Source organism: Sulfitobacter sp. UBA1132 (assembly GCF_002311545.1).
Classification (GTDB): domain Bacteria; phylum Pseudomonadota; class Alphaproteobacteria; order Rhodobacterales; family Rhodobacteraceae; genus Sulfitobacter; species Sulfitobacter pontiacus.
The window spans coordinates 117,067-343,805 of record NZ_DCAN01000004.1 but is presented as its reverse complement, the minus strand read 5'-3'; the positions used below and the strand labels follow the sequence as shown (position 1 = coordinate 343,805).

220 protein-coding genes (2 of these 220 only partly in view) are annotated in these 226,739 nt (G+C 60.5%); 116 read left to right on the top strand and 104 right to left on the bottom strand.

What is annotated here, in order from left to right; genetic code table 11:
- From B4F27_RS02590 to B4F27_RS02560, 7 genes are all read right to left on the bottom strand, one after another.
- Nucleotides 1-1,692 carry the 5' portion of an NEW3 domain-containing protein gene (locus tag B4F27_RS02590; RefSeq protein ID WP_064217022.1) on the bottom strand. The gene continues 954 nt to the left of window position 1, outside the view, so only the first 1,692 of its 2,646 coding nucleotides appear in the window; the start codon lies at nucleotides 1,690-1,692; the stop codon falls past the left edge of the window.
- 47 nt (nucleotides 1,693-1,739) lie between these two features.
- Complete coding sequence (locus B4F27_RS02585) at nucleotides 1,740-2,252, bottom strand: hypothetical protein (RefSeq protein ID WP_005850277.1); 513 nt, start codon at nucleotides 2,250-2,252, stop codon at nucleotides 1,740-1,742.
- Nucleotides 2,253-2,620: 368 nt separating this feature from the next.
- Entirely contained in the window at nucleotides 2,621-3,139 is a 519-nt protein-coding gene (locus B4F27_RS02580; RefSeq protein WP_005850279.1) for a DUF6505 family protein, read from the bottom strand.
- Nucleotides 3,136-3,837: a biotin/lipoate--protein ligase family protein gene (locus B4F27_RS02575; RefSeq protein ID WP_286758772.1), complete on the bottom strand. Its 702-nt coding sequence runs from the start codon at nucleotides 3,835-3,837 to the stop codon at nucleotides 3,136-3,138. Before B4F27_RS02575 ends, B4F27_RS02580 begins: the two co-directional genes overlap by 4 nt.
- Nucleotides 3,834-4,901, bottom strand: a complete 1,068-nt coding sequence (gene apbC, locus B4F27_RS02570) for an iron-sulfur cluster carrier protein ApbC (RefSeq protein ID WP_074636371.1) — start codon at nucleotides 4,899-4,901, stop codon at nucleotides 3,834-3,836. The genes B4F27_RS02575 and apbC overlap by 4 nt, the downstream gene beginning before the upstream one ends.
- A complete protein-coding gene (locus B4F27_RS02565; protein WP_009825478.1) occupies nucleotides 4,898-5,098 on the bottom strand; it encodes a DUF6494 family protein in 201 nt (66 codons plus the stop codon). The genes apbC and B4F27_RS02565 overlap by 4 nt, the downstream gene beginning before the upstream one ends.
- 37 nt (nucleotides 5,099-5,135) lie before the next feature.
- Nucleotides 5,136-7,088, bottom strand: coding sequence for a 4Fe-4S binding protein (locus tag B4F27_RS02560; RefSeq protein ID WP_286758771.1), 1,953 nt, complete (start codon nucleotides 7,086-7,088; stop codon nucleotides 5,136-5,138).
- Between the two features lie 365 nt (nucleotides 7,089-7,453).
- Here B4F27_RS02560 and B4F27_RS02555 point away from each other — a divergent pair, with 365 nt between their 5' ends.
- The 12 genes from B4F27_RS02555 to B4F27_RS02500 all read left to right on the top strand — a co-directional run bounded on the left by B4F27_RS02555 (nucleotide 7,454) and on the right by B4F27_RS02500 (nucleotide 17,631).
- Nucleotides 7,454-7,990, top strand: a complete 537-nt coding sequence (locus B4F27_RS02555) for a DUF3305 domain-containing protein (RefSeq protein WP_286758813.1) — start codon at nucleotides 7,454-7,456, stop codon at nucleotides 7,988-7,990.
- Complete coding sequence (locus tag B4F27_RS02550; protein WP_286758770.1) at nucleotides 7,987-8,604, top strand: DUF3306 domain-containing protein; 618 nt, start codon at nucleotides 7,987-7,989, stop codon at nucleotides 8,602-8,604. The genes B4F27_RS02555 and B4F27_RS02550 overlap by 4 nt, the downstream gene beginning before the upstream one ends.
- On the top strand, nucleotides 8,601-9,209 hold the full coding sequence (locus B4F27_RS02545; protein WP_009825482.1) for a TorD/DmsD family molecular chaperone: 609 nt from the start codon (nucleotides 8,601-8,603) through the stop codon (nucleotides 9,207-9,209). The genes B4F27_RS02550 and B4F27_RS02545 overlap by 4 nt, the downstream gene beginning before the upstream one ends.
- A gap of 56 nt (nucleotides 9,210-9,265) precedes the next feature.
- The gene (locus B4F27_RS02540; RefSeq protein ID WP_005850294.1) at nucleotides 9,266-9,454 is read left to right on the top strand and encodes a twin-arginine translocation signal domain-containing protein; all 189 of its coding nucleotides are present in this window, start codon (nucleotides 9,266-9,268) and stop codon (nucleotides 9,452-9,454) included.
- A gap of 101 nt (nucleotides 9,455-9,555) precedes the next feature.
- Nucleotides 9,556-12,534, top strand: coding sequence for a formate dehydrogenase subunit alpha (locus tag B4F27_RS02535; RefSeq protein ID WP_286758769.1), 2,979 nt, complete (start codon nucleotides 9,556-9,558; stop codon nucleotides 12,532-12,534).
- Nucleotides 12,535-12,547: 13 nt separating this feature from the next.
- Complete coding sequence (gene fdh3B, locus B4F27_RS02530) at nucleotides 12,548-13,141, top strand: formate dehydrogenase FDH3 subunit beta (RefSeq protein WP_005850298.1); 594 nt, start codon at nucleotides 12,548-12,550, stop codon at nucleotides 13,139-13,141.
- An 86-nt stretch (nucleotides 13,142-13,227) separates the two neighbouring features.
- The gene (locus B4F27_RS02525; RefSeq protein WP_286758768.1) at nucleotides 13,228-14,430 is read left to right on the top strand and encodes a formate dehydrogenase subunit gamma; all 1,203 of its coding nucleotides are present in this window, start codon (nucleotides 13,228-13,230) and stop codon (nucleotides 14,428-14,430) included.
- Nucleotides 14,431-14,487: 57 nt separating this feature from the next.
- A complete protein-coding gene (locus B4F27_RS02520) occupies nucleotides 14,488-14,619 on the top strand; it encodes a hypothetical protein (RefSeq protein ID WP_005850301.1) in 132 nt (43 codons plus the stop codon).
- A 40-nt stretch (nucleotides 14,620-14,659) separates the two neighbouring features.
- Nucleotides 14,660-15,364, top strand: coding sequence for an ABC transporter permease (locus B4F27_RS02515; protein WP_037942756.1), 705 nt, complete (start codon nucleotides 14,660-14,662; stop codon nucleotides 15,362-15,364).
- Nucleotides 15,358-16,074 carry an energy-coupling factor ABC transporter ATP-binding protein gene (locus B4F27_RS02510; protein WP_286758767.1) on the top strand — a complete coding sequence of 239 codons (717 nt, stop codon included), beginning with the start codon at nucleotides 15,358-15,360 and terminating at the stop codon, nucleotides 16,072-16,074. Before B4F27_RS02515 ends, B4F27_RS02510 begins: the two co-directional genes overlap by 7 nt.
- Complete coding sequence (locus B4F27_RS02505; protein ID WP_286758766.1) at nucleotides 16,071-16,871, top strand: substrate-binding domain-containing protein; 801 nt, start codon at nucleotides 16,071-16,073, stop codon at nucleotides 16,869-16,871. Before B4F27_RS02510 ends, B4F27_RS02505 begins: the two co-directional genes overlap by 4 nt.
- A gap of 43 nt (nucleotides 16,872-16,914) precedes the next feature.
- Nucleotides 16,915-17,631, top strand: coding sequence for a glycosyltransferase family 25 protein (locus B4F27_RS02500; protein ID WP_286758765.1), 717 nt, complete (start codon nucleotides 16,915-16,917; stop codon nucleotides 17,629-17,631).
- A 10-nt stretch (nucleotides 17,632-17,641) separates the two neighbouring features.
- Here B4F27_RS02500 and B4F27_RS02495 read toward each other — a convergent pair whose 3' ends face one another.
- The gene (locus B4F27_RS02495; protein WP_037965330.1) at nucleotides 17,642-18,295 is read right to left on the bottom strand and encodes a peroxiredoxin; all 654 of its coding nucleotides are present in this window, start codon (nucleotides 18,293-18,295) and stop codon (nucleotides 17,642-17,644) included.
- A 165-nt stretch (nucleotides 18,296-18,460) separates the two neighbouring features.
- Between B4F27_RS02495 and B4F27_RS02490 the strand changes: the two genes are divergently transcribed.
- Nucleotides 18,461-19,900, top strand: a complete 1,440-nt coding sequence (locus tag B4F27_RS02490; RefSeq protein WP_286758764.1) for an aldehyde dehydrogenase family protein — start codon at nucleotides 18,461-18,463, stop codon at nucleotides 19,898-19,900.
- Nucleotides 19,901-19,974: 74 nt separating this feature from the next.
- On the opposite strand, the gene B4F27_RS02485 is transcribed toward B4F27_RS02490, so the two are convergent.
- Nucleotides 19,975-20,622 carry an RluA family pseudouridine synthase gene (locus B4F27_RS02485; RefSeq protein ID WP_005850315.1) on the bottom strand — a complete coding sequence of 216 codons (648 nt, stop codon included), beginning with the start codon at nucleotides 20,620-20,622 and terminating at the stop codon, nucleotides 19,975-19,977.
- Between the two features lie 59 nt (nucleotides 20,623-20,681).
- Between B4F27_RS02485 and B4F27_RS02480 the strand changes: the two genes are divergently transcribed.
- Nucleotides 20,682-21,092: a nuclear transport factor 2 family protein gene (locus tag B4F27_RS02480; protein ID WP_037942746.1), complete on the top strand. Its 411-nt coding sequence runs from the start codon at nucleotides 20,682-20,684 to the stop codon at nucleotides 21,090-21,092.
- Between the two features lie 56 nt (nucleotides 21,093-21,148).
- Here B4F27_RS02480 and rarD read toward each other — a convergent pair whose 3' ends face one another.
- The 4 genes from rarD to B4F27_RS02460 all read right to left on the bottom strand — a co-directional run bounded on the left by rarD (nucleotide 21,149) and on the right by B4F27_RS02460 (nucleotide 24,544).
- On the bottom strand, nucleotides 21,149-22,075 hold the full coding sequence (rarD, locus tag B4F27_RS02475; RefSeq protein WP_074636388.1) for an EamA family transporter RarD: 927 nt from the start codon (nucleotides 22,073-22,075) through the stop codon (nucleotides 21,149-21,151).
- Nucleotides 22,076-22,180: 105 nt separating this feature from the next.
- On the bottom strand, nucleotides 22,181-22,804 hold the full coding sequence (locus B4F27_RS02470; protein ID WP_286758763.1) for a LysE family translocator: 624 nt from the start codon (nucleotides 22,802-22,804) through the stop codon (nucleotides 22,181-22,183).
- A gap of 35 nt (nucleotides 22,805-22,839) precedes the next feature.
- Nucleotides 22,840-23,295 carry a GAF domain-containing protein gene (locus B4F27_RS02465; RefSeq protein WP_286758762.1) on the bottom strand — a complete coding sequence of 152 codons (456 nt, stop codon included), beginning with the start codon at nucleotides 23,293-23,295 and terminating at the stop codon, nucleotides 22,840-22,842.
- A gap of 76 nt (nucleotides 23,296-23,371) precedes the next feature.
- Nucleotides 23,372-24,544 carry a thiolase family protein gene (locus tag B4F27_RS02460; protein WP_286758761.1) on the bottom strand — a complete coding sequence of 391 codons (1,173 nt, stop codon included), beginning with the start codon at nucleotides 24,542-24,544 and terminating at the stop codon, nucleotides 23,372-23,374.
- Between the two features lie 87 nt (nucleotides 24,545-24,631).
- On the opposite strand from B4F27_RS02460, the gene B4F27_RS02455 reads away from it, so the two are divergent.
- The 3 genes from B4F27_RS02455 (at nucleotide 24,632) to B4F27_RS02445 (ending at nucleotide 27,370) form a co-directional block, all read left to right on the top strand.
- Complete coding sequence (locus tag B4F27_RS02455) at nucleotides 24,632-24,973, top strand: STAS domain-containing protein (RefSeq protein ID WP_037965335.1); 342 nt, start codon at nucleotides 24,632-24,634, stop codon at nucleotides 24,971-24,973.
- Complete coding sequence (locus tag B4F27_RS02450; protein WP_037942732.1) at nucleotides 24,970-25,449, top strand: ATP-binding protein; 480 nt, start codon at nucleotides 24,970-24,972, stop codon at nucleotides 25,447-25,449. Before B4F27_RS02455 ends, B4F27_RS02450 begins: the two co-directional genes overlap by 4 nt.
- Before the next feature lie 343 nt (nucleotides 25,450-25,792).
- Nucleotides 25,793-27,370, top strand: coding sequence for a gamma-glutamyltransferase family protein (locus B4F27_RS02445; RefSeq protein ID WP_286758760.1), 1,578 nt, complete (start codon nucleotides 25,793-25,795; stop codon nucleotides 27,368-27,370).
- Between the two features lie 36 nt (nucleotides 27,371-27,406).
- Here the strand turns inward: B4F27_RS02445 and hspQ are convergent, their stop codons facing one another.
- A complete protein-coding gene (gene hspQ / locus B4F27_RS02440) occupies nucleotides 27,407-27,733 on the bottom strand; it encodes a heat shock protein HspQ (RefSeq protein WP_005850331.1) in 327 nt (108 codons plus the stop codon).
- Between the two features lie 84 nt (nucleotides 27,734-27,817).
- On the opposite strand from hspQ, the gene B4F27_RS02435 reads away from it, so the two are divergent.
- Both B4F27_RS02435 and B4F27_RS02430 read left to right on the top strand, forming a co-directional pair.
- Nucleotides 27,818-28,699, top strand: a complete 882-nt coding sequence (locus tag B4F27_RS02435) for an AEC family transporter (RefSeq protein ID WP_286758759.1) — start codon at nucleotides 27,818-27,820, stop codon at nucleotides 28,697-28,699.
- Nucleotides 28,700-28,770: 71 nt separating this feature from the next.
- Complete coding sequence (locus tag B4F27_RS02430) at nucleotides 28,771-29,361, top strand: lytic transglycosylase (protein WP_174226590.1); 591 nt, start codon at nucleotides 28,771-28,773, stop codon at nucleotides 29,359-29,361.
- Between the two features lie 58 nt (nucleotides 29,362-29,419).
- Here B4F27_RS02430 and B4F27_RS02425 read toward each other — a convergent pair whose 3' ends face one another.
- The 4 genes from B4F27_RS02425 to B4F27_RS02410 all read right to left on the bottom strand — a co-directional run bounded on the left by B4F27_RS02425 (nucleotide 29,420) and on the right by B4F27_RS02410 (nucleotide 35,753).
- On the bottom strand, nucleotides 29,420-30,025 hold the full coding sequence (locus B4F27_RS02425) for a LolA family protein (protein ID WP_009825501.1): 606 nt from the start codon (nucleotides 30,023-30,025) through the stop codon (nucleotides 29,420-29,422).
- A 169-nt stretch (nucleotides 30,026-30,194) separates the two neighbouring features.
- Complete coding sequence (locus B4F27_RS02420; protein ID WP_286758758.1) at nucleotides 30,195-33,116, bottom strand: DNA translocase FtsK; 2,922 nt, start codon at nucleotides 33,114-33,116, stop codon at nucleotides 30,195-30,197.
- A gap of 17 nt (nucleotides 33,117-33,133) precedes the next feature.
- A complete protein-coding gene (locus B4F27_RS02415; RefSeq protein WP_286758812.1) occupies nucleotides 33,134-34,315 on the bottom strand; it encodes an aminotransferase class I/II-fold pyridoxal phosphate-dependent enzyme in 1,182 nt (393 codons plus the stop codon).
- A gap of 109 nt (nucleotides 34,316-34,424) precedes the next feature.
- A complete protein-coding gene (locus tag B4F27_RS02410; RefSeq protein ID WP_286758757.1) occupies nucleotides 34,425-35,753 on the bottom strand; it encodes an amidase in 1,329 nt (442 codons plus the stop codon).
- 89 nt (nucleotides 35,754-35,842) lie between these two features.
- On the opposite strand from B4F27_RS02410, the gene B4F27_RS02405 reads away from it, so the two are divergent.
- Entirely contained in the window at nucleotides 35,843-37,069 is a 1,227-nt protein-coding gene (locus tag B4F27_RS02405) for an FAD-dependent monooxygenase (protein ID WP_286758756.1), read from the top strand.
- A 22-nt stretch (nucleotides 37,070-37,091) separates the two neighbouring features.
- Here the strand turns inward: B4F27_RS02405 and B4F27_RS02400 are convergent, their stop codons facing one another.
- From B4F27_RS02400 to B4F27_RS02380, 5 genes are all read right to left on the bottom strand, one after another.
- The gene (locus B4F27_RS02400; protein ID WP_180829218.1) at nucleotides 37,092-37,244 is read right to left on the bottom strand and encodes a Trm112 family protein; all 153 of its coding nucleotides are present in this window, start codon (nucleotides 37,242-37,244) and stop codon (nucleotides 37,092-37,094) included.
- A gap of 29 nt (nucleotides 37,245-37,273) precedes the next feature.
- Nucleotides 37,274-37,918 carry an LON peptidase substrate-binding domain-containing protein gene (locus B4F27_RS02395; protein ID WP_005850355.1) on the bottom strand — a complete coding sequence of 215 codons (645 nt, stop codon included), beginning with the start codon at nucleotides 37,916-37,918 and terminating at the stop codon, nucleotides 37,274-37,276.
- Between the two features lie 27 nt (nucleotides 37,919-37,945).
- A complete protein-coding gene (trxA, locus tag B4F27_RS02390; RefSeq protein ID WP_009825508.1) occupies nucleotides 37,946-38,866 on the bottom strand; it encodes a thioredoxin in 921 nt (306 codons plus the stop codon).
- A 52-nt stretch (nucleotides 38,867-38,918) separates the two neighbouring features.
- Nucleotides 38,919-39,707: an exodeoxyribonuclease III gene (locus B4F27_RS02385; RefSeq protein WP_009825509.1), complete on the bottom strand. Its 789-nt coding sequence runs from the start codon at nucleotides 39,705-39,707 to the stop codon at nucleotides 38,919-38,921.
- A gap of 243 nt (nucleotides 39,708-39,950) precedes the next feature.
- Nucleotides 39,951-40,637, bottom strand: a complete 687-nt coding sequence (locus B4F27_RS02380; RefSeq protein WP_005850360.1) for a response regulator transcription factor — start codon at nucleotides 40,635-40,637, stop codon at nucleotides 39,951-39,953.
- Between the two features lie 165 nt (nucleotides 40,638-40,802).
- Here B4F27_RS02380 and ribA point away from each other — a divergent pair, with 165 nt between their 5' ends.
- A complete protein-coding gene (gene ribA / locus B4F27_RS02375) occupies nucleotides 40,803-41,891 on the top strand; it encodes a GTP cyclohydrolase II (protein WP_064216083.1) in 1,089 nt (362 codons plus the stop codon).
- Entirely contained in the window at nucleotides 41,888-42,379 is a 492-nt protein-coding gene (locus B4F27_RS02370; protein WP_286758755.1) for a L,D-transpeptidase family protein, read from the top strand. The genes ribA and B4F27_RS02370 overlap by 4 nt, the downstream gene beginning before the upstream one ends.
- Here the strand turns inward: B4F27_RS02370 and B4F27_RS02365 are convergent.
- Together B4F27_RS02365 and B4F27_RS02360 are read right to left on the bottom strand one after the other, a co-directional pair.
- Nucleotides 42,376-43,029 carry a YggS family pyridoxal phosphate-dependent enzyme gene (locus B4F27_RS02365; protein ID WP_286758754.1) on the bottom strand — a complete coding sequence of 218 codons (654 nt, stop codon included), beginning with the start codon at nucleotides 43,027-43,029 and terminating at the stop codon, nucleotides 42,376-42,378. The two genes, B4F27_RS02370 and B4F27_RS02365, sit on opposite strands and share 4 nt — an antisense overlap.
- 103 nt (nucleotides 43,030-43,132) lie before the next feature.
- Complete coding sequence (locus B4F27_RS02360) at nucleotides 43,133-44,104, bottom strand: porin (RefSeq protein ID WP_286758753.1); 972 nt, start codon at nucleotides 44,102-44,104, stop codon at nucleotides 43,133-43,135.
- Between the two features lie 289 nt (nucleotides 44,105-44,393).
- On the opposite strand from B4F27_RS02360, the gene B4F27_RS02355 reads away from it, so the two are divergent.
- From B4F27_RS02355 to B4F27_RS02335, 5 genes are all read left to right on the top strand, one after another.
- The gene (locus B4F27_RS02355) at nucleotides 44,394-44,891 is read left to right on the top strand and encodes a DUF3576 domain-containing protein (protein ID WP_005850370.1); all 498 of its coding nucleotides are present in this window, start codon (nucleotides 44,394-44,396) and stop codon (nucleotides 44,889-44,891) included.
- An 85-nt stretch (nucleotides 44,892-44,976) separates the two neighbouring features.
- Nucleotides 44,977-47,523: a leucine--tRNA ligase gene (leuS, locus tag B4F27_RS02350; RefSeq protein ID WP_286758752.1), complete on the top strand. Its 2,547-nt coding sequence runs from the start codon at nucleotides 44,977-44,979 to the stop codon at nucleotides 47,521-47,523.
- On the top strand, nucleotides 47,510-47,995 hold the full coding sequence (gene lptE / locus B4F27_RS02345) for an LPS assembly lipoprotein LptE (protein WP_009825516.1): 486 nt from the start codon (nucleotides 47,510-47,512) through the stop codon (nucleotides 47,993-47,995). The genes leuS and lptE overlap by 14 nt, the downstream gene beginning before the upstream one ends.
- Nucleotides 47,992-48,990: a DNA polymerase III subunit delta gene (gene holA, locus B4F27_RS02340; protein ID WP_286758751.1), complete on the top strand. Its 999-nt coding sequence runs from the start codon at nucleotides 47,992-47,994 to the stop codon at nucleotides 48,988-48,990. The genes lptE and holA overlap by 4 nt, the downstream gene beginning before the upstream one ends.
- Nucleotides 48,991-49,020: 30 nt before the next feature.
- Nucleotides 49,021-49,611 carry a glutathione S-transferase family protein gene (locus B4F27_RS02335; RefSeq protein WP_286758750.1) on the top strand — a complete coding sequence of 197 codons (591 nt, stop codon included), beginning with the start codon at nucleotides 49,021-49,023 and terminating at the stop codon, nucleotides 49,609-49,611.
- Here the strand turns inward: B4F27_RS02335 and B4F27_RS02330 are convergent.
- From B4F27_RS02330 to B4F27_RS02320, 3 genes are all read right to left on the bottom strand, one after another.
- Nucleotides 49,608-50,810 (bottom strand): TIGR03862 family flavoprotein, encoded by a 1,203-nt coding sequence (locus B4F27_RS02330; RefSeq protein ID WP_286758749.1) that lies wholly within the window; start codon nucleotides 50,808-50,810, stop codon nucleotides 49,608-49,610. The two genes, B4F27_RS02335 and B4F27_RS02330, sit on opposite strands and share 4 nt — an antisense overlap.
- Nucleotides 50,811-51,007: 197 nt before the next feature.
- Entirely contained in the window at nucleotides 51,008-51,643 is a 636-nt protein-coding gene (locus tag B4F27_RS02325; RefSeq protein ID WP_286758748.1) for an enoyl-CoA hydratase/isomerase family protein, read from the bottom strand.
- Nucleotides 51,640-52,389 (bottom strand): SDR family oxidoreductase, encoded by a 750-nt coding sequence (locus tag B4F27_RS02320; RefSeq protein WP_005850387.1) that lies wholly within the window; start codon nucleotides 52,387-52,389, stop codon nucleotides 51,640-51,642. The genes B4F27_RS02325 and B4F27_RS02320 overlap by 4 nt, the downstream gene beginning before the upstream one ends.
- Nucleotides 52,390-52,622: 233 nt before the next feature.
- Between B4F27_RS02320 and B4F27_RS02315 the strand changes: the two genes are divergently transcribed.
- The 6 genes from B4F27_RS02315 to lpxK all read left to right on the top strand — a co-directional run bounded on the left by B4F27_RS02315 (nucleotide 52,623) and on the right by lpxK (nucleotide 58,885).
- Entirely contained in the window at nucleotides 52,623-54,152 is a 1,530-nt protein-coding gene (locus B4F27_RS02315) for a DUF2125 domain-containing protein (protein WP_286758747.1), read from the top strand.
- A gap of 95 nt (nucleotides 54,153-54,247) precedes the next feature.
- Nucleotides 54,248-55,594, top strand: a complete 1,347-nt coding sequence (locus B4F27_RS02310) for a TldD/PmbA family protein (RefSeq protein ID WP_286758746.1) — start codon at nucleotides 54,248-54,250, stop codon at nucleotides 55,592-55,594.
- Entirely contained in the window at nucleotides 55,581-56,375 is a 795-nt protein-coding gene (locus B4F27_RS02305; protein ID WP_286758745.1) for a 3'(2'),5'-bisphosphate nucleotidase CysQ, read from the top strand. The genes B4F27_RS02310 and B4F27_RS02305 overlap by 14 nt, the downstream gene beginning before the upstream one ends.
- Nucleotides 56,376-56,417: 42 nt before the next feature.
- Entirely contained in the window at nucleotides 56,418-56,660 is a 243-nt protein-coding gene (locus B4F27_RS02300) for a DUF4170 domain-containing protein (protein ID WP_286758744.1), read from the top strand.
- A 6-nt stretch (nucleotides 56,661-56,666) separates the two neighbouring features.
- Nucleotides 56,667-57,896, top strand: coding sequence for a 3-deoxy-D-manno-octulosonic acid transferase (locus B4F27_RS02295; protein WP_286758743.1), 1,230 nt, complete (start codon nucleotides 56,667-56,669; stop codon nucleotides 57,894-57,896).
- Nucleotides 57,893-58,885 (top strand): tetraacyldisaccharide 4'-kinase, encoded by a 993-nt coding sequence (gene lpxK / locus B4F27_RS02290; RefSeq protein ID WP_286758742.1) that lies wholly within the window; start codon nucleotides 57,893-57,895, stop codon nucleotides 58,883-58,885. The genes B4F27_RS02295 and lpxK overlap by 4 nt, the downstream gene beginning before the upstream one ends.
- 45 nt (nucleotides 58,886-58,930) lie before the next feature.
- Here lpxK and B4F27_RS02285 read toward each other — a convergent pair whose 3' ends face one another.
- The 3 genes from B4F27_RS02285 to B4F27_RS02275 are packed head-to-tail and all read right to left on the bottom strand — an operon-like array spanning nucleotide 58,931 to nucleotide 61,279.
- Nucleotides 58,931-60,043 carry a CaiB/BaiF CoA transferase family protein gene (locus B4F27_RS02285; RefSeq protein WP_005850400.1) on the bottom strand — a complete coding sequence of 371 codons (1,113 nt, stop codon included), beginning with the start codon at nucleotides 60,041-60,043 and terminating at the stop codon, nucleotides 58,931-58,933.
- Nucleotides 60,043-60,756: a DsbA family protein gene (locus tag B4F27_RS02280; RefSeq protein WP_074636431.1), complete on the bottom strand. Its 714-nt coding sequence runs from the start codon at nucleotides 60,754-60,756 to the stop codon at nucleotides 60,043-60,045. The genes B4F27_RS02285 and B4F27_RS02280 overlap by 1 nt, the downstream gene beginning before the upstream one ends.
- 13 nt (nucleotides 60,757-60,769) lie before the next feature.
- Nucleotides 60,770-61,279, bottom strand: coding sequence for a DUF721 domain-containing protein (locus tag B4F27_RS02275; protein WP_286758741.1), 510 nt, complete (start codon nucleotides 61,277-61,279; stop codon nucleotides 60,770-60,772).
- Between the two features lie 84 nt (nucleotides 61,280-61,363).
- Here B4F27_RS02275 and B4F27_RS02270 point away from each other — a divergent pair, with 84 nt between their 5' ends.
- The gene (locus B4F27_RS02270) at nucleotides 61,364-62,428 is read left to right on the top strand and encodes an A/G-specific adenine glycosylase (RefSeq protein WP_286758740.1); all 1,065 of its coding nucleotides are present in this window, start codon (nucleotides 61,364-61,366) and stop codon (nucleotides 62,426-62,428) included.
- Nucleotides 62,429-62,507: 79 nt separating this feature from the next.
- A complete protein-coding gene (locus tag B4F27_RS02265; protein ID WP_286758739.1) occupies nucleotides 62,508-63,659 on the top strand; it encodes an alkane 1-monooxygenase in 1,152 nt (383 codons plus the stop codon).
- A 151-nt stretch (nucleotides 63,660-63,810) separates the two neighbouring features.
- Here the strand turns inward: B4F27_RS02265 and B4F27_RS02260 are convergent, their stop codons facing one another.
- The 3 genes from B4F27_RS02260 to B4F27_RS02250 all read right to left on the bottom strand — a co-directional run bounded on the left by B4F27_RS02260 (nucleotide 63,811) and on the right by B4F27_RS02250 (nucleotide 66,395).
- Nucleotides 63,811-64,911: a site-specific DNA-methyltransferase gene (locus B4F27_RS02260; protein WP_005850409.1), complete on the bottom strand. Its 1,101-nt coding sequence runs from the start codon at nucleotides 64,909-64,911 to the stop codon at nucleotides 63,811-63,813.
- Between the two features lie 101 nt (nucleotides 64,912-65,012).
- Nucleotides 65,013-65,630, bottom strand: coding sequence for a ribonuclease HII (locus B4F27_RS02255; RefSeq protein WP_286758738.1), 618 nt, complete (start codon nucleotides 65,628-65,630; stop codon nucleotides 65,013-65,015).
- Nucleotides 65,631-65,816: 186 nt separating this feature from the next.
- Nucleotides 65,817-66,395 (bottom strand): hypothetical protein, encoded by a 579-nt coding sequence (locus tag B4F27_RS02250; protein WP_074636439.1) that lies wholly within the window; start codon nucleotides 66,393-66,395, stop codon nucleotides 65,817-65,819.
- 189 nt (nucleotides 66,396-66,584) lie between these two features.
- Here B4F27_RS02250 and B4F27_RS02245 point away from each other — a divergent pair, with 189 nt between their 5' ends.
- Both B4F27_RS02245 and B4F27_RS02240 read left to right on the top strand, forming a co-directional pair.
- The gene (locus B4F27_RS02245; protein ID WP_009825534.1) at nucleotides 66,585-66,878 is read left to right on the top strand and encodes a hypothetical protein; all 294 of its coding nucleotides are present in this window, start codon (nucleotides 66,585-66,587) and stop codon (nucleotides 66,876-66,878) included.
- Nucleotide 66,879: 1 nt separating this feature from the next.
- Nucleotides 66,880-67,554, top strand: a complete 675-nt coding sequence (locus tag B4F27_RS02240) for a winged helix-turn-helix domain-containing protein (protein WP_037942669.1) — start codon at nucleotides 66,880-66,882, stop codon at nucleotides 67,552-67,554.
- A gap of 79 nt (nucleotides 67,555-67,633) precedes the next feature.
- Here B4F27_RS02240 and B4F27_RS02235 read toward each other — a convergent pair whose 3' ends face one another.
- Entirely contained in the window at nucleotides 67,634-68,671 is a 1,038-nt protein-coding gene (locus B4F27_RS02235) for a LacI family DNA-binding transcriptional regulator (RefSeq protein WP_286758737.1), read from the bottom strand.
- A gap of 118 nt (nucleotides 68,672-68,789) precedes the next feature.
- On the opposite strand from B4F27_RS02235, the gene B4F27_RS02230 reads away from it, so the two are divergent.
- From B4F27_RS02230 to B4F27_RS02195, 8 genes are all read left to right on the top strand, one after another.
- Entirely contained in the window at nucleotides 68,790-69,812 is a 1,023-nt protein-coding gene (locus B4F27_RS02230; protein WP_286758736.1) for a TRAP transporter substrate-binding protein, read from the top strand.
- Nucleotides 69,813-69,872: 60 nt separating this feature from the next.
- Nucleotides 69,873-70,448 carry a TRAP transporter small permease subunit gene (locus tag B4F27_RS02225; RefSeq protein WP_037942663.1) on the top strand — a complete coding sequence of 192 codons (576 nt, stop codon included), beginning with the start codon at nucleotides 69,873-69,875 and terminating at the stop codon, nucleotides 70,446-70,448.
- On the top strand, nucleotides 70,448-71,773 hold the full coding sequence (locus B4F27_RS02220) for a TRAP transporter large permease (RefSeq protein ID WP_074636446.1): 1,326 nt from the start codon (nucleotides 70,448-70,450) through the stop codon (nucleotides 71,771-71,773). The genes B4F27_RS02225 and B4F27_RS02220 overlap by 1 nt, the downstream gene beginning before the upstream one ends.
- 10 nt (nucleotides 71,774-71,783) lie before the next feature.
- Nucleotides 71,784-73,568 (top strand): IlvD/Edd family dehydratase, encoded by a 1,785-nt coding sequence (locus B4F27_RS02215; protein WP_286758735.1) that lies wholly within the window; start codon nucleotides 71,784-71,786, stop codon nucleotides 73,566-73,568.
- 3 nt (nucleotides 73,569-73,571) lie between these two features.
- On the top strand, nucleotides 73,572-74,477 hold the full coding sequence (locus B4F27_RS02210) for a sugar kinase (protein WP_286758734.1): 906 nt from the start codon (nucleotides 73,572-73,574) through the stop codon (nucleotides 74,475-74,477).
- 93 nt (nucleotides 74,478-74,570) lie between these two features.
- Complete coding sequence (locus B4F27_RS02205) at nucleotides 74,571-75,347, top strand: aldolase/citrate lyase family protein (RefSeq protein WP_037942656.1); 777 nt, start codon at nucleotides 74,571-74,573, stop codon at nucleotides 75,345-75,347.
- The gene (locus B4F27_RS02200) at nucleotides 75,344-76,519 is read left to right on the top strand and encodes an MFS transporter (protein ID WP_074636451.1); all 1,176 of its coding nucleotides are present in this window, start codon (nucleotides 75,344-75,346) and stop codon (nucleotides 76,517-76,519) included. Before B4F27_RS02205 ends, B4F27_RS02200 begins: the two co-directional genes overlap by 4 nt.
- A gap of 76 nt (nucleotides 76,520-76,595) precedes the next feature.
- On the top strand, nucleotides 76,596-77,618 hold the full coding sequence (locus B4F27_RS02195; RefSeq protein ID WP_005850430.1) for an aspartate-semialdehyde dehydrogenase: 1,023 nt from the start codon (nucleotides 76,596-76,598) through the stop codon (nucleotides 77,616-77,618).
- 99 nt (nucleotides 77,619-77,717) lie between these two features.
- Here B4F27_RS02195 and B4F27_RS02190 read toward each other — a convergent pair whose 3' ends face one another.
- A complete protein-coding gene (locus tag B4F27_RS02190; RefSeq protein ID WP_005850432.1) occupies nucleotides 77,718-78,317 on the bottom strand; it encodes an NYN domain-containing protein in 600 nt (199 codons plus the stop codon).
- A 40-nt stretch (nucleotides 78,318-78,357) separates the two neighbouring features.
- A complete protein-coding gene (locus tag B4F27_RS02185) occupies nucleotides 78,358-79,008 on the bottom strand; it encodes a carbonic anhydrase (protein ID WP_037965419.1) in 651 nt (216 codons plus the stop codon).
- A gap of 149 nt (nucleotides 79,009-79,157) precedes the next feature.
- Here B4F27_RS02185 and B4F27_RS02180 point away from each other — a divergent pair, with 149 nt between their 5' ends.
- The 3 genes from B4F27_RS02180 (at nucleotide 79,158) to B4F27_RS02170 (ending at nucleotide 81,791) form a co-directional block, all read left to right on the top strand.
- Nucleotides 79,158-79,535 (top strand): hypothetical protein, encoded by a 378-nt coding sequence (locus B4F27_RS02180; RefSeq protein WP_005850435.1) that lies wholly within the window; start codon nucleotides 79,158-79,160, stop codon nucleotides 79,533-79,535.
- A 67-nt stretch (nucleotides 79,536-79,602) separates the two neighbouring features.
- The gene (locus B4F27_RS02175; protein WP_286758733.1) at nucleotides 79,603-80,985 is read left to right on the top strand and encodes a leucyl aminopeptidase family protein; all 1,383 of its coding nucleotides are present in this window, start codon (nucleotides 79,603-79,605) and stop codon (nucleotides 80,983-80,985) included.
- Nucleotides 80,982-81,791: a C40 family peptidase gene (locus B4F27_RS02170; protein WP_286758732.1), complete on the top strand. Its 810-nt coding sequence runs from the start codon at nucleotides 80,982-80,984 to the stop codon at nucleotides 81,789-81,791. Before B4F27_RS02175 ends, B4F27_RS02170 begins: the two co-directional genes overlap by 4 nt.
- Nucleotides 81,792-81,822: 31 nt before the next feature.
- Here the strand turns inward: B4F27_RS02170 and B4F27_RS02165 are convergent, their stop codons facing one another.
- Nucleotides 81,823-82,173 (bottom strand): DUF2794 domain-containing protein, encoded by a 351-nt coding sequence (locus B4F27_RS02165; RefSeq protein WP_037942884.1) that lies wholly within the window; start codon nucleotides 82,171-82,173, stop codon nucleotides 81,823-81,825.
- Nucleotides 82,174-82,286: 113 nt separating this feature from the next.
- Between B4F27_RS02165 and paaI the strand changes: the two genes are divergently transcribed.
- Nucleotides 82,287-82,724 (top strand): hydroxyphenylacetyl-CoA thioesterase PaaI, encoded by a 438-nt coding sequence (paaI, locus tag B4F27_RS02160; RefSeq protein ID WP_037942645.1) that lies wholly within the window; start codon nucleotides 82,287-82,289, stop codon nucleotides 82,722-82,724.
- The gene (gene paaK / locus B4F27_RS02155) at nucleotides 82,721-84,031 is read left to right on the top strand and encodes a phenylacetate--CoA ligase PaaK (RefSeq protein WP_074636459.1); all 1,311 of its coding nucleotides are present in this window, start codon (nucleotides 82,721-82,723) and stop codon (nucleotides 84,029-84,031) included. The genes paaI and paaK overlap by 4 nt, the downstream gene beginning before the upstream one ends.
- Here paaK and B4F27_RS02150 read toward each other — a convergent pair.
- Nucleotides 84,028-84,645 (bottom strand): TetR/AcrR family transcriptional regulator, encoded by a 618-nt coding sequence (locus B4F27_RS02150; RefSeq protein ID WP_286758731.1) that lies wholly within the window; start codon nucleotides 84,643-84,645, stop codon nucleotides 84,028-84,030. The genes paaK and B4F27_RS02150 overlap by 4 nt on opposite strands.
- 149 nt (nucleotides 84,646-84,794) lie before the next feature.
- On the opposite strand from B4F27_RS02150, the gene B4F27_RS02145 reads away from it, so the two are divergent.
- The 6 genes from B4F27_RS02145 (at nucleotide 84,795) to B4F27_RS02120 (ending at nucleotide 89,637) form a co-directional block, all read left to right on the top strand.
- Nucleotides 84,795-85,724, top strand: a complete 930-nt coding sequence (locus B4F27_RS02145) for an AEC family transporter (RefSeq protein ID WP_286758730.1) — start codon at nucleotides 84,795-84,797, stop codon at nucleotides 85,722-85,724.
- A 101-nt stretch (nucleotides 85,725-85,825) separates the two neighbouring features.
- Nucleotides 85,826-86,659, top strand: coding sequence for an S-formylglutathione hydrolase (gene fghA, locus B4F27_RS02140; RefSeq protein ID WP_286758729.1), 834 nt, complete (start codon nucleotides 85,826-85,828; stop codon nucleotides 86,657-86,659).
- A 9-nt stretch (nucleotides 86,660-86,668) separates the two neighbouring features.
- Nucleotides 86,669-87,118: a YaiI/YqxD family protein gene (locus B4F27_RS02135; RefSeq protein ID WP_005850449.1), complete on the top strand. Its 450-nt coding sequence runs from the start codon at nucleotides 86,669-86,671 to the stop codon at nucleotides 87,116-87,118.
- Nucleotides 87,119-87,167: 49 nt separating this feature from the next.
- Entirely contained in the window at nucleotides 87,168-87,788 is a 621-nt protein-coding gene (locus B4F27_RS02130; RefSeq protein ID WP_286758728.1) for an HAD family hydrolase, read from the top strand.
- Nucleotides 87,785-88,705 (top strand): ornithine cyclodeaminase family protein, encoded by a 921-nt coding sequence (locus B4F27_RS02125; protein ID WP_286758727.1) that lies wholly within the window; start codon nucleotides 87,785-87,787, stop codon nucleotides 88,703-88,705. The genes B4F27_RS02130 and B4F27_RS02125 overlap by 4 nt, the downstream gene beginning before the upstream one ends.
- A complete protein-coding gene (locus B4F27_RS02120) occupies nucleotides 88,702-89,637 on the top strand; it encodes an alpha/beta fold hydrolase (RefSeq protein WP_286758726.1) in 936 nt (311 codons plus the stop codon). The genes B4F27_RS02125 and B4F27_RS02120 overlap by 4 nt, the downstream gene beginning before the upstream one ends.
- On the opposite strand, the gene B4F27_RS02115 is transcribed toward B4F27_RS02120, so the two are convergent.
- Complete coding sequence (locus B4F27_RS02115; RefSeq protein WP_286758725.1) at nucleotides 89,634-90,875, bottom strand: MFS transporter; 1,242 nt, start codon at nucleotides 90,873-90,875, stop codon at nucleotides 89,634-89,636. The genes B4F27_RS02120 and B4F27_RS02115 overlap by 4 nt on opposite strands.
- A 124-nt stretch (nucleotides 90,876-90,999) precedes the next feature.
- Between B4F27_RS02115 and zapE the strand changes: the two genes are divergently transcribed.
- The gene (zapE, locus tag B4F27_RS02110) at nucleotides 91,000-92,058 is read left to right on the top strand and encodes a cell division protein ZapE (protein ID WP_074636470.1); all 1,059 of its coding nucleotides are present in this window, start codon (nucleotides 91,000-91,002) and stop codon (nucleotides 92,056-92,058) included.
- Here the strand turns inward: zapE and B4F27_RS02105 are convergent.
- The 5 genes from B4F27_RS02105 to B4F27_RS02085 form a co-directional block, all read right to left on the bottom strand.
- Nucleotides 92,055-92,696, bottom strand: a complete 642-nt coding sequence (locus B4F27_RS02105; protein ID WP_286758724.1) for a hypothetical protein — start codon at nucleotides 92,694-92,696, stop codon at nucleotides 92,055-92,057. The two genes, zapE and B4F27_RS02105, sit on opposite strands and share 4 nt — an antisense overlap.
- Nucleotides 92,697-92,793: 97 nt before the next feature.
- Nucleotides 92,794-94,068 (bottom strand): bifunctional folylpolyglutamate synthase/dihydrofolate synthase, encoded by a 1,275-nt coding sequence (locus tag B4F27_RS02100; RefSeq protein WP_286758723.1) that lies wholly within the window; start codon nucleotides 94,066-94,068, stop codon nucleotides 92,794-92,796.
- On the bottom strand, nucleotides 94,065-95,030 hold the full coding sequence (accD, locus tag B4F27_RS02095; RefSeq protein WP_005850460.1) for an acetyl-CoA carboxylase, carboxyltransferase subunit beta: 966 nt from the start codon (nucleotides 95,028-95,030) through the stop codon (nucleotides 94,065-94,067). Before accD ends, B4F27_RS02100 begins: the two co-directional genes overlap by 4 nt.
- A 58-nt stretch (nucleotides 95,031-95,088) precedes the next feature.
- Nucleotides 95,089-95,979, bottom strand: coding sequence for a CPBP family intramembrane glutamic endopeptidase (locus B4F27_RS02090; RefSeq protein ID WP_286758722.1), 891 nt, complete (start codon nucleotides 95,977-95,979; stop codon nucleotides 95,089-95,091).
- The gene (locus B4F27_RS02085; protein WP_286758721.1) at nucleotides 95,976-99,077 is read right to left on the bottom strand and encodes an ABC transporter transmembrane domain-containing protein; all 3,102 of its coding nucleotides are present in this window, start codon (nucleotides 99,075-99,077) and stop codon (nucleotides 95,976-95,978) included. The genes B4F27_RS02090 and B4F27_RS02085 overlap by 4 nt, the downstream gene beginning before the upstream one ends.
- Nucleotides 99,078-99,229: 152 nt before the next feature.
- Here B4F27_RS02085 and ilvD point away from each other — a divergent pair, with 152 nt between their 5' ends.
- The 6 genes from ilvD (at nucleotide 99,230) to B4F27_RS02055 (ending at nucleotide 104,898) form a co-directional block, all read left to right on the top strand.
- Nucleotides 99,230-100,996 carry a dihydroxy-acid dehydratase gene (ilvD, locus tag B4F27_RS02080; protein ID WP_286758720.1) on the top strand — a complete coding sequence of 589 codons (1,767 nt, stop codon included), beginning with the start codon at nucleotides 99,230-99,232 and terminating at the stop codon, nucleotides 100,994-100,996.
- A complete protein-coding gene (locus B4F27_RS02075) occupies nucleotides 100,977-101,573 on the top strand; it encodes a hypothetical protein (RefSeq protein WP_064216116.1) in 597 nt (198 codons plus the stop codon). Before ilvD ends, B4F27_RS02075 begins: the two co-directional genes overlap by 20 nt.
- A 94-nt stretch (nucleotides 101,574-101,667) precedes the next feature.
- Complete coding sequence (locus B4F27_RS02070; RefSeq protein WP_286758719.1) at nucleotides 101,668-102,441, top strand: DUF6478 family protein; 774 nt, start codon at nucleotides 101,668-101,670, stop codon at nucleotides 102,439-102,441.
- A gap of 9 nt (nucleotides 102,442-102,450) precedes the next feature.
- Nucleotides 102,451-102,822 (top strand): hypothetical protein, encoded by a 372-nt coding sequence (locus B4F27_RS02065; protein ID WP_074636484.1) that lies wholly within the window; start codon nucleotides 102,451-102,453, stop codon nucleotides 102,820-102,822.
- A 73-nt stretch (nucleotides 102,823-102,895) separates the two neighbouring features.
- Nucleotides 102,896-103,558: a potassium channel family protein gene (locus B4F27_RS02060; RefSeq protein ID WP_005850470.1), complete on the top strand. Its 663-nt coding sequence runs from the start codon at nucleotides 102,896-102,898 to the stop codon at nucleotides 103,556-103,558.
- A gap of 77 nt (nucleotides 103,559-103,635) precedes the next feature.
- On the top strand, nucleotides 103,636-104,898 hold the full coding sequence (locus tag B4F27_RS02055; RefSeq protein WP_180829220.1) for a TrkH family potassium uptake protein: 1,263 nt from the start codon (nucleotides 103,636-103,638) through the stop codon (nucleotides 104,896-104,898).
- 81 nt (nucleotides 104,899-104,979) lie between these two features.
- Here the strand turns inward: B4F27_RS02055 and B4F27_RS02050 are convergent, their stop codons facing one another.
- Genes B4F27_RS02050 through gpmI form a run of 3 tightly spaced genes read right to left on the bottom strand, consistent with a single transcriptional unit; the run spans nucleotide 104,980 to nucleotide 108,965 of the window.
- Nucleotides 104,980-106,317, bottom strand: a complete 1,338-nt coding sequence (locus tag B4F27_RS02050; RefSeq protein WP_286758718.1) for a S41 family peptidase — start codon at nucleotides 106,315-106,317, stop codon at nucleotides 104,980-104,982.
- 3 nt (nucleotides 106,318-106,320) lie between these two features.
- Nucleotides 106,321-107,451, bottom strand: coding sequence for a murein hydrolase activator EnvC family protein (locus B4F27_RS02045; protein ID WP_132997825.1), 1,131 nt, complete (start codon nucleotides 107,449-107,451; stop codon nucleotides 106,321-106,323).
- Entirely contained in the window at nucleotides 107,448-108,965 is a 1,518-nt protein-coding gene (gene gpmI, locus B4F27_RS02040; protein ID WP_286758717.1) for a 2,3-bisphosphoglycerate-independent phosphoglycerate mutase, read from the bottom strand. The genes B4F27_RS02045 and gpmI overlap by 4 nt, the downstream gene beginning before the upstream one ends.
- Nucleotides 108,966-109,150: 185 nt before the next feature.
- On the opposite strand from gpmI, the gene B4F27_RS02035 reads away from it, so the two are divergent.
- The 3 genes from B4F27_RS02035 to polA all read left to right on the top strand — a co-directional run bounded on the left by B4F27_RS02035 (nucleotide 109,151) and on the right by polA (nucleotide 112,928).
- Nucleotides 109,151-109,330, top strand: a complete 180-nt coding sequence (locus B4F27_RS02035) for a zinc-finger domain-containing protein (protein ID WP_005850479.1) — start codon at nucleotides 109,151-109,153, stop codon at nucleotides 109,328-109,330.
- A gap of 50 nt (nucleotides 109,331-109,380) precedes the next feature.
- Nucleotides 109,381-110,010, top strand: a complete 630-nt coding sequence (locus tag B4F27_RS02030) for a TIGR02117 family protein (RefSeq protein ID WP_286758716.1) — start codon at nucleotides 109,381-109,383, stop codon at nucleotides 110,008-110,010.
- Nucleotides 110,011-110,129: 119 nt separating this feature from the next.
- A complete protein-coding gene (polA, locus tag B4F27_RS02025) occupies nucleotides 110,130-112,928 on the top strand; it encodes a DNA polymerase I (RefSeq protein ID WP_286758715.1) in 2,799 nt (932 codons plus the stop codon).
- Nucleotides 112,929-112,949: 21 nt separating this feature from the next.
- Here polA and B4F27_RS02020 read toward each other — a convergent pair whose 3' ends face one another.
- Nucleotides 112,950-113,705 carry a hydroxypyruvate isomerase family protein gene (locus B4F27_RS02020; protein WP_286758714.1) on the bottom strand — a complete coding sequence of 252 codons (756 nt, stop codon included), beginning with the start codon at nucleotides 113,703-113,705 and terminating at the stop codon, nucleotides 112,950-112,952.
- 49 nt (nucleotides 113,706-113,754) lie between these two features.
- A complete protein-coding gene (locus tag B4F27_RS02015) occupies nucleotides 113,755-114,333 on the bottom strand; it encodes a DUF1285 domain-containing protein (protein WP_286758713.1) in 579 nt (192 codons plus the stop codon).
- A gap of 70 nt (nucleotides 114,334-114,403) precedes the next feature.
- Between B4F27_RS02015 and B4F27_RS02010 the strand changes: the two genes are divergently transcribed.
- The 5 genes from B4F27_RS02010 to B4F27_RS01990 all read left to right on the top strand — a co-directional run bounded on the left by B4F27_RS02010 (nucleotide 114,404) and on the right by B4F27_RS01990 (nucleotide 123,335).
- Complete coding sequence (locus tag B4F27_RS02010; protein WP_005850489.1) at nucleotides 114,404-115,411, top strand: AAA family ATPase; 1,008 nt, start codon at nucleotides 114,404-114,406, stop codon at nucleotides 115,409-115,411.
- On the top strand, nucleotides 115,408-116,292 hold the full coding sequence (locus tag B4F27_RS02005; RefSeq protein ID WP_180828431.1) for a DUF58 domain-containing protein: 885 nt from the start codon (nucleotides 115,408-115,410) through the stop codon (nucleotides 116,290-116,292). The genes B4F27_RS02010 and B4F27_RS02005 overlap by 4 nt, the downstream gene beginning before the upstream one ends.
- Nucleotides 116,289-119,051: a DUF4159 domain-containing protein gene (locus B4F27_RS02000; protein ID WP_286758712.1), complete on the top strand. Its 2,763-nt coding sequence runs from the start codon at nucleotides 116,289-116,291 to the stop codon at nucleotides 119,049-119,051. Before B4F27_RS02005 ends, B4F27_RS02000 begins: the two co-directional genes overlap by 4 nt.
- Entirely contained in the window at nucleotides 119,048-121,090 is a 2,043-nt protein-coding gene (locus B4F27_RS01995) for a hypothetical protein (protein ID WP_286758711.1), read from the top strand. Before B4F27_RS02000 ends, B4F27_RS01995 begins: the two co-directional genes overlap by 4 nt.
- Before the next feature lie 103 nt (nucleotides 121,091-121,193).
- On the top strand, nucleotides 121,194-123,335 hold the full coding sequence (locus B4F27_RS01990) for a response regulator (protein ID WP_197145854.1): 2,142 nt from the start codon (nucleotides 121,194-121,196) through the stop codon (nucleotides 123,333-123,335).
- Here the strand turns inward: B4F27_RS01990 and yaaA are convergent.
- The 4 genes from yaaA to B4F27_RS01970 all read right to left on the bottom strand — a co-directional run bounded on the left by yaaA (nucleotide 123,320) and on the right by B4F27_RS01970 (nucleotide 127,000).
- Nucleotides 123,320-124,099: a peroxide stress protein YaaA gene (gene yaaA, locus B4F27_RS01985; RefSeq protein ID WP_286758710.1), complete on the bottom strand. Its 780-nt coding sequence runs from the start codon at nucleotides 124,097-124,099 to the stop codon at nucleotides 123,320-123,322. The two genes, B4F27_RS01990 and yaaA, sit on opposite strands and share 16 nt — an antisense overlap.
- Nucleotides 124,100-124,128: 29 nt before the next feature.
- Nucleotides 124,129-126,174, bottom strand: coding sequence for a DNA helicase RecQ (gene recQ, locus B4F27_RS01980; RefSeq protein ID WP_286758709.1), 2,046 nt, complete (start codon nucleotides 126,172-126,174; stop codon nucleotides 124,129-124,131).
- Nucleotides 126,175-126,283: 109 nt separating this feature from the next.
- On the bottom strand, nucleotides 126,284-126,571 hold the full coding sequence (locus B4F27_RS01975) for a YggT family protein (protein WP_005850500.1): 288 nt from the start codon (nucleotides 126,569-126,571) through the stop codon (nucleotides 126,284-126,286).
- Between the two features lie 102 nt (nucleotides 126,572-126,673).
- A complete protein-coding gene (locus B4F27_RS01970) occupies nucleotides 126,674-127,000 on the bottom strand; it encodes a BLUF domain-containing protein (protein ID WP_286758708.1) in 327 nt (108 codons plus the stop codon).
- A 201-nt stretch (nucleotides 127,001-127,201) separates the two neighbouring features.
- Between B4F27_RS01970 and B4F27_RS01965 the strand changes: the two genes are divergently transcribed.
- The 6 genes from B4F27_RS01965 (at nucleotide 127,202) to B4F27_RS01940 (ending at nucleotide 132,592) form a co-directional block, all read left to right on the top strand.
- Nucleotides 127,202-128,575 (top strand): MFS transporter, encoded by a 1,374-nt coding sequence (locus B4F27_RS01965; RefSeq protein WP_286758707.1) that lies wholly within the window; start codon nucleotides 127,202-127,204, stop codon nucleotides 128,573-128,575.
- Nucleotides 128,572-129,507, top strand: a complete 936-nt coding sequence (mepA, locus tag B4F27_RS01960; protein ID WP_286758706.1) for a penicillin-insensitive murein endopeptidase — start codon at nucleotides 128,572-128,574, stop codon at nucleotides 129,505-129,507. The genes B4F27_RS01965 and mepA overlap by 4 nt, the downstream gene beginning before the upstream one ends.
- A 2-nt stretch (nucleotides 129,508-129,509) precedes the next feature.
- Nucleotides 129,510-130,376, top strand: coding sequence for an esterase-like activity of phytase family protein (locus B4F27_RS01955; RefSeq protein WP_286758705.1), 867 nt, complete (start codon nucleotides 129,510-129,512; stop codon nucleotides 130,374-130,376).
- A 92-nt stretch (nucleotides 130,377-130,468) separates the two neighbouring features.
- The gene (locus B4F27_RS01950) at nucleotides 130,469-131,089 is read left to right on the top strand and encodes a queuosine precursor transporter (RefSeq protein WP_037954002.1); all 621 of its coding nucleotides are present in this window, start codon (nucleotides 130,469-130,471) and stop codon (nucleotides 131,087-131,089) included.
- 332 nt (nucleotides 131,090-131,421) lie between these two features.
- Nucleotides 131,422-131,844, top strand: coding sequence for an alternative ribosome rescue aminoacyl-tRNA hydrolase ArfB (arfB, locus tag B4F27_RS01945; protein WP_074636516.1), 423 nt, complete (start codon nucleotides 131,422-131,424; stop codon nucleotides 131,842-131,844).
- A 202-nt stretch (nucleotides 131,845-132,046) separates the two neighbouring features.
- Nucleotides 132,047-132,592, top strand: a complete 546-nt coding sequence (locus tag B4F27_RS01940) for a hypothetical protein (protein ID WP_037942593.1) — start codon at nucleotides 132,047-132,049, stop codon at nucleotides 132,590-132,592.
- Nucleotides 132,593-132,679: 87 nt separating this feature from the next.
- Here the strand turns inward: B4F27_RS01940 and pncB are convergent, their stop codons facing one another.
- On the bottom strand, nucleotides 132,680-133,972 hold the full coding sequence (gene pncB, locus B4F27_RS01935; protein ID WP_009825586.1) for a nicotinate phosphoribosyltransferase: 1,293 nt from the start codon (nucleotides 133,970-133,972) through the stop codon (nucleotides 132,680-132,682).
- 125 nt (nucleotides 133,973-134,097) lie between these two features.
- On the opposite strand from pncB, the gene B4F27_RS01930 reads away from it, so the two are divergent.
- Entirely contained in the window at nucleotides 134,098-134,757 is a 660-nt protein-coding gene (locus B4F27_RS01930) for a MarC family protein (protein ID WP_037942591.1), read from the top strand.
- On the opposite strand, the gene pncA is transcribed toward B4F27_RS01930, so the two are convergent.
- Nucleotides 134,744-135,340 carry a bifunctional nicotinamidase/pyrazinamidase gene (pncA, locus tag B4F27_RS01925; protein ID WP_286758704.1) on the bottom strand — a complete coding sequence of 199 codons (597 nt, stop codon included), beginning with the start codon at nucleotides 135,338-135,340 and terminating at the stop codon, nucleotides 134,744-134,746. The genes B4F27_RS01930 and pncA overlap by 14 nt on opposite strands.
- 102 nt (nucleotides 135,341-135,442) lie before the next feature.
- Here pncA and B4F27_RS01920 point away from each other — a divergent pair, with 102 nt between their 5' ends.
- On the top strand, nucleotides 135,443-136,342 hold the full coding sequence (locus tag B4F27_RS01920; RefSeq protein WP_286758703.1) for a rhodanese-related sulfurtransferase: 900 nt from the start codon (nucleotides 135,443-135,445) through the stop codon (nucleotides 136,340-136,342).
- 47 nt (nucleotides 136,343-136,389) lie between these two features.
- Here B4F27_RS01920 and B4F27_RS01915 read toward each other — a convergent pair whose 3' ends face one another.
- The 6 genes from B4F27_RS01915 to B4F27_RS01890 form a co-directional block, all read right to left on the bottom strand.
- The gene (locus tag B4F27_RS01915) at nucleotides 136,390-137,709 is read right to left on the bottom strand and encodes a UDP-glucose dehydrogenase family protein (RefSeq protein WP_009825590.1); all 1,320 of its coding nucleotides are present in this window, start codon (nucleotides 137,707-137,709) and stop codon (nucleotides 136,390-136,392) included.
- Between the two features lie 60 nt (nucleotides 137,710-137,769).
- The gene (locus B4F27_RS01910) at nucleotides 137,770-139,098 is read right to left on the bottom strand and encodes an NAD(P)/FAD-dependent oxidoreductase (RefSeq protein ID WP_286758702.1); all 1,329 of its coding nucleotides are present in this window, start codon (nucleotides 139,096-139,098) and stop codon (nucleotides 137,770-137,772) included.
- A gap of 12 nt (nucleotides 139,099-139,110) precedes the next feature.
- A complete protein-coding gene (locus B4F27_RS01905; protein ID WP_009825592.1) occupies nucleotides 139,111-139,932 on the bottom strand; it encodes an ABC transporter permease in 822 nt (273 codons plus the stop codon).
- Nucleotides 139,929-140,804: an ABC transporter permease subunit gene (locus tag B4F27_RS01900; protein ID WP_037942582.1), complete on the bottom strand. Its 876-nt coding sequence runs from the start codon at nucleotides 140,802-140,804 to the stop codon at nucleotides 139,929-139,931. The genes B4F27_RS01905 and B4F27_RS01900 overlap by 4 nt, the downstream gene beginning before the upstream one ends.
- 2 nt (nucleotides 140,805-140,806) lie before the next feature.
- The gene (locus B4F27_RS01895; RefSeq protein WP_197145858.1) at nucleotides 140,807-141,934 is read right to left on the bottom strand and encodes an ABC transporter ATP-binding protein; all 1,128 of its coding nucleotides are present in this window, start codon (nucleotides 141,932-141,934) and stop codon (nucleotides 140,807-140,809) included.
- 92 nt (nucleotides 141,935-142,026) lie between these two features.
- Entirely contained in the window at nucleotides 142,027-143,112 is a 1,086-nt protein-coding gene (locus tag B4F27_RS01890; protein WP_386168907.1) for a polyamine ABC transporter substrate-binding protein, read from the bottom strand.
- A 146-nt stretch (nucleotides 143,113-143,258) separates the two neighbouring features.
- On the opposite strand from B4F27_RS01890, the gene B4F27_RS01885 reads away from it, so the two are divergent.
- The 6 genes from B4F27_RS01885 (at nucleotide 143,259) to B4F27_RS01860 (ending at nucleotide 151,130) form a co-directional block, all read left to right on the top strand.
- Nucleotides 143,259-143,939 carry a GntR family transcriptional regulator gene (locus tag B4F27_RS01885; protein ID WP_286758700.1) on the top strand — a complete coding sequence of 227 codons (681 nt, stop codon included), beginning with the start codon at nucleotides 143,259-143,261 and terminating at the stop codon, nucleotides 143,937-143,939.
- A gap of 121 nt (nucleotides 143,940-144,060) precedes the next feature.
- Entirely contained in the window at nucleotides 144,061-145,491 is a 1,431-nt protein-coding gene (locus B4F27_RS01880; RefSeq protein ID WP_037942577.1) for an aspartate aminotransferase family protein, read from the top strand.
- A 360-nt stretch (nucleotides 145,492-145,851) separates the two neighbouring features.
- Nucleotides 145,852-146,952 carry an ABC transporter ATP-binding protein gene (locus B4F27_RS01875; protein WP_005850522.1) on the top strand — a complete coding sequence of 367 codons (1,101 nt, stop codon included), beginning with the start codon at nucleotides 145,852-145,854 and terminating at the stop codon, nucleotides 146,950-146,952.
- A 111-nt stretch (nucleotides 146,953-147,063) separates the two neighbouring features.
- The gene (locus tag B4F27_RS01870) at nucleotides 147,064-148,179 is read left to right on the top strand and encodes an extracellular solute-binding protein (RefSeq protein ID WP_009825599.1); all 1,116 of its coding nucleotides are present in this window, start codon (nucleotides 147,064-147,066) and stop codon (nucleotides 148,177-148,179) included.
- Between the two features lie 100 nt (nucleotides 148,180-148,279).
- Nucleotides 148,280-149,947 carry an ABC transporter permease gene (locus tag B4F27_RS01865; protein WP_005850527.1) on the top strand — a complete coding sequence of 556 codons (1,668 nt, stop codon included), beginning with the start codon at nucleotides 148,280-148,282 and terminating at the stop codon, nucleotides 149,945-149,947.
- 4 nt (nucleotides 149,948-149,951) lie between these two features.
- Nucleotides 149,952-151,130, top strand: coding sequence for an ABC transporter permease (locus B4F27_RS01860; RefSeq protein WP_286758699.1), 1,179 nt, complete (start codon nucleotides 149,952-149,954; stop codon nucleotides 151,128-151,130).
- Nucleotides 151,131-151,209: 79 nt separating this feature from the next.
- Here B4F27_RS01860 and B4F27_RS01855 read toward each other — a convergent pair whose 3' ends face one another.
- The 8 genes from B4F27_RS01855 to dapD form a co-directional block, all read right to left on the bottom strand.
- Nucleotides 151,210-152,469, bottom strand: coding sequence for a lytic murein transglycosylase (locus B4F27_RS01855; RefSeq protein WP_286758698.1), 1,260 nt, complete (start codon nucleotides 152,467-152,469; stop codon nucleotides 151,210-151,212).
- 122 nt (nucleotides 152,470-152,591) lie between these two features.
- Nucleotides 152,592-154,871, bottom strand: a complete 2,280-nt coding sequence (rnr, locus tag B4F27_RS01850) for a ribonuclease R (RefSeq protein ID WP_286758697.1) — start codon at nucleotides 154,869-154,871, stop codon at nucleotides 152,592-152,594.
- 3 nt (nucleotides 154,872-154,874) lie between these two features.
- Nucleotides 154,875-155,477 (bottom strand): TIGR04282 family arsenosugar biosynthesis glycosyltransferase, encoded by a 603-nt coding sequence (locus B4F27_RS01845; protein ID WP_286758696.1) that lies wholly within the window; start codon nucleotides 155,475-155,477, stop codon nucleotides 154,875-154,877.
- A complete protein-coding gene (locus tag B4F27_RS01840; protein WP_005850535.1) occupies nucleotides 155,474-155,896 on the bottom strand; it encodes a GNAT family N-acetyltransferase in 423 nt (140 codons plus the stop codon). The genes B4F27_RS01845 and B4F27_RS01840 overlap by 4 nt, the downstream gene beginning before the upstream one ends.
- Nucleotides 155,893-157,038, bottom strand: a complete 1,146-nt coding sequence (gene dapE / locus B4F27_RS01835) for a succinyl-diaminopimelate desuccinylase (protein WP_286758695.1) — start codon at nucleotides 157,036-157,038, stop codon at nucleotides 155,893-155,895. The genes B4F27_RS01840 and dapE overlap by 4 nt, the downstream gene beginning before the upstream one ends.
- Nucleotides 157,039-157,177: 139 nt before the next feature.
- Nucleotides 157,178-157,516, bottom strand: a complete 339-nt coding sequence (locus B4F27_RS01830; RefSeq protein ID WP_005850537.1) for a hypothetical protein — start codon at nucleotides 157,514-157,516, stop codon at nucleotides 157,178-157,180.
- A 61-nt stretch (nucleotides 157,517-157,577) separates the two neighbouring features.
- Nucleotides 157,578-157,832: a GlsB/YeaQ/YmgE family stress response membrane protein gene (locus tag B4F27_RS01825; protein ID WP_005850538.1), complete on the bottom strand. Its 255-nt coding sequence runs from the start codon at nucleotides 157,830-157,832 to the stop codon at nucleotides 157,578-157,580.
- A 61-nt stretch (nucleotides 157,833-157,893) separates the two neighbouring features.
- Nucleotides 157,894-158,721, bottom strand: coding sequence for a 2,3,4,5-tetrahydropyridine-2,6-dicarboxylate N-succinyltransferase (gene dapD / locus B4F27_RS01820; RefSeq protein ID WP_005850539.1), 828 nt, complete (start codon nucleotides 158,719-158,721; stop codon nucleotides 157,894-157,896).
- Between the two features lie 152 nt (nucleotides 158,722-158,873).
- Between dapD and B4F27_RS01815 the strand changes: the two genes are divergently transcribed.
- Complete coding sequence (locus B4F27_RS01815; protein WP_414717683.1) at nucleotides 158,874-159,725, top strand: TIGR00730 family Rossman fold protein; 852 nt, start codon at nucleotides 158,874-158,876, stop codon at nucleotides 159,723-159,725.
- 15 nt (nucleotides 159,726-159,740) lie between these two features.
- On the opposite strand, the gene B4F27_RS01810 is transcribed toward B4F27_RS01815, so the two are convergent.
- The 3 genes from B4F27_RS01810 to B4F27_RS01800 form a co-directional block, all read right to left on the bottom strand.
- On the bottom strand, nucleotides 159,741-159,953 hold the full coding sequence (locus B4F27_RS01810) for a hypothetical protein (protein WP_005850541.1): 213 nt from the start codon (nucleotides 159,951-159,953) through the stop codon (nucleotides 159,741-159,743).
- Nucleotides 159,954-160,143: 190 nt separating this feature from the next.
- Complete coding sequence (gene rlmN, locus B4F27_RS01805; protein WP_286758694.1) at nucleotides 160,144-161,319, bottom strand: 23S rRNA (adenine(2503)-C(2))-methyltransferase RlmN; 1,176 nt, start codon at nucleotides 161,317-161,319, stop codon at nucleotides 160,144-160,146.
- Between the two features lie 204 nt (nucleotides 161,320-161,523).
- Nucleotides 161,524-162,054 (bottom strand): invasion associated locus B family protein, encoded by a 531-nt coding sequence (locus B4F27_RS01800; RefSeq protein WP_286758693.1) that lies wholly within the window; start codon nucleotides 162,052-162,054, stop codon nucleotides 161,524-161,526.
- A 179-nt stretch (nucleotides 162,055-162,233) separates the two neighbouring features.
- Between B4F27_RS01800 and B4F27_RS01795 the strand changes: the two genes are divergently transcribed.
- Nucleotides 162,234-163,214 (top strand): asparaginase, encoded by a 981-nt coding sequence (locus B4F27_RS01795; protein ID WP_286758692.1) that lies wholly within the window; start codon nucleotides 162,234-162,236, stop codon nucleotides 163,212-163,214.
- Between the two features lie 62 nt (nucleotides 163,215-163,276).
- Here B4F27_RS01795 and serB read toward each other — a convergent pair whose 3' ends face one another.
- Nucleotides 163,277-164,152 carry a phosphoserine phosphatase SerB gene (gene serB, locus B4F27_RS01790; protein WP_005850546.1) on the bottom strand — a complete coding sequence of 292 codons (876 nt, stop codon included), beginning with the start codon at nucleotides 164,150-164,152 and terminating at the stop codon, nucleotides 163,277-163,279.
- Between the two features lie 252 nt (nucleotides 164,153-164,404).
- On the opposite strand from serB, the gene pcaF reads away from it, so the two are divergent.
- The 15 genes from pcaF to B4F27_RS01715 all read left to right on the top strand — a co-directional run bounded on the left by pcaF (nucleotide 164,405) and on the right by B4F27_RS01715 (nucleotide 176,896).
- A complete protein-coding gene (gene pcaF, locus B4F27_RS01785; RefSeq protein ID WP_286758691.1) occupies nucleotides 164,405-165,607 on the top strand; it encodes a 3-oxoadipyl-CoA thiolase in 1,203 nt (400 codons plus the stop codon).
- A 30-nt stretch (nucleotides 165,608-165,637) separates the two neighbouring features.
- Nucleotides 165,638-166,630: a 1,2-phenylacetyl-CoA epoxidase subunit PaaA gene (paaA, locus tag B4F27_RS01780; protein ID WP_286758690.1), complete on the top strand. Its 993-nt coding sequence runs from the start codon at nucleotides 165,638-165,640 to the stop codon at nucleotides 166,628-166,630.
- 5 nt (nucleotides 166,631-166,635) lie between these two features.
- Nucleotides 166,636-166,980: a 1,2-phenylacetyl-CoA epoxidase subunit PaaB gene (paaB, locus tag B4F27_RS01775; RefSeq protein WP_005850550.1), complete on the top strand. Its 345-nt coding sequence runs from the start codon at nucleotides 166,636-166,638 to the stop codon at nucleotides 166,978-166,980.
- Between the two features lie 53 nt (nucleotides 166,981-167,033).
- A complete protein-coding gene (gene paaC / locus B4F27_RS01770; RefSeq protein ID WP_286758810.1) occupies nucleotides 167,034-167,756 on the top strand; it encodes a 1,2-phenylacetyl-CoA epoxidase subunit PaaC in 723 nt (240 codons plus the stop codon).
- Nucleotides 167,750-168,217, top strand: a complete 468-nt coding sequence (gene paaD / locus B4F27_RS01765) for a 1,2-phenylacetyl-CoA epoxidase subunit PaaD (RefSeq protein WP_286758689.1) — start codon at nucleotides 167,750-167,752, stop codon at nucleotides 168,215-168,217. The genes paaC and paaD overlap by 7 nt, the downstream gene beginning before the upstream one ends.
- Before the next feature lie 3 nt (nucleotides 168,218-168,220).
- Nucleotides 168,221-169,285 (top strand): 2Fe-2S iron-sulfur cluster-binding protein, encoded by a 1,065-nt coding sequence (locus B4F27_RS01760; protein WP_286758688.1) that lies wholly within the window; start codon nucleotides 168,221-168,223, stop codon nucleotides 169,283-169,285.
- 10 nt (nucleotides 169,286-169,295) lie between these two features.
- Nucleotides 169,296-171,320, top strand: coding sequence for a phenylacetic acid degradation bifunctional protein PaaZ (gene paaZ / locus B4F27_RS01755; RefSeq protein WP_286758687.1), 2,025 nt, complete (start codon nucleotides 169,296-169,298; stop codon nucleotides 171,318-171,320).
- Nucleotides 171,310-172,080, top strand: a complete 771-nt coding sequence (locus B4F27_RS01750) for a PaaX family transcriptional regulator C-terminal domain-containing protein (protein WP_286758686.1) — start codon at nucleotides 171,310-171,312, stop codon at nucleotides 172,078-172,080. Before paaZ ends, B4F27_RS01750 begins: the two co-directional genes overlap by 11 nt.
- A gap of 55 nt (nucleotides 172,081-172,135) precedes the next feature.
- On the top strand, nucleotides 172,136-172,750 hold the full coding sequence (locus B4F27_RS01745; protein ID WP_005850559.1) for a ribonuclease D: 615 nt from the start codon (nucleotides 172,136-172,138) through the stop codon (nucleotides 172,748-172,750).
- Nucleotides 172,747-173,709 (top strand): KpsF/GutQ family sugar-phosphate isomerase, encoded by a 963-nt coding sequence (locus tag B4F27_RS01740; protein WP_037942545.1) that lies wholly within the window; start codon nucleotides 172,747-172,749, stop codon nucleotides 173,707-173,709. Before B4F27_RS01745 ends, B4F27_RS01740 begins: the two co-directional genes overlap by 4 nt.
- 6 nt (nucleotides 173,710-173,715) lie before the next feature.
- Complete coding sequence (gene lptC, locus B4F27_RS01735; RefSeq protein WP_286758685.1) at nucleotides 173,716-174,324, top strand: LPS export ABC transporter periplasmic protein LptC; 609 nt, start codon at nucleotides 173,716-173,718, stop codon at nucleotides 174,322-174,324.
- Complete coding sequence (locus tag B4F27_RS01730) at nucleotides 174,321-174,815, top strand: LptA/OstA family protein (RefSeq protein WP_005850563.1); 495 nt, start codon at nucleotides 174,321-174,323, stop codon at nucleotides 174,813-174,815. The genes lptC and B4F27_RS01730 overlap by 4 nt, the downstream gene beginning before the upstream one ends.
- On the top strand, nucleotides 174,815-175,573 hold the full coding sequence (gene lptB, locus B4F27_RS01725; protein WP_005850564.1) for an LPS export ABC transporter ATP-binding protein: 759 nt from the start codon (nucleotides 174,815-174,817) through the stop codon (nucleotides 175,571-175,573). Before B4F27_RS01730 ends, lptB begins: the two co-directional genes overlap by 1 nt.
- A gap of 249 nt (nucleotides 175,574-175,822) precedes the next feature.
- A complete protein-coding gene (gene hpf, locus B4F27_RS01720) occupies nucleotides 175,823-176,389 on the top strand; it encodes a ribosome hibernation-promoting factor, HPF/YfiA family (RefSeq protein WP_005850565.1) in 567 nt (188 codons plus the stop codon).
- Between the two features lie 42 nt (nucleotides 176,390-176,431).
- Complete coding sequence (locus B4F27_RS01715) at nucleotides 176,432-176,896, top strand: PTS sugar transporter subunit IIA (RefSeq protein ID WP_005850566.1); 465 nt, start codon at nucleotides 176,432-176,434, stop codon at nucleotides 176,894-176,896.
- Nucleotides 176,897-176,902: 6 nt separating this feature from the next.
- Here B4F27_RS01715 and B4F27_RS01710 read toward each other — a convergent pair whose 3' ends face one another.
- From B4F27_RS01710 to cysQ, 8 genes are all read right to left on the bottom strand, one after another.
- Nucleotides 176,903-178,330, bottom strand: a complete 1,428-nt coding sequence (locus B4F27_RS01710; RefSeq protein WP_286758684.1) for a nodulation protein NodH — start codon at nucleotides 178,328-178,330, stop codon at nucleotides 176,903-176,905.
- A 2-nt stretch (nucleotides 178,331-178,332) separates the two neighbouring features.
- A complete protein-coding gene (locus B4F27_RS01705; protein WP_005850570.1) occupies nucleotides 178,333-180,030 on the bottom strand; it encodes a beta-1,6-N-acetylglucosaminyltransferase in 1,698 nt (565 codons plus the stop codon).
- Entirely contained in the window at nucleotides 180,027-181,013 is a 987-nt protein-coding gene (locus B4F27_RS01700; RefSeq protein ID WP_074636560.1) for a glycosyltransferase family 2 protein, read from the bottom strand. Before B4F27_RS01700 ends, B4F27_RS01705 begins: the two co-directional genes overlap by 4 nt.
- Nucleotides 181,014-181,185: 172 nt before the next feature.
- The gene (locus B4F27_RS01695) at nucleotides 181,186-182,163 is read right to left on the bottom strand and encodes a glycosyltransferase family 2 protein (RefSeq protein ID WP_286758683.1); all 978 of its coding nucleotides are present in this window, start codon (nucleotides 182,161-182,163) and stop codon (nucleotides 181,186-181,188) included.
- A gap of 56 nt (nucleotides 182,164-182,219) precedes the next feature.
- Entirely contained in the window at nucleotides 182,220-183,203 is a 984-nt protein-coding gene (gene galE, locus B4F27_RS01690; protein ID WP_009825625.1) for a UDP-glucose 4-epimerase GalE, read from the bottom strand.
- A gap of 24 nt (nucleotides 183,204-183,227) precedes the next feature.
- Nucleotides 183,228-184,127, bottom strand: coding sequence for a UTP--glucose-1-phosphate uridylyltransferase GalU (galU, locus tag B4F27_RS01685; protein WP_005850578.1), 900 nt, complete (start codon nucleotides 184,125-184,127; stop codon nucleotides 183,228-183,230).
- Between the two features lie 281 nt (nucleotides 184,128-184,408).
- Nucleotides 184,409-185,209, bottom strand: a complete 801-nt coding sequence (locus B4F27_RS01680; protein ID WP_286758682.1) for a 3-deoxy-manno-octulosonate cytidylyltransferase — start codon at nucleotides 185,207-185,209, stop codon at nucleotides 184,409-184,411.
- Complete coding sequence (gene cysQ / locus B4F27_RS01675; RefSeq protein ID WP_180828456.1) at nucleotides 185,209-186,006, bottom strand: 3'(2'),5'-bisphosphate nucleotidase CysQ; 798 nt, start codon at nucleotides 186,004-186,006, stop codon at nucleotides 185,209-185,211. Before cysQ ends, B4F27_RS01680 begins: the two co-directional genes overlap by 1 nt.
- A gap of 112 nt (nucleotides 186,007-186,118) precedes the next feature.
- On the opposite strand from cysQ, the gene B4F27_RS01670 reads away from it, so the two are divergent.
- Nucleotides 186,119-186,943 carry an ABC transporter permease gene (locus tag B4F27_RS01670; RefSeq protein WP_064217278.1) on the top strand — a complete coding sequence of 275 codons (825 nt, stop codon included), beginning with the start codon at nucleotides 186,119-186,121 and terminating at the stop codon, nucleotides 186,941-186,943.
- 2 nt (nucleotides 186,944-186,945) lie between these two features.
- On the opposite strand, the gene B4F27_RS01665 is transcribed toward B4F27_RS01670, so the two are convergent.
- Nucleotides 186,946-187,548, bottom strand: a complete 603-nt coding sequence (locus tag B4F27_RS01665; protein ID WP_037942528.1) for an alpha-ketoglutarate-dependent dioxygenase AlkB family protein — start codon at nucleotides 187,546-187,548, stop codon at nucleotides 186,946-186,948.
- 208 nt (nucleotides 187,549-187,756) lie between these two features.
- On the opposite strand from B4F27_RS01665, the gene dnaK reads away from it, so the two are divergent.
- The 4 genes from dnaK to B4F27_RS01645 all read left to right on the top strand — a co-directional run bounded on the left by dnaK (nucleotide 187,757) and on the right by B4F27_RS01645 (nucleotide 192,419).
- Entirely contained in the window at nucleotides 187,757-189,664 is a 1,908-nt protein-coding gene (dnaK, locus tag B4F27_RS01660) for a molecular chaperone DnaK (RefSeq protein ID WP_005850585.1), read from the top strand.
- 77 nt (nucleotides 189,665-189,741) lie between these two features.
- The gene (gene dnaJ / locus B4F27_RS01655; RefSeq protein WP_005850586.1) at nucleotides 189,742-190,899 is read left to right on the top strand and encodes a molecular chaperone DnaJ; all 1,158 of its coding nucleotides are present in this window, start codon (nucleotides 189,742-189,744) and stop codon (nucleotides 190,897-190,899) included.
- A gap of 106 nt (nucleotides 190,900-191,005) precedes the next feature.
- Nucleotides 191,006-191,767: a RadC family protein gene (gene radC, locus B4F27_RS01650; RefSeq protein ID WP_074636569.1), complete on the top strand. Its 762-nt coding sequence runs from the start codon at nucleotides 191,006-191,008 to the stop codon at nucleotides 191,765-191,767.
- A 64-nt stretch (nucleotides 191,768-191,831) separates the two neighbouring features.
- Nucleotides 191,832-192,419 (top strand): hemerythrin domain-containing protein, encoded by a 588-nt coding sequence (locus B4F27_RS01645; protein ID WP_286758681.1) that lies wholly within the window; start codon nucleotides 191,832-191,834, stop codon nucleotides 192,417-192,419.
- Between the two features lie 3 nt (nucleotides 192,420-192,422).
- Here the strand turns inward: B4F27_RS01645 and B4F27_RS01640 are convergent, their stop codons facing one another.
- The 7 genes from B4F27_RS01640 to B4F27_RS01610 all read right to left on the bottom strand — a co-directional run bounded on the left by B4F27_RS01640 (nucleotide 192,423) and on the right by B4F27_RS01610 (nucleotide 201,393).
- Nucleotides 192,423-193,985 carry a substrate-binding domain-containing protein gene (locus B4F27_RS01640; protein WP_074636572.1) on the bottom strand — a complete coding sequence of 521 codons (1,563 nt, stop codon included), beginning with the start codon at nucleotides 193,983-193,985 and terminating at the stop codon, nucleotides 192,423-192,425.
- Nucleotides 193,986-194,003: 18 nt separating this feature from the next.
- Nucleotides 194,004-195,017 (bottom strand): hypothetical protein, encoded by a 1,014-nt coding sequence (locus B4F27_RS01635; RefSeq protein ID WP_074636573.1) that lies wholly within the window; start codon nucleotides 195,015-195,017, stop codon nucleotides 194,004-194,006.
- A 112-nt stretch (nucleotides 195,018-195,129) separates the two neighbouring features.
- Nucleotides 195,130-197,265 (bottom strand): polysaccharide biosynthesis tyrosine autokinase, encoded by a 2,136-nt coding sequence (locus B4F27_RS01630; RefSeq protein WP_414717682.1) that lies wholly within the window; start codon nucleotides 197,263-197,265, stop codon nucleotides 195,130-195,132.
- A gap of 219 nt (nucleotides 197,266-197,484) precedes the next feature.
- Nucleotides 197,485-198,048 carry a PqiC family protein gene (locus B4F27_RS01625; protein ID WP_005850596.1) on the bottom strand — a complete coding sequence of 188 codons (564 nt, stop codon included), beginning with the start codon at nucleotides 198,046-198,048 and terminating at the stop codon, nucleotides 197,485-197,487.
- A 3-nt stretch (nucleotides 198,049-198,051) separates the two neighbouring features.
- Nucleotides 198,052-200,136, bottom strand: a complete 2,085-nt coding sequence (locus tag B4F27_RS01620) for an MlaD family protein (RefSeq protein ID WP_254655549.1) — start codon at nucleotides 200,134-200,136, stop codon at nucleotides 198,052-198,054.
- Entirely contained in the window at nucleotides 200,129-200,734 is a 606-nt protein-coding gene (locus B4F27_RS01615; protein ID WP_009825638.1) for a paraquat-inducible protein A, read from the bottom strand. Before B4F27_RS01615 ends, B4F27_RS01620 begins: the two co-directional genes overlap by 8 nt.
- 11 nt (nucleotides 200,735-200,745) lie before the next feature.
- The gene (locus B4F27_RS01610; protein WP_005850602.1) at nucleotides 200,746-201,393 is read right to left on the bottom strand and encodes a paraquat-inducible protein A; all 648 of its coding nucleotides are present in this window, start codon (nucleotides 201,391-201,393) and stop codon (nucleotides 200,746-200,748) included.
- A gap of 166 nt (nucleotides 201,394-201,559) precedes the next feature.
- Here B4F27_RS01610 and B4F27_RS01605 point away from each other — a divergent pair, with 166 nt between their 5' ends.
- Complete coding sequence (locus B4F27_RS01605) at nucleotides 201,560-202,120, top strand: type 1 glutamine amidotransferase domain-containing protein (protein ID WP_286758679.1); 561 nt, start codon at nucleotides 201,560-201,562, stop codon at nucleotides 202,118-202,120.
- A 66-nt stretch (nucleotides 202,121-202,186) separates the two neighbouring features.
- Here B4F27_RS01605 and B4F27_RS01600 read toward each other — a convergent pair whose 3' ends face one another.
- The 6 genes from B4F27_RS01600 to B4F27_RS01575 form a co-directional block, all read right to left on the bottom strand.
- Entirely contained in the window at nucleotides 202,187-203,161 is a 975-nt protein-coding gene (locus tag B4F27_RS01600) for a C45 family autoproteolytic acyltransferase/hydolase (protein ID WP_037965586.1), read from the bottom strand.
- Between the two features lie 18 nt (nucleotides 203,162-203,179).
- On the bottom strand, nucleotides 203,180-204,640 hold the full coding sequence (locus B4F27_RS01595) for a biotin carboxylase (RefSeq protein ID WP_005850608.1): 1,461 nt from the start codon (nucleotides 204,638-204,640) through the stop codon (nucleotides 203,180-203,182).
- A gap of 23 nt (nucleotides 204,641-204,663) precedes the next feature.
- Complete coding sequence (locus B4F27_RS01590) at nucleotides 204,664-207,402, bottom strand: aminotransferase class I/II-fold pyridoxal phosphate-dependent enzyme (RefSeq protein WP_074636583.1); 2,739 nt, start codon at nucleotides 207,400-207,402, stop codon at nucleotides 204,664-204,666.
- 83 nt (nucleotides 207,403-207,485) lie between these two features.
- A complete protein-coding gene (locus B4F27_RS01585) occupies nucleotides 207,486-208,592 on the bottom strand; it encodes a carbon-nitrogen hydrolase family protein (RefSeq protein WP_286758678.1) in 1,107 nt (368 codons plus the stop codon).
- A gap of 167 nt (nucleotides 208,593-208,759) precedes the next feature.
- Nucleotides 208,760-211,528, bottom strand: a complete 2,769-nt coding sequence (locus B4F27_RS01580) for a TRAP transporter permease (RefSeq protein WP_286758677.1) — start codon at nucleotides 211,526-211,528, stop codon at nucleotides 208,760-208,762.
- A gap of 123 nt (nucleotides 211,529-211,651) precedes the next feature.
- On the bottom strand, nucleotides 211,652-212,611 hold the full coding sequence (locus B4F27_RS01575) for a TAXI family TRAP transporter solute-binding subunit (RefSeq protein ID WP_005850616.1): 960 nt from the start codon (nucleotides 212,609-212,611) through the stop codon (nucleotides 211,652-211,654).
- A gap of 445 nt (nucleotides 212,612-213,056) precedes the next feature.
- On the opposite strand from B4F27_RS01575, the gene B4F27_RS01570 reads away from it, so the two are divergent.
- Nucleotides 213,057-214,673 (top strand): FMN-binding glutamate synthase family protein, encoded by a 1,617-nt coding sequence (locus tag B4F27_RS01570; RefSeq protein ID WP_286758676.1) that lies wholly within the window; start codon nucleotides 213,057-213,059, stop codon nucleotides 214,671-214,673.
- Between the two features lie 70 nt (nucleotides 214,674-214,743).
- On the opposite strand, the gene gabT is transcribed toward B4F27_RS01570, so the two are convergent.
- Nucleotides 214,744-216,138 (bottom strand): 4-aminobutyrate--2-oxoglutarate transaminase, encoded by a 1,395-nt coding sequence (gene gabT, locus B4F27_RS01565; RefSeq protein ID WP_197145863.1) that lies wholly within the window; start codon nucleotides 216,136-216,138, stop codon nucleotides 214,744-214,746.
- Between the two features lie 178 nt (nucleotides 216,139-216,316).
- Between gabT and B4F27_RS01560 the strand changes: the two genes are divergently transcribed.
- A complete protein-coding gene (locus B4F27_RS01560; protein ID WP_009825647.1) occupies nucleotides 216,317-216,868 on the top strand; it encodes a cupin domain-containing protein in 552 nt (183 codons plus the stop codon).
- Nucleotides 216,869-216,911: 43 nt separating this feature from the next.
- Here B4F27_RS01560 and B4F27_RS01555 read toward each other — a convergent pair whose 3' ends face one another.
- The 4 genes from B4F27_RS01555 to B4F27_RS01540 all read right to left on the bottom strand — a co-directional run bounded on the left by B4F27_RS01555 (nucleotide 216,912) and on the right by B4F27_RS01540 (nucleotide 219,790).
- Complete coding sequence (locus B4F27_RS01555) at nucleotides 216,912-217,061, bottom strand: hypothetical protein (protein ID WP_005850628.1); 150 nt, start codon at nucleotides 217,059-217,061, stop codon at nucleotides 216,912-216,914.
- Between the two features lie 295 nt (nucleotides 217,062-217,356).
- Nucleotides 217,357-219,027, bottom strand: a complete 1,671-nt coding sequence (locus B4F27_RS01550; RefSeq protein ID WP_235183730.1) for a sensor histidine kinase — start codon at nucleotides 219,025-219,027, stop codon at nucleotides 217,357-217,359.
- Nucleotides 219,028-219,080: 53 nt separating this feature from the next.
- Nucleotides 219,081-219,638 carry an RNA polymerase sigma factor gene (locus B4F27_RS01545; protein ID WP_005850631.1) on the bottom strand — a complete coding sequence of 186 codons (558 nt, stop codon included), beginning with the start codon at nucleotides 219,636-219,638 and terminating at the stop codon, nucleotides 219,081-219,083.
- On the bottom strand, nucleotides 219,635-219,790 hold the full coding sequence (locus B4F27_RS01540) for a NepR family anti-sigma factor (RefSeq protein ID WP_005850632.1): 156 nt from the start codon (nucleotides 219,788-219,790) through the stop codon (nucleotides 219,635-219,637). The genes B4F27_RS01545 and B4F27_RS01540 overlap by 4 nt, the downstream gene beginning before the upstream one ends.
- Nucleotides 219,791-219,898: 108 nt before the next feature.
- Here B4F27_RS01540 and B4F27_RS01535 point away from each other — a divergent pair, with 108 nt between their 5' ends.
- The 3 genes from B4F27_RS01535 (at nucleotide 219,899) to B4F27_RS01525 (ending at nucleotide 221,535) form a co-directional block, all read left to right on the top strand.
- Nucleotides 219,899-220,708, top strand: coding sequence for a response regulator (locus tag B4F27_RS01535; RefSeq protein WP_074636590.1), 810 nt, complete (start codon nucleotides 219,899-219,901; stop codon nucleotides 220,706-220,708).
- Between the two features lie 147 nt (nucleotides 220,709-220,855).
- Nucleotides 220,856-221,158: a DUF883 family protein gene (locus tag B4F27_RS01530; RefSeq protein ID WP_235183729.1), complete on the top strand. Its 303-nt coding sequence runs from the start codon at nucleotides 220,856-220,858 to the stop codon at nucleotides 221,156-221,158.
- A gap of 11 nt (nucleotides 221,159-221,169) precedes the next feature.
- A complete protein-coding gene (locus tag B4F27_RS01525; RefSeq protein ID WP_235183728.1) occupies nucleotides 221,170-221,535 on the top strand; it encodes a hypothetical protein in 366 nt (121 codons plus the stop codon).
- Here the strand turns inward: B4F27_RS01525 and B4F27_RS01520 are convergent.
- Nucleotides 221,498-221,854: a hypothetical protein gene (locus B4F27_RS01520; protein ID WP_009825650.1), complete on the bottom strand. Its 357-nt coding sequence runs from the start codon at nucleotides 221,852-221,854 to the stop codon at nucleotides 221,498-221,500. The two genes, B4F27_RS01525 and B4F27_RS01520, sit on opposite strands and share 38 nt — an antisense overlap.
- An 83-nt stretch (nucleotides 221,855-221,937) precedes the next feature.
- Here B4F27_RS01520 and B4F27_RS01515 point away from each other — a divergent pair, with 83 nt between their 5' ends.
- Entirely contained in the window at nucleotides 221,938-222,666 is a 729-nt protein-coding gene (locus tag B4F27_RS01515) for a Crp/Fnr family transcriptional regulator (RefSeq protein WP_005850638.1), read from the top strand.
- A 3-nt stretch (nucleotides 222,667-222,669) separates the two neighbouring features.
- Here B4F27_RS01515 and B4F27_RS01510 read toward each other — a convergent pair whose 3' ends face one another.
- Both B4F27_RS01510 and B4F27_RS01505 read right to left on the bottom strand, forming a co-directional pair.
- Entirely contained in the window at nucleotides 222,670-223,596 is a 927-nt protein-coding gene (locus tag B4F27_RS01510; protein WP_005850639.1) for a YihY/virulence factor BrkB family protein, read from the bottom strand.
- A 53-nt stretch (nucleotides 223,597-223,649) separates the two neighbouring features.
- Entirely contained in the window at nucleotides 223,650-224,501 is an 852-nt protein-coding gene (locus B4F27_RS01505) for a formate/nitrite transporter family protein (RefSeq protein ID WP_074636592.1), read from the bottom strand.
- Between the two features lie 120 nt (nucleotides 224,502-224,621).
- Here B4F27_RS01505 and B4F27_RS01500 point away from each other — a divergent pair, with 120 nt between their 5' ends.
- Nucleotides 224,622-225,872, top strand: a complete 1,251-nt coding sequence (locus tag B4F27_RS01500) for an aminotransferase class V-fold PLP-dependent enzyme (protein ID WP_286758675.1) — start codon at nucleotides 224,622-224,624, stop codon at nucleotides 225,870-225,872.
- A gap of 100 nt (nucleotides 225,873-225,972) precedes the next feature.
- Nucleotides 225,973-226,739: the 5' portion of an acetylornithine deacetylase/succinyl-diaminopimelate desuccinylase family protein gene (locus B4F27_RS01495; RefSeq protein ID WP_180828468.1), read on the top strand. The gene runs 514 nt beyond the window's last position; 767 of the gene's 1,281 nt are visible here — the first part of the coding sequence; it begins with the start codon at nucleotides 225,973-225,975; its stop codon lies off the right edge, out of view.

The following is a 226,739-nucleotide window of genomic DNA, read 5'->3' as shown; positions in this document are numbered from 1 at the left end:
TTCGACGGTCCAACCGGCGGGCAGCGCTTGTGCCAGCGAGAGGTTGTAGCTGTCGGATACCGGACCGTTGTTTTCAACGACCATGTCGTAGGTGACCGGTGCACCGGGGTCGGTGGCATAGTTCACCCAAGGCGCGCCGCCGTTGGTTGGGTCAAGGCCATCGCCTTCGGAGCCTACGACTGCGTTCTCAAGATCAACGGCAGAGGCAAGGATCGCACCGGTGAAGGTCGCTGTCGATGTATCGGAAACACCCGAGGCATCGGAGGTGGTGGATACGGTGGCGTTGAAGTTGGCAGCAGCCGTCGGGGCCACATCTGTTGGCAGTGTTGCGATCAAGGTGACCTTGGCGCTGTCACCCGCTGCAAGCGGACCGACGGAACCGATGATCGGTGTCACACCATCTGCACCCACAAAGCGGAAGGTTGTGCCCGCGGGGTAGTCGATATTGCTGACATCAAGCGTCAGGCTGTCGGTCTGGTTCGACCGGTTGGTCAGCACGAACTCATGCTTCACTGTGCCACCCTGGGCCGCGTCGCCAGTTTCGGTCACGACATCGTTGTTTGCCGCGTCATCATCTGTTGCCGAAGCCGTCGTTGGATCCGCTGCACCAGCACCGTCGATGGCTGTATCAGCGATGGAGACCGCGAATTGGTCATCCACAATGATCGAAGCTGTGTTCGAGGGTGGGAAGGCAACGTTGTCGATTTCCTGTGTGGCGACGTTTTCAATGATACCCGCATCAGCAGTGTCGAGGATCACAGCTTGGAACGTCACGCTACCGGAGCGGCCGGAACCGACGCTCGAGATGTTGAAGTTGACGCTCTGGCCGTTGGTATCAAAGGCGATTGTCTCGCCCGAGCCATTGGTCGCATCGACCGAAGAAGACCCGTTGGCGTCATCCAGAATACCCGCGGCGTCAGACCACCGTGCCGAACCGGGCACATAGGCCAAGCGACCGTCCAGAATGTCATCGACGGTATAGTTGTTCGCAGCAGCCAGACCGGTGCTGGAATATGTCAGCTCGATGCTCACGGTATCGCCGGCATCGACGATGTTGGGGTTACCACCGGACGCTGCATCAGCGACCATGGACTTGACCAGTTCGACAATGGCGTCGTTCGAGATGGTTAGCGTATCGGTGTTGACGGCTGTCTCTGTGCCATCAAGATCAGACCTTGCGGTCACTGTGATGCTGTCCGACCCTGTTGCGTTCGAGGGGACAGAGACTTCGATGACGACGCCGAACTGCTCGCCCGGTGCCAATGTTGGCGTTTCGGTCAGCGGTGTGGCGCTATCGGCGACACCATCCATGTTCGCATCCGGATAGAAGACGATGGCAGAGGTATCGAGCGTGCCTGTGTCTGTCTCTACTGCGGTCAGTGCGAAGAAGTCTGCGCCGTTCCCTTCGTTGGTAACAATGTGCGGCAGGAAGGCTTTACCACCGGGTGCGATGGTTTCGTTGTTGTCCGAAGTCAATGTCACGCCAGCAACCTGCTGAACGATCGTTTCAACCGTGTTCGACGTGACCGTGATGGTATCGCCGGCTTGGTTTGTATAGGTCGCAACCGCTTGGTTGCCGATCACGGACCCGGCTTCTGGTGCGGCGGCCAAAGCGGCTGCGCCAAATGCGGCGGTAACCGCCATCGCGCTTGCAGAGCGCATGAAGAAAGATTGATGTTTCACGTTAGTCATTCCTTTGATTTAACTAGATTAGGTAAATTGGATCAGGTTCCCCCCGATCAGTTGACGCGCACCCGATAGCTGTTGAGTGCGATTTCGCCTGACTCCAAAGGTTCGCTGAGCGTCCAACGGACGGCAGCAATCTGATCCTCAGGAAGTGGTTCTGGTTGGAGTGTGCCATCTGCACCGGCGACCATGCGGGTGGCGGGAAGTGTGGACCATTCAAGGCCATCGTTTTCAGGGTCGAGATCAGCCTGGACTTCGAACACGGCCTTGATCGATGTGCTCTGTGCGCCAAGCGTCAGGGTGACCCCTTCGGGTACGGGGGCCGCAATAACGATCCCCGCAAGTGCGTCTGCAGTCGTGTTCTCGTGCTGCAGTTGGTATTGGATGACCTCGCCAGGGCGGACGGTGCCCCGCTCGATCAACTGCTCTTCGCCACCGTCATTGGTTTCGACGATGCGGAAAGAAAATGTGCTGGAAAGTGCGTCAGCAAAAGCCGGCACGCCGGCGACAGAAATCGCGACACCAGCAAGCAGTGCACGGGCGATTTGTTGAGTTTTGAAAGTCATAATTTTTTCCCCTAGTTGCCGACCACCGCCGGCGGTTTTGATGAACCGGCCCAGTGTTTGGGCTGTCCTGAACTCATCATCAGGGGAAATGTCTCGGGGTGCATTCTCGCTTAGGGCTAGGTTTTTGATCTGCTGGGCAGCCCCCTACCCGTCCGTATATGCGGCGCTATCAATTCGATGGCGAAACACGCAATTCGCGCGGTGATTGCAGACGCAAACCCGCATCTCGCCGCGCAAAGCAGGCGAGTCACCCTCATGCAAAAGGGCGTTGATTCTATTTATTTGGGGGAATGTTTGGCCCGATCCGGGCCCAGATCAGGGAAAACCCCGACCGGATAGCCGGACAGGGCGTTTCGTATAGTTAACTGTCAGTGAGAATGGCCGTGCCCGCCATGATCGTCATCGTCTAACGATCCGTGTACCGCAAACTGGTCAATTCCCGCATCCTGCGGTTCAATGAAACGATAGCTTTCGCGCACACCACTGTCGGAAAGCTCGCGTGCGACGGTCAGCAAGGTGTTTGGCGCGTGGTCGGCGCAAAGCTCCATCATCTGGGCGACTTCCTCTTCCGCGACGGGGCGAGCCGCTTCGGGCGACGGCGCGCCATAGATCTCGACGAAATGCTTCATCAGTTGCAAGGTGATCGCTTCAACCTCGAAGGGTTCGGCTTTGGTCACGGCAACAAAGGTGACGCGGCCAAACGTCTCTACGCCCATCCAGCCATTCGCGAAGGCCTGCCGCGCCTTGCCGGTCAGATCACCTTCGGACCAGTTCGAGAATTCGAACCCGCCAGAGACGCACCATTCACCCGTGCGCGCGGGCGCGTGGAACACATTGCGGTCGCTTTCATCAAAGTGGATGGCGCGGGCGAGGAAGAGATCGCTCATGGGGCTGGCTCCAGCAGGTCGGTCAGGGGAATAAGATGCGTGGTCGTATCGGTTTTCAGCAGCAGGCCAAAGTTTTCGTCGATACCGGTAAAGTCGCCCGTCAGATCGCCATAGGTGATCTGATCGCCCATGGCCCAAGCCAATCCGGTCCATTCCTTGTGCAAGGGGCCCGCGCCCTCGTCATCCCAGCGGTTCAGCGCCACCAGCATATGCCGCGCCCAGGCCTCTAGCAGCTCGACCGGGCTCACCTCGGCACACCCCTCGCCATAAAGTGTGGTGACATCGGGCGTTTCGCCCGGCGTGTCGGATTGCGGCAATAGCTTCACGTGAAACGCAACGACCAGCCAGTCGGGCACGTGATGAGGGTCTGTATCAGACGCCGCCGCCCGCATCTGGCCGCAGATCGCACCGTTCAAACGCAGATCGCCGTTCCAGGCAAGATGCACCCCCACCTCTGGCGGGGCGAGCGCGCCAAGCGCGTTCTGGAAGCCCACCGCACAAAGCGGGAGCATCGCCATCGCCCGGGCCAGCGGCACCTCGGGCGCAAAGACGATGGCGGCCTGCAATACGCTTGGCCCCAGATTATACAGCACCAGCCCCGCATCACACCCCTGCCGCGCCTCTGCGCAGGCCTGAGCGAACGGGTCCTCCGCCTGTACGCCGGTCAACAAAGGGGGGAAGACGGGGCTGTCGCTCATGCGTGCCCGCCCGCGATCAGGGCCTTGGCCACCTTGCGGAAGCCTTCGGCCTGCGCGCTGTCGGGTTTCGACACCACAATCGGCGCGCCCCCGTCAGCCGCGACACGGATATCCAGATGCAACGGAATCTCGGCCAACAAAGGCACGCCCAGCTTTTCAGCCTCGGCGGCGACGCCCCCATGCCCAAAGACATGTTCCTCGTGCCCGCAGTTAGAGCAGATATGCGTGCTCATGTTCTCGATCATCCCGAGGATCGGGGTCTTCAGCTGGTTGAACATGTCGATCCCCTTACGGGCATCCAGCAGCGCCACGTCTTGCGGTGTGCTGACGATGATCGCGCCGTCCACATGGGCCTTTTGCGCCAGCGTCATCTGCACATCGCCGGTGCCGGGGGGCAGATCAACGATCAACACATCCAGCGCGCCCCATTGGACTTGCATCATCATCTGCTGCAACGCGCCCATCAGCATCGGGCCGCGCCAGACGACCGCCTGATCGTCATTGGTCATCAACCCGATCGACATCATCGTCACGCCAAAATTGCGCATCGGCAGGATCGTCTTGCCATCGGGGGATGCAGGCCGCCCGGACACGCCCAGCATCCGCGGCTGCGAGGGGCCGTAGACATCGGCATCCAGCATGCCCACGCGACGCCCTTCGGCGGCCAGCGCACAGGCAAGGTTCGCGGCAACGGTAGATTTACCCACCCCGCCCTTGCCCGACGCAATGGCGATGATCCGGTCCACGCCGGGGATCTTCTCGGGCCCCGCGGGTTCGGACTTGCGCCCCAGCTTCAGGTCGGGCGGCGGTGCCTGCTTGGAATGGGCCGTCAGCACGGCCGAGACAGAGGCAACGCCCTCAAGCGCCTTTACAGCGGCGTCGGCCTCGTCGCGCAGCTTGGCGTAGGCGTCGGCGTGGCTCGGGTTGACCTCAAGCACAAAGCGCACCGCGCCGTCGTCGACGGTCAGCGCCTTCACAAGCCCAAGCTCTACAATATCCTTACCGGAGACGGGATCGTTCAGGGTTTTCAGGCAGGCCAGTACGGCATCACGGGTGACGCTCACGCTTCGGACTGCCCTTGGATCTTGCCAGTCACGACATGTTCAAGGTCCAGCCCGTCAATGGTCAGCACCACCTTGGCCTCGAATGTCTTGCCGCCGGTGTCGCCGTTTTCGCGCATCGCTTCTTCGATCGCCTGCTGCGAGGTCACACCGACCTGCTTGAGGAACTTGCGCATCGACATGTTGAAATCATCGCTCATGATTTTCTCCTGTTCTTTGGGTGGGTCGGCACAGCGCTTAGTGATCTTTGCGCTTGCTGAAATAGTCTTCGGATGTGCGCACACGCGGGCGTTCTTTGCCAGCCAGCGGATTGTTCTGCGCGTGGTACTGCGCGTTGATCCGGCAGTTGTCGCACATCTGGATCATCTTTGCCGCCTCGGACGAGGCGAACATAGCGTGCTTGCCCGCCAGCTTTTCGGTGATCTTTTCCACGGTGGATTTCACGCCGAACAGCGACCCGCATTCGATACAGGCAAAGGGCTCTTCCTCGTGCAGCACCACTTGGGTGAAGGCCTGCGCGGTCAGGTTCAACTGCGGCTTCAGTGTAATCGCATCCTCGGGGCAGACGTTCGCACATAGCCCGCATTGCAGGCAGGCATCTTCCTGAAAGCGCAGCTGGGGCAGATCGGGGTTATCGCCAAGCGCCCCGGACGGGCAAAGCGACACACAGGACAGGCAGAGCGTGCAGGCATCGGTATCCACCAGCACCGCGCCATAGGGGGCGGCGTCGGGCAGGTCGATCACCTTGGCCTCGGGCTGAAGGGTCTTGCCCGCAAGCCGTGCGACCTGACGGCGGGTGCCCAGAGGCAGCAGTGTGTCATGCGCGGGCTGCGCGGTTTCGGTGACCAGCGCTGTTTCCAGCGCATCGGGGTCGGCCACATCAATGAGACGGATCGTATCGCTGCCGCTGATCGCGCGGGCAATCTCGGCCTGCACCTCGATCACGTCACGCTCTGTACGTGGCGACAGCAATACATCCACATGCGCAAAGCCGCAGCCAAGTGCGGCGAGCATCTCTGCATGGCCAAACCCCGCCAGCGCATCCACGGCCAGCGGGATGACATCAACCGGCAAGCCCGCGCCAAAGCGCGCGTAAAGGCGGATCATCTCGGCCCCGTGGTCGTCGTCATGCACCAGCAAGCGCGGCGCGGTGCCGCCTGCCTTGCGATAGGTGGATGCCAGCGTCGACAGCCGGCGGAACAGGGTATCCACGGGCGGCGCATCATAGGTGATCGCCCCCGAGGGGCAAACCGCAGAACAGCTACCGCAACCCGCGCAGATCATCGGGTCAATCGCCACATGTTCCCCGGCCGAGGTGATCGCCCCCGTCGGGCAGAGGTCCAGACAGTTGGAACAGGCGGCCTGCCCGGCCCGCGAATGGGCGCAAAGACTTTCAGTCAGCCGCACGTAAAGCGGCTTTTCAAAGGTGCCGACCATCTGCATGGCCTCGCGCACGGCCTCTGCTACGGCGGGCTTGCTGCCCGGATCGGCCCGCAGATAGCCGTCACGTTTGTGCGGCGCGGGAAACAGCGATGTATTCCCCGTCAAATCCAGAATGATATCGCATTGCGACTTGGCCCCGTCCCGCGGCGCGGTGAACGAAGGCACGCCGCGCCCACCGGGGATCAACATCTGCAACTGGTCAAAGGTCAGGCTGAAATCGCCCAATGCGCCCGATGCCTTGCGCAGATTGCCTTTGACCACGTCAAAACGAGGATCAACTGCCGCGTCATAATCGCCCTGCCACAGCACCGTCACCGCAAGCGTATCGGCCACCATCTCTGCCACCTCAAGCGCGAGGGCGGGCGGGGCCATGATCAGACACGTGCCCTCAGACACGACATCCATCACCCGTGGTGCCGGCGCGGCAAGCTGCTGCTCCGCCATCAGGGCGGCCATCTTGGGCGTCGCGTCGCCCTGATCGTCGTGCCAGCCGGCGCGATCGCGAATATCGACGAACTGGGGCACCTCTGCGTTGATCTCGGCGGCCAGCTCCTCGAAACGGGGACGTTCCTGCTGGCACGCGATCACGGTGTTGCCCGCGGCTATCGCCTCTGCCGCGGTGCCGATCTGGTCGGTGCACAGACAGCTATAGACCTTGGAGCACGGCAGACCCGTCGCCTTTGACAAGGCAGGCGCGTCAATATCCTGACTGCCCAGACAGTCGCACAGCAGAAAAGTCTTTTCCATAATCTCCTCGGGGACAGCACCGGATGGGATGGGTCAAGCGGCAAGGCGCTGTCAGCGCTCGCACGCCAAGCTAGTGGTGTTCGCGACCCGCCGCAAACCCCTAATTGCCCCTGCGTCCCGCAAAAAGGCCGTTCGCACCCACGGCATGAATTACCCAACAAAAACAGTCGGAAAGATCGAAACCCCAGTCAAATATGGCAAATGCTGACGTATGGGAAATGCCGCATTGCAGCAATCACAAAACTGTGTGATTCAACCCTAGAATCCTCTTTGATACGCGTTATGATTACGTCAATATGAGGCCGGAAACGCCTGAAACATCATCGGAAACCAAATTGAACGCACCGCTTAAATCAGCGCAAACGATGCCCGTCGGGGTAGTCCTTCGCAAGTCACCCGGCGTGACGAAATGGGCGAAGGTCGTTTGGCGTGCGGTTTGTGTCCTGCCCGGTGCCGACCCCGCCGACTGGAAGCTGCTGCGTACCGAAGGCGAGGTGTCCGACTATCACGTGACCACTGTCCCGCTAACGCTGTACCGCTCTGACACCGAAGCCTATGTGCACGGGCTCGCCGCGCATGTGCCCTGCCTTTATGTCATCTGCCGCGAAACCCGCGACCCTGCCCGCCCGCTTGAGGTGGTGATGGTCACTGCCTCCCCCTATGAGGCGCAGGATTACAGCGACAATGGCGAAGATATCGTCGAAAAGGTCATGATGACCCCGCAGGTCCATGCCTGGATCAGCGCCTATGTCGACACGCACCACGAAGAAGAAGCCTTTGTGAAGCGTCGGCGCGACAAATACCAAGAGCCGAAGCAAGACGGGATCGGGGACGCGCGCATCTCGCAGACGACCGATGTCTACCGCGCACCGCGCACGTCGCGTTCGGGGTCCTCGCAATGACCCGTCACACATCCTTCTGGGATCGCCGCCGCGCTGCCGTCAGGGCAGAGGAAGCCGCCGCGCAGCAAGCCGCCGCAGAGCAGGCAGAGGCGCAGCATCAGGCCGCGCTGGCGGAAAAATCCGACGCCGAACTGCTGGCAGAGTTCGATCTGCCCGACCCTGACACGCTGAAAGCGGGCGATGATTTCTCGGCCTTTATGGCCCGTGCCATCCCCGAACACCTGCGCCGCCGTGCACTGCGCAAACTGTGGGTTTCCGATCCGGCACTGGCCTGTCTGGATGATCTGGTCGACTACGCTGACGACTATACCCAAGCCTCTGCCGTGACGAATTTCACCACCAGCTATGAGGTTGGCAAAGGGCTGCGCCGTCATATCGAAGATGTCGCGCGCAAGGCTGCGGCCGCGCTCGACACCGCCACCGATGCCGCAGAAACACCTGCTGAAACAGAGCCGACCACGCCCGTCGTTCCGGCAGAGGTCGACGCACCCGCCGTCGCCGTGGCCCAAGCGGATACCCCCGCAGAGCCCCCCGTCGCCGAAACAGCGATGGAAGAACCCGCAGCCCTGCCCCCGCGCCGCATGGCCTTTCGTTTTGAGGAGCAAAGCGCATGACCGCTGCCGCCCAAGCCACCCAAGTCTCTGCCGAAGATCGCCTGCGCGCTGATCTGTACAATTACCTTGGCGTGATGCTGGCCCGCCCTGCGGACCAGATGCTGCTGGACCAGACCGCCGGCCTGTCCGGCGATGACAGCCCGTTGGGCGAGGCGATCAACGGGCTTGCGCGTGTGGCCAAGGCCATGACGCCCAAGAAAGTGCAAACCGAATTCAACGCGCTGTTCATTGGTCTTGGCCGGGGCGAGCTGCTGCCCTATGCCAGCTATTACCTGACCGGCTTTCTGAACGAAAAGCCCCTCGCCGCCCTGCGCAGCGATATGGCCGCACAGCGCATCAGCCGCGCCGAAAACGTCTTTGAACCCGAAGACAACATCGCATCCCTGATGGAGATGATGGGCGGTATGATCGTCGGGCGCTTTGGGGCTCCGGCCAGCGACGCCACGCAGCGGGCGTTTTTCAACAAACACATCGCGCCTTGGGCGGGTCACTTCTTTACCGACCTGCAAGGGGCCAAGAACTCCGTCCTATATGCCGGGGTTGCCGCAGTCGGCAGCGCCTTCATGGACATTGAACGCGAAGCATTTCGTATGACGGCGGGATAACCGCACCACATCAGGCGGGGCTTCCCCCCGCATAACCAAGGAAAGGGGTACAACCCATGACCCAGGATACCAAAGGCACCAACCGCCGCAATTTCCTGAAACTGGCAGGGACAGCCGCACCGGCAGCCGCCGTTGCCGTGGCCAGCAGCGGCACCGCCGCCGAGGCGCAGCCAGTCGATCTGCAGTCGGACAAGATGCAAGATACCGCGCACACCCGCGCCTATCTGGAAAGCACACGCTTCTAATTCAGTGATCAACAACCCGCGCGCCTAACCACCGCGGGAGGAAAACTCAGCCCCGGTCCGACCCACACGGTCAGAGCACGCGGGCATCAAGGGAGACTATTATGCTTCGGAAAAAGACCAACGGGATGGCACGGCGGCCCCAGCGGGCGGGCATGCTATCCGACATCGCGGAAAAATCCGTTGACCGTCGCGCATTCCTGCGTGGATCCGGTCTGGCCATCGGCGGCCTTGCGGCGATCGCATCGACCGCGGGCTCTGTCACACAAGCGTCAGCTGCCACCGCCGTCAGCGGCGCGGTAGAGACGATCAAATCCGTCTGCACCCACTGTTCGGTTGGCTGTACCGTCATCGCCGAAGTGTCGAACGGCGTCTGGACGGGTCAGGAACCCGGCTGGGACAGCCCGTTCAACCTTGGCTCGCATTGCGCCAAAGGGGCGTCGGTACGCGAACACGCCCACGGTGAACGCCGCTTGAAATACCCGATGAAAAAAGAGGGTGGCCAGTGGGTTCGGATCAGCTGGGAACAGGCGATCAACGAGATCGGCGACAAGATGAACGTGATCCGCGAAGAAAGCGGTCCCGATTCCGTCTACTGGCTCGGCTCGGCCAAGCACAACAACGAACAGGCGTATCTGTTCCGCAAGTTCGCGGCCTATTGGGGCACCAATAACGTCGACCACCAGGCGCGTATCTGTCACTCCACCACCGTTGCGGGCGTTGCGAACACATGGGGCTACGGCGCCATGACCAACAGCTACAACGACATTCACAACAGCCAGGCGATCTTTGTCATCGGCGGCAACCCTGCCGAGGCGCACCCCGTGTCGCTGCTGCACCTGCTGAAAGCGAAAGAGCAGAACAACGCGCCGATGATCGTGTGCGATCCACGCTTTACCCGTACGGCGGCCCACGCGGATGAATATGTCCGCTTCCGTCCCGGTTCGGACGTGGCGCTGGTCTGGGGTATCCTCTGGCACATCTTCGAAAACGGATGGGAAGACAAGGAATTCATCCGCACCCGCGTTTGGGGCATGGACCAGATCCGTGACGAAGTCGCGAAGTGGACACCCGAAGAAGTCGAACGCGTGACCGGCGCACCTGCGTCGCAGCTTGAACGCGTTGCGCGCACCCTGGCCAACAACCGTCCCGGCACCGTGATCTGGTGCATGGGCGGCACGCAGCACAGCAACGGCAACAACAACACCCGCGCGTACTGCATCCTGCAGCTGGCTCTTGGCAACATGGGCACCGCGGGCGGCGGCACAAACATCTTCCGCGGCCACGACAACGTTCAGGGTGCCACCGATCTAGGCGTTCTGGCCGATACGCTGCCGGGCTACTATGGTCTGTCCGCAGGGGCATGGGCCCACTGGGCGCGGGTTTGGGAAGAAGACCTTGAATGGTTGCAATCCCGCTTCTCCAAGGCGTCGTTCAACGACACCTCGATGATGAACCTGACCGGTATCCCCGTGAGCCGCTGGATTGACGGCGTGCTGGAAGACAAGGAAAACATCGACCAGCCGGACAACACCCGCGCGATGGTTCTGTGGGGCCACGCGCCCAACTCTCAGACCCGTCAAAAGGAAATGGTCACCGCGATGGAGAAACTCGACCTGATGGTCGTTGTCGATCCATATCCAACGGTGTCCGCCGTGATGCAGGACCGCCAAGACGGGCTGTATCTGTTGCCCGCAACGACCCAGTTCGAAACCCGCGGCTCTGTCACCGCGTCCAACCGGTCGCTGCAGTGGCGTGATCAGGTCGTCGAGCCCCTGTTCGAATCCAAGCCCGACCACACGATCATCAAGCTGTTCGCGGACAAGTTCGGTTTCAGCGACCGTCTGTTCAAGAACATCGCGCTGGACGGGGACGAACCCAACATCGAGGACCTGACCCGCGAGTTCAACCGCGGCATGTGGACCATCGGTTACACCGCACAAAGCCCCGAGCGCATGAAGATGCACATGGCCAACCAGCACACCTTTGACCGCACCACGCTGCGCGCCAAAGGCGGACCGGCCGACGGGGACTTCTATGGTTTGCCTTGGCCCGCATGGGGCACGCCCGAGATGAACCACCCCGGCACAGCGAACCTGTACGATATGTCGCTGCCCGTTGCCGAAGGCGGTCTGACCTTCCGCGCCCGTTTCGGTGTGGAACGTGACGGGGACAACCTACTGGCCGAAGGCGTCTACAGCGCTGGTTCCGAGATCAAGGACGGCTACCCAGAGTTCACCATGTCCATGCTGCGTGAACTGGGCTGGGACAAGGATCTGACCGACGAAGAGATGGCCGTGATCAACTATGTTGCGGGCTATCCCGAAGGCCAACCGGCGAACGCAAAGCCGAATGAGGAAGTCGGTGAAACATCCCAGACCGGCGAGACCCCGTCGGACTATATCGCCGACACCGGTGGCGTGAACTGGAAAACCGACCTGTCGGGCGGCATCCAGCGCGTCGCGATCAAGCATGGCTGCGCCCCCTTCGGCAACGCCAAGGCCCGTGCCGTGGTCTGGACCTTCCCCGATCCGGTGCCAATCCACCGCGAACCGCTGTACACCAACCGTCGTGATCTGGTCGCAGACTACCCGACCTATGACGACAAGAAGTTCTGGCGCCTGCCCACCATGTATAAGTCCATCCAGGAGAATGACTTCTCCAAGGACTATCCGATCGTGCTGACCTCTGGTCGTCTCGTCGAATACGAAGGGGGCGGCGACGAAACCCGATCCAACCCCTGGTTGGCCGAGCTTCAGCAGGACATGTTCATCGAGATCAACACGCGCGACGCTAACAATCTGGGTGTGCGTGACGGGGCCGATGTCTGGGTCGAAGGCCCCGAAGGCGGCAAGGTCAAGGTGATGGCGATGGTCACGGAACGTGTCGAAAGCGGCGTGGCGTTCATGCCATTCCACTTTGGCGGCCACATGGAAGGCGTTGATTTGCGGGACAGATACCCAGAGGGGGCCGACCCTTACGTCCTGGGTGAATCCACCAACACCGCGCAAACATATGGCTATGACTCAGTAACTCAGATGCAAGAGACCAAAGCGACTCTCTGCAAAATCTGGACAGCGTAAGGAGACTATTAAGATGGCAAGAGCAAAGTTTCTCTGCGACGCCGAACGCTGCATCGAATGCAACGCCTGCGTCACGGCCTGTAAGAACGAACACGAAGTACCGTGGGGCATCAACCGCCGTAAGGTCGTCACCATTCAGGACGGCCAACCCGGCGAACGGTCGATCTCGGTTGCGTGTATGCATTGTTCCGATGCGCCCTGTATGGCGGTCTGCCCAGTAGACTGCTTCTACCAGACCGACGACGGCATCGTTCTGCACTCCAAGGATCTGTGCATCGGCTGCGGGTACTGCTTCTACGCCTGCCCCTTCGGCGCGCCGCAGTATCCACAGGCGGGCAACTTCGGGTCGCGCGGCAAGATGGACAAATGTACCTTCTGCGCCGGTGGCCCCGAGGAAAACCACTCCGAAGCGGAATTCCAGAAGTACGGCCGCAACCGGATCGCCGAAGGCAAGCTGCCGATCTGCGCCGAGATGTGTTCGACCAAAGCGCTGCTGGCCGGTGACGGCGATGTCGTCTCGGGCATCTACCGCGAACGCGTTGTCGCGCGCGGCTTTGGCTCGGGCGCCTGGGGCTGGGGCACGGCATACGAGCAAAAGGGCGGCTAAGCCCCCTTTCGCATATTCATGCTTTCCTTGGCCCGCTGGCACCTGCTGCTGGCGGGCCAACTATCTTTATCCTGTCGGAGGTCCCGATGACATTGCTGCGCGTTCTGCTGCCTCTCATATTTATTGTGTCCTTTGCCGGTCTTTCCGCCGCGCAAGACACCTCGGGCGATGCCTCGGTCTTGCAACCGGGCCAACAGTCGCTTGAAGACATCATGGCCCGCCAACGCGGCGAGGACGTGCCCTTAGGGGCCGAGCTTCCCTTACCGCTAGAGGGCAACCCGCCCCCGGCCGAATCTCACCTTGGACCGCTTGGTAGCGCATCCGATGCGGACCTGTGGCGCGAGATCCGGGCCGACGCCCTGCCCGACGCGCGCGCCAGCAACCGCGGACCTGCGGCCAAGGTCCTGATGCAGGACGGTGGCATGTGGTGGCTGAACTTCCGTCACGGCCCGCTGCTGACCTATGGCAGCCTGCTGTTGGGTGTCACCGTCGTGCTGATGGCGATTTTCTATCTGATCCGCGGACGTATCCGTATCGAACACGGGCGCGCGGGTATCACCATCGAACGGTTCAAATTCATCGAACGCTTCGGCCACTGGCTGATCGCAAGCTCGTTCATCCTGCTGGCCATCACCGGTCTGCTATCGCTTGCGGGGCGTAAACTGCTGATCCCGCTGTTCGGCCACGAGGCGTTTTCGACCTTCGCCATCGCGGGCAAGTGGATCCACAACAACGTGTCATGGGCCTTTATGCTGGGGCTGGTGATGGTGTTCGTCATGTGGATCGTCCACAATCTACCGGATCGCACAGACATCAACTGGATCCTCAAGGGCGGCGGGATCTTCGGCAAGGGTCACCCCCCCGCCAAGAAGTTCAATGCAGGTCAAAAGCTGATCTTCTGGGCCGTCATCATTCTGGGCACCTCGATCTCTGTCTCGGGTATTTCGCTGCTCTTCCCGTTCGAACTGACGATGTTCGAACCTACGCTGGCGCTGTTGAATGACATGGGCGTGCCGCAACTGTTGGGGCTTGGCACAATAGACGCCACGCTGACCCCGCAAGAGGAAATGCAATACGCCCAGCTGTGGCACGCCGTTATCAGCTTTGTCCTGATGGCGGTGATCATCGCGCATATCTATATCGGGACACTCGGCATGGAAGGCGCGTTCGAGGCGATGGGGTCGGGCGATGTCGATCTTGAATGGGCCCGCGAGCACCACAGCATCTGGGCCGACGAAGTTGTCGCGAAGCAGGGTAAACCTGCCTCTGGCACGCAGCCGGCAGAGTGATATGATGCACCCAACGCCCCCCACCCAGCGTGCCAATGCGCATCAACGAGGTACGGAATGAAAGCTTTTATCACTGCCATCGTCGCCTTGGTCATCCTTGCTGCGGGCATGAACTTTGCGTTGGACAACGCAGGGTTCTCCGCGGCCGAGCAGACCTCGTCTGATCGCAATGTCCGGCTGGGCGACTAAGACCGCATCCTATGCATAGCAAACTCCGACGGCCCGCCCGATGAATGATATCTGGGCGGGCCTTTCTTCTGCGTTCTGGCTGGTTGTTACCGGCGATCCCGACCTGATCGAGATTACGCTCAGGTCGTTGCAGGTCAGCCTGACGGCGCTGGTCATTGCCTCGACCATCGCGCTGCCCTTCGGCACATGGCTCGCCATCCGCCGTTTCCGCTTCCGCCGTACCGCGATTGCGGTGCTGAACTCCCTCATGGGATTGCCCCCCGTCGTGGTGGGATTGATCGTCTATCTGCTGCTGTCGCGCGCCGGTCCCTTCGGGGTGCTGGGGCTGCTGTTCACGCCCACGGCGATGATCATTGCGCAGGTGATCATTATCACGCCGCTCATCGCCTCTATCACCCATCAGGCGATGCGTGATCTTTGGGCCGAATACCACGATCTGCTGATCTCGCTGAACACCACCCCGACGCGGCGCATCTTGACGCTGATCTCGGACGGGCGGCGGGCCTTGTTGACGGCGGCGCTGGCAGGCTTTGGCCGAGCCATCGGCGAGGTCGGCGCGATCATGATCGTGGGCGGCAATATCGACCACGCCACCCGCGTGCTGACCACCGCCATCGCGCTGGAAACCGGCAAGGGTGATTTCGCACTGGCGCTTGGTCTGGGCTTTGTGCTGATCGCGCTGGCGCTGAGTGTGAACCTGATCATCCACGCCCTGTCGCGCACAGAAAGAGAGGGCAGATGGTGACCCCCCTGCTGCCCGCCCATATGCGCGACGTCAGCGTTACCCGCCGCGGCAAGCGATTGCTGGGCCCCGTGGACCTGACCCTTGGCAAAACCGGCTTCACGATCCTGCTGGGGCCCAATGGTGCGGGCAAGACGACATTCCTCAAGGCGCTGCACGGCCTTGAACGGCTGTCGACGGGCGCGGTCACATGGGCCGTTCCGGATGACCTTGCGCGGATGCGACAGGCCTATGTCTTCCAAAGCCCCGTGATGCTGCGCCGGTCGGTGCGCGCCAATCTGGGCTATCCTCTGGCGATACTTGGCCAGCCCAAGGCGCAGGTGAACAAAGCGGTAGAGGCATGGGCGGCTCGTATCGGCCTGACGCCCGCGCTGGATCGCCCCGCGACGGGGTTGTCCGGTGGCGAGAAACAAAAGCTCGCCCTCGCCCGCGCCTTGATCCGCACCCCCGAGATGCTGCTGCTGGATGAGCCCTGCGCCAATCTGGATGGCCGCTCCGTCAAGGATATAGAGGCGCTGCTGCAATCTGCCCATCACTCAGGGACGCGCATCGTGATGGCGACGCATGATCTGGGTCAGGCGCGGCGCCTTGCAACTGAAATATTGTTTCTGTTTAAAGGTCGCATTCACGAGGCTGGCCCGGCGCCCGATGCGTTTGACGCCCCGCAGACCCCGGAATTCAAATCGTTCCTGAATGGAGATATTTTGATATGAAATCCTTGATTCCCGCTCTTGTTCTCGCACTTGGCACCACGGCTGCGCAGGCGGACACCATGAAAATGGCTGTCACCACGTCCTTCAACAACTCTGGTCTGTCCGACGTTCTGCTGCCCGCCATCAAAGAAGATCTGGACCTTGACGTGCAACTGCTGATCGTCGGCACCGGTCAAGCCTTGCGCTTGGGCGAAGCAGGCGACGTCGATGCCATTCTGGTGCACTCCAAGAAAGCCGAAGAGGCCTTTGTCGCCGACGGCTATGGCACCCACCGCCGCGAGATCATGTATAATGATTTCGTCCTGATCGGCCCAAATGACGACCCCGCCGCGATCAAAGACGCAGAGACTGCGAAGGACGCGCTGGTCAAGATCGAAGCGGCCGAGACGCCTTTCGTGAGCCGTGGCGACGACAGCGGCACCCACAAGAAAGAACTCTCGCTTTGGGCCGGTGCTGATCTGGACCCCGCGACATTCAGTGAATGGTACAAAGCTGTCGGCGCGGGCATGGGCGCGAGCCTCAACACCGCTGCAGGGATGGGTGCCTATATCATGTCCGACCGCGCAAGCTGGCTGAACTTTGACAACAAGGCCGATCTGGCAATCCTCTTTGCGGGCGATCCGGTGCTGTTCAACCAATATGCCTATATTCCGGTGAACCCCGAGAAACACGCGCATGTAAACAAAGACGCCGCGGCCCAGTTGGAAGACTGGCTGGTCGGCGACCGCGCCAAAGACCTGATCGACAGCTATACGATCAACGGCGAAAAGCTGTTCACCTTTAACGCCGAGCAGTGATTTAAACGGTTTGAGAACCTCGCCATGCGCGGTATCAAGCCGCATGAAATCATTGATCATCCATATGTCCACCAGCACCGCGCGGCACGCCAATGTCGCGCGGTTGCTGCAGGATCTGCCCGATGCGCAGGTCGTCGAAGCGGTGAATGGCCGCGACCCTACGCAGGTCGCAGATGTGCGCACCCACTCTGGCAACATGCACAGCCCGTCCTATCCCTTCGCCCTGACACCGGCCGAGATCGGCGTCTTTCAAAGCCATCGCAAATGCTGGCAAATGATCGTCGATCAGGGCTGGGATTACGCGATGATTGTCGAGGATGACCTCGCCGTGTCGCGGCCAGAGTTGGACCGCGCGTTGCAACTTATCCACCAGAATATGACGCCCGATATGTACCTGCGCCTGCCGCCCAAGATGCGAGAGCTGCCCGCAGATGTCGTGGCGCGTGACGGCGATATGGCGTTGATCCTGCCCAAGCGGATCGGCTTGCAGTGTTGCTGTCAGGTGGTGGGGCGCGACGCCGCGCAGCGCTTGCTTGACGGATCGACCCAGATTGACCGCCCTGTCGATACATGGCTGCAGATGCATTGGGTGACGGGGCAAAAGCTCCACGCCCTGCTTCCCAATGGGCTAAGCGAAATCGCCAACCAGATCGGCGGGTCAACCATCCAGCAAAAAACCCGCACCAGCGGCAAGCTGATGCGGGAATTAAAGCGGGCGTGGTATCGCACGCAGGTTAAATTGCGACCTCAGAAAGCCTGAGATCCGGCCCTTAGCTGGGCGCTTTGGTGGTGCGCAGGTAGGGCAGGATCTTGTTGAAGTCGCCGAACTTCGCCTTGGCGTCGTCATCCGACAGGGTCGCGGGGATGATTACGTCGTCGCCGACATTCCAGTTCGCCGGTGTCGCCACGCCCTTGCCGGTCGAGGTCTGCAAGCCGTCCAGCGCGCGCAAGACCTCGGCAAAGTTGCGGCCCACGGTCATCGGGTAGGTCATCGACAGCTTCAGCTGCTTGTCCGGCCCGATGATGAACACGGCGCGGACTGTGGCGCTGTCGTTGGGGGTGCGGCCATCGGGCAGATAAGCGTCGGCCGGCAGCATGTCGAAGGCTTTGGCAACGGTCAGGTCGTTATCCGCGATGATCGGAAAGCCCGCTTTGGCACCGGCGAAGGTCTCGATATCGCCTTTCCACTTCTTGTGCTCTTCAACACCGTCCACGGAAATGCCCATCACCTTGGTGCCGCGCTTTTCCCATTCGTCGGCAAGCTGTGCGACTGCCCCGAATTCGGTGGTGCAGACCGGCGTGAAATCCTTTGGGTGCGAAAAAAGGATCGCCCAGCTGTCGCCCACCCAATCGTGCAGGCTGATCGTGCCCTGATCGGTTTCGACGGTCAGATCGGGGATGGTATCGTTGATGCGCAAGGACATAATATTCTCCGGCTTCATGGTTTCGGTTTGTCGTTCACCACTTATGTAGGACGTTGCGCTGCCGGTTTCACCCCCTCACTTGCGGGTCCCCAGATGTGGTGACATGGTACGCGCAACAGGCTGGGGGAAACGTCCCCGGCACCGCATGACAAAAGGAGTTTTCCCATGCTGGAGAAGCGCGAGTTTTACATCAACGGTGAATGGGTATCCCCCGCCAAGCCGAATGACTATCACGTGATCGACCCCACCACAGAGGAGCCCTGCGCGGTCATCTCGCTTGGGGATCAGGCGGATACCGATGCCGCGGTTGCCGCTGCCAAGGCCGCCCTGCCCGGCTGGATGGCGACGCCTCCGGCGGAACGCATCGCCCTGCTGGAAAAGCTGCTAGAGGTCTATCAGGCCCGCGCCGAGGATCTGGCCAAAGCGATGAGCACGGCTATGGGTGCGCCGATGGATCTGGCCCGCACGTCGCAGGTTGGTGCCGGTTCTTATCACCTAAGCAACTTCATCAAGGCCGCGAAAGAGTTCAAATTCGAACAGCCGCTTGGCGATCACGCCCCGAATGACCGGATCATCCGCGAAGCCGTGGGCGTTGCCGGTCTGATCACGCCGTGGAACTGGCCGATGAACCAGATCACGCTCAAGGTCGGCGCGGCGATCGTTTCGGGTTGCACGATGGTGCTGAAACCTTCCGAGGAAAGCCCGCTGGACGCGATGATCTTTGCTGAACTGATTGACGAGGCAGGCTTCCCCAAAGGGGTGTTCAACCTTGTGAACGGCGATGGCGTCGGTGTCGGCAGCCAGATGTCGTCGCATAAAGACATCGACATGATCAGCTTCACCGGCTCCACCCGCGCGGGCACGCTGATCTCGAAAGCAGCGGCGGATACGCTGAAAAAGGTCCACCTTGAACTGGGTGGCAAAGGCGCGAACATCATCTTCAACGATGCCGATGACAAGGCGGTCAAACGCGGCGTGCTGCATATGATGAACAACACCGGCCAGTCGTGTAACGCCCCCAGCCGTATGCTTGTGCAGTCGGATGTCTATGACAAAGCCGTCGAAGAAGCAGGCGCTGTGGCGTCGCAGGTTACCGTTGGTCCTGCCTCCGATGATGGGCGTCATATCGGCCCCGTGGTCAATGAATCGCAGTTCAACAAGATTCAGGACCTGATCCAGAAGGGCATCGACGAGGGCGCGCGTTTGGTTGCGGGCGGCACCGGACGGCCTGACGGGTTGAACCGCGGGTTCTTTGTCAAACCCACTGTCTTTGCAGACGTGACCCCCGACATGACCATCGCGCGCGAGGAAATCTTTGGGCCGGTTCTGTCGATCATGAAGTTCGACAGCGAAGAGCAAGCGGTCCAGATCGCCAATGACACGGTTTACGGTCTGACCAACTATGTCCAGTCGCAAGATGGCGAGCGTCGCAACCGTCTGGCGCGTCAGCTGCGGTCGGGCATGGTCGAGATGAACGGCCAAAGCCGCGCCGCAGGGTCGCCCTTTGGCGGCATGAAGCAATCGGGCAATGGCCGCGAGGGTGGCATGTACGGGATCGAGGACTTTACCGAGATCAAGGCCGTCTCGGGTTGGGCCGCTGAATAAGCTGTCCTTCGGACACGCTGTAAAAACCAAGGCCACCCTGCGGGGTGGCCTTTTTCGTCTGCGCCCTATGGCCTTTAGAACGGTGCCTTGGCGCGGATCTTGGTCGAATGTCCGCCCTGAGGATGGTTGAACCGCAGCTCCTCTGAATGGAGCATCAGGCGCGGATACGCCAACGCGGGCCCCGTGGCGTAAAACGGATCGCCCAGAATCGGGTGGCCGAGGCTCAGCATATGCACCCGCAGCTGATGGCTGCGCCCTGTCTTGGGGCTAAGGCGCACCCGCGCGGTGTCGCCTTCGTCTTTCAGCACACGCCAGTCGGTTTGTGCGGGTTTACCCGTTTCATGGCAGACCATCTGGCGCGGGCGGTTCGGCCAATCCACGATCAGCGGCAGATCAATGGTGCCGGTCTTTTCCTGCGGTACCCCCCAGACCCGCGCGACATAGGTCTTGCGCGTCATCCGCTTTTCAAACTGCAATCCCAGATGGCGCTGCGCATGGGGCGTCAGCGCAAAGATCATCACGCCCGAGGTGTCTCGATCCAGGCGATGCACCAGCAGCGCGTCCGGAAATGCATCCTGCACCCGCGCGATGAGACAATCGGCCAGATGCGGCCCCTTGCCCGGCACCGACAGCAAGCCCGCGGGCTTGTCGACAAGCAGCACTTCGGCGTCTTCATGCAGGACAACCAGCGGATCTTGGGGCGGATTATATTCTGTTTCCATAAGTGTCCGTCTCAGAGTTAGGGTAGGTTTTCAAGCCAATCTGTACCAAAGGACCCGGAATGCATCCTACTATTACCAAGATGATTGATGTTGTCGCCAAGGGGGATTCGGAAAAGATCGCCCCGCTGCTGGCGGAAGACGTCACCTTCATGCCGCCGACATATTACAAGACCTGGACCGGCCGCGCCCCTGTGGCAGCGGTCCTGGGACACGTCGGCAATGTCTTTAGCGATTTCAAATACCGCCGGATCATGGGGGAAGGCACAGATTGGGCGCTGGAGTTCCAGTGCAAGATCGGGGATCTGGATGCCGTTGGCGTCGATCTGATCACCCTGGGTGACGACGGTCTGATCGCCAAATTCGAGGTGGTGATGCGCCCCTATAAATCCATCGGTGCCCTACGTGAGGCGATGAACGCACGGGTGATGAAAGACCCCAGCTTCCTCGCTTTCAAGGACGCGCTGTCCTGAGCGAATGATATAATGATCGAGGGGCGCGACATGTCTGCGCCCCTCCTCCCCCCTTGTCACGCCGGTTTGTGCCGCATCTGCCGAAACAGCGAGATCGAATAGATCACCAGCGCCCCCCAGATCAGCGGAAAGGCAATCATGCGCGCGCGCCCAAAGGGTTCGTCAAAGACCAGCACAGCGCAAAGGAAGATCATCGTCGGCGCGATATACTGCAAGATACCGATGGTCGATAGCCGCAGCCGCTTGGCTCCGTTGGCGTAAAAGATCAGGGGCACCGCCGTGACCACGCCGCAGCCCACCAGCATCCACGTATTAAACGGCACGCCCTGACCAAAGTGGTTTTGCCCCGTCATGATCAGGTAAACCAGATAGGCCAGCGCAGGGGCCAGCAGGATCAGGACCTCAAGCAGGAAACCCTGGTTCGGCCCGATCGGCAGCCGCTTTTTCGCCAGCGCATACAGCCCGAACGTGAATGTCAGGCTCAGTGCGACCCAAGGGAAGCGACCGGAATCGAGCGTCAGGATCGCGACGGCGACGGCTGCCAGCCCGAGTGCCGCAAGCTGAAGTCTCGACAGACGTTCCCCCAGCAGCAACGCCCCCAGCAGAATGCTGAACAACGGGTTGATGTAATAGCCCAAGGCCGCGTCCAGCGCATGACCCGAGTTCACCGCCCAGATGTAGATGCCCCAGTTGACCGAGATCAGCGTCGCCGTGACACAGCCCATCGCCAAGGTACGCGGCGACCGGAACGCCTCGCGCAGGGTGGCGGTGCGCCCCAGAAGGATCAGCACCAATGCGCCCACGGGCACTGACCAGATGACCCGGTGCACGACAATCTCTGCCGCGGGAATATGGGCGATGGCCTTCATGTACAGCGGCAGAAACCCCCAAAGACCATAGGCCCCAATCGCAAAGGCAAGCCCTTGGGGCGTGTCCTCGGGCGGGGCGGGCTGGGTGTTGGATAGGGTATCTGGGTTGCGCATATCGTGTCTCCTTGGGGTCTGCTTACGCCCGCAGGACCGCAGGGACCAGAGGGAAAGACTGACCCAAGGGCACTTGTCCCACAGGCGCGCGGGAACAGCCCTTGATCACCCCTTAGGCATCGGCGTATGCGCGCTGCCCAACAGCACCCCGTAGATGATAAAGCTGACCGCCATCACGCGGCGGAACCAGACGTTGAACACCGCTCCCAAGGCAGCCCGCCCCAGCCCCGCCCCAAGCGCCGTAAACCCGGTATAGCTGGCCGCGGTCAGGGTCAGCGCCGTCGGCACGATCACGATCATCTGGTCCCAGATCGGGACATCCGGCTGCACGAACTGGCTGAAGGCCGCAAGATATCCGGCGACCGATTTTGGGTTGATCGTCGCAATCGCAAAGGCACGCCAATAGACCGACGCGGCGGGACGATCCTCCATCACCACGGGCTTGCCCGCCAGGACCAGCCCGCGCACGCCCAGATAGATCAGAAACCCTGCCCCGATCATCTTGGCCACGAAGAACCCCGTGGCCGAGGCCGTCAGCAGCGCCGTCACGCCAATCGCTGACAGCGCCAGAAACAGCGAGGCCTGCGTCAGGATCGCCAGCACCCCGACCATCGCCCGCGCGAAGCCCAGGTTCATCCCGTTGCTGATACAGTTCACCGCGTTCGGCCCCGGCGTGGTGACAAACACCACCCAGAACAGGGTAAACACGAGCCAAGCGTCAAAGCTCATGACATTTCCTTTGATCGACGGGCAGGATCACCGGCCTAGGCGTTTGCGAAAACAGATTTCAGAATCGCGGCGAGTTCATCGGCGTCGGTCTGGTCAAACGCGGCGGGCTGGTTGCTGTCGATATCAAAGACACCCAGCAGCTCTCCGGCGCCGTTCCAGACGGGCAGGACCAGTTCAGACCGCGTGGAGGACGCGCAAGCGATGTGGCCCGGAAAGGCATCCACATCCGCAACCAGCTGCGTTTCGCCGGTGCGCGCGGCAGCACCGCACACCCCACGCGCGAAGGGGATCACCAGACAGCCATGCCCGCCCTGATAGGGCCCGATCTTAAGCAGCTCTGGCGCGGTCACACGGTAGAACCCCGTCCAGTCAAAGCGGTCGTCGGCGTGGTGCACCTCGCAGGCGACGGTGGCCATCAGCGCCACGCTGTCGGTTTCGCCGTCGGTCAAAGCGTGGAGGGTTTTGGAGAGGGTAGGATAGTCAACGCGCATAAAAGTGCCTTTTGTTACTGTCGGACCGGGGGGCTGTCTGCCCCCCGACCCCCGAGGATTTAGTCCATTTGGAAAATCAGGGGCGTTCGATCGCAATCGCGGTGCCTTCACCGCCGCCAATGCAGATCGCCGCGATACCCCGTTTCAGCCCGCGCTTTTCCAGTGCGTTCAGCAGGGTCACGATAATACGTGCGCCAGAGGCCCCGATGGGGTGGCCAAGCGCACAGGCACCGCCGTTCACGTTCACGATGTCATGGGACAGCGCCATTTCATGCATGAAGGCCAGCGGCACGACGGCAAAGGCCTCGTTCACTTCCCACAGATCAACGTCGTCTTTCTGCCAGCCCAACCGGTCCAGCAGTTTCTGCGCCGCCGGTACGGGCGCGGTAGTGAAAAGCCCCGGTGCCTGCGCGTGACTGGCGTGGCCGAGGATATGCGCGCGGACATTCAACCCTTGGGATTTGGCTGCGGTTTCAGATGCCAGCACCAATGCCGCCGCCCCGTCCGAGATGGAAGACGCATTCGCCGCCGTGACTGTGCCGCCCTCGCGGAAAGCGGGTTTGAGTTCGGGGATCTTCTCGGGCCGTGCGTTGCCGGGCTGTTCATCCGCCGAGATGGTGACCGACCCTTTACGCGATTTCAGATCAACCGCTGCGATCTCGTCATCGAACGCGCCGCTGCTTTGCGCGTCGAGCGCGCGGGACAGAGAGGCCAGCGCATAGTCATCCTGCACGGCGCGGGTGAATTGAAATGTCTCGGCGCAGTCTTCGGCAAAGGTGCCCATCAGGCGGCCCTTGTCATAGGCGTCTTCCAACCCGTCGAGGAACATGTGATCGATCACCTGACCGTGCCCCAACCGCGCGCCGCCGCGCATTTTCGGCAGCACATAGGGCGCGTTTGTCATGCTCTCCATCCCGCCGGCGATCATGGTATCGGTCTGACCCAAGGCGATCTGGTCGAAGGCGATCATCGCCGCCTTCATCCCCGAGCCGCACATCTTGTTCAGCGTTGTCGCCGGCACCTCTTCGCCGAGACCTGCCTTGAAGCCGGCCTGACGCGCGGGAGCCTGGCCCTGCCCTGCGGGCAACACACAGCCCATCAGCACCTCATCCACGGTATTGGTGCCGGCACCATCCAGCGCCGCCTTGATCGCATGCCCCCCCAGATCGGCCGCGGTCAGATCGGCAAAAGCCCCCTGAAACCCGCCCATCGGCGTCCGCGCAGCCCCTGCTATCACGACTTTTTCCATTTCGTCCCCTCCCCGGGAAATGATCATCTTTTGGTAAGGTATCGGCGCTATGTCTTCTGGCGTCCGGGACACCTTGGAGATGACCATATGAAACTCTCAACCAGAACAGAAGGGCAGCTGCAAATCATATCCGTGATGGAAGACCGTATTGATGCCGCCGTTGCCCGCGCCTTTAAGGAAGCCATGCGGGATATGATCGAAGATGGGCCACCGGTGGTTATTCTGGATCTGGGACAGGTGAACTTTATTGATTCCAGCGGGCTTGGCGCGGTGGTGGCGACGCTGAAACTTCTGTTGCCGGACCGCAGCCTGACGCTGGCGGGGCTGACGCCCTCGGTTGATCGGGTGTTTCGATTGACGCGGATGGACAGCGTGTTTCCCCTTTTCCCCACATTGGACGCCGCACTGGCCGCGCAGGTGCCCGCATGAGCGCCCCGAACCGGAACGAAGGCACAGTGGGTCAGGCGGATACCCCCTATGGGTTCGAGGTGACGTTGGAAGCCTCTGCCGATGCGGTACGCGCGGCCCTTGGACATATCCGCACAGAACTGGCCGATCGGGGACTATCGCAAGAAAACCTCGAGATTGTGGAACTGGTGCTGGCCGAGACGTTGAATAACGTGGTCGAACACGCCTATGCCGGATTGCCCCAAGCGGGGTTAATCGGGGTGCGCGGGGCCTATGCGCCTGATGACTTGCGGTTTCGCATCACCGATCTGGGCAAACCGATGCCGGGGTTCACCCTCCCCCCGGGTGAAGCATTCGATGTGCTGAAACTTGCTGACGAACTGCCGGAAGGGGGATTCGGCTGGAGCCTGATCCGGTTGCTGAGCTGCGAGCTGGAATATTCGCGCACCGGTGATATGAACCTGCTGGCGCTGCGCATTCCGCTTGCCGCCGGATAAGCTGGGTTTGGGGGCCGCCACTAGGGGGGCCTTTGCCGCCAGGGGTTAAGTATTGGTCACCTTTGGGGCAGCTTGAAGCAACGCTTCGCAATAGCGCCTCAAAGGTTTCATAATTCCGCCCAGCTTTGCGGGCAACGTCGGTTCTGTAGCTGCATATGGCTTCCCTCGGCGTTGCGTTTTAATAGCCCCCACCCAGTACGCAACGCCGAGGCACATTTACTGTGCCCAGCTCCCCTTTAAGAGCCCAGTTCCCCTTTAAGTGCCCAACTGCCCTTTAGTGATTGCCCGCCCGTCCTGCACCGCGCTACGTTCAGGCCGATGACAGCAACCTGAGGCCAATGACATGCGCGACTTTCACCTTCCCGGACGATCCCCCGTTCTGGCGAGCAATGGCATGTGTGCCACGTCCCATCCTTTGGCCGCAAAGACCGCTGTCGATATTCTTGAGCGGGGCGGCAACGCGATGGATGCCGCGATTGCCGGTGCCGTGCTGCTGGGGATTTGCGAGCCGCAGATGACCGGAATCGGCGGGGATTGCTTTGTGCTGTACTCGCCAGCGGGCAGCGACGAGGTGCACGCGCTGAACGGATCGGGCCGCGCCCCTGCTGCGTTGGATGCCGCCCATTTGCGGGACGCTGGTGAAAAGACGGTACCACTGCGCAGCGCCCACGCCGTGACCATTCCCGGCGCGATCGACGCGTTTTGCCACCTGTCCGACACCATCGGCACCATGGGTCTGGACACGATTCTTGCCCCTGCGATCCGCTATGCCGAAGAAGGCGTACCCGTCGCGGCACGTGTCGCCTTTGATTGGGGTAATGATGCGGGCACCTTGCAGGGGGCCGCACGCGATTTCTATCTGACCGGCGGCGAGGCCCCAAAGACCGGCGACATCTTCCGCGCCCCCGGACAGGCCGAAGTCCTGCGTCGCATCGCCAAGGACGGGCGCGATGCCTTCTATTCCGGTGAGGTGGCCGAAGATATCGTCGCCTCTCTCAATGCGATGGGGGGCAAGCACACGGCAGAGGATTTCGCCGCCACCGCTTGCACCCCCGGTGAGCCCCTTGCCTCCACTTATCAGGGCGTTGAGGTGCTGGAACATGCGCCGAACGGTCAGGGGGCCACAGCACTGTTGATGATGAACATGCTGTCGCATTTCGACATTGCATCCATGGATCCTTGGGGCGCGGAGCGTGTGCATATCGAGGCGGAAACCGCCAAGCTGGCGTATGATGCGCGCAATCGTTTTCTGGCGGACCCGGACCATACCGCACGTCTGGCCCATATGCTTGCGCCCGAAACGGCGCAGGAGCTGGCGGCGTTGATCGACCCGAAGAAAGCCATGCCCGACCCCGTCGCCCTGTCAGAGGCGGTGCATAAGGATACGATCTATATCACCGTGGTGGACAAGGATGGGATGTCCGTGTCGTTGATCTATTCGATCTTCCACGGTTTCGGGTCGGGCATCGCGTCGGATAAATTCGGTATCCTGCTGCAAAACCGCGGTGCGGGTTTCACCCTTGACCAAGGGCACGCGAACGAGCTGAAGGGCGGCAAGCGGCCGATGCATACGATCATTCCGGGGATGATCAAACGCGACGGTAAGGTGATCATGCCGTTTGGCGTGATGGGCGGGGCCTACCAGCCCAATGGCCACGCGCGTTTTGTCTCTAACCTGACGGATTTCGGGCTAGACCCTCAGGCCGCCATCGACGCCCCCCGCGCGTTTTCCGACAATGGCGTCCTCAAGGTCGAACGCGGGTATAGCGATGCGGTCCGCGCCGAGCTGGCCGAGATGGGGCATAAGGTCGAAATTCCGGCCACAGCCATCGGCGGCGCGCAGGCGATCCAGCTGCATGACAACGGTTTGCTGGAGGGGGCGAGCGACGCACGCAAGGATGGGTGTGCCCTGGGCTATTGAAACAGGGTGGCAGGCGCGGGTCACCCACGCTTTGCCTCAATTCAGCTGGAAGTGCAGCGGATAGGCCCCATCGGTGAACGGGCCGAAGAGGTCGGGGATATCGGGATGGTCCACAGGTTCGCCCGAGTAATCGGCCACGAGGTTCTGCTCGGACACATAGGCCACGTAATAGCTTTGTTCGTTTTCGGCCAGCAGGTGATAATAGGGCTGGTCTTTCTCGGGGCGGCTGTCTTCCGGAATAGCCTCGTACCATTCTTCGGTATTGGCAAATTCGGGGTCCACGTCAAAAATCACCCCTCGGAAGGGATGTTTTTTGTGCCGGACGATCTGGCCCAAGTGGTATTTCGCGCGCGTTCTTATCATAACATCGGTGCACCTACCGTTCGTTCGTAGTCCCTTCAAGGGGCTTTTGTCCAATCCTGCGACGCGCAACCAAGGAAACAGTTTGTGAACCTCGTCCTGACAGTGCTTGAAATTGTGGCTCCTGTGTTCCTGCTCGCGGGGGTCGGCTTTGCCTGGGTGAAGCTGGGGTTCGAGTATCGCATCCAGTTTGTGACCCAGCTGGCGATGACCCTATCGGTGCCCTGTCTGATTTTTGTGTCGCTGATGACAACGCAGATCGACCCCGCCGCGCTGAGCGCTTTGTCACTGGCGACAGTGGCGGCCTATGGCGGGGTAACGCTGCTGGCCGCCGTGATCGTGCGCGTATTCGGGTTGAACCGGCGGACGTATCTGGCCCCGATGATCTTCGGGAATACCGGCAATCTGGGCCTGCCGCTCGCACTTTTTGCCTTTGGCGAAACGGGGTTGGGTTACGCCGTTGTGGTCTTTGCCATTATGGCCATCTGGTCGTTCACCTTTGGAATCTGGCTGGTGGCGGGGTCTGGCTCCTTTGGGAAGGTCATCCGTGAACCGCTGGTCTGGGGCACGGCATTGGGCGCATTGTTTCTGGTGCAAGGCTGGGAAACGCCGGTGTTTTTGACCAATACGCTGTCCCTGCTCGGTCAAATGGCGATCCCGATTATGCTGATCACATTGGGCGTTGCCGTGGCACGGCTGTCCCCCGGCGGGATCGGGCGCGCGGTGGTGTTTTCACTGATCAAGCTTGCGATCTGCATCGGCATCGCCGCTTTGGCGGGCTGGTTCTTTGACCTTGATAAAATCGCTTTTGGCGTGCTGGTCTTGCAGGTCGCCACACCGGTGGCGGTGACATCCTACCTGCTGGCAGAGAAATACGGTGCGGATGCGCAGTCTGTCGCGGGGCTGGTTGTCGTCTCTACCGTGCTATCGGTTGCCGCTTTACCGCTTATGCTGGGGTTTCTGCTGTAATTTCTGGTGGGCGTCGGCAGGGCAATCTGATAAACTAAATGTAATAAAAACACGATAAAAGCGAGAGGCCGATGAGCAGAACCTTTTGCGCCCTGATAATTGCTGTGCTTTTGGCATCATGTAGTGGCGGTCCGACCAGTGCCCCACGAGACCTTGATAACGCATGTGCGATTCTCAAAGAGCGCCCAGAATATTACCGCGCATTCCGTGCAGCTGAACGCCGTTGGGGCGTGCCTGTCCATGTGCAGATGGCGACGATCCATCAGGAAAGCAAATTCATCGCGGACGCCCGTACGCCGTTCCGCTATGTCATCGGCGTGATCCCCATGGGCCGCCAGTCCAGCGCCTTTGGCTACAGCCAGGCGCTTGATGCGACATGGGATGAATATCTGGCCGAAGCTGGCGGTTTCCGCGCCAAGCGCGACCGGATCAACGACGCGTCGGATTTCATGGGGTGGTACATGAACAAGAGCCGCGACAAGAACGGCATTCCCCTGCATGACGCGGAAAACCAGTATCTGGCCTATCATGAAGGCAACACAGGCTATGCGCGCCAAAGCTATAATTCGAAACCCTGGCTGGTCGCCGTGGCCCGCAAGGTGCGTGCGCGCTCCGACATGTACCAGCAGCAGATTGCAGGGTGTCGCCTGTCACGTTGGTAAGCTGACCAACACCGGATAAAGAAAGGGGCCCCGAACACATGTTCGGGGCCCTTTTTCCTTAGCGGTTCACCTGACCGGGACTGCCGACGTCAAACAGTTTGTTGGGCAGGCTGCCGCCTTTCTGCAGGTCGCCCAGAACCACGGTGGTCTTGGTGCCGTTGCCGTCGTTGATGATCCACTGGCGCAGCTCGACCGGGTTGCCGGTGAACTTCAGCTCGATATTGCCATATTCAGGATGCGCGGGGTCTTGGGCGCGCACGGTGGTCGCGGTGCCGTCATAGTTATGCCCCGTCACCATCTTGGCCTGACCAAGGTTCACATTCGCGGCCAGAATGATCGACAGCGGCGTTTTGGACAGCGGGTATGTCTCTGCCGGTTGGTTGGATTTCTTGTCGTAGATCACGACCGTATTGCTGCCCGCCACGACAATCCCCGAATCCGGTGCGTTGTATTCAAAGCGCACTTTGCCCGGACGTTTGATGTAGATCGTGCCGGTGCTGATCGAGCCGTCGTCGTTGATCTGGGTGAATTCGCCCTTGGCGGTTTTCAGATCGTTAAGATAGCCGGAAATCGCGTTCAGCGGCAGTTTGTCGGCGGCGGCGGGCATCACAGCTGCCAACCCCAGACCAATGGCCAGAACGGTGGTGGTAACAAAACGCATCATAGTCTTCCTATTCTTATTCCAGTGCCTTGCCTTCGACATAGGGCTTCGCGTCATGATATACGATATCACGCAGCAGGATATCGCCTAACACGCCCGAAATGCAAAAGGGGCTGGCCTGTTCCCAAGCCAACCCCCGGCGTCGCAATGACGTTCCGATTATTTTTGCGCGCTACCCCTGCTCTGGTATCAGGATCTCGCGCTTGCCCACGTGGTTGGCAGGCGAAACAAGGCCCGCGTCCTCCATCTGTTCGACCAGACGCGCGGCTTTGTTATAGCCGATGCCCAGCTTCCGCTGGATGTAGGATGTCGAACATTTGCGGTCTTTTGCAACGATCGCCACGGCCGTGTCATATTGCGCGTCTTCGCTGTCGGTATTGCCGCCCAGACCCAGAACCGCGTCGATGTTCCCTTCTTGGTCATCGGAGGGCCCTTCGACCACACCCGACACATAATCAGGTTCACCATAGGCCTTGAGGTGGTTCACGATCTCTTCGACCTCTTCGTCGCTGACAAAGGGACCGTGGCAGCGCACGATCTTGGACCCGCCCGCCATATAGAGCATGTCACCCATGCCAAGGAGCTGTTCGGCGCCCATCTCGCCCAGGATCGTACGGCTGTCGATCTTGGAGGTCACCTGGAAGGAAATCCGCGTCGGGAAGTTCGCCTTGATCGTGCCGGTGATGACATCGACCGAAGGACGCTGTGTCGCCATGATCAGGTGAATACCCGATGCCCGCGCCATCTGCGCCAGACGCTGGATGCAGGCTTCGATCTCCTTGCCCGCGACCATCATCAGGTCGGCCATCTCGTCCACGATCACGACGATATAGGGCAGCGCTTCGGGCTTGAATTCATCCGTCTCGAAGATCGGCTCGCCCGTATCCTCGTCAAAGCCGGTCTGGACGGTGCGGCTGAACATCTCTCCCTTGGCCAGAGCCTCGCGGACACGACCGTTATAGCCTTCGATGTTGCGCACGCCCATCTTGGACATCTTGCGATAGCGCTCTTCCATCTCGCCCACGGTCCACTTCAGCGCGACAACGGCCTTTTTCGGGTCGGTCACAACGGGGGACAACAGATGCGGGATGCCATCATAGACCGACAGTTCCAGCATCTTGGGGTCAATCATGATCATACGGCATTCTTCCGGCGTCAGCTTGTAGAGCAGCGACAGGATCATTGTGTTGATCGCAACGGATTTACCCGAACCGGTGGTCCCCGCGATCAGCAGGTGAGGCATCTTGGCAAGGTTCGCGACCACAGGGTCACCGCCAATGTCTTTGCCCAAGGCCAGCGGCAGACGCATGGTGCTGTCGCCGAAATCACGCGCGGCGAGGATTTCGCGCAGCACGACTTTCTCGCGGTTCTCGTTAGGTAGTTCGATCCCGATCACGCTGCGCCCCGGCACGGTAGACACACGCGCCGACAGTGCCGCCATAGAGCGCGCGATATCGTCCGCCAGACCGATCACACGGCTCGCCTTGAGGCCCGGTGCCGGTTCCAGCTCGTACATGGTGACAACGGGGCCCGGACGGACGGCGACGATTTCACCCTTTACGCCATAGTCATCCAGCACGTTTTCCAGCATGCGCGCATTCTCTTCCAGCGCGTCGTCGCTCAAGTGCAGGCGTTCGACATTATCCGGGCTTTCCAGCAGGTTCAGCGGCGGCAGTTCAAATCCGGGATGCGTGTCTTCAAAGGTCAACGCAGGCTGTGCCTCGGCCTGAGCCTGTTTGCTAGGCTGCACCGGCTTGCGCATCTGCGGCTGCACCACCTTGCGCGGCTGAGCCACAGGGATCTGCATGGCCGGTTCCCGTTCTGCCTCTTGCAGTGGCAGGTGGCTGTCGGTCATCGGTTCATCATCCAGAACCGCCATATCCGCGTCGTGATCCGGTTCGGAGGGGGTTAGCTCAAGCACGGGGCGCTCCGCGACCAAAGGTGCACGGCTTGCGGTTAAAGGCGGCTCCGCCCGAGTAGGGGAGGGGGCCGGCGCACCGGTCAATGGCGGCTCTTCGCGGCGGGCACCACGCGCGGTGGTATCCAGCAGCAGCGGATCAGGGCCACGCCCGCGACCACGGGTCAAGGGGGCGGTGGTGGCCGTATGCACAGCCCCGCCGGTCCGCACGCGGCTTTTGATCACATCGGCGATCTTGGATTTGATACGGTCGCTGCTGGGGGCTTCGCCCAGTTCGGGTTCAGCCCATGTCTCGACCAGTTCAGGTTCGGGCAGCGGGTCGGCGCGTTTGACCAGCGTCGGCATTTTCGACAGGAGGCCGGTTTTTGGCGCAGCTGCAGGCGCGTCGCTATAGGCCAATTCGTCGTCATAGTATCCTTGGCTGGCCGCGAATTCCGCATTCTCCTCGGCCTCGATCCGGTTGCGTTCGCGGCGTTCAAGCTGGCGGGCCTGAATGCCCTGCGCGGCGGCAACCGCCCCCGACGCACCCCGCCCCAGAAGGGTCATCAATCCGGCATAAGCCATGATCAGCCCGACCAGCATGAAGCGGAACAGACGTTGCAGTTCAAGTCGGGTGAAGCCGACAACAAAGGCACCAAAGGCAAGGATCGCCACGCCCATCAACAGCGACATCAGCTTGATCGTAAAGGTCGACCCGATCGGCAGGACGGTCAGGATCACGCCCATGACCGTGTCGCCAAAAAGCCCGCCCAGACCAAAGCTATGGGTTTGCAGCCAAGCCGCATCCGGCGTCAGCGTTGCCCCGTAGATCGAACACAAGGCGACGGCAATCGGGGCAAAAATCAAACGGCCTACGGCGCGTTCCTCGCCGCGGTGCAGGGCAAAGCGTGCGCCCCAGGCCAGCAGGATTGCCGCGACAGACCACGCGCCCCAGCCCACGATCATGAACAAAGGCGCGGCCAGCGACGCGCCCATGCGCCCCAGCCAGTTCTGCACCGGCGCATCGGTGGACACCATAAAGTTGGGATCGTCAGGGGTGTAGCTGCCGATCATCATGGCGGCCATAAGGCCCAGGGCGATCAGCCCGAGGCCCAACAGCTCCTTGCCGCGTTTTTCGATCGCTTCGGCCATGTTGGTGTCTAGCAAAGGGTCGCGCCCACGTGTCTGATATGCCATTGCTCTGATCCCTCGTCTTATTCTGGATAGAGACAGCGGCGGATCGCTTCGATCCCGCGCGTTGTCTCTTCTTTTGGGGCGACCATCGCCACCCGAATATATTGTTTCCCGGGGTTTTCGCCGTTCACGCTTTGCGCCAGATAGCCGCCCGGCAGCACCCGCACGCCGGTTTCACGCCAGAGTTTCAGCGCCGCAGCTTCGTCATCTTCCACCGGCAGCCACAAAAAGAACCCGGCCTCGGGGCTTTGGTACCCGGGGACGTTGCCGAGAATGCGGTCGGCGACTTCGTATTTCTCGATGTAAAGCGCGCGGTTCTCGGCGACATGGGCTTCGTCGTCCCAGACCGCAGCCGACGCCGCTTGCAACGGTAACGGCAGCGGTGCACCGGCATAATTCCGCAGCTGCTTGATCTCGCGCATGGTATTGGCACCCGACGCGACAAAGCCGGACCGCAGCCCGGGCAGGTTCGACCGTTTCGACAGCGAATGGAAAATCACCACACGATCCGGATCGGCCCCGACCTCTTGCGCCACTTGTAGCGCCCCGACGGGCGGCGTGTCGCGGTAGATCTCTGAATAGCATTCATCCGCGAAAATTTTGAAATCGTATTTATCTGCCAGCGCGATCAGATCGGCCCAATACGCACGGGTGGCCACGGCCCCCTGCGGGTTGGCGGGCGAGCAGATATAGGCCGCAGTGGTCCGGTTCAGCACATCTTCGGGCAGGCTGGCAAAATCGGGCAGATGCCCTGTTTCGCGCGTGGCAGGCACCATCACCAGATCAGCGGCACCGGAAATCGCGGCGATCATATAGACCTGATAGAACGGGTTCGGCATCAGAATGGCGGGCTTGCGGCCATTCTTCGTCTCGGGACAGGTGGCCATGACGGCATTATACAGCCCTTCGCGGGTGCCGTTCAGCGGCATCACCTGCGTGTCTGCATCCACATCCACACCGTAGCGTCGGTTGATCCATCCGGCAATCGCGCCGCGTAACTGGGGCGTGCCGTCGTTGGCCGGGTAGCTGTTAAATCCGGCAGCATTTTCAGCAATCACATCGGTGACCCATGCCGGAAAAGCATGTTTCGGCTCGCCAATCGTCATGTGGATCGGCGTGCCACCGCCTTCATGCGCATCAAGCAATGCGCGCAGGCGCGGCCACGCGTGGGCCGGAAGGTTCGAAAACCGCTCGGGGTACATCATTTCACTGCCTCGGGTTCGGGATCATTCACGCCCCGTTTGTTCCAGAGTACCCAAGGGCTTGCCCCGCGTCCAGACATTGCAGGACGCAGGGCAAGGTTTGTGTCATTTAGGCCAATGCCTCTTCGGCGGCTGCGGCAATGCGCAGCAGGTGCTCTTCGCCAAAGGGCTGACCCATCAGCATGATCCCGCAGGATGGGGTGCCCGTGGGCAGAGTCACCGCCGCCAGCCCCATAAGATTCCCGATACGCGTGTTGCGCAGGGTCATGAGGTTGGCCGAGACGTAATAGTCATGCTCGGTTTCCAGCCGGTCCAGCTTGGGGGGTAGCAGCGGTGCGGTGGGGATCAGCACCGCGTCATAGCCCGCCACAGCTTTCACATAGGCCGCGCGGATCTGGTCGATCTTGGCCCAGGCTGCCACATAATCGGGGCCGGAGTGGGATTTACCCAGACGGAACCTTTCAAGGATCTCACCATACATCGCATCCGGGTTCGCTTCGATCACGTCGCGCCACAGGCCGTAGGCTTCGGCGGTGTAAAGGCACCCGCTCAGCGGCATCGCCTCTTTGATAGGGTCGAAATCGATGTCCTCGATCACCGCGCCCGCTTCCTTTAGCCGCGCGACAGCATCGTCGAAAGCCGTCGCGGGGGCGCCTTCAATATCATCGAACGCCACCGTGCGCAGGATCGCAAAGCGACGCCCTTCGATGTCGGTGCTGCCCATGTCCATCGGCTTGGCCCCTTCGGTGAGCGCCAGCAGCAGGCTCGCATCCTCGACCGAGCGGCAAAGCGGGCCCACCGTGTCGAACTTGGCCGCCAGCGGCACGGTCCCCTCAAGCGACACACGGCCCGAGGTGGTTTTCAGCCCCACAAGATCGTTCCACGCGGCAGGCACCCGCACCGATCCGCCGGTATCCGACCCGATCGCCGCCGCCGCCAGACCGAAAGCGACAGAAGCCGCAGCCCCGGACGACGACCCGCCCGACACGGCAGCTTCATCGTTCACGCAAGGGGGAGTGGCGGTGCTGGGGTTATACCCGAGCCCCGAAAACGCCAGCTCGCTCATATGGGTCTTGCCCAGACAGACCAACCCCATCGCGGTGGCATTCGCCAACACGCGCGCGTCGCGGTCCGGCACACGGTCTTTCAGCAGGGCGCTGCCCGCCTCTGTCGCGATGCCGGCGGTGTCGAACAGGTCTTTCCAGCTGATCGGCACCCCGTCCAATGGCGACAAACGCTGGCCCGCGCGCGCGCGATCCCGCGCGGCTCCGGCCTCGGCCAGGGCCCGGTCGGCGGTCACACGGGCATAGATGCGATCCCGCAGGGGGTGGGCGTCGATCGCGTCAAGATAGGTCTGGCACAGCACAACAGGGTCGATCTGGCCGTCCCCGATGCCCCGTCCCAGATCTGCGGCTGTCATGGTTAACCACTCTTGCATGTTGCTTCCTCGAATAATGCTTTGGAAAAGGGACGGTAGCGACGCCAGCGCGCATGGACAATCCCTGCTGCACGCCCATATCTAAAGCTATGGATTTTGATACAGATATCGCAATCGTCGGTGGTGGGCTGAATGGCCCGACACTTGCCTTGGCTTTGGCGCAGATCGGGCTGCGGGTCACGTTGATCGACAGGCTGCTCGCTGCCACGCGGGAAGATGCGGCGTTTGACGGGCGATCCTATGCGCTGGCGTTGACCTCGACACGGATGCTCGGGGCGCTCGGGATTTGGGATAATGTGAAATCCCACGCGCAACCGATGCTTGAGATCAAAGTGACGGACGGGCGCGCGGGCGAAGGCCCCTCCCCTTTCTTCATGCATTTCGATCACGCAGAGATCGAAGAAGGGCCGATGGGCCATATGGTCGAGGACCGCCACCTGCGGCGCGCCTTGGCAGAAGCCGTGAGCGCTGAGGCCCGCATCACGCGGTTGGACGGCGAAACGATCATCGCGCAAGACGCCGCCCCGGCGGGCGTCACCCTGACATTTGAAGGCGGCAAGACCCTGCGCACGCGTCTGGTTGTCGGCGCGGATGGTCGCGCATCGGGCACCGCCACGCGGGCGGGAATCAAACGCATCGGCTGGGATTATGCGCAAACGGCGCTGGTCTGCGCCATCGCCCATGAAAAGCCGCATCACGGGGTCGCGCATCAGTTCTTTATGCCCCCCGGTCCGCTGGCGATCCTGCCGCTGACCGAAAACCGGTCCTCCATCGTCTGGAGCGAGACCGCCGCCAACGCAGCGCATATCTACGCGCTGCCGGATGAGGGATACCTCGACGTGCTTCGCCCTCGCTTTGGTGATTTTCTGGGCGAGATTTCCCTTGCTGGTGCGCGGTACACTTACCCGCTGAGCCTGTCGCTGGCGCATTCGATGGTGGCACCGCGTGTCGCGCTGCTGGGGGATGCCGCACATGGGGTGCACCCGATTGCCGGTCAGGGGTTGAACGCCGGCATGCGCGATGTCGCCGCGCTGGCAGAGGTGATCGCTGATGCGCAACGGCGCGGGCAGGATGTCGGCAGCACCACGGTGCTTGAGCAATATCAGCTGTGGCGTCGCTTTGATAACACCGCGCTGGCATTGGCGACGGACAGCTTCAACCGGTTGTTTTCCAACGACAACCCGCTGCTGCGTCTTGCACGTGATGTGGGGATGGCGGCGATTAACGCCCTGCCCGATGCCCGTCGCGGTTTCATGCGCGAGGCGGCAGGTCTGACGGGCACCCTGCCCCGTCTGATGCAGGGTAAGGCGCTTTAGGGGGCAGCCTACCCCCGGCGGGTCAGTCGATAACCCGCGCTTCGTCCACCAGCATCACGGGGATACCGTTGCGGATCGGATAGGCAAGACCGGCCGCGTCCGAGATCAGCTCTTGCTTGTCGGCGTCATAGGTCAGGCGCATCTGCGTGCGGGGGCAAATCAGCGCCTCTAGCATGCGGCGGTCGAATGGTATCTCTTCGGCGTTCAATTCATCATCTCCCCTTCTTGGCCACCCCGCAGGGTGTATTCGATCAACGTCAGCAACGTCTCGCGTCGGGTAGAGAGGGATGGTGCCTCTAGCAAGGCCTGTTTGTCTTCGCAATCAAGATCCAGCATCATCGACAGTGAATTGATCAACAGTTCATCGTCGGCCTCTTGCAACGTATCCCAATCTGCTGACAGGTTTCGCGCGTCGAAGTAACGGCCAAGCGTGTTCAGGAAATTATCGCGGTCGAAACTGCTGTCCTGTTCATCCTTGCCAAGATCGCGTTCAAACCCGTCCCAGTTGACATCGCAACGGCGGTAGGGCGCGAAGCCTTCGACCTCTTTCACCACCCGAAAACGCGAGATCCCCGCGAGGGTGATCATATAGCGCCCGTCCTCAGTCTCGGAAAACTGGGTGATCCGCCCGGCGCAACCAATGGTTTGCAGCCCCGGACCGTCGCGCCCCGGCACCACATTGGGCTGCACCATGCCGATCAATCGCCCCGGCGTTTTCAGACTGTCTTCGATCATCTGCAGATAGCGCGGTTCAAAGATATGCAGCGGCAACCGCGAGCGCGGCAGCAGCAATGCGCCCGACAACGGGAAGATCGCGATTGTGTCTGGCAGGTCCGATTGCTGTATCATGTAAGCTTACCTAGGGCGCGCACAGCCTTATGCAAATATCATAGAGCTAAGTTTACGACGACCATTCAGCGCAATCGGATCATTGGGTTTCAACGCCTCGAAAATGGTGAACAATTGCGTCTTGGCGGCGCCGTCATTCCATTCACGATCCTTGCCGAAAAGCGTCAGCAGTTGATCCACAGCGGCCTGCGTGTCGCCATGCGCATAAAGCGCCTGCGCCAGATCGAAACGCGCCTGCATGTCATTAGGGTTGGCATCCACCGCCGCCTGAAGCTCTGCCACAGGGCCCGCATCGGCTGCCTGTCGTGCCAGTTGAAGCTGCGCATGCGCGGCCTCAAGCTCGGGCGCTTTCGAGATTTCGATGGGTGCGCCGTTCAGATGCGCTTCGGCCTGATCAAGCTGATCCAACGCGATATAGGCGCGCACCATCCCGCCATAAGCACCGGCATGGTTCGGGTCTTCGCCCAGGATCGCGGCAAAAGTGTCCAGCGCGTCCTGCGCCGCCCCTTCGGCAAGCATGTCATCCGCGGCGGCCACGGCCTCTGACAGCTCTTCACCGGGGGCTTCGCCGCCGCCCGCTTTGATCACGCGGTCGATGAACGCCTTGATCTCGGACTGTGGCAGGGCCCCCTGAAAACCGTCAACCGGCTGGCCCTTGAAGAAAGCATAAACGGTCGGGATCGACTGGATCTGCAACTGGCCTGCGATCTGTTGGGCCTCGTCAACGTTGATCTTGACCATCTTGACCGCGCCTTTGGCCGCGCGCACCGCGTCTTCGAGCATCGGGCCAAGGGTTTTACACGGGCCGCACCACGGGGCCCAGAAATCGACAATCACCGGCACCGTTTGCGATGCCTCGACAACATCGGCCATGAAGGTCGCTTCGCTCGTGTCTTTGATCAGATCGGCATCACCGGCACCGGCGGGGGAAAGGTTCAAATCCATCATATCAAAATCCTCGCTTGGGGTTGCCCTTTATATGAGGGCGCGTCTGTCTATTTCAAAGGTCGAATGTCGCAAAGACCGGCGCGTGGTCGCTGGGCTTTTCCCAACCACGGGCGTCGCGCAACACGCGGCTGGAATGTGCCGCGCCCGAGATATCGGGCGTTGCCCAGACGTGATCCAACCGGCGGCCCTTGTCTGCCGCATCCCAATCCTTGGCGCGGTAGGACCACCAGCTGTACAGGTTGCCTTGCGGGATATCCTGCCGCGTTACGTCAACAAAACCACCGGCGTCCTGCGTCTCGGCCAGCTTTTCAACCTCTATCGGTGTGTGGCTTACCACCTTGAGCAGCTTCTTGTGATCCCAGACGTCATCCTCGCGCGGTGCGATGTTCAGGTCGCCCACCAGAATGGATTTCTCGGGTTTGTCGCCGTGGAACCAGTCGCGCATGTCCGCCAGATAATCGAGCTTCTGGCCAAACTTCTCGTTCACCTCGCGGTCGGGCACGTCGCCGCCAGCGGGCACATAGAAGTTATGCACCGTCACCCCGTTTTCGAGCTTTGCCGCAACATGGCGCGCGTGGCCCAGCGTCGCAAAGTCCTGATCACCGGCATCCACCAAGGGCAAGCGCGACAGGATTGCCACACCATTGTATCCTTTTTGCCCTCGCGCCACCATATGGGTGTAGCCCGCTTCGATGAAGGCCGCGGTGGGGATTTTGTCGACCGGGCTTTTGCATTCCTGCAAACACAGCACATCCGGCCCATGTTCAGCCAGCAGCTTGAGCACAATCGGTTCGCGCAACCGGACAGAGTTGATATTCCATGTGGCCAGCGTGAAAGGCATGAGGCAGCTCCCTTGGGTCAGATCGCGCGCACCCTACCGCGAAATACGCAGCGTCCACCATGCCGAATTACCGGCACTTCCGGGCTGCGGACAAAAAAAGACCGGGCACAAAGGCCCGGCCTAGTCCAACAGGGAGGTATGTATCATTTCCCGGATACAAACTTCGGGTTCAAACCGATCGACGGGTCATGAAAACCCCGTCTCTCGCAGGAATAACCAGCGGCACCCGCTTGGGTTCCACAATTATGAAATAATTCTGTATCCACCTGATTCAGTTAACAAAATTCTTGCGTTGGAGGGATCAGGCTCGATCTTCTGGCGCAGGCGGTAGATGTGGGTTTCCAACGTGTGCGTCGTGACACCGGCGTTATAGCCCCAGACCTCGTGCAAAAGCGTGTCGCGCGGGACGACGCCCGCGGCAGCACGGTATAGGAACTTGAGGATATTCGTCTCTTTTTCGGTCAGCCTGATTTTCTTGTCGTCTTCGGTGATCAACAGCTTGGCCGACGGCTTGAACGTATAGGGCCCAAGCTGGAAAATCGCCTCTTCGGATTGTTCGTGCTGGCGCAGCTGTGCCCGGATGCGCGCCAAGAGAACGGGGAATTTGAACGGTTTGGTGACGTAATCATTCGCGCCCGCATCCAGACCCATGATCGTATCCGCGTCACTGTCATGCCCCGTCAGCATCAGAATCGGGCTTTTCACGCCCTGGGTACGCAGGTCGCGACACAGGTCACGCCCGTCGATGTCCGGCAGTCCAACATCCAGAATGACCAGATCATACAAGGCTTCGGCGGCGCGGGTTTTGGCGTCTGCGCCATTGCCTGCTTCGAATACATCAAAGTCTTCGGTCAGCAATAATTGCTCGCTCAGCGCGTCGCGCAGGTCGTCGTCATCATCTACGAGCAAGATTTTCTTCAGCTGGGCCATATCAACTCATCCTCTACAACTTTACTTTAGATGTGTTCACAAAGCCGTGCGTGCAAGAGTAGCAGGTGTTTGTTCACACGACCGTGCGAAATTGTCGCGCAATGTTTCAATCCGCCGGTTTCTGCAGTAAGAAATGTGACAACATAACATGAAAGATTTCAAATCATGGTTTTTGGGCCCGATATAACCGAGCAACTGGCACGCGCCCGTGCGGACCTGCGTTTGGGCGTTCCCATTGTACTGGCGGGATCGCGGCCGGTTCTGGTTATGGCTGCCGAAACGCTGACGCCCGCGCGGCTGACCGGCCTGCTGGCCATGGGCGGCGAACCGGTGTTGGTGATCAGCGCCCGGCGCGCCGAAACCCTGAAAGCGCGCGCCTACGATGGCAGCTTTGCGCGTGTCCTCCTGCCCCGGGACGCCACGTTGCGATGGGTGAAATCCATCGCGGATCCGGCGGACGATCTACGTAGCCCCCTGAAAGGTCCGCTGGCCTGCGCACGTGGGGGCGATGCGACGCCACACGGCCTGGCGATTGATCTGATCAAGTCAGCGCGCCTGCTGCCCGCTGCTGTGATACTCGACCTTGCGGATGCAGGTCAGTTCGCCCAGCAAAACGGCCTGACGATGATTAACCTGAGCGCGGCACAACCGATCCTTGCCGCGCGCAGCCCCTTGCATCCGGTGGTCAATGCGCGTCTCCCGATGGAGGTGTCAGAGGCCGGACGTCTGCATATCTTCCGCCCCGACGACGGCGGGGAGGAACACTACGCCATCGAAATCGGCCGACCCGACCGCAGCAAACCCGTGCTCGCGCGGCTGCATTCGGCCTGCTTTACCGGCGATATCATGGGCAGTCTGAAATGCGACTGCGGGCCGCAGCTGCATGCCGCGCTGACCCAGATGGGCAAGGAAGGGCACGGCGTGTTGCTGTACCTCAACCAAGAGGGGCGCGGCATCGGGCTGACCAACAAGATGCGCGCCTATTCCCTTCAGGATCAAGGCTTTGACACGGTCGAGGCGAACCACCGTCTGGGCTTTGAAGACGATGAACGGGATTTTCGATTGGGGTCGGACATCCTGACATCAATGGGGTTTTCGTCGGTGCGCCTGTTGACCAACAACCCCCGCAAGGTCGAGATGATGGAGGCAAGCGGCGTCAAAGTCGCAGAGCGCGTCCCTCTCAAGGTCGGCGAGAACAGCCACAACCACGCCTACCTTGCCACAAAAGCCGCCAAATCCGGGCACCTTCTGTGACACCCGACGATCTGGTCCTCACGCCGCGGGGCGTCCGGTTTCAGGGGCAGCTTTACCCCTGCACCATCGGCAAAACCGGTATCACCCGCAATAAACGCGAGGGCGACAAGGCGACGCCCGCGGGCATTCATCGCATTGTCGGTATGCTCTACCGTCCCGACCGTATTCCCGCCCCTGTGCCATGGGCGATGCCGATCGGCCCGCGTGATCTTTGGTCTGATGATGGGACGCAGGACGACTACAACAGCCTTGTGCAGGCCCCCTACCCGCACAGCCACGAGGTTCTGCGCCGTGCCGACCCCCTATACGATCTGGTGATCTTGACCGATTGGAACTGGCCCGATGCCGTTGCAGGGCGTGGGTCGGCGATCTTTATCCACCAGCAGCGCCGTCCGGCGTATCCCACCGAAGGCTGCGTCGCCTTTACACGCGCGCATCTGCACCAGATCGCCGTGCGGCTGACCCGCCACAGCAGGTTGATCGTCTAGCCTGCGGTACGTTCCCCGAAGATGGCGGAGCCGACGCGCACATGGGTCGCCCCAAGCGCGATAGCCTTTTCAAAATCGCTGCTCATCCCCATCGACAGATCCCGCACCCCGTTGCGCGCCGCAATCTTGGCCAGCAGCGCGAAATGCAGCGCCGCTTCTTCATCGACCGGCGGGATGCACATCAGCCCGCGCACGGGCAGATCAAGCGACAGACATTCCTCGATAAAATCATCGGCATCCGCTGGAAGAACACCGGCCTTCTGATCCTCTTCGCCGGTGTTAACCTGCACGAACATATCAGGACAGCGCCCCAATTCCTGCGCCAGCCGCGCAAAGGTTTGCGCCAGTTTGGGGCGATCTAGCGTATGGATGACGTCGAATAATTCGAACGCGCTACGTGCCTTATTGCTTTGCAGCGGGCCGATCAGATGCAGCTTTACGCCGTCAAACTCCTGCCGGAAAGCGGGCCATTTGCCTTCGGCCTCCTGCACGCGGTTCTCGCCGAAACAGCGGTGACCTTCCGGCAGCACCGCCGCAACGCGCGCGTCCGGCTGCACCTTGCTCACGGCGATCAGCTCAACGCTGCCCGGCGCGCGGCCTGCGTCGGTTTCGGCTTTGGCGATGCGGGATGTGATGTCGTGCAAGCTCATGTCAGTCGGCCCTTGTTGTTGAGGGCGCACAGAACAACAGCTTGGCGCAAAAGAAAAGGGGCAGACCAACGGCCTGCCCCTCTTTTAGACTGTATCGTTCAACTTAGAAAGTAAAACGAACACCCATGTCGGCACGGATTGTGTCGTTGCCGCGGCTGATGATACCGCCACGCAGGGAGACGCCGCCGCCCAGATCGTGGTGAGCGCCGATACCGTAGGAAGTTTCAGCGAAGTAGTCAGCGTCTGCAACGTAAACGTCGAGGTTAGTCGCTGCGCCGATGTCGAAGGACGCGGTCAGGGCGTAGTGGTCGCCGTTGACTGTGCCTGCACCGGTGTCTTCCCCGTTGTCAGCATAAGCCAAGGAAACTTTGGCTGGGCCAACGTTACCAACCACGGACAGAGCGTAGTCGGTATCGCCTGCAGCGTTGGAGTCCTGAGCAGCAGCTGCGAATGTGAAGCCGTTGAATGTGTACGCAACGTAGCCTGCAACACGGTCATTTGTGTCGGAAGCAGAGATGTGTACTTTCAGGTCGCCCATGGAGTACAGAGCTTCAACACCGTTGGAACCGGCCGCGCCGTTACCACCGGAGGAGTACGCGTCGCCGCGGAAGTTGTATGCTGTGTACTCATACGACAGACCGGTCAGACCCAGGTCGATTTCGTACATGCCAGGCATGGATTCCAGAGCGCCGTAGATGTTACCAACACCAACTTCGAAGCCACCGGTGCGCGCGAAGAAGCGAACGCCGTTGATGCCTGTGCCGGCCGGGCCAGCTGTAGTCAGACCGTCGTCAGCTGTACCGAAGATGCCGTCTGCACCTTTTGTTACGGAGACGTTTTCGTCACTGTTGTTCTGCTGGATACGTGCACGTGCACCGAATGTAACGCCCATGTCGGACTCAGCAGTCGCGTCGATCTGCAGACGGAAACGGCTTGTTACGTTGGTTTCATCGTTACCCGATGCGTTTTCTTGGTAAAGAACACCAAAACGGCCATAGCCGCCGAATGTAACGTCTGCAGCTGCAACGCCAGCGGTCGCAACCAGAGCTGTTGTAGCGAAGAGAACTTTTTTCATGAGTTATCCCTCGGTTTGAATTCATATGCCCATACCGGGGAATCCGGTAAAGGTATGAGAGGTGTTTTCAGCGTTTGCCCTAGTTTTGGCAAGGATCGCGGAAGCCTTGGCATCATTGGAAAAAACTGTGATGCAGCTATGTCACAGTTGCGCACACCCGCAGAATGCACGGACGGGCCAAGAACGCAGAGGCACAGGTGCCCTGTACTCTAGTATACACTGACATTGCGCTTGCCCACCGAACCCCGCTTGGATAGACCTGTGCCCAAACAGGCAAAGGACGGTCGAGATGGTGCGCAGTTCGGTATTCAAATCTACACTAGCCCTCGTGGTGGTCTCAGCGCTTGGCGCATGCGGTGGCCTGAACTTCGGCCCGCCCAACGACAACGACCCGAACCTCGGGCTGTCTCCGACGAACCCCAACTATGTCGAGACGAACCCAGACAACACCATTTGGGCGATCTTCAACCGCAAAGACAATGACACCAGCGTGTCGGTCAACAAATACCTGTGGTCCGCGTCGCTCGAAGTTCTCAACTTTCTGCCCGTGCAATCCATCGACCCCTATACCGGCGTGATCGTGACCGGCTATGGCACCCCCCCGGGGGGCAGCCAGTCCTACCGCGCGACGGTCCTGATTGATGATCCCGCGCTTGATGCACGGTCGTTGAACATCGCGCTGCAAACCCGTGGCGGCCGCACGGTCAGCAAAGCAACCTCTCGCGCGGTCGAAGACGCGATCCTGAGCCGTGCGCGTGAAATGCGCATTGCCGACGCCAAATTCTAAGCCCGCACCCGTCTATTCCCCATTATCACGCCGGGCCACGCGCTAGTCGCTCGCCCGGCGTTTTTCGTTGATAAGGTCCGCCAAGATGCCCTCCTACTCCCCCGCCGAAATCGAAGCCCGCTGGCAAGCCGCCTGGGAAAAAAACGATGTGTTCCAAGCGGTACGCAACGCCGACAAGCCGAAGTATTACGTGCTCGAGATGTTTCCCTATCCGTCGGGGCGCATCCACATGGGGCACGTGCGGAACTATACGATGGGCGACGTGATCGCGCGCTACAAGATCGCGACGGGGCATAACGTGCTGCACCCGATGGGCTGGGATGCCTTCGGGATGCCCGCTGAAAATGCCGCGATGGCGATTGGCGGTCACCCCAAAGACTGGACCTATGGCAACATCGCCGACATGCGCGACCAGATGAAACCGCTGGGGTTGTCGATCGACTGGTCGCGCGAATTCGCCACCTGCGACCCCGAATATTACGGCCAGCAGCAGGCGCTGTTCCTCGATTTCCTGTCGGAAGGGCTGGTCTATCGCAAGAACGCCATCGTGAACTGGGATCCGGTCGATATGACCGTTCTGGCCAACGAACAGGTCGAGGCAGGGCGCGGCTGGCGTTCCGGCGCGCTGGTGGAACGTCGCGAGCTGACGCAATGGTTCTTCAAAATCTCCGACCACTCGGAAGAGCTGCTTGATGCATTGGACACGCTTGATAATTGGCCCGCGAAGGTCAAGCTGATGCAGGCGAACTGGATCGGCAAATCGCGCGGGCTGCAATTCGCGTTCTCGACCATCGACGCGCCAGAAGGTTTCGACCGGATCGAAGTCTACACCACGCGCCCCGACACCCTGCTTGGCGCAAGCTTTGTCGGCATTTCACCCGATCACCCGCTGGCCAAACTGCTCGAGAAAGACAGCCCCGAGGTTGCGGCCTTCTGTGCCGAATGTCGCAAGGGCGGCACAACCGAAGAAGCGATCGAGACTGCCGAAAAGCTGGGGATGGATACCGGCCTGCGTGTGCGCCACCCCTTCGATACCGCGTGGGAACTGCCCATCTATATCGCGAACTTCATCCTCATGGACTACGGCACGGGGGCGATCTTTGGCTGCCCCGCCCATGATGCACGAGACTTTGAATTCGCCACCAAATACGGGCTGCCGATCACGTCGACCTTCTTGCCGTCCGAGGACGCGGACCCAAAGCTCGCTGCGCCCTTCGTGCCGGCGAAATCCGAAAAAGTGTATTACAATGGCGGCTTTGCCGGCGAGAAATGGCAAACCGGCGAAGAGGCGATCATTGCGGCCATCGACGCCTGCGAAGCGCAGGGCGTGGGCCAAGGCGTGACCAAATACCGCCTGCGCGATTGGGGCCTGTCCCGGCAACGCTACTGGGGCTGCCCGATCCCGGTCGTGCATTGCGACACCTGCGGCGTGGTGCCCGAAAAGAAAGAGAACCTGCCGATCGAGCTGCCCTATGACGTCAGCTTTGACACGCCTGGCAATCCGTTGGACCGACACCCCACATGGCGCGACTGCGCCTGCCCGTCTTGCGGTGCGCCCGCGAAACGCGAAACCGATACGATGGACACATTCGTCGATTCCTCTTGGTATTTCGCCCGCTTCACCGCGCCACGTGCTGACACGCCGACCAATATGGCGGATGCGGAATACTGGATGAATGTGGACCAATATATCGGTGGCATCGAACACGCGATCCTGCACCTGCTGTATTCGCGCTTCTTCGCCCGCGCGATGCAGATCACCGGCCATCTGCCCGAAAAAGCGATTGAGCCGTTTAACGCGCTGTTCACGCAAGGCATGGTAACACATGAGATTTACCAGACCCGCGACGCAAATGACCGCCCCGTCTATCACCTGCCCGAAGATGTGACCGACGGTAAACTCGCCGATGGGACAGAGGTTGAAATCATCCCTTCGGCCAAGATGTCGAAGTCGAAGAAAAACGTGGTCGACCCGCTGGGGATCATCGCGAACTACGGGGCGGATACCGCCCGCTGGTTCGTTCTGTCCGATTCGCCCCCCGAACGCGATGTCGAATGGACCGCATCCGGGGCAGAGGCGGCGTATAAGCACCTAAACCGCGTGTGGAACATCAGCAGCCGCATCGCCGAGATGGACGACAGTGCCGCAGGCACAGGCGACGACGATCTGCTGCGCGCGATGCACAAGACCATCCACGATGTCACGATGGGTGTGGAATCCTTTGGCTTCAACGCCGCGATTGCCAAGCTTTATGCCTTTACCGCGACGTTGCAGAAATCCAAGGCGGGCAAAGCCGCACAGCGCGAAGCGATCATGACGCTCGCCCAGTTGATGGCCCCGATGACCCCCCACCTGGCAGAGGAAATCTGGACCGCGCAAGGCGGCGACGGGCTGATCACCACCTCGACCTGGCCGCAAGCAGACGAAGCGATGCTGGTCGACGATACGGTGACCTTGCCAATCCAGATTAACGGCAAACGCCGCGCGGAAATTCAGGTACCTGCCGATATGCCGAAGGAAGAGGTTGAAAAGATCGCGCTGAGCCACGAAGCTGTCATTCGTACCCTTGATGGGGCCACGCCTAAAAAGGTCATCGTTGTGCCCGGACGGATCGTCAATGTCGTTGCTTAACCGCCGTTTTCTTATCGCATTGCCACTGCTGGTCCTGGCGGCCTGCGGGTTTCAACCCGTTTACGGCCCCGGCGGCACTGGCACGGCGCTGCAAAACGCGGTGCAGGTCGACGCGCCGAATGATGCCTATTCCTACACGCTCGTGCGCGAGATCGAGACGCGGTTGGGCCGCGCCGCCAGTCCGCGTTATGCTTTGGCCCTGACCGTCGATACCTCGGAAGAGGGGTTGGCGATCGACAGCGAAGACAACACCACACGGTATAATCTGGTCGGCAAGGTCGATTTCGCCCTGCGCAACCTCAGCAGTGGTCAGATCGAGGTGTCAGGAAATGTCGAAAACTTTACCGGCTATTCCGCGACCGGCTCGACTGTTGCAACGCTCGCGGCAGAACGTGATGCCCAAAAACGCTTGATGGTCATGTTGGCCGACCAGCTGGTCACCCGCCTTTACGCGGCCGATCTGACCCCATGAAGCTGCCCCCACGCGACGCGAATGCCTATTTCGCCAAGCCCGATCCGACGAAGACCGGGCTGCTGATCTATGGCGGCGATGCGATGCGCGTCGCGTTGAAACGGCAGAGTTTCCTGAAAAACCTGCTGGGCCCCAATGCCGAAGAAGAAATGCGCCTGACACGCATTCAGGCCGCTGACCTGCGGCGGGATGCGCCTATGTTGCTGGACGCGATCAAGGCCGTGGGTTTCTTTCCGGGGCCGCGTGCGGCTTTTGTGGAAGACGCCAACGACAATATCGCCAAAATCCTGACCGATGCACTCACCGACTGGCAGCCGGGCGACGCGCAGATCGTCGTGTCGGCGGGGGATCTGAAAAAGACCTCCAAGGTGCTCAAGGCGTTCGAGGCACACAAGAACGCTTTCGCCACCCCGATCTACGACAATCCGCCCGACCGGGCAGAGATTGAACGCGTGCTTGCCGAAGCAAAGCTCAGCCCCGAGGCGGATGCGATGGGGGCGCTTAGTGAACTGGCGCGGGTACTTGATCCGGGCGATTTTCGTCAAATGGTTGATAAAATCACGCTCTATAAGATCGGCGACGCAGGCCCCCTCACAGCAGAGGATGTGGCCAACTGCGCCCCCACCTCGACAGAGGCAGAGGTCGACGACATCCTGCATGTAGTCGCAGAGGCGCGCGCGGGCGACATCGGCCCCGTGATGGCCAAGCTGCAGGCCCAAGGCGTGAACGCCGTAACGCTGATCATCATGGCGACACGGCATTTTCGCACGCTTTACCGCATCGCGAGCAATCCGGGCGGCCAGATCTGGGGCGTACGCGACCGTGATCGCGCCATGCGTCAGGCCAAAAGCTGGGGCGCGGCCAAGCTGGAAACCGCATTGACCGTGCTGACAGACACCGACCTGACGCTTCGGTCAGCAGGGCAACACGCGCCGACGATGGCGCTGGTCGAACGCGCCTTTATCCGCCTGGCCATGCTGGGGGCACAACGCTAAATTCAGGTTAATTCTTGGGAGGGAATGCTGATGTATAAGGTAATCGGGGCAACCAAATCGCGGGCGATGCGGGTCATGTGGATGCTCGAGGAGTTGGGCCAACCCTATGACCACGTCCCCTGTGGGCCGCGTTCGGACGAGGCAAAGCAATACAATCCATCCGGCAAAATTCCGGCACTTGTGGACGGCGATGACGTGCTGACCGATTCCGTCGCGATCATGCAGTATCTCGCGGACAAGCACGGCGCGCTGACCGCCCCCGCTGGCACCGCTGCCCGTGCGCATCAGGATGCGCTAACCTTCTGGCTGATCGACGAAATGGATGCGATCCTTTGGGCTGCGGCGAAACACAGTTTTGTGTTCCCCGAGGAACAGCGCGTCCCCGAGATCAAGGATAGCCTGAAAGCAGAATTCGCCCGCTCCGCCGCGATTCTATCAGACAGGTTGGACGGGCCCTTTTTGATGGGCGATGAGGTCACCATACCGGATTTGCTGGCGACCCATTGCATCAACTGGTCCATCGGCGCGGGATTTGCGCGGGTGGATGACAAGCTGGGCCATTGGGCCAAGTCCATGCGTGACCGCCCCGCGTTCAAGACCGCCGCCACCCGCGAGGGTTAATCCCGCTGCGTCCAAGCAGCGGCGTGTTGGCCCGCCCATCGGCCTGTCGCAAGGCAGGCCGAGATCAGATACCCGCCCGTAGGGGCCTCCCAATCCAGCATTTCGCCTGCAACGAAAACGCCGGGGCGGGCGTGCAGCATCAACCCATCATCCAGCGCGTCGAACTTCACCCCGCCTGCGGTTGAAATCGCCTCGTCCAGCGGACGCAGGCCTGCGTGTTTCACCGGCAGCGCTTTCAGCAACCTCGCCAAGTCAGTCGCGTTCGCCGGCAAGGGGCGCGCCATTTCCTGAAGCAGCGCAATCTTGGCCACATCCAGTTTGAGCGTTTTGCGCAGATAGTTTGCCACGCTCATCTTGCCACGCGGCTTAGCCAGCTTTTCGACCAGCGCCTCGCGGGATTGATCCGGCAGCAGGTCTAGCATCAGCGGGTGCCCTTCACGCAGCCCGCGCGACACGGTGTAGATCCCGCCGCCTTCCAAGCCGCGGGCGGAAATCACAGCCTCCCCCCGCGATCGGTAGGTGCCAGATTTCAAGCCGATCCCTTTCAGCGCCGCGCCGAAATGCGCTTCCATATGCGCCGACCAGTTCATCGCGATTCCTGCATTGGCAGGCGCAAAAGGCGCGATATCGACGCCCGCGTCGCGCAGCGGTAAGGCCCATGCGCCGGTGGAACCCAAGCGCGACCAGCTTGCCCCGCCCATGGCCAGCACAGTGACATCAGCGGGCAAGTTTTTCATGCCGTCTGGTGTATCGAACACCGGCGCACCGTCTTCCCATCCGGTCCAACGCCAACGGGTGTTCACCGCAACACCTGCATCGGCGAGCCGCGCCAGCCACGCGCGCAGCAGCGGCGACGCCTTCATCACGGTCGGGAAAACCCGCCCGGTAGAGCCGGTGAACAGGCTTTGCCCCAATCCCTTGGCCCATTCCTGCACCGACGTAGCATCGAAACTGTTAAGAATGGGTTCAAGCGGCCCTTTTGCCATCGAAAATGCGTTCAAGAATTTATCGTGCTCTTCTGCCTTGGTAATATTCAGACCCGATTTACCCGCCATCAACAGCTTGCGCCCGACGGATGGTTTGTGATCGCAGACCGTCACAGCCAAGCCTGCCGCGGCCATCATTTCGGCTGCCATCAGCCCTGCAGGCCCCGCGCCGATGACAACCCCGCGGCGGGCGGGCGAATTTTCTGATGTCATGACGTGCTCTTCCATTCGGGTTAAGGATATAGCTGTGAGTTACAGCGGCACCATTAACTTGACCTTAATCCAAATGCACGACGATCGTGCTTATTCCAATAAAAGGGCAGAATATGCGCATCATTTTAATCATCTCGGGCCTTACACTGCTCGCAAGCTGCGGCGTGCCCTTTGTCCCGTTCATCTAACCGCCTGACCTAGGGCATCTCGGTAGGGGTTTCGGGCGGGGCGCACATCGCTTTGATTCCAGTGGCAATTTCGGGCGTGGCGGCAACGGTATCGGCGACGATATCGCGTGCGCTTTGCATAAGCTCCTCGGCTGGCACGATACGATCGACCAAGCCGAACGTTAGTGCCTCTTCGGCGGTGATCTTCTGCCCGCCCATCAGAATAAGCTTGCTGCGCGCAGGGCCGATCAAGGCTGCCATACGTGCGGGGTCGCTGGGTTGCGGCAAGAACCCCAGTTTCATCACCGGATAGAAAAATCTGGCCCCGGGCACGCAAATCCGCAGATCGCAGGCCAGCGCCATACCCATAGCGCCCCCCGCCAGCGTCCCGTTCAGCGCGCAGATGCTCAGCCCCGGCAGCGCGGCAATCGCGCCCGACAGCCTCTCCCATATGTCAGAGATAGCGAGCCCCGCGCGCGCCTCGTCCAGATCGGCACCAGCACTGAACACTTTGCCAGTACCCGTCAGGATCACCGCGCGGGCGGCTTGGGCGTCCTCCATGAACTCGGCCAGGGCGACCAGCATCTCGTGGGTGAGAGAATTCGCCTTGTCCGGCCGGTTGATCGTCGCGACCCAGACAGGGCCTTCGCGGTCGAAATCGATCATACCAGACCAATCGCTTTGCGGATGCCCTCGTCGCGCAGCGAGATTTCCTCGCCACAGTATGTGTCGGCCTCGGCGCTGCACATCCACAACAGGGCCCGCGCGGGCCAATCGGCGGGGATGTGATCTTCCCATGCCAGTTCGCTGACGGGGTTGATGCCGCTTGCCTTGATCTCGCGCTGCATCTGGGTTGCGACCGTGCCCGGCGACAGGCCGATGGCGCGGATCCCGTTCGCGGCTTCCTCCAGGTGGATCGAGCGGCCCATCATGTTCACCGCCGCTTTGGACGCGCAATAGTGGCTCCAGGCTTCGATGGCGTGATGCGCGGCACCCGAGCTGATGGTCAGGATCGACCCGCCGCCTGCGTCTTTCATCACGGGCAAGACAGCGCGCATGCCGTTGTAGACGCCCTTGAGGTTGATATCGATGACCTGCGACCATTCGTCAGGGTCCGACGCGGAAAGATGCGAGATCGGTTCGATCACACCGGCGTTGTTGATCAGCACATCGACGCCGCCAAAGGCCCCCAGCACCGTTTCCACCGCCGAGGACATCTCACCGAAACGCGCCACGTTGCAGGGGATCGCGATGGCTTGCTTGCCGATTTCGCCCGCCAGATCGGCAATCGCGTCCTGAGACCGCGCCATCAGCACGACATTCGCCCCTGCGTCTGCAAAAACCCGTGCCGCTTCGGCCCCGATCCCGCGGCTGGCACCGGTGATCATCACGGTTTTACCTGTCATATCCATCGTATAATTCCCTTTGTCATCAATAAGCCCCGCACGGGGCCTGCCGTACACGGCGTTTGGTGACATCGTTAGCAACAACATCCGCCAGCGCCAATCAAAAGCGCCCCCGCGGGCGGAACATCGCAGATTGGCGCGGGTCGCTTTGCCTTGTAAGGTGGCGTCGGGCGCTTACCTTTAGCGCAACCGCGCTGTCACCGGATAGCCGCCCGCGATTTGCGACAAAGGAATTTTTCATGATCCGCCCTCTCTTCGGCAGTGCCGCCCTCTCAGTTCTTTTTACCTCGTCCAGCGCTTTGGCGGATGTGACGCCGCAGGATGTGTGGCGTGACTGGCAGGACCATATGCAAAGCATGGGCTATGCGCTGACGGCCACCGAAAAGGTATCCGGGGATACGCTCGCGGTGAGCAATGTCCGCTTTGATCTGACGAGCGAGCCTGATCTGGGCCAGATCTCGATGTCGCTTGAACAATTGAGCCTTGTGCAAAACGACGATGGCACCGTGTCGGTGGTCATGCCCGACGCAATGCCCTTGGTGTTCGAAATCACCCCGACCGACCCGGATGAAGACCGCGTGCGCGCAGCGCTTATCGTGAACCAGACTGGCCAGGACATGCGCGTGAGCGGGACCCCGACCGACCTAAGCAGCGCCTATGCTGCCGGTCTTCTAGGCTTGACGCTGGATCAGATGACGGTGGGAGACGAGACCTTCGGCCCCGACAACGCGGCGCTGAATGTGGTGCTGAACAACGTCGAATACGCCTCTAAATCGGTTCTGGACGATATGCGCGCCTATGCGCAGGACGGGTCCATTGCGTCGATGACTTTTGACATGCGCTTCAAAGACCCCAAAGAGCCCGCCATCGCGACGATCAACGGCACCTCGACGGATATGACGTTCGACGGCGACGGGCGCTTGCCACTTGGTATTGCGCAGGCCAGTGATATGGCCGCGATGCTGCGGGCAGGTATGACCGGCGCGGGCACGTTCACCAGCGGCAACAGCACCATGACGGTCGACATCGAAGATCCCGAGAACGGTAATATGTCTGCCGCTGTCGCCTCTGAAGGGGGGCGTTTGACGGTTGAAACCAGCGCCGACGGCATGAGCTATGCCGGTTCGCGTCAGGGCATGGCGCTGTCAGTGCAGCCGCAGCAGTTTCCTTTCCTTCTGTCCTTCGGCCTTGATAATGCGGCGTTCAACCTGAGCGCGCCGGTGCTCAAGACCGACGATGCGCAGGACGTGGCCCTTGGGCTGAACCTCGAAGGGTTCACCATGTCGGATATGGTCTGGGGCATGATCAACCCGCAAGGCACCCTGCCCCGCGATCCGGCCAACCTGTCGCTGGATGTGTCCGGCAAGGCGCGGCTGCTGATGGATTACTTTGACCCCGAGGCCGCGACCAGAATGGCCGAGACCGGACAGGTTCCTGCGCAGCTGGATAGCGTAAATCTGAATGCGCTGATCGTGGATGCACTGGGGGCCAAGCTGACCGGTAATGGCGCGGTCACGTTCGAGCATGACGAGAATGACCCCTCGGCGCTCAAGCCGACGGGCGCTGTTGACCTCAAGCTGGTGGGCGGGAACACCTTGATCGATACGCTGGTGTCCTCGGGCTTACTGCCTGCGCAGATGGCGATGGGTGCGCGTATGATGATGGGCATGTTCGCCGTCCCGGCCGAGGGTGAGGAGGATACGCTGAAATCCAAGCTCGAATTTACCCGCGACGGGCAAATCCTCGCCAATGGGCAGCGGATCAAGTAACCCTTCGCGGCCACGGCCCTCCAGCGACTGGCGTCCCTTGCACAGCTGCGGCAGGGGCGCTAGCAGTCTTTCACCCATTCAAGGAGTATCCCCCCATGTCGCAATCCATTGAGGCGCTGACCAAGTCGTTGCTGCATGCCGCCCGTCAAGCGGGTGCGGATAGTGCTGATGCGATGGCCGTGCGCGGGACGTCGGTGAACGTCGATGTGCGTGGCGGGGTGCTGGAACAGGCCGAACGCGCCGAAGGCGTCGATATCGGGCTGCGGGTTTTTGTCGGGCAACGCTCGGCCAATGTCTCTGCTTCTGACACATCGGACCGCACGATCGAGGAAATGGCGATCCGCGCGGTGGCAATGGCGAAAGAGGCCCCCGAAGACCCCTACATCGGCCTTGCCGATCCCGACCAGTTGGCGACCGATTGGGATGTCGAGGCGCTTGAGCTTTACGACCCCGCGCCCGAGCCTTCGCCCGAAGCGCTGCAAGATGACGCCGCCCGCGCCGAGGCCGCAGGGCTGGCCGTCAAAGGTGTCAGTCAGGTGCAGTCCGCGGGTGCGGGCTATGGCGCGCAACAGGTATTTATGGCGGCCAGCAACGGCTTCGAAGGCGGATACCGCCGTACCGACCGCGGGCTGTCCTGCGTTGCAATCGCTGGCAGCGGCACAGGGATGGAGCGGGACTATGACGGCGACAGCCGCATCTTCCAGAGCGACCTGCGCAGCCCCGAAGACATCGGGACCAAAGCCGGTGAGCGCGTTCTTGAACGCATGGGTGCACGCAAACCGCCCACGGGGGCCTATCCGGTATTGTTTGATGAACGCATTTCCTCGGCGTTGATCGGGCATCTTCTGTCTGCGATCAGCGGCACGGCGATTGCACGCGGTGCCTCGTGGCTGCGCGACGCTATGGGCGAACAGGTGTTGCCAAAGGGCATGTCCCTGATCGAAGACCCGTTTCGCCCCCGCGTCGCAGGTTCGCGCCCGTTCGATGGCGAAGGGCTGCCCACGTCGCGCCGCACCATAGTGGACGACGGGATGTTGCAGGGCTGGACCCTTGATCTGGCAACCGCGCGCAAGCTGGGGCTAACCCCGACCGGCAACGCGGCACGCGGCACCGGATCGAACCCCGGTCCGGCCACATGGAATATCGCGCTGTCCCAGGGCAATGCCACCCGCGCGGACCTGATCCGTGATATGGGCACAGGTCTTTTGGTGACGTCGATGATCGGGTCGACCATCAACCCCAATACCGGCGACTACTCTCGTGGGGCGTCCGGTCTGTGGATCGAAAACGGCGAGATCACCCACGCGATCAACGAATGTACCATCGCGGGCAATCTGCGTGATATGCTGCAATCGATTGTACCGGCCAATGACGCGCGCGCGCATCTGAGCCGCGTTGTCCCGTCGCTTCTTGTCTCGGGAATGACCCTTGCCGGCGCTTGATGACCTCTCCCTTCTGATCGAGGCCGCACGCCGCTCGGGCGAGATTGCGACCTCTTTCACTGGCAAGACCGCGCAGCGTTGGGACAAGCCCGATGATGCCGGTCCGGTGACCGAGGCTGACCTTGCGGTGAACGCGATGCTGCACCAGACGCTGACGGCGGCACGCCCGGAATATGGCTGGCTGTCCGAGGAAAGCGACGACGGTACACGGCGGCTGGGGCAGCGTGATCTGTTCATCGTCGACCCGATTGACGGCACACGCAGCTTTATCGAAGGGTCAGATACTTGGTCCCATTCCCTTGCCATTGCGCGCGACGGGAGGATCACGGCGGCGGTGGTGTTCCTGCCCATGCTCGACCGGCTCTATGCCGCGGCGGCGGGGGCCGGTGCGACCCTGAACGGGCAAAGCATCTCTGTCTCCGACATCGCCACATTGCCCGAGGCGACCGTGCTGGCCACGAAACCGGTGATGGAAATGCAGCATTGGACCAAGGGCGACCCCGGCTTCAAACGCGCGCACCGTCCGTCGCTGGCCTATCGGCTGGGGCTGGTGGGGCAGGGTCGTTTTGACGGCATGGTCACGTTGCGCAAAAGCTGGGAATGGGACATTGCCGCAGGGGCGCTGATTGTCACCGAAGCAGGCGGGCAATGCACCGACCGCACAGGGCAACCCCTGCGGTTCAACAACCCCGATCCACGCCTGAACGGTGTCGTCGCGGGGGGCGATGCCGTCCATGGGGCGCTGCTAAGCGGCCTTGCCCAGACCCAAGCCACCCCTTAGATTGCCCCCAAGGCCATCTGTTTGAAAACAAAGGACCGCGATATGAACCAACGCTTGCACCTCGTCTTTGGGGGCGAACTGATTTCGCCCACCGGTACCGCGTTCAAAAACGTCGATGACATCCATGTCGTCGGGATTTTTCCGAACTACGCCAGCGCCTATGACGCCTGGAAAAACGAGGCACAGCGCACGGTCGATAATGCGCATATGCGGTATTTTATCGCGCATCTGCACCGTCTGCGCGACGAAGAGGCTGCGGCCTCCTCTACCGAAGAGCTGGGGTAAACTCTTATGGCGCGGTCGCTTGGGCTGTCGGCCTATCGCGCCTTTACCGGTCGCGGGGGCGTGCCGCCATTCACCCCCGTGGCCAAGCGCCCCGAAGGCGAACTTGTCTGGTGCCACGCCCCCGAACCCGGCAGCTTGTTCGCGATACAGGATCTGGCCATTCGCCTGTGCCGGAGCCGTCCGGGGCTGAGTGTTCTGATCACCGTCCCCCAAGCCTTGGTTCCGGTCGACCTGCCGCCGTGTAGCGAAGCCGACGTGCTGATCGATACCCTGCCCGAGGACCACCCCACGCTTGCCAAGACGTTTATCGATTACTGGCAGCCCGACGCCTGTGTCTGGGCATGGGGGCGTCTGCACCCGAATATGATTGCAGAGATGACCACACAGGCCTGCCCGATGTTCCTGATCGATGCCGACAGCGACGGCTTTGACGGGCGACGCGACCGGTGGCTGCGCGATCTGACCCGCGATCTGCTGATGCATTTCTCGGCGATCATGACGCGGTCGGAGGCGGGGATGCAACGGCTTGTCCGGCTTGGGCTCGCCCGCAAGGACATAGAGCTGACCCCCGCCCTTCAGGCCGGTGGCCGCGTGTTGCCTTGTATGGATTCCGATCTGGCCGATCTGTCGGCTGCGGTCGTGGGGCGTCCGATCTGGTTCGCCAATCAGGTGCTCGAGGGTGAGTTGAACACCGTGCTCACCGCGCACCGCCAAGGGCTCCGCCTGTCACACCGGCTGTTGCTGATCCTCGCGCCCGCCGACCACAAGCAGGCCGATGTTTTCGCGCAGCGGATGGAGGATCAGAACTTTCGGGTGCTGCGATGGGGCGACGCGGGCTATCCCGACGCCTCGACCCAGGTGATGATCGCCGACGATCCGGCAGAGATCGGCTTGTTCTACCGGCTGGCCCCTGTGTCCTTTCTGGGCAACTCGCTGATCAACGGCAGCGGTGGCTGTGATCCGTTCGAGGCCGCGGCCCTGGGATCGGCTGTGCTGTACGGGCCGAAAGTCCGGCGGTATCTGCCGCTTTATACCCGGCTGGCTGCCGAAGGAGCCGCGCGTATCGTGAATGATGCCACAGCGCTTGGCACCGCCGTGAACCGGCTGATCGCGCCAGATCAGGCAGCGACGATGGCGCAGGCGGGGTGGGATGTGATCAGCCGCGGTGCGGCCGTCACCGACAAGGTGATCGACCTTGTGCAGGAAACGCTTGACCAGCAAGAGGCCACATCATGAAACGCGCCCCCGCCTTTTGGCACCGTCCCACGCCCGATTGGCGCGCGCGCCTGTTGCAACCTCTGGGCGCGCTTTATGCCCGAGCTACCGCCCGCAGGCTGGCGGCGGGCACGCCGCTGCGTCTGGATATTCCGGTGGTCTGCGTCGGCAACATCAACGCCGGGGGCACGGGCAAGACGCCAACGGTCATGGCTGTCGTCGAACACCTGCGCGACAGGTATCACACGCCCCATGTGGTGTCGCGCGGTTACGGCGGCACGCTGAAGGGGCCGGTGCAGGTTGATCCGTCGCGCCACACTGCCGCGCAGGTGGGGGATGAACCGCTGCTGCTGGCCGCCTTTGCCGATGTCTGGGTTGCGCAGGATCGCGCAGCGGGGGCGCAGGCCGCGGCGGAAGCGGGGGCCTCGGTGATTGTCATGGACGACGGCTTCCAGAACCCCGCGCTGCATCAGGACCTATCGATTGTGGTGGTGGATGCGGCCAAGGGGTTCGGCAACGGGCTGTGCCTCCCTGCGGGCCCCTTGCGCGAACCCGTTGCTACGGGTCTCGCGCGGGCGGATATCGTGCTGTCCATCGGTGGCGCAGCAGATCAGGCGCAGTTTGACGCGACCGCCTTGCCCGGCGGGCTGCCGCATGTGCGTGCCGAACTCGCCCCCCTGCAAACGGGGATGGATTGGTCCGACACCCGCGCGCTGGCCTTCGCAGGCATCGGCCACCCCGAGAAGTTTTTTGCCACCCTGCGCGATCTGGGGGCAGAGATTGTCCACGCCGAAGCGCTGGAGGATCACCAGCCGCTGAACCCTGCGCTGATGGGACGGCTAGAGGCGGATGCCGCCCTGCGCGGCGCACAGCTGGTCACAACGGAAAAAGACGCGGTGCGTCTGCCCGCGTCTTTCAGAATGAAGGTGATAACCCTGCCTGTGCGACTGAAATTCGATCCTGAAAACGCGCTGTTTGCCGCGCTGGATCAACTGCCGAAACCGGCATAACCGCCAGAGCTTCTAGCGAAGCTCCGGCAGCATGTCGGGGCGAAGCTAGTCGTCCTGCCCCAGCTTTGGCGCGGCACGATGCAAAGCCAGTTCAGCGCCCGAGAATTTGAACGGCGACCGGATGCCCGGCACCCCGTCCAGCTCGACCTTCATGCCGCGCGCGATGACTTGGGGGTCTTCGAACATATCGGCCATGTCGTTGATCGGCCCGGCTGGCACGCCCTCTGCCTCGCAGGCGGCGAGCAGATCGTCGCGGGTGCGTTGGCTGGTAGCCCCGTTCAGACGGCGGATCATCTCAGGCCGGTTGGCGACGCGGTCGGCGTTCTTGGCATAGTCTGCCGAGGTTGCCATATCATCCAGCCCCAGCATCCGGCACAGCCGTTGGAACTGCCCGTCATTGCCCGTGGCGATGATCAGATGCCCGTCAGAGGATGTGAACACCTCGTAGGGGGTCAGGTTCGGGTGTGCGTTGCCCATCCGCGTCGGCGCATTGCCCGTGGTCAGATAGTTCATCGCCTGATTGCCCGTCACCGCAACAGCGCAATCCAGCAATGCCATGTCAATATGCTGGCCAACACCGGTCTGGCTGCGCTGGTGTACCGCTGCCAGAATGGCCGTGGTGGCATAGACGCCGGTAAAGATATCGGTGATCGCCATGCCGTGTTTCTGCGGCTGACGGTCGGGTTCACCCGTGATCGACATCAGGCCGGACATGCCTTGGATGATGAAATCATAGCCCGCGCGATGCGCATAGGGGCCGTCTTGCCCGAAACCGGTGATCGAGCAGTAGATCAGCTTGGGGAACTGCTTGGACAGGCTGGCGTAATCCATCCCGTATTTGGCAAGCCCGCCGGTTTTGAAATTCTCGATCAGGATGTCGGCATCGGCCAAAAGCTCTTTCATCTTGGCCTGACCTTCATCGGTGGTCAGATCGACAACAACCGAGGCTTTGCCCCGGTTGGCCGAATGGAAATACGACGCGGATTTATCTTCCCCGCGCTCGATGAACGGAGGCCCCCACTGGCGGGTGTCGTCGCCCGCCGGGCTTTCGACCTTGATCACCTCGCAGCCGAGATCCGAAAGCGTCTGACCGGCCCAAGGGCCTGCCAGAATACGTGCCAGCTCAATAACCTTGAGCCCTGCCAGCGGGGCCGCCATTATTCTTCCAGCGCTGCGTCGATGATCTCTTTCATCTCGGCATAGGGCATGTTGGAGTATTTCTTGCCGTTGATGATGAAGCTTGGCGTGCTGTTGATGTCATCCGCCTTCTGGTTTTCTTCCCACCATGCGACCAGCGACTGTGCTTTTTCACCGTCTTGCAGGCAGGCGTCCAGTTCAGCGTTGTCGAGCCCGGCCAGACGGCCGATTTTGCGCAGCTCTTCGACGATCGCGGCAGGCTCTCCGGCGCGGACCCATTCCGACTGACCAGCATAGATCATGTCGGTGATGCCAAAGAACTTGTCCTCGCCACCGCAGCGCGACACCATCGACGCCCAAAGGCCGTAGCGGTCAAAATAAACCTCGCGGTAGGTGAAGCCGATTTTGTCGTTGTCGATGTAATCCGCCTTGAGCTGCTGGAACGGGCCTTGGTCGAAGGCGGCGCAGTGCGGGCAGGTGTAGGATGCGTATTCGATGATCTGGACCGCTGAATCGGGGTTGCCCAATGTCATGTCCTGAATTGCAGTTTCGGCTGTCGCCTCTGCGGTTTCTTGCGCTGCGTCCATGCTGTCGGCGCTTGTTGTCTGCGCGTTGGCCGCGCTGACCAGTGGGTTGATCGGTGTGCTGTTCACGGCATTTGTACCGCTGAAAGCGTACCAGCCACCTGCGGCAGCTACGGCAACAGCCGCAAGGATGGGGAATGTCGGTTTCATGTGATTTCCTTTTTCAGCGTTTGGTCTTGTTCAATATGTTCTCGCCCAGACGTGCAAGTGCATCGCGCAGGGCCTCGTTCGCGACAGGGCTGACGGTTTCGGCAGCACGCTGTTGCAAGACGGGGTCGTTCGGCGGTTCGGGATGGGTCTTGGGTTGCGGCGCAAAAGCGACCTGGCCTTCGGCAAAGCCGGTGGCAGCCGTCTGGGTCACCCGCACCCGCGCAATCGCGTTGAACCCGTAGATGGCGTTCACCTTGGCGCGCAGCTGTTCCTTCTGCATCTCCAGCATCGGCGCATTTGCCCCTGTCGTCAGCAAGGTCAGCGTTGCCCCCATACCGCCCCGGCCATAGCTGACCTCGACAGGGCGCGAGATGGCCGCGACGTCCTGGCCGACGATTTCGGCCCATTGGGTCAACAGACGGGATTGGGCAAAGCCGCGAGTCTCGCTCGCCTGACGGATCTTGACCGAAAGCAGGCTATCCGTCCTTTTGAACCCTTTTGTACTGGTACGCCGTGGCGCCATGACTATCTTTCCCGAATGACTAGCCACAACATAGCAATCCTGCCTCGTATCACCAGCCATACCCAACCGAAAAGGTTATAAACATTGCGTGACACCGACCCCTCCGGCGACCTCCCGCTGATCCTTCTGGAATGGTACGATGTCCATGCGCGCGCGATGCCGTGGCGCGTGCCGCCAGCGGCACGGGCGGAGGGCGTGCGCCCCGATCCCTACCGCATCTGGCTGAGCGAAGTGATGCTGCAACAAACCACCGTCGCAACCGTCCGCGACTATTTCCAACGGTTCACCGCGCGCTGGCCTACGGTCGCTGATCTGGCGGCGGCAGCGGATGCGGATGTGATGGGGGAGTGGGCCGGACTGGGCTATTATGCCCGTGCTCGCAACCTGTTGAAATGCGCCCGCGCTGTGGTGGCCGATCACGACGGCCAGTTCCCCGCCGACCACACGGCCCTGCTCAAGCTGCCGGGGATTGGCCCTTATACCGCTGCGGCCGTATCCTCTATCGCGTTTGATCTGCCCTTCACCGTGCTGGATGGCAATGTCGAACGGGTGATGGCGCGGCTCTATAACATCCACACCCCCCTGCCCGCCGCCAAGCCCGAGCTCATGGCACGTGCCGAGGCGCTGACCCCAATCACCCGTCCCGGAGATTACGCCCAAGCGGTGATGGATCTGGGGGCCACGATTTGCACCCCCAAATCCCCCGCCTGCGGCATTTGTCCTTGGCGCGATCCCTGCCTTGCCCGCCGCAATGGCACGGCGGCCGAACTGCCCAAGAAGACCCCGAAGAAGCCGAAGCCGATCCGGCATGGCACGGTCTATCTGGGGCAGCGCGCGGATGGCGCCTGGCTGCTTGAGACACGCCCCGACAAAGGGTTGCTCGGCGGTATGCTCGGTTGGCCCGGCACAGACTGGATCGAGGCAGGCGGCCCGCGCCCCGCAGGCACACCGCCTGCCCCCGCCGACTGGCAGCCCCTTGCGGGGGAGGTGCGGCACACGTTCACGCATTTCCACCTGATGCTGACCGTCATGCACGCGCCCCTACCGGAGGACACGGTGCCAGCACGCGGACACTTTGTCGTGCGGGATGATTTCCGCCCCTCGGACCTGCCCACGGTGATGCGCAAAGCCTATGACTTGCTACGTTAGCGGCGGCGCGGCATAGTTTGTCGCAGCCAAAGCTGTGCCCGATCCCCTTGGGCCAGATAACCCGAAAAGGCCGTGCAGCATGACCTCGCCCACCACAAACATAAGCACCGACCAACTGTCGCAGTTACGGCGTGCGCTGCCTTTTGCCCTTTCCTTTGCGCTGATCCCGCTGGTCTGGATATCCGCCACCGTCGGCGGCTGGACCGTGATCCTGATGCCGCTGGTCACATGGTATCTGTTTTCGATCATCGACGCGATCGCGGGGCTGAACCTTGATAACGCCGATCCGGACGCATCAGACCACGACCTGTTCTGGTATCGCATGATCACAACCGCCTGGATGCCGGTGCAGTTTCTCACGCTCTTCGGCTTGCTATGGTACGTGCCACAGGCCGCGCATCTGTCCGGCTGGGAGAAGGCCGCGGTTTTCTTCGGCGTCGGCGTCATGACGGGCACCATCGGGATCAACTACGCCCACGAGCTGATGCACCAACGCAATAGACGCGAACGCTTCTGGGCCGATGCGCTGCTGGCGATGGTGTTGTATTCGCACTTCCGGTCTGAACATCTGCTGGTGCACCACCGCTATGTCGCCACCCCGCGCGATCCGGTGACCGCACGCTATAACGAAGGGTTCCACCGCTTTTACCCGCGCGTGCTGCGGCAATCGCTGGTGTCCAGCTTTCAGGCCGAAAAAGCGATGCTGGCACGCAAGGGCAAACCCTGGACCGACCTGAGCAACCCGTTTTTCAAATACTGGGCGCTGCAAGCAGGCTGCCTGATCCTCGCCGTGGTCCTTGGCGGCTGGGTCGGGCTGGGCCTGTTCCTGCTGCAAGCGGGCGTGGCGATCTGGCAGCTCGAGCTGGTGAATTACATCGAACACTACGGTCTGACGCGCAAACATCTGGGTGAAGGCAAATACGAACACGTCCAGCCGCGCCATTCGTGGAACGCGGCGCATATGGCGTCAAATTGGCTGCTGATCAATCTGCAACGCCATTCCGACCACCACTATAAACCCGACCGGCGGTTTCCCGTGCTGCAAACCTATGGCGACGCAGAGGCGCCGCAATTACCCTATGGCTACCCCGTCATGACAATGGCCGCGATGATGCCCTGGGTCTGGCGGCGTGTGATGAACCCACGGGTGCGGGAATGGCGCCGGACCTACTACCCCGAGATCACGGACTGGGCCGAGTATAACGCAGGCAAGACCCCCTATCCCCGCTGAACATCGCTGAACCTTCCTGACCGCCTGAAACGAAAAAGACCCCGCCAATGAAAGGCGGGGCCAAGGTGAGTGTCCTTATGGGCACGCCTTCTCATGAGGCGGCAAGGACACCGGCGGTGTTCGTAAATGGGGTGTGAAAGTGGGGAGAGGCCTAGTTGGCCATCTCTGCCCGGATCTGCTGGCGCAAGATATCGATCGGCACGCGTTTACCGTCTTTCTTGTAGCACCAATATGTCCAACCATTGCAGCTTGGCGCTTTCTCATAAGCCGCACCGACTTGGTGGATCGATCCTTTGACCTCGTTCCCGACAAGCGTGCCATCGGCACGAACCTTGGCGGAATACCGGCCGTTCAGGGAATAAAGCTCTTCGCCCGGGCGCAGCATGCCACGTTCAACCAGCTGGCCAAACGGCACGCGCGGCTCGGCGCGCTTCGAGGTGGTGGTCTGCAACGCTTCCTTATCGAACTTGCGCACGGATTTGATCCGCTTTTCGGCAACCTTGCGATACGCCTCTTCCCGTTCGATCCCGATAAAGTCGCGGCCCAGCATCTTGGCAACGGCACCTGTGGTGCCTGTGCCAAAGAACGGATCAAGCACGACATCACCGGGGTTGGTGGACCCCACAAGGATACGGTGCAACAGGCTTTCGGGCTTTTGCGTCGGATGCGCTTTATCGCCCATCTCGTCTTTCAGACGTTCGTGACCGGTGCAGATCGGCAGCACCCAATCACTACGCATCTGGATACCTTCGTTCAGCGCTTTCAACGCTTCGTAGTTGAAGGTGTATTTGGAATTCTCGTCCTTGCCGGCCCAGATCATGGTTTCATGCGCATTGGTAAAGCGCTTGCCGCGAAAGTTCGGCATCGGGTTCGACTTGCGCCACACCACGTCGTTCAAGATCCAGAAACCCGCATCCTGCAATGCGGCACCAACGCGGAAAATATTGTGATAGCTGCCAATAACCCAGATCGCGCCATTGGGTTTCAAAAGACGCCGCGCGGCTTTCAGCCATTCGCGGGTAAACTTGTCATAGACGGCAAAGCTGGAAAACTGGTCCCACGCATCATCGACCGCATCCACCTTTGAATTGTCGGGACGATGCAAGTCGCCACGCAACTGCAGGTTATAGGGGGGATCTGCAAAGATAAGGTCCACCGACTCTGCCGGAAGCGCATTCATCGCTTCGATACAGTCGCCAGAAATGATCGTGTTTAAAGGGAGTGCTGCCGCACCCTTGGTCATCGTCTTCATAATAGCTGCCTCTTGCCCGGCACATTGTGTGCTCTTGGTTATCCACAAGATGCCCCGACAGACGATTCCTGGTCAATTTCTTTTTTGAATCAAGTGGTTAGTTATTTATCTTGATACAACATGTTGTGTACGGGTTTGAACAAACGTCTATGGTGTGGGGTCACACCAATTTTCTGCAACGCCTCCATGTGCTTTTTCGACCCGTATCCCATGTTGGTTTCCCAGCCATATCCGGGGTGCTGTTGCGCCAAGGACAACATGACACAATCTCGACATATTTTGGCCGCAATTGAGGCCGCGGAAATCGACTGCGACCGAGCGTCTCCCTTGATCACGGTTTCGGCAGGCAAGGTCAGATCGCGCGGGATCATATTGCCGTCGATCAACGCATAGTCGGCGGGGATCTTCAGCCCCTCCAGCGCGCGCAGCATGGCAAGGTGGCTCGCCCTCAGGATGTTGAGCTCTTCAATCTCTTCGACCGAGGCATGGGCAACGCTGACATCTGCAACCTGCAAAAGCTCTTCATACAGGCGTTCTCGCGCAGGTTTGCTCAGCTTTTTTGAATCGTTCAGCCCCTCGGGAATGCGATCCGGGTCCAGCACCACGGCAGCGGCAGTGACCGGCCCCGCCAAGGGCCCGCGCCCCACCTCGTCCACGCCGGCGACCCGCTCAAAGCCGCGCGCATGGGCGGCCCGTTCAAATTGAAAATCTGGTTTCATAACCCGTGAAAACCCCAACCCGCGCCAAAGCTCAAGCCCCGCCCACGCGAATTGTGACCTTGCGAAGACTGCGATGTCACAATCGCAAAAGATATCCACAGCACATAAGAAAGGGAGGGATGCCCGAACATCCCTCCCTTCCCCACCCGAGAGCATCGAAATGCCCCCGGTATTGGCACGCTGAGATTAACCGCGCGCCAAACTGTATCCCGCGCCACGCAGGCAGCGGGCGTCATACCCATAGCGGGTGCCCCGATGGGTCCGGATCTGCTGCGCGCATTGCTGCGGCAGACGGTTGGCATGACGGAAATTATTCTCAAGACAGCGGCGGCCGAACATCAGCACCTGACCGCGACGCGTGTCGAAGCTCTGGAAACACTGTTTGGGCAGCAGCTTGGCGTTTGCATGGGTGCGATGCTGCTTGCGCTTGTAGCCCTTGGGCAGCGGACGCGGCTCTACCCGGTGGCGCGATTGCGGCGCGCGGTAGACCGGCACGCGCTCGGCCCGTGGAGGGCGTGGGGCGCGGTACACAGTGTTTGGCGCATGGCGGTGCTTTGACACTTCCTGCCGTGCACGTTCCTCGTCGCGCTTGTTCTTGTCGTGAATGATCTTGCCGACAATGGCCACACCCAAAACACCGACCGCGATTTTTGCCAGATCCCTGTTGCGGTCGCCCGCGGCGGCGGGTGCAGCAGTAAAGGCGGTGATAGCGACGGCTGCGGCTGCAATCGAGGCGATGAATTTATGGTGCAATGTAAAGCGCATTGTCTGATCCTTTCGGTTGGGGGCAACATAGGAAGCACCCCATGCAAAGCCATCAAGAGCGAGGCCGTGGGATCAAACTGGCCGCACCCCCCTCAGACAGGCAATAACACCCCCCTGTTATCGAATAACAAAGCGGTACAGACCCAATGGATATTGAATATCCGCCCGGATAGGCGCAGTCTGATCGTCATGAAACACATCCTCCTTTCTCTGGCTGCTGCGGGGCTTTTGGCCCTCTCCGCCCCCTCTGCCCAAGCGGCGGAATGTTTTGCCGATTACAAGGCAAAGCAGGAAAACCCCTTGCGCCTGCATTATGGTGTGGCGCAAGTATCCGGTGACTGCAGCCGTGCCTCGGCGCAGGCCCAATTGACGGACCGGCTGGCTGCAAATGGCTGGACGTTGCTGACGATCGTCTCTGTCTTTGGCAAGGATGGCCTAAACCAAAGGAAAGCGAGTGCCGGACCAAATTTCCTCCGCTTCTGAGATGCGCCGCACGGGCGGGCGTTTTGTCGGCGGTGGTATCGCGGCCGTTGTGGCGATCATTCTGATCGGCGCAGGGCTGTTGCTATGGGCCTTGCCCGACGCCAATGCCTTTAACGCGCAGGTTGAACGCATCTTTGTCGAGAACGACGATCTGACTACTCAGGCCGAAATCAAACTGCTTGAAATTCTCGCACAATCGGGCACCGCGTTTTCAGAAACCCTGTCGAGCTACCGGATCGTGATCATCGTGCTGCTGGTCTTTGCGACGGCCATGCTGGTCGCGGCGCTGGTGTTCCTGATCATGCTCGTGGGCTTCAACCGCCGCATGGCGCAGATCGAACGGGTGGGGATACAAGTAAACTCGCTCCTGATCAGCCGCGAGGAAAACACCGTCTACCTCAACAACCTCGGCTTCAAACTGACCGCCGCCGCGATGGAAACGATGTCGGTCCTTGCCGAAGCGCGCATGGATGACGACGTGCTCTCAGGCTCCGAGATCGAGGGCATGATCTCGGGCCGGACCGCCGCTGACTGCGACGAAGCAGCAGGGGCCACGCGCATCAAACGTCTGCGCGATACATTGGGCAACCAGATCGTGTCGGAACTGCTGGTCAAGAATATCGCGCGGCGCGGCTATATGCTGGCCATCGACAAGGACGTGATCAAGGTCATCTGACCACTTCATTTTGCCCTGAAAACTCCGGGGGAGTCGCGCCTGCGCGACGGGGGCAGCGCCCCCTCTGCCCGGTCTCGTGCTATTCGCGAGGGTATCCCCGCCTTGTCGATCCGCGCTTTATCAGTTCCACGCCGAGCCGGATATGCGGCGTTTGGATGGCCGCGCGGTCGGCGATTGCGTCCCGAAGCAGGGTCATTGCCCCTGCGCCGACCTCGTAGCGCGGCGTCGCGACAGAGGTAATGCCGGGGTTCAGGTGCCGCGACATTTCAAGGTCGTTAAAGCCGCAGACACCCAGATCGTTGGGGACGTTGATGCGACGGCGTTCGGCCTCGAACAGCGCGCCGGCGGCGAGGTCGTCGTTATTGCAGAACACAGCATCGGTGTCTGGCGCTTGCGCAAGAAGATCGCTCAGCAGTTGCCCGCCCATACCCACCGAGGACGGGTGGGTCGTCGTAATCACGCGGGTCGGGTCATACACGCCGCGCGCCTGCGCTTCGGCTGTGAAACCCGCAAGCCGCGCCTGCGAGCGCGGGTCCATTCGCGCGCCCAGAAATCCGGGCTTTTTGTACCCCGCATCGATCAAGTGCCGCGTGCCTTCGACCGCACCATCGTAGTGTGAGAACCCGATCATGAGATCGATCGGAGAGTCCGACACGTCCATAATCTGCACGACGGGACAGGGGGCGGACTTGAGCAGGGTCCGTGCGGCGTCGGTTTGGTCGATCCCTGCCACAATCAGCCCCGCAGGGCGCTGACGCAGGAAAGTGCGCAAAAGGTTTTCTTCCTTGCTGGGGCTATAGCGGAAATTACCGATTTGCACCGATAAGCCCGACCCGTCGATCACATCGTAAACACCGCGCAAGACGTCAGAAAACACCGCGTTGGTCAGCGATGGGACCAGCAGACCCACCACATTTGTCCGCTCGGACGCAAGCGCCGAAGCGGCTTGATCCGGTACATACCCAAGCAGTTCGATCGCAGCCTGAACCTTCTTTCGCACACCAGCCGAGACCATGTCGGGGGCACGAATCGTCCGCGATACCGTGATAGCGCTGACACCGGCCTCTGCCGCGACTTCGTTCAACGTAACCCGCTTGTATTTAATGTTCTTTTCCATGCGTTAAAACCTATCACGTGCGCAGGTCCTTGTGAATAGTTGACAGATGACAGCGCTGTCATTAGCGTCCGCCCATCGTCACCGTTTACGGTCACGACTTTTTAGGGAGGATAAACACATGCGCTTTACCGCTAGGCTTCTGGCCGCAACCGCACTTGTCAGCGCCGGGCTGGCCGGTGCCGCTGCTGCACAGGATTTTTCGCTCAAGTTCCAGTCATCTGATCCGGCAGGCAACGCCAACTTCTTGCTTCAGCAAGAATGGGCCAAAGACGTCGCCACCAAAACCGACGGCCGCGTCGAGGTCGATCTGCTGCCCGTTGAAACAATCGTCGCCCATACTGAATCTCAGGATGCCGTGGCGGCTGGCATTATTGATGGCCACGTCACTGATACCTCTTATTTCGCAGGGAAAGAGCCGGCGTTTGGTCTGATTGCCAATCCGGTCGGGGCATGGTCCGACCCGCAGCAGATGTTCGACTTTATGGAGAACGGCGGCGGCAATGAGCTGATGAACGAAATGCTTGAACCCTACGGTTTGCATTTCATCGGCGCGACGACCCCCGGCCTCGAGGCGTTTCTGTCGAAGGTGCCGCTGGACGGTGTGGACGATCTGAAGGGGCTGAAGATGCGCGCGCCCGAAGGTATGGTGCAGAAAGTCTTTGCCGCGGCGGGCGCGTCTCCGGTCAACCTGCCTGGCTCCGAGGTGTTCACCTCGCTTGATAAGGGCGTGATCGACGCGGCGGATTATACCGTCTTCTCGACCAACCACGCGCAGGGCATGCATGACGTGGCGAACCATCCTGTATATCCCGGCTTCCACTCTATGCCGCTGGTCGAGGTGTCGATCAACAAAGGTGTATGGGATTCGATGCCCGAGGATATCCAAAGCGCATTGGTGGAGTCCGTAAAAGACTTCCGGCAGCTCCAGGTGTCGACCTTGGCCGAACGTGACATGGCCGCGGTGAAAGAAGCCGAAGCCAACGCCGATATCACCGTGCACAATTGGTCCGATGAAGAGCGTGCGAAATTCCGCGCCTTCGCCAAAACCGAATGGGAGAAGGCGGCCGAAGCATCCGACGCATCGCGCAAGGTCTATGACACGCTGACCGCCTATCTCGAAGAAAACGGGCTGCTGAAATAAGCGCCGAAGCACCAGCACCCTTCCGGACAGACCGGAGGGGTGAACGCTCGGGAGGGGCATATGCAAGACAGGACAGATCCCAACGTCGCGGCCAGCGCACCCGTGGATATTGACGCGCCCAAGGGGGCGATCCCAGAGGCCGGGCTGCTAGGGCGCGGCATCGACCGGATTGGCATCCTTTTTGCCTTTGCGATCCTCGCCTCTGCCGCGATCCTCGGGATCGAGGTGGTGTTGCGCTATGTTTTCGACGCCCCGACGATCTGGGCGCATGAGACGGTGATCTTTCTGAACGCCACCGCTTTTGTTTACGGGGGGCTTTATGTTGTATCGCGGGATGCGCATATCCGTGTGGTCCTGATCTATGACTACCTGTCAGCCCCGTGGCGGCGCATTTTCAATGTGGTGATTTCGCTGGTCTGCCTCGTGGCGACGGCCTTCTTCGGCTGGGCCGCATGGCAAAGCCTTGTGCGTGCGGTCTGGACGCCAACCGGTGCGATCCGGCTGGAAAGCAGCGGCAGCGCATGGGATCCACCCACGCCGGGGATGCTTAAAATCTTTCTCTTTACAATTCTCGTGGTCATGGCCGTGCAGTTCGCTGTGCTTGCTTGGAACTACATGACAAAACAGGACCGGTGATGGACCTTCTCGCAGCGCTGTTCGACTTTAAGGCCATGGGGATCGAAGTGGCGACAGGGGCGATGTTCGTCACCTTGTTCCTGCTGCTGATCACCGGCATGCCACTGGCTTTCGTGACCCTGCTCGTGGCGCTGATTTTTGCGCTTGGCTGGTTCGGGCCGATGGCCGTGCCGTTGATCACCAGCCGCATCTTCAGCTTCGTCAACTCCTTCGTCTTTGTGTCCGTACCGATGTTCGTATTGATGGCCGCGATCCTGGATCGGTCGGGCATTGCACGCGATCTGTTCGACGCCATGCGCGTGGTCGGTGGCCGTCTGCGGGGCGGTATCGCGATCCAGACTTTGCTGGTCGCCGTGGTACTGGCCGCCATGTCCGGCATCATCGGGGGCGAGGTGGTGCTGCTGGGTCTGCTGGCGCTACCCCAGATGTTGCGGCTTGGTTATGACCGGCGTCTGGCCATCGGCGTATGCTGCGCGGGCGGGGCCTTGGGGACAATGGTGCCCCCGTCCATCGTCTTGATCATCTATGGTCTGACGGCGTCCGTCTCTATCGGGGATCTGTTCACCGCGTCCTTCCTGCCCGGTCTGATGCTGGCAAGCTTCTATATTATCTACGTGCTGGTGCGGGCCTACATGAACCCCGACATCGCCCCGATCCCGGAACCGGACGAGACCTCGACAGCCGAGAAGATGCGTCTGCTCAAAGGGTTGATCTTGCCAATCATGGTGGTGATCTTTGTGCTGGGGTCGATCTATGGCGGCATTGCCTCGGTCACCGAAGCCTCTGCCATCGGGGTGATCGGCGTGACCCTATCCACGATGATCCGCGGCGAATTCACCACAGAACTGATGGTGGGCGCGGCCAAGCGGACGCTCGCGACCGTCGGGATGATCGTCTGGATCGGGATCGGTGCCTCGGCACTGGTCGGGGTCTTTAACCTGATGGGCGGCATCACCTTTGTCTCTAACCTGATCACCGGCGTGTCCGACAATCCAACCGTGATTGTCTTGTTCATGATGGCGATCCTCTTTGTCCTTGGGATGTTTCTGGACTGGGTAGGGATTGCGCTGCTGACCATGCCGATCTTTGTCCCGATCATTCGCGATCTTGGTCTTGATCCCGTGTGGTTCGGTGTGGTCTTCGCCATGAACATGCAGGTCAGCTTCCTGTCGCCGCCCTTTGGTCCCGCCGCCTTCTATCTCAAGTCGGTGACACCACCCGATATCTCTTTGGGAGAGATCTTCCGTTCTCTCCTGCCCTTCATTGCCCTTCAAATCCTCGCGCTTGCTATTCTCATTGCCTTCCCTGGCGTGACCGGCCGCTGAAAGACGAATTATGACCGACACCAAATCTCTGCGCTCCCGTAAGTGGTTCGACAATCTCGACGACCCCGAGATGACCGCGCTCTATATTGAACGCTACCTGAACTACGGGCTCACGCTTGAAGAACTGCGGTCGGGCAAGCCGGTGATCGGGATCGCGCAGACCGGCAGCGACCTGAGCCCTTGCAACCGCCACCATATCGAGCTGGCCAAACGGACCCGCGACGGGATCATCGCCGCCGGAGGCATCCCGATGGAAATTCCGGTGCATCCTATCCAGGAAACCGGCAAGCGTCCGACCGCGATGCTGGACCGTAACCTCGCCTATCTTAGCCTCGTCGAAAGCCTGTATGGCTATCCGATCGACGGCGTCGTGCTGACCATTGGCTGTGACAAAACCACGCCAGCGCTGCTGATGGCAGCGGCGACGGTGGGCATGCCCGCCCTGGCCTTCTCTGTCGGGCCGATGCTGAACGGCTGGCACCGGGGCGAACGCGCAGGATCGGGATCGGTGATCTGGCAGGCGCGGCAAGAGCTGGCGGCCGGCTCAATCGACGCCGAAGAATTCCTCGAGATCGCGGCCTCTTCCGCCCCCTCGGTCGGGTTCTGCAACACGATGGGCACCGCATCGACGATGAACTCCCTGTCAGAGGCTTTGGGCATGCAGCTGCCCGGCGTTGCCTCTATCCCCGCACCTTACCGCGAACGCGGGCAAGCGGCCTATCATACGGGAAAACGTATCGTTGATATGGTCCATGCCGACCTGCGCCCGGCCCAGATCATGACGCGCGCAGCCTTCGAGAATGCCATTGTCGTCAACTCCGCGCTAGGAGGATCGACCAACGCGCCGATCCACCTCAATGCCATCGCCGCGCATCTTGGCATCGCGCTGAGCAACGGAGATTGGGAAGAATTCGGCCACGCCGTGCCACTCCTCGTCAATATGCAGCCCGTCGGCACCTATCTGGGCGAAGACTTCCACCGCGCGGGGGGCACAGCCGCTGTGATCGGTGAATTGTTGCGGGCCGGGCTTTTACCACATCCCGATGCGCTGACTGTGACCGGTCAAACGATCGCCGAACTCTACACCGACACGCCGATCCTTGATGAGGATGTGATCCGCCGCGCGGCGTCACCGTTAAAACCCAATGCGGGTTTCCTGAACATGCGCGGCAACCTGTTCGACAGCGCCTTGATGAAAACCTCTGCCATCGACGCGGGCTTTCGGGCGCGCTATTTCTCGAACGCGCAAGAGGCTTTTGAAGGCCGTGTCGCGGTATTCGACGGGCCAGAAGACTTTCACGCCCGCATCGATGACCCCGCGTTGGGGCTGACCGATGACAGTGTTCTGGTGATGCGTGGCGCAGGGCCCAAGGGCTATCCCGGCGGGGCCGAGGTGGTGAACATGCGCCCGCCAAGCTATCTGATCAAACAGGGCGTCCGCGCCCTGCCATGTATCGGCGACGGGCGGCAGTCGGGCACCTCTGGCTCGGCGTCGATCCTGAATGCGTCGCCCGAAGCTGCGGATGGGGGCGGGCTTGCGCTGTTGCAAGACGGCGATCCGATCCGGATCGACCTGAAACAGCGCCGCGTTGATGTGCTGCTGGACGAAACCGAGCTTGCCGCGCGCCGCGCGGCCCTTGACGCTGCGGGGGGCTATGCGCAGCCAGAAAGCCAATCCCCCTGGCAAGAGATCTTCCGCGAGAAGGTACGCCCCTTCTCCGAAGGTATGGTCTTTGAAGGTGCTACCGAATACCGCGACATCACCAGCCGCGGCCTGCCGCGCAACAACCACTAACCCATGCGCGACTTCGATATTATCTGCATCGGCGAACCGCTGGTCGAGTTCAACCAGATCAACGGGACGCAGTGGCACCAGGGATTCGGTGGTGACGTGTCAAACGTCGCCATTGCCGCTGCCCGTCTCGGCGCGCGCAGCGCCATCGCAACGCGCTTGGGCGACGACGGTTTCGGGCAAGAGCTTCGCAAACTCTGGAGCCGCGAGGGCGTCGATGCCTCCTGCATTGCGACGGACGCATCAGCCCCGACGGGGCTCTACTTCGTGCGGCACGGGTCAGATGGGCACCGGTTCGAGTATCGTCGCGCGGGATCTGCTGCCAGCAGAATGACCGCAGACAGCTTGCCTGTTGAGGCCATAGCGCGCGCCCGGTTCACCCATCTGTCGGGCATCACTCTGGCGATCAGTGCCAGCGCGCGCGATGCCGGTCTGGACGCGATGCGTATCGCACGGGCGGCCGGACGGCAGATATCTTTCGATCCGAACTTGCGGCTGGCGCTCTGGCCCCTTGAGAAAGCCCGTTCCGTGATTACCCAAGCGCTCGGGCTGGCGGATATCGCGCTGCCTGGTCTGGATGACGCGCGCCAGATTACGGGTCTGGACACCCCCGAAGACATCGTGCGGGCATTTCATAAAATGGGGCCGGATGTAGTCGCCCTGACCCTCGGAGAGGACGGCGCGCTTTTGGGGCACGCCGGGACGATAACGCATATCCCCGGCGTTCGGGTCACAGCCGTCGACGCCACAGGTGCCGGAGACTGTTTCGACGGGGCTTTCCTGACCCGCCTGTCAAAAGGTGACACCCCCGAAGCCGCATGCCACTACGCCGTCGCGGCCTCTGCGCTGTCCGTCCAGGGCTACGGCGCCGTCGCCCCGCTGCCCACTGTTGCCGACATGGCGGCGGGTTAAGCAAACGCCTGCGCGACGGGGGCCGCGCCCCCTCTGGACACTCCGTGATGCTTGACCCTAGGGTACGCCGAAACAGCACCAAGGATCATGCCCATGCCAGCCCCCTTCAACGCGTTCAAACAGGCTTTGAAACAAGGCGATACCGTCTTTGGCTGCTGGCTGGGTCTTGCGGACACCTATAGCGCCGAACTGATGGGGACAGCCGGTTTTGACTGGCTGGTGATCGACGGGGAACACGCGCCGAACGACCTGCGCTCTATCATGGCGCAGCTTCAGGTGCTTGAAGCCTCTGACAGCCACCCCGTTGTGCGCGTCCCCGTGGGGGAGACTTATCTGATCAAACAGATGCTGGATGCGGGGGCGCAGACCCTGCTGGTGCCTATGGTGGATAACGCCGATCAGGCCCGCCAACTGGTGCGCGATGTCACCTATCCGCCTCACGGCGACCGCGGTGTCGGCTATGCGCTGACCCGTGCCGCGCGTTTCTCGCAGATCGCGGATTACGGCACCACGGCGGATGATGAGATCTGCCTGCTGGTGCAGGTCGAAAGCGTGAAGGGCCTTGAGAACCTGAATGCGATCCTCGCGGTCGACGGGATCGACGGCGTGTTCATCGGCCCTGCGGATCTGGCGGCTGATATGGGGTACATGGGCAATGCGCTCCACCCCGATGTACAAGACGCGATCATGACCGCGCTGCACAAGATACACGCGGCGGGCAAGGCACCGGGCATCTTGTCGACCCACGACGACATGACCCGCGACGCGCTTGAGGCCGGGGCGCAGTTTGTTGCGGTCGGGGCGGATGTTCTGCTGCTCAGCCACGCGGCGCAAGCGCTTGCGGGCAAATGGCGTGACACACTGACATGACACGCGGGGTAGCTTTGTTGGGGCTGGGCTATGTGCTCAGCCAGTTTTTCCGTGCCTTTCTCGCCGTGCTCAGCCCGTCACTGCGCGTTGATCTGGGGGCCACGCCCGAAGACCTCGCCTTTGCGTCGGGGCTTTGGTTCTTCTCCTTTGCGGCGATGCAACTGCCTGTGGGATGGGCGCTGGATACAGTCGGGCCGCGGCGCACGGCGGCCAGCTTGCTGCTGGTGGGCGGGGGCGGCGGGGCGGCTTTGTTCGCGGTGGCGACGCAGCCGCTGCACATCAATCTGGCGATGGTCCTGATCGGGATCGGCTGTGCGCCGGTGTTGATGGGAGCCTACTATATCTTTGCGCGTGAATTCGCACCAAGCCGCTTTGTCGTGCTCGCCTCCGTCATGGTGGGCATCGGCACGCTTGGCAATCTCGTTGCATCCTATCCGATGGCGATTGCGGCGGAAACGATCGGCTGGCGCGCGTCACTTTGGGGGCTTTGCGCCATCACCACGCTCACGGCGGTTGGCATCTGGAGCGTCGTGCGCGACCCCGCTACCCCCGAAGGGGAACAACGCGGCAGCCTTCTTGGCGTGTTCAAGATCAAGGCGCTGTGGTTCATCTTTCCCATCATGAGCGTCAGCTACGCTCAGGTCGGCGCGTTGCGCGGGCTCTGGATCGGTCCCTATTTCGAGGATGTCTTTGCCGCGAATGCTCACCAGATCGGCTGGGCGACCCTGTTGATGGGGATCGCGATGGTGGCAGGCAGCCTTGCCTATGGCCCGCTGGACCGCGTGATTGGCAGCACGAAATGGGTGATTGTCGGGGGCACGGCGCTGAACCTCGCGGCCTTGGTGGCGCTTATGCTTTTCCCCGACAGTGGCATCATTCTTGCCACGGCGCTGATGGCCGCTGTCGGTTTCTTTGGCGCGACCTATGCGGTGATCATCGCCCACGGCCGCAGCTTTATGCCGCCGCAGCTGGTCGGGCGGGGCATGACCCTGTTGAACCTGTGCAGCATTGGGGGCGTTGGCGTGGCGCAGTTCCTGTCGGGCCGCGTCTATGCGGCCAGCCAGCCCGCCGTCACCGCGCAGGCCCCCTATGTGATGATTTTCACCCTGTTTGCCGCGCTCATGGCAGCGGGTCTGTTCGTTTACCTGTTTTCCCGCGATGCAGGCGAATAGGCCACGCCCCCTTCCCCCGCGGGCCCAAGCGGTATAAGAGGCCCGCACCATCACATTTTAGTATTGGAGTTTTAAGATGGGTTATCGCGTCGTCATCGCGGGTGCCACAGGCAATGTGGGCCGTGAAATGCTGAACATTCTGGCCGAGCGCCACTTCCCTGTAGACGAGATCGTGGCACTTGCCTCGCGCAAGTCTATGGGATCCGAAGTCAGCTTTGGCGACAAGACGCTCAAGACGAAAGACTTGGATACGTTCGACTTCACGGGCTGGGATATGGCGCTGTTCGCCGTCGGTTCGGAAGCGACCAAAAAATACGCGCCCAAGGCCGCCAAGGCCGGTTGCGTGGTCATCGATAACTCGTCGCTGTACCGCTACGATCCGGATATCCCGCTGATCGTGCCAGAGGTGAACGCCGACGCGATCCACGATTATTCCAAGAAAAACATCATCGCGAACCCGAATTGCTCGACCGCGCAGATGGTTGTCGCGCTCAAGCCGCTGCACGACCGCGCCACGATCAAACGTGTTGTCGTGTCGACCTACCAGTCGGTGTCCGGTTCGGGCAAAGACGGCATGGACGAACTTTGGGACCAGACCAAATCGATCTACAACCCCACCGACGACAAGCCAGCGAAGAAGTTCACCAAACAGATCGCCTTTAACGTGATCCCGCATATCGACGTGTTCATGGATAGCGGTGACACGAAAGAAGAGTGGAAGATGATGGTAGAGACGAAGAAAATCGTCGATCCCAAAATCAAGGTCACAGCGACCTGTGTCCGCGTTCCGGTCTTCGTGGGCCACGCCGAATCGATCAACATCGAGTTCGAAGAGCATCTGGACGAGAACGAGGCCCGCGACATCCTGCGCGAAGCCCCCGGTATCATGGTGATCGATAAGCGCGAAGACGGTGGCTATGTCACCCCCGTTGAATGTGCGGGCGATTTCGCAACCTTCATCAGCCGCATCCGTCAGGACAGCACGATCGACAACGGTCTGAACCTGTGGTGTGTCAGCGACAACCTGCGCAAGGGTGCCGCATTGAACGCCGTGCAGATCGCGGAACTGCTGGGCCGCGAAGTGTTGAAAAAAGGCTAAGCGCCCCCTGATCTTTATGTCGGGAAAGGCCAGTGCGATGCGCTGGCCTTTTTCATCTCCGACATGTCCAGATCAACGCTGCCGCGGGCGCTTTGGCCATCAGGCGGCGCTCTGTTTGTCTGACAGCGTGGCAAAGTCGAACCACAGCTCTTGTTGCCGGTATCCGCCCTTGATCAGATGCCCGCGTCGCAGCACCTCGGGAAAGTCATCGGCCCAGTCACGGTAGCGGTCATTGCTCACGACAACCGCCCCCATCTCGCGCGCGGCGGTCAGGATGAAGGGATCGGCCGGCGATCCGCTTGGCACGACCATCACCTGATCCACCGGCAGTTTCAACATCGCCGCCAGCGCCGCATCATCTTTGTAAGCGTTCGTCAGCAGATGCCCTGCGTTGGCATCAAAGACCACGCCTGTCTTGAAGCCAAGGTCTTTCAGAGTCCGCACCACGTCCTGCACGGGCGTGATCAGCGGCGTGCCGCCCCACCAGTACATGACGTTTGACCCGTCAATCACCACCGCCCCACGGGCACTGCGCCGGGATTGCCCCGCCAGCCAGACCCGCGCCTCCCGCAGGAGCAAGATGGCGCTGGCGATGGCACAAGGCCCCGCCAGCAAAACCAGATCCCCCCAAACCGGTTGGGAGGTCGCGATGACCGTACCAATGATCGACACGGTCAGCAAAAGCGCAGGAACGATCACGCGCAGGTGCCGCCGGAACCGTCCCTGTCAGACCAGCCCATTATACGGGCCGGAACATCTCTTTATCGGCGCTATAGCACTCAAGCCCGCCCTCGCCGATGTTGTGCCACAGGCCGTGCAACGTCAGCTCTCCCGCTTTGACCTGCTGCGCCACAAAGGGGAACGTCATCAGGTTCTCAAGAGAGGTCATAACAGCGTGTTTCTCAAGCTGGCGTGCCTGCTCTTTCGGGTCTTCGATGTCCGAAACCGCATCGTATTTCGGGCGCAGGATATCCATCCACCGACCGACAAAGCTGTCTTTGGCATCCAGCGCTGGCGCGTTGCCTTTGCACATGTCCAGACAGCCCTGCACACCGCCACAGCTGGAGTGACCGAGCACGATAACATGCGCGACTTTCAACGACTGAACCGCATATTCAACCGCGGCCGACGTCCCGTGCTGCTGCCCGTCAGGCTGGTAAGGTGGCACCAAGTTGGCGATATTACGGTGAATAAAGAATTCACCCTGATCCGCCCCAAAGATCGATGTTACATGCACCCGGCTATCGCAGCACGAAATGATCATCGCACGAGGATGCTGCCCGTCGCTGGCCAAACGGCGGTACCATGCCTCGTTTTCAGCGTAACTGGTTGCTTTCCATCCGTGATACCGTTGAACCAGATAATTCGGGAGCGGTTTCGCGTTATCCATCTCTGTCTCGCCTTTACTAAATTTTAGCCAAAATACTCTGAATTCGCATCGTATTCGAGCGAAAACGCACACGGCCGTAAACGAATTGGACATCAATTGGCCGACATAGTGCAGATGCGCTGTGGGGGCGTAATGATGAGGTGACTCTAATGTATGTATTGCAAATGCGGCCAGTCGAACAAGTCCGCGTAGATCAGGAACGTCTGGGTATCCTGTATGACCAACTGGGTGAATCAGGGGCCGAAGATGTCGTCTGTCGCGCGATGGAGGAATTGGCCCTGCGCATGTCCCACTGCGACCGTCTGTATCAGGCATCCAACTGGCTTGAGCTGCGTAAAAACTGCCGGTCGCTGATTGCCATTGCCGAACAGGTGGGGCTGCAAAAGCTGGCAAACGTCGCGGGGGATGTGATCTGCGCGATTGACCAGAACAGTCACGTCGCGATCGGGGCGACGCTCACGCGGCTGATCCGCATCGGCGAACGGTCGCTGACCGCAATCTGGGACACGCAGGATGTGACCCTTTGACGGGCTTGCAGCGCCACAGGATACGTCTAGGCTGCGCGCGACTATCATGCACGAAAGGCCCAGCCCTATGTCCGCTCTCTTCGCCGACCCCTCCGCCGCTGCGATCCCGCTGCATCTGATTGCCTCCGATGCCCTGCCTGACTGGCTTGAGGGGCAATCCGATGCCACACGCACTTGGGTCGCGGCACAGGGGTTTACCGGCGCGTTGGGGCAGGCGTTGACGCTGCCGGGCGAAGATGGCGCGCTGCGCATGGCTCTGGCGGGATACGGCACGGCCAGCGCCCGCAAACGGGGGCGCTTCCATCTGGCAGGTGCCGCGGCAAAGCTGCCCAAGGGCGACTATGACCTGTACGCCGACCTGCCCGCGGCAGAGCTCGCGGTGGAGGCTCTGGGGTGGCTGCTCGCGTCCTATCGGTTTGACCGCTATGCCTCGCAATCTCCGATGGCCGCCCGCCTTGTTGCGCCCGCTGGGATCGACGCCGATCACATCCGCGCCCTCGCCGAAGGGGAAATGCTGACCCGCGACCTGATCAACACGCCCGCCTCGGATATGGGCCCGCCCGATCTGGAAGCCGCAGCACGTAAACTGGCAGATCAACACGGGGCGCGGATCTCTGTCATCACGGGCGACGATCTGTTGGCACAGAACCTGCCGCTGATCCATACCGTCGGCCGCGCCGCCGACCGCGCGCCCCGGCTGATCGACCTGACCTGGGGCAAAACCGGGAAAAAGCTGACGCTGGTGGGCAAAGGCGTGTGTTTTGACACCGGTGGGCTGAACCTGAAACCCGGCGCGTCGATGGGCTTGATGAAAAAGGATATGGGTGGCGCGGCGGCGGTGCTGGGTCTGGCGCATATGATCATGGCCACGGGGATGGACCTGCAACTGCGCGTGCTGATCCCCGCGGTTGAAAACGCGGTCTCCGGCAATGCTTTCCGCCCCCAAGACATCCTGACCTCGCGCAAGGGCCTCACGGTCGAGATCAACAATACCGATGCCGAAGGCCGGTTGGTGCTGGCCGATGCGCTGGCTCTGGCGGACGAGGACAAACCCGATCAGATTATCTCTATGGCGACGCTGACCGGTGCCGCACGGGTCGCCGTGGGCCCCGATCTGGCCCCCTATTTCAGCGACGATCCCGATTTCGTCGCCGCGTTGGAATCCGCTGCCGCCACCCACGCCGACCCTGTCTGGCGTATGCCTTTCCACACGCCCTACGAGCCGCTGATCGAACCCGGTATCGCCGATCTGGATAACGCCCCCTCTGGCGGGTTCGCGGGCTGTATCACCGCCGCACTGTTTCTGCGCCGTTTCGTCACCGACAGCGCCTATGCGCATTTCGACATCTACGGCTGGCAACCAAGCGCCGCCCCTGCCCGCGCCAAAGGCGGCGTGGGTCAGGCCACACGCGCGCTGCATGCCAGCCTCGGGGCGATCTTGTCAAAATGACCGACCGACGCCTGCATCCCGACCCCAAGCGGATCACCGAAAAGACAGCGGCGCAGATCACCCTACCGGTCGTTGATCTGAACCGCAGCCCCGACGGCCCCCGCGACCGGCAAGCGCTCTTGGGTGAGGCGCTGACCGTGCTGGATCGCACCGATGGCACCGCCTATGTGCAACTGACCAAGGACAACTACTGCGGTTACATATCCGAAACCGCCATCGGCCCTGCGGTCCGCCCGACTCACGTCGTCACCGCACCCACCACCCACGCCTATACGCGTGCCGATCTGAAATCACCGGATGTCAGCAGCCTCAGCTTTGGCAGCCGCGTTATGGTGACGGGAACGGAAGGCCGATTTGCCCAGACCTCGCTTGGCCATATCCCGACCCAACACCTCGCGCCGCTGCCGCACGCTTTCCCGGACCCCGCCGCCGTGGCAGAGCTGTTTCTCGGCACGCCCTACCTCTGGGGCGGGAACAGCCGCTGGGGGATCGATTGCTCGGGCCTCGTTCAGGCCGCCTTCCTCGCCTGCGGCATTCCCTGCCCCGGCGACAGCGACCAGCAGCAGACCAGCTTTGCCGACCCCATGGCAGGTGCAGGCCCCGTCCCGCGCGATATCCAACGCAATGACCTCCTGTTCTGGAAAGGCCATGTGGCGCTGGTCCTCGACCCCGCCACCATGATCCACGCCAATGCGCATCATATGGCCGTCACCCGCGAACCCATCCAGGACGCACTGACCCGTATCGCCAAAACCGACGGCCCGCTGACCGGGCACAAACGGCTAAACCCTTCCAAATGGCCTTAAATCCATCCGCCCCCTCATCCGGCGCGGCGGTCTAGGGGTCGACGGCGCGGATCATCTTGCGTTCCAGCACGCGCAGCACGGCAGCCAGATCCTGACCGCGGCGCAGCACCTGCCCATTGGCCCCGATCACCGCGTACATCCCTTGCTTCAACCGCAGCTTGGGGCGTTTCTCAATCCGGTAAAGCGGCATCTCTGCAGTGCGCCTGAAGATTGAAAACACCGCGACCTCGCGCAGCGAAGAGATTCCATAGTCGCGCCATTCCCCCGCCGCGACCATGCGCCCATAAAGCGACAGGATCGGGCCAAGTTCCGTCCGGTGAAAGGAAACCTGTTCGGGCGCGCGTTCATTCTGCGGGTGTGAGGGATGAATATGCACTGTCATGTTTTGACAGTTGCGCCCTTCGCCGCTCAAATCAAGAGAGCCGCCGATCAATTCTCTTGAAAGCGTTACATTATCTGTGCAAGCATCCAAATTGTGAAACATAAAGGCCCGCCATGACCCCGCAACTCCGCGCCGAAAAATCCGCCGCTGCCATGTGGTCCACCGATACGGCCAGCCAGTCTTTGGGGATGCGCATCGACCATATCGCCCCCGGCGCGGCGGATCTGTCGATGGTGGTCACCGCGGCCATGTTGAACGGCCACGGCATCGCCCACGGCGGGTATATCTTCACCCTCGCCGACAGCGCCTTTGCCTTTGCCTGCAACAGCTACAACCAGCTTGCCGTCGCCCAGCAGAACCAGATTTCCTACCTCGCACCGGGGAAGGCTGGCGAACGGCTGCACGCGGCGGCACGCGAACAATCCAGAACCGGACGCTCCGGCGTCTATGACGTGACAGTCACGGGGGAGGACGGGCGCACCATCGCCTTGTTCCGTGGCCTGTCACGCACCATCAAAGGCCACCATTTCGAGGAGGAAATGACCCCATGAAAGACCTCACGCCTGCCCGATCATCGCTTGACCCGATCGAGCTTGCCAGCCGCGATGAAATCAGCGCCCTGCAATTGGAGCGGCTGAAAAAATCCCTGCACCACGCCTATGCGAATGTGCCTTTCTACCGTCAAAGCTTTGATGCCGCAGGCGTCCACCCCGACGATCTGAACGACCTGAGCGATCTGGCGAAATTCCCCTTCACTGTCAAAACCGACCTGCGCGACAACTACCCCTTCGGCATGTTCGCCGTGCCCCGCGACCAGCTGGCGCGCATTCATGCGTCCTCGGGCACCACCGGCCAGCCGACGGTTGTGGGCTACACCAAGAATGACCTCGCCACTTGGGGCAGCGTCATGGGGCGGTCCTTGCGCGCGGCAGGGCTGAAACCCGGCGACATGCTGCATAACGCTTATGGATACGGGCTGTTTACCGGAGGGTTGGGGGTGCATCTGGGGGCAGATAGCCTTGGGCTAAGCACCGTACCGATCTCGGGCGGGATGACCCCGCGACAGGTCCGCCTGATCGAGGATTTCAAACCCGACGGCATCACGGTCACACCCTCTTATGCGCTGTCGATCCTGGATGAATACGCGCGCCAGGGCATCGATCCGCGCCAGTCTTCGCTGCAAGTAGGTATCTTCGGGGCCGAACCCTGGACCAATGCCATGCGGCTCGAGATTGAACAGGCGTTTGATATGCACGCTGTCGATATCTACGGCCTGTCCGAGATTATGGGCCCCGGCGTATCCTGCGAATGTGTCGAAACCAAAGACGGTTTGCACATCTGGGAGGATCATTTCTACCCCGAGGTCATCAACCCCGAAACCGGCCAGCCCGTGGCCGATGGCGAACAGGGGGAGCTGGTCTTTACCTCGCTCACCAAAGAGGCGTTTCCCATCATTCGCTACCGCACCCGCGATCTGACCCGCCTGCTGGCCGGCACCGCCCGCAGCATGCGCCGGATGGAGAAAGTCACCGGCCGCAGCGACGACATGATCATCCTGCGCGGCGTCAACGTCTTCCCCACCCAGATCGAAGAGGCGCTGATGGCCACCCCCGGTCTCGCCCCGCATTTCCAGATCGAGCTCAGCAAGCCCGACCGCATGGATCAGATGCGGGTGCTGTGCGAATGTGTCGACGCCACCGTCGACGATGCCGCCCGGCAAACAGCGGCACAGCAGCTGGCCGCGCAGATCAAGGAAACCGTGGGCATCAGCGTGATGATCGACGTGGGCGATGTGAACACCATCACCCGTTCCGAAGGCAAAGCGGTGCGGATCATCGACAACCGGCCCAAGGGCTAAGCCGCGTAGCGCGCCAGAAACACATCGACCGCGCTGTCTACCACGCGGTCGATCTCTGCCTGAGAAATCCTGTCGATGATACCGAAGGTCAGTCGTAGCCAGACATCCCCCTTGCAGAGCTCTCCGAATTGGTCGGCCGCCAGTAGCGGGTCCTCCATACACAACTGCCCACGAGCGACAGCAGTCTCGAAGTACCCCGCCATCTCGCGCCGGACCACAGCTGGGCCGGAATTATAAAAGCGCTGGCCAAGCTCGGGGAACCGGTCACATTCGGCCACACACAGGCGAAACATCTGCTGACCAAAGGTCGATGTGATGAACCCCAACAGATGTCGACCGGCCAGCCCCAGCACCACACGCGGCGGCGCATCGGTGTCGATACTGTCGAAAGCCTGCCGCGACTGACGGGCACATTCGGTATCGGCGACCTCCATGAACAACAGACGTTTGTCGGGGAAATAGCTGTACAGCGTCGCCTTGGACACGCCGGCGGCACTGGCAATCGCGTCCACGCTCGCGCCCTCGAACCCGTCCGCCATAAAGACATCACGCGCCCCCGCAAGAACCTGATCGAATTTACGGCCCTTGCGAACCTTGGTCTGGTCAATGGTCATGAAGGCTCCGGCAGTTTGAAGGGCAGAGTATAAACTGAACCGTTCAGTTCCAAGTCCCAAATGCAGCCCCCCACCCCAAAGCCTGTGTATTTGCGTCACAGCACTGTTGCCCCGTTGCACGAAGCACAGGCAGCCGCTACCAATTTCACATGCTGGCGATCTTTCTCAAGACACTTCCCTTTTTCGCGCTGATCGGCTTGGGCTATTGGGCCGGGCGCACGCGGTTCTTCACGGCAGAGGCCACGGCCTATCTGACCAAATTCGTCTTCTACTTCGCCCTCTCTGCCATGCTGTTCCGCTTCTCCGCCAACCTGTCCTTGGCCGAGGTCTGGGACAGCCGCCTTGTCGCGGCCTATCTATGGGGCACCGGCTTTGTCTATGGCATCGCAACGCTGACAGGCTTTCTGCGCCGCCTCGATGTTCCCGCCACCGCGATGGAGGCCCAATGTGCCGTGATCGGCAACACCGGCTTCCTTGGCGTGCCCATGCTGACCCTGCTGCTCGGGGCAGAGGCAATCGGCCCCGTCGTGCTGGCCCTGGCGGTGGATCTGATCGTGTTTTCCAGCCTCATCGTGATCCTGATCACCGGGGCGCGCGATGGTCAGCTGAGCCTGCGCGCCCTGCGCACGATTTCCGTGGGGCTGGTGAAAAACCCGATGATCGTCGCCATGACCCTTGGCTTTATCTGGTCCGGCCTGCAGATCCCGATCCCTGACCCGATGAACGAATTTCTGGCCATCCTCGGCGGGGCCGCGACCCCCGGCGCGCTTTTTGCCATCGGGGCGTCGCTGGCGACGAAATCGGCGGAAAAGCTGCATGTCGCGGGCTGGCTATCGTTTTGCAAACTGGTGCTGCACCCGGCCTTTGTGGGTTTTGCCGCGCTGTGGCTGTTCAACGTCGATCCGTATAAGGCGGGCGTGATCATCGCCACCGCCGCGCTGCCGGTCGCGGGCAATGTCTATATGCTGGCCCAACATTATAACGTCGGGCCGCAACGTGTGTCTGCCGCAATCCTTGTCTCGACTCTGCTCAGCATCCTCAGCGTCAGCCTTATCATCGCGTGGGTCACCGCGCTTTAGCCTTCACCCTTTTCCAAATACTCAGCCAGCGCAGCGTCCTGCCCTTGCCGCGCAGACCGAGGGCCGATAGCCATAGGCCAACCAGACACAGGAGACGCCCGATGAAAACGATTTCCGAAAACGCCAGCTTCAAAGGCACCCAAGGCGTCTATTCCCACCGTTCCACCGCCTGCAACTGCGACATGACCTTTGCGCTGTTCCTGCCCGAAGAGGCGCAGCAGGGCCCGGTGCCCTTGATGTGGTTCCTGTCCGGGCTGACCTGCACCCATGAAAACGCGATGACCAAAGCGGGGGCGCAGGCATGGGCTGCGGAACACGGGATCGCGGTGGTCTTTCCCGACACCTCCCCCCGCGGTGAGGATGTGGCCGACGACGACGCCTATGATCTGGGCAAGGGCGCGGGCTTCTATGTGAACGCCACCCAAGACCCATGGGCACCGCATTTCCGGATGTGGGACTATATCGCCGACGAACTGCCGGCGCTGCTGGGTGAAAACTTCGCGCTGGATATGGACCGGCAGGCGATCTGCGGCCACTCCATGGGCGGGCACGGGGCGCTGACGCTGGCGATGAACCTGCCGGGGCGCTTTACCTCGGTCTCGGCTTTCGCGCCGATTGCGCATCCAACCAGCAGTGACTGGGGCCGCAAACAGCTGGCAGCCTATCTAGGCAGTGACGAGACGACCTGGGCCAAACATGACGCGACGCTTTTGATGGCGGAACGCGGCTTTGACGGGCCGATCCTCATTGATCAGGGCACCGATGACCAATTCCTTGATCTGCTGAAACCCGAAGCATTGGCCGAGGCGACGGCGAAAGCCCGCCAGAACGCCACATTGCGAATGCAGCCGGGCTATGATCACAGCTATTTCTTTATCTCGACCTTCATGGAGGACCACATCGCCTTCCACGCCGATGCGCTTTATGCGCGGTAGGGCGCGGCGATGACGGTGCTTTATATCGACGCGGACGCCTGCCCCGTGAAGGCAGAGGCGGAACGCGTCGCCACCCGCCACAAGGTGCGGATGTTTGTGGTGTCCAACGGCGGGCTGCGTCCCTCGCAGAACCCGCTGGTCGAAACCGTGATTGTCCCCGACGGCCCCGACATCGCCGACATCTGGATCGCCGAACGCTGCGGCCCCGGTGATGTCGTGGTGACCGGCGACATTCCCCTTGCCGCCCGCTGCGTCGAAGCCGGCGCGCGGGTGCTGAAACACAACGGCGAAGCGCTGACCGCAGCCAATATTGGCAATGTGCTGGCAACGCGTGATTTGATGGCCGACCTGCGTGCCGCGGACCCGTTTCGCCAGGGCGGCGGCAAAGGGTTTACAAAGGCCGACCGCTCCCGTTTTCTGGACGCGCTAGAACGCGAGCTTCGCGCGGCACAACGATAGGGCAAGGGCGGTGCAGGTGCCCCCATCGACCCGGCAAAAGGAAGAGCACATGAAACCAGCGGCAGTCGTCTTTGACATCGGAAATGTGCTGATCGAATGGCAGCCCGAACGGTTCTATGACTCCGTGATCGGAGAGGACCGCCGCCGCGCCATGTTCGCCGAGGTGGACCTGCACGGCATGAACGATCTTGTCGATAGCGGCCAGCATTTCACCGACACGATCTATGCCGCCGCCGAAGCCAACCCCGTCTGGCGCGATGAGATCCGCATGTGGCATGATCGCTGGATCGAAATGGCCGCCCCCGTGATCCCCCGCTCTCTCAGGCTGAAAGAGGCGCTGCAGGCCAAGGGCGTGCCGGTGTTTTCACTGACCAACTTCGGCATCCAATCCTATGATCATGCGGCAGAACACTACCCTTTCCTGCGCGCCTTTGATCGCGATTTCATCTCGGGTCATATGGGTATGATCAAACCGGATCCCGCGATCTATGCAGCGCTCGAGGAAGGATCGGGCCTGTCCAGCGACGCGCTTTTGTTCACCGACGACCGTATCGACAATATCAACGCCGCCAACGCCCGCGGCTGGCAGACCCATCATTTCACCGGGCCGGACGGCTGGGCTGACAGGCTCGTCGCTGCGGGGCTGTTGACCGAAGCAGAGGCCGCATGACCCAGTTCGACATCATCCCCTTCGACGCCGGCGACGCGCTGCTGGACTGGATCGGCCTGACCGACGCACTGGCCGAGGGGCACAACCTGCAGCGCGCCGAAATCGCGGATACGTTTTTGTATCGGGGCAAGGATACCTTGCTGAACCGCGCCGCATGGATCGACGGGCTGGGGTTGGCGGTGAAATCCGCCACCATCTTTCCCGACAACCCCGCCAAAGGGGCACCGATGGTGAACGGCGGCGTGTCGCTTTACGCAGATGATCACGGCGCGCTCGAGGCTTTGGTGGATTTTCACCTCGTGACCAAATGGAAAACCGCCGGTGACAGCCTGCTCGCCGCGCGCAGGCTTGCCCGCCCCGACAGCCGCAAAATCCTGATCGTCGGCGCGGGCACCCAAGGGCGCGGGCTGCACGCTGCCTACCGGGCGGCGTTTCCCGATGCCGAATTCACGGTGTGGAACCGTTCCGCCCCCAATGCTCAGGCGATGGCACGTGATATCGACGGGCTGCGCGTTGCCGATGATCTTGAGACCGCGGTGCGCGACGCGGACATCATCACCAGCGCCACCATGTCGACCGAACCGCTGATCAAGGGCGCGTGGCTGCAACCCGGCCAGCACCTTGACCTGATCGGTGCCTACCGCCCCGACATGCGCGAGGTGGATGATACGGCGCTGACCCGTGCCCGGGTCTTTGTCGACAGCCTCGACACCACGGTTGATCATATCGGCGAGCTGAAGATCCCGATCGCCCAAGGTGTGCTGAGCGCAAGTGACATCGTCGCGGATTACTATGATCTCGGCGCGTTCACCCGCCAGTCAGAGGATGACATCACCCTGTTCAAAAACGGCGGCGGCGCACATCTCGACCTGATGACCAGCCGCTATATCCTTGACCGGTGGCGCGCTCACAGATGATCTGGTTTCTTCTCATTGCGGCTTTGGTCATCGCAATCCCGCTTGTGATCGAACGCAACCGTGCCGAAATGGAGGACGCGGACCGCGGCAGCGCCCTTGGTCAATTCGCAGAGCTGCCCGACGGCGTGACCCATTACGCCTGGACCGGCCCCACCCAAGGCCCTGTTGTCGTTTGCATCCACGGGTTGACCACCCCCAGCATCGTCTGGCGCGCGGTCGCACGTGGGTTGGCGTCGATGGGGTACCAGACGCTGACCTATGACCTTTACGGGCGCGGCTATTCCGACCGTCCGTCCGGCCCGCAAGATCGCCAGTTCTTTATCAAACAGCTGCAAGACCTGCTGGAAGATCAGGATGTCACCGGCAGCTTCACCCTGCTGGGTTATTCCATGGGCGGCTCTATCGCGACGTGCTTTGCCGCCGCTTTCCCCGAACGTGTCGAACGGCTGATCCTGCTGGCGCCCGCAGGGATGGGGCTGGTGCCGAACAAGCTGGTCGACTTTATGGCCAAAACCCCGCTGGTCGGCGATTGGCTGATGCTGGCACTGTTCCCGCCGACCTTCCGGCGCGGCATCAGGGCCGAACGTGACATCCCCGTGCAGGTCCGCCACATCCACGACCATCAGGCCGAACAGCTGGACTATAAGCATTATGTTCCTGCGGTGTTGGCCAGCCGTCGCGGTATTCTGGCGGATGTGCTGCGGGATGAACACCGCGCGATCCGGACGCATGATATCCCTGTGCTGGCGCTTTGGGGGCAGGATGATCAGGTGATCCCCGCGTCAGCCATCGGCAGCCTTGCCGAATGGAACCGCGCCGCCGAACACGAGGTGATCAAAGGCGCGGGCCACGGCCTGCCCTATACCCATGCGCCCCAGATCATTGCAGCGATCAAGGCGCATATCGACACGGCGGATAAAGCGACGGATTAACTCGTCACCAGCCCGGGCAACCGCTTCTCGCGGATGGGCAAATGGATCAGCGCGCTAAACGCGCCCACGGCCACACCGATCCACCACACGGCGGTGTAATCGCCGTAAGCGTCATACATCCGCCCGCCCAGCCAGACCCCCATAAAGCTGCCCAACTGATGGCTGAAAAACACGATCCCATAAAGCGTGCCCATATAGCGCAGCCCATAAATATGCGCGACCAGCCCGCTGGTCAGCGGCACCGTCGCCAACCACAATGCGCCCATCCCGATAGAGAACAGGATGACCGACACCGGCGTGATCGGCAGTAGGATAAACAACGCCGCAATCACGGTACGTCCGGTATAAATCGCAGCCAGCAGGTACTTTTTGGAATAGCGTTTGCCCGCCCACCCCGCCAACAATGTTCCGGCGATATTGGCCAGACCGATCAGGGAAATCGCCACCGCACCCAGGGCAGAGGTTGTTGTGATCCCGATGTTATGCAGCACGCCACCCGCAAGGAGCGGACCGCAAAGTTCGGTCACGAAGGCAGGAAAATGCGCGGTGATAAAGGCCAGCTGATAGCCGCAGGAAAAGAAGCCGATAAAGATGAAGGTAAATGTCGGGTCGCGCAGCGCCTTGCCCAGGATTTGCGACAGGCTTTCCTCCAGCTCGGCCTTGCTGGCCATCGCGGGGGCGCGCATCAACGGCAGCGTCAACAACATCGCCATGATCGCGCCCGCAAAGACAAGGAAGGTCGCCTGCCAGCTGAGGAACCCCAGCAACCATTCCGCCACTGGCGCACCAAAGACCTGACCCGCGCTGCCCGCCGCCGTGGCAATGGCCAGCGACATGGACCGGTTCTCGGCCGTTGAGGCGCGGCCAACCACGGCCAAAATCACGCCAAAGCCCGTTCCCGCGATCCCGAAACCGACCAGCCACGCATAGGTTTGGTGTTCAATCGGTGACACCGAATTGGCCGACAGCACCAGACCCACGGCATAGACCACGGACCCGATGATAATGGCGCGGCGGTCTCCGATCTTCTCGGCCATCGCGCCAAAGATCGGTTGGCCGATGCCCCAGGCGAGGTTCTGGATCGCGATCGCCAGCGAGAATTCGGAGCGGAGCCAGCCGAACTCTTCCGCGATGGGGATCTGAAAGACGCCAAAAGAGGCACGCACGGCAAAGCTCACCATGATGATCAGACACCCGACGATCAGCACCGGTGTGAAGATTGACGTATTTTTTTCCATGATGACCCCCGAAGCACGTGGCGCCACCGTAGCTTTGAAACCGGGGCCGTCAATTTCAAAACTGCGCGCCTATCAGCCTGCGGGGGTTCTTCCCAAAGCCTGTGGCACATTGTAAGCCAAAGGTATGACTGATTTACGCACCATTTACGATAACCGCGTTGCCGACGGCAGCCTGTCGCCGGACCCCGCGCAAGAGGCCGTGCTGCCAGAGCTTGACCGCATTCGCAGCGCCTTGATGGCCCCGCAGAAAAAGGGCTTTTTCAAGCGCGCGCCCGAGCCACCGCAGGGTCTGTATCTTTGGGGTGGTGTGGGTCGCGGCAAGTCGATGCTGATGGATATGTTCGCGGCAAATATGGGCGATGTGCCAACGCGGCGGGTGCATTTCCACGCGTTCATGCAGGAAATTCACAGCGCGATGCATGAGGCGCGGAAAACAGGAGTCGACGATGCGATTGCGCCAGTCGCAGCCGAGGTCGCGAATAGCGTGAAGCTGCTGGCCTTTGACGAGATGCAGATCACCGATATCACCGACGCCATGATCGTTGGCCGGCTTTTTGAGGCACTTTTCGCCGCTGGTGTGGTGGTGGTGACAACGTCGAACCGGATACCGGATGACCTGTATAAAGACGGTCTGAACCGCCAGATATTCCTGCCCTTCATCGAATTGATCAAAGAGAAGATGAAGGTGATGGAGCTTGCTAGCCCGCGCGACTACCGACAGGACCGGTTGGCGGGTACGAAATCCTATTTCACCCCCGTCAACCCAGAGAGCCGTGCCGCGATGAATGCCGTCTGGGATGATCTGGCTGGCGGCCCGGGGGAGGAGCTGATCCTGCGGGTGAAGGGGCGCGATGTTGTCGTGCCGGAGTTTCGCAACGGTGTCGCCCGCGCCAAGTTCCACGCGCTATGTGGTCGGCCCCTAGGGGCGGCAGATTATTTGACATTGGCAGAGGCCGTGCGCGTGTTGATGCTGGACGATATCCCCAGTCTTGGCCGGTCAAACTTCAATGAAGCCAAACGCTTTGTGACCCTGATTGACGCGTTATACGAGGCTAAGGTGAGGCTGATCTGCTCGGCCGCGGCCGAACCCGAAATGCTATATCTGGAGGGGGAAGGCACCTTCGAGTTCGAGCGTACGGCATCGCGTTTGCGCGAAATGCAGGGGGAAGGCTGGGGCGCTTAATTGCGCCGCCGCCCCGGGGTGTACCCATCCCGCTGTAGATCGACTGCAGCCAGATAGAGTGGCGCGGCCTGATTGTGGTAAAAGGCGACGGATTGGCGGATCTGCTGCCCGTCGCGATCATGATCTTGATCGCCGTCAGTCTGGCGCGCGGCCAAAGCCTTGCGTTCAGCGACAACAACCGCCGTCAGCAAACCTGCCGTATCCAGCGCACCAGAGGCTGTCGTAAGCGCCGGTGGTACCTTGAAGTCGCCTTTGGCCGCCGCGCTGTTCAGCAAAGTATCAATATAGCTGTCCGACCGTTCCGTGCTAATCGCCCAGATCAGGTAGGATTCAAGCACTTGGCCGCGTTTGCTATCATCGAACGATTGGACGATCGCGCTGACTGCATCGCCCACGTCAAAGGAAGCGTCCTTGTGCATCTTGTTGAGCAGCGTCGCAGGCGACAGCGGCACAAAGGCTGGCCCACCGGAGGCCAGATGCGCCACCTGTCCATTAGCATAGCCCTGCGCGGCGTCGTGGCCCCCTGAAGATCGCCAGTGATCGACGATAAAGGTCACACCGACAAAGATTGCGAGCAGACGGAGATGGCCGAACACCATCCTGCGCAGCGCAAGGAAATTTTGATACGTATTGGTCATTGCATTGGTCCCCCCAAAGGCAAAAATGTTACCCTCGGACCTTAGGACGCAAATTCCCTACAAATCGTAAATATAGCCAATTCTAATTGTTAAAAGGCTATCCGTTTTCCCGCAAAATTGCGCCTGCCAGATAGAGCGAACCGCAGATCAATACCCGCGCGTGGGGCACCTTCGCGACAATGGCTGCAAGGGCTTCGGCGACGCCAGGTGCCTCTTGCGCGGTCAGGCCGACGTCGATCGCTGCGCGCGCGGTTTCGGTGGCCGGCAACGTCGCTGCTTCACCCGGGATCGAGACGGCTAACAATTGTTCTGCATGACCGGCCAGAGGGCGCAGATAGCCGCCGATATCCTTGGTATTCAACATGCCACAGATCAGGAATGTGGGGCGGGCGGGCATCTCTTCTAGCACCGCCGCGATGGCGTCGCCCGCAGCAGGGTTATGCCCGCCGTCCAGCCATAATTCGGCCTGCGGCGCTGCGCCAATCAGCGGTCCGTGACGCAGACGTTGCATTCGGGCGGGCCATTCGGCGCGGGTCACAGCCGCCTCGCAGGCTTGTGCGGAGGCCCCCAATTGACGCAATGCCGCCAAAGCCGCACCGGCGTTGGAAATCTGGTGCGTGCCCAACAGGTTAGGCTTGGGCAGGTCCAGCAGCCCCGAGTCATCCTGATAGACCATCCGTCCCGCTTCGGGGGCCACATGCCACTGCTGACCATAGGCAAAAACGGGGGCGTGGTGGCGTGCCGCCTGCGTCTCTATCACCTCGAGCGCGGCATCTTGTTGCGGGCCGACGATGCAGGGCACGCGACGTTTGATAATGCCGGCTTTTTCACCCGCAATCTCCGGCAGGGTCGTGCCCAGAAACTGTTGGTGATCAATCGACACCGGCGTGATGACGGTCAATGCGGGCTGGTCGATCACATTGGTCGCGTCCAGACGCCCGCCAAGGCCGACCTCAAGCAGGGTATAATCCGCCGGAGTACGGGCAAAGGCCAGTAGCGCGGCGCAGGTTGTGATCTCGAAATAAGTGATGCTCTCGCCGTTGTTGGCGGCGTAACATTCATCCAGCATCTCGGTCAGCGCGGCTTCGGAAATCAGCTCTCCGGCAAGGCGGATGCGTTCGTGAAAGCGCGCCAGATGGGGCGAGGTATAGGCGTGGACGCGGTGGCCATCCGCCTCGAGCCCCGCACGGATCATCGCCTGTGTCGACCCTTTACCATTGGTGCCGGCAATATGGATCACAGGGGGAAGGTCGTTCTGGGGGTTGCCCAAAGCGTCCAGCAGCCGCCACATGCGATCCAGCGTCAGGTCGATAATCTTGGGATGCAGCGCCATCATACGCGCCAGCACTGCATCCGATGTGTTCTGCGTCATTTCGCCTTGGGTTCCGCCGCTTCGGCTTTGGGGGCCGCATCGGGTTCTGGCGTTAGCGCATGGGCAATATCGCCGCCTTCGGTCGGCGCAGGCAGATCGCCGCGCACCGCGGGGGGCAGTTTCATCAGCATCCGCGTGATGTCGATCAACTCATCCCGCATCTGGGTGCGCGGAGTCACGCGGTCCAGCATGCCGTGGTCCAGCAGATATTCGGCGCGCTGGAAGCCTTCGGGCAGCTTTTCGCGAATGGTCTGTTCAATCACACGTGGGCCGGCAAAGCAGATCAGCGCATTGGGTTCCGCAATCTGGACATCCCCCAACATCGCATAGCTCGCCGTGACACCACCGGTCGTGGGGTGGGTCAGAACGACGATATAGGGCAGCCCCGCTTCTTTCAGCATCTGCACGGCGATGGTGGTGCGCGGCATCTGCATCAGGCTCAGGATGCCTTCTTGCATACGCGCGCCACCGGCGGCGGAGAAGAGCACCAGCGGGCATTTCAGCTTAACCGCTTTTTCAGCCGCGGCGATGATGGCGTTGCCGACATACATGCCCATGGACCCGGCCATAAACGAGAAGTCCTGACCTGCCGCGACGATCGGCGTGCGGCCGATTTCACCGGTGGCAACCAGCATCGCTTCGGCTTCGCCCGTTTGTTTCTGGGCGGCCTTCAGACGGTCGGGGTATTTCTTTTGATCGCGAAAATGCAAAGGGTCCGGCGTCGGCGCGGGGACTTTGACCTCGGTAAAGATGCCGCCGTCGAACAGCGCCTTGAAGCGTTCACGCGGGGTAATCGCCATGTGGTGACCACAGCTGGTGCAGACGTTCAGGTTGTCCGACACCTCGCGGTGGAACAGCATGGTGCCGCATTCTTCGCATTTCGTCCACAGATTGTCCGGCGTCTCGCGACGCGAGAAGATGGAGTTAATCCGAGGACGGACGTAGTTGTTGATCCAGTTCATGGTGAACCTTTGCTTCCAGTTTCGCCTTCCAAATAAGCTGACGCGCAGTAAATTGCAATCAACGGCGGATCGCCAGCCGTGCGGCAAGCCAGCTGACCAACATCAGCGCAAAATCGACAGGCAACCACGCGCGCAACGCGTCAACATCATCCATCCCGAAGGGGGTCAAATACAGCGCCAAACCCGATAGGTCATCGGGCAGAGAGGTGATGACGATCGCCGCGACATTATTGCAGAAATGCACTGCAATGGCTGGCCCCAGCGACCCCGCCCGCGCGGTCAGATCGGCCATCAACATCCCGAAGACACCGGCCCAAAGTGCTATGACCAGCGCATTTTCGCCGGCTTGATCGGGAAGATAGTGCCCAAGCGCGAAAATCACGGCCGGCAGCACCATCCACACCAGCGGAGAGTTGAACCGTGCCGCCAACTGCTGCTGGACATAACCGCGAAAGACGATCTCTTCGGCGCTGACCTGTACCAGCACCCCGAGCAGCGAAAACGGCAGCAGCATCAGCCATGTGCCAAGCGCGAGGTTGGGCACATAGGGCGCGCCAAGGTTCCACGGTGGCAGCAAATAGGTCACCGCACCAAGCAGCACCAGCATCTTGAGCACGGCCCAGAACTGCGGCACCACCAGCCCCGACGGGCCGATCAGGCCACGCACGGGACGTTTGTGGATCACCCGTGTCACCACGGCCACGCCGACAATCATCAACCCGAAGCTGCCAAGCAGCAGGAACATCGCCATCGGCGTCTTGCCTGACAGCAAGCTGTCATAAAACCCGTCCGCACGCGGCCCCATCAGGTTGAACAGGGTGGTGAACATCAGGTTGTTGAGCAGCAGGTAGATCGCGGTTGCCGCAAGAAACCCCAAGATCAGCCGCCACAGCGCCGCCGAGGGGATCGCAGCGGCGACAAAGGCTTTGTGGGCAGCGTATCGGGTCACGCGGGGTCATCTCCTACGGGCGGGGGCAAGGCTTCGTCTTCGCGCGGGATATCCACCCGTGCCGCACGAAGCAAGTCGGCGGCGTTGGTCAGATGGCTTGATACTGTGCGTAGAAGGCTCAGCAGGATCACACGGTCGTTTTCAACCACCGACTTGAATTGATCCGCGCCGATCCGAAGGAAACGGCTGTCTTCGAGGGCGACAAAATCCATCTGCCGCGGCTCGTTCACGATGACCGCAAGGTCACCGATCAACCGCCCCTTTTCGACGGTCGAGACGTGATGCGCCAACCCTTCGGGGTCGCGCCAGCTCAGCTCTCCCTTCCCTGACAGACAGAGGTAGACCGCATCTGGCCGTTGGTCTTGAGCAAAGACCATCTCGCCCTGTGCGACGGTGTACCACTGCGCCGCAAAGGCCAGCAGGCGCTGGTTGCGGGGGTCGAGGTTGCCGAACAAGTCGTTGCGCGCGATGATCCGCAGCTTGCGTCGCAAATCGTCCGAGATGCTGTCGTCCTGACTGGGGATATCAACCTGCGCCAGACCGTCAATGCGCCCGCCACGGATCTTGATGTACATGTCGAAATCGTCAGGATTAACAAAGGAGCTATCCATGTAAATCTGGGTCGTCTCGGGCAGCAGTTCGCTGACCTTGTCGCGCAACCGTTGCAGGCTTTCCGCGTCATGCCCCGCAAGCGACTGGTTCAGGATCAGGATATCGGGTCGTTTCATCGCCGCGCGGCTGAATCCGGCGCGTTCCTGGAACATCATCGCGATATTTGACCCGCCGATGCTGACCGGCAGATCAAAAACGTTGAGCGCGACATCCTGTTGCAGCCCGTGTTTCTTGAACACGTCCGACACCACATCCAGAACCAGATCCGCCTGAAGCCCCGCCACGGCGGAAATCCGGCCATACAACACGTTTTCAAGTATCGTCAGACGCGGCAGATACTGGTCGGGTGTGATCGGCACGAACATATCCCGCGCCCGTTCGCGCATCTCGGACCCCTGCTGCTTACGGATTTTCAGGATCTCGTCCTTGAAGGTCGCAGGGAAAGCCGGGCCGATCTGTTCGGCCGTGAATGCAAAGGGCACGGTAAGCAGCAACGAGAATTCATCCTCGCTCAGCGCTTCATCCCCTTTGGCGCGACGCCGCAGCGCGATATCGACCAGTTGTTCGTACAGTTCTTCCTCGATGCCGAGAGCGGTGAACAGCGGGTGGTCGGTGCCATCACGTCCAAAGGTCTGGTGCAACGTTTCTACCAGCGTCTGTGAAATCGCGATGCCCTGCTCGGCCAGACCCTGTTCGATGATCATCGCCAGAAAGCTGCGTTCAAGCGCCAGACCCGCCTGCGAGATGCTGCGGATGGGCGCGGCGAACATCAGGTTCCCCCCAAGCGGCAGCGCCGGGTTGAACCGATCTGGGTCAAAGCGGTGCACCACCTTGTCCAGCCCTTGCTCTTTCAGCCGCTCGTGCACCTCGTCGCGCAGGGCAACCACGCGGGCCGCAAGCTCGGGGTGTTTTTCAGGGTCCATCCGGTCGGCGGCCATGCGTCGGAACATCATGTCCTGTGTGCCAACGGCGCTGGCCAGCTCATACCACCAGTCGTTGATGTCCTCGCGGGTGCTCAGATCGGCGAGCCCGGGGTCCAGCCAATCCGCCTTGGTGCTGTCCAGACTATTGCCCGACCGCTTTGTCTCGATCGCGGCGCGGTCGGTTTTCATGGGGTCCCAGAGGACGGTTTTCGGGCTCGACCGCAGGGGCATCAGCAGATTGTCCCCGACGGTGCCCTGAAACAGATAGGGGTGCGCATCGGAATAGCCGATCCGCGCCGCAAGCACGGCCTGATGCAGCTCTGCCAGATTATGCCCCGCCATCGTGATCCGCCCGCGGCTCGGCACGGCCTCGCGCACCAAAAGCTCTGCCAGAGCGTTGCGCTCGGATTGGTTGGGCATCTCAAGCGCGACGCGCGCGCCTTTGGGTATTTCGAGGTTCAGATCATCCAGGATCGTATTCCCGTCCGGCGTGCGCAAAGACACATGTTCCAGCACAATAGGGCCGCGCAGATGCGGGACTTCATCGGGCTCGCCTTCGAACAGGCGCGCGTCGATCTCGCCCCGCGGGGCGAAACGTTCAATGACCACATCCCACCGCAGCGACATGTCCTGCGTCTGATTGTAATAGGTCAGCAGTTCCTTCCACGGGCTCGACAAATCCTTGTAGGCGGCCAAGGCCGCGACCAGCGCGCCCACCGTGATCTGCCCCTTGATCGCAAGATATCCCCCCACGGCATAGAAAAAGAACGGTGTCAGCTGGGTGATGAAGTTGTTGAGAAACTTCATGAAGAATTTCTTCTGATAGATCTGGAAGCGGACCTCGAACAGCTGGCCGAGCCGGTCGGTGAACAGCGCCAGACGGTAACGCCAGCCGCCGTTGGTGCGCAGATCGGTGATACCGGCGGCGGTCTCGCCGATTTCCGACGACAGGTGCCGCACTTCCTTGATGCGCTGTTTGTTCAGCAGGTTGATCTGCCGCTGCAGCATCGGGATGAGATACGCCTGCAACGGGATCAATGCGACGCCCGCCAACCCGAACCACGGGGATTGCAGGAAGAGGAACAGCAGGATGATCAGCATCTGCCCCGCCTGGAACACAGGCTGGGCGACCGCATCGCCCATCAACCCGCCCATCGGCTCTGCCTCCGAGGTGACCATCGACACCAGCTCGCCCTGACTGGTGTTTTCGAAATAGCTGCGCGGGAAACGCATCATCCGCGCGATCAACTGATAGCGGAAGCGACGCAGTAGCCGCTCTGCCAGCACCCCCTTCATCGTGTTCAGACGCATCTTCATCAGGCCGTGGATCAGCACCGAGAAAAGATAGGCAAAACACAGCACCATCAGGAACTGCACCTGACTGAACGACATCCCGAAAACGTCGATCACATCGGTCTCTGCCCCAATGGCATCGTTGATGATGCGCTTGGGCAGTTCGAGGGTGATGTAGAGGATCGGGAAGGTGATCAGCGTGAGGACAAGCAAAACCAGTTGGTCACGACGGGAGTATTTCCAAATAAAGGAAAAAATCGAATGCTCCATGCAGGGTCGCTTTCGCTAGGGGCGGCACAGAGCCAAGGATCATTTAACACCTAAGCCCACAGCCCGCGCTGTTCAACTGGTGGCTTGAGCCTTGCAGCGACAGGGCTGGGTGGCTATTCCGGTGTAAACGTCCACTCAGGGAGGCCTGCCACATGTCCACCAACACCCGCTTTGATAAATCCAGACTGCCAAGCCGGCACGTGACCGAAGGGCCAGAGCGCGCACCGCACCGGTCCTACTACTACGCAATGGGCATGACCGAAGAAGAGATTCACCAGCCTCTGGTGGGTGTGGCAACCTGCTGGAACGAAGCGGCCCCCTGTAACATCGCGCTGAACCGTCAGGCCCAAGCGGTCAAGGTCGGCGTTAAGGCGCAGCAAGGCACGCCACGCGAATTCACCACCATCACCGTCACCGACGGGATCGCCATGGGCCACGAGGGCATGCGCTCTTCCCTAGCGTCGCGCGAAGCGATTGCCGACACGGTAGAGCTGACAATGCGCGGTCACTGCTACGATGCGATTGTCGGTCTTGCGGGCTGTGACAAATCGCTGCCGGGCATGATGATGGCGATGCTGCGGCTGAACGTGCCGTCCGTGTTCCTCTACGGCGGGTCGATCCTGCCGGGCAAAGTCCCGGAAGGGGCCGATGTGCCTGCCGATTTCGCCAGCCGCGACCTGACTGTGCAAGACGTTTTCGAAGCCGTGGGCAACTACCAGAACGGCAGCATGTCGCAAGCCGCGCTTGAGGTTCTGGAACGCGTCGCTTGCCCGACAGCCGGTGCCTGCGGGGGCCAGTTCACCGCCAACACCATGGCCTGCGTGTCCGAGGCGATCGGTCTGGCGCTGTTGAACTCCTCTGGCATGCCTGCGCCCTATGAATCCCGCGACGCCTATGCGGCGGCCTCGGGTGAAGCCGTCATGAACCTGATCGAAAAAAACATCCGCGCGCGCGACATCTGCACCCGCGAAGCATTCGAGAACGCGGCGCGCATCGTGGCCTGCACCGGCGGATCGACCAATGCCGGTCTGCACCTGCCCGCTATGGCCGCCGAGGCGGGTATCGACTTTAACCTCAGCGATGTATGCGACATCTTCCGCGACACGCCTTATTTTGTCGACATGAAACCCGGCGGGTCGCATGTGGCCAAAGACCTGTATGACGCGGGCGGCGTGCCTGTTGTGATGAAAGAACTGCGCAAGGCCGGCCTGCTGCATGATGACTGTCTGACCGCCTCGGGCCTGTCCATCGGTGAAGAGCTTGACAAGATCGAACGCGAGGCCGACGGCAAGGTGATCCACGCGATCGAAACACCGATCAGTAAGACCGGCGGCGTCGTTGGTCTGAAGGGCAACTTGGCACCCGAAGGGGCCATCGTGAAAATCGCTGGCATGTCCGAAGAAGACATCGTCTTTACCGGTCCGGCGCTGATCTTTGAATGTGAACAAGACGCGTTCGAAGCCGTGCAAAACCGCGCCTATAGCGAAGGCGACGTGTTCGTGATCCGCAACGAAGGCCCCGCTGGTGGCCCCGGCATGCGCGAAATGCTGGCGACCACGGCGGCCCTGTCCGGTCAAGGCATGGGCAAAAAGGTGGCACTGATCACCGACGGCCGTTTCTCCGGCGCGACACGGGGTTTCTGCGTTGGTCACGTCGGCCCCGAAGCCGCACATGGCGGACCGATTGCCTTGCTCAAACAGGGCGACATGATCACGCTGAACGCGATCACCGGTTCGATCTCTGTCGATATCTCGGACGCGGAAATGGCAGAGCGTAAAGCGGCTTGGCCCGGTGCCCGCAAAACCAACTATCAAAGCGGTGCACTGTGGAAATACGCGCAGCTTGTGGGCCCAACCTATCTTGGTGCGGTGACGCATCCCGGCGCGAAGGCGGAAACCCATGACTACATGGACCTGTAAAGGTCCGCTTGCCGCCTTTGGCGTGATGCTTCTGACCGCCTGCGAGGGCGGTCAGGGGCTTGGCGCGTCCTCGGGTGCCGCCAAGCCGCCGTTGTCACGCGCGAAAATGGCCGGAGGGGTCGAACTGGTCGCCCCCGATGGTTTCTGCATCGACCAAACCAGCCTCGAGGCGCGCTTTGCCGTGATTGCACGCTGTGACGGATTAGGGGCCCCTGCCTCTGCGGGGGCAGCACCGCGCGGGTTGATCACGGTCAGCCTGACCCAGTCCAAACCCGGCTCCCTGCCAAGCGCCCAGCAGATCGCGGCTGAAACCTCGCTCCAGAATGTGAGCGATGTGGAGAAAGGCGACCAAAGCGTCACCTTCCGCGCGCAGGGGCGTATTCCTGTCGGGGGGCTTTCCCCCAACCAATGGCGCGGCGTCGCACGGATGGGCACGCAAACTGCCGGTATCGCCGTCTACGGCCCCGAACGCGGCGAGATCGTCAGCCCCTCTGGCCGAAGGGTTCTGACACAGTTGATCACCCGCAGCATCGACGCCAGTGCACCTGCAAAAACCACCGTCGCGCAACGCAACTAGCGCGCCGGCCCCCTTGGCCCATTTCATTTGTGCCCCCAGGCCACAGGCGGTAGGGTACGACCAACAACCCATTCGTAATCGGGGCAACAGGCACATGCGCAAACTCGGGAAAAAGCTGATCGACAGCGCCTTGATCGCGCGGTTTACCCGCCGCTGGTCCGCCAAAGCCGACCGTGCCCCCCAGACAGAACTGTCCGTGCTGCGCAAACAAGCAGGCCAAGCGCGCGCCTTGCGTCGGCATCTGGACAAGCTGATCTACACCGCCGAAGACCGGCTTGCCCTGCCCCGCATCGGCTCTAACAAGTTCTCTCGGCCCCATAACACCGATTGGTCCTGGCGCCCGCAGCTTTGGCGCGCGCCCTTGACCAAATCGGGGCTGTCGTCGGTGCAATCCAAGGCGACCATGGGGGATGAGGTCACGATTTTCCACGACTGCTCCCTGTCCGAACTCGGCATCCGGCAAATCCGCAACCTCGAAGAAAACCATCTCGCGCCCTATGGGCTTCGGCTTGAGGTCTACCGTTTCGACGGGTCTTTCCTGTCGCTGGTGCTGGACCTTCAGGATGATTGCGTTGACGGGATGAAGCGCACCCATGTCCTGCGCGTGGACGCTGTGATCGAGATGGAAAAACCGATCGAGATTTTCGCCCGCCTGAACATCCGCCACGGGCCTAACACCGAACAAATGGTGCAGGAACTGCCGCTGAACAAATCCGAGGTCACGGCAGAGTTCGACCTCGCCTATTCCAACCTGAACGAAAAACGCGTCGAGAAAGCCTGGATCGACCTGATTTTCGAAGGGCCCGAAATGAACCAGATCATGCTGCGTGACCTGACTTTTTCGCGCCGCCCCCGCGCCCAGTTGTAGGAGCCCCGCATGAGCAACCTGACCCTCACCAAAACCCAGATGCGCGACGGCACCTGGCAAGGGATCGTGACCGGCGCGGACGATAGCAAACCCGATCTTGCGGTCACCCATGCCGATGCCGATGTCGCGGGGGTGCAGTTGGAACATGACGCGTCCTCGGATCACTGGGTGCTCAGCATCCCTGTGCCCGCAGCCGCAATCGCCGATGGGCTGCATACATTGCTGGTGGTCGACCGCGCGTCTGGCGCGACATTGGCCAGCATCACCCTGATCGGGGACGAGGTCACCGGCCCCGATTTGCGCGCCGAGGTGGATTTGCTGCGCGCCGAGCTTGATATGCTGAAACGTGCGTTCCGGCGGCACTGCGTCGAAACGACCTGACGGCGCTTGCTTGCTTGCCCCTGTGACGCGATGTATCCCTTGGCAAGACTGAGCCCTTCAGAGGACCCTCGTGATGGCAGTGAAAAGACGGACTATCGGCGTGATCGGCCTTGGCAACTTTGGCTCTACGGTCGCAACCGAGCTGCAGCGTTTTGGCAACTACGTGATCGGCGTGGACCTGAACGACCAACGCGTCAGCAACCATGTCGAAAAGCTGAGCCAAGCCGTGATCGTGGACGCCCGCGATGATGCCGCCCTGCGCGAGGCCGGGTTGGGCGACTGTTCGATGGCGTTGGTCGCCATGGGCAGTGATCTTGAATCAAGCATCCTGTCGGCCATCAACCTGAAACTGCTGGGCGTCGAGACGATCTGGGCCAAGGCCAAGACAAAAACGCATCACCGCATCTTGTCGAAACTGGGGGTCGACCGCGTAATCCACCCCGAAGTCGAAGTCGGCCAGCATATCGCGCAGGTGATCCACAACCCCTTGGTGCGCGACTATGTCAGCCTCGGGAACGGGTACCACGTGGTCAACTTCCGCATCCCCGAAGCGCTTGAGGGCAAATCGCTCGAGACGTTGTCATACGGCAAGAAGTTCGACCTGCGCTGTCTGGGGGTGATGCGGGGCACCGAATATATCGGTCGCGACGGGTTGGACTGCACGTTGCAACGGGACGATCTATTGATCCTGCTCGGGCAGCGCACCGACCTGCGCAGCTTTGCGGCAAGCCTTTGAAACTCTTTTCAAGGTCACAGAAAAGCGCGTGGCGGCTTCTGCCCCCGCCCGCCGTGCTTGTGTTGATCTATCTGACGATGGTGGTTCTGGGCGGATTGATCCTGTGGACACCGCTGGCGAATACTGCGGGGATCAGCCTGTCGGACGCGCTGTTCACCTCGACCTCTGCTGTTACGGTGACGGGGCTGGCGGTGGTCGATACCGGCACCGCCTTTACCGGCTTCGGGCAGGCGGTCATCGCGCTGTTGATCCAGATGGGCGGCTTGGGGTTGATGACCTTTGCCGTTCTGGTGCTCTCCGCGCTTGGTATCCCTTTGGGGATGCCGCAGCGCATTATCCTGCGCGAGGACCTGAACCAGCCGAGCATCTACAATCTGACCTCGCTGGTGATGGCGATCCTGAAGATCGCCATTCTGGCAGAGCTTATCGGCGCGGCCTTGATGGCCTTTGTCTTCGTGCCCGAATTCGGTCTGGCGCAGGGGCTGTGGCATTCGGTGTTCCTAAGCATTTCTGCATTCAACAATGCGGGGTTCGCGCTGTTCCCTGACAGCCTGAGTAACTGGGTCAGCGATCCGATTATCAACGTCGTGATCCCCGCCCTGTTCATCATCGGCGGCATCGGGTTCATCGTGCTGGCCGATATCTGGGAAAAACGCAGCTGGCGACGGCTCAGCCTGCACAGCAAGCTGATGCTCACCGGCACGGTGGTGTTGATCCTGCTGGCCTGGGCGCTGTTTGCAGCACTTGAATGGCGCAACCCCGCGACCTTGGGCCAGTTCGGCAGCCTTGGCAGCAAGCTTTGGGCCAGTTGGTTTCAGGCCGTCACCCCACGGACAGCGGGCTTTAACACGCTTGATTACGCAGAGGTCCACGAGAGTACTGCCTTGATGACCATGACGCTGATGCTGGTCGGCGGCGGTAGCACGTCGACGGCGGGCGGCATCAAGGTGACCACGCTTATCGTGCTGATCCTCGCCACCGTGGCCTTCTTCCGTCGCAGCACCAGCCTGCATGCTTTTGGTCGGTCGATGGGGCCGGATGAAGTGTTCAAGGTCATGGCGCTGACCACAATCAGCATCCTTCTGGTCCTGACGGGCATCTTCATCATGTCAATCAAACATGACGGAGAGTTTATCGACCTCGCGTTCGAGGCAACATCGGCCTTTGGCACCGTCGGCCTGTCGCGCGGTGCCACGGCAGAGCTTGATAGCACCGGCCGCGCGATGATCATGCTGATGATGTTTCTGGGCCGCGTCGGCCCGCTGACCATCGGGTTCTTTCTGGCGACGCAATCGGTGCCCCGCGTGCGCTACCCCGAAGGCAAGGTCTATCTGGGGTGAACACCCGCCCTTGGCCCAACAAAAAAGACCGGCCCGCCTATCTTCGGACCGGTCTTAAATGCGAACGCGTGATCGTCGCGCTTACTTCTTCGGGCCCAATGCGGACAGACCTTTGAGGATGTCGATGGCATAGGCCAGCTGGTAATCCTCTTCGCGCAAGGACGCGGCTTTTTCGGCCTTGGCGCGGTCTTCCATGATCTGATCGACCTGATCGTCGGTCAGGCTGTCGTTGTTCAGGCTGCCGCGCAGGTCTGCTTCGGACCGCAGGGGGCGTGCTGTTGCATTCTCTTCCTCGGTGTCTGCAGGCTGTGCCGGTGGCTGGGCGACGATGATGTCGGGGGACACGCCAAGTGCCTGAATGGAGCGGCCCGACGGCGTGTAGTATCGCGCTGTGGTCAGGCGCATCGCCCCTTCACCGCGCAGCGGCATGATCGTTTGCACCGACCCTTTGCCAAAGCTTTTGGTCCCGACGACAATCGCGCGACGGTGGTCTTGCAGAGCACCGGCGACGATCTCGGAAGCCGACGCAGAGCCACCGTTGATCAGCACCACAATCGGCTTGCCTTCGGCCAGATCGCCCGGGGTGGCGTTGGTGCGGTCGCCATCCGCGGCATCACGGCCACGGGTGCTGACGATCTCGCCCTCTTCAAGGAAAGCATCCGACACGGCGATGGCCTGATTCAGCAGACCACCGGGGTTGTTGCGCAGATCCACGACAAAGCCGCTGACATTCTCGATGCCGCCGGCGGCCTCGACCTGCTCTTCCAGACCCTCTTTCAGCTTGGGGTAGGTCTGTTCGTTAAAGGTGGTGACCCGCAGCACAACCGCGTCGCCTTCGGTACGGGCGCGCACCGCGGTCAGCTGGATGGTATCGCGCACCAGCGACACGTCGAAGGGTTCGGTCTCGCCTTCTCGCACCACGGTGATCTCGATCTCTGATCCCACCGGCCCGCGCATCAGCTCGACCGCGTCATCCAGCGTCAGCCCCAGCAGGCTTTCGCCGTCCACATGGGTGATGAAATCGCCCGCTTCGATACCCGCTTCAGAGGCAGGCGTACCATCAATAGGGGAAACGACTTTGACGAAACCCTCTTCCTGCGTCACCTCGATGCCGAGACCGCCGAATTCACCACGGGTCTGGTCGCGCATCTTCAGCGCGTCTTTCGGCGACAGGTAGCTGGAGTGTGGATCAAGCGAGGTAAGCATACCGTTGATCGCGGCCTCTACCAGCTCTTCGGTGTCGACCTCTTCGACGTATTGCGCACGGATGCGTTCAAAGATGTCGCCGAACAGGTCAAGCTGTTCATAAACGTTGCTGTTCTTTTCAGTTTCCTGTGCCAGCAAGGGGCCCGCAATCTGCGTCGTGGCAATTACCCCTGCCAGCGTACCGCCCACGGCAGCCATCACGAACTTCTTCATCGTTTATCCATCCTTATCAGTTCGGAACCAGTCTGACGGGTCCTGCGGAACATTGTTCTCTCTTACTTCTATATAGAGCGTTTCTGAACGCTCCACGCCAGCCCCATCACCATTTGGTGACAGCGCCTGTTGATTTACGCCGGCCGGGCCGCCCATAAGGCCAATCGGCGTCTCTGCCCCGATCACCTGCCCTGCCTCGCCATAAACCACATCCAGCCCTGCCAATACAAACAACGCCCCGGCCCGAGGTTCAAGAATGACCACGTTTCCCAGGTCCAGCAGCGGGCCGGTGTAGCGGATTGTCGCCGCCGTGGGCGATGTCACGATGGCACGCGGGCGGGTCGCGAGGATAATCCCGGGGCGCGTCACCCCCGCCGCATCGGTTTCATTGGCACGGCGCAGGATCACGCCCTGTACCGGCAAGGTCAGGTCGCCCTTCTGCCCTTCGAAATCGGCGGGCGCATCCGCAATCGGGTCCGAGGTCATCTCGGACAGGCCGCTGGCGAACCCCGATAGCGTCTCGGAGGTCGAGATCAGGATCGCGGTGCGCACCGGGTCTTCGTTGAAGCGTTTGGGCAGATCGGTCCGGTTGGCCATCGCCTGATTAAGCTCTGTCCGAGCGCGCTGGATTTCCGTCAGCCCGTCCTGCAAGCGCTGTGCCGCATCGGTCTGAAGCGCCCGCAGGGTCTGCACGTCTTCAAGATCCTGCCGCAGGACATCGGCGCGGGTGTTCAGGGCCGGTGTCAGCTCTGCCAGCAACATACCCGCGCGTGCGGTGCCAACGGGCCCTTCAGGATGCAGGAACAAGGTGGGCGACGGGTTACCGCCGATGCTTTGCAACACGCCCAGCAACTGCGCGACCTCGCCATCGCGGGCCTGTAGCTTCTTGCTCAGCTGCGCCTCGTTGATGGCCGCCTGACGCAGCCCCTCGCGCATGGCCCCAAGGCCGGTTTCAAACGCCTGAATCGTCTGGGTCAGCGCCTGCACGCGGTCCCGCGCCCCATCTGCGGCGTCCAACTGGGCAGAGGCCGCTTCAAGGTCGGCCATCGCGCGACGCGCCTGTTCTGCCGCCTCGGTTTGCGCAAACACGCCGACGGGCCAGAACATCAGGGCAAGGGCGCAAAGGCGGATCATTCGAGCAGCGACTTTCCCGTCATCTCGGCCGGTTGATCCAGCCCCATCAACTGCAACACTGTCGGCGCCAGATCGGCCAGACGACCGCTGCGCAGACTGGCCCCATCGGGCCCGCCGACAACCGCCACGGGCACGGGATTGAGCGTATGCGCCGTATGCGCCCCGCCGGTTTCGGGGTCAATCATCGTTTCGCAATTGCCGTGGTCCGCAGTGACGATCATCGCGCCGCCGACGTCCTCAAGCGCCTCAAGCACGCGCCCAAGGCCGGTATCCACCGCCTCGCAGGCCGCGATGGCGGCATCAAGATCACCGGTGTGCCCCACCATATCGGGGTTCGCATAATTCACCACAATCAGGTCGTAGCGGTCCTTGATCGCTTGCACGAAGCGGTCGGTGACTTCCGCGCAAGACATCTCTGGCTGCAAATCATAGGTCGCCACATTCGGCGACTTGGGCATATAGCGGTCCTCGCCCGTTGTGGGTGTTTCCTCGCCCCCGTTCAGAAAGAACGTCACATGCGGGTATTTCTCTGTCTCGGCCAAGCGGAACTGCCGCAGGCCGTGCTGTGCGACCCATGCGCCAAGCGTGTTCACGATCTCGGGCTTGGGGTACATGGTGGTCATGAACGCCCCATGCGCGTCGGAGTATTCCGCCATGCCCATCACCGCAGACCACGTAGGCCGCGCACCTGTGTCGAAGGCGTCAAACTCCGGATCCGCAAGCGCCGACATGATTTCGCGCGCGCGATCAGCGCGGAAATTCAGGCAGAAGATCCCATCCCCGTCCTGCACGCCGGTGTAGCCCTCCAGCACCGTGGGCGTGATAAATTCATCGTTTTCGTCCAGACCATAGGCATCATTCACCGCATCGCGGGCGGTTGGGGCGGCACTGCCTTTGCCCTGCACGATCGCCTCATAGGCTTTGGCAACGCGGTCCCAGCGGTTGTCACGGTCCATCGCGTAATAACGCCCCGAGACCGTCGCGATGGTCGCCCCGTCGGATAAGGCGGCTTGCAGCGTCTCGAAATAGCCCAAGGCCGAGCGCGGCGCGACATCGCGCCCGTCGGTCAGCGCATGGATCACCACCGGAATACCCTGCGCCCGCAGCGCACGTACCGCGGCAATCATATGCGTCAGGTGCCCATGCACCCCGCCATCAGAGACAAGCCCCATCACATGCGCCGTGCCGCCGGTCTGTTTCAGCGTCTCGGCAAAGTCGAGCAACGGTTGATGGGTGGCAAACGCGCCTTCCTCGATCGCAAGATCGATCTGTCCCAGATCCATCGCGACGACACGACCAGCCCCGATATTGGTATGCCCCACCTCGGAATTGCCCATCTGCCCCTGTGGCAGACCCACATCAGGCCCGAAGGTGGTCAGCGTCGCCGAAGGGCAGCTTTGCATGATCCGGTCGATATGCGGGGTCTTTGCCAGAAGGGGCGCGTTGCCTTGAGGGTCATCGCGCAGGCCCCACCCATCCAGAATGCACAATACGACAGGTTTTGGGGTGTTCATCCTGAGACCGCTCCGCAGGTTTACAGTGGTTTTCCGTCTTTTAGCGGCTCTGTGGCCGATGGTGAACCTAATTCATCGCAGTTTACAAACTTGTAAGCAGCGGGCGGCCAAATCACACGGCGCACCCTTGCCCTGCCTGCGCGGTTTGGTCATAAGATGGGCGCATCAAAGCCAAGGACGACAGCATGACATCCCAAGCACCGGAAACCCGCATTGTGAACACCTGGCGCGTCGCCTGTGACGGCAGCGAAGGCGCCTTGGGGCACCCGCGCGTCTGGCTGCAAATCCCGCAAGACAAGGGCTGGGTCGAATGCGGGTACTGCGACTGCAAGTTCATCCACGCCGAGTTTGAGGGCAAGGTCTGACCAAAGCGTTGCGATGGCTGGGCGCGCTTGCGCTTTTGCCAGCGTGCTTTGTGCTTGCCGCAGTGATCGGTGCCATTTGGGCCGCTCCTGCCTCTGATGAACCGCGCGCGGTGCCAACGCGCGAGGTGCTGCTGGTCCACGGACCCATCCACTATGATCTGCTGATCCCGATTGATGATATCTCGGGCCCGCGGTTTGCCGCGCTCGAGACGCGGGGTCTGCCGCTATCGCACCCCGATGCGCGGTGGCTTGTCATCGGATGGGGGGCGCGCAAGTTTTATACGGAAACCCCCACCTATCGCGAATTGAAGCCCGGCAATGTCTGGCGCGGGATTATCGGCGATGACGCGGTGCTGCGGATTGATGTCATTGGCCCCATCGCCCCGACCGCCGAACGCCGGACCGTGACGATGACCGAAGGCGCGTACCGCAGGCTGGTCGCAAATGTCTGGTCGGCGCTTGACCCCGGCCCTGACGGGCTGCCCCAACGTGTGGATGTGGATGGGTATACCGCCACCGATGGATTCTTTGCCGCCAAAGGACGCTTTAGCATCCTGCGCACCTGCAACGTCTGGATTGGCGACCAACTTCGTGCGGCAGGGCTGCGGTTTGGGCGCTGGACGCCGCTCCCCTTGTCGGTGAGCCTCTCCTGGCACCTTTACCAAAGCGAGCCCCGCTAGGCAGGGACGCTCCGCGGGGAGTTTATTTGGCAAAATGAAGCCGGTCGCGGGCAATTGGCCGCTGGAGAGTTTGCCGGCTTCGTGGCACAAGAAAGCTTGTCTGAAAGAGGAGCACCGACATGTCCGGCACATTTGGCAAAGGTCACCATCTGCATCTGATCGACGGGTCGGCGTTTATTTTCCGCGCCTATCACGCGCTGCCACCGCTGACGCGCAAGTCGGACGGGCTGCCGATTGGGGCGGTGGCGGGTTTTTGCAACATGTTGCACCGCTATGTCGAAGGCAACACAGGGCCGGATGCACCGACCCATGTCGCCGTGATCTTTGACAAGGGCAGCCATACCTTCCGCAATGACATGTATGACAAATACAAGGCCAACCGCGAGGCCATGCCCGAAGACCTGCGCCCGCAGATCCCGCTGACCCGTACCGCCACCGAAGCGTTCAACATCGCTTGCAAGGAAAAGGAAGGTTTCGAGGCGGACGACATCATTGCCACGCTCGCCGTGCAGGCACGGGCCGCGGGCGGGCGCTGCACCATCATCAGTTCGGACAAGGATCTGATGCAGCTGGTCGGCGGCGGTGTTGAAATGCTGGATGCGATGAAAAACAAGAGCATCGACCGCGACGGTGTGTTCGAGAAATTCGGCGTCTATCCCGACCGTGTGGTGGATGTGCAGGCGCTGGCGGGCGACTCTGTCGATAACGTCCCCGGGGCACCCGGGATCGGGATCAAGACGGCCGCTTTGCTGATCAACGAATATGGTGATCTCGATGCGCTGCTGGAGCGCGCGGGCGAGATCAAGCAGCCCAAGCGGCGCCAGACCCTGATCGACCATGCTGATCAAATTCGGTTGTCCCGCGATCTGGTCAAGCTGGACGAGAACACGCCGCTGGACTTCACCCTTGACGATCTTGAGGTGCGCGACCCTGATGCAGATCAACTGCTGGACTTTCTGGCAGAGATGGAGTTTCGCACCCTGTCAAAACGTGTGGCCGAGGTGCTGGGGAAAGAGGCCCCCACCATCGCCGAGGCACCGGTCGCCGCCGATGCCCCGGCCGCGGCGGATGTGCCGTTTGACGCAGAGCTGTATGAACACGTCAGTGACACAGCCGCGCTGCAGGCCTGGATCGACCGTATCTACGAATTCGGCTATGTCGCCGTCGATACAGAGACCACCGGGCTGGACGATATGGTCGCGCAGCTTGTCGGCGTTTCGCTTTGTGTCGAACCGGGCAAGGCCTGTTACATCCCGCTCATCCACAAGGCGCGCGGCAGCGATGATCTGTTCGGGAGTGATGATCTGGCCGAAGGGCAGATCCCTACCGAAGAGGCGCTGCGCCTGCTGACCCCGATGCTGGAGGATCCCTCAATCCTCAAGATCGGGCAGAACATGAAATACGACAGCAAGATTTTCGCTCAGCTGGGGATCAACGTCGCGCCCATCGACGACACGATGCTGCTGTCCTACGCGATGCACGCCGGGCTGCACGGCCACGGCATGGACACGCTGTCTGAACGCTATCTGTCGCATACACCGATCCCGATCAAGCCGCTGCTGGGGACAGGCAAATCGGCCATCACCTTTGATAAGGTGCCGCTCGCCGATGCGGTGAAATATGCCGCCGAGGATGCGGATATCACTCTGCGTCTGTGGCAATTGTTCAAACCCCAACTCCACCGCGTCGGGGTGACGAAGGTTTATGAAACGCTTGAACGCCCGCTTGTGCCTGTTTTGGCGGCAATGGAACGCTCTGGCGTGAAGGTGGACCGCGATACGCTGAGCCGGATGTCGAACGCCTTTGCCCAGAAGATGGCGGGGCTTGAGGACGAGATCTATGAACTCGCCGGGCGTAAATTCAACGTCGGCTCGCCCAAGCAGTTGGGGGAAATCCTGTTCGACGAGATGGGGCTGGAAGGCGGCAAGAAAGGCAAGACGGGGGCCTATGCCACCGGTGCCGATGTGCTTGAGGACCTCGCGACAGAACATGACCTGCCCGCGCGGGTGCTGGACTGGCGGCAGCTGTCCAAGCTGAAATCGACCTATACCGACGCGCTGCAGGACCACATCAACCCCGACACGGGCCGGGTGCATACCTCCTACTCCATCGCGGGGGCGTCGACCGGGCGGCTGGCCTCGACCGATCCGAACCTGCAAAACATCCCGATCCGGTCCGAAGAAGGGCGGCGCATCCGCGAGGCCTTTGTCGCAGAGCCGGGCAAGGCGCTGGTCGCGCTTGACTATTCCCAGATCGAGCTGCGGATTCTGGCGCATATCGCCAATATCCCCGAGCTTAAGCAGGCGTTTCAGGACGGCATCGACATTCACGCGCTGACCGCTTCGGAAATGTTCGGCGTGCCACTGGACGAGATGACGTCGGACGTGCGTCGTCAGGCCAAGGCGATCAACTTTGGCGTAATTTACGGCATCTCGGGGTTCGGTCTGGCGCGCAACCTGCGTATTCCGCGCGCCGAAGCACAGGGGTTCATCGACCGATATTTCGAACGTTTCCCCGGCATCCGTACCTATATGAATGACACCAAGGCTTTCGCCAAAGAGCATGGCTTTGTGCAGACGCTGTTCGGGCGCAAGATCCACACGCCCGAGATCAGCGCCAAGGGCCCCCGCGCCGGTTTTGCCCAACGGGCGGCCATCAACGCGCCTATTCAGGGCACTGCCGCCGATGTGATCCGCCGTGCGATGATCCGCATGCCCGACGCGATCAAGGATCTGCCCGCCACCATGTTGTTGCAGGTCCACGATGAGTTGCTGTTCGAGGTGGAAAAAGGCACCGAAGACGAACTGATCGCCGCCGCGCGCCAGGTGATGGAAAATGCAGCCGATCCGGTGGTCAAACTGGATGTGAAGCTTGACGTGGATGCGGGCGTCGGGGCGAGTTGGGCGGAGGCGCATTAAGCGCCACTGACGCCCCTGTGGCTAGCTGAGTGTCATCCAGCCGAGGCTGTCCTCGGTCCGTGGGCCGGGGATATATTCGCCACTGACCCAGCCGCGATACCCCGCGCGGCGCATCGCGGCGAAGAGCGCGGGGAAATCAACCGTCCCTGTACCCGGCGCGCTGCGATCAGGCGCGTCGCCAAGCTGCACATGTACGATCAGGTCTTTGTATTGTTCGAACACCGCCACCGCGTCGCCGTGGATCATCTGCGCGTGGTAGCTGTCATACTGCAGCCGGACGTTCGGCCGGTTCACAGCACGCAGCACATCGGCGGCAAGCGCGTAGTCGTTCATGAAATACCCCGGCATCGCGACGGGGTTCAGCGGTTCGACCGTCAGGGTAAGCCCCTTGGGCGCGATATCAGCCGCCCAGATCAGATTGTCGATGAAGGTCTGCCGCGCCAGCGCGCCTTGCCCGTTGCCCGCCATGACATGCAGATAGCGGACCTTGAGCGCGGTGGCATATCGAAACGACCGCTGGATATCGACGCGGAAACGCGCCGCCAGTTCGGGCACCGCGGCAAAGCCCTGTGCGCCGCCGGTGTAATTGGGCGGCGGGGCGTTGATCAGGATCAGCTGCAAGCCGTTGGCGACACAGGCGCGCGGCGTCTCTTTGGCGGCCAGATCATAGGGAAAAAGCACCTCTACCGCGGTAAATCCTGCCTTTGCGGCGGCGGCAAAACGGTCAAGATAGGGCAGCTCGGGCCACAGCAGAGTAAGGTTCGCGGCTGGCTTCATGAAGGATCATCCGGTTCGGGCCGCTATCGTCGCGCTGTGGCAGGCAGGATCAATCGGGCAGTTCGTCCGAGGGGATAATACCAAAGAAGCTGCCGTCCGACCATACGCCGAACCAGCCTTCGTGATGCACGCCAAGCTCGACCAGCCGGTAAAAGCTTTTGCGGTCGATCAGCGCCTCCAGGTTGCGGCGGATACGGACGTAGGGCGCGGGTTCACCATCTTCGGGGTCGCGCTCAACTCGGATCGGCAGTTCGGGGCCTGCGACGGCGATGTCTTCCAGGTTTGTCTGGAAGGTCAGCGTCTGGTCGGTGCCACTGCCTTCGGCCTCGAAATCGATGGCGACAAAGGGGGCGTCCTCGACCTTGATGCCGACTTTTTCAACCGGCGTCACAAGGAAGTAATCATCTTCTTCGCGGATCAGAATCGATGCGAACAGCTTTACCAGCCCGATGCGTCCGATGGGGGTGCCTTGGTAGAACCACGTGCCGTCGCGTCTGATCTCCATGTCCAGATCGCCGCAAAACGGGGGGTTCCACTTTTCAACCGGCGGCAATCCGCGTGTTTTGGCGGCGGAAACAGAGGCGGCAAGGCTTTCTGCTGTCGGGGTCACGGTTTTTTGTCCACTCATTGCTTTTGCCATTTCCTGTTCACACGATACACTTACATCTAACTGATATAACCCCGAGGACGCAAAAGTCATGACCCAAGCCCGCGATATGGTAGCAGAAATCGAGACGCTTGGCGAAAAGCTGGCCGAGGCGAAGGCCTCGATCAACCGGCGTTTCATCGGGCAGCAACGGGTCGTTGATCTGACGCTGACGGCGCTGCTCTGCGGTGGCCACGGACTGCTGATCGGTTTACCGGGTCTGGGCAAGACGCGGCTGGTCGAAACGCTGAGCACGGTGATGGGGCTGGATGGCAATCGGGTCCAGTTCACGCCCGATTTGATGCCTGCCGATATTCTGGGGTCAGAGGTGCTGGACACCGCCGCCGATGGCACCCGCGCGTTCCGCTTTGTCGAGGGACCGATCTTTTGTCAGTTGCTGATGGCGGACGAGATCAACCGCGCCTCGCCGCGCACCCAGTCGGCTTTGCTACAGGCAATGCAGGAAAAGACCGTGACCGTCGCCGGACAGGACCGCGCCTTGGGGCATCCGTTTCACGTGCTCGCCACCCAGAACCCTATTGAACAAGAAGGCACCTACCCGCTGCCCGAGGCCCAGCTTGACCGCTTTTTGGTGCAGATCGACGTGGCCTACCCCGACCGGGAGACAGAGCGGGATATTCTGCTGGCCACCACAGGGGATACCGATGCGCAGGCCGCGCCCGTCTTTACCACGGCAGAGCTACTCGCCGCGCAAACGCTGCTGCGGCAGATGCCGGTGGGTGAATCGGTGGTCGAGCTGATCCTTGATCTGGTCCGCGCCTTCCGCCCTGACGGGCCTGATGCCAGCCCGCAAGTGCGCGATACCGTGGCGTGGGGCCCCGGCCCACGCGCCGCGCAAGCGTTGATGCTGACGGTGCGGGCGCGCGCTTTGTTGCAGGGGCGTCTGGCACCGTCGGCGGAGGATGTCATCGATATGGCCCGTCCTGTGTTGCTGCACCGTATGGCGCTGAACTTCGCGGCGCGCGCCCGAGGCGACAGCCTATCTGCGCTGATTGACACAACCGCTGCCAGCCTGATCGGGAAAAAGGCCGCGGCGTGAACAGCCCCGACACCCTTCGCATCCGATCAGAGGAGCAAGCCGCCCGTTTGCCCGCGCTGCTGGCCCGTGCAGAGCATCTGGCCGGTGCAGTCCTGCTGGGGGCCCATGGGCGTCGACGCGCAGGGGTGGGGGATGATTTCTGGCAATACCGTCCGGCACAGGCCGGGGATAGCCGTCGCAGCATCGACCACCGGCGTTCGGCCATGGGGGACCATGAGTTCGTGCGCGAACGCGAATGGCAGATCGCGCAGTCGGTCATGCTTTGGGTCGATCAGGGGGCGTCCATGCGCTTTGCCTCGACGGCTGCGTTGGAACAGAAGGGCGACCGCGCGCGGCTGATCGGGTTGGCGCTGGCGATCCTGCTGCAACGGGGCGGCGAGCGGGTCGGGCTGACCGGCAGCGCCCTGCCCCCGCGATCAGGCAGGCCGCAGATCCTGCGCCTTGCCGAAGCCCTGTGTCAGGACGACGCCGCCGACTACGCCCCGCCGGAACATCGCGCCATGATCCCCCATGCACGGGCTGTGTTCATCTCTGACTTCATGGGGGATCTTGCGGGGGTGACCACCGCGCTGACCAAAGCGGCGGACCGCGGGGTGCGTGGCGTGTTATATCATGTGCTGGACCCCTCGGAGGAGGCCTTCCCCTTCACCGGCCGCACCATCTTTGAAAGCGTTGGCGGCACCCTGCGCCACGAGACCTTGAAAGCGAACGACCTGAAAGACCGCTATCTGGAACGGCTCGCCGCGCGCAAGGCAGAGCTGCGGCAGCTTTGTGCCCTGACTGGCTGGCAGTACGGGCTGCACCACACCGACAGCACCGCACAATCGGCGCTTTTGTGGCTCTATGCGGCGCTGGATACGCGCAGCGGGGGGGCAGCATGACCGTTCTGGGGGGCATCGGCTTTACCGCGCCGTGGATGCTGCTGGCGCTTCTGGCGCTGCCGATCCTGTGGCTGATCCTGCGCGCGGTGCCGCCTGCACCGATCCGACGCCGCTTTCCCGGTGTGGCGCTGCTGCTTGGGCTGAGCGATGATGAAAGCGTGTCGGATCGCACGCCGTGGTGGTTGCTGCTGCTGCGCATGCTGGCGGTGGCCACGTTGATCATCGGGCTGGCCGGACCGATCCTGAACCCGCAAGAGGAACAGACCCAAGGCACCGGCCCGCTGCTGATCGTGCTCGACGGGTCTTGGGCGGGAGCCACGCGTTGGCCGCAGCAAACCGAAGCGCTAGAGGCGCAGTTGACCCGTGCGGCACGCGCTGGTCGCACTGTCGGTTTTCTGACCCTCACCCGACCAGAAGCACCCGCCTTTCAATCCGCTGAGGCATGGCGCAGCCGTCTGGCCGGGTTTGATCCCGCCCCCTGGCAGCCCGCCCCCGCCGACATTGACCGCGCGATAGAGATCGCGGACAAGCTTGGCGGTTTCGATACCCTGTGGTTCAGCGACGGGCTTGCCTATGCGGGGCGCGACGCGATGCTTGATGCGCTTCAGGGCAAGGGCAGCGTCGAGGTCTATCAGACTGGCGCAGACGTACTGGCACTGGCCCCCGCGACCTATGAGGACGGGGCGATTACCCTGACAGCCAAGCGCGCCCTCGCTGGCGCTGAGCGGTCGGTGACCATCACGGCGCAGGGCCGTGATCCCGCGGGCAATATCCGCGTCCTCGCCAGCGTTCCGGCCACATTTGACGCAGGATCAACGCAGGCCAGCGCGGCCCTGTCCCTGCCCGCAGAGCTGCGCGCGCGGATCACGCGTTTCGACATCGCGGGGCATCGCTCCGCCGGGGCGACGACGCTGGTGGATGATGCGCTGCGGCGGCGCGAGGTTGGGCTGATCGCCGGGCGGGAAAACCGCGAAGGGCTGGAGCTGCTGTCCCCCCTGCACTACATCGAACAGGCATTGGCCCCCGCCGCCGATCTGATTGAGGGGGGGATTGGCGATGTGCTGCCCGCAAACCCAGATGTGATCGTGCTGGCCGATATCGCGACCCTGTCGGAGGCAGAGCAGGCCCCCTTGATCGACTGGATCGAAGCCGGTGGCATGTTGGTGCGTTTCGCCGGTCCACGCATCGCCGCCAGCGACATCAGCCGAGATACCGAAGACCCGCTGATGCCTGTGCGCCTGCGGGCCGGTGGTCGCAGTGTCGGCGGCGCAATGAGCTGGGGTGCCCCGAAAACGCTGGACAGCTTCCGCGAGTCCTCTCCTTTCTACGGGTTGGAGATACCGCAGGATGTGACCGTCTCGGCCCAGGTCGTCGCGCAGCCCGACCCGACACTGGCAGAGCGTGTGATAGCATCGCTGAGCGATGGCACCCCGCTGGTCACCCGCAAGCAGGTAGGACAGGGGCAGATCGTATTGTTTCACGTGACAGCCACGGCCGAGTGGTCGACGCTGCCGCTGTCGGGGCTGTTTGTTCAGATGATGGAACGGTTAGCGATTTCTTCATCTTCCGCCGGTATCGAGGCTTCGGACCTGCAGGGCACGACGTGGACGCCCCTGCGCGTGATGGACGGGTTTGGCACACTGTCTGACGCGGGTACGCTGCCCGGTGTGGACGGGGCTGATCTGATGGCCGCGGCTGCGGGCCCAGACCTGCAACCGGGGGTCTATGCCTCTGGCGATCGGCGCATTGCGCGCAATGTGGTGGTTGCAGATACCACCCTGACCCCCGCGGCATGGCCAGCGGATGTGCCAGTACGTGGGCTTGATGTGGCCGATGAACAGCCGCTTGCCGGTTGGCTGTTGTCCCTGTCGATCCTGCTGCTGCTCGCTGATGTCATCGCGTCGCTTTCCTTGTCGGGGCGGCTGCTCAAGCACAGCAATGCCGCAGGGCTGATTCTTGCGGCGCTGATCTATGCACCGACGCAGGCCGACGCCCAGGCGGACGACAGCTTTGCCCTGAACGCCACGGCGGAGATGACGCTGGCCTATGTGATCACCGGCAACGCGTCGGTCGACGAGATGTCGGATGCCGGATTGCGCGGGTTGTCGGATACGCTTTATTTCCGCACCTCGGTCGAACCTGCCAACCCCATCGGTGTGGATCTGGAGCGGGACGAACTTGCCTTCTTCCCAATGCTATACTGGCCCATCACCCCCGATCAGCCCCGCCCATCGGATGCGGCCTATCGCAAGCTGAACGACTATCTGCGCTCCGGCGGGATGATCCTGTTCGACACACGTGATGCGAATATCGCGGGCTTCGGGGCCGCCAGCCCCAATGGGCGCAAGCTACAAGACCTCGCCGCGCCGCTGGACATCCCCCCGCTTGAACCCTTGCCTGCGGATCACGTGCTGACCCGCACGTTCTATCTGCTGCAGGACTTTCCCGGACGGCACAGCGGGCGCGATCTGTGGGTAGAGGCATCGCCCCCCGATGCAGAACAGGTAGAGGGGATGCCGTTCCGCAATCTGAATGACGGGGTGAGCCCGGTTGTCATCGGTGGTAATGACTGGGCTGCGGCCTGGGCCGTGTCCTCGAACGGCGCGCCGATGGTGCCCATCGGGCGCGGTTTCGCTGGGGAACGTCAGCGCGAGCTGGCCTACCGCTTTGGCGTCAATCTGGTCATGCATGTGCTGACCGGCAACTATAAATCCGATCAGGTGCATGTGCCTGCGCTGCTGGACAGGTTGGGCCAATGACATCAACCATCATCTTCGACCCGCTGATTCCGCTGCCGATGTTATGGGGCGTTGCCGCACTGGCGCTGGTGGCCGTTGTCTTGGCGGTGCTGCGCGGGTTGCAAGGCTGGGCGCTGCGGGGGGCGGCGATGCTCGTCGTTCTGGCGGCGCTTTCTGGCCCCTCCGTGCAGCGGGAAGACCGCGCGCCGCTGACCGATATTGTCGTGATGCTGGAAGACGAAAGCGCCAGCCAATCCCTCGCAGACCGGCCCGCACAAACCACCGCCGCCGCAGAGACGCTGGCAGCACAGATCACCGCGCGCGAGAACACGGAACTGCGCCGCGTGACCGTGCCCGATGGAGAAGGCGATAGCGGCACGCAGCTGATGACCGCCCTGTCAGAGGTGCTTGCCGAAGAGCCGCGCGCCCGTATCGCAGGCATCCTTGCGCTTAGTGACGGACGCATTCACGACGCCGACCTGCCAGTCGATCTGCCCGCACCGATGCATCTGTTGATGACCGGAAAGCAAAGCGATTGGGATCGCCGCCTGTCCGTCCGCAACGCCCCTGCCTTTGCCATCATCGGCGAACCCGTGACCCTGACCCTGCGCATCGACGACCTCGGGGCCGCCCCGCAAAAAGACGCGCTGGCCCCGCTTGAAATTTCGGTCGATGGGGAGCCGCCGCAGACCTTCCGCGTCCCCGTGGGGCAAGATCTGGAACTTCCCGTCACCCTGCCCCACGGCGGGCGCAATGTGATCCGGTTCTCGCTGCCCGAGGCCGAAGGAGAGCTGACCGACCGCAACAATGCCGCGCTGATCCAGATCAACGGGGTGCGCGACCGCCTGCGGGTGCTTCTCGTCAGCGGGGAGCCGCATCAGGGTGGACGGACGTGGCGGAATTTGCTGAAATCAGACAGCTCTGTCGATCTGGTGCATTTCACGATCCTGCGCCCGCCGGAAAAACAGGATGGCGTGCCGGTGGACGAACTTTCGCTGATCGCCTTTCCCACCCGCGAGCTGTTCATGGAAAAGATCGAGGATTTCGATCTGATCATCTTTGACCGCTACAAACGCCGCGGCATCCTGCCCTCGCTCTATCTTGAAAACGTCGCGAATTATGTGCGCGGCGGGGGTGCTGTGCTGGTCGCTGCCGGGGCGGATTTCGCGAGCGCCGACAGCATCTACCGTTCCCCCCTCGGAGAGGTCTTGCCCGCCACGCCGACCGCGCGGGTGATCGAACAGCCCTACCGCCCGCTGGTGTCCGATCTGGGGCACCGTCATCCGGTAACCAGCGGCTTGCCCGAACAGGAAACATGGGGACGCTGGCTGCGGCAGATCGACGTGGCCGATCCCTTGGGCCATGTGGTGATGACCGGCGAAGATGACCGACCGCTGCTGATCCTGAACCGTGTGGAAGAAGGGCGCGTTGCGCTCATGGCGTCTGATCATGCGTGGCTGTGGAACCGTGGCTATGAAGGTGGCGGCCCGCAACTAGAGCTGTTGCGACGGCTGGCCCACTGGATGATGAAAGAACCCGAGCTTGAGGAAGAGGCCCTGACCGCCACAGCCGAAGGCCAGACCATGCGCATCACCCGTCGCACGCTGGGGGACGACATCCCCCCTGTCACCCTGACCAACCCCGATGGCAGCACGGCAGAGATCACGCTTTCGCCAGCCATGCCGGGTGTCTTCGAGGGGGTTTACGAAGGCCCCGAGATTGGCCTCTACCGGCTGGAAAATGGCGACCAAAGCGCGGTGATCGGTTTGGGCCCCGCCGCCCCGCGGGAGTTTGTGGAAACGATTGCAAGCGACGAAACCCTCGCCCCCGTACTTGCGCCCCTGCGCGGTGGTGTCGCGCGGATCGAAGACGGCCTGCCTCGCCTCCGCGACATACGTGTCGGGCGCCCCGCAGCCGGACGTGGATGGATCGGGCTAACCCCTCGCAACGCCTATGAAACACGTGACGTGCGGCAGATGCCGATCCTGCCCGCGTGGCTCGTCCTGTTGCTGGGCAGCGCCCTGATCCTTGCAGCATGGCTGCGCGAAGGGCGGCGTTAACCTTAAAAACAACGCCACCGCCCGATAAATCACGCAACGCTTAAGCAGTTGTTCACCCCAAGCCCCCCATGATCCCCCCGATAGGAGGGATTCGGAGCTTTGGATGAAACCAGCTGACCAGCTTGCCCATGAACAACGCCGCCGCGCAGAGGTGGAAGCGCTGCTTGAACAAACCCAGGCAGAGCTTTGTGCCGCTTACCGCAAGCTGGATGACCACGCGCAAACTGTCTCTGTCGAGATTTCTGAAACACGGGCGGAGGTTGAAAACATCCGCGGCGAAAACAAACGGGTGATGTCCGATCTATGTGCCGCGCGGGAACAGATCGAACTGACCCAACGCCGGCTGTGGCATTCGGTCGAAACCATCCACGACGGCTTTGCCTTTTTCAACAAAGACAATGAAATGATCATGGCCAATCGGTCTTATCTGGCCGTGTTCGACGGTATTGATGCCATCCGTCCGGGTGTCAGCTACTCTACCATCCTTCGCGTGCTCACCGATGAAGGGATCGTTAACATCGGGCGCCGCACGCCAGAGGAATGGCGCGCCAAGATGCTTCTGCGATCGCAGCAAAAGGCTCCGGCACCCATCATCATAAAGCTTTGGAATGGCGCATATATCAAGATTGTCGATCAAAGGGGAAAAGGCGGTGATATCGTATCACTCGCCCGCGACATTACCGAAACCGTGGAATATCAACGCAAGCTCGTCGATGCCCGCGCCACGGCCGAGGCAGCCAACAGCGCGAAATCGCTTTTCCTTGCCAAGATGAGCCACGAAATCCGCACACCTATGAACGGGATCGTAGGCATGACGGAGGTGCTTGGCGATACCGCGCTGACCCAAGACCAACGCCTATATGTTGACACCATAAAGACCTCTGGCGAAGCGTTGCTGGTCATCATCAACGACGTGCTGGATTTCTCGCGCATCGAGGCAAACCGGCTGAGCATCCACCCCGCCCCGTTTGATCTGGAACGTGTTTTCCAAGAAGTACTGCTGCTTTTACAGCCCCTTGCGGTGCAAAAGGGGCTGGACCTCGCGCTGGATTACGACCTGTTTCTGCCGCGCAAACTGGTCGGGGATGCAGGGCGCATCAGGCAAGTGCTTACCAATCTGGTGGGAAATGCTGTCAAGTTTACGCAAAATGGACATATCCTGATCCGCGCCACGGGGCTGCCCGACGCGGGCTCTGGCAACGTGCTGATCAAAATCTCTATCGAGGATACGGGCATCGGCATCGCGCCGGACATGATTGAACATATCATGGGGGAATTTACCCAAGCCAGCAGTGACCCCAGCCCCAATGCAGAGGGGACGGGACTGGGGCTCGCCATCTGCCAACGTCTGGTACAACTGATGGGGGGCGAGATTTGGGTCACGTCAGAGCATGGGGTTGGGTCGTGCTTCGGCTTCGAACTGCCCTTGAAGGCCCAAGAGGACAGTGCCGCGCCGCCGCTTAAGCCACCCCCATTCCTGCGCCATGTCCTGATTGTCGAAAGGGAAACGATCTGCCGATCGATCTTGCAGCGCAATCTGGAACATATCGGTGTGCGCGTGACTTCCTGTGGCACCGGTGAAGCGGGGCTGGCCGCGCTGGACGGCAGTATTGATCTGCTGCTTGTCGACGACACGCTGCCCGATATGGACGGGATCGAATTTGCCCGCGCGGTGCACGTCTCCGACCCCGCGACCGAGGTAATCCTGTACAGCCAGACTCCCGACAAAATCCGCGATAGTATGGATGATACGAGCGTGCGCCGGATCATGAAGAACCCGATCAGTGTCACCGAGCTGCTGGCCGAAGTGTCAACGATGCAGCCGGTGCCTGTTGGTACCCGTCCGATGCGGGTCTTGGCGGCCGAGGACAATAAGACCAATCGTCTGGTGCTTCGAAAGATGCTGCAACGGCTGAACATCGACCTGCAACTTGCCACCAACGGGCAAGAGGCAGTTGCGCTGTTTGAAACCTTCCGGCCCGATCTGGTGTTCATGGACATTTCTATGCCCAAGATGAATGGAAAAGACGCCGCCGCCGCCATTCGTGCGCTGGAAGACGGGGCGAGCAGCTGCCCGATTGTCGCGCTGACAGCGCATGCCATTCAGGACGAAAAGGAAAGGATACTCGCCGCCGGGCTGGATCATTTCCTCACCAAACCCTTGCGCAAGGCGGAGCTTGTGGCGCTCCTTAACCGTTACTGCCCCAACGCGGCTTTCCCGCTGGAGGGTCAGCTGGTGGGATAGGGCCTTACAAATACAGGTTTTTCCGGCGTCGACAGCTCTTTCTGCCATGCGTACCCGCCGATATCGAAATCCTTGATCGCCTCGGCGTCGGTAAGCCGGTTCTGCACAACGAAACGCGCCATCGCGCCGCGGGCTTTCTTGGCGTAAAAGCTGACAATCTTGGGCCCTTTGCCGTCCGATTTATCTTCCATGAACTGTGGTGTCACAACCGTCGGCACCAACGCCTTAAGGTCGACCGCGCCGAAATATTCCTGACTGGCACAATTCACCAACACCTTGCTATTGGTCTGTTCCGCCTGTTCGTTCAACGCTTCGGACAGGCGCGCGCCCCAATAGTCGTACAGCGATTTGCCCTGCGACGTTTTCAATCGGCTGCCCATCTCAAGCCGGTAGGCCTGAATGGCATCCAAGGGGCGCAGCACACCATAAAGCCCCGACAGAATGCGCAGGTGATCTTGGGCATAATCCAGTTCATCAGGGTCTAGGCTGGTCGCTTCCAGCCCCTGATAGGTGTCACCAGCAAAGGCAAAGGCAGCGGGGCGCACAACATCGGGGGACGGATTTTCCTCGAACGCGGTGAAACGGTCGCGGTTCAGCTTGGCCAGTTTCTCGCTCAGGTGCATCAATGATTGCAAATCACCAACGCTCAGCTCGCGGGCCACCTTGACCAAGGCGACCGCATCTTCCTGCAGGTCGGGCGTCGTCATAGCGACGTCGCGTGGGGTCCAGTCCATTTTCTTGGCGGGAGAGATAACGGTCAGCATGGATTTTCCTTTTTTGGTCGCAGCAAGAGCTAGCCCGCTTGCTGCAAAACGTCCAGAAATGCGGGGCCAAACCTTTCGGTGCGTTTCTCGCCCAAAATGCGTTCGATGGCATCAAGGTTCGGCGCGTGCAGCTGCGCCACTTTTGCCAGCAGCGAGGTTGAGCAGCTCAACGGTTTTTCGCCGCCATCCGCCCCGCGAGACAAGGTGGTTTGCACTTCGCGCAATTGATCGAACACCGACCCTGCCGCGCGCCCCGCCAGCTTGCGCCGCGTCGGGTGCATCTCGGCGGCGGCCCCGTTGATCACCTCTAGAAACGCATCGCCAAAATTCTCGAGCTTTTTGGCCCCCACCCCGCCGATACGTGCCATGGCGTCCAGTGTATCCGGACGTTTCTCGGCCATCTCGATCAGGGTGCGGTCATTAAAGATGATATAGGCGGGCACTTTGGCGGCTTCTGCCAGCCCGCGTCGCTTCGCCTTGAGCGCAGAGAGCAGCGGCGCATCCTCGTCGCTGACCATCGCCTTGACCGCAGGACGGCGCTGCGATGCGGCGGCGCGGATACTGTCCCGGCGCAGAGAGATCGACGCCTCCCCGCGCAGGATTGGCAATGCGGCATCGGTCATGCGCAGCGCACCGTGACGTGCGGCATCGGGGCGCACCAGATCGTGCCCCATCATTTGCCGGAACACCGCCTGCCATTCGCGTTTGTCATATTCCTTGCCCACGCCATAGGTCGGTAAATCGCTGTGCCCGCGTTCACGGATTTTATCGGTTTCATTGCCCAGCAGGATATCGATCAGATGACCTGCGCCAAACCATTCCTCGGTGCGCAGCATTGCCGACAGCGCCTTGCGCACGGCGGTGGTCCCGTCAAACACATCGGCAGGCGTATCGCAAAGGTCGCAATTGCCACAGGTGACATCGGTTTCGTCAAAGTATTTCAACAGGTTCGCCCGGCGACACGCCAATGCTTCGGCCAGCCCCAGCAGCGCGTTCAGCCGTGCATGATCAGCGGCGCGCCGTTCCGGCGGGGCGAGCCCTTCATCGATCTGGCTGCGGCGCAAACGGATATCATCAGGGCCGAACAACGTCAGCGTCTCGGCCGGCGCACCGTCGCGACCCGCCCGCCCGATTTCCTGGTAGTAGGCTTCAATGGATTTGGGCAAATCGGCGTGGGCCACCCAGCGGATATCCGGCTTGTCGATGCCCATGCCAAAGGCCACTGTCGCCACCACGATCAGCCCGTCTTCCTGCTGGAAACGGCGTTCGGCGGTGCGGCGGTCGTCCGCCTCCATCCCACCATGATAATGCAATGCCAGATGTCCGTCGTCGCGCAACGCTTTGGCCAGCCCTTCGGTCTTGGCCCGCGTTCCGCAATAGACGATGCCCGACTGCCCCCTACGCCCTGACGCAAAGTTCAGTATCTGCGCGCGCGGCCCGTTTTTGGCCGCAAAGGCCAGATGGATATTGGGCCGGTCGAACCCGCGCAGGAAGGCGCGCGGGGGGACACCGTCGAATAGTTTCTGAACGATCTCGGCTTGGGTTTCCGTGTCCGCCGTTGCGGTGAACGCGGCCAGCGGAACGTCAAGCGTACGACGCAATTCGCCGATGCGCAGGTAATCAGGGCGGAAATCATGACCCCACTGGCTGACGCAATGCGCCTCGTCCACGGCGATCAGCGATACGCCAACCCGTTTGAGCATGCCCGTAACCGACCCGGCAGCGAGCCGTTCGGGGGCCATATAGAGCAGCTTGAGCGTTCCGGCCTCAAGCCCTTCCCACACGGCATCGGTTTCCTCGGGCGTATTGCCAGAGGTCAGCGCCCCCGCCCCGACGCCAAGCTCTTGCAGCGCGCGGACCTGATCGCGCATCAGGGCAATCAACGGCGATATCACCACCGTCACCCCGTCGCGCAAAAGCGCAGGCATTTGGAAACAAAGAGATTTACCACCACCCGTGGGCATGATGGCCAATGTGTTTTCGCCGGCGGTAACGGCCTCTACGATCTCTTGTTGGCCGGGGCGGAACCCGTCAAATCCAAAGACATCACGAAGTAGCGTGGCAGCGCCTGACATGAAAAACCCAACTGTATCTAACCTGCAGTTTGCAGAATCTCATAGTCGCGGGCGGGGAACAATCCCTGCCCGTGCGTCCGGCGGGGTCTTTGCCCCAGCAGCCGCCCGATCAGTAGAACAGCGCGGCGTTGTTAATCAGCAGGATACGCAGAACGGCAACGGCGATCAGAACGACCAGCGGTGCCAGATCAAGCCCGCCCATTTGCGGCAGAAAGCTGCGGACCCGCCCATAAACAGGCTCCAACAAGCGATTCAGCCCATCCCAAACTTGCGCCACCAAAGGTTGACGAAGATTTAAAACCTGAAAATTAATCAGCCAGCTCATGATGACATGCGCGATGATGATGAACCAAACGATGTTCAGCAGAAGCATCAGGATCTGAAACAGGGATGTCATAAGGGGGCCTTTCGTTGCACAGCGCGAAAGTAGGTGCGCAGGCATCAAAGAACAAGAGCGGCAGCGCCTTGGCACCGCCGCTCTTGGTAAAATCGCATCACATCACGCTTGCATCGCGTTGATGACGACAGAAAAATCCAGACTATCGACCTGAAGCATGGACCAATCGGCGAAATGCCGTGTCTCGATCGGCTTTTCGTCGAGGATTTTGAAGCCGCTGTGACGACTGTCTTTCTGGATGTTTTCGATCAACTGGCGGATGGCGACTTCTTCGCCCTCAAGCACCTGACAAAAGTTGCGTCCGTTGTAGGCCAAGGCACCGGTGACACCGTGTTTTTCATTCTCGCGCACAGCGACGGTAAATATGTCGGCAACATCCGTCTTAGAGACCGAAGGAACTGCGGTGCTGAAGTACAAAAGCCGGATCATCGACATACGGAGCCTCGTAAAATTATCCAAAACATTCTTAACGTTGGCACCCTGTGTAGGCAAAAAGGATTTGAAAAGCGACCCTTTTGAGATGTCTTATGACATACTGATGGGCAATTCACGCTTACGTTGCGCATAACACCGCTCTTGCGCCGCGTATGGCTGCTGCACTACCGTCCCTCAAAACAGGAGAAAGCAGTCATGGCAGCCACGTCAGCGCGCAAGAAAATCTGGGGCTGGTACTTCTTTGACTGGGCCAGCCAACCCTATAACACGCTTCTTCTGACGTTTATTTTCGGCCCCTATTTCGCGCAAACAGCAACGGCAAATCTTATGGATGGCGGCATGGCGCTGGATGCCGCCAAGGCGCAGGCACAGGCCTATTGGGGCTACGGGCTGACGGTTGCGGGGATCATGATTGCAATACTGGCCCCGACCCTTGGGGCGGTGGCTGATTCATCGGGCAAGCGGATGCCGTGGATCTGGCTGTTTTCGGGGCTTTATGTGGTGGGATCAGCCGCGCTTTGGTGGACCGCGCCGCAAGATTTCTCGGTCCTGTGGGCGCTCTTCTTCTTTGGCATTGGCCTTATCGGGATGGAATTCGCGACAATTTTCACCAACTCCTATCTGCCAGAGCTGCATCCCGACCCGGGAGAGCGCGGGCGGCTGTCGGGGTCAGGCTGGGCTTTTGGCTATGTCGGCGGTGTTGTGGCGCTGATCGTGATGATCGCGCTGTTTCAGGCGGGCAGCAACGGGCGCACGATGGCGGGGCTAAGCCCCCTCTTCGGGCTGGACCCCGCGACCAAAGCCGATACGCGCATCGTCGGGCCGCTGACCGCAATCTGGTACGCGGTCTTTATGATCCCCTTCTTTCTGTATGTGCGCGATACGCCGGTGACCGGCGCGGCGCGGTACCGCGTGGGCCAAGGGCTTTCTGATCTGTGGGTCACGCTCAAGAACCTGCCGCGCCACCCGTCGCTGCTGGCCTATTTGGGGTCATCCATGTTTTACCGCGATGCACTTAACGGAATGTACACATTCGGCGGGATATACGCGCTTGGCGTATTGAACTGGAGCATTATTGATATCGGCGTCTTCGGGATACTTGCCGCGATTTCAGGCGCGGTGTTCTGCTGGGTGGGCGGGCGTGTGGATCGTGCGATTGGGCCGATGCCTGTGATCGTAACATGCTGTCTGATCCTGATTGCAACGGCCGTGCTGATCATCTCGCTGACGCCCAACTCGATTATGGGCATCACGCTGGCCGAAGGATCCTCCGCGCCCGACATCGCCTTTTACATCGCTGGTGCTTTGATAGGGGCGGCGGGCGGGGCGCTGCAGGCATCGTCGCGCAATATGCTGACCCGTCAGGGCAACCCCGACCGCATGACAGAGGCGTTTGGCCTTTACGCGCTATCGGGCAAAGCGACCTCGTTTCTGGCCCCTGCGCTGATCGCCATCGCAAGCGACGTATCCGGCAGCCAACGGATCGGGATCGCCCCTGTCGTAGGGCTGTTCATCATCGGCCTGGTTCTGTTAGTCTGGGTGAAACCGAACGGAGATTTCGCGAAATGATCCTGACACGAATCCTCACATGTACCGCGCTGGCCCTCACGCTGGCGGCCTGCGGCGGGTCACCGTCCAAGCCGAATGCGGAAGCGTCCAAAATCCTGCCGACCATCGGGTCGTCGGGGGGCGCGCGAAGCAACATTCAGGCCAAGAAGCTTTTTGGCGCGAAAGCCGACGGGTCACGGCAGTCTTCCGCCGCTTACGGCAGCTATTCCAAGGGCTGCGTCGCGGGGGCACAACAACTGGCGGAAACGGGGCCGACCTGGCAAGCGATGCGCCTGTCGCGCAACCGCAACTGGGGCCACCCGGAGATGATCGATTACATCAAAATGCTCAGCGCGAAGGCCGCGCAGCAACCCGGATGGGAAGGGCTGTATGTCGGCGATATCAGCCAGCCCCGTGGCGGCCCGATGCTGACAGGGCACGCCAGCCACCAGATGGGTCTGGACGCCGATTTCTGGATGCTTCCGCCCAAGTCGCTGTCGCTCAGCCGGGCAGAGCGTGAAAGTATTTCCTCTATCTCCATGCGTCGGGCCAGCGGTGCCTATGTGAACAGCAGCTGGACCCCGCAGCACCATCAGGTGCTCAAGGCCGCGGCATCTGATCCCCGCGTGGCGCGCATCTTTGTTTTCCCCGGGGCCAAGGTGCAGATGTGTGCCGACGAAAAGGGCGACCGCAGCTGGCTGCGCAAAATCCGCCCTTGGTACGGGCACCACTATCATTTCCACGTCCGGCTGAGCTGCCCCAAAGGGGCGACCGGCTGCGTCAACCAGGATCCGCCCCCTGCGGGCGACGGCTGCGCCGATGCGCGTCAGTGGCAGGCGAATATCCTGAACCCGCCCCCCCCAAACCCCAATGCGCCCAAGCGCAAGCCAAAGCGCGAACTGCTGCTTGCTGACCTGCCAGCGCAATGCCAATCCGTGCTGGATTCGAACTAAGCTTGCTACAGATCCTTTTTGCCCTCGGCTTTGCCTCCGCTGCTTTTGCGGCGGGTGCAAATGGCCCTATCGCGCAGCATCAGCAGTTGACGTGGGAGCATGACGCCCCCTGGTTCGGTGGCCTGTCCGGTGTCGAGATGCGCGCGGATGGCAAACAGCTTACCGCGATCAGCGACCGCGGGCGGATCATCGTGGCCGATCTGTCGCGCGACGCGCTTGGCACGCTGACGGGGATGGAGATCATCCATTCCGTCGCGCTGCGCGATAAGAACGGCGCGGTGATGGACAAACCCGAGGCCGACGCCGAAGGTCTGGCGATTGCGCCGGATGGCAGCATCTTTATCAGCTACGAAGGCGATCATCGAATCGCGCGTACGAACCTTGCCGACGGCACCCCATTGCAGTTCATCGCCCCGCCCGAGGGCGCATTGCTGCGCGACAACGCCGGATTTGAAGCTTTGGCCGTTGATGCAGCAGGCGCGCTTTATGCCTTGCCCGAGGATAACCGCGGCGATCAGATCCCGCTGTACAAATACCAAGACGGCGCGTGGCGCATCGCGGCCTACCTCGAAAATGACAGCCCCTTTGTCCCCGTGGGTGCGGATTTCGACGACGAGGGTCGGTTGTATCTGCTCGAGCGTACGGTCACCCCGCTGGGGTTTCGCACGCGGCTGCGGCGGATCGAACTCTTTGGGGATCAGGCCAGCGCGGTGACGCTGCTGCAAACCCTGCCCGCGCGATATGACAACCTAGAGGCGCTGACCGTTTGGCGCGACGCCATCGGGCGCACGCGGGTGATGATGATATCAGACGATAACTTCCTCTCCGTGCAGGAAACCCAGGTGATCGAGCTGACGATAACGCAATAGCTTGCGCGGGTGCCCCGCCTTCCCTACAACGCATGACGTCTGCGATCCCCGCAGGCCAAGTCGCCGCACCCTTGCAAAAAACGGTTTCAAATATGACACGCACCTACCTTCCCGGCATTCTTGCCATGGCCGCCATCGTTGTGGCCTCCAACATTCTTGTTCAGTTCCTCTTTGGCCAATGGCTGACCTGGGGCGCGTTCACCTATCCGCTGGCGTTTCTGGTCACCGATGTGATGAACCGCGTCTACGGCAAGGATGCCGCGCGCCGTGTCGTGCTGGTAGGCTTTGTCGTCGGGCTGGTCTGTTCGCTGATCGGGACACAGATCATGGGCGAATTCGGGCCGCTGGTGACCCTACGCATCGCGATCGGGTCCGGTGTGGCATTCCTCGTGGCGCAATTGGTCGATGTCGCGATCTTCTCTGCGCTGCGCGATGGCACGTGGTGGCGTGCACCTTTGGCCAGCACGCTGGTCAGCAGCACGCTTGATACGTTGCTGTTTTTCTCGATCTCATTTTCCGGTGCCCTGTCGTTCCTGCATCCTGCAACCGATGTGTCCTGGGCGGCCGAAATGTTGCCATTGCTGGGTAGCGGCCCGCTCGCGCCGCTTTGGGTATCGCTAGCCGTTGCAGACTGGTCTGTGAAACTTGGGATTGCGCTTATTGCCCTGATCCCCTTCCGCATCATCACTGCACAACTTTTGACCCGCAGTTGATAGGCACCCTTTTGTGAACCCTGACGGGTGCAGAAAACGTTTTGCGTTTTCAGATTACTGTGCCAGTCTTCAAGTGAGTTCAACAAATGTAAAGGAGGTGATCCAGTGTCAAGAACGGTATTGGAGCGAGGTGTCGGAACAGCTTGGGAGGTATCCCGTTAGGGCAGCCCCTGACGGTTGAAACAACCCGGGTGGATCGCCGATCTAACCGATCCCACCTCCTTAAACCATTCGATTGGGCCGCTCCGCACCGGGGCGGCCCTTTTCGTATCTGGGCGTTCCCCTTTCCCTTGGGTCTGCGCGATGCGATAGTCGCCATGAAGGAGAGTTTGATGCTGCGGATCACGGACGAGATTGCCATTCAGGACTGGGAGCTGACGGAAAGCTTCATGCGTGCCTCCGGGCCCGGCGGTCAGAATGTGAACAAGGTCTCGAGCGCCGTGGAACTGCGGTTCGAGGCCGCGACCTCCCCTTCTATTTCGACGCCGGTCAAAAACCGTCTGCGCAGACTGGCGGGCCGTCGTTGGACGACCGAGGGCGCGTTGGTGCTGCAATGTGACGAAACCCGAAGTCAGGTCCGCAACCGCGAGATTATCCGCGAGCGCCTGAAGGAACTGATCACCGCCGCGTTGAAGCCGCCCAAAAAGCGTATCCCGACGCGCCCCACGCTCGGTTCGAAGAAACGCCGGCTGAAGGCGAAAAAGACGCGGGGCGAGGTGAAGGCGCTGCGCGGGCGGGTAGATCCGCCGGAATAGCCTGCCGCGGGGCCTGCCCTGCGCGCCCGTTCCATCACTTCTATTGCAGCGCCCCTATCTCGCCGTTTTTTGCCGATATGCGCCCCCTATCGGCAAATCGCCGCCATAGCGCCGAATCCGCGCCGGAACGGATCGCCGCGGCCCGGTGTTCCCCTCGCAGACATACAAGCGATGTCTGGTAGTAAATCTAAGGAGAACTCAGATGAAACTTACGACCACAACACTGATCGCGACCCTGATGGCCACCGGCGTTTCCACCGCAGCGATGGCGCAAACCTCTGTTGATGGTGCCGTTGGCGGCGCAGCAGACGTAGGCTCGGGCATCAGCGCTGACGTTGGCGCATCCGGTTCACTATCCACCGATTCCACACTGAAACAAGCCAAGGGTGCCGTGACCGACACCGGCGACACCGCGCAGGAAAACTATGGTCAGTTGATCCAGGAACTGCGCGCCGGTGCCGAAACCGACACGCAGACCCAAGCAGAAATTGATGCGTTCGATGCCGACGCCAAGCTGGACGTCGTAACCGTGTCGGAGCTGAAAGCCTCCAAACAGGGGACCACAACCGCGCTGGACGACGCGCTGGACGCACAAGCCGAGGCCGTTGACGACATGCGCGCCTCTGTTGACGCCAATGCTGACCTGAGCGCAGAGCTGGAAGCCGAAGGCTTTACCTCGGAAGAGGTCGTGGCCGTGCGCGGTAACGGTATGGGCGGTCTGACCCTGATCGTCGACGACCGCGGCTAAGCGATTTGCAGTTATGCCCCGCACCCCACGCAGGCGGCATAAAGCAGAGGGGCCGGTGGGAAACCACTGGCCCCTTTTGCCGTCGGATCAGACGATAACTTTCTGAGCCGCTTGATCGCCGACGCCAAAGACACGTTTGTAACGGTCAATCTCTGACTGCGGGCCCATTGCTTTGTTAGGGTTATCCGACAGCTTCACCGTCGGGCTGCCGTTCGCCTTGACCGCTTTGCACACCAACGAAAACGGGGCGAGCGCGTCGTCAGGCACCAGCCCGCGGAAATCATTTGTCAGCAAGGTGCCCCACCCGAAGGAGGCTTTGACCTTGCCCGCGAACTGTTGATGCAGTTCCTTGATCTTGGCGACATCCAGACCGTCGCTGAAAATAACCCGCTTTTCGCTGGGGTCTTCACCGCGGGACTTCCACCAGTCGATCGCGGTCTGTGCCGCCACCGCCGGATCACCACTGTCGACGCGGATGCCGGTCCAGCCCGCCAGCCAGTCGGGCGCGTTATCCAGAAAGCCTTTCGTGCCGTAAGTATCAGGCAGAATGATGCGCAGGTTACCTTCGTGTTCGTCGTGCCAGTCTTGCAGAACGTCATAGGGCGCTTGCGCAAGTGCGGCGTCGTCCTTGGCCAATGCAGCATAGACCATCGGCAGTTCATGCGCGTTGGTGCCGATCGCCTCTACCTCTCGGCTCATGGCGATTTTGCAGTTTGACGTGCCGGTAAAGGCGTCGCCCAAGCCTTCCTGCATGGCCTGCACGCACCAATCCTGCCACAGGAACGAATGGCGACGACGGGTGCCGAAATCGGCGATGGACAGATCGGGGATTTCCCGAAGGGCTTCGATCTTTTCCCAGACACGGGTCATGCCGCGCGCATAGAGCACCTGCAGTTCGAACCGGCCCATACGGTCCAGCACGGCGCGGCTGCGCAGCTCCATCAGGACGGCGAGGGCGGGGATCTCCCACAGCATCACCTCGGGCCACGACCCTTCGAATGTCAGCTCGTATTGGTCGCCCTTCCGCTCTAGATGATAGGGCGGCAGGCGCAGGCCCTCGAACCACTCCATGAAGTCGGGGCGGAACATCTGGCGCTTGCCGTAAAAAGTATTCCCACGCAGCCAGGTGCTTTCCCCACGGCTGAGTGACAGCGACCGGATGTGATCTAGCTGTTCGCGCAACTCGCCTTCGTCAATGAGATCGGCCAGCGGGATATGCTTGGAACGGTTGATCAGGCTGAATGTGACCTGTGTTTCCGGCTTGTTGCGAAAAACCGACTGGCACATCAACAGCTTATAGAAATCCGTATCGATCAGGGACCGCACGATAGGGTCGATCTTCCACTTGTGGTTCCAGACGCGGCTTGCAATGTCGACCATGTTCAAAGCTCCCTTAGGCGGTGTGTTTGTGGCCCATCCATCTTGTACGGGCAAGGGAATTGCCGCTGACACAGTGCAAAACCTGTGGTAATCCACCGACTTAACCCCCTAAGGAGCGCTGCTAGATGCTGGAATGGCCCATTCTCTTGCGAGAGTTGATTACCTTGTTTGTCGTGATCGACCCTATTGGCAGCCTTCCCGTCTTTCTTTTCGCGACAGCCAACGTCCCGCAACACCTGCACAAAAGCTTTGCGCTGCGGGCCGTACTGGTGGCCGGTCTGGTCTTGCTTGGGTTCCTCGTGGGCGGGCAATATCTGCTTGAGAACCTTGGGCTGCGGCTGGGGTCGTTTCAGGTCGCGGGCGGGATTATCCTGTTCCTCTTCGCGCTCAGCATGATCTTCGGCGACCCGAAACCGACACAGGAAATCGAAGCGGCAGAGCGGGATCATCTCGCCGGTGCGGTCTTTCCGCTCGCCATGCCGTCTATCGCCTCTCCGGGGGCAATGCTGGCGATTGTTATCCTGACGGACAACCACACCAACCAGATATCAGACCAGTTGGTCACGGCAGGCCTGCTGGTTGTCGTGCTGCTGTTCACGCTTGTGCTTTTGTTGCTCGCGGGGCGGATCGGTCACCTGATGGGGACCACGGGCGCCAGCGTGATCAGCCGCGTCATGGGGATCATTCTGGCGACCGTCGCGGTGGATGCCACGCTTGGCGGGCTGGATGCGCTGGATATCCTCAACATCGCCCCCGTCGAAGACGCCCCGCTTAGCGCAGAGTAACCCCCGCCGCCGTCATCGCCGCGCGGGCGGCAGAAAGCGACCCGTCCAGATCAATCGCACGACACAGGTCCAAGCGGACCTCGACATCAAAGCCCAGCTTCGCCGCGTCCACGGCGGAAAAGTTGACGCAGAAATCAAGCGCCAGCCCGACCATCGTCAGCTTGGTTATACCGCGTGTCCGCAAATACCCTTCAAGACCGGTAGGCGTCGTCTGGTCATTTTCGAAGAACGCAGAATAGCTGTCTATGGCGGGGTTGTACCCTTTACGAATGATCATGTCGGCACGGGTTTGATCCAGCCGCGGGTGGAACGCGGCCCCGTTGCTGCCTTGGACACAATGATCCGGCCACAGCGCCTGCGCGCCATAGGGCATCTGCGTCACCTCGAACGGCGCCTTACCCGCATGGGACGACGCAAAGGAGGAATGGCCCGCCGGATGCCAGTCCTGCGTTAGAACCACCGCATCCGCCTGCCCCATCAGCGCGTTGATCCCGTCGACGATCGCGTCGCCATCTGTCACCGCAAGGGCGCCGCCGGGGCAGAAATCATTTTGCACATCAATCACGATCAGGGCGTGGGTCATATCGGGTTCCTCATAAGCCTGCTTGTGCCAAGGGACATAGCACGGCGGGTGCGGCACGGCACCCCCTTGCCTGAACCGCCGCATGGGCGTATCTCAGCGCGCATGTATACCATTGCCGCCCTCTATCATTTCAGCCGTTTTGACGCGCCTGACGCCCTGCGCCCGCCGTTGATTGCGCTTTGTGCGCAACATGACGTCAAAGGCACGCTGCTTGTCGCCGCCGAAGGCATCAACGGCACCATCGCCGGCCCCCGTGCGGGGATCGACGCGGTCATCGCGCATATCCGTGCCCTGCCCGGCTGCGCCGATCTTGAGTGGAAGGAAAGCACCGCCACGACGCCGCCCTTCGGCAAGATGAAGGTCCGCCTGAAGCGCGAGATCGTGACCATGGGTCAGCCCGATGTCGATCCGCTGGCCAAGGTCGGGCATTACGTCGATCCCGCTGACTGGAACGATCTGATCGGCCGCGACGATGTTGCCGTGATCGACACGCGCAATGATTATGAGGTCGCGATCGGCACCTTCGACGGGGCCATCGACCCGGAAACCCAGAGCTTTGGCGAATTCCCCGCCTGGTGGGAGGCGAATAAGGACCGGTTCCACAACAAGAAAATCGCGATGTTCTGCACCGGCGGTATCCGGTGTGAGAAATCGACCAACTACCTGATCGGCCAAGGGGTGGAGGACGTGTTCCACCTCAAGGGGGGCATCCTCAAGTACCTTGAAGAAGTCCCCGAAGAGCAAAGCAGCTGGAAAGGCGATTGCTTTGTCTTTGATAACCGGGTCAGCGTAGGTCACGGGTTGAAAGAAGGGCCGCATATGCTGTGCCACGGTTGCCGTCGCCCGATCCTGCCCGAAGATACCGCAAAGCCCGGATACGAGGCCGGCGTCAGCTGCCCGCAGTGTATCAATGAAACCTCTGACGCGGATAAGGCGCGGTTCCGTGAGCGCCAGCGGCAGATGACGCTTGCCAAAGCACGCGGCGAAACCCACCGCAGCTGATCACGCCGTCGGCCCGCCCTGTTCCAAGCGCGGGCCGGTGGTGCAGGTTAAGCCCCGAACCCTTCGCGCCCGATAGAGACATAGGCCGAGAAACCGGCGCGTTTGGCATCTTTCGGGCTGTAGATATTGCGCAGATCTGCCATCGCAGGGGTCGCCATGCGCTTGGCCATCCGCTTGAGGTCCAGCGCGCGGAATTCATTCCACTCCGTCAGAATGACCAGCGCGTCCGCATTTTGCGCGGCCTTATAGGCATCCTCCAGCCACGACACGCCCGGCAGCAAGGCTTCGCCCTCGCGTTTGCCCTGCGGATCAACCACACGCACCTTGGCCCCGTTGCCCACCAGCGATGGCACAATCGTCAAGCTGGGAGAGTCGCGCATATCGTCGGTGTTGGGCTTGAACGTTACCCCCAGCACCGCGATGGTCTTGCCGTTTACCGACCCGCCACAGATGTCGACCACCTTGTCGATCATCCGGCGTTTGACCTCGTCGTTCACCTTGATCACGGTTTCGGTCAGCTGCATCGGCACCGAATGATCCTGCCCCATCCGCGCCAAGGCCTGCGTGTCTTTCGGGAAGCAGCTCCCGCCGTAGCCCGGGCCCGCATGCAGGAACTTGGACCCGATCCGGTTATCCAGCCCCATGCCCTTCGACACCATTTTCACATCTGCGCCAGTGCGTTCACACAGGGCCGCGATTTCGTTGATAAAGGTAATCTTGGTCGCCAAAAACGCGTTGGCGGCGTATTTGATCATCTCTGCGCTTTCCAGATCGGTCGACATGATCGAAAACTCGCGCAGCGAGAGCGGGCGGTAGATGTCCTTCATCACCTGTTCGGCGCGTTCATTCTGCGTCCCTACAACCACGCGGTCGGGGCGCATAAAGTCGTCAATCGCGGCCCCTTCACGCAGGAATTCCGGGTTCGAGGCAACGTCGAATTCGGCCTTAGGATTGGCTTTGGCGACGACCTGTTTGACCTGACGGTTGGTGCCCACGGGCACAGTCGATTTGGTGACGATCACCGCATACCCCGTCAGGACAGAGGCAATCTCTTCTGCGGCGGCCATGACATAGGTCAGATCTGCATGGCCATCCCCGCGCCGGGTCGGCGTCCCAACCGCGATAAACACGGCATCCGCACCATCCACTGCACTGGCAAGGTCACCGGTGAAAGACAGACGCCCCGCGGCAACGTTCTTGGCCATCAAATCATCAAGACCGGGTTCGTAGATCGGGACGATACCCTTTTCCAACTTCTCGATTTTAGACGGGTCTTTGTCGACACAGACAACTTCATGCCCGAAATCCGAGAAACAAACACCCGAGACCAAACCGACATAGCCGGTGCCAATCATCGCAATCTTCATGAAACTTTATCCTAAATCAATTTGACAGTCAGCAAGCCAAGCCAGCCGGTGCACCCACATCTAGTGATCTGACAGCGCAAAACCAAGATAGGCAAATGGCATCAAAAGTCGACGCAAGCGCCCCAGCTCGAACTTTCGCAGCGGTTTTTGCATGACCTGAGGGTAGGGCCGATCGATGGTTTTGCCCATCACCAGATCCGCGACCAGCCCGCCCGAATAGCTGCCCATTGCAACACCATTCCCATGATAACAAAGACTTGCATAGACAGCACCGGGGTCAGGGAGCTTGCCGACAAAGGGCATTTGCGCGCGCGACAGACATACCATACCGGACCATTGGTAGGGTGTCTCAACGTCTTTCCACGCCGGGAAAAACTTTTCAAAATCGCGGCGTACACGCGCAATGGCGCGCGCCTCTGCCGCTTTGCCCGTCACCAAACCGCCGCGCATGCCGAACAACATCCGGCGGTCCGGCATCAGCCTGAAATAATGCAGCAAATTGCGCGTATCTGCGGACATATAATCACTCTTCCACCCCGCGGCATCGAGCTCTGCCTCGGTCAGGGGGCGGGTCACAAGGACCGTCGACTGCGTGGGCATATAGCGCGCAGACAGCCCCGGCACCAAATCTTCCGACGAATACCCGTTCGTGGCGACAATCACTTTTTGTGCACGCACCCTGCCCTTGGGCGTACGAACGTCGTGACCCTGCGCCGCCTGCCGCACCTCAAGCGCAGGCGTATCATGGTAAATGACCGCGCCCGCCTTTTCCGCCGCCGCAGCAAGGCCGGTCACGTATTTCCGCGGGTTCAGCGCAAAGCCCGCCGGAATATGCAGCGCCCCGTGGAACGGCCCTGAAAGCCCATGCGCCGCGAAGTCCGCGGGATCAACAAGCCGCGCGTCTAGCCCGTAGTTCTCTCGCACCTCGCGGGCGCGCGTGCGAAAATCGTCCATATCCTTGGGCCGATGCGCCAGCTCGATCTCCCCGTCAGAGTGGCGGTCAACCTCGATCCCATGCCGCGTGATCAACGCATCAACAAAGTTGATCGCCGCCAGCTCAGCCGCGCGAAAGCGCAACCGATCCTCGCGCCCTGCAAGCTTGTCCAGCGCGGCATCGCTGAGCCGCCCGCCCCCAAGGCAGCAAAAGCCCCCGTTGCGGCCCGACGCGCCCCAGCCGACGTATCGGTTTTCCAGCACGACCGCAGAATACCCAGCCTCCGCAAGGCGCAACGCGGCAGAGAGCCCGGTAAAGCCGCCACCCACAATCGCCACGTCACAGGATACGTCACCTTCCAACGCAGACCTGTCGGTAGCGGCGCAGGTTTGATCCCACCAACAATTTTCCCTAGGCGCATCTGTATAGGCAAAATCGTTAAATATTCGTTTCATGCCGCCGCTCTTTCATGCCACGGCGCGTTCCGCCGCCTGCACATCGCGTTGCGCCTTGATCGCCTTGCGCTTCGATATCAGTGACGCCGTGATAACCCCGAAAGTCACGATACCGATCATGATGGTGGATAATGCGTTAATCTCGGGCGAGACGCCAAGACGCACCGCGCTCCAGATCTTGATCGGCAGGGTTGTGGAGGACGGGCCCGTGGTAAACGAAGCGATAACAAGGTCGTCCAGCGAAAGCGTGAACGCCAGCAGCCACCCCGAGATGACAGCCGGCGCAATGATCGGCAAGGTCACCAAACGGAAGGCGTCGAAAGGCGAACACCCAAGGTCCAGCGCCGCCTCCTCCAGCGACCGGTCAAAAGTCACCAGCCGCGATGACACGACCACTGAGACATAGCACATCGAAAAGGTCGTGTGTGCCAGCACGATGGTCAGCGTCCCCCGGTCCAGCCCGATCCCGATAAACAGAAGCAACAGCGAGAGGCCGGTAATCACCTCCGGCATGACCAGCGGTGCGTAGATCATACCCGAGAAAAGCGTACGCCCAGCAAACCGCCCGCCGCGCACAAGGATGTATGCCGCCATCGTCCCCAACACCGTTGCCAGCGTAGAGGACGCCACCGCGACCTTCAGCGTTACCATCGCAGCATTCAGAAATGCCTCATTCTGAAGCAGCTCGCCGTACCATTTGGTCGAGAAGCCGGCCCACACTGTCACCAGTTTCGAACTGTTAAAACTGTAGATGACCAGCAGGATCATCGGCAGATAAAGAAAAGCAAACCCGAGGGTGAGCGACGTAATATTGAACCAGCTTGCGCGTCTCATGACTCCACCTCCGCCTGACGTTGCTGGTTGCGTTGGAACAGAACGATTGGAACGATCAGTATCAGCAGCAGGATCACCGCCACCGCGCTCGCGACTGGCCAGTCGCGGTTGTTAAAGAACTCCTCGAACAAGACCTTGCCGATCATCAACGTCCCTGAGCCGCCCAACAAAGACGGAATAACAAATTCGCCCAGCGCGGGGATAAAGACAAGGAAGCACCCTGCAATGATCCCGTTACGAGACAAAGGTATCGTGACCAGCCAAAATGCTTTCAGCCGTGAACATCCCAGATCTTCAGCGGCCTCGATCAAGGATTCGTCCAACCGATCCAGCGCGGCATAGATCGGTAGAATCATGAATGGCAGATAAGTGTAAACAATTCCTATATAGACCGCGGTCGTCGTGTTCATGATCGTCAAAGGCGTATCGATGATGCCCAACCACAGCAGGAATTGATTCAAAAGCCCCTCATTACTCAGAATACCGACCCACGCGTAAACGCGGATCAGGAAGCTGGTCCAAAAGGGCAAAATCACCAGCATCATGAGGGTCGGACGCCATTCCTCGGGCGCGCGAGCCATGCCGTAGGCCATGGGGTAGCCCACCAAAACCGCTAAAACTGTAGATATTAACGCAATCTTCAAACTGCTTAGGTAAGCCTTCCAGTAGAGATCGTCCGAAGCAAGAAAGGTAAAGTTTTCCAGATCGAATGCCGCGAACATCGCCCAGATCCCGTCCTTTGCCGTCGGGGAGTAAGGAGGAATCGACAAAGCCAGATCAGAGAGAGAAATTTTAAAAACAATGATGAAAGGAATGAGAAACAGCGCGAGCAACCAGGCATAGGGCACCGCGATAAGGAAAAAGCGACGCATATTCATCGCTCCAACAGGACGCCGGCGGTGGCGCTCCATGAAATCCAGACCTTATCCTCCCACGTGATCGTGCGGCGCGACAGCCGACGCGTGTTTGCGGTCTGTGCCTTGATCACTTGACCACCGGCCAGCTGGACATGGTAGGTGCTGAGATTGCCAAGATATGCGATGTCCAGAACGGAGCCCTGAACTGCGTTCTTCATTTCTGTCGGCTTCTCGGTAGAAATGGCGATCTTCTCCGGTCGGATCGCAAGATGAGCTTCCTGCCCATCGCTAAAGGGGCGTTCTGATGCCGCAAGCAAGGGGGCCTCATTCGCGACCCAATCAAGGTGGTACATATTTTCGCCCGCGGGCTTCACCGTGCCAGAGATAATGTTCACGTCACCGATGAAGTCAGCGACGTAGACGGAATTAGGTGCTTCGTAGATACCTCCTGGCGTCGCGACCTGGATGATCTGCCCTTCGTCCATCACAGCCACGCGGCTCGCGACGGTCATCGCTTCCTCTTGGTCGTGGGTAACGATAACAAAGGTGGTCCCCGTGCTTTCCTGGATATCCATCAGCTCAAACTGGGTGTCCTGACGCAGCTTTTTGTCCAGCGCGCCAAGCGGTTCGTCCAGTAGCAAAAGCTTCGGCGCTTTGGCGAGGGACCGCGCAAGCGCGACCCGTTGACGTTGCCCCCCCGAGATCTGGTGGGGTTTGCGTTTGGCAAATTTGGTAAGGCGCGTCAGCTTGAGCATCTCTTCAACGCGCGCGGCGATATCTGCCTTGGACATATCCCCTCGTTTCAACCCAAAGGCGATATTCTCCCAGACAGACAGATGTGGGAACAGGGCATAGGACTGAAACATCATGTTCACCGCCCGCTTGTTCGGCGGGATGCCCGCGATATTCTTACCCGCCAATTCGATCTTGCCCGCGCTTGGGTTTTCAAACCCGGCAAGCATGCGCATCATCGTTGTTTTACCGCAGCCCGAAGGCCCCAGCAGAGCAAAGAACTCGCTTTCATAAATACTCAAAGACAGATCATCGATCGCAACGAAATCGCCAAAACGCTTTGTCACATTCTCGAAGCGGATAAGCGGCTTTTCGTTCGGGTCATCCCACGGGGCGAAAACGGGTTGGCTCACTTTGATCTATCCTTTGCACAGCGTTTACCCCTCCGGGTGGAAGGGTCCGGTTGATCGGGTCAAAACCGGTAAGGCTTTGACCCGATGCGATTTTAGATACCAGATTTGATCTTCGTCCACATACGCGTGACGACACGTTGTACCTTGGGTGAATATGAAGAAATGGTATACAGGTTTTCCAGCGTGGCTTCGTCTGGGTAAATCGCTGTGTCCCCGATCACGTCCTCGGCAAGGAACTCCTGGCTCGCCTTGTTGCCGTTCGCATAGTAAACGTAGTTCGACGCGGCGGCCATATTCTCTGGTTCCATCATGAAATTCAAGAACTTATGTGCCCCATCCGGGTTTGGCGCATCCGCTGGAATTGCCATATTGTCGAACCACATCAGCGCCCCTTCTTTTGGCGCGTAGTAGGCGATTTCGACACCGTTATCCGCCTCGGCGGCGCGGTCACGCGATTGCAGGATGTCACCCGACCAACCGAAGGCAACGCAGATATCACCGTTGGCCAGTGCGTTAATATACTCCGAGCTGTGGAACTTTTGAACGTGGGGGGCAACCGCCGTCAAAACAGGCTCTGCCTTCGCAATCACGTCGGGGTCCTGGGTTTGGGGATCTTCGCCCAGAAACTTCAGCGCCGCGGGGATCATTTCTGTCGGAGCGTCAAGGAAATGCACGCCACATTCGGCCAGCTTTTCCATATTCTCGGGCTTGAATACGAGGTCAAGCGAATCAACAGGGGCATCTTCGCCCAGCACTTCCTTAACCTTGGTCATGTTCACGCCAAGCCCGGTGGTGCCCCACATATAGTTAACGGCATATTCGTTCCCGGGGTCGTATTTCGATACGCGGTCCTCGATCACGTCCCACATGTTGCTGATGTTCGGCAGTTTGTCTTTGTCGAGCTTCTGGAAAACCCCCGCCGTGATCTGGCGTTCAAGGAAGGTGCCGGTCGGGACAACCACGTCATAGCCGGACCCGCCTGCAAGCATCTTGGTTTCAAGCACTTCGTTACTGTCAAACACGTCATAGATCAGATCAATGCCGGTTTCTTTTTCAAATTTCTGCAACAGGTCTTCGTCGATGTAGTCGGACCAGTTATAGACCCGCACCTCTTCACCCAAGGCGCTGGTGGCGATCAATGCCGTTGCTGCGATTGAACTGAGCAAGCTATATTTCATTGTCATCTCCCGTTGTGTAGGCTCAGTTGATCCGAACCTTTCGTCAATTTGATCAAGTTTTGCGTCATGCGACAAGATCATTTATAATTTTACGCAGGTGCATGCCGTGGTTCAAAATGTGGTTGAGTACAATTTAGGCAAATTTGATGAACGTAAATTCCGCTGACCTTGCGTCGCAAAAGCCTTTGGAAAGCCCGGCCAAGGTGCCGGCCCATCAGCATGTCTATGAACGCGTGCGCAAGCTGATCCTGTTCGGCGATCTTGCCCCCGGTCAGGCGGTCACCATTCAAGGCCTTGCAGAAACCCTTGATGCGGGCATGACCCCGGTGCGCGAAGCGCTGCGCCGCTTGATCGCTGAAGGCGCGCTGGTGCATCAGGGCAATCGCCGCGTATCGGTCCCTGTACTGGACCTCGAAGGGGTTAACGAGCTGGAATTCATGCGAAAAACCCTTGAAGCAGAGCTTGCTCAACGTGCCACAAGCCGCATGTCAGAGACTGTTTTAAGCGAACTCGCACAGGTGGACGACGCGCTGAACCACGCGATTGATCGTGGGGATATCGGCGAATACCTGACCCAGAACTACCGCTTTCACACCATCGTCAACACCTGTGCAGAGGCCCCTATTCTGGCCGCGACCGTCGACCGTTTATGGCTGTTGTTCGGCCCGTCGCTGCGCGTGGTCTGCGGTCGGTTTGGCACGTCGAACCTGCCGGATAAACATGCCGACTTGCTGGCGGCTTTTCGCGAAGGCGATGCGGCAAAGGCTGCGCAGGCCATGGCCGAGGATGTTTCTCAGGGCATGGTCCAGATTCGCGCCTCTCTTTGATTAAAATCTGATCGGCTGATAGCCGTTTATCATCACCACAGCAGAGCGATTCGATTGACTCTGCATAATTTGATCATATTCTGAACCCAATCTTCCCTCCCCATTCCCAGAGGTGTTCTTTATGGCCCATATCACCAACCACATGCCCACCGCCGAGCTGCAAGCACTTGACGCCGCGCATCACATGCACCCGTTCACCACCAATGACGAACTTGCCGAGAAGGGCGCGCGGATTATCACCCGTGCCAAGGGCGTCTACCTGACCGACAGTGAGGGGAACGAGATCCTTGACGGGATGGCGGGTCTTTGGTGCGTCAACATCGGTTATGGCCGTCAGGAAATGGCCGACGTCGCCGCGCGCCAGATGCTCGAGCTGAACTACTATAACACTTTCTTCATGACCTCGCACGTGCCCGCCATCGCCCTTGCAAAAGAGATCGCGTCACTGGCCCCCGGCGATCTGAACCATGTGTTCTTTGCCGGGTCGGGGTCCGAAGCGAATGACACCAACATCCGGATGGTGCGCACCTATTGGGCCATGAAAGGGAAGCCAGAGAAATCCCACATCATCAGCCGCAAGAATGCCTATCACGGGTCGTCGATGGGGTCCGGCTCCCTTGGTGGCATGAGCTATATGCACGAACAGGGCGGCATGCCGATCCCCGGCATTCACCACATCAACCAGCCTGACTGGTGGGTGGAAGGGGGCGACCTCACGCCCGAGGCCTTCGGCCTTGCCCGCGCGCAAGAGCTTGAGGCCAAGATCCTTGAGCTGGGGGCAGATAATGTCGCGGCGTTCATCGGTGAACCCATTCAGGGCGCGGGCGGGGTTATCGTGCCGCCAAGCACCTACTGGCCCGAAATCCAGCGTATTTGTGACAAGTACGACGTATTGATCATCGCGGACGAGGTGATCTGTGGCTTTGGCCGCACAGGCAGCTGGTTCGGCTCCGAGACGATGGGGATCAAGCCGCATATCATGACCATCGCCAAGGGCCTAAGCTCTGGCTACCAGCCGATTGGCGGGTCCATTGTGTGTGACGAGATCGCGCAGACCATCGGGTCCGGGGAGTTCAATCACGGCTATACCTATTCGGGGCACCCCGTCTGCTCGGCCGTGGCACTGGAAAACCTGCGGATTATGCAGGACGAAAACATTCTGGATCACGTGAACAATGTTGCGGCCCCCGCCCTGAAGGAAGGCTTGGCCAAACTGGCAGAGCATCCTTTGGTCGGCACCGTCAACGTCGCGGGCCTTATGGCCTCGCTGCCGCTGTCCCCGCGCAAAGAAACGCGGTCAAAGTTCGCAGGCGATGCAGGAACCGTCGGTTATATGTGTCGTGAACGCTGCTTTGCGAATAATCTGGTGATGCGCCACGTTGGCGACCGGATGATCATCTCGCCACCGCTGGTGATCACCCCCGAAGAGATCAAAGTATTCATGACGCGCGCCACCAAAGCGCTGGATGAAACCTATACCGCGGTCAAAGAAGGCGGCCTGCTCAAGGCAGCCGAAGACCACGCGCAAGACGCTGAATCGCCGCTCGGCTAAGGCGTGACATACATTCGGGACGAGGCGCAAAGGTCGCCCGTCCCGCCGCTGGAAGCACTGCAAGGACTTGTCTGTTTGCGACATCGGCAGTGGCTGACCAGCGCTCAAAATCGCCGGGTTCGGGGCGAGCCGCTGATGCTTAACCTATGGCAGATATTAACGAATTCCCCTTATTTCAAGCAGGCTGCACAGTAATTCCGCAGGCAAAAGAACTGTTTCTTGTCAAATAACCGTCGATCTTCCCGCAATTGACGCTTTCTGCCCAAAAGTGTCGTTAATTGGTTGCAAAGCGGAAACCAGCCAGTTTTAACTTCCTGTCAACAAGGGCGCTTGAACGTCACAATAAACGGGGAGCCAGCTTTGGCAGATACTTCAGCAACGAATGCGTTCGTAGAATTTGAACGCGTGCAGAAAAGCTATGACGGCGAAAATCTCGTCGTAAAAGACCTCAACCTGTCGATGCCGAAAGGCGAGTTTCTGACAATGCTCGGGCCATCGGGGTCCGGCAAGACCACCTGCCTGATGATGCTGGCGGGTTTCGAAACGGCCACGCATGGCGATATCCGGCTTGATGGTAAATCGATCAACAACATCCCGCCGCACAAACGCGGCATTGGCATGGTGTTCCAGAACTACGCGCTTTTCCCGCATATGACCGTTGCCGAAAACCTCGCCTTCCCGCTTGAGGTGCGCAAGATCGGCAAGTCCGAGCGTGAAGAGAAAGTGAAGATCGCGCTGGACCGTGTTCAGATGGGCGACTTCGGCGGCCGCCGTCCGGCACAGCTTTCCGGTGGTCAGCAGCAACGTGTTGCCTTGGCCCGTGCTTTGGTCTTCGAACCCGAACTGGTGTTGATGGACGAACCGCTGGGGGCGTTGGACAAACAGCTGCGTGAAACATTGCAGTTCGAGATCACGCATCTGGCGCATGAACTGGGCATCACCGTGGTCTACGTGACCCACGACCAGACCGAAGCGCTGACAATGTCCGACCGCGTGGCCGTGTTTGAAAACGGGCGCATCCAACAGTTGGCCCCGCCCGATCTGTTGTATGAAGAGCCCGAAAACAGCTTTGTTGCGCAGTTCATCGGCGAGAATAACACTCTTGAAGGCGTTGTGACCGAGATCAAGGGCGGCACTTGCCTTGTGCAGCTGGACGGCGGCGGCCTGATCGAGGCAAAGCCGATCAACGTGACCCGCGCCGGCGAACGCACCCGCGTATCGATCCGCCCCGAACGTGTCGAATTCAACAAGGACCGGATGCAGGAAGGGGCACACACCCTGAAAGCCGAAGTGCTTGAATTCGTCTATATGGGCGACATCTTCCGCACCCGCCTGCGGGTTGCCGGGACCGACAACTTTATCATCAAGACACGAAACGCACCCGATCAGGTACGTTTGAAGCCAGGCCAGCAGATCGAGATTGGCTGGTTGGCAGAGGATTGCCGCGCCCTCGACGCATAAGCGTCAGGACGCGGCCGGCCGTCCAACGTTCGACGGCGTCGCACGAGGCTGTGGTTAAGCCCGATATCACACCCTCAAGACCCTAACGGGCATATAATGGGAGACTATCTAATGAAGTTTACGACAACGCTACTCGCATCCTCCGCGATCATTGGCGCTGGCACATTGGCATTCGCCGATGCGCATGCGGACATGGCCAAAGAGATGACGCTTGTTTCCTGGGGTGGCGCTTACCAAGCCAGCCAAGACAAAGCGTATCTGCAGCCCTATCTGGAAATGCACCCTGAACTCTCTGCTGTTTGGGATGAAAGCTCCAACGAAGCCGTGGCAAAACTGCGCGCGATGAACGAAGCCGGCAACGTGACCTGGGATCTGGTCGACGTGGTTGCAGCTGACGCCATCCGCCTGTGCGACGAAGGTCTGGCGATGGAAATCGACGCGGACGAAATGCTGGCAGAAGCCCCCGACGGGACATCCGCTGAAGACGACTTTGGCGACCTGCTGGTCAGCGACTGCTTTATCCCGCAGATCGTGTATTCAACCACATTCGGGTATCGCACAGACATGGTTGGTGACACGCCTCCAACCAAAATCTGCGACGTCTTCGACACCGAAGCCTACCCAGGCAAGCGCGCGCTTGAAAAGCGCCCCATCAACAACATGGAATGGGCGCTGCTCTGTGACGGCGTTGCAAAGGACGAAGTCTATGACGTTCTGGCAACTCCAGAAGGTCAGGAACAGGCTCTGGCCAAGCTCGACACCATCAAGGACGACGTGATCTGGTGGTCCGCCGGTGCCGACACGCCACAGCTGCTGGCCGATGGCGAAGTCGTCATGGGTTCCACCTACAACGGCCGTCTGTTCAGCGTTATCGAAGAGCAAGACCAGCCCGTTGCAATGCTGTGGGACGCACAGGTGTTCGACCTTGACGGTTGGATCATCCCAGCAGGTCTGCCTGACGACCGTCTGGCGCGCGTCAAAGACTTCGTGAAATTCGCGACAGACACCCAGCGTCTGGCGGATCAATCGCAGTACATCAGCTACGGCCCTGCCCGTTTGTCCTCCGCTCCTATGGTTGGCAAGCACGCAGAACTGGGCATCGACATGGCACCACACATGCCAACCGACCCGGCCAACGCAAAGAACACGTTCCTCTACAACTACGAGTTCTGGGCTGACTACCGCGACGACATCGACGCGAAGTTCCAGGCATGGTTGGCGCAATAATCGGCTGAACCATTCGGAGGAGGCCGCTTTGGCCTCCTCCACCCCTTATTTGTTTTTCCATTTTCCCGACCTTCCAGCGACCTAACCCCATGGGGCCGATATGAGCGATACCGCCGACGCGACGAATGACACACCTGAACAGACCGGCCCGATGCTGGCCGCGGACGGCACACCGCTGAAACGCAGCCTGAACCGTGCGCTCCGTCGTCAGAAGCTCAGCGCGCTTTTGCTGATCGCCCCTCTGCTGATCTTTATCCTGATCACCTTTATCGCACCGATCGCCGATATGCTGTTCCGCTCTGTCGAGAACCAGATCGTCAGCGACACACTGCCCCGCACCACGCAAACCCTGTCCGACTGGGACAGCGAAAGCGGTGAAACCCCCGGTGCCCCCGTCTACAAGGCGCTCTACGAAGACCTGTTCATCGCACAGGAACGCAAATTGCACACCCGTCTGGGCTCAAGGCTCAACTACGAGCTGACCGGTGCATCGTCCCTGTTCCGCAAATCCGGCCGCGGCGTGGATGACATTGGCGAAGTGTTTCAGGACCAGTTCGAGGATCTGAACGACTTCTGGAAGAAGGGCGAAAACTGGAACGCGCTGCTTGGCTCCGACGCATGGCTGGCAGAGATTTCCGACTGGAAAAAATCCTCCGGCGACGACCAGCCCGCGTTTGAAATGCGCGAAGGCATGGCAGAGCTTCTGCCCGAGACCGCCGAATACTACGAAATTTTCGCCGACTTCGTTCAGAACGACGACGAAGACAACCTCTACAAGGAAGACCCATGGGCGCTGATCTACTCGGCACTCTATGACGACCTGACAGGCCCCACGGCATCGCAAATCGCCAGCTATTCAGGCCCGGCATCAGCCGAACTGACCGAGGCAGCCGCAGCCGCCCCTACATTCGACGCAGTCGATTACAAAACAGCCTTCACCGAGATTGACGACGATTGGGGCAAAACCCCGATCTGGAGCACAATCCGCGCCTACAGTCCCGCGCTGACCAACGGCTACTTCCTGAATGCCGTCGACATGCAGAAAACGGCTGACGGTCCCGAATTCCGCCCCGACAACGAACGCATCTACGGCACGCTGTTCCTGCGCACGCTGTTCATGTCGGTCTGCATCACCCTCAGCTGTATCCTGCTGGGCTATCCGGTGGCGTGGATCCTCGCCAACCTGCCCGCGCGTACCGCGAACCTGCTGATGATCCTCGTGCTGCTGCCCTTCTGGACCTCGCTTCTGGTGCGGACATCGGCGTGGAAGGTCATGCTGCAACAACAGGGTGTGATCAACGATACACTGGTGTGGCTGGGGCTGGTGGCCGATGACAGCCGTCTTGCGCTGATCAACAACCAAACCGGCACGATCATCGCGATGACGCACATCCTGCTGCCCTTCATGATCCTCCCGCTCTATTCCGTGATGCAAACAGTACCGCCCAGCTATCTACGTGCGGCAAAGTCGCTGGGGGCCACGAACTGGACAGCCTTCTGGCGCGTGTATTTCCCGCAATCAGTGCCCGGCATCGGCGCGGGGTCGATCCTCGTGTTCATCCTGTCGATCGGCTACTACATCACGCCGGAAATCGTCGGCGGCACCACGGGGACATTCATCTCCAACCGGATTGCCTACCACATCTCCAGCTCGCTCAACTGGGGCCTCGCGGCCGCGCTTGGGGCGATCCTGCTGGCCGTGGTGCTTGGGCTTTACTGGGCCTACGACAAGATCGTCGGCATCGACAACGTGAAACTGGGAGGCTGATATCATGGTCGCACTCACACCTATCTCCCGCAAACCCGTCGGTTTCTATGTACCGGTTGTCGCCGCAGCAGGCGCCTTTGCCGGTCTCTTTGTTGGCACCGCCCAAGGCAGCGGACTGCTGGGCATCCTGATCGGAGCGCTCTCCATGGGGGCGCTGGCCTTTGTGCTGACACAGCTGATCAAGAACGAAACCATCGCCCGCTGGACATCTGTCATTCTGCTGGGGGTGATCGGCTTTATTCTGGGCGGCGTGCCCATGCTGGTCTTGGGGGCCATCTTCGGCTGGTTCTTCGGCTGGTTCAGCTTCTGGCTCTACGAGGGACGCTACCGCGCCAAGGTCGCGCCCTATCTGACCCCGGGTCAGGTGCTTTGGCACTTTGCCTTCCGCATCATTTGCGGCGCGATCCTTGTGTTCCTGATCACACCGATCCTCGTGGTCATGCCACTTAGCTTCAATGCCGAGAACTTCTTTACCTTCACCCCTGAAATGCTGCGTTTCGATCCCGAAGGGTATTCGCTGCGCCACTACAAGGACTTTTTCAGCAGCTCCGCATGGCAAGGTGCCGTCTGGAACTCGATCAAGATCGCCCCGGCCGCGACCCTTCTGTCGGTCAGCTTCGGTACCCTCGCGGCGATTGGCCTGAGCCAGCAGCACGTGCCGTTCCGGCGCGCGATCATGGCAATCCTGATCTCGCCCATGATCGTCCCCCTGATCATCTCGGCGGCGGGCATGTACTTCTTCTACAGCCGCGTCGGCCTGCAGGGCACATATGTTGGCGTCGTCTTGGCACACGCAGCCTTGGGCATTCCCTTCGTCATCATCACCGTCACCGCGACACTGGTAGGCTTTGACCGGTCTCTCACCCGCGCGGCGGCGAATATGGGGGCCAATCCGGTCACAACCTTCTTCCGCGTGCAAATGCCGTTGATCCTGCCGGGCGTGATCTCGGGCGGTTTGTTCGCCTTCATCACCTCGTTTGATGAAGTCGTCGTAGTGCTCTTTGTCGGGTCTGCGGGTCAGAAAACGCTCCCGTGGCAGATGTTTACCGGCCTGCGCGAACAGATCAGCCCCACGATCCTTGCCGTTGCGACGATCCTCGTGGTCATCTCGATCTGCCTGCTGACCGTGGTCGAACTACTGCGCCGCCGCTCCGAAAGGCTGCGCGGGATGTCACCCGGCTAAGCCGCTTCCAAATGGTTTAAAATCCTCGCCGAAGGCACGCGCTGGACCGAAAGGTCCGGCGCGTTTCATTTACGCCAGATTATTCCGCCGCGGCTGCGCGCAGCGTCTCCAACAATCGGGGGGAGGCATAGCCGTCGGGCACAAGCCCCTGCGACAATTGGAACTCGCGCACCGCATTGATGGTCAGCGGGCCGATTTTCGCGTCGATCTGGACCGTATCAAACCCCTGCGCCGTCAGCTGCGTCTGAAGCTCGATCCGTTCGTCATAGGTCAGCGCGCGGTCTTGCACCGGCCAGCTGGCCTCGATCGGCCCGCCCCCGGCGATACGGTCCGCCAGATGGCCCACGCCGATCACATAGGCATCGGCCGAATTATAGCGTTCGATCACCGCGAAATTGGCATAGATCAGAAACGCCGCACCCTCTGCCCCACCGGGCAAAAGCAGGGACGCAGGGCCGTGATCCCCCTGCGATCCTGTCACAGGGCGCACCCCAAGCGCACGCCATTCCGCTGCCGTTTTCAGGATATCGCGCCCCGCCAGAAGATAGTCGAACCCCTCGGGCAGGCGTACCTCGACGCCCCAAGGCTGCCCTTGGACCCATCCGAAATGCTTGAGATACGCCGCGGTAGAGGCAAGCGCGTCACGTGGATCATCGCTCCAGATATCGCGTTTGCCATCGCCGGTGAAATCCTCGGCATATTGCTGGAAGGACGAGGGCATGAACTGCGTGTGCCCCATTGCACCGGCCCAACTGCCCTGCATCCTCGCGGGCGTGGTATCGCCCGCCTGCAAGATCCGCAGCGCGTCCAGCAGTTCCCCTTCAAAAAAGGCCCGCCGCCGCCCCTCATAGGCCAATGTCGCGAGCGAGCTGAGCACCGGATCGCTGCCCCTGAAGGTGCCATAGGCGCTTTCGAGCCCCCAGATCGCGGTGACGATCTCTTTCTCGACGCCATAGCGCGTTTCGATCTGGGATAGTGCGTCGGCCTGCTCGGCCAGCGCCTTCTTCCCGTTGGTGACCCGTAGATCAGAGGTCGCGGTCTCCAGATAGGCCCAGATTGTTTTGGTGAATTCGGATTGGTTGCGGTCGCGGCGGATGACCTGCGGGTCATAGCGCACGGTCTGCATCACGCGGTCAAAGACCGCACCGTCGATCCCTGCGGCCAAGGCACGCGCACGGAAGGCGGTCACCCAGTCCTGCAACCCCGCCGCGTTGCCCGGCTTTTGCACAGCCGCGGGCGGGCGCGCAGTACCCTCGGCCCCCGCAGCGATCACACCTGTGGCACCCGTCACCGAGAGTGTCACCCCGCCAACCAATGCGCCAATTTTCAGCAGTTCCATTCCCGCGCCCTTCCCCAGCATCACGCTGCAAGCCTAGCGTCAAACGCCGCGTCCAGAAAGGCGGAGTTGCCCGCTGTGCGTGTTACTGCCTGCCTGTTCCTGCCTCGTGTACCGCTCCGGGGTTAGCGTCGTGTGCGTTTGACCTTGCGTTTCACCTTATCCGCCTTGCGCTTGGCTTTGACACCTTTGCGCTTGGGGTTGGTGCGGCCCGCAGGCCCACCGCGTCCGCGCCGCACCCCTTGGCCGCCCTTGGGCAGGGCGTCACCCTCAAGCGTCAGCAGCTCCAGCGCGATGCCCCCGGTGACCGGGACCGCCTCTGACAGGCGCACGGTGACACGCTGCCCGACAGAGATGATCATGCCCGTATCCGACCCCATCAGCGTGCCGGCCTCTTGGTCGAAATGGAAATACTCGCGCCCCAGCGACCGCATGGGTAGCAGCCCGTCTGCCCCGGTTTCGTCCAGCTTCACAAAGGCCCCAAATCGCGCCACGCCGCTGATCCGGCCCGAGAATTCATTGCCCACACGTTCCGACAGATAGGACGCGAGATAGCGATCGGTGGTGTCGCGCTCTGCCATCATCGACCGGCGTTCCGTGTCCGAGATATGCGCGCCGGTCTGTTCGATATCCTCGATATCATGCTGGCTTAGCCCGTCATTGCCCCAGCCGTGGGCAGTGATCAACGCGCGGTGCACGATCAAATCCGCGTAGCGCCGGATCGGAGAGGTGAAATGCGCGTAGGACCGCAGCGCCAGACCAAAGTGCCCGATATGCGCAGGCCCGTAATAGGCTTGCGTCATCGACCGCAGTGTCGACAGGTTGATCAGCTCTGCATCATCCGTGCCCGCCGCATCGTTCAGCAGCTTGTTCAGATGGCGCGTATGCAGCACCTGTCCCTTGGCCAGCGTATAGCCCGCCGCCTGCGCGGTTTCGCGCAAGGCGTCCAGCTTGGCGGGAGAGGGTTCTTCGTGGATGCGATAAAGCAGCGGCGTTTTCTTGGACAGCAGAGTCTCGGCGGCGGCGACATTGGCCAGCACCATGAACTCTTCGATCAAGCGGTGCGCATCCAGCCGGTCCTTGAAGTTCACCGATTTAACGGTGCCGTCCTTGTCCAGCTCGATCCGCCGCTCGGGCAGGTCAAGGTCCAGCGGCTGACGCTCGGCGCGGGCAGCTTGCAAGGCGGCATAGGCGGCGTAGATCGGTTTTAGCACAGGGTCCAGCAACGGGCCGGTGCGGTCATTGGGGGCACCGTCAATCGCGTCCTGCACCTCTTCGTAGTGCAGCGAGGCGGGAGAGCGCATCAGCCCGCGATGGAAGCTATGGCCGATCTTGTTGCCCGCCGCATCCAGCACCATGCGGACAGCGATACAGGCCCGCGGCACGCCTTCGTGCAACGAACACAGATCTCCCGACAGACGGTCGGGCAGCATCGGCACCACACGGTCGGGGAAATAGGTGGAATTGCCCCGTTTGCGCGCCTCGCGGTCCAGCGCAGAGCCGGGGGTGACATAGGCCGCAACATCGGCAATCGCGACCCAGACGACATGGCCGCCCTCGTTCTTGGGGTCTTCGTCAGCATGGGCATAGCATGCGTCATCATGGTCCCGCGCGTCCGACGGGTCGATGGTGATCAGGGGCAAATCGCGCAGATCCTCTCGCCCTTTCAGGCCCACGGGTTTCGCGGCATCGGCCTGCGCCATCACGTCGTCAGGAAAGTCGTCGGGGATACCATGCTGATGGATCGCGATCAGGGACACGGCCTTGGGTGCCGACGGATCCCCCAGACGTTCAACGATACGCGCCCGTGGCGATCCCATGCGCGCCTTTGGTCCGGCCTGTTCCGCCTCGACCAGTTCGCCATCCTTGGCCCCGTGGGTCGCGTCTTTGGGCACCCACCATTCCTTGTCGGACCCTTTGTCGATGGGCACAATGCGCCCGCCCTCTGTGGTCTTGCGGAAGATGCCCAAGACCCGCTGCGGGTTCGCGCCAATGCGGCGGATCAGCCGCGCCTCGTAGTGGTGGTCTTGCGCCTGTACCAGCGTCAACCGCGCCAGAATACGGTCGCCCGCACCCAAGGCCGGGTCAGAGGCACGGGGGATCACCAGCACCACGGGCTCCACACCTTCGCCCTGCCACTCCATCGGTTTGGCAAACAGATCGCCATCCTTGTCCGGCCCCGTGACCTGCAACACAGACACCGGCGGCAAGCGGTCAGGGTCCTGATAGCTGCGCTTGCGCTTTTCCAGATGGCCTTCGGCCTCCAGCTCTTTCAGCACGCGTTTCAGATCGATCCGGGCCGCCCCCTTGATGCCGAACGCCTTGGCGATGTCACGCTTGGCGGTCAGAGTGGGGTTTTCGGCGATCCATTCAAGGATCTCGGGCTTTGAAGGTATTTTGCTCATGCTTCACGAGGTAGCACGCGCACCCCGCTTCGTCATGGGCAAATCGTCGATTGTATCCACGTCCCGCAATGTGGCGACCTGTGCGATGCGGTGATCGGACAGCGTGGCGACGGTATCGGCCAGCGCATGCTCCGTGGACCAGCGGACGTTTTCAAAGAGGCGCGGCGGCACGGGGCGGGCGCGTTTCAGCCCGACCAGCCAATAGCCCCCGTCCGGTGCAGGCCCGAACACCGCGTCATGCGACCCGAGTGCGTGAAACGCATCGGCCACCCGCGCCGCGGTCACGCCCGGAATATCCGCCCCGATGACACAGACCGGCCCCGGGGGCGCAGCACGCAGCATACGGCCCATACGATCCCCCAGATCACCGCGCCCCTGCGGCCAGCGCGGTAGATGCGCGGGCCAGACACGGCTGGACAGCCCTGCCCGATCCGGCGCGACCGCCAGCACCACCTGCCAGCGCGGGTCTTGCACACGGCGGATCAACGCGCGGGTCTGATGCCGGAACCACCACGCGGCAGCGGTCATGCCCAGATCACGGCCAAGCCGCGTCTTGACCCGCCCCGGCAGCGGCTCTTTCACCATGATGACCAGCGTGCGGTTCAAAGCGACAGCACCATCTCGCGGTGATCAATGCCGGCGTCGTCAAAGACCGGCCCCTGCGCCACGAACCCCAACTTTTCGTAGAACCCCAAAGCATGCAACTGCGCGCCGAGCTTCACGAAGCGCACGGCAGGATCCTTGCGCGCCTCGTCTACCGCCGCGCGGATCAGCGCCGCGCCAAGCCCCGTACCGCGGTGGGACTTGATCACACATACGCGCCCGATCTTGGCCGTATCACCCTTGATATGCATCCGCGCAGAGCCGATCGGCAGCTCTTCCTCGGTGGCAAGGAAATGCGTCGCGTCATCGTCGCGGTCGTCCATTTCATCGGCTTCCGACACGTTCTGCTCTTCGATAAAGACGATGCGGCGCAGCAGGTGACAGCTGGCGAGGTCTTCGGTCACGGCGATATGGGCGGTCATGCGAAATAGTCCTTCAGGATGCGGGTATAGATGGATTTGAGCTGGTGGATCTGCGCCACCTCGACGTTTTCGTCGACCTCGTGCATGGACTGACCAACCAGCCCGAATTCAACCACAGGGCAATGGTGTTTCATGAACCGCGCATCCGACGTCCCGCCAGAGGTGGACAGTTCAGGTGTCACCCCCGTCTCTGCCTGCACCGCTTTGGACACCAGATCAGACAGCTCACCCGGCGGCGTAATAAAGCTCTCGCCCGAAATCTTGACCTTGAGCTCGACCTGCACACCAAAACTGTCGCGGATCGCGGCGGCCTGTTCCTCCAGCCAAGTGGTCAGGCTAGCGCCCGAATGCTTGTCGTTAAAACGGATGTTCACCGTCGCGCGGGTTTCAGCGGGGATCACGTTGGTCGCGGGGTTGCCGGTATCGACGGTGACAATCGCCAGCGTGGAGGGATCGAAATGGTCCGTCCCCTCGTCCAGCTGATGCGAGGCAAGCTGATCCATCAGCCGCATCATCGCAGGCATCGGGTTATTGGCACGGTGAGGATAGGCCGCATGGCCCTGTTTGCCGATCACGCGAAAATGCGCGTTCAGCGACCCGCGTCGCCCGATCTTGATCATCTCGCCCATTTTGTTCGGACATGTCGGCTCCCCCACCAGACAAACATCCATCCGTTCGCCCGCCTCTTGCATGTAATCCAGCAAGGCGCGGGTGCCGTCGACGCCTTCGGCTTCCTCGTCACCGGTGATTGCCAGTACGATGGACCCATCGGGGGGCGTATCGCGGACAAAGTCGATGGCCGCAGCGGTAAAGGCTGCCACACCGGATTTCATATCGGTGGTGCCGCGCCCGTACATGATGCCGTCATTGATCTCTGCGCCAAAGGGCGGCATCGTCCAGTCGGCCTCCTTCCCGATGGGCACGACATCGGTGTGACCGTTAAAGCCGAAGCTGCGGGTGTTGCCCTTGTTGCCCCAACGCGCAAAGAGGTTCTTGATCCCGCCACGGTCCGCCCAGGCACAATCAAACCCCGCCTCGGTCAGCAGATCGAACAGCACCTCTTGCGCGCCCCCATCTGCTGGGGTGACCGACGGGCAACGCACCAGTTTGGCGGTCAGGTCTACGGGATCGATGCTGGACATATCAGGGCTCCTTCGGCGTGTGTCGCGGTGTTGCCCTACATTTGTGGGGAAAATTCATCAAAGCCAAGGGGCAGCGCGGAAATACACAAAGCGGTGAGCCACATAGCCCGCGTCAGCGCTGCAAAGCCGCGCAGGACACCTAGTCGAAGAAAGGCGTCATCTGCGCAATAATGACAGAGTTTTCGTCCAGTGCCCGCGCCATCAAGGCCCGTTCGTCTTCGTCAATCTCGTGGCCTTCGGCCTCGCGGTCGGCAATCGTGCCATATCCGGTCACGTCCAGCGGGTTGGTATCGGCCTGTTTCAGGATGGCGACCGTCTCGCGCACGGCTTCCGCCTCGTCGATGCCCGAGGCAAAGCACATCAGCGCAGCGCCCGTCGCCTTGTCCGGCAGGCCGTCGCCCTCTTTGCGGCCAATCTCGACCAGCAGCGTATAGACCTGCTGGCGTGACGGTTTCTTGGGTTTCTTCTGGTCAGACATAAAAAGGGCCACCGCATTAAGATGCGGCAGCCCTATCGTGTTCTGTGTCGTCTGAAAAGGGTCAGCTACGTCCGCGTACCAAACGTGTGACCCAAATCAACAGGCAGGCCCCGATGACGCCGACGACCAGTTGACCAATCCAGCCACCCAAGGTCGCACCGACGATTGTCATCAGCAGGAAGTTGGCAACGATCGCGCCAATGATCCCCAGAATAATGTTCATGATCAGCCCCATATCGGACTTCATGATCTTTTCCGCGATCCAACCGGCCAGACCACCGACGATTATTGCTGCGAACCAACCCAGACCTGTCATTTCAAATTCTCCATAAATCTTGTTTCATAGAGTGAACTCACAGGTCTGTGAAAAGGTTCCCTTAGTCGCGCAGCAGCTCGTTGATCGAGGTTTTGGAGCGGGTCTTTTCGTCGACGCGCTTCACGATCACGGCGCAATAAAGGTGCACACCGTTCTTCGACGGCATGGACCCCGCCACAACGACCGACCCCGCTGGCACTTCGCCATAGAAGACTTCGCCGGTTTCACGGTCGAGGATCTTGGTCGACTGGCCGATGTAGACCCCCATCCCCAGAACGGAGCCTTCGCGGACGATACAGCCTTCGACCACCTCGGAACGCGCACCGATAAAGCAGTTGTCTTCGATGATTGTCGGGCCGGCCTGCATGGGCTCGAGCACGCCACCGATGCCAACACCACCCGACAGGTGAACGTTCTTGCCGATCTGCGCACACGACCCGACGGTCGCCCATGTGTCCACCATTGTGCCGCTGTCGACATAGGCACCAATGTTCACAAAGGACGGCATCAGCACGACGCCCGGCGCGATATAGGCCGATTTGCGCACGACACAGTTGGGCACGGCGCGAAAGCCCGCCTCTTTCCAGTCGGCATCGTTCCAGCCTTTGAACTTGCTATCGACCTTGTCCCACCAGCCGCTGCCCTGCGGGCCGCCGTCTTGCTGTTCCATATCCTTGATACGGAAGCCCAGCAGGACCGCTTTCTTGGCCCATTGGTTCACATGCCAGTCGCCGTTCTCCATCTTTTCGGCAACGCGCAGCTTGCCGCTGTCCAGCGCGGCCAGCGTGTCTTCGATCGCGTCACGTGTTTCGCCGGTGGTGGCCGAAGTGATCGTGTCACGGGCGTCCCAGGCGGCTTCGATGGCGGTTTCAAGTTGGGCGTTCGACATGGGTGTAGCTCCGGCGAATGAGGGTCAAATGTTGCGCTTGGCTATACAGTCGTCGGGGCTGTGGTGCAATGACGTCGGATGGCGTGGTCATTTGCGGCAAAGGCAGGCATGTTGCAGCAAAGGGCGCCCGTCGCCCGCACAGACCGGAGAGTATGATGACCGAATCCAAACGCCACCCCTTGCGCAAGGCCGGCGACGACCGCGCCACCGCGCAGGATGTACCCGACACGCCGCAAACGCGCGCCCCGGCATACCGGCTGGCCTTTACCGATGACGACTTCATGTGCCGTCAGGAGTTGCGCCCCGTCCGGCTGCAACTGGAATTGCTCAAGCCCGAGATGGAGCTGGACGCCCATGGTGTGAAATCCACCATCGTTCTGTTCGGCGGCGCGCGTATTCCCGCCCCTGCCCATAAAGACAAGGCCCGCACCAAGACACTGGCCGATCTGTCCCATTTCTATGACGAGGCCCGCGAATTCGCGCGGCTGATGACGCTGAAATCGATGGAGAGTGACGGGCAAGACAACGTGATCGTCACTGGCGGTGGCCCCGGCGTGATGGAGGCAGGCAACCGCGGTGCCGTCGACGCGGGCGGGCAATCTATCGGGCTGAACATCGTTCTACCCTTCGAACAGGCCCCGAATGAATATGTCACACCGGAGCTGTGCTTTAACTTTCACTACTTCGCGATCCGCAAGATGCATTTCCTGATGCGCGCGCGGGCGATCTGTGTCTTCCCCGGCGGCTTTGGCACGCTGGACGAGATGTTCGAGACGCTGACCCTGATCCAGACAGGCCGGATGAGCCGCGTGCCGTTCCTGCTGTTCGGCCGTACCTTCTGGGAAAAGATCATCAACTGGGATGCGCTGGCAGACGCGGGCACGATCTCTGATCAAGATCTGGACCTGTTCCAATTCGTTGAAACCGCCGACGAGGCGATGAAGCTGATCGAAAACTGGGATACAGCCCCCGCCCGAGAGGAAGTCCCCGGGCGTTCAAAATAAAAGGTTCCGGTCAGATCAGGCGCAAAGATCGGCCGGAAGCACACAGACCTCAACGTGATGCGGCAGCGTTTCCAGAACGGACCCGTGGTCCGTGTCACGTACCCCATAGCCATACCCGGCCAGACGATGTTTCCATTCGCGGTAGGACAAGGCGCTTTCGCGTTCGCGGGTTACAAGCGCCAGTACATCGGCAGTGATAAAGGCGTCGTTCTTGATAATAACAGTCATCGCAGTATCGCTCCTGATTGTGTTGTCGATGGAAACAATATTCTGGGCGATAATGACTTAATTTCTGCTTAAATGTGGCGGACCCAAGGTCATTTCACGGTGACGCCGCCACAATCACCCCCCTTCAAATGCAAACAGCCGCCCCAATCGGGACGGCTGCATCATGGATTTCACGTTGAATTAAAGGCGGTTACATCCCCGCGTCAGCCTCGATCTGCTTGCGGGACTTGCGTTCGCGCTCTGTCGCCGATTTCAACTGACCGCAGGCCGCCATGATATCTTCACCCCGTGGCTTACGCACGGGCGAGGCATAGCCAGCCTGATACACGATCTCGGAGAACGCGCGGATGCGGTTGTTCGACGACCGCTTATACGGCGCGCCGGGCCATTCGTTGAAAGGGATCAGGTTGATCTTGGCAGGGATACCGCGGATCAAATCAATCAGACGATGCGCATCGGCGTCTGAATCGTTCACACCATCCAGCATGACATATTCAAACGTGATCCGTTCAGAGTTGCTGACCTTGGGATAGGCCCGCAGCGCCTCGATCAGCTCGGCAATGTTCCAGCGTTTGTTGATCGGCACCAACTTGTTGCGCACCTCGTCCGTGGTGGCGTGGAAAGATACAGCCAGTTGGCAGCCAATCTCCTCGGCGGTGCGCGCGATCTCTGGCACAACACCGGAGGTCGACAAGGTGATCCGGCGGCGCGACAACTGGATCCCCTCGGGGTCCATCGCGATCTTCATCGCGTCGCGTACATTCTCGAAGTTGTACAGCGGCTCGCCCATGCCCATCAGCACGATGTTGGACAACAGCCGCGGCGCATCGGTCAGCGTACCGGGCACGGGCCATTCGCCCAGATCATCCCGCGCCACCATCACCTGCCCGATAATCTCGGCCGCGGTCAGGTTGCGCACCAGCTTCTGCGTGCCGGTATGACAGAAAGAACAGGTCAACGTGCAGCCGACCTGAGAGCTGACGCACAAGGTGCCGCGGCCCTCTTCGGGGATATACACCACCTCGACCTCATGGCCGCCCGCAATGCGCACCAGATATTTGCGCGTACCGTCTTCGGACACTTGTTTGGTCACGACCTCGGGCACCTCGATCACGAACTTCTCGGACAGCTCGGCACGGAAGGCTTTCGACAGGTTGGTCATATCAGCAAAATCGCGGGTGCCCCATTGATAGATCCACTGCCAGATCTGCCCCACACGCATCTTCGCCTGTTTCTCCGGCGTGCCTTCCGCGATCAGCGCGGCGCGCATGGCGTCACGGGTCAGCCCGACAAGGTTCACCGGCCCCTCCGCCTGCTTACGCGGAATGGTCATGACATCTTGAGTAATCGGCGCGGTCGCAGACATGGGGATTCTCCGGTGTGCAGGGGTTTGAGCGCTCTATATAGGGATTTTTCCCTAAATCAAAAGGAAACGCCGCATTGCTGGGCCGGGCTGAGTGCATAGCTTCGCCCATCATGGCCGCTTTATCGACCCAACCCTTGGCCCAACCCGTGGTATAAAAAAGCCCCGCCAAAGGCAGGGCTTTGCGATTAGTTCAGGCGGAAAAACCTAGCCGCCGCAGCGTTTGGCCGCATCGTCAACCGCTGCAGTGAACCCCAGAAGCGAGAACGTGTCCTCGGTCTGTGTCCCACGCCCGGAACGGCCCGTTAGCTTGGCATCCGCGCCACGCTTCATCGCGGCGATGATCTTGTTGTCGTCTTCGGTGGTCGCAGGCCAGGCCCATTCGCCTTCGGTGAACAGCTCGAACGTGGTCCCGCCGATGTTCATGTTAACGGTCGACCCCGAGGCAAAGGGATAGCCGCCGGTAAAGGCCACCTGTCCCTTGGCCCCCGCGCTTGGACGGTAAAAGACCATCAGCAGGGTCTGGCCACGGTTCACCGCCACAACGCGACCATCGCGGGAGTTTACGGATTCTTTCGGCGTGGACACGCCCCAGCATTCGGTCGGGTTGTCTTCGACGAATACGCTCCAGTCCGTCTCTGCTGCCACGCGGTTCGTGCTTTGCGCTTGCGCGAAAACGCTGCCTGCGCTCAGACCCGCCAGCGCCGCCGCAAAACCAATCGTCCTAAAGTTCATCATCTACCTGGGCCTCCAGCCGCCATTAACCTCAACATCACCACAGTTCCCCAATGGCAGCCCTTCGGGAGGCGCTCTTGATCAAAGGAACTGTATTTCTCTCGTCAACAAGCATAATAACGGCAAACAGGCGACACACGAAACCCTGATTGGCAGGAATTCGCCAACGAAAAGGATAATTCATGACCCAAGCAGCCCCCTTTGCTGAAATCTGGCGTGGTCCGTTTCTGGAAAGCGTGCATTCGGGTCATGCGGTGGTCTGTGACAGTAGCGGTCAGATTCTGCAGGCCTGGGGCGATCCCGACACGGTGATCCTGCCGCGCTCCTCTGCCAAGATGATCCAGGCGCTGCCCCTGATCCAGTCCGGTGCCGCCGATGCCTATGGCCTTGGGCCCCAACATCTGGCGCTGGCCTGCGCATCACATCAGGCGGCGGATTTGCATGTGGGCATCATCTCTGACTGGCTCAAGACGTTGGGGCTGGACGACAGCGCCTTCCGCTGCGGCACGGCACTTCCCGGTGACGAGGCCGCGCGCAATGCACTGGTGTGTTCTGACACCCAGCCTTGCCAGATCCACCATGAATGTTCCGGCAAACACGCGGGCTTCTTGTCGGTCAACGCCCATATGGGCGGCGGCGCGGATTACGAAAAGCCGGACCACCCCGTGCAACGCGCCTGTCTCGAGGCGTTCGAGCGTGTGACCGGCACGACCTCGCCCGGCTTCGGGATCGACGGCTGCTCTGTTCCGAATTTTGCAACTACGCTACATGGTATGGCCCGCGCCATGGCGCATTTCGCCGCTGCTCCCGATGGGTCGGCCGAGGCGCGGCTGCATCAGGCCATGCGCCTGCACCCCGACCTTGTCGCCGGCGAAACCCGCGCCTGCACCAATCTGATGCGCGCGATGAACGGCAAGGTCGCGCTCAAAACCGGGGCCGAGGGGTTCTTCATCGCGATCCTGCCGGATCAGAACATCGGCGTGGCTCTCAAGGCGGCCTGTGGCACCAAACGCGCGGCCGAATGCGCGATCACCTCGATCCTGGTCAAACTCGGCGCGCTCGACCCGAACCACCCCGAAGCGTTGAAATACCGCAATGCCCCGATCGAAAACCGGCGCGGCATCATCACGGGCACGCTCAAACCTGCCGCTGGCTTTGCGTAACGCCGCTTCCAAATGGTTAAAAATCCCGGGGTATGGGGCAGCGCCCCATGCAGCTTGCGCGCCTAGATGACGAATTCGTCCTTGGCGTACCCCTGCACATAAAGCAGCGCCGTCAGATCGCCAAAGTTGATCCGCACGTCACATTCCGCCGCCACGGCGGGCTTGGCGTGCAGCGCCACGCCCATGCCCGCGCGCGCCAGCATGCCCAGATCGTTTGCCCCGTCGCCCACGGCAATCACGTCATCCTCTGACAGCCCCAGCCGCGCGGTGATCTGTTCCAGCGCATCGACCTTGGCCTGTTTGCCCAGGATCGGCACGCCGACGTCGCCGGTCAGCACGCCATCCGATGCGATCAGCGTATTCGCGCGGTTCTCGTCAAAGCCAAGCGCCTCTGCCACGGCGGCGGTGAACGCCGTGAAACCGCCCGACACAAGCGCCGCATAGGCACCATTTGCCTTCATCGTGGCGATCAGGGTCTTGCCGCCGGGCATATGGGTGATCCGTTCGGCCAGCACGCGGGTGATCACCGCCTCGTCCAACCCTTTTAACAGACCAACCCGTTCGCGCAGGGCGGCGTTGAAATCAAGCTCTCCGTTCATGGCGCGGGCGGTGATATCTTTGACGCGGTCCCCGACCCCGGCCTCATCTGCCAGCTCGTCAATACACTCCTGCTGGATCATGGTGCTGTCCATGTCCGCCAGCAGCATCTTCTTGCGGCGGCCTTCCGACGGGGTGATCACCAGATCGACACCCATCCCCTGACATTCGGCCCAGACATCCCAGCGATTGCCCGGCATCCGCTTCATGTCAAAGCCCGCCGCCTCATCCGGAGCAAGCCAGACCGCATCCCCGCCGCCCCATGCGTTGCGCACGGCATCGACCAGCGACGCCTCAAGCTGCGGGCGTTGAGGAGAGGTTAGCAGGGTCACACTATGCATGGGTCAGGTCCGTTCGGGTCAAATCAGTCTGGGGCGCATCTTGCGCATTGTTTTAACGGGGTTTCCACCCCTGTTCCAGCGCTCCTGCGGGGGAAGGTTGCGCGCCTCGCCCAAGCGGCCCGAACAGACCTCCTTGCACGTTACCCCGCCCACCCTTATGTTACAAAATATGCAAACTGAAAAATGTCAGGTAACATTTAAGTTGCGTCGAATCGCGACTATCCCTACGCTCGTCAACCAAGGGAGACTTTCATGGACGCTTTTATTTGTGACGCGCAGCGCACACCCATCGGCCGCTTTGGCGGCGCATTGTCATCGGTCCGCGCCGATGATCTGGCAGCGGCACCGATTGCCGCACTGATGGCCCGCAATCCTGATCTGGATTGGTCCAAAATCGATGACGTGATCTTTGGCTGTGCCAACCAGGCCGGCGAAGACAACCGTAACGTGGCCCGTATGGCGGCCCTGCTGGCCGGCCTGCCGGTCGATGTGCCCGGTGCAACGATCAACCGTCTGTGCGCCTCTGGCATGGATGCGGTCGGCGTCGCGGCCCGTGCGATCAAGGCCGGCGACATGGATCTGGCGATTGCCGGCGGTGTCGAAAGCATGACCCGCGCGCCTTTCGTGATGCCCAAGGCAGAAACCGCCTTCTCGCGCAACAACGCTGTCTATGACACCACCATTGGCTGGCGCTTTGTGAACCCCAAGATGAAGGCGCAATACGGCGTCGAATCCATGCCCGAAACCGGCGACAACGTGGCTACGGATTATGATATCAGCCGCGAAGATCAGGACGCCTTTGCCAAGCGCAGTCAGGATCGCTGGGACGCGGCGGACAAGGCCGGTGTTTTCGCCGACGAGATCACCCCCGTGTCGATCCCGCAGCGCAAGGGCGACCCGATTGTCTTTGACCGCGACGAACACCCGCGCCCCGGCACCACGATGGAAGCGCTGACCAAGCTGCGCCCGATCAACGGCCCCGACCTGACCGTGACTGCGGGCAATGCCTCTGGCGTCAACGACGGCGCGGCGGCGATGTTGATGGCCTCTGAAGCGGCGGCGTCGCAGCACGGGCTGACCCCGATTGCACGCGTCGTTGGGATCTCTGCCGCCGGTGTTGAACCGCGCGTCATGGGCATCGGCCCTGTGCCTGCCAGTCAGAAAGTTCTGGCCCGCGCAGGTCTGACCATCGACCAGATGGATGTGATCGAACTGAACGAAGCATTCGCATCGCAAGGGATCGCCACATTGCGCGCGCTTGGCGTGGCGGATGATGCGCCTCATGTGAATACCAACGGCGGCGCGATTGCCATCGGTCACCCGTTGGGGATGTCCGGTGCCCGTCTGGTCATGACCGCAGCCCTGCAGTTGAAACGCACAGGCGGCCGTTATGCGCTGTGCACCATGTGTGTCGGCGTCGGCCAAGGCGTCGCTATCATCCTCGAACGCGCTTAACGCAATTATCCCCCTGAAAGGATCTGAACGATGTATGCACAGATGATCAAATCCACCGGCCAAGGTGTCAAATCTCTCGAAGAGATGGATCCGCAGGAACGCGCCTTTCAGGAACGGATAAATGCGGGCGGCAAGATCGAACCGAAAGACTGGATGCCGGAGGGGTATCGCAAGAACCTGATCCGGCAGATCGGCCAGCATGCGCATTCGGAAATCGTGGGCCAGTTGCCAGAAGGCAACTGGATCACCCGCGCCCCGACGTTGGAGCGTAAGGCGATCCTGCTCGCCAAGGTGCAGGACGAGGCAGGCCACGGTCTGTATCTCTATTGCGCCGCCGAAACACTGGGGGTCAGCCGTGACCAGCTGACCCGCGACCTTCTGTCGGGCAAAATGAAATACAGCTCTATCTTCAATTACCCGACCCTAACATGGGCCGATATGGGGGCTGTCGGCTGGCTGGTCGATGGGGCCGCGATCATGAACCAGGTGCCGTTGCAACGCACATCCTACGGTCCCTATGCCCGCGCGATGGTGCGTATCTGCAAAGAGGAATCGTTCCACCAGCGCCAAGGCTACGACATCGTGATGAAGATGGCGAAGGGCACAGACGCGCAGCGCAAGATGGCGCAGGACGCGCTGAACCGCTTCTGGGGGCCTGCGCTGATGATGTTTGGCCCGTCAGACGAAAATTCCGTCCATTCGGCGCAATCGATGGCGTGGAAGATCAAGATGAACTCCAACGACGAACTGCGTCAGAAGTTCGTCGATGAATGTGTCCCGCAGGCCGAATATCTGGGCCTCAGCGTTCCCGACCCCGATCTGAAGTGGAACGAGGAACGCGGGCATTACGACTTTACCCAGCCCGATTGGGACGAATTCTTTGACGTGCTCAAGGGCAATGGCCCCTGCAATACCGAACGGCTCGCCGCGCGCAACAAGGCGTGGGACGACGGCGCGTGGGTGCGGGACGGTTTAATGGCACATGCGGCGAAGAAACGCGCCGCGAAACTGGCAGCGGAGTAAGCAAGATGAGCAGCCCAGAAGCAAAACCCTACCCCGGCACCCAAGCGGTCGACCACGGCAAGGCGCGCGCCGATGAATGGCCCCTGTTCGAAATTTTCATTCGCGGTCAGCACGGGCTGAGCCATCGCCACGTCGGGTCGCTTCACGCCGCTGACGCCGAAATGGCGATCAAGAATGCCCGCGATGTCTATACGCGCCGCAACGAAGGCGTGAGCATCTGGGTCGTCGAGGCCGCCCATATCGCCGCCTCCTCGCCCGAGGAAAAAGGCCCGCTTTACGAGCCCGCCAACGACAAAGTCTACCGCCACCCCACCTTCTTTGACATTCCAGACGAAGTGGGGGCGATGTGAGCACGGCAAATATAGACCCTAACAAAGGCGATTTGTTCGAATTTCTATGCCGGATGGGGGATAACACCCTTGTTCTGGGGCACCGCGTCTCGGAATGGTGCGGCCACGCCCCCGTGCTGGAGGAAGACATCGCGCTGGCGAATACCGCGCTGGACCTGATCGGCCAGACCACGCTTTGGCTGGATCTGGCGGGTAAGGTCGAAGACGCGGGTCGCGATGCGGATCGGCTTGCCTTTCACCGTGACGTCTGGGATTTCCGCAATCTGTTGTTGGTCGAACAGCCCAACGGCGATTTCGGCCAGACGATCATGCGCCAGTTCCTGTTTGACGCATGGCACCTGTCGCAGCTGACCGCCCTGATGGAAAGCAGCGATGCACAGATCGCCGCCATCGCGGAAAAGTCGAGCAAAGAGGTGACCTACCATCTGGAGCGCGCGACAGACACGGTGATCGGCCTTGGCGACGGCACCGAGGAAAGCCACCGCCGCATGCAGAGCGCGCTGGACCTGTTGTGGCCCTATGTCGGGGAAATGTTCGTCGCGGACGCTGTGGACGAGGCTATGGTCGCAGCAGGCATCGCGCCCGATCCTGCCTCCCTGCGCCCCGCCTATGATACCTTGGTGAACGATGTCTTCACCGCCGCCACGCTAACACGGCCCGAAAGCGACTTCGGGCATCGTGGCGGCAAATCCGGTAAACGCCATTCGGAACATCTGGGGCATATGCTGACGCAGATGCAATGGCTGCAACGCGCCTACCCGGATGCGACATGGTAGTCGAAAAGCCTTCGTTAGAGACGATTTGGGGCTGGCTTCACGCCGTGCCGGACCCCGAGATTCCGGTAATCTCGCTGACCGATCTGGGGATCATCCGCGATGTGCAATGGCAGGATGACACGCTAGAGGTCACGGTGACTCCGACATACTCCGGCTGCCCCGCGACGACGATCATCAACCTTGATATCGAAGCGGCATTGCGCGGGCATGGGATCGAAAAACTGGCTCTAAAGCGGCAACTTTCGCCTGCCTGGACCTCTGACTGGATGACCGACGCGGGCCGCGCCAAGCTGGAAAGCTACGGCATCGCCCCGCCCCAACCCGCAGGTGGCCCCGAACGCTGCCCCCGTTGCCAATCGACGCATCTGGAAAAGATCAGCCAGTTCGGATCGACCCCCTGCAAGGCGCAATGGCGCTGCACCGACTGTCTGGAACCCTTCGATTATTTTAAGTGTATCTGACCCATGAGCCAATTCCTCCCCTTATTAGTGACTGATATTCAACGCACCATCCGCGACGCGGTGGTCTTGACCCTGCAACCCGAAGACCCAAAGGCGTTTGCCTTCAAGCAGGGTCAGTATCTGACATTCAAACAGGATTTCGACGGGACCGAGCTGCGCCGCAACTATTCCATTTGCGCCGGTCTGGACGACGGCGTGCTGCAAGTGGGGATCAAGCGGGTCGATGGCGGCGCCTTCTCTACCTTTGCGAACGAGGTGTTGAAGGTCGGGGATACGCTGCATGCCATGCCCCCCCAAGGCACGTTTTCCGCCGGGTTAGAGCCTGATCGCGCGCGGAATTACCTTGGCTTTGCCGGCGGGTCGGGGATCACGCCCGTGCTGTCGATCCTCAAGACGGTGCTGAAACGCGAGCCCAAATCGACCTTTACGCTGGTCTATGCCAACCGCGCTGTGAACACGATCATGTTCCGCGAAGAGCTGGAGGATCTCAAGAACCGCTATATGGGCCGGTTGAGCGTCATTCACATGCTGGAAAGCGGGCAGGACATCGACCTGTTCACCGGCCGTGTAGACCAGAATAAATGCGCCGAGCTGTTCAAGACCTGGATCGACATGTCGGACATGGACATGGCCTTTATCTGCGGGCCGGAGCCGATGATGCTGGCCATCGCGGATGCCCTGAAAACCCACGGGTTAGAGCCTGAACAGATCAAGTTCGAACTGTTCAGCGAAAGCCAACAGGGCCGTCTGGCGAAACAGGAAATGGCCAAGCGCAGCGAAGGTCAGGCGCAAACGCAGGTAACCGTGAAAATAGACGGCGCGCAGCACAGCTTTACCATGGCCAAGGGGCAGTCGGTGCTGGATGCCGCGCTAGAGAATAACCTTGATGCGCCCTTTGCCTGCAAGGCGGGGGTCTGTTCGACCTGCATGTGCAAGGTCACCGACGGCGAGGTCGAGATGCTGTCGAACCATGCGCTGGAGGACTACGAAGTTGAACGCGGATACCGGCTGAGCTGCCAAAGCTATCCGCTGAGCGACACGCTTTTCATTGACTACGACCATCACTAAGGGGCCCAATATGCGCGATATCCAAAGCTTTGCCGCCGGACAATGGATCAACCCCGGTGCCGGTGCACGCAACATCGCAAGTGCGATCACCGGCGATGTGATCGCCCAAGCCGGCAATGACGCGCTGCAGGTTCAGACGATGCTGGCCTATGCTCGTGACATCGGCGGCCTTGCCCTGCGCAAGCTGACCTTTCACGACCGAGCCCGGATGCTCAAGGCCGTCGCGCTGTATCTCAATGACCATAAACAGAGCCTATACGAGCTGTCGTTCGACACAGGTGGCACGCAAGCTGACCACATGATCGATGTGGATGGCGGGATCGGCACGATGCAGGTCTACGCCGCCAAAGGTCGCCGCGAAATGCCGGATGATCAGGTCTATCTTGACGGTCCCGTCGAACAGCTGGGCCGCGCGGGTCAGTTCATGGGCCGCCACATCTGCACACCGCTGCAGGGCGTTGCGGTGCATATCAACGCTTTCAACTTCCCCGTTTGGGGCATGTTGGAAAAGCTCGCCCCGACGCTGCTGGCCGGGGTGCCTGCCATCGTCAAACCCGCCACCGCCACCTGTCAGGTGACCGAGGCCTGTTTCCGCCTGATGATCCAATCCGGTATTCTGCCAGACGGCGCGATCCAGTTGGTGACGGGGGGCTTGGGCGATATGCTGGACCACCTCGATTGTCAGGATGTCGTCAGCTTTACCGGCTCTGCCGAAACCGCGCTGAAACTGCGCAGCACCCCTGTGTTGGTCGAACGCTCCGTCCGGTTCGCGTCTGAACAGGATAGCCTCAATGCCTCTGTGTTAGGGTCTGATGCGGGGCCCGGCACGCCCGAGTTCGATCTGTTTGTGAAAGAGGTCCAGCGCGAGATGACGGCCAAGGCGGGGCAGAAATGCACCGCCATCCGCCGAATCATGGTACCGCAACCCCATGTGGATGCGCTGATCGCCGCGCTGTCGGACCGGCTGGCCAAAGTCACCATCGGCGATCCCCGTCTTGAAGGCACGAAAATGGGCGCGCTTGTTTCGCAATCGCAGCGCCGTGATGTGCTGGAGAAAGCCGCCCTGATCGGGTCAGAGGCGACGCGTGTCTTTGGCAACCCAGATGCCTTTGCGGTCGAGGGCGCGGATGCCCAGAAAGGCGCCTTTGTCCCGCCGATGCTGTTCCACTGCGCCGACCCCGATGCCGCCACGCATGTGCACGACACCGAGGCTTTTGGCCCTGTGTCCACCATCATGCCGTACCGCGACACCGATCACGCCATCGCGCTGCTGAACAAGGGCAAAGGGTCGCTGGTCGCCTCCATCATCACCCGCGACGGCAAGACCGCACGCGACATGGTGATGGGCGCAGGCGCGTTTCACGGACGGCTCTATTTCAACAACCGCGACTCGATGGCCGAGGCGACGGGCCACGGTGCCCCCCTGCCCCATATGGTCCACGGGGGTCCGGGGCGTGCAGGCGGCGGCGAGGAACTGGGCGGCGTGCGCGGTGTCATGCATTACATGCAGCGCACCGCCATTCAGGGCAGCCCCGATATTCTGACCGCCATCGGCAAGCAATGGGTGCCCGGCGCGACCGAGATTTCGGACCGCGACCACCCGTTCACCCGCCGCTTTGGCACGCTCGATCTGGGCGAGACGTTCAACTCTGCCAGCCGCACCGTGTCGCTGGAGGATATCGAGACGTTCGCCCATTTCACCGGTGATACGTTTTACGCGCATATGGATGACGCCGCGGCCAAGGCGAACCCGTTCTTTCCGGGCCGTGTTGCCCATGGCTATCTGTTGCTGAGCTTTGCCGCAGGGCTGTTCGTGCAGCCTGACCCCGGCCCTGTGCTGGCGAACACCGGGCTGGACAACCTGCGCTTTATGGCACCGGTGCAGGCGGGCGACAGCATCAAGGTCCGGCTCAGCGTCAAGGCAAAGACGCCTCGCAATGACGAATACGGTGAGGTACGCTGGCATGTGACCCTGACCAATCAGGATGATGCCGCCGTGGCCGAGTATGAATTGCTGACGATGAATGCCTATTGACGACTTTGACCTTGCGATCGCCCCTCTGAAAGACCTTGGCGGCCAGCGCGTCTGGTCTTTGATGATCAGTCTCTTTGGTGATCTGGCCCGCCAGGAAGGGCAGATCATCGGCGGGCCGGTGCTGTCGGCGATCATGTCGGCGATGGACGTCCGCCCCGAGGCCGCGCGCGTGGCCCTGCATCGTTTGCGCAAGGACAAATGGATCGCCTCCGAGAAACACGGGCGGATCAGCCATCACAGTCTGACCCCCGAAGGCCGCGCCCAAAGTCAGGCGGCCAGTGGCCGGATCTACGCCACCCCTGACGATCTGCCCGAACACTGGCAAATGATCGTGACCGATGACGCCGACACCGGCGCGCTGGAAAAGGCAGGGTTCACCACGTTTATGCCGCGCCTTTATGTCGGGGATGCCGCCCTGCCTGTGCCGAAAGATGCCGCCACGCTGCCCGGTCAGGCTGCCCCCGACTGGATGAAACGCCAGCTAGAGCCTGCCTCCCTTGCCGAAAGCTATGCGCAGCTGGCGGACGCCTTGCACCATGTCGCGCGCGACCTTGCCGGTGCCGACACGCTGACGCCGCTTCAAATTGCGACCCTACGCTGCCTGATCGTGCATAATTGGCGCCGCCTTGCGCTGAAGCACCCCGCGCTGCCGCGTCCGCTGATCCGCGATGATTGGGCCGGTCTGGTCGCGCATCAAAGGGTTGCCGCCCTGCTTGCAGCCTACCCACGCCCCGACCTGCCGGAAATCGCCACCGCCTGAGGCCGCGCAGAAAGCGATGCTTTCCCAACGCGCGCCGTCGGGATATAGGGAGAGCATGACAAATACAGTTTACCAAAATGACCTGCCCGACGGGCTGAACCTTGGACCGATGGTTGCGATCGATTGCGAAACCATGGGGCTGCATCCGCACCGTGACCGGCTGTGTGTCGTGCAGCTGTCCGGCGGTGACGGGAACGCGCATCTGGTCCAGATCGCCAAGGGCCAGACCGAGGCCCCTAATCTTTGTGCCCTGCTTGAAGACCCGCATGTGCTCAAGCTGTTCCACTATGGCCGGTTTGACATCGCCGCTTTGCTGAACACCTTTGGGGCCAAGGCCGCGCCGGTCTATTGCACCAAGATCGCCAGCCGCCTTGTGCGCACCTATACCGACCGCCACGGGCTTGCCAAACTCTGCCAAGAACTGCTGAGCGTCGATATCTCCAAACAGCAGCAATCCAGCGATTGGGGTGCCGAGACGCTGACCAAAGCGCAGATCGACTATGCCGCCTCGGACGTGCTGCACCTGCACAAGCTGCGGGACGTGCTGAACCAGATGTTGATCCGCGAAGGACGCATCGAGCTCGCGCAAGCGTGTTTTGAATTTTTGCCAACCCGTGCCCAACTCGATTTGGACGGCTGGCCCGAAACGGATATTTTTGCACACGCATGACCACACCTTTCCTAGATACCGCCCGCCGCGTCATCCGCACCGAAGCCCAAGCGCTTGAACAACTGGCCGACAGTCTGGACGACCGTTTTCGTCAGGCGATCGACCTGCTGGTCGCGACCCGTGGGCGGGTGATTGTCACCGGCATTGGCAAATCCGGCCATATCGCCAAAAAGATCGCCGCGACGCTGGCAAGCACCGGCACGCCCGCGCAGTTCGTCCACCCTGCCGAGGCAAGCCACGGCGATCTGGGGATGATCACCGGCGATGATGTGGTGCTTGCGATCTCGAACTCGGGCGAAGCGCCGGAGCTTGCCAATCTGATCGCCTATTCGCGCCGCTTTTCCATCCCGCTGATCGGCATCACCAGCCGCGCGCAAAGCAGCCTTGGCGCGCAATGCGACGTGGTGCTGGAACTGCCGCAACTGGCAGAGGCCTGCGGGACCGGCGTGGTGCCGTCGACATCGACCACGATGACACTGGCGATGGGGGATGCTGTGGCGATTGCCCTGATGGAAAATCGCGCCTTCACCGCCGAACATTTCCGCGAATTCCACCCCGGTGGCAAACTTGGCGCACGGCTTAGCCGCGTCGCTGATCTGATGCACACGGGCGATGCGCTTCCGCTGGTGCAGGTCGATGCCCCGATGTCCGACGCGCTGATGGCGATGAGCAGTAAATCCTTTGGCGTGGTGATTGTCACCGACAGCAACGGCGCGCTGGCCGGTATCATCACCAGCGGCGATTTGGGGCGTCACCTTGACGGGCTGATGTCCAAAACCGCGCGCGAGGTCATGACGCCGACCCCTGTCACCGTCGCACCCGACGCGCTGGCGGAAAAGGCCGTGGGCATCATGAACGCCCGCAAGATCACCTGTCTGCTGGTGCTGGACCCCGCCCAAGGGGACATCCCCGCAGGTCTGCTGCATATCCACGACTGCCTACGCGTCGGTCTGGGCTAGGGCGCGATGCAGGGGGACCGTTACACAAGGCTGATCTCTTGGCTCAAGGTGCTGTTCCCCTTGGCAGCGCTTGGCCTGCTGTCGACCCTTTTCCTGCTGTCGCGCGCGATTGATCCCGGGCAGTCCATCCCCTTTGCCGAGAAAGAGGTGCAAGATCGCCTGCGCGACCAGCAGATCACCGGCCCCTTCTTTACCGGCGCAACGTCAGAGGGGGACGAGCTGTCTTTCTATGCCGATGTGCTCACCCGCCCCGACGGGCAGACCGGCATGAACCACGCCGAAAACCTGCGTGCGACGATCAACACCCCCGAGGGATCGACCTTTCGCCTGCAATCGGATCTCGCCGATTTTGACATCGCCGAGGACGTGGCCGATCTGCTGGGCAAGGTGATCCTGACGACCTCGACCGGATACCGGCTGCAAAGCGAAAAGATCACGTCAGACCTGTCGGGGCTGAATATCCAGTCGCCGGGCGCGGTCCACGGCACTACCCCAGGTGGTACGCTGGAGGCTGGTGCCATGTCGATAACGCAAACAGATGAGCAAACCGCCCCCCAATTGGTTTTCACAAACCGGGTGAAGCTGATATACAAACCGAAATCCAAATCAGAGTGACGCACGTGAAACACCTACTGCTGCCCGTTTTCCTGCTCCTTTCCGCGATGCCAATCGCCGCACAAGGGACCAATGTGGCCTTTGGGTCGATCCGACAGGATACCGGCCTGCCCGTCGAGGTGACCGCCGACAACCTGTCAGTCGATCAAGGGGACGGATCGGCTGTTTTCACTGGGAATGTGCTAATCGGTCAGGGCGAGATGCGCCTGTCCGCCGCACGCGTTCTGGTTGTGTACCGGGCAGAGGCCGAAGGCATCGCGCGGCTTGAAGCGACAGGCGGTGTGACCCTTGTCTCGGGCAAGGACGCCGCCGAATCAGAGCGCGCGGATTACGACATCGACACGGGCACGATCGTGATGTCGGGGAACGTGCTGCTGACCCAAGGGCGCAATGCGCTCAGCTCTGACACGATGAGCGTCAAGCTGTCGGACGGCACGGCGCAGATGTCCGGCCGCGTGAAAACAATCCTGCAAACGGGCAGCAACAACTGATGTCTTCCCCGAATTTGACGGTCACGGATGGCGCAAGCGGTCTGCGCATCGAACACCTGCGTAAATCCTACCGCAAGAAAACCGTCATCCGCGACTTCTCGATGGAGCTGAACCGGGGCGAAGTTGTTGCCCTGCTGGGGCCGAACGGGTCCGGCAAGACGACCACGTTTTACGCCGTGGCCGGGCTGGTCATGCCCGAGGGCGGCACTGTCACGATTGATGGCAAGAACGTCACCACCCTGCCGATGTATCGCCGCGCACAGCTTGGCATCGGCTACCTCCCGCAAGAGATGAGCATCTTTCGCGGGCTGAGCGTGCAAGACAATATCTCGGCGATTCTGGATATCTCTATCTCTGACGCGCGCGGGCGGCGTGAACGGCTTGAAGCCTTGCTGTCGGAATTTTCCATCGAACACCTGCGCCGTGCGCCGGCCTTGGCCCTGTCAGGCGGGGAGCGTCGCCGCGTGGAAATCGCCCGTTGTCTGGCGGCCGATCCCAAATACTTGCTGCTCGACGAACCCTTTGCCGGCGTGGACCCGATTTCGGTGGATGACATCCGCCATCTGGTTGCCGATCTGAAAAAGCGCGGCATCGGCGTGCTGATCACCGACCATAACGTTCGGGAAACATTGGATATTGTGGACCGTGCTTACATCTTGCACGAAGGCACTGTGCTGATGTCCGGCACCCCGGAAGAGGTCGTGCAGAACGAGAATGTGCGCCGGGTCTACCTGGGCGATAACTTCCGCATTTCCTAATCAACTACAGACATATTGCGCTAGTTTCCGCACATCCATGCGCCGGATTCATTTGACAACGCGGCCCAATCGCGCGCTCAATAGGACTATGGCGAGACGGCGTATCATGTTTGTGCTGCATCCCCCCCTTCCCAAAGGGATGGTGTCTCTCAAACTCGTCGCATCGTCATTCACCCGCATCTGACCCCGCCTTTACCGCATTTTATGCGGCCTATGGTGTTGTCCGGATCATAAGAACAAGGAGAATTTATGCGGTACCAAATCAGTGGCAAACAAATCGACATCGGCGAAGCCCTGCAAACGCATGTGAAAACGGAATTGGGCGAAGCTGTCCAGAAGTATGCTGAGCGTCCGACGGACGCGAATGTCATCTTTTCCAAATCCGGTCACGAGTTCGTCTGCGAAACGACGGTGCACCTATCGACTGGCCTTACGGCGTCAGCGAAAGCGCATGCTACTGATATCTATGGATCTTTCGATTCATGTGCAGCAAAGATGGAAAAGCAGCTGAGGCGCTACAAGCGACGGCTGAAAGATCACCATCGCGAGCGTGCGCAACCGGTTGAACTTTTCGGTGCATCCTCGTATATCCTCGCCTCAGAAAGCGATTCAGACGCGCAGGAACCCGAAACACTCCAACCCATGATCATCGCGGAAATGCAGACCAAGATCGCGACCTTGTCTGTGGGTGAAGCTGTGATGCAGATGGAAATTTCGGGAACGCCTGTCGTGGTCTTCCGCAAAGACGGTCAAGAAGGCGTAAACGTTGTCTACCGTCGCGATGACGGCAACATCGGCTGGATCGATCCGTCGTAACACAAACCGGACCCATCAGCGGCCGAGAACAGAGCGAGCAGAATGAATTTTGCGAAACTCCTAAAGCCGGGGGCTGTCAAAGTCCTCACATCGGCCTCAAGCAAGAAACGCCTGCTCCACGATATCGGGGAGCTGGCGCATAATGCTTACGGCTTGAAAGCCGCCGCGGTGGTCGAAGCCTTGATGACGCGCGAATCCCTTGGTCCGACAGGCGTGGGCCACGGGGTCGCGCTGCCCCACGCGCGGCTTGAAGGTCTGGACAATGTGCTGGGGGCCTTTGTGCTTCTCGACAAGCCGATCGATTTCAACGCGGTCGACCGCCAGCCGGTCGATATCGCCTTTGCCCTGTTTGCCCCTGAAAGCGCGGGTGTTGAACACCTCAAGGCGCTGGCGCTGGTGTCGCGTACGCTGCGCAATGCCTCTGTCTGCTCTAAGCTGCGGGCCAACCCGGACCCCGCCACGCTTTACGCGATCCTGACCGAAGCACAGGCAACGCAGGCCGCCTAAGCGGCGCTACCCCCAGCTTTTGAACCCGAACATCATATAATCCCGCTGGTACGCGTCGGATGCGCGTTTTTCGATGTCGGCATCATAGATGTCGGCCAGCGCATAGGGGTGGGTTGCGGGTCGTGCGGGCAAGGCTGCGGGCGGTTGCATCCCGACGCTTTGCGCCAAGGCTGACAGCTCTGCGGCCAGCTCATCCTCGCGGATGATCCGGTCGGGCAAGGCGAATTCGCCGAACCCCTGTACCGCCTGCGCCTGCGTGCACCACGCCTGATCCACACGAATTGCGGTCTGCCCGTTCAGATTCCCCTTGAGGAAGGTCAGAAACGCCTTGAACGCCGCGCGATGCGCATCGGCGTCATAGCTGTTGTCCGGTTCGCCTTTCGGCAGCGGCAGCTTGTAGCGGTTGATCAACGTCGTGCGCAGCTGCAGGTAGCTGCCTTTGTCCGTGGTCACGATGTGCCGGCAGAACGCGTCATGCGCACGGTCCACCGGATGCCGCAGCACAGTGAAACTGCGGTGACCGGGATGCCGGCGCTTCCACTGGCGCAACTGCTTCTGGTTCAACTTGGTTTGGAGCTTGTCCCGCCCGACACCATCCAGCGCCGCCATCCAGTCCAGCACCTGCGGCTCTGGCCCGCTGCGCAAGGGCAGATAAAGCAACGGAGCTTCGGCCGCCGCGACATAGGACGGCACCACCGGCCCGCGGCGGGGTTCGAAATTCGGGGTGCGGGTCAGGTCGAAGCGATCCATCCGGCCAAGCGCATCCAGCATATCGTCATAATTGCTGACCTTGGCCGAGATCGGGTCGGGGTTCTGCTTTTTCAGACTTTTATCCAACGCCTCTAGCGGATGATCCACGCCCAGATACCGCGCCAAACCGTTCATCACCTCGACGCTTTGCAGATCCTCATAGGCCACGTAAAACGCCGTCTGCCCCAGCTTCTGCAACCGGTTCAACAGTGTCAGCTGGAACGCCTGAAGCGCCTCTAGGTGGTCCGAGAATTCTTCTTCGTCAAAGACGGCTTGCGCCTTTTTCCGCGCTTTCACATCCGTCAATTTCCACTGACCGGTGCTGCGCGCGATCTTCCAGCTGACGTAGCTTTCGACAGGGTTGCGCGTCAGGATGATCTTGGCGCAGGTGTCGTCTTCCAACAGCGGATCCAGCACGCGCGGATCGTGGTTGTGGAAATAGCGAAACCCGCCGATGCCCTTGGTCTTGTCGCGTATCGCAACCAGCAGCTTTGTCGGGTCGTCGTCGCGTGTTTGCTGGTCTATGCCCAAAATCTCGGTGCTTTTGGGGTAGCCGATAAAATGCGGGTTGAAGGCCTCGCCGTGGCAGGTGATCCCGTCAAAGGCGTTCAGGTTACTCTCCAGAAAGTTGGAGCCCGTGCGCATTTCGGCAAAGACGACAAAGCTTTTGAATTTAGAACTCATATTTACTGCACCAGATAGGGTTTGCGCGGCGGTTTCTGGGGGGCCGACATGCCACGTTCAACGGGAAAGTCGCCCATCAGATAGGGGTGCATCCCCTGGTTCTTGAGGTTCTGCAGGAATTGGCCAAAGCCGGTGAGATCCGCCATCTTTGGCACCTCGGACAGACGACCTGTTTTGACCTGCCCGATCTCGTCCAGAATGCTTTGCAGCGGCTCCATCGGGGCTTCGATGAATTCGGCCATCGTCCAGATACGCACCCGCGCCTTGGCGTAATGCGACCGCAGCACTTTCATGTGTTCGCTTTCGATCTTTTGCAGCGCAGCGGCGGTGCGGCGAATGTCGGCGAAATCCTGATTGGACCGGAACAACGGCACGGCCCAAGCTCCGGTGATCACCGACACCTGCGCATTCGGATCCTTGGCGATGTTCCAGACGATATCCTGATTGTCCTGCGGGCCGAACTGAAAGCATTGACGTTCGCCACGGGTGTTCCAGATCAGATTTGTCAGAAACGCCTTGGGGTCATAGTCGCGTATCTTGGCGCTATTGCTCAGCGCCCCGTTGATCGAGTTCTGCCCATCGGCAAAATGCACGCGATCCGGTGCGAACAGATGGCCATGCACCCGCGCGCCGGTGGATTTGGTGAGCCAGGGTTCAAAGTTCTCGAACAGCTCGACAAAGCCCTGAAACACGGAATAGGGCGCGGCAGTGACGCCGTTTTCCCAATCTTCATTGGGGAAGCGGCTTTGCATATAAAGCCCCGCCCGCCCCCGCGTGCGCCGTTCAACCGCTTTGGCAAAGACACGGTCAATCTTGCCGGGGTTCGGCTCTGTCCGCTTCATGGCACCCGCCTCATCGGTGAGGAACGCCTCGTAGAGCCTATCTGCTTTGGGCCATATCTTGCGCGCGACAAAGCAATCGGACCGCCGCAAAAGCTGGAGGTGATCGTCGTAAAAGATATGCGGCTTGCCCTGAAAATCGAACTTGGACAGGGTCAGCGACCGGCTTTCGATCTGGGTCGAATACAGCCGCGCGAGCGTCTGGAAGTAGCTTTCATCCGGTATCCAGACGTGGCGGAAATAGGCGTCGTAGGCCGCGCGTTTCGGGTCTTGCAGGATCGCCGACAGGGTTTGCCGCGTCAGGCACCACCATTGCGACCCCATATGCGGCACGACCCCCTTGGGGATACGCCGCTTGAGCCCGATAAAGCGCTGCACAGCCACCGCCTTGTCGAACAGATAGCGCCGCCGTTTCCACGAGAAGGGAAAACGCATGGTAAAACGTTCTTCGTCCAGCCCGCCAACGGTCCAGGGCACATCGGCTGTGGTGGCGCTTTCGATAAAATCGGTGCGCGGGCGGGCGGCAAGATAGTCGATCAGCTCTTTCACCGGACGCAGCGGCAGGCATGACCCCGATGCCAGATATACATGGCGCACATCCGGAAAGCGGTTCAGCATCATCTCGGACGCGGTTTGCGAGGCGGCCACCAGCCCCCATGTCCCCCATTCGCAACGGTATCTTTTGCTGAACACCAGCGCGGGCACATCCGCCAACGCCTGCACAAAAGCATCATGGGTCTGGCGTGGCACCGATTTATCGACGTGGATCACCACCGGACAGCCCGCCGCCGCCCAATGTCGCGCGACCTGTTCAGCGCGGCCTAGGGCGGTGTGCACCAGCATGACGATCCCGACGCTCATGCCCAGTTCCCCTTGGACATGAGCCCGAGAATCTCGAGCTGGCGCCAGTTGATGTATTTCTCGGACCACTTGCCCCACAGCTGCGGGTTCTGGTCGGGGTTGTTGGCATAGGTCCTGTATTCGATGGATTTGGCATAGTGCTGGCCGCGCACAAGCTCCTCTGCCGCCTTGGCGCTAAAGGTATCCAGGAATTTGGCATGAAGCAGCACGCCTGATGCTTTCTCTCCGCCCCATTCGTCATAGACACGGTTCAACCCACGCGGCAGCAGCATATGGGTGGAACTGACATAGGCATAGCGCCGGTCCCATTTGACCAGGGGCACCTTGTTCAGCGCGGGGGCCTTGGCGGGCTTGTGTTTGAAAAATACCCGCGCACGCGGCCCGCCCTGTATCCACAGGTTTCCATATTTGGCATTGCGCGAGATCGCGTAGTTGCCGCTGTCGAACCACGATGCGATCTCCATCGGGTTCTGCCCCTCTTGATAGGGTTCATCCCCCAGCCGTCCCTTGGGGTAGACATCCAGCAGCATCGCGCCAAAGCTGCGGATCTCGCAGTTGTCCAGCCAGTCGGTCAGCGCCTGAACCGGCCGCGTATCGCAAAACGGATAGACAAAGAATTCATCCGGATCGACAACCAGCACCCAATGCCCGTGCGCGTATTTGCGTTTGAGGTAGTTCATCCAGTCGACACCGAACCCCGACCGCCGATAGCTGGCATCGGTATGCCAGACAGAGACATCCTTCATCCCGCGCAGGTAATCGGCACTGCCGTCGTCGGACCCGTTATCGACAAAGAGAAAGTGATTGATCCCCAGCTCTCGATAATACTCCAGGAAATACGGGAGCCGGATTTTCTCGTTCCGCATGGTGCAGACAAGCAAGACATCATCGGGACGGATGGCGCTGGTGTTGTCCTGAACATGTGTCAGCTCGGACGACTTGCGCAGCGCCCGGATCAACCGCCGCTTGCGCCGCACGCGCATCTTGTAAGAATCCCAAAGGCTCACGTGTTCTCCATACCCTGCGCGGAATGCCCCGCCGGCCTAAGGCCCTCATCCCATCAGGTTCCAAGCCAATATGTCATGGGCCGTGTTCATAAACAACGTACTTTGAAACAGTTACGCGTTGCAGGAATGACGGTCAGGCCGGGGAATATCAGGCCCAGGGGCTGCGCATCAGGTCGCAGTCTTCCAGATCCGCCGGCCCGGTATAGCGCCGCGCGCCTGCATGCCACAGATCGGGGGCGTCAGCGATCTGGTCATAGTAACCGTCAAACTGTTCCGGGTTGTGAAAATGCTGCCCCCGTGCCTTTTCCTGACGGGACTTCGCAATGATCTCTGGCAGGAACTTACTGTGCAGCAACACCCCCGAGGCCGTCTTCCCCCCCGGCCCATCGTAGATGTCATTCAGCGCGGGCGGCAGGAGGGAGTGGGTCGAATTCACATAGACATAGCGCCGATGCCAGTGGATCAGCGGTATCTTGTTCAACGTCGGTGACTGGCTGGGACGATCGGCAAAGAAAACCCGTTCGCGGGCACCACCCTGCACCCAGAGATTGTTCATCGGCCACTGGCGCACCACCCGATAGGGGGCGGGGTCAAACCAATCCAGCACCTGCGCCGGGTCTTGGCCGGGGGCATAGAACTGCGCGCCCAATGGGCCCTTCGGGAACATATCCAGCATCAGCGTGCCGAACCCTTTGCGCGCTTTACGCTCAAGTTGATCGGTCAACGCGGGCAGTTTCCGCGTCTCCATCTGGTCATAGACCAGCAGCTCGTCCGCATCGACGGTCAGACACCAGCGCCCGTGCCCATGCCGCCACAGTAGCCAGTTCAGCCAATCCAGCCCGAACCGCGACGCGCGATAGCTGGCAGAGGTTTGCCACAGGGTCACATCGGGCTGTGCCGCCAGCATTTCGGTACTGCCATCGTCACTGCCATTGTCGATCATCAGAAAATGCGCAACGCCAAGATCGCGGTAGTGATCCAGAAAATATGGAAGCCGCGCGGCCTCGTTGCGCAGCACGACAAAGGCGAGCACGCCGTCGCGCGGAATGGCGGGCCGCCTTGGCGCTTTCAACTGATGCCGCGACCGCAATGCACGCCACAGCAGCCGCCGCCGTTTCAACCGCATCCGATAGGCCCCCCATAGCCGGGCCCCTCGCGACGCGGGAACAGCGGCGCTGTTGGTCATGCGCTATAGTGGCCGGTCTGGTGCCATCTCCACGCGTCGGTGATCATCTGCTGTAGGGTCGACCGTGTGGGCCGCCAGCCCAGCTCTGTCTCGGCGCGGACCGAGCCCGAGACCAGTTTGGTGCAATCGCCCGGTCGCCGGTCGCCTTCGGTCATGGGGACGGCGCGGTTGGTGACCTCGCGGCTGTGTTCCACAACCTCGCGCACGGAAAACCCGGTGCCGGTGCCCAGATTGAACACGCGGCTGCCCTTATCCTCTCGCAGCCAGTTCAGCCCCAGAACATGGGCATCGACCAGATCGCAGACATGCACATAGTCACGAATGCAGGTGCCATCGGGCGTATCGTAATCGGTGCCAAAGATCGTCAGCGCATCCCGTTTGCCGTCGATGGCGTCCAGCATCAGCGGGATCAAATGTGTCTCGGGCTGGTGGAATTCGCCGACCTCCCCTTCGGGGTCGGCACCGGCCACGTTGAAATAGCGGAAGATCACGCTTTGCAGACCATAAGCCGCCTCGAAATCGCGCAGGATATCTTCGATCGCGCGTTTGGAGGCCCCGTAGGCATTGATCGGGTGCTGCGCGCTATTTTCATCCAGCACGACATTGTCCTGATCGCCATAGGTCGCACAGGTGGACGAAAAGACGAAGTGTTTGCAGCCTGCGGCGACCGTCGCCTCGATCAGGTTCAGCGACCCTTCGACGTTGTTGCGCCAATAGGTGCCGGGCTGTTTCATACTATCGCCCACTTGGCTAAGCGCGGCAAAATGCATGACGGCGACCGGCTGGTATTGTTCAAACGCGGCGTCAATCTCGGCGCGGTTCAGCAGGTCACCCTGCACGAACGGGCCGAATTTTACTGCGTCACGCCAGCCGGTGACCAGATTATCGAAGGTGACGGGGGTATGCCCTGCAGCGGCCAGCGCCTTGCACGCGTGCGACCCGATATAGCCCGCACCGCCGGTGACCAAGATATTCGCCATACGCCCGTCCCTATCGTCCTGCGCTTATTGCGCCGCGGTTTCACCCTGCATGATGTCTTGTAGATACGCACGCAGATCATCGCGCAGCTCTTCACGCGCCAGCCCAAAGGAGACCGTCGCCTGCAGGAAACCGGATTTGGAACCGCAGTCGAAACGCTGGCCCTTGAAGCGGTAGCCATAGACATCGTTGCCTTGGGTCAGCTCTGCTGCGATGGCGTCGGTCAATTGGATTTCCCCGCCCGAGCCGGACTTCAGTTGGTTCAGGTTCTTCAGCACGTTGGGCGACAGGATATAGCGGCCGATTACGGCAAGGTTAGACGGCGCGTCTTCAGCTTTGGGCTTTTCGACCATGCCCTTCACCTTGACGAGCTCGCCATCGGTTTGACCCTCGTCGATGTCCAGCATCCCGTAGGAAGAGGATTTTTCAGGGTTCACTTCCATCGCCGCAACCATGTTGCCGCCGGTCTCGTTATAGGCTTCGATCATCTGCTGCAGGCAGGGTTTGTCGGCAGCGATCACGTCATCGGGCAGCATCACAGCAAAGGGTTCGTTGCCGATCAGACGACGGGCGCACCATACCGCATGGCCCAGACCAAGCGCTTTGTGCTGGCGGATATAGGCGATGGCACCGCTGTCCATATTGGTGCTTTTCAGAATCTCCATCAGCTCTGTCTTGCCCTTGGAGCGTAGTTCCTGTTCCAGCACGGGAGAGTGGTCAAAGTAATCTTCCAGCGCGCCCTTGCCGCGGGAGGTGACAAAGATGAATTCCTTGATGCCCGCCGCGCGGGCCTCGTCGATGGCGTATTGCACCAGCGGGCGATCGACCAAGGTCATGATTTCTTTGGGGACAGATTTCGTCGCGGGCAAAAACCGCGTTCCCAAACCAGCCACCGGAAAAATCGCTTTTGTTACTTTCTTAGCCATGTGAAATCGTCGCCTTTATACATTTACGTGCGGATAACCGAGTTAGCGCTCATTGAATTGCAAACCACCATGCTGCCAGCCCTAAATATGGGCAGCGCCTAAAATATGGCGGCTTCTTGCTGATTTTGCGGTCAAAAGCTCCTTTATGCCGCAGCTTGCACATCTTTGCGCCTTATCCGCCGTTTTCGTTAAATTAATCAAAGCGTCGGATCGCTGTGGCTTTATTCATTACAGGTTGCACGCCCCACCGCAATATTGGCGATGGCGGTGGGGCGGTGCGATTACGCCAACCCCATCTCGGCCATCATCGCTTCGATCTTTGGCACATCTTCGGGGTTGTTCAGCTCCCAGAACTGGCGGCCCTTGGCCTCGACCTCGACGCAGAGCACCTTGTGGCTGTTTTCCATGAAGCGCAGCTGCTCCAACCCTTCAAGCTGTTCAAGCGGACCGACCTTCCATGACGGATAGGCCGCCAGCGCGTCGGGGCGATAGGCATAGACGCCCACGTGGTGAAACACCGGCGTGGCATCGGCGTCCTCATAGGTTTTCGACGTGAACGGCACGACCTCCTTTGAAAAATACATCGCCGCATGATCCGCTGCGAAAACGGCGGTGGTGCCCCCCACCCGACCCGCTTTGCGGTCGGCCAGCAGCCCGTTCAACGCCGCACCATCGCAGCGCAATACCGGCGTCGCGATCCCCGCATTAGGGTCGCCCTGCAGACCCTGCACAAGGCTTTCGACAAACCAATGTGGTGTCAGCGGCGCGTCGCCTTGCAGGTTCACCACGATGTCGTAGCCACCGCCCAGAACCGCATGGGCTTCGGCGCAACGCTCTGTCCCGTTGGCACAGTCGACCGAGGTCATCACCACCTCGGCCCCGAAGGCTTCGGCGGCGTCCTTGATGCGATCATCATCGGTGGCCACAACGACCTTGTCGACGCCCTGAACCTCGCAGGCAGCACGCCAGCTGCGTTCGATCAGGCTGCGTGCCGTACCGCTCGCCCCTGTCAACAGCGCCAGCGGTTTCGCCGGATAGCGGGTGGAGGCATAGCGGGCGGGAATGACAATAAGGACCGACATCAGGAGGCTTTCAGTTCAACGCCCGGTGCATGGGCGATAAAGAAGGGGTTGGCGAAATCGGCTTTGCCGTAGGTCAACGGGGTCAGGTCGTCAAAGCGCACAACGGCCCCACCAGCGCCGGTCAGAACCGCGTGGCCTGCAGCCGTGTCCCATTCCATCGTGCGCCCGACGCGTGGGTACAGATCCGCCTCGCCCGTGGCGATCAGGCAGAACTTCAGCGACGAGCCCGCGCTTTTCATGTCGCGCACATTGTATTTCGCGATGTAGTCATCGGTCGCCTGATCGCGGTGCGACTTGGACGCGACGACCATCAGCGCGGCATTATCCGGCGTAGAGACTGATATCGGCTGCACAGGGCCCATGCTGTCTTTTGGGAAATCGCCGGTTTCCTCGACCGCGCTGCCATCGGCCAGCGTGAAGAACATGCGCGAACGGGCGGGGGCATAGACCACACCGCGTGTCGGCACGCCGCCTTCGACCAGCGCGATGTTCACGGTGAAATCGCCCCGACGGTTGATGAACTCTTTCGTGCCGTCCAGCGGGTCCACGATCAGGAATGTATCGCCCGACGCCGAATGGGTGGCCGACTGCTCTTCCGTGACAAGCATCACATCAGGGAACGCCGCGCGCAGCCCGTCCGAGATGATCTTGTCCGCCGCTTCGTCGGCAATGGTCACGGGGCTTTCGTCGGATTTGGTTTTGACCTCGAAATCATCCGCGCCGTAAATCTCCATGATCTTGTCGCCTGCTTCGATCGACAAACGGCGCATCACCGTTACCAGTTGCTCATAATCCATAATGTCGCGGCCTTTTCAGTTTCGTTGATTACTTTGCGCAAACCCCTTATGATTGCGCCTTGACGGAACAGCAAGAATTCCGTGCGAGGGTACGTCACAAAGAGGCTTTACGATGTTTCAACCAAGGCGCACCAACACGGGCAATTTCCGCTCGGCCGTTAACTTTTTCGAACTCATCTACCACTCCGTCGTGCGCTCTGTGCGCAAGCAGCACAACAATGCCTTTGCCGCCATCGGGATCAACATCCTGCAAGCGGTGATCTTTGTTGGCGTGTTCTATGTCATGTTCTCGGTTCTGGGGATGCGCGGGGCGGCCATTCGGGGTGATTTCGTGATCTACATCATGACCGGCATCTTTTTGTTCATGGTGCACACCAAAACGGTTGCCGCCGTCGCCGCTGCCGAGGGACCGGCGAGCGCGATGATGAAACACGCGCCGATGACCACGATGATCGCACTGGCTGCGGCGGCCTTGGGCGCGCTGTATATTCAGATGCTATCGCTGATCCTGATCATGTCGGTCTATCACCTCGCCTTCAATCCGGTGGTGATCTACGACCCGTCGGGCGTGATGTTCATGCTGATGATCGCGTGGTTTACGGGCGTGGCCGTGGGGATGGTGCTGCTGGCCATCAAACCCTGGGCACCGGCCTTTACACAGATATTCACGACGATTTACCAGCGGGCGAATATGATCGCTTCGGGCAAGATGTTTCTGGCCAATTCGCTGCCGTCCTTCATGCTGGCCATGTTTGACTGGAACCCCTTGTTCCACGTCATCGACCAGGCGCGCGGATATGCGTTTATCAACTACAACCCGCGCTACAGTAACTGGGAATATGCGGTTTGGGTCGGTGTGGTCCTGATGGTGATCGGGCTGATGGGTGAATTCTACACCCGTAAACATGCCTCCGCGAGCTGGAGCGCGCGACGCTAGGCTCAGGTCACGACCCGCAGCGTGATGTTGATCCGCCCGCCTTTGGGCAACAGCGTCGAAGACCCCGCACGAATGCGATCGATCCCGTGATAGTTCAGCCGGGCCTCGCCACCCATGACAACGACATCGCCCGATTGCAGCCACAGGCTGTCGGTCTTGCCGCCGCGCTTTTGACCGCCGACGCGCAACATCCCTTCGTCGCCAAGCGAGATGGACACGACCGGCCAGCGGAAATCCGTCTCGTTCTTGTCCTGATGCAGGCCCATTTTCGCGTCTGACGCGTAATAGTTGATGAGGCAGGATTCCGGCTGCCGTTCCAACCCCGTCAGGTCATTCCAGATCGCCAACACCTCGGGCGGGATCGCAGGCCACGGGGTGCCGTTGGGGTGGGTTGGCGCATAGCGATAGCCCTGCGTATCGGACAGCCAGCCGTAGTCCCCCGCGGATGTCATACGCACCGACATCTGCTGCCCGCTTGGCATGACGGGGCGGAAGAACGGCACCTGTTTGACCACCCCGCGCACGGCATCCAGCAGCCCGCGCTGCGCCGACAACGTAAGGTAAGATTTGTGAATTTCGAAGCCGCGTAACCGCAATATCGTCATCTAAACGCCCTTCTTTCCTGCTTTCGCGAAAAATCCACGCAGAATCCGCCTCTCCTTTCTCATGCAACGGTTGCAGGGTCCATATCTGCTCCTTATATACGCCGAGAACCGCTAAAGGCATCCGGCCTTTGGTGAAAAAGATCGGGGCAAAGGTGCCACAACGGGCCTGCGCTTCGTGTCATCGCCTTGAGTAAAAGAGGGATCAAACATGGCCAAAGTTATTGGTATCGACCTAGGAACGACAAACAGCTGTATCGCCATCATGGACGGCAGCCAGCCTCGCGTTATCGAAAACGCCGAAGGCGCGCGCACCACGCCCTCCATCGTTGCGTTCACAGACGACGAACGTCTGGTTGGGCAGCCTGCCAAACGGCAAGCGGTTACCAACCCCGACAACACAATTTTCGGCGTGAAACGCCTGATCGGCCGTCGCAATGACGACGCGGATCTAGCCAAGGACAAAAAGAACCTGCCCTTCACCGTCATGGACGGTGGGAATGGTGACGCATGGGTACAAGCCAAGGGCGAGAAATACTCCCCCTCGCAAATCTCTGCGTTCATCCTTGGCAAAATGAAGGAAACAGCGGAATCCTATCTGGGCGAAGAAGTCACCCAGGCCGTGATCACTGTTCCTGCCTACTTTAACGACGCTCAGCGTCAGGCGACCAAAGACGCGGGCAAGATTGCCGGTCTGGAAGTGCTGCGGATCATCAACGAACCGACAGCGGCGGCCTTGGCGTATGGTCTGGACAAGAAAGACACGCAAACCATCGCGGTCTATGACCTTGGCGGCGGTACGTTCGACGTGACCATCCTTGAAATCGACGATGGCCTGTTCGAAGTGAAATCCACCAACGGTGACACGTTCCTGGGTGGTGAAGACTTCGACATGCGCATCGTGAACTACCTTGCGGATGAATTCAAAAAGACCAACGGCGTCGACCTGACGCAAGACAAGATGGCGCTTCAGCGTCTGAAAGAAGCGGCAGAGAAGGCCAAGATCGAACTGTCCAGCGCAAGCCAGACAGAGATCAACCAGCCGTTCATCTCGATGGGCAAAGATGGCTCGCCACTGCACATGGTGATGAAGCTGACCCGCTCCAAGCTGGAGCAATTGGTTGGTGACCTGATCAAAGCGTCGATGAAGCCCTGCGCAGCCGCGTTGAAAGATGCCGGTGTATCCGCATCCGAGATCGACGAAGTCGTTCTGGTCGGCGGTATGACCCGTATGCCGCGCGTCATCGAGGAAGTGACCAAGTTCTTCGGCAAAGAGCCACATAAGGGTGTGAACCCTGACGAGGTTGTTGCCTTGGGTGCGGCCATTCAGGCCGGTGTTCTGCAAGGCGACGTCAAAGACGTTGTTCTGCTGGACGTGACACCGCTGAGCCTTGGTATCGAAACGCTGGGTGGCGTGTTCACCCGTCTGATCGACCGCAACACCACGATCCCGACGAAGAAGTCGCAGGTCTTCTCGACCGCCGAGGATAACCAAAGCGCCGTGACCATCCGCGTCTTCCAAGGGGAGCGTGAAATGGCTGCGGACAACAAGATCCTTGGCGCGTTCAACCTGGAAAGCATCCCACCCGCACCCCGCGGCATGCCCCAGATCGAAGTGACCTTTGACATCGACGCAAACGGTATCGTTGCCGTAGGCGCGCTGGATAAAGGCACAGGCAAAGAGCAGAAGATCACGATCCAAGCATCCGGCGGTCTGTCCGATGCGGATATCGAAAAGATGGTGAAAGACGCCGAAGAAAATGCCGACGCCGACAAAGAGCGCCGCGCATTGATCGAGGCGAAAAACCAGGCGGAATCGCTGATCCACTCGACCGAGAAGTCGCTGGAAGAGCATTCTGACAAGGTTGACCCGACCACCGTCGAAGCGATCGAACTGGCCATTGCTGCACTGAACGACGAACTGGCGACCGACAATGTTGATAAGATCAACAACGGTATCCAGAACGTTACCGAAGCGGCGATGAAACTGGGCGAAGCCATCTACAAGGCGGCTCAGGACGAAAACGAAGACGTTGCCCCGGCTGCGGATGCACCCGAAGGTGACGACGATATCGTCGATGCCGATTTCGAAGATCTGGACGATAACAAGCGCGCGTAAGCACGCCCACGGAACCACTGAAGGGGCCGGTCCGCTTGCCGGGCCGGCCCGTCACGTTCCAGCGTAGGAGCTAATTCATGGCCAAACGTGATTACTACGAGACGCTCGGCGTCGCTAAAGGTGCCTCTGCCGACGAGATCAAAAAGGGCTACCGCACCAAAGCCAAGGAATTGCACCCCGATCGCAATGCCGACAACCCCAATGCCGAAGCCCAGTTCAAAGAAGCGAACGAAGCTTACGAAGTCCTGAAAGACCCCGAAAAGAAAGCTGCCTATGACCGGTATGGTCATGCGGCCTTTGAAGGGGGTATGGGCGGTGGCGGTGGCCATCGTGGCGGCGGCTTTGGCGGCGGCGGTCAGGGCGACTTCTCTTCGGCGTTCTCTGACGTGTTTGACGACCTGTTCGGCGACTTCATGGGGGGACAGCGGGGCGGCGGCGGACGCCGTGCCGCACGCGGTGCCGATCTGCGCTATAACCTCGGGATTACGCTCGAAGATGCGTATCGGGGCATGCAGAAGTCGATCAACGTGCCCACCTCTGTGGCCTGCGATTCCTGTAACGGTTCCGGGTCAGAAGGCGGCGCAGAGCCGACCACCTGCCCCACCTGTTCCGGTATGGGCAAGGTCCGTGCTCAGCAGGGCTTTTTCACGGTCGAACGCACCTGTCCGACCTGTTCGGGCATGGGCCAGATCGTCAAGAACCCCTGTAAATCCTGCCGCGGAGCCGGGCGTGTTGAAAAAGACCGTGCGCTGTCGGTGAACATCCCTGCGGGCGTTGAAACCGGCACACGTATCCGCCTGGCCGGCGAAGGCGAAGCAGGCATGCGCGGCGGGCCGTCGGGTGATCTGTACATCTTTATCGAGGTGCAGGACCATAAGCTGTTCGAACGCGACGGGCCAAACCTGTTCTGCCGCGTTCCCGTTTCGATGAGCACCGCCGCCCTTGGGGGCAGCATCGAGGTGCCAACGATCGACGGTGGTCGTGGCCGCGTGCAAATCCCGGCGGGCAGCCAGTCCGGTCGCCAGATGCGTCTGCGCGGCAAGGGTATGCCCCCGCTGCGTGGGGGTGGTACGGGCGATATGATCATCGAACTGGCGGTCGAGACGCCGGTGAACCTGACCAGCCGCCAAAAGGAATTGTTGCAGGAGTTCGAAAAGGAATCCTCCAACAACAATCCTGAAAGCAGCAGCTTCTTTTCGTCGGTGAAATCCTTCTGGGATTCGATGAAAGGGTAACACCTGAGCATACAAAACATCGGGCGGGGCGCAGGCTCCGCCCTTTTTGTTTCTGCCCCTGCCCGCGTTAACGGGATGATAACCTCTTTGGCCGCAAGCTGGGCCAATGGGACGCAACAACGCTCACTTTTCTGACCCGCGCCTGCCCTTTCTGGGGGACGAAGCGGTGCCCGCACCGGTAGCATCGGGCAAACAGCCGTCCTATATCGCGGATCACCGACAACGTTTGCGCGCACGCTTTATGCAGGGCGGTGCCGCAGCGATCCCGGACTATGAACTGCTTGAACTAGTGCTCTTCCGCGCCATCCCGCGCCGTGATGTCAAACCGCTGGCGCGTGCGCTGATGGACAGGTTCGGCGACTTCAACCGCGTGATCACCGCGCCGGAGCCTCGGCTTAGGGATATCTCGGGCGTGGGCGACGCGGTGATTGTCGAGCTTAAGGTGATTGAAGCCGCAGCCCACCGTATGGCGCGCTCCAGGGTGATGCGGCAGCATGTGCTCTCAGGGTGGGACGCTCTGCTTGATTATTGCCACACCACGATGGCGCACCGCGAAACCGAGCAGTTCCGCGTCATTTATCTGGACCGCAAGAACGTCGTCATCGGCGATGAGGAACAGGGCAAGGGCACTGTCGATCACGTCCCCGTCTACCCGCGAGAGGTCGCCAAACGCGCGCTTGAGCTGAACGCCAGCGCGCTTATTCTGGTGCATAACCACCCCTCGGGCGACCCTACCCCATCCCAAGCCGACATCGACATGACGCAGCAGATTTTCGCGGCCTGCAGCGCCCTGGGGCTGACCCTGCATGACCATCTGATCATCGGCAAATCACGCGAGCTTAGTTTTCGCAGCGAAGGGTACCTATAAGCGCAACTGATCTGTTCGAATTTGCGCAGTTTACCGGATCACCCCTCGGCACTAGCTTTGGCCTATGTCCAATACGCCGCCCCCCGACCCGCTTTCCCTGATGCAGCGCGATGGCCTGCCCGATCCGCTGCGTGCGTTGATCAAAGCCTTCCCCCGCGACGGTTGGGAGGAGAACCCGAATTACTCCCGCCTGATCGCGTTCTGGTTGGATCGTCATATGATGTTCCGCCGGCTGCTGGACCAGATGGAGGGGGACGCGCAACTGGCGATGGACCGCGTCGAGCCGACCGAGACCTACAAACGCAAACTGTCGCGTTTCGGCGGGATGTTGATCAACGAGCTGCACGGTCACCACCATATCGAGGATGCCCAGTATTTTCCGGTGATGGCACAGCTTGACCAAGGTGCGGCGCAAGGGTTCGAGATTTTGGATCGCGACCACCACAGTCTTGATGGTATTTTGAACGATCTGGCCGAGACGGCGAATGCCGTTCTGCGCCATGCGGGGGACGCGGCAGGTTTCCTTGACAGTACCGCGGCCATGAAACAGCGTCTGGATGCGTTCAAACCCATGCTGAACCGCCATCTGATCGACGAGGAAGAACTGGTCGTGCCGGTGCTGCTGAAATACGCCCCGCCCCAGTTTCGCTAGGGCTTAGCGCACCCAGACCTCTACCCGCCGGTTGGCCTGACGCCCCCATGCGGTATCATCACAGGCCATTGGCATCGCCTCGCCAAAGGCATCCAGATCCAGCGTCACACGTTCCAGATTGGCGGTCACCGCCGCGGTGATCACCGCTTGCCGCACGGCTTCTGCCCGACGCAGCGCGATGTCACGGTTGGCGAAAGACGCGCCCTGCCCGTCACTGAACCCCACGAACAACAAACGGCGCGCGTCGTACTGCCCCACCTCGAGCGCGCGGGCGAGTTGCTGCACGTTTGACCGCGATTGTGCATCCAGACGCACCGATCCCGCCTCGAACCGGAAAGAGGTCGACAGCCGCGCCATGGGCTTCAACGCCGCATTCATCCGCTGTAGTTCCTCAAGCGTGATTTCGGGGCCCGCGACAGCAATCGCGTTTGTAAATCGGTTGCCCTGATCCTCGACGGGAATCTCTTCGGGCGTCTGATCCACAAACCCCGCGCGCCGGATCACGATCTGCGCCGCAGGGCTGCGGGTAAAGGCCAGAAACTCACGCGCCACCTGCGGCAGACGGCGGGCCGGAAAGTACAGAAACATCGGCGCGGTCAGCGGGTAATCTTCGGTCTTGATGGTGCGGCGCGAGGCATCGAGCGCAAAGCCACAGCTGCCAGAGAGCGTCAACACATCGGTATCACGCTGTTCGGCATAGCTGGTGATGCCAAGCGCGAAACTGTCGTTTGCCACCGCTTCCGCCAGATCGGCGGGGCGGGCATGGCGGGTGATATTTTCGGTGAACTTCAGCGTCGCGGGCCGCATCACCTGATCACTGATCGCTTGCGCCAGCCCACTGCTGGTGTCGGGCAGATGCAGATCAATGGGTGCGTCCGGCCCGCCAAGCGCCTGCCAGTTGGTCACCTTACCCGCAAAGGCCCGCGCCAGCATCAACGGAGAGATCTGCTTGACCGGGTTCGAGGCCGACACCACCGGCACGACAGCATCAAGCGACAGCACGCGACTGCGGTTCAGCCCCGTCATATCCCCCAACCCCGCCTCGCGCGCGCGGACCCGCTCTTCAGGGCGCATTTCGCGCAGGGACATCACGATATCCGCCTCATCTGCCAGAAGATCGGCAAAGCCTTCGTCGCTGTTGCTTGCCCGAAACATGAACAGTGCAACGGTTTGTTCGCTCTTTTCGTCGATCAAACGGTAGGTAAAGCGGTGTTCGTCTTCATCCTCGCGCACAGCGGTATAACCGTTGCGCTGCGCAAAGCCGTCGATCAAGGCAGGCATCAACACTTCGCCCATCGTAGCCGAACCCGAAAGCTGTAGCTCGGCAACGAAAGGGTCCAGATTGGGGCAACCCGGCCCTTCGCATTGAACGCCGGTGCTGTCGACCGTCAGCTCGCCATATTCGGTTTCGACGCGGTAGAACTCACCATCAAAGCCCAGCAAGGTGCCGCTTAGTTCAATCTTGCCATCACGGGAGGAAAGCGCGACATCCTGCGCCCATGCGGACAGCGTCGCCGAACATAAGAAAAGTGCGGCGAGAACCGCCGCACGTATAATCGTGATCATAAGACCCCAAGCGTTGCGTTAGTGTCCCGCAACCTTCATGTCTTGGAGCAGATTATTCAACACAAGAAAGCTGCCGACCGCATCACAATCCGGCACTGCGACGCTTAGGTCGCGCGTTCTGAGCGTGGCATCGCCAAGCAGTTCGATCGATTGCGCCTCTATCTCTTGGCCGCAGTTCGCCTGGATCACTTCGGCTTCCACGGTCAGCGCAACGCGGGCGTCGGCGTTTTCCATCGCAGCGGGGAATGTGTACACCTCGGCCACCAGTGGCTCTGCCGCGCTGAGGTCGCCGTTCACGGTCATAAATCCGCCTTCCCCCGTGATCGCGGAGGCAACGCTGCGCGGCTTGCCAGCCCAGACATGGCCCGAACCATCGTAGTCGGACCCGAATTCGCGGGCGTGCATCTGGAAACCCGTGTCACCCTTCCATTGCAGAACCACGCGGTCAAATTCGGCCAGATCATCAATCTTCGCATCCGCAACCGCGCCTTCGCCGTTTCCGAAAGCAATGACAAATGTCGCATCCTGCGCAAGCGCCGGAACGGTAATGTCCAGCGCGCCGGTGTCAGATGTCGTTTGGGTAAAGATCATGCCGCTGTGATGCACTGTGATCCGTTCGTTTGGCATGCAGGGTGCCGCCAGTGTCAGGTTCACCATAGCTGCCGCGACGGGGCGCGCGTTTGCGGTGATATCGCAGGTCTGTGTGGCCGCTGGTTCCGTCGCAATTGGGGCGGAAACTGGGCGAGAGATCGGTTCGTCCGCGCTTGCAGCGGCCAACATGACGGGGGCAGAATCGGGCAGCTCCACCGTGGGCTCCAGCGGGGCTGCATTGAACTCGGCCGAGGTGAGAACGATGTCTTCGACCTCGAGCACGGCGTTCTCGTTGCTTAGCCGGCGCAGCTCTTGCTCTTTCACAGCGGCGTCAGAGCCATAGCGGGCTGTCGCAGCGTCAGAGCTTTGCATCACGTAGCCGATGCCCAAAGCGCAGGCGAGCGTGCCAGCAGCTGTCGCGATCTCTTTCATACGTGCCATCTGAGGGTCCTCACTGGGATAACTTCCCAATGAATATCGCCTAGCAGAGCGGCCCTGTTATGACCCTTGAGGGGAAAGATTTGGGCAGTTTTGAGGCATGCCCAAGCCTTGCTTAACTGTCGTAATAGCCCTTGCCGTAGGCCCCATAGGCACCGTATTCGCCGCCATAGCCATAGCGTTTCATGCCCTTCTCATCGATCTGGCTGAGCACAAGACCGGTGATCCGCTGGTTCGAGTTGTGGAAGAAACGCATGGATTCCTCGACCAGACCCTTGTTCGTGCTGTCCCATTTGACAGAGAACAGGATCGCGTCGGCATTCTGCGAGATGATACGTGCATCCGGCACAACGAGCACAGGCGGCGTGTCGATGATGATGAAGTCATACTGATCGCGCATTTCGGAGATGAAGGATTTGAACCGATCGGAGGAGAAGATATCCGCCGCGTTCACATTGGTCTTTTCGCCGCCCAGAACATCCGCGCCAAAACCGTCAGGCGTATGGATGGCATCGGCGAATTTCACATCGCCGTTCAGGACAGACGCGATGCCGTTGCGCGGCATTTCGGGGAAGTATTCATTCAGCGTGCGGCGGCGGATATCGCCTTCGACCAGCAGGACGGATTTTCCCAGACCGGACAGGAATTTCGCCAGCGACAGCGAGACGGTGGTTTTACCCTCCCCCGGGATGGACGAGGTCGATACGATGACCTGCGGCTTTTTGTCGAGGTTCGACAGCATCAACGAGGTGCGCAGGTTGCGGATCGCTTCGGCGGCGGCAGACGTCGGCTTGTCCGACAGATACTTGAGCGTGTCCTTGCGGTGACGCGTTGGGATCAGCGGGATCTGCCCGATCACGGTATAGCCGGTGTGTTGCTCAAGCTCGTTCGCGGTGCGGAACGTGCGGGTTCTGAATTCGCGCAGCAGCACGAGCCCCGAGCCGACCATCGCCCCGAGGATCATCGCCAGCGCAATGATCTGCGATTTCTTCGGCGCGCTTGGTGAATTTGGCACGACCGAGCTGGACAGCATGCGGCTGTCGGCCTTCTGAATGCCTTCTTGGGCAGAGGTCTCTTTGAGGCGGGTCAGGAAATATTCATACAGCAGACGCGTTGCTTCGGATTCACGGGTCAGCTGTTGCAACTCGATCAGGTCTTGCCCTTGCGAGGCCAGCTGCGCCGCAAGCTCTTCTTCCGAGTTGCGCAGCGCCTCAAGTTGTTGCGTGCTGCGCACAAGATCGGCCCGAACCCGTGTCATCACCGTATCAAATCGCAGGTCAAATGCCGTCTGGTTCGTTTCCGACGACAGCCCGTTGCTAAAGATACGCGTCAGTGCGGCGTCTTGCGCCGCGTCGAGCTTTTCATCGGGCGTTTGCGCGGCCTCTAAGTCAGCAAGGCGTGTTTGAAGCGCCTCGCGGGTCAGGGCGGCACCATCAATGCGGTCACGGAGCTCTTTGATCTGACGCTCAAGCGCTTGCAGGCCCTCGATCGAAACCAGTTGGGTGCGCGCCGTAAATTCGGATACTTTCTTCTCGGCATTCTCAAGCTCGATCTGAAGCTCGGACACACGGTTGCTTAGCCATTCAGTCGCTTTTTCCGTCGCCTCGAATTTCACTTCGATCTGGTTGAGGATGTACAGTTCAACAATCGTATTCGCGATCTGGGCAGATTTAACCGGAGATTCCGTTTCAGCCGTGACGTTGAACACAAGGCTTTGGCGAATATTAGAGACCGAGACCTTGTCCAGCAAAGCCTGCACAACCGCATCGCGGGTTTTGGCTTTCTGAAGTTCGGGGTCCAGCTCTTCTTCGGGTGCCCCCGAGGACAGCATCCCCTTGAGGCCAGAGATCATGCCACCGATCATGGACGGTTCGCGCAGTGCGCCGTTAAACTCTGGGTCATCAATCAGGTTCAGCCGGTCGACAACTTTGCCCGCCAACCCACGGGACCGCAGCACTTCGACCTCTGTATTGACCTCGGTGCTATCGCCCGAAAACCCGCCAACCACGGCCTGCAGGTCCACGATGCTGTCTTCTTTGGTGTCCAGCACCACAACCGCGGTGGACCGATAGGTCGGCACAGCCACGCCATAGGCATAGTACCCCGCCAGCAGCATGAAAATCAGTGTGACAGCAGCGATAATCAGCTTGCCGCGCCACAACGTACCAATCAGCGCGCCAAGATCGATGGTGTCGTCATCTTCGTCCCTGGGCCCGGAAAAGTTCGATTGGCTTTGGTTCATCATATGCATGTGGTCCGTTGATCATGGCCAGAACTGGCTAAAAGTAATGTATCAGGCAAGATGCCCGCGATATCGCAGGTAGCGTCAACGGGCATGAGATGAAGAAGGTCTGCCTGTTATGCGATTGCGCCCAAAGGGTGATGGCGGCCTTGCTAAATCCTTATGAAAAAAATTCAATCAAAAGTCGTATAAAATTTTCCCCTATCGGGAAATCGCGCTGGAATTACGTCACTTTAGTCCATTCTTGGCGATATAGCTGGCCAAATCAAGGATCAGTTGCCCCCGTGCCGCTGCAATGGCAGCCGGTCCCCCCTTGGGGTCGAAAGCCACGGTCAGGTCAAACAACCCCGATCGTTCGCTTCCACCGGTAGATACGGCGACGAAATACTGGCCCGAGGCGCGGAACTGGCCCGTTTCAGCGGCCAGCAATTCGCTGAACCTCAGCTCAAGCCGGGCATCGGGGTAGGCTTCGAATGGCCAAGGCTCGGATGCGATCCGACGGTTGGTGAGGCGCGACAGGTTCTCGCTCAATTCCAGAGCGACGGCCCGTTCGGGCGAATCCGCCCAAAGTTCGTCGGAAGAGCTCACCAACGTACCGTTGGATTTGCGCACGTGGATTTCATCGGCAGCCGCATAGCTGGGCAGCGATACGTCACGCACTTCGACCGAGTTGAAGCGGATGCTCACCTGCTCTGTGACCGGGGGCATGTCCACGGCATAGCGATCTGCGGATCCACAAGCGGCAAGAAAGGCCACGAGACCAAGGCTTGCGATACTTTTTACAACGTTCATATTTTACCGTCCCAGCAACAATGAATTGGGGTTACGTTCAATGGTGCGCGCCAAGGATGCAAGCGCATCGGCTGCTTTTTGGATATCACGCATGGTTTCTTGTGCGGTACGGCTGATCTGATCACCCTTGTTGTACCCTTCAATTGTACGCTCTGCCTGCGTGAACAGGGTCGACAGACGGTTCACGATCTGTGGCAGGTCTTGTGCCGACACCGCGATGTTATCCGCCGCGTTACGCGCTGATGCGAGCGTCCGGTTCACGTTCTCGACCGCGCCGCCTTCGCGCAGTTCCTGCAGCGTATAGTTCAGCTCGTCCAACGCGTTTTTCAGCGATCCGGGCAGCGCCACGGCGTCCGGCGTACCAATCACCTGATCGGCAGAGCGGGTCAGCGCGGTCAACTCGTCCACCAGCTGTTGCAGTTCCAACTCGCTTGCCTTGGCGGCGACGGCCTGCATCTCTTCGACCAGTTCGGGCACGCCCTCGGTCGAGGTGCTGAAGGAGGTGGCGGCTTCCGAGACGGAGTCGACCGCATCCAGCAGACGTTTCGCCATCTGCTCTTCCTCGAGTGTCGCGACCAGCGTCTCGACACGCAGCAGCGTGGCGTTCAGCGATACAGGGATATTCTGCACCGAGTCCGACGATACCAGCCCCGTGACCTCGTTGATCAACGTGCGGACATCGCGCGGGGTCTGTTGCAGCTCGTCACTGCCAACAAAAGCCTGTAGCGAATTCATCAGACCGATGGCGCTGTTCAACAGCTCTTCGATGGGCAGGTTGTTGATGCGGCTAAAGACACCTTCGACGGTGGCAGCCGCGTCTGATGTTTCGTTCTTGGTCGTCGGCATAACAGGGAAGTTTTCGCCCGCGGCCACCAGGCGCCCGCTTGGCGCGTCTTCGACCACCACCAGTTCAACCTTCAAACCACCGGTCAACAGGCTGGCAGAGGCAAGCCGCGCGCGCAGACCGTTCACAACACGGTCCTGCAAGAACGCCAGCGCGCTTTCGGCAGATACATCCCCCGGCAGGCCAAGCCGTGCGGGCTGGATGGCCAGCGTCACGTTCAACCGCACGCGGCTGTCACCAAACTGGTCGTAATCCACGATACCGGCAAGGGAGTCGACCTCGCCGATGTTCAGACCGCTCAGCTCGACAGGGGCGCCGACGGCCAGTCCGGAAACGTTTTCATCAAAGATCACGTTGATCAACAGCGGCTCGACTTCCGAGGCGTTGAAAACCGCGCTGCGAGCGTCTTCCTTGCTTGGGAAAATGTCGAAGACGGTGCCGTCTTGCACGCGGTCGCCGCCGGAAACGAATGTATCAAACGTCACCCCGCCCCCGATAAGCGTCGCAATGGACTGAAAGTCGATCTCGGCACCACCTGGCCCGAGGGAGAGGCTGAAACCAGAGCTGTCCCAGAAGCGTGTGCTGCTGTTGATCAGGTTGCGGTGCTCTTCGTAAATCAGCGCCTCTACGATGGCAAAGTTCCCGCGTGGGGCGATCTCTGCCTTGCCCAAACGGCCCACCTCGATCCCACGATACAGGATCGGGGCATCATCGGTCAGGGTGCCGTTGCCAACGGTGCGGAAGGCGATTTGCAGACCGGATTGCCCGGCGCGGATCAGCGGTGGCGAATCCGACCCGACGAACCGTTCGGCGAAATCGCCCACTTCGTCATTCCAGCTGCCCTCGATATAGACGCCGCTTAGCACCGTCCCCAACCCCGAGATCCCCTGCGCCGAAACCTCGGGCTGGACGATCCAGAAGGACGCGCTTGCGTCGATAAAGGGCGCCACATTCTTGTCCACGCGGATCGACGCGACGACCTTGCCCAGACCGGTGGTAAAGCCGACTTCCTCGACCCGGCCAACGGTCACGTCACGGTAACGCAATTCGGTCTCGCCCGCCTTGATGCCGGCCCCTTTGTCAAATTCGACAAAAATCACCGGACCGCGGGAATTGTAGCTGTTGAACGCAACACCCAAAGCCGCAACCAACGCCAGGATCGGAATGATCCAGACGATCGACGCGCTGCTCAGGAACAGTTTGCGCGCGGATTTAACCTTAACCTCGGGTGGCGTGTCAGACATGTTGATCGGGGTCCCCATCGAAAGCATTCGTGTCCCAGATCAGTCTGGAGTCGAAGGCCTGTGCAGAAAGCATGGTAAAAATGACCGACAAGGCGAAAAACATGCTCGCAGGGCCGGGGTTAATGGTCGCAAGGGTTTTGAGTTGCACCAGCGACGAAAGGATCGCAACCACAAAGATATCGATCATAGACCAGCGGCCGATATACTCTACAATTTCATACATCACATGGCGCGACCGATGTGCCGCCGCATTACGCGTCTTAACGCTGACCGCCAGATAGGCGATTGCCCAGAACTTGGCCAGCGGGATCGCGACCGACGCGAGCAGGATGATAAAGGCAATACCGTAAGAGCCGTGATGCGCCAGTTCGACCGCACCGCCGACGATGGTGCTTTCATCCACCTGAAACAGGGTCCGCGTTTTCAGCATCGGGTACATATTGGCGGGGATATAGCACATCAGCCCCACGACCCAGAACGCCCAGACCCGCTGCATACTGCCAAAGTCACGCGACAGCATCTTGTGGCCGCAGCGTTGGCAGACAGGCGTGCCGATAGGCCACGCACGGGTACACCGTGTGCAGGCCACCAACCCCATGTCGCGGGCGCTTAGGATTTCTTGGGATTTTCCAGCGAATTCCATACCGACCATTTACACATGAATTTGTCCTGCGCCACAATCAGAACAACCAAACCACAAAACATCCAGAAAGCTGGCCCAAACCCCACAGTTGCCAGATCGGCAATCTTCACCAGCGCCACGGCACAGCCAAGCGCGAAAATCTCGGCCATCGACCACGGTTGCAACGCTTGCGACAGGCGGAACGCCTGCATTGCGTGGCGTGCGGGCGGCAGGTCCAGCACGATGGGCACCAGTACATAAAGCGTCAGCATCACCCGCGCCAAGGGCACCAGCATGATCAAGGCAGCCGTCGCCAGCGACAGCAGCAAAAGCGGCCCGCTGGAAAACGCCAGCGCCGCGTCCATCACAGAGACAGAGTTCTTGTTGCCCGCCGCATCAATATCCAGAAACGGAAAGAACGTCGCGCCAAGGATCAGAACAAAGGTGGCAATGGCGATGGCAATGATCTTCAGCCCCGCTTTTTTGCGCGGTTCGATCAACACGGTATGGCACCGTTCGCACACCGCCTTCTCGCCGACCTTGGGCACCTTGAGGTGATACACGGCGTCGCATTGGGGGCAGACGATGATCTCCTCCAGATTGACGGATGGTGCAGGGTCGACGGTGTCTTTCATCCCCTTGGTATAAAGGAGATCACAAACCGTGTGTATCGAATTCTGGACACGAAAAGTTCATTCTAGGCATCGGCGGAATCCCGTCAATGCAGGTTCCAGCGCTGGAACATTCGCGCAGTGTCTTTGTTGTGTCGGTGAAGATAGCGAAGATGAAAGGAGCTTTCTAATGACACAGATCACAGACGCGAAAATTCTGATCCTATCCACCAATGGTTTCGAGCAATCCGAGCTGGAGCGCCCGTTGAATGACCTCAAGGCCAAAGGGGCCACCGTGCATGTTGCCACCCCCGATGGCGAAGATATCAAGGGCTGGGACAAAGACGACTGGGGCAACACAGTTGCAGCCGACAAAGCCCTGTCGGATGTGACTGTTGATGACTACGACGCGATTGTCCTGCCCGGCGGACAGATCAACCCCGACCTGCTGCGCGCCAACAAGGACGCCGTATCGCTGATCAAAAGCTTTGCTGACGCGGGCAAAACCGTTGCCGCGATCTGCCACGCCCCTTGGCTGCTGATCGAAGCAGGCATCATCAAAGGCCGTGCTGCAACCTCCTATGCCTCAATCGCGACTGATGTGAAAAACGCCGGTGCGCATTACGAGGACAGCGAAGTCGTCGTGGATCAAGGCATCATCACCAGCCGCTCCCCGGAAGATCTGGATGCGTTTATCGCCAAGATCGTCGAGGAAGTCGAAGAAGGTGAACACAGCCGCAAAGCCGCTTAAATTAGGCGACAGCGAACCACAAAGGCGGGGCATGTGTCCCGCCTTTTTTCGTGCGCAGGGAAAAAGTTACGCCACAACCCCCGGCATCAGGACGTTGCGCGACCCTTCCTCGAACGCGTCCAGCTTCTGATGCCAGACGGTTCCGGGCCAGCGATGCTCCATCTCGCGTTTGCGGGGTCGATAGACAGCGGTATAAAGCGTGCCGAAGCCTGCGTTGAACTGGTGCGAATAGAGCGGCGGTTTCAGGAACGTGTTGATGAATTTCTCTTCCGGATCACGGTGGAACCGCAACCGTTGCAGCAGATATCTTTCCCGTTCAACCGTCGCCGTAAAGCGCGCATGGCTGATCCATTCAACGTTTTCCTGATGGTTGGTCGCCACCGCTGCCTTGGTGATGATCGCAGGCCGGTCCGGTGCCATCAGCGCCGTCAGATACTTGCGTTTGCGGTCCAGCACCGTGACGTTATAGCTCATGTGGGTCGGCACACGTGCCAGAATTTCGCCCGCTTGCTCGGCAGTCTCGCAGGTTTGCAGCACATAGCGCAGGATCAGCGGCACGCCAAAGCCCACCCCCACCACACGACGGCCCCCAAAGGTGAGCGAGATCGACAGCCCCGCGTCATTCACCCCGTCCACCAGCCCGAACAACCCGTCAGAGGTGCCCATCACGCGGCGCCCCTTCCAGCCGGTGTGCAGCACCAGACTGTCGAACGCGTTGGTGTTATAGTCATAGTTGCGCACCATGACAGGTTCCTTGCCGCCCCAAACCGCCTGACTGCATCCCGACAGATAGGGCGGCGGGCAGTAAAAGCTCAGGAACCTTGCTGCCAGATCACCCCCGCCCGCCTGATCACATAGATCTTCGTACAGCGGGATGAGGTCGGGCATATGCGCCTTGAGCGCACGACGACATTCGGCATAGGTCGGGCGCGCGGGCTCGCCCTCCTTCAGCCACCATTTACGGTAGTGAGGCCAGTATTCGGCGAAAAGCCCGGCCCATTTGGGACCGGGCAATTCTTCTGAAATGGCACGCCACAGCATGTGCTGCCCTTTCGGTGCTTAGAGGATTTTGAACGCCGGATCAGACATCGCCGGACCCGCCTCTGCGACGGGCAGAGGACGACCGTTCACCGATTGCTTGATCCCGTGAATCCACTTTTTCGCGCGCTCATTCAACTGGAAAGACTTCGTCATCGACCGACCGCGGGTCACAAGGATGCCAATATCGGCCCCTTCATAGCGGTAATCACCCGGTTGCAGGATGCGCAGGAAGAACGCCTCGTTCTCGGACTCCACGGCGCGACGGTGATAATCGAAACGGTCAAACACAACGCGGCCATCTTCCAGCATCTTGTAAATGCCCGTTTCGGGCGCTTCGGTGCAGATATCGACGCTGTCTTCGGTATGTTTGATCACCATCTGGCTCCAACCGTCGATCATCTCGGGGTCGGCCCAACGGTTGTTCAGCTCTTCTACATCCAGATTGAACTTCTTCTTGCTGAATTCGAGCAGGTGGAACAGGAACAAGGGCGCATCCGCATGGGCAAAGGCGGCGTGGTTCGTCATCGACGACGCGCCCGTGATGCGCGGGTTCAGTTCGCCCAACCAGATGTCACCGGTCTTTTTGTCGATCAGGAAGTCGAGCTCGAAATAGCCACGATAGCCTTCCTTGCGCAGTTGTTCCCCGAACTTATAGGTCAGTTCGCGCGCTTTCTGACGAACCTTGGGCGGGAAGGCGGTCGACAGAATTTCGTTGCCACACCAGCCCCCGCGATAGGGCGTCAGATCCTTGAAACCGACCAGTTCCGTCATCAAGGGGCCAACGATCGTGCCTTCCTTGGTGGCGCAAGCCTCGATCGCGGAACCGCGGCAGTCGATCCGCTTCATGATCTTGATCTCGCCCTCGCCGACGATCTCGGATTCATGACGGCGGAAGTCTGCTTCGGACTTGATAAAGAACGTCGTGTGGCCACTGTCCCCAAAGGCGGATTGCAGCACCAGATCGTGACCGATCCCGGCCTTCTCGCAGGTCTTCTTGAGGTCTTCGTAATCCTTGACCTCGGCCAGCACGTTCGGCACCGACGGCACACCGGCCTTGTTGCCGATCCGCACGGTTTCGATCTTGTTGTCCATCTTTTGGCGCAGCTTGGCCTTGGGGAACCAGACATCCGCCCCCAGTTCTTTCGACAGGCGTTCGGTTTCCTCGTCGAACATCAGAAACACGAACTTGGGCTTGCCACCGCGCCGCTTGACGAAGTCGATCACCTCTTTGTGCTGCAACAGATAGTTGTTGATGTCTTCGATGCTCTGGAATTCAGCGTGGGGCTGTTCCGAGGGGCAGAACACGTTGGGGTGCTTGCCGCCGTAGCAGTCGATGTAACAGATATACTTAAAGTTTTTCACCCACTCATCGAGACCAAGAAGGTTAAAGTTCGTGGCCGAGATAAAGTACACAGGGTCTTCGTTACGGTGAAAGAACCGACGAATTTCCGAGATATTCTTGAGAACAGTCGTTGTCATGATATTTGGTCCTTTGCTTAATCTTAGTCAGGTGAAGACGACAGGTTTTTCTTGCGCACCCGTTTCAGCGCCGCATCCGTAAAGACGCGCAGCCCCAGATCGGGGCGGTAACCGTGGATTTCGCTGACGTCCAAATTCCGCATGAACGACAGGATTTCTTGGCTCACCACCTGTCCGGGGACGAGGATGGGAAAGCCGGGGGGGTAGGGGATGATAAAGCTGGCGGACACGACCGTCTGGTTGGCGTCCATCGCCTCTTTCAGCGTGCCGTTCAGCTCCAGGTAATCGGTGTTCTTCTCGTCATAGGCGAGGAAAAACGCCGTGCGGATATCCCCTTCGGAGGTGACGTCGTCGTTGCGGAAAGCCTCGTGAAAGCGGCTGAAGTCCGGCAGCGGCGGGTAGTTCTCCATCAGGTTGGCGACGCGGTTGTCGAAAGACCGACGCTCCATCTTGCTGGCGTCATCCAGACGGTCATCCAGCGATTTCGCGATCTCGACCAGCACCTCGATCAAATAGGCGACGCTGGACCGCGTGGTGCCGATATTGGTCATGAACAAGACCGTGTTGCGCGATGTCTTGTTGATCTGGATGCCGTATTTATCCATCAGGATATCGGTCTTGAACGTGTCACCGTCCCAGCCCGTCCCACCGACCAGCAGCGTCACGCGGCTGGCATCGAGGACGAACTGGTCTTTCTCCCAGCAGTCCCACATATCGGTCCAGCCCTGTTCTTGATGGTAATAGCTGGTCACCCCGCTTTCGCGGTATTCCTCGGGGATCATGTCGCCCGCTGTCAGCACCTTGAAGTATTTGCTCAGCAGCGGGTGGTCGGCAATCGCACGACGCATGGACAAGGCGGCCTCGATCTGGCGCTGCACGAATTCGAAGCCTTCAAGCTCTACCTGTCGTCGCCCCACATCCAGCGAGGCGATGATCTGGTAGTTCGGCGAGGTCGAGGTATGGGTCATATAGGCTTCGTGGAAGCTTTGTTCGACCTCGCCCTTAAAGTCCTGATCATTCACGTGAATCATCGACCCCTGCCGGAGAGAGGTCAGCGTTTTATGGGTCGATTGCGTGGTATAGACCCGCACCCGCGAATCCGGCGCAGGGATCAAACGCGTGTTCAGCAGCGTCTCGTCGTCGGCATCCTTCAGTTCAGCCTGTTGCTTTTCATAGGCGATGCGGTGGTCGTCCGACTTGAACCGCGCGCGCAGCGTATTGGCTGCGTTCATGCCCGTACGCTGGCGATAGGTCGGGTTGAAACGGGCAAAAGCGAACCACGCCTCGTCCCACAGGAAAATGAGGTCGGGCTTGATCGCCAGACATTCCTCCATCACCCGTTCGACGTTATAGACCAGCCCGTCAAAGGTGCAGTTGGTCAGCAGCAACATGCGCACCTGATCCAGCTTGCCCGCGGCCTTGAGCGCCAGAAGCTGATGCTTGATCTCGCGCAGGGGCACGGCACCGTACATGGAATATTCATTCAGCGGGTAGCTATCAAGATAGCACACCTGCGCCCCCGCCAGCACCATCCCGTAGTGGTGGGATTTGTGGCAATCGCGATCGACCAGCACGATGTCACCGGGGCGCACCAGAGCCTGCACCACGATCTTGTTACAGGTCGAAGTGCCATTGGTGGCAAAGAACGTCTGCTTGGACCCGAAGGCGCGACTGGCCAGTTCTTGCGCCTCTTTGATCGGCCCGTGTGGTTCAAGCAAGCTGTCCAGCCCGCCCGAGGTGGCAGAGGTTTCGGCCAAAAAGATGTTCGGCCCGTAGAACGCGCCCATGTCCTGAATCCAATGCGACCGCGTGATCGACTTGCCGCGGCTGATCGGCATCGCGTGGAAAACGCCCGTGGGCTGTTTGGAATATTCGACAAGCGCCGTGAAGAACGGCGATTTGTTCCGCGCCTGCACCCCGCGCAGAATGTTCAGGTGCAGCTCCATAAAGTCTTCTTGGTTATAAAAGACCCGACGGCAAATCCCCAGATCCAGACCCGCGATATCCTCGACCGACCGTTCGGTCACCAGATAGGCGTCGAGCTCGGGGCGAACCTTGGCGATCATCCGGCAAAGCTCGGGGCCGTAGTTCTCGGGCTGGAGCTTGTCGATCTCTTCTTGCCCGCCAGCACGCGCCAGATACCGAACAAGGATCGTCTCGTCCATCTTGGACTTGAGCGTCAGCCCCGGGCGCACAACGATGGCCTGGATGTTGTGGTTGAACAGCACCGCGATCAGCGCGTCTTCGATGGATTTGACCACCACGGCTTCGTAGTGGAACGGGTCTTCGGGGCGGCGCATCCGGCTGACGTTGGATTTCAGCCAGCGCTCTTGCTGGTCGTTCACATCATCGACGATCAGCACCTCGAAATACGGTTTGGTCAGCGCCCGCGCCTCGGGAGAGAGCATCGCCTCGTCGTCATGTTCGTCGTGATCGATGCTGTCGCGTTCCAGCGGGATGGTGCGACGGCGATAGGCCCCTGTTGTCAGCGCCCGCGTGATGCGGTTCACCGCAAAGGCCATGTCGTCAAAGCTGTTGTTATTCAGCATCCGCTGCAGGTGTTCGAACGCCGCCATGCCCGGAAAGGCCCAATAGGGTTCGATCAGCGACAGGGAGTCAAACAGCGCGGCGCATTTGCTGCGCAGGGCTTCGATTTCCTTGGCTGTGGTGGTGCGGGTCAGGCCGCTCGCCGCTTCACGCAGCGCGCTCCATCGGTCGGACCTCAGCTGAATTGCCGACGAATAATCGTTCATAGAATGCATCAATCGTACTCCGCTTTGGGCGGTCGACTGCTGCATCCCGGTGTCCGGCACTTTTGAAAAGCGCCGGACCTGAACGCCGCAGCCTAGCCGCTAGATGTCGGCCCGCTGCCCGGCAAATCACCGGGCTTTACGGGTGGATTTGGTGTCGCTGCAGCCGGAGCCACAGGTGTTTCGGCAGGGGCCGTGATATTGGCAGCCCCCGCCGTTGGATTTGGTAGCGGTTCGGGGGCAAAGCCCGGCTGAACCGCTGGTGTCGTTGTTTCATGCCCTTTGAACACGGGCGCGTCCGGTACCCGCTGCGCGGGCACATCGACGTGCAGACCGGCGCGGGTCCCCTGATGGGGCACCTCAAGCGGGCCAAGCGTGTTCAGATAGGCGTCTGTCCCGTTGGAACGGTCATAGATCGAGAAGTCGGTAGACCGGTCGCGGAAGGATTTAAGCACCTGCCCCAGACCCTTCATGCCGGTTTCGCGCTGACGACGCACCATCGACAGATCGACTTCGATCGGGAACATGTCTTCCTGACCGGCGGACTGGTGCAGGACCATTGACGTCGGATCGACAACCAGCGATTTACCGACGCCGCCTGCGCCCAGACCGTTGACCGCAAAGACATAGCACTGGAACTGCGCCGCGGTCGCGCGGGCAATCGCCAGCTCTGCGTCGCGGTCGGTGGTGCCGGTCAGAACCGGTGTCAGCAGAACCTCGACGCCTTGGCTGGTCAACTGGCGCGTGGTTTCGGGGAACCACATGTCATAGCAGATCGACAAGCCGAAACGCCCGACTTCCGGCACGTCGAAAACACAGAATTCGGTGCCCGCCGCGATGCCGGATTCATAGGGCCGGAACGGGAACATCTTGGCGTAGCGGCGGATGATTTCGCCCTCGGGGTTGATCACAACGGCTGTGTTATAGACGCGCCCGTCCTCGGGGTTCTTGAGGAACATGGAGCCGGGGATCAGCCAGACACGGTGCTTGCGTGCAGCGGCCTGAAACACCTCGAGCGTTTCATTCTCGGGGGGCAATGCAAACCGGTCAAGCGGGCCAAAGGGGGCCAGCTCGGAAAACAGGACCATCTGGGTCCAGGGAAAACGCGCCATCAGGATGTCCAGTCGCTGGATCATGCCATCGACGTTGGACTCCAGCGCGTTGACGTACATCTGCACGCCTGCAATCGCAAAAGGTGTCATAACTTGTCACTCCGTCCAAACGGGCGGAAGGGGCCGGAAATACTCCGCCCATACGCCCAAGGTGACAAGTCCATACTCCCATTGTTGGGAATATTAAACACGTGACGTGATGGCGAACCCACCGTCATTTGCATGGCTTCTATGCGTAACATGCACAAACTAATCTGTTACACCACCGCTGCTTTGCGAGCCGCACGTGCATTGCGGCCCCGTTGCATGACGACCACGAGGGCCAGCAACAACAGCGCGGGGATAAACATCCAGTATTTACTTGGGGTTGCGACGGGTTTGAGCACGCGCAGCACCTCTTGGTCCCAATCCAGACCCGCCGATTGCGCGGCAGAGTTGTACAGAACGTCGTCGATGAACATCTGGTCGCCCTCGACACGGGTGATCACGCCGGCAGCCTCCAGCCGTTCTTCGCCCGTGGTGCCTTCGTTGATGGGCAGAAGGGCGACAAATTCGATCGGATCACCCAGATCATTGATACCCGCGACGCGCAGGCGCAGATCCTCTCCAAGCGGTGTGTCGGCCGCGGCCTGTACAATCTCGGCCGGTGCTTCTTCGGTATAGGGCGGAAAGACCATATCCATCCAGAAACCGGGCCGGAACAGGGTAAAGGCGATCAGCAAGAGGGCAATCGTCTCGTAGAAGCGGTTCCGCGCAAGGAACCAGCCCTGGGTCGCTGCTGCAAACAACAGCATCGCAAAGGTCGCGACAATGAAGACGAATATACCCTGCACCATCGACACATCAATCAGCAGAAGTTCGGTGTTGAAGATGAACAGGAACGGCAGGGCCGCCGTCCGCAAGCTGTAGAAGAACGCGACGACACCGGTCTTGATCGGATCCCCACCGGACACAGCCGCGGCGGCAAAGCTCGCCAGCCCGACCGGAGGCGTCACATCAGCCATGATGCCAAAGTAGAATACGAACAGGTGCACCGCGATCAGCGGCACGATCAGACCGTTCTGCTGCCCCAGCGTCACAATGACAGGTGCCAGCAGGGCCGACACAACGATATAGTTCGCCGTTGTCGGCAACCCCATCCCAAGGATCAGCGACAGGATCGCGGTCAGGAACAGGATCGCAAGGATATTGCCGCCCGACAGAACCTCGACCACATCGGCAAGCGCCGACCCAACGCCGGTCTGGCTGACCACGCCCACGATGATACCAGCGGTCGCCGTGGCAATACCGATACCGATCATGTTGCGCGCCCCGACGACCAAGCCGTCGATCAGGTCACGCACCCCCGCGACCACATCATTGGCAAACTGGCTTTCGCCCCGGAAAATCGCCATCAGCGGGCGCTGTGTCACGAGGATAAAGATCATGTAGGTCGTGGCCCAGAACGCCGACAGGCCGGGGGACAGACGATCCACCATCAAGGCCCAGACCAGAACGACAATCGGCAGGATAAAGTGCAGGCCCGACCGCACCGTTGGACCGGGCAAAGGCAGACGCGTCACCGGCTCGTTCGGATCATCCAGTACCAGCGGCTCTTCCTTCGACCCGATATACAGCAGACCGGCATAGACCGCGGTCAGCAAGGCAAAGATGATATAGCCCGCGCTGTTGGGGAAAGCAGGACGTAACCAGCCCATGCCATAGTAGACAGCAAAGCTCAGCGCGCAGATGCAGGCGATGATAAAGGCGGACACCAGCAAGCGCTGCACAATCGGCTTGGGCGTATAGGGGCGTTCCAACCCGACCATACCGGCCTTCAGCGCTTCGAGGTGCACAATATACACCAGCGCGATGTAAGAGATCACCGCGGGCAGAAACGCGTGTTTCACGACATCAAAATAGGGGATGCCCACATATTCAACCATCAGGAAGGCCGCGGCCCCCATGACGGGCGGCATGATCTGACCGTTAACCGAAGACGCAACCTCGACCGCGCCGGCCTTTTCAGAACTGAACCCCACCTTTTTCATCAGCGGAATGGTAAATGTCCCCGTGGTCACGACGTTGGCGATAGAGGAGCCCGAGATCAGCCCCGTCATCGCAGAGGACACAACAGCAGCCTTCGCAGGCCCGCCTTTCATGTGGCCCATCATGCTGAAGGCGACCTGGATGAAATAGTTACCGGCACCGGCCTTATCCAGCAGCGCGCCGAACAGGACGAAGAGGAATACGAAAGACGTCGACACACCAAGCGCGATGCCAAACACACCTTCGGTGGTGATCCACTGGTGGTTCACGATCTCAGAAAGCGAGTTACCCTTATGCGCGATGATATCCGGCATCATCGGGCCCAAGACGTTATAGACAAGGAAGACCGACGCAACGATCATCAGCGCAGGCCCAAGGGCGCGGCGCGTTGCCTCTAGCAGGATCATGATGCCGATCACGAAAACAACCGTATCTTGCATGTTCGGCGCACCGACACGGCCCGAGATCTCGCGATAATACACAAACAGATACAACGCAGCCGCCGCGCCAACCAGCGCCAGGGCCCATTCCCACAAGGGGATACGGTCTTTGGGCGATCCAAGCACGACACATGCGACAATGACGATGGCGACCAGCGGGATCCACCAGGTCGGCGTGCCGTCTTTGGCCGCGACCATGAACAGATAGGCCAGCACGACGGGCACGATAATCCCCAGCCCCAGTTGCACCTTGGTGCGCGCGGCGGGGAAGGCGGCGATGCCCAGGAAGATAGCAAAGGCCAGGTGGATTGACCGGGCTTCGGTATCGTTAAAAACACCCCAGCCGAAAACAAAAGGAAGCGGGGAGGCGATCCACAGCTGGAAAAGCGACCACGCCAGCGCGGTCAACGCCAGAAAGACGCCAACGCTACCGGTCGCTGACCTGCCGCCCGTGTCCGAAGACGCGACAAGTTCGTCCAGTTCGCTTTGGCTCAGCCCGCCTTTTCCGGCGGCTTCGGCTTCTACAGCGGCGGCTTGGTGTTGATCGTTCTGTGACATCTTCGTCCCCTTGGTGGCCCCGTATCAGGACAGGTGCACGTTTATTGTCGGTCGACTGCGGTCGTTGCCGCAGGATGCGAACGCGAGGCTGTCCTCGCGTTCGCGAATGGTCAAACGGCGGGCTTATTCAATCCAGCCACGCTCTTTGTAGTACTTCGCCGCACCATCATGCAGAGGGGCGGACAGACCGTCTTTGATCATCTCTTCTTCTTTGAGGTTCTCAAACGCGGGGTGCAGCTTTTTGAAGCGGTCAAAGTTGTCGAACACAGCTTTTACAACTTCGTACACGACTTCTTCGTCCACATCAGCGGAGGTCACAAAGGTCGCTTTCACGCCGAATGTTTTCACATCCGCGTCGGTGCCTTTGTACATGCCACCGGGGATGGTGGAGTATGCGTAGAAGGGGTTATCGGCGACCAGCTTGTCGATCGCTTCGCCTTCAACCGGCACCAGCTTGGCGTCGACGGTGGACACGGCTTCCTGGATCGACCCGTTGGGGTGGCCCACGGTGTAGATGATCGCGTCGACCTTGTTATCGCCCAAAGCGGCGGCCTGCTCGGCTGGCTTCAGCTCGGATGCGAGCGCGAAGTCATCCATTGTCCAGCCTTTGGCGTCCAGAACGACTTCCATCGTGGCGCGCTGACCGGAACCGGGGTTACCGACGTTGACGCGTTTGCCTTTCAAGTCGTCAAAGCTTTCGATGCCGGAATCGGCACGCGCGATGACGTTGAAGGGTTCGGCGTGTACGGAAAAGACCGCGCGCTCTTTGTCGAACTTGTCGCCTTCGAACTGCGAAGACCCGTTGTACGCGTGGAACTGCCAGTCGGACTGGGCAACACCCATGTCCATGTCACCCGCCTTGATGGCGTTGATGTTGGCGATGGAACCACCGGTGGACGGAGCGGTACATTTCAGGCCGGTTTTGGCGCTGTCACGGTTTACCAAGCGGCAGATCGACTGACCCACAACAAAGTAGACGCCGGTCTGGCCGCCGGTCCCGATGGTGATGAATTTTTCCTGCGCGGTGGCGGCGGTACCCGCGACCAGTGCAGAGGCGATGGCGATGGACTTGAAAATAGTCATTTGAAGTCTCCCAACTTAATTGTCTGAACACACGTCATTGATGCGCATGCTCTCCGTCATGGTTGAAATGAGCGCAGATATTCCGGAGCAAAACAAGCTGATTTATTGCGATTTTTCCCCGAAATAATGCTCTGACCCTGTGCGAATCGCGGCGTGAAATCATGAATTATTTTCACTATGCGGCACACATGGCACCCGTCATTTAGGGGACGCGGATGGTAAATCGCAACGCGAAAAACGATGTAATAAACTGATTTTCCATATTTATTTCACTTCCCCCAATCCCGTGCCTAAAAATACTAGCGCGCAGCGGCACAAAATCAAAACTGCGGGCCGGAATATGCGCCGGACATCTACCTTCGCCGCGCGGTACTTTCGGGTTATTTGTGCTATATAACCGAAAAAGCAGCGATTTTCGACCCAGACGCGCGAGCAGGAGCCCCACATGAAAGCACTCAAATCCCTCGGCCGCTTTGGCCTTTTTGCGACTGTCATCGTCCTTTTCGGTGCCTTCGCGATGCTCACAGCGCTGTGGTCGTGGTGGATGGCTCTCCCGTCGGTGATTTTCGGCATCCTGGCGGTGATGGGGGTGTACGACCTGATCCAGCCCAAACATTCGATCCTGCGCAACTATCCGGTGCTGGGGCACATGCGGTTTTTCTTTGAAGGTATCCGCCCGGAAATCAGGCAGTATCTGATTGAATCCGATCAGGACGAAGAACCCTTTAGCCGTGATGATCGGTCGCTGGTCTATCAACGCGCCAAAGGCGTGGAAGATGCGCGGCCTTTTGGCACGCGGATGCGGGTCTATGATGCGGGGTATTCATGGGTCACCCATTCGGTCCAGCCGGTCCATATCACCGACACGGATTTTCGCGTGACCATCGGCAACAAGGACTGCAAGCAGCCCTATGACGCGTCGATCTACAATATCTCGGCGATGAGCTTTGGGTCGCTGTCGGCCAATGCGATCAGCGCCCTGAACAAGGGGGCCAAGATGGGCCAGTTCGCCCATGACACCGGCGAAGGCGGGATCAGCCGCTATCACCGCGAAGGGGGCGGCGACCTGATCTATGAAATCGGGTCGGGCTATTTTGGCTGCCGCACAGAAGACGGGCAGTTCGACCCCGACAAATTCAAGGAGCAGGCCGCAAGCGACCAGATCAAGATGATCGAGCTTAAGTTGAGCCAGGGTGCCAAACCCGGTCATGGTGGCATGCTGCCCGCGTCGAAGATCAGTGCCGAGATCGCGGCGGCACGGGGCATCCCGATGGGGCACGACTGCATCTCGCCCGCCGCCCATTCGGCGTTCACCTCTCCTGTGCAGATGATGGAGTTTCTGGGCAAGCTGCGCGATCTGTCGGGCGGCAAGCCTGTGGGGTTCAAGCTGTGCATCGGCCACCAGCGTGAATTCATGTGTATGGTCAAGGCGATGCTGGATACGGGGATCGTGCCTGACTTTATCGTCGTCGACGGCACCGAAGGCGGCACGGGCGCTGCCCCGCTTGAATTCGCCAACCACGTCGGCATGCCGATGGTCGAGGGGCTGACCTTTGTGCACAACACCCTGCGCGGTGCCGGTATTCGCGATCAGGTGAAACTAGGCGCGGCGGGCAAGGTCGTATCCGCCTTTGACATCGCCCGTGCGCTGGCTTTGGGCGCGGATTGGTGCAACTCCGCCCGCGGGTTCATGTTTGCGGTGGGCTGTATCCAGGCACAGGCGTGCCACACCAATCACTGCCCCGTCGGCGTCGCGACCCAAGACCCCACGCGTCAGCGCGCCTTGGATGTGGATGACAAAAGCCAGCGTGTCGCGCGGTTCCACCGCAATACGCTGATGGCCTTGGGCGAGATGACAGGCGCCGCCGGTCTAGAGCACCCCAGCGATTTCCTGCCCCGCCATATGATGATGCGGCAAAGCGATAACAGCATGGTGCAGGGTGATCAGGTCTATGGCTACCTGCCCGAAGGCTATCTGCTGGATGATCAATCGCCCGACTATAACGGCAATAAAACCCGTTGGGCGCGGGCGCAGGCCGACAGCTTTGTACCGTTTGATTAAACGCGCCCAAGACCGGAAACACAAAAGGCGCGCAGGTTTCCCGGCGCGCCTTTCATTTTGATTACAGAGCTTACTTTGCTTCTTCGGCGACCGCGGCAGCGACGGAGGCTTCGAAAATCCCGAGCCCCTCTTCGATGATCTCATCCGACGCGGTCAGCGGCACCATCACACGCACGGCGTTGCCCTGCATGCCACAGCTCAGCAGCAGCAGACCGCGCTTGAGCGCGTGCGCGATGACGCGTTTGGTGAAATCACCGTCCGGTGTCGCCGTGTCAAAGTCGGTCACAAACTCGACCGCGACCATCGCACCCAGACCGCGGATATCCCACATGCGGAACGGTGCAGAGCGTGCGCCAATCTCGGCAAAGCGCGCCTTGAGGTGTTCCCCCATGTCCAGCGACCGCTGCAGCAGGCCTTCTTCCTCGATCGCCTCGATCGCGGCAAGCGCTGCGGCACAGGCGACGGGGTTGCCGCCGTAGGTGCCACCCAAACCGCCGGGGATCATCGCGTCCATCACATCAGCGCGGCCAATCACACCCGCCAGAGGATAGCCACCCGCCATCGACTTTGCGACGGTTATCAGATCGGGGGTAACGCCGGAGTGTTCGATGGCAAACCATTTGCCGGTCCGGCCAAAGCCCGCCTGCACTTCGTCGGCGATCAGCATGATACCGTGCTGGTCACAGATCTCGCGCAGCTGGTGCATCATCTCGAACGGCACGGGGGTATACCCACCCTCGCCCAAGACGGGCTCGATGATGATGGCGGCCACACGTTCGGGCTGCGCATCGGTCAGGAACAGGTTCTTCAGGCCGGTGATCGCATCCTCGACCGTGATCCCGTCGCGAGGCGATGGGAAAGGCGCGCGGAAGATATCGGACGGGAAGGGACCAACGTCTTTTTTGTAAGGAGAGATTTTACCCGTCATCCCCAACGTCAGCAGCGTGCGTCCGTGGTAGCCGCCGGTAAAGGCGATCACACCGGGGCGGCCGGTTGCAGCCCGGGCGATCTTGACCGCGTTTTCCACCGCCTCGGCACCGGTTGTCACCAGCAGCGTCTTCTTGGGTGCGTCACCGGGGGCCAGCGCGTTCAGCTTTTCCGCCAGTTCGATGTAGGGGGCGTAGGGCACAACCTGAAAGCTGGTGTGCGTGTATTGGTCTTCTTGCGCCTTGGCTGCCGCGATCACCTTGGGGTGACGGTGGCCGGTGTTCAGCACGCCGATGCCGCCAACGAAGTCGATGTAGCGGTTGCCGTCCACGTCCCAAAGTTCCGCGTTCTCGGCGTATTTCGCATAGATCGGCGCCGCAGAGGCAACGCCACGTGGAACAGCCTGTTCACGGCGGGCGATCAACTGAGCGTTGGTTTCGACAGATACGTTTGCATCAAGCATGTCGGGCACGACGCTGCTTTTTGCCGGTTTCTTTGCAGCGGCCTTGCGCGGCTGCTTTTTGACAGTACTAGGCATATACAAATCCTCTTGTTGAAACGCGACCCGCGTTTAAAATCCTCTTATTGCGTTTAATTTAATTGTCAATATAGATTTGCCTCAGCGCGCGTCAGTTGAATCGGCTGCGCCAAAATTTGCCTGTGATCGCACCAAGATACGGGTTAGGTAGCTGACAGAAATAATCCGGGGACCGGACGTGGACATAGGTCAAAGACTAAGATCGATTCGAGAAGAACGCGGCCTGTCTCAGCGCGAACTGGCGACCAAGGCAGGGCTGACCAACGGCACCATCTCCTTGATCGAGAAGAACAAGACGAGCCCCTCGGTCGCGTCTTTGAAAAGCCTGCTGGACGCGATCCCGATCAGCATGGCTGAATTCTTTTCAACGCTGGAAGATACGCAATCGCCCAAGGTCTTCTACCGCGAGAGTGAGTTTACCAAAGTCTCCCCCACCTATGACGGTCAGGTGTCGTTGCGCCAGCTTGGCAACGCGGAGCAACACTCCTTGCAGGTGCTGCACGAAACCTACCCGCCCGGCGCGGACACAGGCCCCGAACTGCTGGTGCATGAGGGCGAAGAAGCTGGCGTGGTTATTTCCGGAGAGATCGAGGTGACGGTCGATGATGCCGTCGCCGTGCTGGCACCGGGGGATGGCTATCTTTTTGACAGCCGCTTGCCGCACCGGTTCAGAAACATCGGCGACGTACAATGCATTGTTGTAAGTGCATGTACGCCGCCGAGTTTTTGAATTCGTTTTCTTGACGTGCGGATGGCCCGCACTAAACCTTTGATTATCGTTCGTCGTCGCGCCGGGAATGGCTATGCAATGACGATCTTTGGCGCTTTTTCTCTTCGCTGCCCCGTTGCGTGGTCAGTGAAACGATAGCGATTGCGGCCAAAGCGAGAATCAAAAATGAAGCGATAAACAAATCTGTCGTCATTGATGCCTCCTGTTCGCTTGTGTGGCTCGTTCAGGAGACTAACAGCCCACGGGTCACATGGTTCCACAGGCTGGAGGGCGCAATTGCTGCATTGCAGAGTTTGCGCGGCGCTTTGCTGAGACGGCGAATGTCGCCTGACATACGCGATCGGGACCACATCCATCGCGAAACGACCGAAAGTCCCATGAATCCGGCAGGTTGCAGCCCAACAGGCCCCGCTGGCTGGGACGCGAAGGATTCACCGCCGACATACTGAAAATAAATTTAATTTTACCGAGTTTTCTGCGCCGAACCCTCAGTAGTCGTAGACTTCTTTCGCTTGCAGCGGCACGTGGAATTCAACGCTCAGCGTATAGGTGCCCTCTTCATCGATGATCTCTACCTGCCCGTTCAACTGACGCGAGAACGCGTTGATCAACCGGGAGCCAAGGCCGGTCCCTGCTTCGGGATCAATATTGCCGGTGGTGTTCTTAACAAACAGCAACGCCATTTCCGGCTGGGTATGAGACAGGCTCACCTCGATATGTCCCTTTGCCTTGCCGTCGGCGGCGACATATTTCAGCGCATTGGTAATCGCCTCGGACACCAGCAACGTCAGCGGTGCGGCGTCGTCGGGGTCAAGCTGAACCGCCTCGTAGTTTTGCGATACCGTCACGCCAGAGCCGGACGGCAGACCTACGCTAAGGAGCTGGTTCACGATCTCATGCATGAGCGCGCCCCCGTCGACGCGGGTCAGGTTGTCGTTCTGGTACAGGCTTTTGTGCACCGTCGCGAGGCTGAGTATCCGGTCCTGCAAACGCTGCAGCACGCGTTTCGCATCCGATGTGGTCGCCTGACGGATCTGCATGTTCATGATAGAAGAGATCAGCTGAAGGTTATTCTTCACCCGGTGATGCACTTCTTTCAGCAGAATATTCTTTTGGCGCAGGTTGTCTTCTAGCGACGCTTCATCCCGCAGGATCGATTCCGCCATACCGACAAAAGCATGCTCCATATTCACGATCTCGGTCGGGACGACACCCCCCAAGGGCGTGCGCGGCAAGGTTCTGTTCAACGCGAAATGGCGCATCTGCCGACCAAGTTTGCGGATGTGTTTAATGGCCAGACGGTTCAGCGCCCAGAAGGCCACGACAAGGCTTGCCAGCCACATCGCCACCGGCAGCACAAAGCTAAGCGTTGTCATCGCCCCCGCCTGAAGCAGCGGGGAATCCTCGGGCCAGACGCTCATGGCGTAGGCAACACCGGGGACGATGGGCAAAACGGCATAGACGCGGTCCTGCCCTTGCTGGTTGGTATCATGGAAGACGCGACCCGACTGGCCTACATACCATTTCAACGCGGCAAAGGAGGGCAGCTCTTGCTCGGCCGCTTCAACACCATTTTTGGTCGTCAGGATGTCGCCCTGCGCGTTGAAGGTCAGCATCGCGATCGGCTGCGACCCTGTCTCGGGCACCGGTGCGTCGTTAAAAACCTTTTCGGGAATGGACAGGTTGATAAAGCCGATCAGCTCTTCTTCCACCTTAAGCGGGTTGGTGACGATCAGCACCGGTTCCTTGCTTTGCGCCGGCGTGCTGGTGACATTCGCCATGCGACTTTTGTGTTCGATCATCTTCTGAAATACAGGCCGGTCCGACACGTTTCCCGAAACGCCTGTCGACACACAATCCATCCGTCCGTCGTTTTGGATGAAGCTTGCGACTGTATAAAGGTCGGAGGATCGCTGATATTCGCGCATGAAGGCGCTGCAGGATACATTGTCAGACTTGATCAGTTTGACCACGGACGCCAAAGCCGCCGCTGCGCCGAACGCTTCCTGAATGGTGCCGCTTTCCTTCGCCGACGCTTGCTCTGTAATGGCAAGCAGCGACAGTTCGGCATTCTCGAGGTTCTGCTCCGCAATCTCTCGCGTCTGCACAACGGCGATCAAACCGATGGGCAGCAACGCAAGCGATAGGAAAAGCAGCACGCGAAACGCGAGGCCACGAAAGATATTTGTGGACAGAAACCCCGACGTCACGATCAGAAAGAAGACACTTTAGATGCCGAGATAACCGACATCGTCGCATCATCCGTCATTTCGAGGCTTTCGTCATCGCGCAGGCCCATCAGCTCAGCCAGTCGCGCACGGGCACGGTTCGTCCGGCTTTTGATCGTACCGACGGCAACGCCACACATCTCGGCGGCTTCCTCGTAGGAAAAGCCCGATGCACCGACCAGCAGCAATGCTTCGCGCTGTTCGTCTTTCAGCAAACCCAGAGCTTTACGGAAATCGGTCATTTGCATATGCCCGTCATGCGCTGGCTTTTCGGCAAGGCTTTCGGTGAACACACCATCCACATCAGCGACCTCGCGGTTGGCTTTACGACGGGAAGAATAATAGGTGTTCCGCAAAATTGTGAAGAGCCAAGCGCGCATATTTGTGCCGACTTCAAATTTTTCGATGTTGGTCCAAGCTTTGACCAGAGTATCCTGAACCATGTCATCCGCGACGGCACCGTTCCGGGTCAGGCTGATGGCAAAGGCGCGCATGGCGGGCAAATGCTCCACCAGTTGGTCGCGGGGATCAGAATTGCTCATCCTTTTTTACCAGCGTTTTTATCCTGTTCTTTCAACTGATTAAGCAGGTCTTTAAATTTATCGGGAATCCCTTCTTCCATCGTCTCGTCATAAACGCGGCGAAGATTTTCGTCGATAAAGCGCTCACGCTCGTCGTTTTGGCCTGATTGCATGAACAAGTTTCCTGCCTTCTTTAAATACTGTATTTATACATATGACACGGAACCAAACACAGCGTTAGGGGGTTTGGTTCCAGAAATATTTTAAAAGGACGACAATAAATGACGGATGTCACCGAAACACCAAGTGTCAGCGATGCGTTGGGTGAATGCCTTCCTTACCTGCGTCGCTACGCGCGCGCACTGACCGGCAGCCAGAACAGCGGCGACGCTTTTGCAGCCGCCTCGCTCGAAGCGATTTTGACGGACCGGTCGGTTCTGGATGGTGTAGACACCCGCACAGGTGTGTTCCGCGTTTTGTACGGCATCTGGGCCAGCGCCGGTGCGCCTGTCGAGGAAGGTGAAAGCGGGCCCCGCGCCAAGGCGCAAAAGCACCTCGCCAAACTGACCAACCACAGCCGCGAAGCGTTGCTGCTGCACACGATCGAAGGGTTCTCCTTTAAAGAAGTCGGCCAGATCATCGGTGTTGAAGAGAACGAAGCCAGCGAGCTGGTGCAGATTGCCCGCCGCGAAATGGCAGATAGCGTTACCGGTTCGGTCATGATCATCGAGGACGAGGCGATCATCGCGATGGACATCGAATCCATCGTCGCCGAAATGGGCCACCGTGTGACCGGTGTTGCGCGCACGCGTGACGAAGCTGTCAAACTGGGCAAAGCGGATGTGCCGGACCTGATCCTCGCGGATATCCAGCTGGCCGATAACTCCTCCGGCATCGATGCCGTGAACGATCTGCTGCGCGATTTGGGTAACCGTCCGGTGATCTTCATCACCGCATTCCCCGAGCGCCTGCTGACCGGCGACAAGCCCGAACCCGCGTTCCTGATCTCCAAGCCCTACACGGTGGATCAGGTCGTATCGGCTGTTTCGCAAGCGATGTTCTTCTCGTCGACAGAGACGCTGCACAGCTAAACCGGCATACACGCAAACAAACGAGGCCGCGGTGGTTCCACCGTGGCCTTTTTTTTATCGATCCTGTGGGACGCAAGCCACGCCTTTAAGGAACTTATATCTACAGGGCGCGTTTGGTTGGTGAACACATGAATAATGGAGACCACCATGGCCAAGGACGTAACCAACACAAGCAACCTGTCTGTCGATGATATCTCGGTCCAGCTGGCCGTTTTGAAAGACGACATCGCGTCGCTGACAAGCACGATGGCCGATCTGACCAAAGCCAAAAGCGCCGAAGCTGCCAACCAAGCGAAATCCACTGCGCAGGATCTGGCGAACTCCGGCCGTGACAAGGCATTGGAAGCGCAGCAAACAGCCGAAGACTTTGTACGCACACAACCAGCCGCCGCATTGGGTATCGCTGCGGGTGTCGGCTTTATCGCCGGTCTGTTCGCGACACGCCGCTAATGTTCGAATATGTGACGGATAGGGTTGCCCAAAAGGCAACCCGAACGGCGCAAACTGCCGCCATCGGCTTTGGCGCAATGCTCTGCCTGATTGTGGGCGGGGCGTTTCTTGCCGTCGCCGCGTGGCTGTTCTTGCTTACCATCACCACACCGCTGGTAGCCTGTCTGATTATGGGCAGCCTGTTTTTCGGTATGGGTCTTGTATTGATTGCGGCCCTGTCAATCCGGGCTCGTGCAATCCGGCGTCAGAAACGCGAAGCCGCCTTACGCGCACAGGCGATGCAACAGGCGCAAGCCACCGGCGGCGTCGGCGGAATAGCTGCGATCATCACGGCTTTCGTCAACGGTCTGAACGCAGGGAAGCAAGCGCGTCGCTAATGCCTTGCACCATGGTGTCATTGGTGAAAGGCCGGTCTACGACGGAATAGATGTAGGTGTCGGGAATGCTTTGACCTTCGCCATATAGAACATAGGCGACATCTTTCGTGGGCAGGTCTGCGGCAAAGAGTTCCGACAGGTCATTCGACGTGCCGGACACAAGCGCCACGGCCTGAGACGAACAGCTGCGCAGTTCAGAGATAAAAGCGGAAAGGGTTTCGGACACAGACAATGCGGCGTCACCGAATGCCTGTTCCAGCATGTCGATCACATCCGCCCGAACGATCGGGTCAGTATCGAATACGAAAAAAGGAATCACATCGCGCCTTTCTAATCCCGCGAAGGTAGCAATATTTCCAAAGCGCCGCGTTAAACTATGACATACGAGTTAGGAATTTTTTCATGGGTATCGATTGCCGCTATTGTCCGCTTCACAAAAAGGACGCCTTTGTCACCATGACAAGGGAAGAGCTTGAGTTCATGCAGAAATTCAAGGTCGGTGAGCTTAGCGTCGACCCCGGCACGACAATCCTGATGCAGGGATCCAACTCCCCCCAACTTTATACGGTGCTGTCCGGCATGGGCATCCGGCATAAGTCGCTGGATAATGGTGAACGGCAGGTCATTAATTTTGTCTTCCCCGGCGATTTCATGGGGCTTCAGGCCGGTATGCTTGGCGAAATGGGCCACAGCGTGGAGGCGCGGACACATATGCGCATGTGCGTGTTCAACCGGTCGGACTTCTGGACCTTCTTCCGCAGCAACCCCAGCCGCGCGTTCGATATCACATGGCTCGCCGCGATAGAGGAGCATTTCCTTGGCGAAACGCTTGCCACTGTCGGCCAACGCACCGCGCTGCAAGCGGTGTCATGGGCAATGCTCAAGTTCTTTGAACGCGGGATGGGGCTGGGGTTGGTGACAAATAACACAATGACCCTGCCCTTCACGCAACGCGATCTGGCGGATGCATTGGGTCTATCGCTTGTCCATACCAACAAAACCCTCGCGAAGCTGCGGGACCAGCAACTCGCGTCCTGGTCGGATCAGGTGCTGCAGGTCAACGACCTCGACAAGCTCGCCGACGTCGCCGAGACAGAGCGCAGCAAACCGGCCAAGCGCCCCTTGATGTAGGCGCTATTCCTCGCTCACACTTACCAGATTATCCGCCACATAAGCCCCGCGTTTGCCAAGCGGCCGGTCACGGCCAATGGTGCTGTCAGGGCGCGTGCGCAGTTCCACCTGCGCGTTCCACGACGCCCCCATCAGCACCAGAAAACTGCTGATCCACAGCCAGACCAGCATGGCGATTACAGCGCCAATAGACCCGTAGACCTGATTGTAATTGCCGAAGTTCGCAACGTAATAGCTGAACCCGATCGACACCACCGCCCATGAAAACACCGCGAAAACGGCCCCCCATGTCAGCCAGCCGATGCGCGCCGCACGACGGTTCGGGCCAAAGCGGTACAGCACACCAACACCGGCCAATAGCACCAAAATCGCGATGCTCCAGCGGATGATCTCGGCGACGAAATAGCCGAATACCCCCAAGGGGATGAACGACAGCACAATCGGTGCGATCACCACAGTGATCAGCGCAATCAGCCCCACCATCACCAAGGTAAAGGTCAGCATCAGCGCCCGCAGATAGTGCCGCGCGGCGTTGCGATTGCGTTCACTATACACGCTGTTCAGGCCGATCATCATCGCGCCCACACCTGCCCGCGCCGACCACATCGCCACCAGAACCGAAGCCGCACCAGCCCACCCCAGTTTGCCGGTGCTGGTCGTGACCAACGACACCACCTGATCATTGAGAATATCATAGACGTCATCGGGCAGCAGACCGCGCATGTCTTCCAGCTGGGCAATGACAACCACAGGGTCAGAGATCAGGCTCAGGATCGTGACCAAGGCGGCAAGGGCGGGAAACAGCGACAACATCGCATAAAAAGCGACCCCCGCCGCGATAAGCGAGACGTTCTTTTCAGAGATATCAACCAGCGCCGCTTTCAGCGCATCCCAGTACAGCTTTACGGTGCCCACCGATTTCTGTGTCAAAACCCTTGATCCTCGTTCCCCACGGCTGCTGCCCCCGCCACATCACATTTACGCTACTTTTCCTCTTCTACCTCATCGCGCACCTGACCCCAAGCGACGAGGGTAAAGATGATCGTTCCGCCAACAATGTTGCCCGCAAGCACCGGTAAGAAGAACTCGAACACCGCCGCCATCAGGCCAAGCTGGCCGTCCAGTATCATCACCGCCATCTCGACCGACCCCGCAACGATATGCGCGAAATCCCCCGCGGCGATAAGCCAGGTGAACACAAGGATCAGGAAAAACGACGTCTCATCCGCCTGCGGCATCATCCAGACGATAAGCGCGACGATGACCCCCGCCGGAATGGCCCGCCAGAACCCCTGATAGGCCCCCATGCTGGTTGCGTGATGCGACAGGTCCAGAATGGCCGGCAGCACCTCGGGCGAAATCGCGGGCGTCCAGAGAAACAGCATCGCCGCGGCAAAGGCCCCCACCACATTCGCCGCCAGCACGATCCCCCACAGGCGAAACATACACATCAGCGAATGCCAGGTTTTGGCCCGCATGATCGGCAAAACGGTGGTGATGGTGTTTTCGGTAAACAACTGCATCCGGCCCATGATCACCGCCAGAAAACCCAGCGAATAGCCCAGGTTCTCGATCAGGAAACGATGCGAGGTATCGGGCAGATAGGTCCGGAACACGGCCTCGCCCAGAACCGACAGGCTGATCATCACCCCCGCCGCGATCCCCGACCAGATCAACGACCGCTTGCTGCGCGCCAGCTCTTCCTCGCCCTCACGGCGGATCACTTCGTAGATCAGCTTGGGCGACAACGCCGTCGCTTCGCTGACCGATTTCTCCTCGGCTTGTGCGTCCTGTGGTTTCTTACGCGAAACCCTGCGTTGAATAAGAGGGGCCATTCCTGCGCTCCTGAAAACTACGAACAAATGGGGCCGAGCCCGCAAAATCTGATTGTGATCCAGCATCAAACTAGCGCAGAAACTGCATAAGCACAGAAAGTAACGCAGCAGGGCCGCATAATGTTCACAGAAGATACCAAACTCATGTCGGCAATCCGCGACCGCTTTGCCCATGTTGACAGCTGCCCGTTCCAGGGACCGCGCGTGTTTTTCGAAAACGCTGGCGGCGCGCTGACATTGACCACGGTCGTCGAGACCTCGACCAAATTCGCCGCCATCCCCGACAATCAGGGGCGCGACAACCCCGCGTCCCATGCGCTGGTCGATATCATCAAACAGGCCCGCGCCGATATGGCGTTGTTCTTCAACGCGCCTGACGGGCAGTTCTTTGTCGGCGAAAGCGGGACAGAGCTGTCGTTCCGCCTGATCCGGACAGCAGTCATGGGCAGCGCCCCGGGTGCCGTCATCGGGTCCACCGTGGAACACCCCGCCTCGCGCAGCGCGGCGCAACACTGGGCCAATGTGGCGGGCAAACCCTATATCAGCGTGCCCCACGATAACGCGACAGGTCAGGTTACGCCCGACGCCTACGCAGCTTTGATGACCCCAGAGGTACGGGTTGCCACGATCCTGCACACCTCCCCCGTGACGGGGATCGCCAATGATGTGGCGGGCATCAGCGCCGCGATCCGCGCGATCGCCCCCGACGCCTATATCTTTGTCGACGGCATCCAGCACGCCAGCCACGGGCATATCGACATCTCCAGCTATGACATCGACGGCTATGTCATCTCTCCGTACAAACTGTTCTCGCGCCACGGCTATGGCATTGCCTGGGCGTCCGAGCGTCTTACCGCGCTGCCGATCGAGACACTGGCGAACGGTCCCGCAGGGAATTGGGAAATGGGCACCCGTGACACGGGCGCCTATGCGACATTCTCGGATGTGGTGCGCTATTTCGACTGGCTCGGCAGCCAGGTGTCAGACGCCACAGCCCCCCGCGCGCGGATAGAGGCCGCCGCCGCTGCGATCCACGACCACGAACAACAGCTGACCAATGCGCTGCTGTTCGGCACGGGAAACCTCGCCGGATTGGCCGATCTGGCGGGCGTCACGATCCTGGGCGGCACCGACAACCCCGACCGCGAGGGGCTTGTGTCCTTCACGCTCGACGCCCTGCCCGCGGCGGATATCGTGGCCCAACTCAACGCCCAAGGCATCCGGACCCATGTGCGCAAGGCGGATCACTACTCCGGCAACATCCTGACCCCGCTCGGGCTTGATGCCGCGGTGCGTGTGTCGCTTTGCCATTACAACTCCATGGACGAAGTCCGCGCCCTGCTCACGGCGATGAAAGACATCGCCGCATAAATGCCCGGTTGCGGCTTCATTTTGCAAAATAAACTCGAATCCGACGGGGCAACTGCAGACTTCGCTTGCCATATATGAACGCCCGTTCAAACATGGCGGTATGACAAGCACTCTCTCTACCGCCATTATCGCCAAGCGTGACGATCTGATCGCGCTGACCCAAGATCTGATCCGCATCCCGACGCTTAACCCGCCGGGTCAGGACTATCGGCTGATCTGCGAATACCTTGATACCCGCCTGCGCAAGCACGGGTTCGAGACGCAGCTGATCCGCGCCTTTGGTACCCCCGGCGATAGCGAGAAATACCCCCGTTGGAACATCATCGCCCGCCGCGAAGGGCGCAGGGCGGGCGAATGTGTCCACTTCAACAGCCACACCGATGTGGTCGAGGTCGGGGCCGGCTGGACGTTTGATCCCTTTGGGGCCGAAATCTCGGACGGCAAGATTTACGGGCGCGGCACCTGCGATATGAAAGGCGGGCTGGCGGCCTCTATCATCGCGGCCGAGACCTTTATCGAACAGCACCCCGATTTCAGCGGCGCAATCGAAATCTCGGGCACAGCGGACGAGGAATCCGGCGGCTACGGCGGTGTCGCCTATCTGGCCGAGCACGGGCATTTCAACCCGGACCGCGTGCAACATGTGATCATCCCCGAACCGCTGCAAAAAGACCGTATCTGTTTGGGGCATCGGGGCGGCTGGTGGGCCGAGATCGAAACCAAGGGCGAGATCGCCCATGGCTCCATGCCGTTTCTGGGCGATTGTGCCGTGCGCCACATGGGCGCAGTGCTCTCCGAGTTCGAAAACAAGCTGTTCCCCGCCATGGCCGCCCGTCACACAGACATGCCCGTGGTCCCCGAAGGGGC

Bases quoted from the DNA above. Each gene is read 5' to 3' on its own strand.
- B4F27_RS02585 (WP_005850277.1), bottom strand. From the start codon at position 2,252: ATGACTTTCAAAACTCAACAAATCGCCCGTGCACTGCTTGCTGGTGTC.
- B4F27_RS02580 (WP_005850279.1), bottom strand. From the start codon at position 3,139: ATGAGCGATCTCTTCCTCGCCCGCGCCATCCACTTTGATGAAAGCGAC.
- B4F27_RS02575 (WP_286758772.1), bottom strand. From the start codon at position 3,837: ATGAGCGACAGCCCCGTCTTCCCCCCTTTGTTGACCGGCGTACAGGCG.
- B4F27_RS02565 (WP_009825478.1), bottom strand. From the start codon at position 5,098: ATGAGCGATGATTTCAACATGTCGATGCGCAAGTTCCTCAAGCAGGTC.
- B4F27_RS02560 (WP_286758771.1), bottom strand. From the start codon at position 7,088: ATGGAAAAGACTTTTCTGCTGTGCGACTGTCTGGGCAGTCAGGATATT.
- B4F27_RS02555 (WP_286758813.1), top strand. From the start codon at position 7,454: ATGCCCGTCGGGGTAGTCCTTCGCAAGTCACCCGGCGTGACGAAATGG.
- B4F27_RS02550 (WP_286758770.1), top strand. From the start codon at position 7,987: ATGACCCGTCACACATCCTTCTGGGATCGCCGCCGCGCTGCCGTCAGG.
- B4F27_RS02545 (WP_009825482.1), top strand. From the start codon at position 8,601: ATGACCGCTGCCGCCCAAGCCACCCAAGTCTCTGCCGAAGATCGCCTG.
- B4F27_RS02540 (WP_005850294.1), top strand. From the start codon at position 9,266: ATGACCCAGGATACCAAAGGCACCAACCGCCGCAATTTCCTGAAACTG.
- B4F27_RS02535 (WP_286758769.1), top strand. From the start codon at position 9,556: ATGCTTCGGAAAAAGACCAACGGGATGGCACGGCGGCCCCAGCGGGCG.
- fdh3B (WP_005850298.1), top strand. From the start codon at position 12,548: ATGGCAAGAGCAAAGTTTCTCTGCGACGCCGAACGCTGCATCGAATGC.
- B4F27_RS02525 (WP_286758768.1), top strand. From the start codon at position 13,228: ATGACATTGCTGCGCGTTCTGCTGCCTCTCATATTTATTGTGTCCTTT.
- B4F27_RS02520 (WP_005850301.1), top strand. From the start codon at position 14,488: ATGAAAGCTTTTATCACTGCCATCGTCGCCTTGGTCATCCTTGCTGCG.
- B4F27_RS02515 (WP_037942756.1), top strand. From the start codon at position 14,660: ATGAATGATATCTGGGCGGGCCTTTCTTCTGCGTTCTGGCTGGTTGTT.
- B4F27_RS02510 (WP_286758767.1), top strand. From the start codon at position 15,358: ATGGTGACCCCCCTGCTGCCCGCCCATATGCGCGACGTCAGCGTTACC.
- B4F27_RS02505 (WP_286758766.1), top strand. From the start codon at position 16,071: ATGAAATCCTTGATTCCCGCTCTTGTTCTCGCACTTGGCACCACGGCT.
- B4F27_RS02500 (WP_286758765.1), top strand. From the start codon at position 16,915: ATGAAATCATTGATCATCCATATGTCCACCAGCACCGCGCGGCACGCC.
- B4F27_RS02495 (WP_037965330.1), bottom strand. From the start codon at position 18,295: ATGTCCTTGCGCATCAACGATACCATCCCCGATCTGACCGTCGAAACC.
- B4F27_RS02490 (WP_286758764.1), top strand. From the start codon at position 18,461: ATGCTGGAGAAGCGCGAGTTTTACATCAACGGTGAATGGGTATCCCCC.
- B4F27_RS02485 (WP_005850315.1), bottom strand. From the start codon at position 20,622: ATGGAAACAGAATATAATCCGCCCCAAGATCCGCTGGTTGTCCTGCAT.
- B4F27_RS02480 (WP_037942746.1), top strand. From the start codon at position 20,682: ATGCATCCTACTATTACCAAGATGATTGATGTTGTCGCCAAGGGGGAT.
- rarD (WP_074636388.1), bottom strand. From the start codon at position 22,075: ATGCGCAACCCAGATACCCTATCCAACACCCAGCCCGCCCCGCCCGAG.
- B4F27_RS02470 (WP_286758763.1), bottom strand. From the start codon at position 22,804: ATGAGCTTTGACGCTTGGCTCGTGTTTACCCTGTTCTGGGTGGTGTTT.
- B4F27_RS02465 (WP_286758762.1), bottom strand. From the start codon at position 23,295: ATGCGCGTTGACTATCCTACCCTCTCCAAAACCCTCCACGCTTTGACC.
- B4F27_RS02460 (WP_286758761.1), bottom strand. From the start codon at position 24,544: ATGGAAAAAGTCGTGATAGCAGGGGCTGCGCGGACGCCGATGGGCGGG.
- B4F27_RS02455 (WP_037965335.1), top strand. From the start codon at position 24,632: ATGAAACTCTCAACCAGAACAGAAGGGCAGCTGCAAATCATATCCGTG.
- B4F27_RS02450 (WP_037942732.1), top strand. From the start codon at position 24,970: ATGAGCGCCCCGAACCGGAACGAAGGCACAGTGGGTCAGGCGGATACC.
- B4F27_RS02445 (WP_286758760.1), top strand. From the start codon at position 25,793: ATGCGCGACTTTCACCTTCCCGGACGATCCCCCGTTCTGGCGAGCAAT.
- hspQ (WP_005850331.1), bottom strand. From the start codon at position 27,733: ATGATAAGAACGCGCGCGAAATACCACTTGGGCCAGATCGTCCGGCAC.
- B4F27_RS02430 (WP_174226590.1), top strand. From the start codon at position 28,771: ATGAGCAGAACCTTTTGCGCCCTGATAATTGCTGTGCTTTTGGCATCA.
- B4F27_RS02425 (WP_009825501.1), bottom strand. From the start codon at position 30,025: ATGATGCGTTTTGTTACCACCACCGTTCTGGCCATTGGTCTGGGGTTG.
- B4F27_RS02420 (WP_286758758.1), bottom strand. From the start codon at position 33,116: ATGGCATATCAGACACGTGGGCGCGACCCTTTGCTAGACACCAACATG.
- B4F27_RS02415 (WP_286758812.1), bottom strand. From the start codon at position 34,315: ATGTACCCCGAGCGGTTTTCGAACCTTCCGGCCCACGCGTGGCCGCGC.
- B4F27_RS02410 (WP_286758757.1), bottom strand. From the start codon at position 35,753: ATGCAAGAGTGGTTAACCATGACAGCCGCAGATCTGGGACGGGGCATC.
- B4F27_RS02405 (WP_286758756.1), top strand. From the start codon at position 35,843: ATGGATTTTGATACAGATATCGCAATCGTCGGTGGTGGGCTGAATGGC.
- B4F27_RS02400 (WP_180829218.1), bottom strand. From the start codon at position 37,244: ATGCTAGAGGCGCTGATTTGCCCCCGCACGCAGATGCGCCTGACCTAT.
- B4F27_RS02395 (WP_005850355.1), bottom strand. From the start codon at position 37,918: ATGATACAGCAATCGGACCTGCCAGACACAATCGCGATCTTCCCGTTG.
- trxA (WP_009825508.1), bottom strand. From the start codon at position 38,866: ATGATGGATTTGAACCTTTCCCCCGCCGGTGCCGGTGATGCCGATCTG.
- B4F27_RS02385 (WP_009825509.1), bottom strand. From the start codon at position 39,707: ATGCCTTTCACGCTGGCCACATGGAATATCAACTCTGTCCGGTTGCGC.
- B4F27_RS02380 (WP_005850360.1), bottom strand. From the start codon at position 40,637: ATGGCCCAGCTGAAGAAAATCTTGCTCGTAGATGATGACGACGACCTG.
- ribA (WP_064216083.1), top strand. From the start codon at position 40,803: ATGGTTTTTGGGCCCGATATAACCGAGCAACTGGCACGCGCCCGTGCG.
- B4F27_RS02365 (WP_286758754.1), bottom strand. From the start codon at position 43,029: ATGAGCTTGCACGACATCACATCCCGCATCGCCAAAGCCGAAACCGAC.
- B4F27_RS02360 (WP_286758753.1), bottom strand. From the start codon at position 44,104: ATGAAAAAAGTTCTCTTCGCTACAACAGCTCTGGTTGCGACCGCTGGC.
- B4F27_RS02355 (WP_005850370.1), top strand. From the start codon at position 44,394: ATGGTGCGCAGTTCGGTATTCAAATCTACACTAGCCCTCGTGGTGGTC.
- leuS (WP_286758752.1), top strand. From the start codon at position 44,977: ATGCCCTCCTACTCCCCCGCCGAAATCGAAGCCCGCTGGCAAGCCGCC.
- lptE (WP_009825516.1), top strand. From the start codon at position 47,510: ATGTCGTTGCTTAACCGCCGTTTTCTTATCGCATTGCCACTGCTGGTC.
- holA (WP_286758751.1), top strand. From the start codon at position 47,992: ATGAAGCTGCCCCCACGCGACGCGAATGCCTATTTCGCCAAGCCCGAT.
- B4F27_RS02335 (WP_286758750.1), top strand. From the start codon at position 49,021: ATGTATAAGGTAATCGGGGCAACCAAATCGCGGGCGATGCGGGTCATG.
- B4F27_RS02330 (WP_286758749.1), bottom strand. From the start codon at position 50,810: ATGACATCAGAAAATTCGCCCGCCCGCCGCGGGGTTGTCATCGGCGCG.
- B4F27_RS02325 (WP_286758748.1), bottom strand. From the start codon at position 51,643: ATGATCGATTTCGACCGCGAAGGCCCTGTCTGGGTCGCGACGATCAAC.
- B4F27_RS02320 (WP_005850387.1), bottom strand. From the start codon at position 52,389: ATGGATATGACAGGTAAAACCGTGATGATCACCGGTGCCAGCCGCGGG.
- B4F27_RS02315 (WP_286758747.1), top strand. From the start codon at position 52,623: ATGATCCGCCCTCTCTTCGGCAGTGCCGCCCTCTCAGTTCTTTTTACC.
- B4F27_RS02310 (WP_286758746.1), top strand. From the start codon at position 54,248: ATGTCGCAATCCATTGAGGCGCTGACCAAGTCGTTGCTGCATGCCGCC.
- B4F27_RS02300 (WP_286758744.1), top strand. From the start codon at position 56,418: ATGAACCAACGCTTGCACCTCGTCTTTGGGGGCGAACTGATTTCGCCC.
- B4F27_RS02295 (WP_286758743.1), top strand. From the start codon at position 56,667: ATGGCGCGGTCGCTTGGGCTGTCGGCCTATCGCGCCTTTACCGGTCGC.
- lpxK (WP_286758742.1), top strand. From the start codon at position 57,893: ATGAAACGCGCCCCCGCCTTTTGGCACCGTCCCACGCCCGATTGGCGC.
- B4F27_RS02285 (WP_005850400.1), bottom strand. From the start codon at position 60,043: ATGGCGGCCCCGCTGGCAGGGCTCAAGGTTATTGAGCTGGCACGTATT.
- B4F27_RS02280 (WP_074636431.1), bottom strand. From the start codon at position 60,756: ATGAAACCGACATTCCCCATCCTTGCGGCTGTTGCCGTAGCTGCCGCA.
- B4F27_RS02275 (WP_286758741.1), bottom strand. From the start codon at position 61,279: ATGGCGCCACGGCGTACCAGTACAAAAGGGTTCAAAAGGACGGATAGC.
- B4F27_RS02265 (WP_286758739.1), top strand. From the start codon at position 62,508: ATGACCTCGCCCACCACAAACATAAGCACCGACCAACTGTCGCAGTTA.
- B4F27_RS02260 (WP_005850409.1), bottom strand. From the start codon at position 64,911: ATGAAGACGATGACCAAGGGTGCGGCAGCACTCCCTTTAAACACGATC.
- B4F27_RS02255 (WP_286758738.1), bottom strand. From the start codon at position 65,630: ATGAAACCAGATTTTCAATTTGAACGGGCCGCCCATGCGCGCGGCTTT.
- B4F27_RS02250 (WP_074636439.1), bottom strand. From the start codon at position 66,395: ATGCGCTTTACATTGCACCATAAATTCATCGCCTCGATTGCAGCCGCA.
- B4F27_RS02245 (WP_009825534.1), top strand. From the start codon at position 66,585: ATGAAACACATCCTCCTTTCTCTGGCTGCTGCGGGGCTTTTGGCCCTC.
- B4F27_RS02240 (WP_037942669.1), top strand. From the start codon at position 66,880: ATGCGCCGCACGGGCGGGCGTTTTGTCGGCGGTGGTATCGCGGCCGTT.
- B4F27_RS02235 (WP_286758737.1), bottom strand. From the start codon at position 68,671: ATGGAAAAGAACATTAAATACAAGCGGGTTACGTTGAACGAAGTCGCG.
- B4F27_RS02230 (WP_286758736.1), top strand. From the start codon at position 68,790: ATGCGCTTTACCGCTAGGCTTCTGGCCGCAACCGCACTTGTCAGCGCC.
- B4F27_RS02225 (WP_037942663.1), top strand. From the start codon at position 69,873: ATGCAAGACAGGACAGATCCCAACGTCGCGGCCAGCGCACCCGTGGAT.
- B4F27_RS02220 (WP_074636446.1), top strand. From the start codon at position 70,448: ATGGACCTTCTCGCAGCGCTGTTCGACTTTAAGGCCATGGGGATCGAA.
- B4F27_RS02215 (WP_286758735.1), top strand. From the start codon at position 71,784: ATGACCGACACCAAATCTCTGCGCTCCCGTAAGTGGTTCGACAATCTC.
- B4F27_RS02210 (WP_286758734.1), top strand. From the start codon at position 73,572: ATGCGCGACTTCGATATTATCTGCATCGGCGAACCGCTGGTCGAGTTC.
- B4F27_RS02205 (WP_037942656.1), top strand. From the start codon at position 74,571: ATGCCAGCCCCCTTCAACGCGTTCAAACAGGCTTTGAAACAAGGCGAT.
- B4F27_RS02200 (WP_074636451.1), top strand. From the start codon at position 75,344: ATGACACGCGGGGTAGCTTTGTTGGGGCTGGGCTATGTGCTCAGCCAG.
- B4F27_RS02195 (WP_005850430.1), top strand. From the start codon at position 76,596: ATGGGTTATCGCGTCGTCATCGCGGGTGCCACAGGCAATGTGGGCCGT.
- B4F27_RS02185 (WP_037965419.1), bottom strand. From the start codon at position 79,008: ATGGATAACGCGAAACCGCTCCCGAATTATCTGGTTCAACGGTATCAC.
- B4F27_RS02180 (WP_005850435.1), top strand. From the start codon at position 79,158: ATGTATGTATTGCAAATGCGGCCAGTCGAACAAGTCCGCGTAGATCAG.
- B4F27_RS02175 (WP_286758733.1), top strand. From the start codon at position 79,603: ATGTCCGCTCTCTTCGCCGACCCCTCCGCCGCTGCGATCCCGCTGCAT.
- B4F27_RS02170 (WP_286758732.1), top strand. From the start codon at position 80,982: ATGACCGACCGACGCCTGCATCCCGACCCCAAGCGGATCACCGAAAAG.
- B4F27_RS02165 (WP_037942884.1), bottom strand. From the start codon at position 82,173: ATGACAGTGCATATTCATCCCTCACACCCGCAGAATGAACGCGCGCCC.
- paaI (WP_037942645.1), top strand. From the start codon at position 82,287: ATGACCCCGCAACTCCGCGCCGAAAAATCCGCCGCTGCCATGTGGTCC.
- paaK (WP_074636459.1), top strand. From the start codon at position 82,721: ATGAAAGACCTCACGCCTGCCCGATCATCGCTTGACCCGATCGAGCTT.
- B4F27_RS02150 (WP_286758731.1), bottom strand. From the start codon at position 84,645: ATGACCATTGACCAGACCAAGGTTCGCAAGGGCCGTAAATTCGATCAG.
- B4F27_RS02145 (WP_286758730.1), top strand. From the start codon at position 84,795: ATGCTGGCGATCTTTCTCAAGACACTTCCCTTTTTCGCGCTGATCGGC.
- fghA (WP_286758729.1), top strand. From the start codon at position 85,826: ATGAAAACGATTTCCGAAAACGCCAGCTTCAAAGGCACCCAAGGCGTC.
- B4F27_RS02135 (WP_005850449.1), top strand. From the start codon at position 86,669: ATGACGGTGCTTTATATCGACGCGGACGCCTGCCCCGTGAAGGCAGAG.
- B4F27_RS02130 (WP_286758728.1), top strand. From the start codon at position 87,168: ATGAAACCAGCGGCAGTCGTCTTTGACATCGGAAATGTGCTGATCGAA.
- B4F27_RS02125 (WP_286758727.1), top strand. From the start codon at position 87,785: ATGACCCAGTTCGACATCATCCCCTTCGACGCCGGCGACGCGCTGCTG.
- B4F27_RS02120 (WP_286758726.1), top strand. From the start codon at position 88,702: ATGATCTGGTTTCTTCTCATTGCGGCTTTGGTCATCGCAATCCCGCTT.
- B4F27_RS02115 (WP_286758725.1), bottom strand. From the start codon at position 90,875: ATGGAAAAAAATACGTCAATCTTCACACCGGTGCTGATCGTCGGGTGT.
- zapE (WP_074636470.1), top strand. From the start codon at position 91,000: ATGACTGATTTACGCACCATTTACGATAACCGCGTTGCCGACGGCAGC.
- B4F27_RS02105 (WP_286758724.1), bottom strand. From the start codon at position 92,696: ATGACCAATACGTATCAAAATTTCCTTGCGCTGCGCAGGATGGTGTTC.
- B4F27_RS02100 (WP_286758723.1), bottom strand. From the start codon at position 94,068: ATGACGCAGAACACATCGGATGCAGTGCTGGCGCGTATGATGGCGCTG.
- accD (WP_005850460.1), bottom strand. From the start codon at position 95,030: ATGAACTGGATCAACAACTACGTCCGTCCTCGGATTAACTCCATCTTC.
- B4F27_RS02085 (WP_286758721.1), bottom strand. From the start codon at position 99,077: ATGGAGCATTCGATTTTTTCCTTTATTTGGAAATACTCCCGTCGTGAC.
- ilvD (WP_286758720.1), top strand. From the start codon at position 99,230: ATGTCCACCAACACCCGCTTTGATAAATCCAGACTGCCAAGCCGGCAC.
- B4F27_RS02075 (WP_064216116.1), top strand. From the start codon at position 100,977: ATGACTACATGGACCTGTAAAGGTCCGCTTGCCGCCTTTGGCGTGATG.
- B4F27_RS02070 (WP_286758719.1), top strand. From the start codon at position 101,668: ATGCGCAAACTCGGGAAAAAGCTGATCGACAGCGCCTTGATCGCGCGG.
- B4F27_RS02065 (WP_074636484.1), top strand. From the start codon at position 102,451: ATGAGCAACCTGACCCTCACCAAAACCCAGATGCGCGACGGCACCTGG.
- B4F27_RS02060 (WP_005850470.1), top strand. From the start codon at position 102,896: ATGGCAGTGAAAAGACGGACTATCGGCGTGATCGGCCTTGGCAACTTT.
- B4F27_RS02055 (WP_180829220.1), top strand. From the start codon at position 103,636: ATGGTGGTTCTGGGCGGATTGATCCTGTGGACACCGCTGGCGAATACT.
- B4F27_RS02050 (WP_286758718.1), bottom strand. From the start codon at position 106,317: ATGAAGAAGTTCGTGATGGCTGCCGTGGGCGGTACGCTGGCAGGGGTA.
- B4F27_RS02045 (WP_132997825.1), bottom strand. From the start codon at position 107,451: ATGATCCGCCTTTGCGCCCTTGCCCTGATGTTCTGGCCCGTCGGCGTG.
- gpmI (WP_286758717.1), bottom strand. From the start codon at position 108,965: ATGAACACCCCAAAACCTGTCGTATTGTGCATTCTGGATGGGTGGGGC.
- B4F27_RS02035 (WP_005850479.1), top strand. From the start codon at position 109,151: ATGACATCCCAAGCACCGGAAACCCGCATTGTGAACACCTGGCGCGTC.
- polA (WP_286758715.1), top strand. From the start codon at position 110,130: ATGTCCGGCACATTTGGCAAAGGTCACCATCTGCATCTGATCGACGGG.
- B4F27_RS02020 (WP_286758714.1), bottom strand. From the start codon at position 113,705: ATGAAGCCAGCCGCGAACCTTACTCTGCTGTGGCCCGAGCTGCCCTAT.
- B4F27_RS02015 (WP_286758713.1), bottom strand. From the start codon at position 114,333: ATGAGTGGACAAAAAACCGTGACCCCGACAGCAGAAAGCCTTGCCGCC.
- B4F27_RS02010 (WP_005850489.1), top strand. From the start codon at position 114,404: ATGACCCAAGCCCGCGATATGGTAGCAGAAATCGAGACGCTTGGCGAA.
- B4F27_RS02000 (WP_286758712.1), top strand. From the start codon at position 116,289: ATGACCGTTCTGGGGGGCATCGGCTTTACCGCGCCGTGGATGCTGCTG.
- B4F27_RS01995 (WP_286758711.1), top strand. From the start codon at position 119,048: ATGACATCAACCATCATCTTCGACCCGCTGATTCCGCTGCCGATGTTA.
- B4F27_RS01990 (WP_197145854.1), top strand. From the start codon at position 121,194: ATGAAACCAGCTGACCAGCTTGCCCATGAACAACGCCGCCGCGCAGAG.
- yaaA (WP_286758710.1), bottom strand. From the start codon at position 124,099: ATGCTGACCGTTATCTCTCCCGCCAAGAAAATGGACTGGACCCCACGC.
- recQ (WP_286758709.1), bottom strand. From the start codon at position 126,174: ATGTCAGGCGCTGCCACGCTACTTCGTGATGTCTTTGGATTTGACGGG.
- B4F27_RS01975 (WP_005850500.1), bottom strand. From the start codon at position 126,571: ATGACATCCCTGTTTCAGATCCTGATGCTTCTGCTGAACATCGTTTGG.
- B4F27_RS01970 (WP_286758708.1), bottom strand. From the start codon at position 127,000: ATGATCCGGCTTTTGTACTTCAGCACCGCAGTTCCTTCGGTCTCTAAG.
- B4F27_RS01965 (WP_286758707.1), top strand. From the start codon at position 127,202: ATGGCAGCCACGTCAGCGCGCAAGAAAATCTGGGGCTGGTACTTCTTT.
- mepA (WP_286758706.1), top strand. From the start codon at position 128,572: ATGATCCTGACACGAATCCTCACATGTACCGCGCTGGCCCTCACGCTG.
- B4F27_RS01950 (WP_037954002.1), top strand. From the start codon at position 130,469: ATGACACGCACCTACCTTCCCGGCATTCTTGCCATGGCCGCCATCGTT.
- arfB (WP_074636516.1), top strand. From the start codon at position 131,422: ATGCTGCGGATCACGGACGAGATTGCCATTCAGGACTGGGAGCTGACG.
- B4F27_RS01940 (WP_037942593.1), top strand. From the start codon at position 132,047: ATGAAACTTACGACCACAACACTGATCGCGACCCTGATGGCCACCGGC.
- pncB (WP_009825586.1), bottom strand. From the start codon at position 133,972: ATGGTCGACATTGCAAGCCGCGTCTGGAACCACAAGTGGAAGATCGAC.
- B4F27_RS01930 (WP_037942591.1), top strand. From the start codon at position 134,098: ATGCTGGAATGGCCCATTCTCTTGCGAGAGTTGATTACCTTGTTTGTC.
- pncA (WP_286758704.1), bottom strand. From the start codon at position 135,340: ATGACCCACGCCCTGATCGTGATTGATGTGCAAAATGATTTCTGCCCC.
- B4F27_RS01920 (WP_286758703.1), top strand. From the start codon at position 135,443: ATGTATACCATTGCCGCCCTCTATCATTTCAGCCGTTTTGACGCGCCT.
- B4F27_RS01915 (WP_009825590.1), bottom strand. From the start codon at position 137,709: ATGAAGATTGCGATGATTGGCACCGGCTATGTCGGTTTGGTCTCGGGT.
- B4F27_RS01910 (WP_286758702.1), bottom strand. From the start codon at position 139,098: ATGAAACGAATATTTAACGATTTTGCCTATACAGATGCGCCTAGGGAA.
- B4F27_RS01905 (WP_009825592.1), bottom strand. From the start codon at position 139,932: ATGAGACGCGCAAGCTGGTTCAATATTACGTCGCTCACCCTCGGGTTT.
- B4F27_RS01900 (WP_037942582.1), bottom strand. From the start codon at position 140,804: ATGCGTCGCTTTTTCCTTATCGCGGTGCCCTATGCCTGGTTGCTCGCG.
- B4F27_RS01890 (WP_386168907.1), bottom strand. From the start codon at position 143,112: ATGAAATATAGCTTGCTCAGTTCAATCGCAGCAACGGCATTGATCGCC.
- B4F27_RS01885 (WP_286758700.1), top strand. From the start codon at position 143,259: ATGAACGTAAATTCCGCTGACCTTGCGTCGCAAAAGCCTTTGGAAAGC.
- B4F27_RS01880 (WP_037942577.1), top strand. From the start codon at position 144,061: ATGGCCCATATCACCAACCACATGCCCACCGCCGAGCTGCAAGCACTT.
- B4F27_RS01870 (WP_009825599.1), top strand. From the start codon at position 147,064: ATGAAGTTTACGACAACGCTACTCGCATCCTCCGCGATCATTGGCGCT.
- B4F27_RS01865 (WP_005850527.1), top strand. From the start codon at position 148,280: ATGAGCGATACCGCCGACGCGACGAATGACACACCTGAACAGACCGGC.
- B4F27_RS01860 (WP_286758699.1), top strand. From the start codon at position 149,952: ATGGTCGCACTCACACCTATCTCCCGCAAACCCGTCGGTTTCTATGTA.
- B4F27_RS01855 (WP_286758698.1), bottom strand. From the start codon at position 152,469: ATGGAACTGCTGAAAATTGGCGCATTGGTTGGCGGGGTGACACTCTCG.
- rnr (WP_286758697.1), bottom strand. From the start codon at position 154,871: ATGAGCAAAATACCTTCAAAGCCCGAGATCCTTGAATGGATCGCCGAA.
- B4F27_RS01840 (WP_005850535.1), bottom strand. From the start codon at position 155,896: ATGACCGCCCATATCGCCGTGACCGAAGACCTCGCCAGCTGTCACCTG.
- dapE (WP_286758695.1), bottom strand. From the start codon at position 157,038: ATGTCCAGCATCGATCCCGTAGACCTGACCGCCAAACTGGTGCGTTGC.
- B4F27_RS01830 (WP_005850537.1), bottom strand. From the start codon at position 157,516: ATGTCTGACCAGAAGAAACCCAAGAAACCGTCACGCCAGCAGGTCTAT.
- B4F27_RS01825 (WP_005850538.1), bottom strand. From the start codon at position 157,832: ATGACAGGTCTGGGTTGGTTCGCAGCAATAATCGTCGGTGGTCTGGCC.
- dapD (WP_005850539.1), bottom strand. From the start codon at position 158,721: ATGTCGAACGCCCAACTTGAAACCGCCATCGAAGCCGCCTGGGACGCC.
- B4F27_RS01815 (WP_414717683.1), top strand. From the start codon at position 158,874: ATGATGACCGAATCCAAACGCCACCCCTTGCGCAAGGCCGGCGACGAC.
- B4F27_RS01810 (WP_005850541.1), bottom strand. From the start codon at position 159,953: ATGACTGTTATTATCAAGAACGACGCCTTTATCACTGCCGATGTACTG.
- rlmN (WP_286758694.1), bottom strand. From the start codon at position 161,319: ATGTCTGCGACCGCGCCGATTACTCAAGATGTCATGACCATTCCGCGT.
- B4F27_RS01800 (WP_286758693.1), bottom strand. From the start codon at position 162,054: ATGATGAACTTTAGGACGATTGGTTTTGCGGCGGCGCTGGCGGGTCTG.
- B4F27_RS01795 (WP_286758692.1), top strand. From the start codon at position 162,234: ATGACCCAAGCAGCCCCCTTTGCTGAAATCTGGCGTGGTCCGTTTCTG.
- serB (WP_005850546.1), bottom strand. From the start codon at position 164,152: ATGCATAGTGTGACCCTGCTAACCTCTCCTCAACGCCCGCAGCTTGAG.
- pcaF (WP_286758691.1), top strand. From the start codon at position 164,405: ATGGACGCTTTTATTTGTGACGCGCAGCGCACACCCATCGGCCGCTTT.
- paaA (WP_286758690.1), top strand. From the start codon at position 165,638: ATGTATGCACAGATGATCAAATCCACCGGCCAAGGTGTCAAATCTCTC.
- paaB (WP_005850550.1), top strand. From the start codon at position 166,636: ATGAGCAGCCCAGAAGCAAAACCCTACCCCGGCACCCAAGCGGTCGAC.
- paaC (WP_286758810.1), top strand. From the start codon at position 167,034: ATGGGGGATAACACCCTTGTTCTGGGGCACCGCGTCTCGGAATGGTGC.
- paaD (WP_286758689.1), top strand. From the start codon at position 167,750: ATGGTAGTCGAAAAGCCTTCGTTAGAGACGATTTGGGGCTGGCTTCAC.
- B4F27_RS01760 (WP_286758688.1), top strand. From the start codon at position 168,221: ATGAGCCAATTCCTCCCCTTATTAGTGACTGATATTCAACGCACCATC.
- paaZ (WP_286758687.1), top strand. From the start codon at position 169,296: ATGCGCGATATCCAAAGCTTTGCCGCCGGACAATGGATCAACCCCGGT.
- B4F27_RS01750 (WP_286758686.1), top strand. From the start codon at position 171,310: ATGCCTATTGACGACTTTGACCTTGCGATCGCCCCTCTGAAAGACCTT.
- B4F27_RS01745 (WP_005850559.1), top strand. From the start codon at position 172,136: ATGACAAATACAGTTTACCAAAATGACCTGCCCGACGGGCTGAACCTT.
- B4F27_RS01740 (WP_037942545.1), top strand. From the start codon at position 172,747: ATGACCACACCTTTCCTAGATACCGCCCGCCGCGTCATCCGCACCGAA.
- lptC (WP_286758685.1), top strand. From the start codon at position 173,716: ATGCAGGGGGACCGTTACACAAGGCTGATCTCTTGGCTCAAGGTGCTG.
- lptB (WP_005850564.1), top strand. From the start codon at position 174,815: ATGTCTTCCCCGAATTTGACGGTCACGGATGGCGCAAGCGGTCTGCGC.
- hpf (WP_005850565.1), top strand. From the start codon at position 175,823: ATGCGGTACCAAATCAGTGGCAAACAAATCGACATCGGCGAAGCCCTG.
- B4F27_RS01715 (WP_005850566.1), top strand. From the start codon at position 176,432: ATGAATTTTGCGAAACTCCTAAAGCCGGGGGCTGTCAAAGTCCTCACA.
- B4F27_RS01710 (WP_286758684.1), bottom strand. From the start codon at position 178,330: ATGAGTTCTAAATTCAAAAGCTTTGTCGTCTTTGCCGAAATGCGCACG.
- B4F27_RS01705 (WP_005850570.1), bottom strand. From the start codon at position 180,030: ATGAGCGTCGGGATCGTCATGCTGGTGCACACCGCCCTAGGCCGCGCT.
- B4F27_RS01700 (WP_074636560.1), bottom strand. From the start codon at position 181,013: ATGCGCGTGCGGCGCAAGCGGCGGTTGATCCGGGCGCTGCGCAAGTCG.
- B4F27_RS01695 (WP_286758683.1), bottom strand. From the start codon at position 182,163: ATGCGGTTGAAACGGCGGCGGCTGCTGTGGCGTGCATTGCGGTCGCGG.
- galE (WP_009825625.1), bottom strand. From the start codon at position 183,203: ATGGCGAATATCTTGGTCACCGGCGGTGCGGGCTATATCGGGTCGCAC.
- galU (WP_005850578.1), bottom strand. From the start codon at position 184,127: ATGGCTAAGAAAGTAACAAAAGCGATTTTTCCGGTGGCTGGTTTGGGA.
- B4F27_RS01680 (WP_286758682.1), bottom strand. From the start codon at position 185,209: ATGTCGGTCCTTATTGTCATTCCCGCCCGCTATGCCTCCACCCGCTAT.
- cysQ (WP_180828456.1), bottom strand. From the start codon at position 186,006: ATGGATTATGAGCAACTGGTAACGGTGATGCGCCGTTTGTCGATCGAA.
- B4F27_RS01670 (WP_064217278.1), top strand. From the start codon at position 186,119: ATGTTTCAACCAAGGCGCACCAACACGGGCAATTTCCGCTCGGCCGTT.
- B4F27_RS01665 (WP_037942528.1), bottom strand. From the start codon at position 187,548: ATGACGATATTGCGGTTACGCGGCTTCGAAATTCACAAATCTTACCTT.
- dnaK (WP_005850585.1), top strand. From the start codon at position 187,757: ATGGCCAAAGTTATTGGTATCGACCTAGGAACGACAAACAGCTGTATC.
- dnaJ (WP_005850586.1), top strand. From the start codon at position 189,742: ATGGCCAAACGTGATTACTACGAGACGCTCGGCGTCGCTAAAGGTGCC.
- radC (WP_074636569.1), top strand. From the start codon at position 191,006: ATGGGACGCAACAACGCTCACTTTTCTGACCCGCGCCTGCCCTTTCTG.
- B4F27_RS01645 (WP_286758681.1), top strand. From the start codon at position 191,832: ATGTCCAATACGCCGCCCCCCGACCCGCTTTCCCTGATGCAGCGCGAT.
- B4F27_RS01640 (WP_074636572.1), bottom strand. From the start codon at position 193,985: ATGATCACGATTATACGTGCGGCGGTTCTCGCCGCACTTTTCTTATGT.
- B4F27_RS01635 (WP_074636573.1), bottom strand. From the start codon at position 195,017: ATGGCACGTATGAAAGAGATCGCGACAGCTGCTGGCACGCTCGCCTGC.
- B4F27_RS01630 (WP_414717682.1), bottom strand. From the start codon at position 197,265: ATGCATATGATGAACCAAAGCCAATCGAACTTTTCCGGGCCCAGGGAC.
- B4F27_RS01625 (WP_005850596.1), bottom strand. From the start codon at position 198,048: ATGAACGTTGTAAAAAGTATCGCAAGCCTTGGTCTCGTGGCCTTTCTT.
- B4F27_RS01620 (WP_254655549.1), bottom strand. From the start codon at position 200,136: ATGTCTGACACGCCACCCGAGGTTAAGGTTAAATCCGCGCGCAAACTG.
- B4F27_RS01615 (WP_009825638.1), bottom strand. From the start codon at position 200,734: ATGGGGTTGGTGGCCTGCACACGGTGTACCCGTGCGTGGCCTATCGGC.
- B4F27_RS01610 (WP_005850602.1), bottom strand. From the start codon at position 201,393: ATGAAAGACACCGTCGACCCTGCACCATCCGTCAATCTGGAGGAGATC.
- B4F27_RS01605 (WP_286758679.1), top strand. From the start codon at position 201,560: ATGACACAGATCACAGACGCGAAAATTCTGATCCTATCCACCAATGGT.
- B4F27_RS01600 (WP_037965586.1), bottom strand. From the start codon at position 203,161: ATGCTGTGGCGTGCCATTTCAGAAGAATTGCCCGGTCCCAAATGGGCC.
- B4F27_RS01595 (WP_005850608.1), bottom strand. From the start codon at position 204,640: ATGACAACGACTGTTCTCAAGAATATCTCGGAAATTCGTCGGTTCTTT.
- B4F27_RS01590 (WP_074636583.1), bottom strand. From the start codon at position 207,402: ATGCATTCTATGAACGATTATTCGTCGGCAATTCAGCTGAGGTCCGAC.
- B4F27_RS01585 (WP_286758678.1), bottom strand. From the start codon at position 208,592: ATGACACCTTTTGCGATTGCAGGCGTGCAGATGTACGTCAACGCGCTG.
- B4F27_RS01580 (WP_286758677.1), bottom strand. From the start codon at position 211,528: ATGTCACAGAACGATCAACACCAAGCCGCCGCTGTAGAAGCCGAAGCC.
- B4F27_RS01575 (WP_005850616.1), bottom strand. From the start codon at position 212,611: ATGACTATTTTCAAGTCCATCGCCATCGCCTCTGCACTGGTCGCGGGT.
- B4F27_RS01570 (WP_286758676.1), top strand. From the start codon at position 213,057: ATGAAAGCACTCAAATCCCTCGGCCGCTTTGGCCTTTTTGCGACTGTC.
- gabT (WP_197145863.1), bottom strand. From the start codon at position 216,138: ATGCCTAGTACTGTCAAAAAGCAGCCGCGCAAGGCCGCTGCAAAGAAA.
- B4F27_RS01555 (WP_005850628.1), bottom strand. From the start codon at position 217,061: ATGACGACAGATTTGTTTATCGCTTCATTTTTGATTCTCGCTTTGGCC.
- B4F27_RS01545 (WP_005850631.1), bottom strand. From the start codon at position 219,638: ATGAGCAATTCTGATCCCCGCGACCAACTGGTGGAGCATTTGCCCGCC.
- B4F27_RS01540 (WP_005850632.1), bottom strand. From the start codon at position 219,790: ATGCAATCAGGCCAAAACGACGAGCGTGAGCGCTTTATCGACGAAAAT.
- B4F27_RS01535 (WP_074636590.1), top strand. From the start codon at position 219,899: ATGACGGATGTCACCGAAACACCAAGTGTCAGCGATGCGTTGGGTGAA.
- B4F27_RS01530 (WP_235183729.1), top strand. From the start codon at position 220,856: ATGGCCAAGGACGTAACCAACACAAGCAACCTGTCTGTCGATGATATC.
- B4F27_RS01515 (WP_005850638.1), top strand. From the start codon at position 221,938: ATGGGTATCGATTGCCGCTATTGTCCGCTTCACAAAAAGGACGCCTTT.
- B4F27_RS01505 (WP_074636592.1), bottom strand. From the start codon at position 224,501: ATGGCCCCTCTTATTCAACGCAGGGTTTCGCGTAAGAAACCACAGGAC.
- B4F27_RS01500 (WP_286758675.1), top strand. From the start codon at position 224,622: ATGTTCACAGAAGATACCAAACTCATGTCGGCAATCCGCGACCGCTTT.